Origin of the sequence: Chitinophaga eiseniae (genome assembly GCF_900167135.1) — a bacterium.
Lineage (GTDB): Bacteria > Bacteroidota > Bacteroidia > Chitinophagales > Chitinophagaceae > Chitinophaga > Chitinophaga eiseniae.
Genome location: NZ_FUWZ01000001.1, coordinates 1,918,392 through 2,149,077 on the forward strand (window position 1 = coordinate 1,918,392; position 230,686 = coordinate 2,149,077).

Below are 230,686 nucleotides of genomic sequence, written 5' to 3' on the forward strand. Positions count from 1 at the left end.
TATTTATAGATGAGAAAAGTATGCAGATGGAAGACCTGATGATGACCACAGACAGAAAGGCGCAAACCCCTTTCTGGGACATCAGCCTGCGGCAGCATTATTATGAAGGCATACATGTGGCGCAATGTACGATCAACGTACACCAGGATATTCATGTTGTCAGCGGAATGGACGCGCCAATTCCCGGAATGGTGTTCGTGCAGCAGGGAAAGATTACCGCCAAAGGCCATGATAGCTCACTTACACACCGCTTCGCAGAAGGACAGCATAACTTCTTTCGTAATCCCTATAACCCGCAGACAAGTGTTTTCTACCAGCAGCAGGACCTGCAGCTGCTGCTCGTGGGGTTCACGCCGGAACGCTTCCTGCAACTGGCGGAAGACGCCGGACCCTCTCTCTACCAGACTGCTAATAATATGGTGGCAGGAAAAGACTGGGAACAACTGGAAAACCTGCCCGTCACCCGGCAGATGCAGGCCGCCATCCATGATATCCATACCTGCCGCTTTCAGGGCAGGATGAAAGACCTGTATTTGCAAACCAAAGCGCTGGAATTATTATTGCTCCGTTTCGAACAACAGGAGCAACCGGAATGCCCTGCACCCAAAAAAATAAAACTATCTGATACGGATATACGAAAAATACATGCGGCAAGGGAATGCCTGCTGGCAGATATTCATCATCCGCCGTCACTGGGCCAGCTGGCACGGCTGACAGGCCTCAACGAGTTCAAACTGAAAGCGGGTTTCAGAAAGGTGTTTAATAACAGTGTGTTTGGTTATCTGAGAGAGCACCGTTTGGAGATGGCGCGGCAACTGCTGAAGAAAAAAGAGCTGTCTGTAACAGCGGTAGCTTATGAAACAGGTTATACAACAGTACAACATTTCAGCAAAGAATTCAGCAAACATTTCGGGGTAAGTCCCTCGCGGATGGACTAGTGTTTTAAGACAGCGCGGTATTTACCCTGCTGGAGTTCCCAGCGGAAATACCGGTCAAAAAAAGCTTTGCGCTCGCCGGCCGTCATACGGTCGTTGAGCTTTTCGCGCAACAACTGTTGCAGTGCAGCAGGAACTGCCTGGCTCGTAATACTGTTATCAGAAAGAGAAATGGTATTGATCAGGCAGGTGTCTTTGTCAAAGAAACCACTGACGGCCGCAATAGCGCGCTGGTCGGGCGCTACGTCATAAGCCACGGAAGATACCGGCATCCGGTAAGGATATTGTTTGTCTTCCGACAGATCGAAAATGGTGTTTTGAAAATATCCTTCCTCCGGAGAAAATGCTTTTTCATGTACCAGGTACCTGTCCTGTAATAATTGATAAGGCAGCTGGTTGCCGTTGTTGTAAAGAAACCAGTAGCGGGGTTTCCCCTGTTGTTCTTCTATCAGGTATACGGGGAAATTAAAAGTTTGTGCAATGTGCACCAGCAGCTTGCCGGGCAGGCTGTCTAACGGTTGCACGCTGATGTAGTAACCCGATTCGTTGGACCGGTTGGTGACATCGGCGGGGGAGATGTTGCGTCCCTTATAGCGGATACGGTAGTTGTAAAGTGTGTTTTTATTGCCCGTATCCCAGTTGTTGTACCGCTGCTTGCTGGTGATGACCGTAAAAGGCCCGTAGTCCCGCTGTTCACTGCAGGCGCCCAGCATCAGCAGACTTAAACTGATGGCGATAAGGTTAAAACTTTTTTTCATCAATGAAAGATAACTTTATTTATCTGTTTTTTTCCGGTTGTGATTTTTTTAACATTTCAGAAAGGTTACCTTTCCCCGGCTATGGGTATAAACGGAAAAATCACCCTTATGCGTATCCCAATCCGTTATTTAGTTATTCCCGCTTTTGCTCTTGCCGCCTGTGGCAACAACAAATCTGCCTACTATCATGAGAATGCCGCTCCGGCGGCCGAAAAAAATGCCGGCGATTATGTAGCTACCGCAGATTCCACGAATTTTTCCAATGAAATGTCCCGGTTAACTTCCGCATCCCGTAAACGTATACGCACGGCGGATGTACGATGCCGTGTAACAGACGTGTTCCGGGCTTCTACCCGCATGGAGCAGGTAGTGTCTTCGGTACAGGGCATTGTGGTGGAAAGTACGCTGAAGAACGAGTATGCAAAACAGTACGACCTTCCTTATACCAGCGACTCGCTGCGCCGCATGCAATTGTACACGCCCACGGCCAACCTCACACTGCGCGTGCCGGTGGCCAGCCTGGATTCCGTGGTGAACACCCTCACGGCTATGGCGGCGTTTATCGATCACCGCGCATTGACAGACCAGGATTATACGCTTGCGTACCTGGCCAATGCACTGAAGAATAAAAAGGCAGGTCACTCCGCGGGCACCATAACAACAAACAAAAATACGACTACACTGGACGTAGCGAAATACGAAGATCAACAGGAAGAAACAAAAATCGACAGAAGTATTTCCAACCTGAAACTTCTCGATGATGTGGCTTATGCTACCTTCACCGTGGAACTGTTCCAGTCGCAGGCTGCCAGCGTGGAAACAGTCATTAATCCGCATTACGTGTCCCGCGCCGGCTTTGGGGCGGAGCTGCGCACTGCTGTAGCAGGCGGCGCCAATATGCTGCGTGACCTGCTCCTGTTTTTTGTGAACATATGGCCGCTGATGATCATGGCGGTATTGGGCTGGTGGGGATACCGGCGTTATCGTAAAATGCTGATAAAATAGGAGTCCGTACTACCTGTTTTTCAGGCTGCTGATAAATTCGGTGAGCGCTGTATTGTTGGCCAGCCGTATGTTGATTCTCCGTATAGTCGTATCCGACATAAACCAGTTCATGGTATAGGAAGGTTCTCCTTTGGGGAACCTTTTTCTTAACGGGTCCTGCTGCCACTCCAGGCTGTCTTTGTACAAAGGTATCTGCACGTAGGAGGCTTTTTTGTAATAGTAGTCATTGATATCGCTGACATAGTGTGAAAGCCGTATATCGTTGACCGTAGTCTGCATGCCGTAGGCGCCGGCGATGGTCAGTATCGGTGCAAACAGATCATTTTTGATCGGCGCCACGGAGCGGAAATGTGCTTCGCCGGGAATAACAGGACTGTTGGTGATGTGCAGCACTTTGAAGTGCAGACGGCTGATCTGTTGATATAACAGGCTGCTGTCTCCATGCAAATGCCGGTCGTCTTCCCCTATGTTGATAATACCGCGGATGATTTCCTGGATAACGCCGGCGCCGGAATTATCGAAGTAACCGCCATCCACGAAGTATTGGTTCTGTATCCTGCCGGCAGGGCTTAGGTAGGGGAACCGTGCGCCCAATATGGCGCCGGAGGTAATTGTAATGTCGGAATCGTTCCGTAGTAAGCTGAGTACGTCCACGCGGTTGTTGAAGATGCCTGCATCCAGCTGGAGGTTGGTGACAACGCCGGGATTGCCGTCCTGCATACGGGTGGTGTTGATACACAGTACGGGTAGGAACACCGTGTCTGCCTGCATGGCCGGGAAGGACGACATGGCAGCGTCGAAGGGCACCCGGTACAGGGAATCCCCGGCGATGTCGGCACTGCGTTCGAACGACTCTTCCAGTGCAGCAGCGCGGTCAGCTGCCCGGGACGTGCGGATGATATACCGGAAAAAATCCGGTCCCAGCATCCGCGCAAAGGTGTAGCTGAAATAGTCCTGTTTCAGATAGGTCATGGCTGATTTAGCGTAGAGCGGCTGCTCATGGGTTCTGTCTCTCAGCATGGAAAAGAAGGTGGCTACACCTACGCCGCCGCCGGAAGTGCCTGACAGGCAGAAAACGTGGCGGGAAAAGCGGTCTTCCGGCAGCTGACGGATACTGGCGTCTTCTATCTCACCCAGTACCGCGGCGGTCCAATAGGCTGACCGGGAGGCGCCGCCGTTGGCCATCACAAAATACACGTCATAGGTGCTGTCGGCCATCACAGGACGGGTACGCAGCCATGCCCGCAGGTAGGTGTCCAACGATGGCCTGGCTTCATAGTGGTTACCGTTTTTGGCGGTGGTTAGTTTTACGTAATGCGTTTCCTTCAGCCCGAAAATCAGCGCGGTGACGATAAAAAGAACATGAAAGCTGATTCGGTAGCGGACAGACAAGGCGGTGACAATGTTGCCAAATAACAACAACATGCCGAATGCGAGCAACAGAAAGGGGAATGGTCCCAGCCGCCTCGCAAAACCGAGACTGTAAATAGCGGCCACATAGGTGACGAGCGCCGCGCAACCGATAAGGATAAACCAGCGGAAGAAACTCTTTTCTGTGCGCGGGATAAAAAAGTAGCTCATGATGCTGTCCAGCGGCGTATGCGTGAGCAGCAGGCTTTTCCGGGCGGAGATATCCAGTTCTACCCGCCGCAGATGGGTATACAGCAGGAACAGGGCGTGCAACAGCACCAGCAGCGCCAGTAACAAAAGAATACTGATGCGGGGTATAAAGCTGGTGGCGATCACGGTGGCCAGCCAGGAAATCAGCAGCACCATAAAGACCTTCCGGAAAGCCGGTTGCATCGACAGCCTGTTGAGCGGCCTGTTGAGAAAATACAGCAGCGTAAGCGCCGCAACAAAAATGATCCAGCTTACCGTGCTGCTCAGCGGATGGAACAATACCGGCGATTGCAACATGGCCAGTTCCAGTAACAGGAAACAACAATGCCCCAATACCCTCGGAAATTCATCGAGAAAAGGCTGGCTGACAGGAAAACGGTCATTATGGTCGTTGTAGGCCCTGGTGGCCGCGGCATCGGTGATCTGGGCTTCGTCCTTTACGTCGGCGATCAGCCGGGTGCGTTTGATGTAGGCGATGATCCTGGACGAATACCAGCTCACATACACCCAGAACCCAATGGCCAGGAAAAAAACGATCCGTTCACGATAGGTGTTTTCCGTATAGGCAACAATTACGTCTTTGCCCTGGTCCAGCGACCAGCAGATGAAAATGATCAGCAGGAGGAAGATAATCCCGGGAAAGAACAGCCAGATGGCTTTAAGCAGGTGCGCAGCCAGCCGGAGCAGGTTTTTCAGTAGTAGTAACATAACGGCTTCAATTTGGGATATGCTGCTACTAAGATAAAGAATCCCGCTGCTAAAGTATTGGCGTCAAAAGGATTAATATCGCAGAATGTGCCTATGCCTGTGCATCCCGCATCTTTTTTATCCTGTCATGTTCCGTTTTCAGGGTAGACCGCTGCCGGGTGAGCATTTCGCGCAGATAAGCCGGTAGGTAGTCTTCCTGTAAGGCCTGCGTATAGGCGCGCATAGCGGCATCTTCTTCCGTTTCACAGTCGGAAAGAATAGCATGACGGTCATGACCGGTGAATACGCTCTTCAGCTCCATCCAGGCGTGGTATAACTTCCCGCCGGTAGTCTTGCCTGTTTCCATCTCTCCGCCCAATCCCTGGACTTCTTTGCCCAATGCATTCCGCATGGTGCGGCTTTCATCGATCATATGCGTGAAAAGCTCCTGCAGATCGGCGTCTTTGCCTTTAATGTCCTTCAGCGCTTTTTCATATCCGGAAATACGGTCATTATTGATGCCGATGAGATCGTTGAGTGTTTCTACGGTGGCTGTGTTTGTATTCATAGCTGCAAGGTTTTATATCCAACCTTCCACTATAAACATGCCAGCGGATTTGTGTATCTTCGACGCTATTTTTAAGAAAAATGAGAAACTGTTTACATCTGTTGTTGTTATGCTGCGGCTGTCTGCTGTTAAGCGCCCCCACTTATGCCGGAGGTTTGTCTGCCTGGAATGAATCCACGCCCGGCGGCCATAAAATGGAATATGACGGGACCGCTCCCGCGATGGCTTTTTTCTACGGGGAAGGCTGTGATTCCACTAATAGCTCCCTGGCCCTGAAGACCTGGTATTTCTACAAAAATCAAATTATCGGAGAAGGAGAGGGCACGTTTTACGTGATCGATGAAGGACGTTGCGCGGTACAGCGTTTTACCAGCGAAACAGCTTTTAAGGAGTACCTGTCGGAGCGCCGGCTTACCCCCCGCCTCTGGAAGCGGACTTACCATCCCCTTAACATCTGGGACTACTGGGATGAATTGCTGTTCATGTCATTTTTTTTCAGCCCGGTATTGTTGCTGTTACTGATTGGCGATGTGGTGGTCCTGGTAGGGCTGGCACGCGGTAAAAAGCGGGCGGCCTGGAAATATGTTTACCTGGCGTCGTTGCCCCTGGTGTACATTATAGCGGGGCTGTTACAGCATTTTCCGCAAAGCTGGTAGCTTGTATCTGGAACACGGCTGTTTCCGCGTGGCGGGAAGCCACGATGATCTGTGTGCCGTTGGCGTGCTGGTCAAACAGCTGTTGCACCAGGTGAGGATTATTGTTGTCCTGCGACAGGTGGGAGAGCAGGAGGTGTGTCATGAACGAAGGGCGGTGCTGGGTGAATATCTCCAGCGCCTGCCGGTTGGACAGGTGCCCTTTTCCGCCACGGATACGGTTCTTCAGGTAGTAAGGGTACCGGCCCTGTTCCAGCATCTGCTCATCGTAGTTGGCTTCGAGGAAGGCGGCGTGGCATTGCCGGAAATGGCTTAGCACGTGCTCGCAGGGAGCGCCGATATCCGTAAAGATGCCGATGTTGATCTGATTACCGGAGACCATGAAACTATGCGGCTCCACGGCGTCGTGGTGTTTGGGAAAGGCGGTGACGGTAAGACCGCCTACCTGTACCGGTTGATACGCCAAAAACGGCATTACTCTTTGCAGGGCGAGGTTACCGCCGGCCAGTGTGCTCTGCGTGATATATACCGGTAACTGGTGTTTTTTCGCCAACACTGTTACTCCCCTGATGTGGTCCGAATGTTCGTGGGAGATGAAGATGGCTTTCACTTTCGTCATCGACAGCCCCAGGCGGGTCATCCGCTTTTCCGTTTCCCGGCAGGAGATACCTGCATCAATCAACACTGCTTCCTGCCCGTTACCGATATAATAACAGTTACCGTTGCTCCCCGAGTTCAATGACGTGATAAAAAGTGACATGCTGCCAAAGATAGAAATATTTGGCTATTTGGACATTTGGTTATTTCAATATTGTAGTATTCAGCGCATCAATAACCAAATGTCCAAATGCTCAGATGCCGGCTGCCTGCAGCATGAACCGGTGCAGGTCTGCATTTTTCACAAATGACGGCAGCATGGCGCTTCCAGGCCCGGTCATGGCCAGTTCCGCATAATCGGCCGTATGGTCCATGCCTCCCCAGCTGATGGCGGTGTGGGTGCTTTGAATGGCGGCCAGTTCTTTAAATGGCAGCTTACGGGGATTGTATAACCCTTCGCCGTCGGGACGGGTATAGTGCGTCAGCACGGCAGCCGCTTCCGCTGGCGTGATCACGATGCCCTGTGCATGTTCTATCCGTGCTATCAGCGCGGCGGGGGTAGTGTCACGCTGAATACCATTCAGTATCCAGTCATTGGTATGACGCATATGCTGCAGTTTATCGAAGCGGTCGTCGGTTTTGTCGCTGTAATACAGACCAGGATTGGCGTTGCCGTGGTCGGTAGTGATGATCACGAGCGTGTTTTTGTCTGCTTCCGCAAAGTCCAGCACTACTTTAATAGCGTCGTCGAAGGCCAGCTGATCGTACAGCAATGCGGCGGCATCGTTGGCATGGGCTGCCCAGTCGACTTTGCCGCCCTCCACCTGTAGCATAAACCCTTTCGGATGAAGTGACAGGCGACGGATAGCCTGGGTGGTCATTTCGGCGAGGGTTGGCAGCTGTTGCCGGAGCGTGGCGTCCTGTTCCCGGTCCAGCGCATAGGGAAGACCGTTTTCACAGAAGGCGCCGATGACCGGCACGGCAGGAGACAGGGGAAGCTGCAGCAGGGCGTCGCGGTTGTCTGCCACCGTGTAACCGTTGGTTTTATATTGTTGCAGCAGGTCCTGCTTATCTTTTCGGGTGCCGGGAAGGAAGTATTCCCGGCCGCCGCCCAGCATAACGTCAAACCGCAAAGGCAGATACTGTCGGGCAATTTCGGCCATATCGCCACGGTGACTGTTGTTGATACAGAACCCTGCCGGAGTGGCGTGCGTAATGGGCACGGAGGTGACGCAGCCGGTAGCTTTGCCGGCTTTTTTGAATTTTTGCAGGATAGGCGTGTAATGGGTGCCGTCTGCCCCTACATTCAGACTGCCATTAGGCACGCGTACACCGCCGCCCCAGGCGGAGCTGCCTGCCGCGGAGTCGGTGACGAGCGAACTGGCAGAGGCGGTGCTCATGAGCGCCCGGGCAGCTTTACCACTTTCATACAGCTGTAACCAGTGACTCTGTCGTCCTTCCTTGCGCTGCCGCAACAGGCTGGCCATGGTGAGCGTACCGTTGCTCATACCGTCGCTGACCATAAAGATAATGTTGCGCGCATGGCCCGTGCTGTCGCCATAGGCGTCAAGGTTATCATTGCGTTGTTGCGTCTGCCCTATGGCGCCTAACGGCCCTGCCAGCGCTGTTCCCAAGGCGCCAAGGGCGGTGTTCCTGAAAAAATCTCTCCTTTTCATATGTCGGTTTGTGGTGCACAAAAGTAATCGCTGCATAATAAATGCATCAATGTTGCAAATTAAGTTTGTGTAAACTTACTATATTTGCAACTATGTTGCAAAATGAAATGATGCTGTACCTGGTATGGGACCCATCGCCGGAGATATTCCACATCGGCGGTTTTGCCCTGCGCTACTATAGCATAGCCTTTATGGCCGCCTTTGTGCTGAGTTATGTGGTGATGCGGTATATGTTTGACCGGGAAGGAAAAAACAGGGAGTTGCCGGACCGCCTGCTGGTATACGTCGTTGTGGGCACCATTGTAGGCGCACGGCTGGGACACTGCCTGTTTTATGAATGGGATTATTTCCGGTATCATCCGGCAGAAATAGTGCTGCCGTTCCGGCGGGAGAACGGACACTTTAAGTGGACCGGCTACCAGGGCCTCGCCAGCCATGGTGGCGCCATCGGTATATTAACGGCGACAGCGCTGTTTGCCCGTCGCTATCATGTACCGCTGATATGGATGCTGGACAGGCTGTCCATCGTTATACCGCTGGCAGGCGCTTTTGTGCGGACAGGCAATTTCTTTAATGCGGAAATCATCGGTAAGCCCTCCCGGTTGCCGTGGGCGGTAGTCTTTGTGCGGGAAGACCTGTTGCCCCGCCACCCGGCGCAGCTCTATGAGGCGCTCTGCTACCTGCTGATCTTCGGCCTGCTCATCTTCCTGTATAAAAAAAACAAAGGAATACAAAAGCCGGGTTTTATCTTCGGCCTCCTGCTGATATTGGTGTTTGGCGCCCGTTTTTTGATCGAATTGCTGAAAGAAAACCAGGAGGCTTTTGAAAGTGCATACCTGCTCAATATGGGACAACTGCTGAGTTTACCGCTGATAGCGGCTGGCATTTATTTTATGAGATTTTACAACGATAGCCATGCAAAAAAAGAATCCGATTAACGTATATCTGCTCACCGGCTTCCTGGGTGCGGGCAAAACCACGCTGCTCAACGGGCTGCTGCAGCAGAGCCGCGACCGTCGCAATATCGTCATCGAAAACGAATTCGGTAAAGTGAACATCGATGCATCGCTGGTGGCGGCGCAGATAGAAAATATCTATGAGCTGACCAGCGGTTGCATCTGCTGCTCGCTCGATAACGAACTGCTGGAAGTGCTGGGAGGCATTCTAAGACTGGAAGAGCAGCCCGATCAGGTGTTTATAGAAACGACCGGCATCGCGGACGCCGGTAATATCATCGGTATGTTCAGCATTCCGGACGTGAAAGCCCGCTTCCGGCTGATGTCTACCGTCTGCGTGGCAGATGCGGAGAATGTGGAAACACGCCTTGAGCAAGTGACGGAAGTGGGTAAACAGCTCTCTTGCGCTGATGTGATCGTGCTGAACAAAACCAAAGATCTTCCGGTGCCGGAACAGCTACGGTTGCAGGCGTTGCTGGAAAATATCAATCCGCTGGCATACATCACCGCCACTGCCGACGGCCTGGTGGCCATGGCCGACCTGCAGCCGCAGGAACGCCGGATACCGGCGCCGGCAGCCCGTCTGTCAGCTGGAGATACCGCCTGCGCCATGCCGGTGGAGAAAACGCCCCACAAGATCAACACCGTACTGTTTGAATCACCTCAGCCGTTTGATCTGCAAATGCTGGCCTTTGTGCTTGAAATGAATTTTAACGTGTATACCGACCAGTTATACCGCATCAAAGGATATGTGGCCGTAAAAGATCAACCGGAGAAATATCTGGTACAGTCAACCGGCAACTACCTCAGCATTGTACCGGCCGGTACCTGGGGCGATACACCACCATCATCCACATTGGTGTTTATCGGCAAAGACCTGAAAAGCGCTACCATCGAACGTATTCTGCGTCCGGCACTGAAGTGAGCAGCGCTGCGGTATGCCGGCGCTTTTCCCTATCTTTACAGTCCACCATGACTGCATCTGAGACGATAAAATTGTCAGCGCTGACCGGCAGGATCCAACAGGTCCTCTCCAACGTATTTGGAGAAGAAACTTTTTGGGTGGTGGCCGACGTGACCAACCATGCATTTTATGCACAGAAAGGCTACCACTATTTCGACCTGGTGGAGAAAGACACGAACTCCAGCGCCATCGTGGCGAAAGTGGCTGCCGTGGCCTGGGGGAATGGCTCCATCCGTATCCGGGAATTTGAATACGTGACCGGTCAGCAGTTCAAAAACGATATACATGTGCTGGTGAAAGTGTCGGTCAACTATCACCAGGTGCATGGCCTGCAAATTACCTTGCTGGACATCGACACCAACTTCACCATCGGTATGCTGGAACAGCAGAAACAACAAACGCTGCTGCGCCTGCTGGCCGAATGTTCAGATTACATCTGTAAAGTGGGCGACCGCTATGTGACCCGCAACAATCAGCTGTCTTTCCGGGCCGTGATCCAGAAACTGGCGGTGATCACCTCTGGCAACTCTGCCGGCTTCCAGGACTTCCGGCATACGCTGGAACATAACCGTTTCGGATATGCTTTCCAGGTAGACACCTACTTCACCGTGGTGCAGGGAGAATCAAAAGCGGAACTGGTGCAACAACGCCTGATAGACGTCTATAACAGCGGCGTGCCTTACGATGCCGTGGTGATCATCCGTGGCGGCGGCGCACAAACAGACTTTCTTTTGTTTGATACCTTCCTGCTGGGAAGAGCCGTGGCTAAATTCCCTATCCCCATCATCACCGGTATCGGTCACCAGAAAAATGAAACCATCACAGACATGATGGCGCACAGTCCCGTGAAAACGCCTACCAAAGCGGCGGAACTGATCATTGCCCACAACAAGGCGTTTGAAGACGGCGTGTCGGATTTGCAGCATACCATCCTGATCAGGGCGCAACAGCTTTTTTCCAGCCACTACCAGGCGCTGTCTCAGCTGAATGCTACCGTCATCAATCAAACACGTACTGTCCTGCAGGGGCAGCGGGAAATGCTGCACGATTATCATAACGTAGTGTCGCACGGCTCCCGCTCCATGTTGCAGCATCACCAGCGTGAGTTGCTGACGCTGTCAGGCGCCATCCTGGCGAGGCCGCGGGTGGTGATCGCCGGCAAACAGAACGACTTGCAGAACATTACCGCCAACATCCGTTCGTTTAACCGCCTGTATATGCAGAACAGGCGCGGACAGCTGGCCCACTACGATACATTATTCAAACTTATGAGCCCTGTCAATATACTGAAGCGTGGTTTTGCCATAGTATATGCAGGCGATAAAATTATTAACAGCGCACTGCCTCTGGAGGCTGGCAGCCCTATCACCGTCCGGCTGCACGATGCTTCGCTGGAGGCAACCGTTACCGCTAAAACACCACATGATGAACCAGGAACTGACATATGAAGCAGCCTACACCGAACTACAGCAAATAGCGGAAGAAATAGAGAATGAAACCGTTTCGGTGGATATACTGGCTGAAAAAGTTAAACGGGCTTCCGTACTGATAGAGTTCTGCCAGCAGAAGCTGCGGGCCACGGAAGTGGAGGTCAATAATATCATCAAACAAATGGAAAACAAGCCGGGCGCCTGATGCGTTTATCACGGGTATCGAAATAAGCTGTGTTCCGGAAAAAAGATAGCAGCAGGAAAACGTATATACGTGACCGATAGGATCAGAAAACTTCGTTGACCCCGAAGTAGAAGCCTGACTGGTCTTGTCCGCGGCCGTAGTCCAGCCGGATATTGACGCGGTTTTTGAATTCCCAGCGATAGCCGATGCCATAACTGACAAGTGTTTGCTGGAAAGAGAGTTCGTTGAAGCGGGAAAATACGTTGCCACCGCCTATCCATACCACGGCGCCGCTGCGGCGGTAAACGCGTTGCCGCAGTTCCACCTGCCCGGCCATATAGTTACGGTCCCGGTACCGGCCTTCATAGTAGCCGCGTAACCGGTTGGAGCCGCCAGCCTGCGCCAGCATGTTCCAGGGCACATCGCCACTGTGTTCTTCTGCATAAAAATCCATCGCGAGGATGCTGCCTTTCCAGAGACGTTTGTACCAGTCAAATTGCAGTTCCAGTTTAGAAAAAACGGTTCGGTTACCCAGAAAAGAAGGGTAGAAGCGGTAGCCTATCCGGGCGTACATCCCGTGGGCGGGGTTGGGAATAAAGTCGCGGGTGTCGTAAACCACAAAGGGGCCAGCGCCCATGCCGAAAACCCGTTTGGGTTCCATCAACGGTTTACCGGCGCCGGTGTCAATATCTTTGGCCTGCGCATTCTGCACATGCGTGCTGATACCGGCATAAAAGCGGTTGCTCAGGTTGATGGCCAGGTCGGCTTGTAATTTCTCTGTGAGCAACAGGTAGTCGGTATACGCATCTTTGGAAGAACCAGCCCCATAGCCAATTCCCCAGTATTTGTCAGGACGTGAGCTGAAAGAAGCTTTTAACATCAGCCGGAAGCGGTCTTTCGGAAAAATGGTGGTGCTGTTAAGCCCCAGACCATAAAATCCTGTCAGCGCCACAGAACCGTATACGGCCACATTGGACAGCGGCAGCAGGGTGTCTGCCCGGTCGGTACGGTATTGCGCAGCCACCATCACGGCAATGCCTGCGCTGGTTTCAGGGGTATACACTGGTCCTCCGATGAAACTCAGATCTACTTTTTTATGTTTGCTTTCATCATTGGTATGCTGAAGATAATGAAGCACGCGCTGATACAACCCCCTCGGGGCCGTGGTGTCGGTACTGTTGCCGGAAGTAGGGGCCTGACGGGCGTTTACTGTTACACTACAACAGAGCAATATGGGGAGTAGTAGGTTCCTGGGCATGCGCATGATCGCCCGAAAATAACGATAATTTTCGGAATCATGGATGACACACAGGTTCGTGGGTTCCAGATTCCCGGCTCACGCCCGGAGCAATGATGTCGTCCAAATCCGAAAGGGTAGGGCCGGGCGGCCGTACAACGTAGCCCGGGGCGGGAGCTTGTCCCGGGTTCCCTTCTCTGTCCTTTCTCCGGTCCCGGAGGCCACACAAACCAGCCCAGGGCTAAAGCCCTGGGCTGTTGCGGGAATTAATCAACAAACAATCGTGTCACGGCGGCGGTATCCATGGCCCATTGGGCAGTGTATACCTCATCGGCGCCGGCGGTATCGGCCAGTTGCAGCTGTTGTGCGGCAGCTTTCATCTCCAGCAGTTGCCCGATGGTCAGTTTCTGTTCCAGCTTTTTCAGCAAACCGGCCACGTTGTTGCCGTTCAGCTGCTGTACTACCTGTCCTTCATAAGGCATTTCCAGCCAGATGATGTTACGGGCGGCTACGTCGAGCACACCGAAGACCAGGCCTTTGGCAAGTCCGCGGGTGATACGCACCTGGTGTTGCACACAGGAGGGATCGTAGGCGACGCCTGTTTTGTTGGAAATTTTCATGCTATGGCGGCTATCCATCCATCCCACCACCATCTCTGGTACCAGGCTTCCGGAGCTAAAGGCGTTACAGGTGAACGTCACGTAGCGGGCGCCGGCGGCAGCCAGTTGCTCTACGTCCAGGTTAATGTACTCGGCGGTCCCTATTTGGTTAGGAATAGCGCGGATATCGCCGCTATGTTTACAACCGGTAGTTACCAGCCGGCTGTAGGAACAGTAGTCCGTTGACGCTTCATAGCTGATCTGGCAGCTCAGGTCCATATCCAGGTGCTGGGCAGGCAATCCTTTACCCCATTGCATGAACAGGCGGATGGTATTTCCCTGCAGCGGGAAACGGGTCCCCATCAGGGCTGCCGGCAGGTCCTGTACCTGCTCGCTGCGGTCACCGATGGCCAGCGGTATTTTATACAATGCCGGATCGATGTACATGGTACGGCCGGCGGCAGGTATAGCAGCAAAACGTTTACGGGTGACTTCCAGGCACAGACCGGCAACTGCCAGCTGCATCTGTTCCAGTTCTTCCGCGGTGTACAGGGCCAGCAGCTTATTGGCTGACAGGCTTTTGGCGGTACCTCCGAGCGGTCTTACCACACGGATGGAAGCAGGGTCGAAGTAGTATTCGGCGTACATCTGCAGGGTGAACAGGAGCCGGGCAGGCACCTGGTCGGCGATGGCGGAAAATGCTTCTATCGTTACTTCCGGCCCGAACCACAGCATATTGGCAAACAGGGAGCGGGCAAATAATCCCGGCCGCTGCTGCAACAGGTAGAAGGTGCTGGCAGCGTCGTAACGCAGCCGGAACTGGTCCAGCCGTCCCTGCCACACGTCATAGTCTTCCCGGTAAAATTTATCCAGGATGGTACGCAGGTGCTCAAAGCCGGTACGCTTGCTGTATTCCGGCAGGCGCAGGGCGCGGATAAAACGTACCCACATCTGTCTTTTAGGATGCATATCGGCGCAGACCTTTGCGGCGTCCATAGACAGCCCGTTGATCCAGCGAGCAGCCATCAGCGCATCTTCACGGCGGTATTTCAGTTTCAGCGAAGCGGCAGCAGCGGTTTTGCCGGACAGGTCTTTATTACCGGCGCGGGGCCCGATCGCATTACGCTGCGTACGCGCGATAATGGTCTTCGGCGCTACCAGTTGCAGGAAACCGGTATGTTTAAACCACAGGTAACGGAGTATATCCGTGGGCGTGTTAAACAATGCCTGCGCTTTTTCTGCACGGCCTTGCTGTACCAGGATATCGATAACGGTGATCGCTGTTTCTCGCATAGCGATTTTTCCTTCCGGCACCGGCAGTTCCGTCAGCAAACGACGCAGGCTGCTCTGTTGGGTGGCGTCCAGCGCGGTACGGGAGGCCAGCAGATTTTCAAGGTATTGTTCCGCATCTTCCAGTGTCCACAGGTCTAATACCCGCAGTTTTTTATTCTGGCCGTAATGCTCAATGGCAGCGGCTTCCAGCGGTGTGCCGCAGAAAGGGCAACCATTATAACGTTCCAGCGGAAAAGTATGGGGCGGTATCAGGCAACCGCAGGCCAGCCTTGTCCCCCCGGTAAGACCCAGTAAGTTGGTGAAATAAGTGATGAGATGATCGGCATAGGATTCTCCCGTAGGTACGCTCCAGTTTTTTACCAGCGGCGCCCAGTTCAAATCTGTACCCAGCACTTTCCGGAGATGTTCCAGCAGCTGTGTATGCGTGGCGGCATCGGTTTTTTCCAGGGCGCGTAACAGCCGCTCGGACACGCCGAATCCCAGTTTGGCCATATTGGCCACCAGCAGGGTGGTATCGGGGTTCATTCCTGCAGCGCCATTCATGGCGTTTGCCGGAATATAAACGGCCTGTTGACGTAATGCTACTTTTAGGATCTTGTTCATCGTTACAATTTTTATAATCAGATAATTTTGTCGCTATTTTTTAACAGAAAAATGAAGTAAGCAACAATTGACCTTGATAGAAAAGCAGGCTGGATTCGAACCAACATCCCCGGTTCCCTCAGGAAGTAAGTCCCGGTTGACCTCTTCCGGTAATTCCGGAACTCCTATACCGGTGTCTTAACCATTAGACGACTGCTTTATGGGAAGCGATAATGGTGAAAGTAATCCCAAATGATGAAGTAACTTTTACTTGACCGCTTCGATGATACAAAGATGCAAGACCATGTGCGCAGTCTTTTTGCGCAGATGAAAAAAAATTTTTCTACCTTATCTTCGCACCCGGAAATCAGCCCCAAAAGGAAAGCTGACGGTAGTAAAATGTTATCTGTACAAGAAAAGAAGGCCGTGCACCGGGAACATCATCAGAAAGCGAAGTTCATCCGGCTGCGGCGCGGCATAAGAGTTGCCCGGTATGTGATGTACCGCGAGACATTAATCGACAAAAAAAGTATTTACTGGTCATTCACAGGTGCTTTTATAGGGATTGCCAGTATTGGCTTGTTGAGCCACTTTTATCTCCCCGTAAAGGACAACCTGTTCCTGATAGGCTCTTTTGGCGCATCGGCGGTGTTAATTTATGGTCATACGCAAAGTCCGCTGGCGCAGCCGCGCAACCTGGTGGGTGGGCATTTATTGAGTGCGGTGGTAGGGGTAACAGTAGGTTATCTGGTGCCCTGGCCGGAATGGGAGTGGCTGGCCTGTGCGTTGGCGGTGGCGGCATCACTGGTGGTGATGCAGGTCACCAAGACAGTGCATCCGCCGGGCGGCGCTACGGCCCTGCTGGCGATTGCGGGCTCACCGGCTATCCGGAAGCTGGGCTTCTGGTATGTGTTGTCGCCGGTGGCCTCCGGAGTGGCCATACTGTTACTCGTAGCAGTGGTGGTAAACAATATGACCGACGTCCGGCAATACCCCGATAAACGGAAATGGTTCTAGACCGTTTTCCTTTTGTAGATGATCGTATCTGACGCCAGTGGCTCCAGCCGGTAGCCGCCGGTATCGATGGTGAGTTTAGGCAGCTGCTGACGCAGTTGTTTTAACGTATGGGCGTCAGGGTTAGCCTGGTAGAGGTACAGCTGCTGCAACTTTTTATTTTTTGTCAGCGCCGTCAGGAAAGCCGGCGTACAGGCGGTACCGCTCAGGTTCAGATACAGCAACTCACTGCAACCTGTCAGCGGCGTTGCCGCGGAACCTTTGACAGCCGTCTGTTTCAGCTCCAGCCGGGTGAGGGCGGAGAGCTGACCAATGTCTGCCAGCGCAGCGTCGGTGATGCGCGTACCGGACAGGTCCAGCCATACCAGTTGCGACCGGAGGGGATGCAACAGCTTCATATCTGCATCGCTGAAGTCAGGCGCATTCACACAGCTGACAGCCACGAAAGGACTGTTGGCCGCCACAGGCAATACCTTCACGCCTTTGGCCTCCAGGGCTTCTATACTTTTTTTATCCGGCGCCGACGGCGTAGCCTCGGGCACAAACTCGTTGTGGTCCAGCGCTTTGCCCGGCGTCATTGCTTCCAATACCAGCTGTATACGCGGATTGGGCTTCAGTTCTTTCACCGTTTTACCGGTGGGCGCGCCCTGCGCGATCCACCAGTAAAGCAGCTCCACCTCGCGGGGTGACAGCTGCGGTTTGCCTTTGGGCGGCATACGGTGCTCGTCGTTATCAGGCAGCACCAGTCTCTTAAACAATTCACTTTCTTCCGGCATACTGTCTTTCAATACAGGTCCGTGTTCACCCCCTTCGCGGATCAGGGCGAGTGTTTCCAGCCGTAGTCCCCCCTTTAGTTTCCGGGCGTTGTGACAGCCATAGCAGCGGGTAGACAGCACCGGCGCTACCAGGTCTTCATATACCCGTGCATCGCCTACATTCGTATAGGCGGCTTCGTTATCGGCGACGGTCTTTTTACCGGCGAAAGACTGCAACGCCGGCGGCATGGCCTGCAGCAGGTAATCGTCGCCATGTGTGAGCGACCCGCCATAGTGCCCTGCGGCGGATACCAGCACCAGCAGCAGCGCAAACAGCGGCAGCTCAAGGCGCGCCAGCCGTTTGGCGGCGGGGGCCACGGTGAGCAGCCATAGCAGCGTGCTGCTAACGGCCACGCCTATACCCAGCCACAGGTGGGTATTGAGCAGTTGTTCGTCATAGCCACCGTCGAGCGATAACAGGTAACCTGCCACGCAGCTGGCGACGGCGGAAAGGGCCGCTGCCAGCAATAATAGCGGCAGGGCGGCGCGCAGGCCGGCCCGTTTGCTGCTGCGTGACAACAGCGCCAATACAAAGGCGATGATCAGGATACCTATCGGCAGATGTACGATCAGCGGGTGTATCCTCCCGATGAATAGATTCCAGTTTCCGGTTGCGGCTAATATCTTCATTACTTCCCGTAGCGCTGTTTGAGTTGATGCATCATATATACGTTAATATCCCATTGGTTGGCCAGCGGCTGCCGCGTATAAGGCAGGGTGGGCATGTAATCGGCCGGACCGAACTCCGTCAGTATCGTCAGCGGTTTGCCCGCCTCCTGGTGCCGGCGCACGATCTGGTCCCACCAGTTAAAATGCGCTTTTACGGCATTGGCCCATTCGGGCGCCCGGGGATCGTTGACCTGCGGCCCTTCGGGATGACCGATACGGGCATGGATATGACCGGCGCGCTCCAACGCTTTGCCAACGGTTTCGGCCTGGTCTTCCAGCAGCGACTCATGTACGTTGCACCAGTGGGAGATATCGAGCGTGAGGCGCAGGTCGGGCTTCTTTTCGATAAACTGGCGCGCCACATGGGCGGCAAACAACATGCGGGAACGGTGCGTTTCGTGGTACACGGGAACGCCGTTGCGCTGCGTGATGCGGGTGCTGATGTCGATCAGCGCGGCATTCTGGTCAAAGGTAAAATAGTCTTTGCCGGACTGGGTGTTGATGTATAGCGGCTTAGGGCCTGTGGTGGTAGCGGCGGTAAGCGCCGCTTCAAACTGCGCGGCATGTTTCGTATAGTCGCTGTCGTGACCGCCGGCCAGGTAGCCTACGTGAAGCTTGTGCTGGTCCAGCGCGGCAAACAGCGCCTGTTGCGCGGCTTTCTCTCCCGGCCACCAGAGTTCGATGCCGTCGTAGCCGGCTTGTTTGGCATCGCGGCAGAAATCACCGATGCTGCCGGCATAGCCCCAGTTGGTGGCCATCACGATCAGCCGGTAGCCGTTGGCCGGCCGGGCGGCAAAGGAGGGTAGGGTAGCAAGGGCCATCGCCCCGCTCATAACGGCGGACTGCCGGAGAAAATTTCTTCTGCTGGTGTGCATTGGTTGATTTTAAATATTAAGCCAGTATCGGCGTGATCACATGTCCGCCTACGTCTGTCAGCCGGAAAGGCCGGCCCTGGAACTGGTAGGTCAGCTTCTCATGGTCAAACCCCAGCTGTTGCAGGATGGTAGCGTGTATATCGTTGATGGCCACTTTGCCTTTAACGGCGGCGTAACCGATTTCGTCTGTTTCTCCCCAGGTGAAGCCTTTTTTGATACCGGCGCCGGCCATCCACATGGTAAAAGCTTCCACGTGGTGGTCACGGCCGAGGTAGGGGGTGTCTTTACCGTCACGGTTTTCCTGCATCGGCGTACGGCCGAATTCGCCACCCCATACTACGAGCGTCTCATCAAGCAGGCCGCGTTGTTTGAGATCTTTCAGCAGTGCTGTAATAGGGCGGTCGATCTCCCGGCATTTGTTGCGGAAACCATAATCGATGGCGAGGTTTTCGTCGGTGCCGTGGCTGTCCCAGCCCCAGTCATACAGCTGTACGAAACGTACGCCTTTCTCCACCAGCTTACGCGCCAGCAGGCAGTTGTTGGCGAAAGACTCTTTGCCGGGCTGCGTGCCGTACATCTCATGGATGTATGCCGGTTCTTTGTTGATGTCCATTACATCCGGAACGGAGATCTGCATTTTGTACGCCAGCTCATATTGTGAAATGCGGGCCATTGTTTCCGGGTCACCGAATGTTTCGTATTCCTGACGGTTGATATCGTTGATCGCGTCGATAGATTGTTTGCGGAGGTTACGGTCCATGCCTTCCGGGTCAGTGAGGAACAGCACAGGATCGCCTTTGGTGCGGCATTGTACGCCCTGGTAAACAGACGGCAGGAAACCGCTGCCCCACACGCTTTTGCCGGCATCGGGCGTTTTACCGCCGGAGGTGAGCACCACAAAGCCGGGAAGGTTACTGTTTTCCGTACCAAGACCGTAAGTCACCCAGGAACCGATGCTGGGCCTGCCGAGCCGCGCGCTGCCGGTTTGCATCAGCAGCTGCGCCGGGCCGTGGTTGAACTGGTCTGTCTGCACTGCTTTCAGGAAACTCACCTCGTCGGCCATGGTGGCGAAGTGGGGCATATGATCGGATACCCATGCCCGTGATTCGCCATGTTGCGCAAAGACCGCCTGCGGCCCCAGCATTTTGGGCACGCCGCGGATGAACGCAAACTTTTTACCTTCCAGCAGTGACTGCGGGCAGAGCTGATTATGCAGCTTTTGCAGGTCCGGCTTATAGTCGAAAAGTTCCAGTTGTGAAGGAGCGCCCGCCATATGCAGGTATATCACGCTTTTAGCCCTGCCGGGAAAATGTGGTGCGCGGGGCGCCATGGGATCGGCGCTGAAATCGGGCCCGGCAGCGGCACTGCTGCCGCAGCTGGTCAGAAAAGAGCCCAGCGCGGCGGCACCGAGGCCGGTCACGCAGTCCAGCAGGAAATGCCGGCGGGTGATGAAGCGCAATGTTTCTTCACTGGCTTCCCGGAGGAGTTTATCGTGCAAACGGGACATAGCGTTATTTATGATTTGATCAGAAATTCGTCGAGATTCATAATAGCGTTGGCGACCACGGTGAGGGCGGCCAGTTCCGCCAGTTGCTGCGGCGCTTCTTTGCATTGCAGCAGCGCTTTTGCATCGGCAGGTGATTTTTTATACTGTTGCAGCGCCTGTTTGTACAACCGTTGCAATACGGCCAGTTTGTTATCCGATAACTGCCGGCAGACGGCCGTCTGATAACCCCAACGGATACTCGCAGTCGCGTCGTTGTTGCCGTTGCGCTGCATGTGTTGCGCCAGCGCACGGGCGGTTTCTACATACACCGGGTCGTTGAGCGTTACCAGCGCCTGTAAGGGTGTATTGGTACGGATACGGCGTTGCAGGCATACCTCGCGGCTGGAGCCGTCGAACGTGATCATGGAAGGGTAGGGGCTGGTCCGTTTCTGGAACACGTACAGCGCACGCCGGTATTGGTTGCCGTCGTCTGCCGTCTTCCAGTACTCGCCGCTCCACACGCTTTGCCAGATGCCTTCCGGCTGGTAGGGCATGATGGATGGACCGTGCATATTACGGTTCAGCAGACCGCTTACGGCCAGCGCCTGGTCTCTCACCTCTTCGGCGGTGAGCCTGAAGTGCGGGCCCCTGGCAAGCAGGCGGTTGGCGGGGTCTTTCTCCTGCAGCGCCGGCGTGGTGGTGGCATCCTGCTGATAGGAGGAGGAAAGAACGATTTCGCGCAGCAGCTTTTTAGTACTCCAGCGATATTGATGGATATACTGATAAGAGAGCCAGTCCAGCAGCTCGGGATGGGAAGGCAGGAAACCCTGTGTGCCGAAGTCTTCCACCGTTTCTACGATACCGGTGCCAAACAGTTGCTCCCAGAGGCGGTTCACCATCACCCGCGCGGTCAGCGGGTTGCCCGGAGCGGTGATCCACTGCGCCAGTCCGAGGCGGTTGCGCGGCGCATTGGCCGGAAAAGGATTCAGGGAGTGCGGTACGTCGGGGGTAACGGTTTTGCCTAACACCAGCCAGTTGCCGCGTTCAAAAATATGGGTGGCCCGCTGCATTACCGGCGGATTTTCGATCATTACGGGAATATCCTGCGGCTGGGAATTGACCAGTGCCAGCAGCTCGTTGTTGACGGCGTCATATCCCGGCTGCCCTTTACCGGGCAGGTCGTCGCGGAAGGCGAACCATTCCACCATGCACACCGGGTCGTTGGGTTTCAGCGAAGCGTTGCGGAACTTCAGATAGAGGTCATGTTTGCCGCTGGTTGGTTTCAGCGGGATAGCAATCACTTTGCGGTCGTTGGTGGGGGCCAGCGTCTGCGTGAAATACACGGGGCCGTTGAGGCTATCCAGCCGGCACTCGAGAACACCACCGGTGTTGCCGGTCCAGTAGTTCATCAGCAGCTGTGTTTTGCCGCCGGTGGCCTGTGCGGGCAGGCGGCAGCTGCCGTTGTGGCGTACGCCGAGGTATTTGGTATCATACAGCGCGCCGTTGACGTAGTTGTCGCAGTCGTGCGCATGTACTTTAGGTTCCAGCACTTTCATGAACTGCTGTACATCGGCTACCTGTGCGGTGTTGCCATGTTGTTTCACCCATTCGCTGATACGGTTTACCTCTGCAAGGCCGATGCTGTCGTACAGGCGCAGCTTGGGGTGTTCCATATGGGTATCTTCATCGCGGGTGTTGTTCATGAAAGCCAGTAGCTTGTAATAATCTTCAAACCGGAAAGGGTCGTAAGGATGGCTGTGGCATTGCACGCAACCGATGGTGACGCCCTGCCATACTTCCATCGTAGTGCTCACGCGGTCCATTACGGCGGCGGTGCGGAACTCTTCGTCCTGGGTACCGCCTTCGTCGTTGGTCATGGTGTTGCGGTTAAATGCAGTGGCGATGAGCTGACCGTTGGTGGGATGCGGCAGCAGGTCGCCGGCCAGTTGCGCAATGGTAAAGCTGTCGTAAGGCATGTCCTGGTTGAACGCGTCGATGACCCAGTCGCGGTACCGCCATACGCTTCTGCTGGCGTCTCTTTCATATCCTTTGGTATCGGAATAACGCGCGAGGTCCAGCCACATGGAAGCCCAGCGTTCGCCGTAATGGGGCGACTGCAGCAGGGAATCGACCATACGCTGATAGGCAGCAGGACTATGGTCTGCGGTGAAAGACGCCACCATGCCCGGGGTAGGCGGAAGGCCGGTCAGGTCCAGGCTTACGCGGCGCAGCAGCGTCAGCGGATCTGCGGGCCTGGAAGGCTTCAGCCCTTCCGCATTCAGCTTTTCGATAATAAAACGATCGATGTCGTTGCCGTTGTCAACGCTGACATCGGGCACGGGGACCTGCTTCAGGGGCACATAAGCCCAGTGTTCGCCCCATTCGGCGCCTTCTTTTACCCAGCGGGTGAGGATGTCTACTTCGGCGGCGGTGAGCGGCTCCCCTTTCTGTGGCATCCGTTCTTTCGGATCTTTACAGGTGAGGCGGCGGATAAACTCGCTTTTCTCCGGATGGCCGGGGATAATGGCTGGCTTGCCTGATTTGGTGTTGCCCAGGGCTTCTTCCCGGAAAAGGACGCTGAAGCCGCCGCTTTGTTTTACGCCGCCATGGCAACTGATACAGTGTTTGTTGAGTATAGGCTTGACTTCCGCGCTGAAGTCAGTGCGCTTGCGTGAATGGCAGGCGGTCACCACCATACCGGCAACTACGGACAGCAACACGGCTGCCCGGAACGTGGATGTAGAGCGCATGTGTTTTTTCATTGAACCACTGTAAAAGTAATCGTCCGTTTGTACTAAGCGGATAGAGGATCTGCGGAATATGATGGATTATTTTATGGTTCTTGTTTTTTAGTGCGGTATTGCGCCGGTGAAAGGCCCATGACCTTGGTAAACAACCGGGAGAAATAATAAGGGTCTTCCATGCCCAGCAGCGACGCGATCTCTTTTACCCGTAAATGGGTGAAATGCAGGTACTGACAGGCTTTCTGTACTTTCAGGTGATTAAAATACTCGATGGGCGAATACCCGGTATTGCTTTTAAAAAGGGCAGAGAAATGGGAGATGGACAAATTGATGGACCTTGCCATCTGCTCCAGTGTCAGCATACGGTCCAGGTGCTGGTTCATATAGTCAATGGCATGATCGATCGTGTCCTGCTCCGGCCTTGTTTTCCCCGGATGATGGGAGCCGGGATAAATACAGGAGGCGAGGAAAGCCCAGAAACTCATGTTGGCATACAGGAGGTTTTCGGTGCGGTAACCTCTTTCCAGCTGCTGGTAAATATTATCGAATAAAGCCAGCCGCTCGTGGGCATGCGGCAGGTAAGTCTGGTGACTGTTGAGCTGCTGCAGTGACGTATGCACAATAGCGTCAGCGGTATGGCCTGCAAAATGCGCCCAGTAGATGGTCCATGGGTCGGTATCGTGCGCCTGGTAAGCATGCGGCCAGTCCCGCGGGATGATAAAACAATCCCCGGCCTTGATAGGATGGTCCTTTTTACTGAGACGGATATTGCCCCGGCCTTCGAGGCAGTAGATCAGGATATGCTCCGGCGCGCCGTTGAGGCGTCTGCGGTAGTGAAACTTCGCCTTGGGATAATAACCGATGTCGGTGATGTACATGGTCTGCATCACCGGATCGGCCGCGCATTTCTCCTGCAGGATATTACGGGGTATCACTATCGCACGTTGTCCTTTGAAGCCTTCTCCTTTTCTGATCATGGAACGGGAATTTCTTTCCGATAAAAGTAAGAAAATCCATCAGCCGGAGAAAGGTTATTCGCTGCGGAGGTTTTTAAGCGGGTTGGAAACGGCCGCTTTGACGGACTGAAAGCTTACCGTACCAAGAGCGATCAACAGCGTGGCAATACCGGCAGCCACAAATATCCACCAGTGGAGCTGAATACGGAAAGCAAAACTCTCCAGCCATTTGTGCATGGCCCACCCGGCAAAAGGTGCGGCTATCACGAACGCAACAGACACCAGCCGGATAAAATCCCGGTTCAGCATCTGCGTGATGCTGGTCACGCTGGCGCCCAGTACCTTGCGGATGCTGATTTCCCTGGCCCGTTGCGCGGCCATGAATGTGGCCAGGCCAAAGATACCCATACAGGCAATAGTTATAGACAGGATGGAAAACAACAGCGCTATCTGTTGCACGCGCCGGTCGGCCCGGTACATCTCATCAAACGACTGGTCGAGGAAACTATAGTTGAATGGCATGCCCGGCGCCATGGATTTCCACAGCTGCGTTGCGTTATCAATGACCTGCTCCCCGGAAGCCCCGGCCATTTTCAGCATGATCACATTAGGTCGCCAGTTGTTAAGCGTCATGCATACGGGACCAATGGCCTGGTGCATGGACTCATAATTGAAGTCCTTCACGACGCCTATAATCGTAAAGGGCCGCGGACTGCCGCCACTCTCCACGTTGTACACGTTTTTACCTACCGGATCTTTATACCCCAGCATTTTAGCGGTCGTTTGGTTGATGATGACCGCGGAGGAATCTGCTGCGGAACCGGTCCTGAAGTTCCTGCCCGCCACCAGTTGCATACCCAGTGTTGGGATATAATCATCGTCAACAGCCCACCGGCGGGTGTTAAAACTGTTGGAAGCCAATGGTCCGTTTTCGGGGTTGATGTTCCAGTCCTGTCGCGCAAAACCGGCTACCGGTAAAAAGGAGCTGACGGTGGCGCTGGTAACGCCTGCGGAATGCTGCATCTCTTTTTTGAAAGCATATACATGGTCTCCCAGCGCATCGGCATTGTGGATTGTCAGCACCTGGTCCCTGTCAAAGCCGGGGTTTCTGCTCTGGATAAAACGGAGCTGCTGATATACTACCAGCGTGCCGATGATCAGGAAAACAGCGGTGGCAAACTGAAACACGACCAGCACGCTTCGCAGTCCGCTGTTTTTGCTGCCCAAACGCAGCTTGCCTTTTAACACCTCCACTGGTTTAAAGCCTGACAGGAAAAAAGCAGGGTAGCTGCCTGCCAGTATCCCCACCACAAAAGGCAACGCTATCAGCCAAGGGAGGATATGGGCAGATAACAGCGCCGTCAGTCCGATCGACTTGTCGGTGATCTGATTGAATAACGGTAATGCCAGATAGGCCATGCCAATGGCAAGAAGAAGTGCGAAAATGGCCATCAGCGTGGACTCTGTAAGAAATTGACTGATGAGTTCTTTGCGTGCAGTACCCAATACCTTACGGATGCCCACCTCTTTGCTTCTTCCGGCGGAATAAGCCGTGGTCAGGTTCATGAAGTTGATACAGGCAATCAGGAGAATGAACAATGCTACGGCGGAAAAGATATAGATGTACTGCATACTGCCGGGCGGACTTAGCTCGTCCCGCAGGTTGCTGTGCAAGTGGATCTCTTTTAAAGGCATCAGCGGGAAGTCTACGGTATTGCCGGCTTTCTCAAACTCCTCCATACTGTTTATTTTGAAAGGCGCCAGCGCCGGGATCAGATAGTTGATCACAAACTGCCGGTGGTTCCGCTGAAAGGCTACCGGATCGGTGCCGGGGCGTAACAGCAGATAGGTATAAAAGTTATGCGCACCCACATTGCCCCAGTCATAATGCCGGTTCATCATAGGAAACAAAAGGTCAAAATGAAAGTGGGATTTGGCGGGCATGTCTTTGATCACAGCGGTTACCTTGTAGGGAACAATTTTGTCTCCTTCTTTGATTTGTAGTTCCTGTCCCAACACATCTGTCCGGTCAAAATATTTGCGGGCGGCGGATACCGTCAATACCACGGTGTTGGGCTGCGTTAGCGCAGTCCGGGTGTCTCCGGCGATAGCCGGAAAAGTAAAGACATCAAAAAAAGTGGAATCAACATAAGCGGTACCCGCTTCCATGATATAGGCGCCGTTTCTATTGATGAGCTTCCGGTTCTCCTGGGCATTGATACGGGTATAACTTTCCACGGCGGGGTAGTCTTTCTTCAACGCAGGCCCCATGACATCGGAGGTCACCGCCATGCGGATGTCCTGGCCGCCCCAGTGTAAATTACTCTGGATACGGTAGATGCGGTCCGCCTTCTCATGAAAACGATCGTAACTGCACTCATCTGCGATATACAGCGCTATCAGCAGAAAACAGGTCAGCCCGATGGCCAGCCCCATCAGGTTGATCAGCGAGAATGTTTTCTGACGAAGGAGATTCCTCCAGCCTATGGTGAGATACGTCTTTAGCATAATGTTGTTTTAGGTTGATGTCTGCCGTCTGCCCTTCCACTAATTAGATGCCTAAGATATTGTAATTTGATAATCAATAAGATATATACTTTCTACGGGGTGTATTTGTCCGCTTTCGGCAAGCCCGTTGTCCGATTCCGGACTGTATCCTGATGAAAACCTTTTAGCATCCGGCCCCGTTATCAGACGAATTAGTAAAAATAATGACCATCAGCGTTTCCGTTCATGTATTTGATTCGTTTTTTTGTTTTTATTACACGTACTTTATACGCTTAATATTATCGTAGTACTGAACAATGAAAAAAAGACTACTTACCCTGGCGCTGACCGCTGCCGCTACGGCAGGGTGGGCGCAGCAGCTTCCGTCTGAATTACAGACGCCGGAAGTGGTGTCCGTCAACCGCCTGCCCATGCGGGCTTCTGCTTTTGCTTTTGAAAATAAAGTGCTGGCCGGCCGGCAAGACAAAGCTAAATCCGGTAATTTCCTGTCGCTCAATGGTACCTGGAAGTTCAACTGGGTGCAGGACCCGCGTAAACGTCCGGCTGATTTTTACAAACCGGACTTCAACGACAGCGGATGGGACAACTTTAAAGTGCCCGCCAACTGGGAAGTAAATGGTTACGGCCTGCCGATCTACGTCAACCACCCGTATGAATTTACCGGCCGTACCAAAATGGGCGCAGCCCTGAAACCACCTTACGATATTCCTGAAGATAACAACCCGGTAGGATCTTACCGTAAAAAGTTCGGGCTGCCGGAAGACTGGGACGGCAAACAGGTATTTATTCACCTGGGCGCCGTAAAATCAGCCTTCTTTATCTGGATCAACGGAGAGAAAGTAGGCTACAGTGAAGACAGCAAACTGGCAGCTGAATTCGATATCACCCGCTTCGTGAAACCGGGACAAAACGTGGTGGCCTTACAGGTGTATCGCTGGAGCGACGGCTCCTACCTCGAATGCCAGGACATGTGGCGTATTTCCGGCATCGAAAGGGAAGTATACCTCTATGCCACACCCAAACTGGACATGCGCGATTTTAAAATCGCCGCCTCCCTGGATAAATCTTATACCAACGGCGTGTTGGACATCAACCTGGAAGTGAGCAACTACAGAATAGATAAAAGAACAAACCACAGTAAACCAGACACCTTTGCGGTGACCATGGAACTGGTGGACGCCGCCGGCAAAACGGTGCTCAAAGAAGAAAGCAGCGGACTGCGGCCGGTACTGGGCAACTATAAAACCAACATACAGTTTCACCGGGAGGTGCCCAACGTACAAAGCTGGTCGGCCGAAACGCCCTACCTCTACACGCTTTACCTGACGCTGAAAAATAAAGCCGGTGATGTGCTGGAAGTAGTGCCGCAGCGTATCGGCTTCCGCACCATCGAAATGAAAGACCGCAACTTCCTGGTCAACGGAAAACGCGTATTTCTTAAAGGGGTGAACCGCCACGAACACAACGCCACACAAGGGCACACCCTTACCCGCGAAGATATGCGCAAAGACATGGAGATGATGAAACAGCTCAACGTCAACGCGGTACGTCACTCACACTATCCTCCTGATCCTTACTGGATGGAGCTTTGCGACGAATACGGGCTGTATGTGATTGATGAAGCCAATATCGAATCCCATGGCCGTTACTACGATCTCGCCTATACGCTGGCAAATGATAAACAATGGCGTACGCCCCACCTCGAAAGAGTACTACGGATGTACGAACGCGATAAAAACCATCCCAGCGTGATCACCTGGTCACTGGGCAACGAAGCCGGCAACGGTACCAACTTCTACGAGGCGTACGACTGGCTGAAAGCCCACGATACCCGCCCCGTACAGTACGAACGCGCAGAGCATGACTATAACACAGACATCATCGTACCGCAATACCCCGACCCGGACTGGCTGGTGAAATATTCCAGCCGTAACCCGGACCGCCCCATGATCATGAGCGAATATGCGCATATCATGGGCAACAGCCTCGGCAACTTCCAGGAATATTGGAGCGCCATCGAAAACCATCCTTTCCTGCAAGGCGGTTTTATCTGGGAGTGGATAGACCAGGGCATCGATACGGTAAAAAATGGTAAACGTATCCTCGCTTACGGCGGTGACTTCCCGCTGAGCGGCCCGGTGAACGAACCTTTCAGTGATAATAACTTCTGCGTGAAAGGCGTGGTGACAGCACATCGCGGCCTTACACCGATGGCGATAGAAGTAAAGAAAGTATACCAGCATATTAAAAGCAGTTATAGTGGTAACAACGCCGTTACCATACAGAATGGTTACTTCTTCCGCGACCTGGTTAACTACCAGCTCAACTGGGAACTGCTGGAAGATGGTAACGTCACGGAAAAAGGAACAGTGAAAGACCTGTCTGTGGCCCCGCAACAAAAAACGACCATCAACCTGCCGGTGAAAAGCGTTGTACGCGCAGGGAAGGAATATTTTCTCAATGTACGTTATGTGTTGAAACACCCTGAGCCTTTCCTGCCTGCCGGTTTTGAAATCGCTTCCGAACAATTTGCATGGGGCAAAGGCCAGGCGGTAGCGCCGGCGGTTACCAAACAGGCACAGCTCACGCTGCAACAGGATGCCGGCCATGCCGTGATAAAAGGCCGCGGCTTCGCCGTGAGCTTCAACCTGAAAGAAGGCGTCCTCGAAAAATATGAACTGAAAGGCGAAGAACTGCTGAAAGGCAGCCTGCAGCCGGCATTCTGGCGTGCGCCTACCGATAACGATATCGGTGCTGGCTTCAACCATTCGCTGCGCAAATGGCGCAATGCCTATGCAGACGGTAAACTGCTGGAAGCTGCCGTCAACAAAACGGTCAACGGGTACGAAGTGGTGCTGAAAAAGGAAATCGTGGACGGCGACGCCATCGCCACACAAACCGTCGCTGTACATGGCGACGGCAGCCTGAAAGTAACCAACGGCTTTACGGCGGTGAAGGGCAAATACCCGCTGCTATTGCGCGTTGGTAACGATCTGCAGCTGCAACAGCAGTTTAACCAGATCGATTTCTACGGCCGCGGCCCATGGGAAAACTACCGGGACAGGAAAACGGCTTCTTTTGTCGGTGTCTATCATCAGACAGTGGACCAGCAATACTTCCCGTATGCAAGGCCCCAGGAAAGCGGCAACAAATCCGACGTGCGCTGGGTAACCATGACCAATAAAAAAGGCAAAGGGCTTCGTTTCGAATACGCCGACAGCCTGCTCAACTTCTCTGCATTGCCTTACAGCCTGAATGATCTCGATCCGGAAGCTGATAAAAAACAATATCATTCCGGTGAGCTGGTGGCAAGACCGGAAATCTATATGCATATTGACTTGCAGCAGTCCGGCCTGCAGGGCATCGACAGCTGGGGCGCCTGGCCGCTGGAGCAATACAGGATACCGTTCCGCAACCAGGAATACAGCTTCTGGATTAAACCGGTGATCAAATAAATCCAATTGGCGATCTGATCTGATAAACCTGATTATAGCCCCGGGCTTCAGCCCGGGGTTTTTTATGATCATTCCGGAGTGAGCGTCCGCAGTTTAGCGAGATCTTCATCGGTGCGGTTGCCAAATATCTGTACGGTGGCCAATGCTGTTTCAATGGTTTCAAACTCTTGTTGTGTCAGCGTTACAGCGGCTGCGCCAAAATTTTCGTGTATCCGGTCGCGGCGGCGGGAACCTGGAATAGGTACGATAAAATCTTTTTTATGCAGCATCCATGCCAGTGATATTTGTGCCGGCGTGGCGTTTTTTTCCTGTGCAAACAGTTGCAGCAGGTCCAGCAACGGCTGATTGGCTTTGATGTTTTCTTTATCAAAGCGGGTGATCACCCGCCGGGCATCGATCCCTTTAAAAGTGGTGTCTGCGTTGATTTTTCCGGAGAGAAAACCGTTGGCCAGCGGGGAGAAGGGAACAAAGCCGATGTTCAGGGCCTCACAGGTAGGAATCACTTCCGCTTCAAAGGTGCGTTCCATCATCGAATATTCACTTTGCACCGCTGTCAGCGGGGTGATAGCATGCGCCCGCCTGATTTCATCGGGGGTAGCCTGTGACTGGCCCCAGCCCAGGATTTTGCCTTCCTTTATCAGTGCGCCCATCACCCAGGCAACATCTTCCACCGGGATGTCTTTGTTGACACGATGCTGATAGTACAGCTCCACATGGTCGGTGCGCAGCCGGCGAAGCGATGCTTCCAGCCTGCTTTTGATATGGAGGAACAGGTTGTCCCGCGAATAGTCGCCTATATCGTTTTTATCGATGAGGAATTTGGTAGCGATCACCACGTTGCTGCGTAGGTCCTGCAGAGCTTCCCCTACGAGTGCTTCGTTGTCGCCCATGGCGTACCTTTCAGCAGTATCAAAAAACGTACAGCCCTGATCGTAGGCATAACGCAGTAACTGCAATGCCTCCGCCTTATCCGGTGCGGCGCCGTATCCCATGCTGAGGCCCATACTGCCGTAACCGATAGCCGATACTTCGAGGTCTCTTAATTTCCTTGTTTTCATGCTTTTCAATTTTTGTAGCGCAATGGCTGATTGATAAGCAAAGGTCATTTGCCGGCAGGACGGGAAAAAGCAAGATGCAAACAATCTGTATCGAAATTCAAACCATCCTGAATTTTTGGGGGGTGATGCCGGTTTGTTTTTTGAAGAAGGCGTTGAAGTGGGCGGGTTCCAGGAAGCCCAGTGTATAGGCTATCTCTGCGACGGTCCAGTTGCTTTGGACAAGTAACGATTGGGCTTCGCGCAGGCATCGCGCAGCGATCAGCCGGGAAGTGGTACTGCCTGTCGCTGCCTTCAGCGCACGGTTCAGATGGTTGACGTGGATGTTCATATGCCGGGCGAAGTCGGTTGCGGAGCGGAGGGACACCTGCTGGGTGGTATCGTCTATAGCGTAGTGTCGTTCCAGTAGTTCGGTAAAAAGAGCGGCAATCCGTTCAGCTGCGTTTTGCGGCTGTTTGATCTGCACCGCGGAACTGAGTTGTGTTTTCAGTGCAAAGTGGATCAGCTCCATGGCCAGGTTTCTTAACACATCGTATTTGTAGACGTAGTCGGAGGCTTTTTCTTCCAGCATACGCTGAAAAATTTCGGTGGCCTGGCGGACCTGTTCGTCGGTCAGCTCGAAGATATGTGTTCCGCCGGGTTGGTAAACAGGATAGTCGTACAGGTTACCATAGCGGTGAAAAAAGTGCTGGTTGAAGACCACGCAAAAACTGTTGTGTATCTGTGACAGGTCTGCACTGTAGGGTATCTGTGGATTGAGGAAGAGGAGCGCCTGTTTTTGAATCTGTACTGTTTTGTCGGCGAACTGTATTTCACTTTTGCCGCGGGTGAGGATGATCTTATAAAAGTCTCTCCGCCGGTAAGCTTCCGGTGCAGGCAGCGGCTGATCGGTGGTGTAATCGGTCTTAAACACATTGAAATGACCGGCGCCCTGACGGAGGTTTTCAGGCGTCCGTCCGATTTTATTGCGGTAAAAAATTTCCAGTGTTTCTATTTTGACCATGGGGTGAAATTACAACATTCAAAGCACACGGTCGCATTTGCCCCACTAGAAAGTCGCATCTGTACAGCACATGAAAACAGATAGTTGCAGATATTTGTATCATAAAAAAAGACATCGTATGAAATATCTGGTCACGTTTTTCTCATTAGCAGTATTGTTTATGGCAGCCTGCCAGCAGCAACCGTCGCATCCGCGGAATACGGCTGTTCCCACGAAAGACAGCAGTGCGACAAGCGATATAAAACCGGCAGAGAGTGGTTATGCCGATGTGAATGGATTAAAGATGTACTATGAAGTATACGGCAGTGGTAAACCGTTGGTATTGCTGCATGGATCTTTCATGAATATTCCCATGAACTGGGCGAAGGCTATCCCGGTGCTGGCTAAAGACCGTAAGGTGATTGTGGCGGAAATGCAGGGGCATGGCCGTACCAGGGATATCGACCGTAAAATGAGTTATGAAAGCATGGCGGATGACGTGTCCGCGTTGCTGAAACATTTGAAGGTAGACAGTGCGGATGTATTGGGGTACAGTATGGGCGGCGGTATTGCTTTCCAGTTTGCCGTGCGGCATCCGGAGCAGTTGCGCCGGCTGGTTATTTTATCAGGGACTTACGCGCATAACGGCTGGTGGCCGGATGTGGAGGCCAGCTTTGCCGGTATGAATGCGGAGATGTTCAAAGGTTCGCCGATTGAAAAGCAGTATGATAGTCTGGGTAATGACCCGGCCCGTTTTCCTGAGTACATTAAAAAAGTGCTGAGCATCGATGTGCAGGCATATGACTGGACCAAAGAGGTGAAAAATATCAAGGCGCCGATATTCATGGCCATCGGCGATGCGGATGGGGTGCGCTATGAACATGCGCTGGAGCTGTTCCGCGCCAAAGGCGGAGGGAAAATGGGCGATATCCATGGGCTGCCGCAGTCCCGGCTGGCCATCTTACCGGGTACCACCCATATTGGTATGATGGTGAATACAGACCTGTGGATTCCCATGGTGAAGAATTTCCTGGATGGGGATCTGAATGCGCCGCCTCCTATGTTTTAACAATACGGACAACACTGCTTATAAACAGGCTGCTGAAACGGTTCAGCAGCCTGTTTTGTTGTATCTTTACTGTGCCTGCAGCAGCACCAATGGAACAGACCGAAAACAACATAGCGCGTAAAATTATTCACATCGATATGGACGCTTTTTATGCGTCGGTAGAGCAGCGTGACCATCCGGAGTACCGTGGCAAAGCGATTGCCGTGGGCGGATCTCCGGAGGGGCGGGGGGTGGTGGCGACGGCCAGTTACGAAGCGCGGAAATACGGTATCCGCTCGGCCATGTCTTCCAGGAGAGCGTTGCAGTTGTATCCCCAGCTGATTTTTGTACGTCCCCGTTTTGATGCTTACAAGGAAGTGTCGCGCAGGATACGGGAGATTTTCGCGCGGTATACCGACCTGATAGAGCCGTTGTCGCTGGATGAAGCATACCTGGATGTGACGGAAGACAAGCTGAACATAGGCTCTGCCATTGAGATAGCGCGGCAGATCAAGATGGCTATCCGGGAGGAATTGCAGTTGACAGCGTCCGCGGGTATTTCGGTCAATAAATTTGTGGCCAAGATAGCCTCCGATCTGAACAAGCCGGATGGGTTTACGTTTATCGGTCCTTCGGCAATTGAAGCATTTATGGAGCAGTTGCCGGTAGAAAAGTTTCACGGGGTAGGGAAGGTGACAGCTGACAAGATGAAGCGCATGGGGCTTTTTACGGGCGGTGATTTAAAGAAACTTTCCGAGCAGGAGCTGAAGCAGTATTTCGGTAAGGTAGGCACTTTTTATTACCAGATTGTGCGGGGCATAGATCATCGTGCCGTGCAGCCGCACCGCGAAACCAAATCACTGGGCGCAGAAGATACCTTCCCCCACGACCTGACAGTGGTGGAAGACATGCATGCGGAGCTGGAAAAGATAGCCCGCACGGTATATGCCAGGTTAGAGCGCTACAGTCTGAAAGGGCGTACGATTACGCTGAAGATCAAGTACAGCGATTTTAAGCAGATCACCCGTAACCAGTCTTTCCCTTATCCGGTGGGAGACCTGGACACGATACTACATACCGCCAAACAGTTGTTGGCAGCTACCGGGCCTGAAGATAAGCAGATACGTTTGTTGGGTATAACGTTGTCTAATTTCGGAGAAGCGGGTCCTGTTTCGGATAAGCCTGTTAATCCACAGTTATCACTTTTCGATTTTGAGGGATGACATTGTCCTGCGGCGTGACCGGCTTATGATTGCCAATAGCCGGGCAGGTCAATCTCAGATGCTACTTCCACGGCACGGGAACGGATCATTTGTTTCATGTCCTGATGCAGTTCCTGATGCTCTTCCCAGAAGGGAGGGGGGACGTCCAGCACATTCTTTAACAGATCGCCCGGGTACAGGTCTGCCTCAACAAAAAGGTCATCCTTTAGTTTCTCGATCGCCAGGGGTACCAGATAGTTTGGGTTAAACGATTGGCCTATCAATACCCTTAGGTCGCTGGCTGTTAACTTGATGACGGGTACTTTGCTGAGGGCGATGCACCTTTTAGTGACTATGGAATCATGTTCTGTGGCGGGTTCCCAACGTTTGTTTTCTAATTGTTCCAGAGATTTGTATCTCCAGACATCTTTCCTGTTCATATTACCTCTCGTAACTTTTTGTCAATAATATACTAATTTCGTCAGATGATACCCAATCGAGTCATCTTTTTTCTTTTTGACGGGGTACACCTGCTGGATCTGGCAGGCGCGGTGACCGTATTTGTGGAGGCCATCTGTTGTGGCCAACCTTATGATCTGCGTTATGTTTCACCGTATCCCCAACCCGGCAGTTCTTCCGGTTTGGGCTTTGCTTCCGTAGACCCGCCCACTTCCGTGACGGTGACGAAGGAAGATATCCTGATCATTGCCGGAATGGACCTGAGGCGGTGGGACCGGGCGGACGACGCCTTGTGGATTCCCTGGTTGCAGGCTGCCGCTGCCAGCGGCGCCACTATTTGCTCAGTTTGTACCGCGGCCTTCGCATTAGCCGCTGCCGGTTTGCTCGACGGGCAGCCATGTACTACACACTGGGCTCAAACAACTTCCTTACAACAGCAATTTCCGCGCCTGAAGGTGGTGGAAAACAGATTATTTGTAAAAAGCGGCCGTATCTATACAAGCGCCGGTATCGCTACCGGTATTGATATGGCCCTGGCTCTCATTGAAGAACGTCATGGTATCGCATTTGCCAGCCTGTTGGCCAAGGTACTGGTAGTGCCCATGCGTCGTGATGGTTCCTCCCCGCAAGATAGCATCTTTCTGCAAAACAGACAGCATATAAATCATCAAATACATGCGGTACAGGATTATATCATTTCCCATCTCCACCAGAAAATGACGATCGAAGAGCTGGCGGAACAGGTCTTTATCAGCCCCCGTAACCTTACCCGCCTGTTTAAATCTGCCACCGGCATTACTATCGGCGAATATATCCAGAAACTGCGGAAAGAGAAAGCCCTGTTACTGTTAAAGTCTGGCCAAAAAATGACCTGGGTGGCCAAAGAATGCGGCTTTAAAAGTCCCAATCAGCTCCGCCGCCTGATACAATCCCCCAAAGCGATCGAACTGGCCTGATCTGTAGCCTCCTTGTCCTGATTTGATGCGTCCCCCTTCCTAGCTTTGTATCATAAATTTTATTTCATGAAACAGTTGCTGTTGCTAATGCTCCTGCTGGCGCCATGCCTGCTTTTTGCCCAGGGTAAACCGAACTATGTATGCCCGCCCTGCGGGCCCTGTGATACCCTTGTATTTCATCAACCCGGAAAATGTCCTCATTGCGGTATGGAACTGATAAAAAAAGATACCCTCGAAAAACGCATCGCTGTATGCTTCCTCCTGTACGACGATATTGAAATCCTTGATTTTGCCGGACCGCTGGAAGTCTTCGCAGATGCAGGATTCCAGGTCTTCACTGTCGCTAAGCACAAGAAACCGATCATCTCACAGGGCGTACTCAAAGTACTGCCGGACTACAGTATCGCCGACGCGCCGCCAGCCGATATACTTGCTGTCTTTGGCGGTAATGCCGGTCCTACTTCGGAAGACCCTGAAATAATGGCATGGATCAGGTCCCGCGACAAAAATACGGAACGCTATTTTTCCGTATGTACCGGCGCTTTCATCCTTGGTAATGCCGGCCTGCTGGAAAACCAGACTGCCACTACCTATCATGAAAAGATTGCGTCGCTGCGTAAAAGATTCCCCCGTACAAAAGTGCTGGAGAATGTCCGTTATGTAGACAACGGCCGCATCATCACCACGGCGGGTATCTCCGCAGGGATAGACGGAGCATTGCACCTGGTAGCTAAACTGAAGGGGGAGGCAGAAGCCCTCCGGGTAGCCCGCGTAATGGAATACGACAAGTATGTGCCTAACCAGGGACTGGTAATCAAACACTAAGACCACAGGGCAGCTGCTTCGCACGGAAATAGCTGCCCTGTTGCTTTCATGAGGTCAAACTCAGGCTGCCCGGTTGTATTTGGGCAATACCATCCTTTTCACAATCGTATGCGCGATCAGAGACAGCACCAATGACAGTATGATCAACAAAGATGACTTTGTCGGTGTGTCAAATACGTCGATCACTCCGGAAACAGATTTGCCTGCGAACAGCAGGGTAATGATACAAGCCAGCACGCCGGTGATCCACAGCGTGATATGAGACCACAGGTATTTTGTTTTCTGGAAACCCTTTTTGCCAAAGGAGGTAAAGAGAAGTCCAACGTGGGCCACGAAAAAGGCTGCGGCAAGGATAGTCAGCGTAGTAAGCATTTTGGTCTTTTTAGGATTTTGGGAAATGGTGTACCGACAATATACAATATTAATTGAATATACAAAACGCTCATCCCGCCTCCCCGTACTTCATCCGTATCTGTGAAATGTGCTCGGCAATCATGTGCAGCCGGTAGTAATATTTCTCGAAAATATCATCGTACATCCGGTGCCGGTTCACCAGGAAAGCATTGAGCGATTCATAAATGTACTCTTCGAACGTACTGTGTTCGCTGACTTTTATCACCACTTCCGCCACGGGCTCCAGGCTGGTGGCAAATTTCGTTTTTACCTGTATGTCCGCCATCCCGGTGATCATGATCTTATACAGGTTAGGCGCTTTCGCGAAAGGGGCGTAATGCACGGCCGTCAGCCCGTTTTCATCGTATACATACTTATGCACATTTTCTGCCAGCAGGAACGCTATTACTTCCCGGTTGGTATTATGTCGTGTGGCCAGCAACAGCGGTGTATCCAGACTGTCCAGCACAAAATCGAAATGGATGTTGTGCCGGATCAGGATCAGTAACATATCGGTGATAGCGGTCAGCCGGTGCTGCTGAAAAATATAGGCGATGGCATACAGGTAATCCGGGCTGTCGATGGTCAGCGTGGCGCCCTTTTTCAGTGCATACTCCACCGCCATGGGTTTGTTGGCCCCCACGGCGCAGAAGATGATCGGGATCATGCCTTCCTTTTTAAAGCGAATGTCTGCCCCGCCTTCTTCGATCAATAGTTCAGCCGCCTCAAAAAAAATCTCCTGGTACTCCAGCAATTCGCATAACAGCTCTGACAACTCCCGCCGGTTGAAGGACCGCAGATGCCGTCTCAACAAGGTAATCACTTCGTCCGGGTTCTCGCTTGTCCTCAGTTGACGCTTTAAGTCGTACAGCGAAATTTCCTGCATATGTTTTCATAGGGTGATAGATAGGCTGGGAGAGAACCTCCATAGGATGAAAAAACGGCTGCAATGATAATAAATATTAGTTAAAAAATTCATTTGTTTTCCTGGTGTTTCCATAACTCCTGGAAAACAGGGCTATGTTCGCGCAGTTCCCGGAAGTGACCGGCGGCTACCACCCTGCCCTGCTGCAGCACGTAGATATAATCGAACTGCGGCAACAGGTGCAGCCGGTGCATGGCTGATACGATCGCTTTATCGGAGAAAGTCTGGAACATCTTCTGATAGATCATCGCTTCTGTCTTGGGGTCTACGCTGCTGGTAGGCTCATCGAGCAGGATCACCTCACTGTCGCGCGCCGCGAGGATGCCACGGGCCAGTGCCAGCCGCTGTTTCTGGCCGCCGGAGAGGTTTACGCCTTTCTCCCGGATATCGGACGCCAGCCCGTCGGGCAACAGGGCTACGACCTCGGAAAAATGAGCTGCCTCGCACACTTCCATGATCTCTTCTTTGGTAAACGGAAGTCCCAGCGTGACGTTGTATTCGATGGTGTTTTCGAAGATCTCCGGCTCCTGCGGGAACAGGGTTACGCTTTCGTGGATAGTGGCCAGCGGGAAAGCTGCGCCGTCCACGATCACCCGGGTGCCTTCCTCCGGTTCGTACAGGCCTCTCAGTATGGCGAGCAATGTGCTTTTGCCGCTGCCACTTTCGCCGATCAGCGCTATCTTCCTGCCCCGGCCTATTTGTACGTGTAACTGGTGCAGGCTTTGCGGGGCATGGGCTTCATCGTAAGACGGCAGGTGAGAGAAATTCAGCTGGCTGATATCCACCGTCTTCCAGTTGCCCGGCAGTTCCGGCGCCGCATCGGCGCGGTGATGTTCCTTATAGGCATCGCTGATATTGGTGGCGGTTTCCACGGAAGTATTGTAGCGCACAATATCGGTGTACTGCCAGGCTACGTCCTGAAACACGCTGGTGAACTGGTTCACATACCCCAGCAGGGTCACCAGCCCGGCTACATAAAACAGTTCTCCCGGCACCCAGTGCTGGAACACATAACCGATGGTGATCACACAATAGATCAGGGTGATCATCATTTCTGCTACAAACCATTTCCATTCGTTGATAACCACATTTTTCCGGTAGGAAGGCCATATGCGGGCGATCTTGCCCAGGAGGCCGCTTTCCATGCTTTTCTCCAACCTGAGGGTGATCACCGTCATGATATTGGAAAGGCTGTCGAACAGCGTGGCGGACACCACGTGTTCCCCCTCATTGATTTCTTCCAGCGTACGGATATAAGGTTTGTCAAACAGGACCAGGAAATAAACGCAGCCAATACCCATTACCACGCCGATGGCGCCATACAACGGAGAGAAGTACAACATGGCCGCCAGGGAGAAAAACAGTTTGGACAGGGCATGCATGTACATAAATCCCCGGGAGAAAAATTCCCTCAGCGCATCATACCCTTTGCGGATACGGTTGATGACACTGCCACTGTGGTTGTCCTGGTGCCATTTCACCGGCAGGTGGAGCGCCTGATGGTAACGTTCCTGTAAAAAGTTCCGGCTCAGGCGGAATGACAGCCCCTGCTCCATCACCCGGGCCGGCCCGTGAAAGGCCCATTCCAGCAGCTTCAACCCCAGGTAACCACCTGCAAACAGCAGGGTGTATCGGGGCAGGTTGGCGGTATCCTGCTGCACCCGGCCAATAAACCACCCGAATAACAAAGGATTCAGTGAAAAACAGACATTGGCGAGTATGAACATCAGATATACAAGGACGTACTTCTTCCGTTCTTTTCGCGCATATTTCCAGGCGGTCTTTAACAACGAGATATATGGGTTGGGCATGGTTTTCAGGTTTAGCGTTTACGATCTGGTACGATATTCGTACCTTCTGGTATGTAAATCTTTATATTATGAAAAGTTCATTTGCAGTAAAAGCATTGTTCTTCCTCTCCCTCTCTTTCTTTCTTTTCACCGGTGGATATGCCCAAACAAAAGCACAGCAGAAAGCTGCGAAAAATGCCGCCAAAGAAGCGGCTGTAAAAGCGATGGTAGACAGCAAAACTTACGTGTTCATCCCGCAGAGCGTATCGCCCATGAGTGGCCGCGTACGCCAGATTACGCCGGATTTTAATATGGTCGTCACCCCGGACTCGATCGTCAGTTACCTGCCTTATTTCGGAAGGGCCTACTCCGCGCCGTACGGCTCTACCAAATCACCGCTGGACTTTAAGACGAAAGACTTTCAGTACGCTACCAATCCCCGCAAAAAGGATGGGTGGGATGTGAGCATCAAACCCGGTGATAAGGACATACAAAGTATCAATGTTACGATTACCAGCAGTGGTTATGCTACCGTACAGGTAACCAGCAACAACCGACAGCCTATCACTTTCAACGGGTATATTCAGGAAGTGAAGAACAAAAAATAACTTGTAGTCTATCAATTTGGTTATCTGAAAACGAAGGAAGTCTGGCTTTCCCTCTATTTTCAGGTAGCCAAATTTTTTGTCATTTCGTAATTGTTGAGCAGCACCCCGTCAACATCCACTGTCTGCGCCCGCACTACCCGGAATCCCATCCGCTCGAAAAAAGGTTTCGCTGTGATACTTACAAAAGCTGTCAGTGACGGCAGCTGCAAAGCTTCTGCTTTACGTATGATCGTTTCCGTCAGCAAGGTGGCCACGCCCTGACGTTGAAAGTCTTTGTGCACAAACATCATATCAAACTCCCCGTCATCTTCCAGGGAGGCAAAGCCGGTGATGACTTTGTCCGGCGTCTCTGCCACATAAAAATGCTGTGTATGGATGCGCTTTTCCAGCGAAGAGAGCCGATCGCCGCGGGCGGCCCATGCCGCTACCTGTTCAGGAGTGTAATCTTTGCTGTTGACCGTACGAATCGTACCCTGGTAGAGGTCCCGCAGGGCGGGCATATCGTTGATGTCCGCCTTCCGTATATTCATCATGTGGTGTGGGTTTAAACACGAGATAGCTTATATTAGCCATACAAATTTAACCGATTCAGATGGAGAACCCAACACCGATCACCACATTATTCCTCGACATTGGCGGCGTACTGCTGACCAACGGGTGGGACCGTAAAGCGCGCAAGCTGGCAGTGGAGACTTTTCAGCTGGATGCCGCAGAAACAGAAGAACGGCATCACCTGACATTTGATACTTATGAGGTAGGCAAACTAACGCTCGATGAATATCTCAGCCGTGTGGTGTTTTATGAAGAGCGTTCCTTTACCCGGGAAACGTTCCGCGATTTTATGTTGGCCCGGTCCGCCCCTCATCCGGAGATGATAGCGCTGGTGCGTCAGCTCAAAGAAAAGTATAAACTGAAAATAGCGATTGTGAATAATGAGGGGCGGGAGCTGAATACACACCGTATTCGTTACTTCGGCATTTCACAGTTTGTAGATTTCTTTATTTCTTCCTGCTTTGTGCATTACCGTAAACCTGATGCAGACATTTACCGTATTGCGCTTGATATTGCACAGGTATCCGCAGCAGAGGTGGTATATCTCGAAGACCGCTCCATGTTTGTGGATGTGGCCAACGGGCTGGGTATCAACGGTATCTGTCACCAGGCGTACGATACGACCGTTGCTGAGCTGGAAAAATATGGATTACGGTTGTAAAGAGGAGGAGAATATGGCTGAAACAAAGGGGCCGGAATTCATCATTCCGGCCCCTTTGCTGTTTATGCTTTTTTCTGCAACTTCTCATTCAGCAGCTGTATCATCTTTTCAAATTCCTCCGGCTGAAACCCTGAAGATTCCCAGATCACCTTGCCGTTTTCATCGAGGATCACATTCCGGGGGATGTATGCCGTTGCAAACTTCCCGAAAACATTTCTTTTCATATCCGGGAGCAAGGGGAAGTCTACCTTTATTTTGCCTTTAAATTCATTTACCTCCGTCCAGTTATGCTCTCTGCCAAACGCCAGGAATACAAAGCGGGGATCGTCTTTATGTGCCAGCCATACTCTTTCATTCAGTGAGGGCATTTCAGCGCGACAGGGGCCGCACCAGGTGGCGAAAAAGTTAATAAAAACTATTTTTCCCCTGTAATCCGCAAAGGTGGTCGTTTTGCCGGGAGCCGTCTCAAAAGTGACGGCGGGGGCCTGGTCTCCAGGGTGTATTAAGGTGGCGGTATCGGTGGGGGAGTGCTGGCCATATGTCCATGAGGCGGAAGCGATACCGGCCATGATGAATACTAATCTGAGAATGAAATTGCGGTTCATGTTGGGTCCGTGTTTAAAGTAGATTACGTTAAGTTGGTGATACAATATACTACAAATGGGGCAAGGGGCGATTTCCTGGTCTTTTATGTTGATGATACAATATGTTATAAATGGGGCCTTCTTTCCGCCAGCTATCTGTCTGCATTTACCGCTGGTGTAATTTTTTATGTGCTATATCGATTTTGCAAATAAAAATTTCCATTTTGTTGTATTTTGGGAGCAGGATATCAGAAGGATGCTATTAAAAGCCATTTCTGCGTAAGGCAGGGACCCGGCTTGCGCGCGTGTTGTATATATTTTCCACGTTAGGTATATACACTTTGGTCAGTTTGTAATAATACCCCTTCCTATCTTTTTAAAGTTCACGTTCCGGCTATTATTTTCATTGGATGCATATTGCTAAAAGCATTTAGCAAAACAAAAAACAAAACAGATCTATGCTCAAATGGTATGAGTTCCGTCCAAAGTTGAAACAACTGGGTATTAGTCCCGGTAAGGCTTTGGTCTTCATGATGGGCGTTGGCTGCAGTCAGCAGCTGATGGCCCAGCAGGCAATTCCCCTGACCGACCTGTCAGGATTTAAACAGCCGGCTGCCAACTGGCGTATCGCCGGCGACGTCAATGCCGACCTGCAAAAGGAAAACGCGCTGACAGCCACCAACGGCACCGGCATCCTGGTCAACCTGCCCGAGAAGGGTAAACACGGCCAGGACTTGTATACTAACTGGCAGCATGGTGACCTGGACCTGGAACTGGACTACCTGGTGTCTTCCAAATCCAATTCCGGCATCTACCTGCAAGGCCGCTACGAGATCCAGCTACTCGACAGCTGGGGCGCGGTGACCCCCCGGCCGTCTGACAACGGCGGCATCTACGAACGTTGGGACGACCGCCGTCCGGAAGGGCAGCAGGGCTACGACGGGCACGCGCCCCGTCAGAATGCCAGCCTGGCGCCCGGTCTGTGGCAACATATGAAAATAGCCTTTCAGGCGCCCCGCTTCGATGCTGCGGGCAACAAAATTGCCAATGCCGTTATCCTTAAAATAGAACTCAATGGCGTTACCATCCAGGAAAACGTGGTACTGTCCGGACCTACCCGCGGCGGAATGGAAAACAACGAAGTGGCGGAAGGACCGCTGCGCATCCAGGGAGATCATGGCACTGTGGCTTTCCGTAATATCAAAGCCCAGTCCTACAACGCACCCAAACCGGAACTGAAAGCTATACAATACGCTATTTATAAAGGCTCCTTCCGGCAACTACCGGATTTTAAAACGCTCAAACCGGTAACCACCGGGGAGGCAGCGCAGCTGACATCCAATCTCCCCGGTCTGCCGGACAATGAATTCCTGGTACGCTACACGGCTATGCTGGACGTGAAAGCCGCCGGCACGTACGATTTTAATCTGCATACCTCCGGTGGCGGGGGACAGCTCAAAGTCAACGGTCAGCCGCTCAGCGGCTCCCGCAACCGCGATGCGAGAGGCGGCATCACCCTGCAACCCGGCAGCTACCCGGTGGAAGTGCTGTATGCCAAAAATGTGGACTGGGCGAAACCTTCCCTGACCCTGAGCGTGCGTTCCGCCGCCGTGCGTGAGTTCGTGCTCAGCGATCTGAATGTACCCGCCGATGATCCCACAGACCCTATCCTGGTTGCGGCTACTGAAAACACCGTACTGCGGAGTTTCATGGACCTGCGAGGCGGTGCGCGCGTAGTACACGCCGTTTCTGTAGGCAGCCCGGTCAAAGTACACTACACCTACGATATGGACCATGCGGCGCCGGTGCAGGCCTGGCGTGGTGAGTTCCTGAACACCACCCCCATGTGGCATGATCGCGGCGATGGCTCCTCCCGCCCGATGGGCATGGTGCGGATACTGGACAATAAACCGGCGATGTCGCTGGCTCGTCTTGCCTCCGCTGAAGCAGCATGGCCTTCGGATACGGCCGGCACGGCTTACCGCCCTAAAGGATACGACCTCGATCCTGAAGGTCTGCCTTCTTTCCGGTTCGATATTTATGGCGCTGCGGTGACCGACACCTTCCGCGTATTGCCTGGTAATACAGGACTGCACCGCAACCTGCAGGTGGCGGATACCCAGGATGGTCTCTATGCCCGTATAGCCGTAGCCGATAGTATTTCCCAGCTGGCGGATGGTACTTATATGATAGGGGACAAAGCCTGGTATGTGAAAATGGACAATAACGGCGCGAAACCCGTTATCCGCCGTCAACAGGGAAAAATGGAACTGATCGTACCAGTAAAAACAGCCATCGGCTATGCCATTATCTTCTAAGCAGAAACACGCACGAGAAATTATGAAACTGACTTATAAAAGATTAACTGCCGGGATAGCAGCCGGTATGTTGATGATGACAACTGCTATTCAACCGGCGCTGGCGCAGGAATCGCCCAAAGAGGAGGACTTCTTCCGCATTGCGCGTATCAGCTCGCCGGAGGGCACCCTGCTGGAAGTAGGAGGCCTGTGTACGCTGCCCAACGGCGACCTGGGCATCGCCACCCGCCGCGGTGATATCTTCATCGTGGAAAATCCGACCAGCCGCCAGCCATACTTCCGCAAAGTGGCCTCCGGCCTCCATGAAGTACTGGGCCTCGTCTGGAAAGACGGCTCCCTCTACTGCGCACAACGCGGAGAACTGACCAAACTGACCGATACCAATATGGACGGTAAGATTGACCGCTTTGAAACCGTATATTCCTGGCCGTTATCCGGTCACTATCACGAATATAGCTTCGGGCCTGTAGTGGCGCCGGACGGCTCTTTCTTCGTTTCAGGCAACGTAGCCTTCGGCGACGAAGAATGGTGGCGTGGCGAAAGCCGCGTTCCCTGGCGCGGCTGGATGATGCATATCAGTGCCGATGGTAAAATGGAACCCTGGGCAACCGGCTTCCGCTCTCCCTGCGGCCTCGGCATCATCGACGGTGAACTGTTTTACACCGAAAACCAGGGCGACTGGATGGGTTCCGGCGCACTGGTGCATGTGAAAAAAGGCAGCTTCGTAGGACATCCTGCAGGTCTGCGCTGGAGCAACCTGCCTAACTCACCGGTGAAACTGACGACCGAACAACTGTACAGCAAAGTAGATCCCCGCTTCCGCAGAGATGCCAACAACCGCGCTATCAAACCGGAAAACGTGGAAAACGAAAAGTTCGTGACGCTGTTCGATATGAAACAATACTTCCCTGAAGTACAGCTGCCGGCAGTATGGTTGCCGCATGGCGTACTGGGGATCTCCAACGCACAGGTGCTGCCCATCCCGGAAGGCGTGTTCGGACCTTTCGCCAAACAGGTACTGGTGGGAGATCAGGGACAGAGCAAAATCATGCGTGTATATCTTGAAAAAGTAAACGGAGAATACCAGGGAGCAGCCTGGGATTTCCGAAGCGGTTTCCAGTCCGGCGTACTGCGTCTGGCATGGGCTAAAGACGGTTCGCTCTTTGTCGGTGAAACTAACCGTGGCTGGGGTTCTGCAGGTGATGCTAACCAGGGCCTGCAACGATTGGTGTGGAACAACCGGGTGCCTTTCGAAATGAGAACGGTGAGTGCAAGACCAGATGGCTTCGAGATTACCTTCACCCAACCGGTGGATAAAAAATATGCGGAAGACCTGGCATCTTACCAGGTGGAAAGCTTTATCTACAAGTATCACCCGGTGTATGGAAGTCCGACCGTGAATACGGAAAAACTGACCGTAAAAGGTGTGAAAGTAGCGGCCGACGGCATGAGTGCGCGCATTATTGTAAGTGGCTTACGTCGTTACTATATTCATAAGGTATCGCTCACGGGCATACGTTCCCGGGAAGGGTCTTATTCACTGGTGCATCCGGACGTGTATTACACGATGAACAATATTCCGGAAGGTACATCACTGGCCATGTCGGAAGTAAGTACTAAGAATTCCGCCAAAGCGCCGGTAGCTGAACCGAAAACGCCTGCTAAAACCGCGACTGCCAAAGCAGAGGTGACCAAAGTGCCTACGCTCGCACAGATACAGCCACTGCTAAATAAATATACCTGCTCTGCCTGCCATAATGCAGAAAAGAAACAGGTTGGACCAGGCTTTAAGGAAGTAGCTAAAAAGAATTATTCCGTTGCCAAAATTCTGGCGCTGATTAAAAATCCCAAACCGGAGAACTGGCCGGGCTATGCTACGCCGATGCCACCGTTCCCACAGGTACCACAGGCAGACGCAACTAAGATCGCGCTGTGGATCAACTCCCTGAAATAATTTGGGAATTTTCGGATTTTGGAATTTAGGTATTGATGACTTTTCGGAGTCATTATCTCACAAATACCCAAATACCCAAATTCCAAAATCCGAAAATTTATTAATGATTACCGGTTCATCAGGTCCTCAATTTCTTCCGCTTCTTTCGGGATCGTCTTCATCAGGTCTTCATACCCGTTTTCGGTAACCAGCAGGTCATTTTCAATTCTCACCCCGATACATTCTTCTTCATTGTAAATACCCGGTTCATTGGTGATGACGGCGCCTGCCGGCATCGGTTCGTCATGATATCCCGTGTCGTGAAGGTCCAGTCCGAGGAAATGCGATACGTTGTGATAACAGTGTTTGTTGAGATAATGCTGTGCGCCATGTTTGCTGATATCGGCGGTGGTGCAGAGGCCCAGTCCTACCAATTCTTCCAGCAGCAGGTTGTTGGAGATCTTCCAGAGATCTTTTATGAGGATGCCTGCTTTTACCGATTGTGCCACCTGTTTGTGTACCCGCAATACCGCATTATAGTAGGCTCTCTGCCGCGGCGTAAAACGGCCGTTCAACGGGAAGCTCCGGGTGAGGTCGGCGTTGTAGTACTGGTGCCGTGCAGCAGCGTCGATCAGTACCAGTTCACCGTCCTTGCCGACGCTTTCATTGGCGCGGAGGTGCAGGATACAGGCGTCTGCGCCGAATGCCACGATGGGTTCGTAAGCCCAGGTGGCATTATGTTGCATGTATTCGTGGATCATCTCCGCGGCGACCTGCATCCCGGTTTGTCCGGGGCGGATGGTTTGCAGTACGCGGCGGAAGCCTTTTTCAGTGATCTCGCAGGCTTTGCGCAGGAGCGCTATTTCATCCGGTGTTTTAGCGTTGCGTTGCCTGGCGAGGATAGGGTAGAGGCGTTCGTAACGATGCAGTGGATAAAGTTGTTTGCAGGCGAGCAGCAGCCGGTCTTCCCGCGTTTGTGTTTCATTTTCCGAGCGGGCGTGTTCGTTGGTGTGCAGGTAGATGGTGCTGCAGAGCGGCAGCACTCTTTTCATGACGGCCCAGTATTCATCGGTATAGAAAACAGTGCGGATACCGGAAATTTCCGAAGCGGTGTTTTTATCGGCTCTTCTGCCGAGCCATTTCACAAACAGCTGGTCTACCCGTTTGATGAACAGTATTTCCCTTAAGGCAGGATCGGGGTGGCCGGGGAAGAGCGCCAGCATGGCATCTTCTTCGGGCAGGCCCGTCAGGTAATAGACGTTCACGTTAGGGTAGTAGGGCATCGTTCCGTCGGCATTGGTGGGCATGATGTCGTTGGCGCTGAGGAGAGCGGCGGCACCGGCAGGCAGTTGCCGGACGAGCCGTTGACGGTGTTCTGAAAACATAAGCGTGACTTTAATTTGGTGAAGTCACAAACATAGCGGGAGGGTAGGGAATAAGTGGTGTAAAAAAGCGACAGTTTCAGGCGGACCATCTGGTCCAATCCTTCCGGAAATGGGAGAAGTCATGGTAGCCCAGTTCTTCCCAGTCGGCCTTATAACCATGCAGGATGTATTGGGCGGCGGCGTGCCGGAAGCGCAGGATGGCCAGGCATTTTTTAGGGCTGATGTTCAGCGAATCGGTAAAGTATCTTTCGAGAGTACGGGGCGACACATACAGCAGGCCTGCCAGTTTTTTCAGCTGGAAGCCTGACTGCTGCAGGGCAGGGCCGTTGAGGGATTGCAGCACATAATCAAACCGGCGGTGGTCCTGCATGGTGACGGTCTGGCGGCGCAGGAACTTTTCCAGCAGCGTTTTGATGGCCTGCATGTCGGGCGCTTCATACACGGCGGCTTCCAGCGCAGGCATCTGTGTCATCACATCGCAGGCCGACAGTGTTTGCCGTTGCATGTCAGCGCCTTTTACATGGAAGAGGTAGTTGAGACTGGCGGGTTTGAACTTGATGCCCACCAGGAAGTTGTTCGGGTAATGGCGGTAGGTGACAGGGGTGGTTTGGTATCCTATTAACTCGCTGTGATGGCTGGAATGCAGTAGTTGGCCTTTTGCATTGCAGATATCGAAAGGAACACCCATGTTCAGCACGAGCGAAGCGTTCATGTTGGCGAGCAGCAGTTCCCGGAATTCTTCATGCAGCGGCAGCGGCCTGCGGAGGTCCAGCAGCCAGTAATACACCACATACGGCTCCAGGTCCGGCGAGGGACTGATATAACGGTACTGGCCGTTGAAATATTCCTGGTTGATGAATTCGATTGCCTGCATAACAGGGCGCTAATTTACGGATATTGAAGGTGCGATTTGATCAACTCCTGAACATTTTAATCGCATGTTCTGTTAAATAGTTACCTGTGAAAATCCGGATCGGGGCGTACATGATCACCGCAGTAACGCCTTGCCTTTCCCCCGGCTTTCATAAAAAAAATTACCGGCATACATAGGATGCCGGGTGGGCTTGCTGTACTATAAACTATAAAATATCATTTAAAGATAACGGTTGATAAACAGGTACAACATCTTGCAATTTGTTGAGATGTGCTGGGGCGGGCTTATATCTTGACAACGCCCGCCCTTTTTTATGTTCAGGATGCGCTTTTATTATATTGATAGTATTTCCCGGCCATCAGTCCCATCGGTAAGCCAATAGCCACCATGAGGATACACATGCCCACCAGTACGTTGACCAGATGGAACGGTCCTTTGGGAATGTTGGTCAGCGGTAATATCAGCAGGTTCATCACCAGCCAGACGAAGATGCCGTATACCAGTCCGGATACCGATGGTATCTTCCGCATTTCCGGTATGCGGGGATACAGGAAGAAGAACAATAACGTGAATCCCAATGAGACCGTATAGTGGAACAGCACGCCCCACCAGACCATAGCAGGGTTGCCGCTGAACGCTTCCCTGCCGAATACGCCGCTCGCGACGAATAACAGCACGTTGACAAAACTTTTGCCCGTTACCAGTACAAACTGCAAACAGGCGGAGAACAGATCGAGGGTACCGGCTATTAGCCAGGTGAGGAAGATAATGCCGACAGGAAAAGCGCGAGTGTTAGCCATAGTGTTTTAAGAGATGTAGCGATGAAAGAAATGATATCTTTAAATTATAAAATTTCTTTATGAAAAACTAAAGGAAATTTTGCGGTTTTTCCACGCCTGCCCTCATCATCGTCCCACACAACGGTTTCCCGCCACCAGCCTCGCCAATCGTTACCACTACGCCCTGACAGGCCCCCGCCACCAGCCTCGCCAATCGTTACCACTACGCCCTGACAGGCCCCCGCCACCAGCCTCGCCAATCGTTACCACCACACCCTGACAGGCCCCGCCACCAGCCTTCGCCAATCGTTACCACCACGCCCTGACAGGCCCCCGCCACCAGCCTTCGCCAATCGTTACCACTACGCCCTGACAGGCCCCCGCCACCAGCCTTCGCCAATCGTTACCACCACGCCCTGACAGGCCCCCGCCCTCGCCACTCATTACCACCAAACCCTAACACCCCGGTCACCAGCCCTCGCAAAATTTGTGTCAGTAATACAATATTCCCTTATTTTGTCACCGTTTTCCTCCCTAACCTTAAAATCTCCTTAAAATTATTTTATAAATAAATAATTATCATCTATTTAAAAGTTAAGAAAATAAAAATTTAAATAAACGTTTAAATAAACGCTTGTTTAAATTAAACGTTTGTTTAACTTTGCTTCGTCAAAAATTCAATAAAAGGGAACATGGAAGACTATAACGATAAGCAACTTTCAATCATCACGGTGGCGGAGCGGTTGTTTGCAGAAAAAGGTTTTCATGGCACTTCCGTAAGGGATATTGCACAGGAAGCAGACGTGAACATAGCCATGATATCCTATTACTTCGGGTCCAAGGATAAACTGCTGGAAGCGGTTTTCAGACTGCGTATGAATGCATCCCGCGCTTTCATCAATGAATTGGTACAGAACGATACCATGGCCCCGCTCGAAAAAATATACTCCCTGATCGACAGGTTTATCAATAAAATGCTGAATGAACAGAACTTTCAGTGCATTATGAGCAGGGAACAGCTCAACAAAGAGCAAAGCCCTATCAGAGACCTGATCTGGCAACTGAAAGGTGAAATGCTCGGACTGATGCGTCCCATCGTGACCAACGCCCAGGATGCAGGCATCTTCGCCACAGACGTGGACGTGGAAATGCTGATGACGACATTGTTCGGGACCATTCACCAGACGATCCCGGCCCAACATCTGCTAAGGACAAACACCGCCTACGCACACATGAACGACCAGGAATTCAAGGAGTACCTCAGGCTCCGATTGAGCAACCATTTGAAAAAATTGTTTAAAGCAATATTAACACATGAATTCTAGAAGCATATACAAACGTTTATATGCGCTTGCATCCGGAATCGTGCTGACGCTGGTTTTTCAGGCAGCATCCGCACAACAAAGCGTAAAACCGCTTTCGTTAAATGAAGCCATATCGCTGAGTCTACAAAACAGCAAACAATTGAAGGCCAGCCAGGCCCGCATCGAAGAAGCCAACGCCAACGTGAAAACAGCCAACGAAAGACAGCTGCCCGACGTTAGCATCTCCGGCTCTTATCTGCGACTGACACAGCCTAACCTGGATCTGAAACTCGGAAAAGGTGACAGTAACCCCGGTAACGGCACCCCCTCCGAAGCCCCGAAAGTAAATCAGGCTGCCTACGGAATGGCCAACGTGTCCATCCCCGTTTTTGCCGGCATGATGATACAGAGTGGCAAAGAAGCAGCCCGCTACCTCGCACAGGCAGCCAGGCTGGACGCCGATAAAAACCGCGACGATGTGATACAGAACACGGTCGGCGCCTACAGTAACCTCTATAAAGCCACCCAGGCGGTGAAACTGATGGAGGAAAACCTGAAACAGTCCACCCAGCGCGTAAAAGACTTCTCCAACCTGGAAAAGAACGGCCTGCTGGCACGCAACGACCTCTTAAAGGCGGAACTGCAAAAATCCAACTATGAACTGTCACTGATGGACGCGCAGAACAGCCTGAAAGTAGCCACCCTTAACATGGACATCATGCTGGGCCTGCCAGACAACACACCGTTGCAACTGGACACTACCGTCTTCATGACCGATAAAACAGACGGCAGAGGCGTAGCGGAATTCGAACAGCTGGCCTACCAGAACCGTAAAGACGCCGCCTCCCTCGGCGCGAAGGAGAAAGCGGCTTTCGCCAATGTAAAAGGCGTGAAAGGAGAGTATTACCCCTCCCTCGCCCTCACCGGCGGTTATGTGGCTGCCTACATTCCCAACGTTGTCACCGTTACCAACGCGATAACAGCAGGCGTAGGCCTGAAATACAGCCTCTCCTCCCTCTGGAAAACAGGTAGCAAAGTAGCCAGCGCCAAAGCGCAACTCGCAGAACTGCAGGCCAACGAAGCCCAGCTGACAGACGCCATCCATCTCGATGTGGTGCAGTCTTACGAAAACTACCTCCTGAGCAGGAAAAAAATGGACACTTATATCAAAGCCATAGAACAGTCAGAAGAGAACTACCGCATCACGAAGAACAAGCACGATAACAATCTCGCTACCACCACCGACCTGCTGGATGCGGACGTGGCCAACCTCCAGTCCCATCTGAACTACACCTTCGCAAGGGCAGACGCACTGGTGGCCTACAACAAATTGTTACAGGCAGCGGGTATACTCGACAACAACAAATAACAACAAACCAATAAACTACAAAGCTGTGGAAACGCAAACAAAAGCTACTAATAATACATCTACCATGCAGGAAACATCCGCGCCTAAAAAGCGCAGCAAAGGGTTCGTGATCGTACTGGCCGCTCTGGTACTGGGTGGCGGCGCGTTCGGTATCTCTAAATACATCCATAGTCTGCACCATGAAGAAACAGACAACGCGCAGATCGACGCTAATGTAAGCCCTGTCATTCCGAGAGTATCAGGTTTCGTGAAAGAAGTAAGAGTAAAAGATAACCAACACGTGAAAAAAGGAGATACCCTCGTGGTCCTCGACGACCGTGACCTGGCTATCAGGGTACAACAGGCTGAAAACGCCCTCAGCACCGCCAAAGCTAACCTCGGCGCCGCCGAAGCTACCACCAGCGCTGCGGAAACAGGCATCAGCACCGCACAGGCAAACGTAAGCACCATCGACGCCCAGATAGAAGCCGCTAAGGTAAACATCTGGAGAGCTAACCAGGACTATGAACGTTATGCTAACCTGATCAAAGATCACTCCATCACCCAGCAACAATACGAACAGGCACTGGCTGCCAAACAAACAGCCGAACGCCAGCTCGACGTACTGGTAAGACAGAAAGCCGCGGCTACCCGCCAGACTTCTGTAGTGGCCTCCCAGAGCAGCGCTACCGCTAAACAGATCAACCTGGCCAACGCTGCCATCAAACAACGTGAAACCGATGTGGAAGATGCTAAACTGAACCAGTCCTATACCGTGATCACCGCTCCGGAAGATGGCGTGCTGTCAAAAATCTATGTGCAGCCCGGTCAATATATCACCGCCGGCCAGTCTCTCTTCAGCGTGGTAATGGACACAGCCCCTTGGGTGGTGGCTAACTTTAAGGAAACACAGCTGGAAAAAATGAAGCTCGGCCAGAAAGTGACCGTTCATATCGACGCTTTCCCCGGTACACCACTGGAAGCCAAACTGACTTCCTTCTCACCGGCCACCGGCGCTAAATTTGCCCTGCTGCCCCCGGACAACGCTTCCGGTAACTTCGTAAAAGTAGTACAACGTCTCCCTGTGAAGATCGAATTCGACGACCCGTCCAACGAACTGATCAAAAGGTTGCGCCCGGGCATGAACGTGCTGGTAGACGTGCATCTCAACTAATCATACATGAATGCATCCTGACCAGGGGTTAATAGTTAAACCGGTATACATTATTCATTAGGCGGAAACCATTAGCTTCATCACAAGACCTCAAGACAGGAAACCACCGGCTTGATTATTAATTCCTGGTCACCCTGCATTCATTCTAAATAAATCGCTGCATGCAACAAGAATCATTGGTAGAATACGGCTCACGCAGGGTGATCATCACGATCACCGCTATCTTCTGCGCACTGCTGGAAATCGTGGATACCACTATCGTGAATGTGACACTGAACGACATGCGCGGTAACATGGGGGCCACACTCAGTGAGATCGGTTGGGTCATCACCGCTTACGCTATCGGTAACGTAATCGTTGTACCGATGACCAGCTGGTTGTCCCAACAGTTCGGCCGCCGTAACTACTTCGCTGCCTCTATCATCATATTCACCATTTCCTCCTTCCTCTGCGGTAACGCAACGGCCATGTGGGAGCTGATACTCTTCCGCTTCATACAGGGTATCGGAGGCGGTGCACTGCTGGTAACGTCACAAACCATTATTACGGAAAGCTATCCTCCGGAAAAAAGAGGTGTTGCCCAGGCCATCTACGGCCTCGGCGTGATCATCGGCCCTACACTGGGCCCTCCGTTGGGTGGTTATATCACCGATAACTATTCCTGGCCTTACATCTTCTACATCAACATCCCTATCGGCGTCATCGCTACCCTGCTGACACTGCAGTTCGTACGCAGCCCGAAATATGCTGAGAAGAAGGCCATTAATGAAATCGACTTCCTGGGTATTATCCTGCTCGCCATCACCGTAGGCTGTCTTCAGTTCGTACTGGAACGCGGCCAGGAGGATGACTGGTTCAACGACCCCACCATCACACTGTTTACAGTGATGAGCGCACTGGGACTGTTCTTCTTCATCTGGCGCGAGCTGACGTACAAGAACCCTATTGTGGAACTACGGGTGTTGAAAAACGGCAACCTGCGGGTGGGAACGATACTCTCTTTTATACTGGGCTTCGGTCTCTATGGCTCTACGTTCATCATTCCGCTGTACACGCAAAGTACACTGGGATGGACCGCCACCCAGTCCGGTATGCTGATGATACCCGCCGCTCTCACTACCGCATTCATGATGCCGATCATCGGTAAACTGCTGGAAAAAGGCGTGCCGCAACAGTACCTGGTGGCATTGGGCATGTTATTGTTCTTTGTCTATAGCCTGTGGGGATATATGATCATCACACCTGCCGATACCGGCTCTGATGCGTTCTTCTGGATGCTGATCGTCCGCGGGGTAGGCATGGGGCTGCTCTTTATCCCGATCACCACGCTGGCGCTGTCATCACTCAAAGGACAGCAGATTGGCCAGGGTGCGGCCTTCACCGGTATGATGCGCCAGCTCGGCGGCTCTTTCGGTGTGGCGCTGATCACCACCTTTATGGCCCGTCAGAACATGGTACACCGTAACGACCTGGTGTCTAAACTGGATACCAACGATCCGGATGTTATCAACCGCGTCAACAGCCTCGCACACGGCTTCGCCGCCAAAGGCATGGACGCCGGCACCGCCGTCAGAAGCGGATACAAGGTACTGGACTACAGCATTACCAAACAGGCAGCTGTAATGTCTTATATGGACGTGTTCCTGTACCTCGGACTCATGTTCCTCATCTGTATCCCGTTTGTACTGATGGTAAAAGCTAAGAAAGCTGCAAAACTGGACCCGTCAGCGATGCACTAACGGTCTTGTTTTTCGACATAAAATTATTGTTGCAATAACAGTGTAACAGTTGTAGGTTTAGGTAAATAAGCCCCGATATTCATCGGGGCTTTATCTTTTTACAACGTTAACGGTTATATTAAAATACGATATTACCCTGATGGATCAGGGACTTAACAGGGGAGATGCGGGACACCGCTTCGGCTGAACAGCTGGCTTCCACCAGTACCATATCTGCTGGGTCATCGGGTTCAGGCCATTGCCGCCTGCCCTTGTCATCCAGCGGGAGAATATTGTGGGTGGCTATTTTCAGCGCCCTCGATAAATCAAACTCCGTGCGGTAACCATACAACTGCGCCATCAGGTTAGCCTTCTGCAGGATACTGCCGGAACCAAAAGTACTCCAGTGATCAATGATACAGTCATTGCCCGCCTGCACGTCCACGCCGTATTTGAACAGCGTCGGAATCGGCATAATGGTGCTGCCGAAAGGAATGGTGGTCATGATGCCGATACGTGCCTGCCCCAGTTTTTCCGCGATCTCCTGTAGTTTTCCGCTCTCCAGCTTAGCCAGCGCAAAACTGTGACTTACATACGTCCTGCCTTTCAATACCGGGTTCTCATTTACTTTGCTGATAAGATATTCGATGGTCTTTACGCCGGATTCACCCGCTTCATGCAGGTGGATATCGATGCCTTTGTGGTGATCCAGCGCCAGTTGCACCACGAAGTCCATCGGTTTTTCAATACTGCCGTCAATCGTATATGGGTCCAGGCCGCCGATGAAATCAATATCCATTTTGGCGGCTTCTTTCATCAGTTCAGCAGAAGGGGTGTAATACAGGCCATGCTGCGGAAATGCCACCAGCTCGGCTGAGAAACCGCTCTTTTTATTTTCCAGCGCTTTCTCCAGGTTTTTCAGCGAGTTTAAACCGGAGGTAGGCTCTATGTTGACATGACTCCTGGCAAAGCTGGTGCCTTTGGACTGCAGCAGCGCTATCAGCTGCTCCGTGCGGGCGGTGGATGTCTTCAGCAGTTCCGGTATCACCTGTTGCTCAAAAGCGATCATGTCTTTTACGGACCTGTTCTTTTTCAGGTGCGCTTTCCACGGAAGGCCATAAAATGTTTTATCGAGGTGGATATGCATGTCCCGGAAAGCGGGCAGCAGCAGCCATCCTTTGGCATCTACCGCGTTGGCGCCGGGTTGGTTGGGCAGTACGGATTTTATTTTACCATTGTTGATCTCCAGGGTAAAAAGATCTGTGGTAGTGCCGGTCACTTCTCCTGCTTCATACTGAAAGCCTGTTTCCAGCCGTACATTTTTTAAAGTGAAACTTTTGCCGGCAGGGGTAGCCACCCCGGCTTCAGCAGTGGAGGCGCCGGCGGCGCTACCGGTCAGGAGGCTGCCGCCGGCTGCCAGCAATACGGATGAACTTTTAAGGAAGTCTTTGCGGGAAATAGAAGAAGCCATATGATATGATTCGTTTTATACAAAAATAAAACGCCGGGGGACGGTAATGATGGATAAATTATGCCAGAACTTGTAAATTTTATAACTGTTCCCTGAATAGCCGGGGTGAAATGCCTGTCTGGCTTTTAAAGAAATTAGAGAAATAGGAGAGGTCATTAAACCCAAGGTCAAAAGCGATCTCCTTGATCGATTTACCGGATGCCTGTAACTGGCGTTTGGCCTCGAGGACTACCCGGTGCTGTATGAGAAACATGGCCGGAATGTGAAGATGCCGTTTACAGAGGATGTTGAGATAATTGGGGGAGATGTTGAGCTGACTGGCATAGAATGCCACCGACTTTTGATTTTTATAATGAAGATCGATCAGGGCATGATACTGCTGCAGTGCTGGCCTGGCCTTGTATACCAGCAGATCGTCGAAGCGGCTTTCGGCCTCCCGGATGATCAGCTGGGCAATGAGCCGGCTGCGCAGGTGAACGATTTCCCATGAAACGGGCGTCTGTGCCAGCTCCTGCTGAATTGACCGGAACTCGTAAAGTAACTTTCGGAAGCTTTCTTCCGCAAGATCGATCACCGGATGATGCTGATACAAGGCAAACGGAAACTGCAGCGCGTCGGAGAAGGTTTCAAAAAACGGACGGGTGATCATCAGCTGGTAGGCTACCATCTGCCGGTTAAATTCCCATTTATGCACCTGGCCGGGAAACAGGAGATGTATCTGGTACGGCGCTACCGGATAGTCAATGAAGTCAATAGCGTGGATGCCGTTTCCGCTTTCCACCAGCAGAAAAACAAAGAAGTCGTGTTTGTGCGGTTTCTCAATACGCCGCTCGCCACGAATCTCATGGTACAGGAAATTACTGGCATCCTGCTGGTCGCCCTGGAATGCGCTGATCCCCAATACCGGAAACTGCTCTTCGCCCTTCATGAATGAAAAATACAAAAAATCCCGTTGCGTTCATCCGGCATCCGTATTCCTGCGTTCCGTATCTCCGGGCCACGGCATTGCAGTAGTATAAAGGTATCCAGTTAAAGCATTAACAATAAAACAGCGCGATTACTCCATGTGCCCAGGGCTTTAGCCTGGGCACATGGAGTGTGGTCTCAAAATTTCATTGCAATTTTTGTAAAGAGACGCGTGCCGTTAAAGCCCATCTGCACGGCATCCCAGGGACCGCCTGTTTCGCCGTCGTAGGCCGATAGTTTGGCGCCGGGCACGTAGCCCAAGTCCGGATGTACATTAAAGATGTTATCTGCGCCCAGGAACCAGGTGAACCGGGGTGAAAAACGATAGCTGGCATAAACGTCGGTAACGGCTTTACCGTTGTAGTTGAATTGTTCGGGTACGAGCGTACCGTCCTTGTCCAGCGCTACGAGGGGACTGATACCGGTGCCCGCCAGGTTGGGATCGCCGGGAAGGCCGGTGCCTTCTTTGGCAGGATCACCGGCAAAGCCGTAGCCCAGTAGTGTGATTTTACCGAAGTAGGTAACGCGGGCGCCTACACTGATTTTTCTGATACCGTATTCTATATTGAAGTTGAGTTTTACCGGTGGGGCAGAGGCCAGTACAAAATGTTGTTCTCTTTCACTGAAAAACTCGCCCCGATGGAGATAGCTGTCATTCAGCTTATCGGGCACATTGATCTTGTCAATGTTCATGTGTTGAACATTGCCGGTGAACAATATCCTGAAATGCTGGTCCTTCTTCAGCCATTTTTTATTGTAGTCGATCACCAGGTCGAGGCCGTAGTTGGTGGTGTTGACAGCGTTGGCAAAGAATTGTGCATTATCAATATGCAGCGCTTTTAAGGCATCCTGGAATTCTTTGTCAAGGGTGGCATCGCTGGCATTGAACTGGCCGGAGAGCACGATACGGTCTTTTACTTTTACGAGATAGCCGTCGAGGGTGATGGTGAGCGTGGAAACAGGTTTCAGGGAGAAGCCGAGGCTGGCGTTAAGGGACTTTTCCTGCTTCAGGGCCGGGATACCGGCTGCCTGGGTGATGGGACTATTGTTGGGGGCTATTTTCACTTCCGTGATGCGGCCGCCCTGCACGTTGGTGAATTGTGAGCTGTAGTTGATCTGTTGCAGGGAGGGGGCGCGGTAACCGGTGCTGACAGAGCCCCGGATATTAAATTCGCGTGCTGCGTTGAAGCGTGCCGCCAGTTTGTAGTTGCTGGTAAATCCGAAGTCGTTGTAGTTTTCCAGTCTTACGGCGCCGCCCAGCAGGAACCGTGCTGTGATGTCCCATTCAGCGTCCACGAAAGCGGCAATATTGGAGCGGTCTGCTTTAACCACATCGGTAGGGCGATAGCCGGGAAAGCCCTGTGCGCCGGTGGCTTTGTTGAAAGTAGGGTCGTAATTGGTGTACGAAGCTTCTTCGCCGGCATATATGCGGTACTGTTCGTAGCGGTATTCTCCGCCGATGGCGAGGTTAAGATCGTGGTCCAGGTATTTGGAGAAGGTGAGGTTGGCCGTGTTCTGCAGGAACGAGAAACCGCCATCTTCAAAATGGGTGGGCGTGTTGCTGCCGAGGGAGGCATTGAATGTTTTATCACCGAAGAAACGGAAGGTATTTTTGCCGACAGTATTACTGAAGTCCCATTCCCAGTCGCTGTCGGTAGCGCCCTTTACACCGGTTGTAAGCGACAGGTCCTGTATGTGTGTTTGTATGTGTGGATTAAAAATAGTGTCGGCGGCGCCGCCTGGCGTGGGAATACTCTCCATGATGCCCGGATAGAATAGCAGGCTGCCGCCGGGGCCGGTAGGAAACCGGTCGGTATGGCCACTGGAAAGAGGATTGAAACCATGAAATGTTCTCGTATAGGCGTAAGCGTCAGATGCCTTATAATTATAGCCGCCAAAGGCATAAAAGGTGCTCTCGCCCTGGTCAAACGAAAGTTTAAGGTTGAACATGCCTCCGCCGGAGGTGACGGAGCCGTCGCCATGGGCGCGGCGGCCGGTATTGATAGGCAGGCTGTTGGCATTATTGAGATTGGTGTCCAATACCTGGCGGAAGGTTTTGCCCTGCTTCAGAAAGTTACCTGAGATGGTAAAAGACCCGCCGTATTCATCGATGGGTATACCGTAGGTAATGCCCAGGGTGGCGGTATTGCCATCCAGTGCGTGACTGGTAGGGTACTGACGCAGGTCACGTTTGAACCAGGTGTTGTATGCAGGATCGTAGTAAGCAGCGTAGCCGGCATCGACGGTCAGTTGTTTGACTGTCGATGTTTTCAGGATGATGTTGATAACACCGGCTATCGCGTCTGACCCGTATTGCGCGGAGGCGCCATCCCGCAATATTTCCACCCGGTCAATAGCGGATGCGGGAATGGCGTTGAGGTCGGTGCCGGAGTTACCGCGGCCGCGGGTACCGAATACGGACACAAAGGCTGTTTGGTGCCGTCGTCTCCCGTTGACGAGCACCAGCGTCTGGTCCGGTCCCAGTCCGCGCAGGGTGGCGAGGTCGATCTGGTCGGCGCCGTCGCTGCCACTTTGTTTGTTATAGTTGAAAGAGGGGGCGACGGCGTTGAGCAACGACGTTAGTTCCATTTTGGCGCTGGGCAGTCCGGCCTGATTTACACTGATCACATCTACAGGTACGGGCGTTTCCGTTTTGGCGCGGCCGCCGGTACGAGAACCAACTAACACTACCTGTGCCAGTTCGGTGGCGAAGGGTATCAGCTGGATGTTGATTTCCGTACGCCCGTTAACGTTAGTTCTAACTGTGTTAAAACCGATGGCGCTGAATTCAAGGCTTGCACCGGAGGGCGTATCCAGCCGGTAGATGCCGTCTTTGTTGGTAACGGTACCTTTGTTGGCAGACCTGATCGTTACGGTGACGCCCTCCAGCGGACGACCGGTAACAGCATTGGTTACTTTGCCGGTAACAGGCAGATTTTGGCCGGAAGCATAGGTGCACAGCAGGATGCCGGTTAGAAGAAACAGGTTTCTGAGGGTCATATGAGGGGCTTTTCTTTAATTTAAGAAAAAAATCCCATATGGCCATTTTTTATTATAGTTTGATGCCTGCCTTCCGGTAGATGAAGCTCATCAGCCATGCCGGACCGATCAGCAGAAACTGCAGGTCTTTAAAGAAGCTGGGCTTGGCGCCTTCGATCTTATGACCGATAAATTGCCCGATCCAGGCCAGCACGAAGATGATAAGGGATACCAGCCATACCGGGGAACCGGTGGTAGCGATCAGCCGCCAGAACCACAAACAAACGATGCCGATGACGGTCATACCCACTGCCAGCGAAGCGGACATCCGCGCATAATAAATAATGAGCAATACCAGCGCTATCTGCGCCGCAGTAATCACGATAGTGGTACCCGGCAGGGGGATACGGACCGTATATAAAAAGCCCACAATACTGAAGAATATAGCCGGAACACAAATCCAGTGAATGAGCTTGTTGGTCTCGTTGCGATGACTGGTGCCATAGTCATCCAGCCATTGTTGGATCGTTTTCATGGTGGAAGCAATTTACGCTGTTACTAATATAATTTATTTGCCGGTGATTATTAACTGCTTCATCCCTGTCCGCCCAAAAAATGTAGGGAAGTACATCAGCGAGGCTTTAGCCGGGTTGAGATGGTAAGTGCCACTGTAACGCGGCATCAGCGATACAGTAAACGTATGTTTCCCTTTGGGGAGATGACCGCAGAAGATGCTGACCTTCTGTTTGAAGTGCTCACGGTGTACCTCTCCATGGGCATAGGACTGCGCTTTGGTGGCGTAGGAACATCCTGCCGGAATGGGCACTTCTATCATCACATAATCCGCTTCGGCATCTACGGTAACGTCTGCACGTAATTCGGCAGGTGTGCCGGCAATGAGCCGTGACAGCGGTTGCCCGTTGGATACGAGACTGCTTTGTACGGTGAACTGCCGGGAAATAGCTTCCGGCGCCGGATTCCAGTGGTCTTGCGTGGCACTGAAGTAAACGGTGGCATTGCCTTGTTTACTCACCTGTAACGGCTGCATTCCGCGGAGGATGGTATCGTAGGGAAACCGGGTAACGCTACGGCCGTTGAGTGTAAGCGCCGCCATGAGCGGTTGTTTTTTTTGCAACAGTTCCGGTAAAATAGTTTCGAGAATGGTGGCCGACTCATAGGTGTTGCGCCAGCTACCGCCATAGCGGCGTTCAAGCAGCCAGTCACGGATGCCGGCCAGCGTGGTTTCCTGGCCGGACTGCTGCCGCAATAGTTTGTATACCAGCAGGGTATACTGCACATTGTTACGCTGCAGTTGCAGGCTTTCTTCGCCCCAGTACGGATTGCCCATCATGCTGTGTTGACGGTCCTGAAACAATGAAGCGGTGTTGACGGCTACACCTGCGCACTGCAGGATGTACAGCTTGCGGGCCTTGTCATACGCAGTCACCGCCGGCACTGTATCCAGGCATCGTTTATAATCCATTTTAGCACCCAGCTGCTGCATAGTTTCCACGATCGTGAGTTTATCACCTCCGGGCGATTGCAGCAGCAGCTGCTGGTAATTCAGAAAATCCTGCTTGTTGAACGGGGCAGTGTACCCGGCCCTTTCCGCCATCAGCAGGGCGGAAGTCACATGTTTGGTGATCCAGGGGGCGGGCTCGCTTTTGCCCCACCAGCCCCAGCCGCCAAGGTACTGGTTGTTACCGAGCGCGCGAAGCAGTTGTTTGAGCTGCTTTTCTTCGCCGAACTCCTGCTGCTCGTAAGTGCATAACTGTTTCTCCTGTAATAGGGCGATGAGTTTGCTGGCCATTTGTTCATTGCAGTTGTACTCATATCTTTTTAACCGGGTGATTTCTGTGTGCAGGACGGGCAACAGGCTGCTGGTAGCATATACTTTAACCGCGCCGGTATCTGTGACCGGCACACTGAAAGTGGTATCTGTACGCAGCGGGAGGAAGATGCCTGTCGTTTCGGTGACGCCCTGGGGGAACAGGGGAATGGCGCGGCGCTCACCATCCATAAAGCCGTCGCGATGGATCGTAAATTTCAGCGCAAGGCTGTCGCCCCGCAGCGGCGCCGCAATCGTTACAGTGTCGAGATGGCTGTTCCGTACGCCGGCAATACCTTGCAGCAATAACTTGTCATCCGCATAAAACTGTCTTTCCAGGGTAACGCTGTCCGGCGTATAGTTGAGTATTTTGCCCAGCGCCTGCAGGGTATCACCGGCCACGGCAAAAGCAGGCAGCGCGAGGTTGGTGGCCAGCGGCTGGAACGCTTTGATACTGGTGGTGGCGGTGCCGGACAGCCTGCGGTCGGCCATCGCGATAGCAAATGCTTTCCAGTTGGTGATGTCATCCGGGAAAGTGACGTCGAAAGACGCTTCCCCTTTTTCGTTCGTCCGTAACCGTGGCTGCCAGAAGGCATCGTCGCGAAAACGCTGTCGCAGGTTGTTGCCCGCAGGTGGCTGCGCACTGCCGTTGGCCGACACGATAATAATGGCGCCATTGGCAGCCCGGGCGCCGTAAAGACTGGTGGCTGCGTCGCCTTTCAGAACGTTAAGGGTACCAATGGTAGCAGGGTCGATAGACTCCAACAAACCATCATAGACCTTTCCATCTACGACGATCAGCGGGCTGGTATTGCCAATGGATACCATGCCCCTGACGTTTATACCTGTAGCCGCCCCGGCGAGATACGCCCGCTTCGTGGTGGCGTATCCGGTAACGACTACCTCCTGAAGAGAGGCTTTGCCGGCGACGAGTTTTACTTTGATGAAGTCCTGCTGGTGCAGGTTGACTTCCTCGGTAATAAATCCTACACTAGCTACTTTCAGCGTGCCGTATTCGGTAACGTTCATCCGGAAGCGGCCGTTGGCACCTGTAACGGTGCCAAAACGGGTGTTTTTGAGCTGGATGCTGACACCCGGAAGCGGCCTGTTTTCTTCATCCGTCACAATACCTTCGATGGTTTTCCCCAGAGCGGCTACATCGAGGTATTGGTCGTTAAAAGCATTGCTGAAGACGGTTTGATCAGTAATGTAGCGCCGCCGGTCCGTATCTGCAGCATACTCCCATATTTCTGCCGCGAGGCCCTGACTTACCTTGTCCGCAGGCAGCACAGGAAGACGGTCGTTGAGTTGATATACGGTAGTGCCATGGTCGCGGACATAGAGGCTGTCTATCAAATGGTAACGGTTTTTGCGCAGCAGAATCAGCAGCCGGTACCAGCCGCTGTCCAGCGCTCCAAACTCAAATGAACCGGAAGGTTGGATACGGTAAAAGGAAGGGTCCTGGTAACGGTACAGGAAAACCTCTTTGACGTTTTCCTGCCGGAAGCTGCTATCCGGAGAGAACTGCAGCCGGGCCTTTCCATGCTGGCGGTCATGCTGTGTATCGTTTAATGGACGATTAATCCGTGTATTTTCCCGGTGGTCCTGCCATAAACTATCAATGTCCTGCACGCTGAGTGCGTTCTCGAAAAGCGGGAATTCATAGAAATGGTAGTCTGCATGTATTTGATTGAACCTCTCAGGGGTGGTCGCTTTAAATTGGAAGGTATCTTTTGCCACTGAAAGTATGCCGCCGCTGGCCGGTGTAAAAGGCTGCGCAAACAAGCCCCTGGCATGCAACGTGGCGGGTCGCGGTTCCAGCGGCCAGGCAGAGAAACTAAAACCTTCCCTGCGAAGCATAGGCAGCAACCGGTCATCCTGCTGAATATAGGAGTAAACAGGCAGGGCAACAGGCTGGAAGAAACGAACGAAATAAGGCCGCAGTTCGTTCTTTTCCGTCTTGGAAAACACATGGGAGAGGCCGCGTACCTGCACATGAGGCTGCTTATTGGCAATGTTGATGTTCAGGAACGTTTTACGGCCCGCGGTGACATACACGCTGTCGGCAGTTACCAGACTAACGGAGGTGCGCAAACGCAGTTGGTGGTAACCTGGTGTTACAGGGAAGCTATACTTAGGCTTCAGGTCTGCATAATCCAGGTAAGCAGGTTTTCCGTCAATCCACAGGTAAATGATTTTTTGTGGCGCGCCGTCGATGGTGATAAATGGCGCCAGTTGCGTTACATTGCCGGCTACCGGTTCAGAGAGACTGCTGATGCCTTTCGGCCGCATGAACTGATAATATATACTGGTATCCAGCGACAGCCGCTGACCCCACCGTTCCTGGTTATACGTTTCCGAAGTGTTGTCGATATCCCGTTCGTCCTTCCGGTAGCGAACATTGGGAAGCCGCCGTGCTCTTGACTTTCCGTAGTAAGGCACAAAAGGAGGCCTTAAGTCACTAAATTTACTGGTGGCGGCATAAGAGGTGACGTCGGCATCCGGTACGGGTTTCCCTTCTGCATCTTTAACGGAAACGGATAAACGGGACGTCTGCCCCGGAAATACGGTTAACGGTGCATCGATGCGTACCTGCAATAACTTATCGGTATAGGGGGCGGTGAGCCTGTTGTACATCACCTGGTCGCTGCTGATATATTGCCAGGAAACCGTATAGTTGTTGAGGGTGTTCGCACGGATTTTCCGGTCAAGGTTGCCCTGATGATACCCGCGTTCCACTACTTTTTTACCGGCATAGATAGTATACCAGAAAGGCAGATGGCGGGTGCCGGACAGCTGTATGAAAACAGAGTCCCGTGTGCGATAGGCAACACCGGTGATCTTGTTGGCAGAATTGTTGGTATAACGATTACTTGTTTTGGCGGTCTTCACAACATAAGAGCCGGCAAAAGGATGAAGCGGTATTTTGGCAGGCAGGGTGATAGGTGTCTCCTGCATCCGCTTTCCATCGGCCGTCAGCAGTATCAGCTGTCCTTCGTCCGGCACGGATTTGCCCGAAACCAGGCTGTTGATCTCCAGGCTGTCTGCCTGTTCCTTAAAGCTGATTTCTTCTGTCGGATAATCATAGGACCGGAAAAGCTGTTCCCACCGGCTTTCATTGCTGGCGCTCAGGAACTGGCAACGGATCGCGTAGTCTATACTGGCAGCAGGAAAAATACTGTCGGGCAGTATCACCTTGGTTTCTCCGGTAGGCTCGAGCGGTATTTCATACTGCCAGAGGGTGTCCGGGATAAATACGGTTGACTGGAAAGTACGTTGCACGCGGCTTGATTCCACACTTATTTTTACGCGGCCGTCGAGGACTGGCAGATTGTTTTCATCGGTAGCCTTGAAATAGACTGCCATAGGAGTGCCCCGGGTATGCCGGGTGTGGTCTGTCCGCGCAGTAAAGGTAGCAGATACCAGTTCATATTCCTCATACCCGAATCTTTCCCGGAACACCACCTGTCGATCCCGCCGGCGCCGGCGTCTTTCATCATCATTGTTATCATCGTCTTCCGCATCTGCGCGGGGAGGTTTGTTCCTGCCACTTTCCAGGGTCAGTTGGTAATCGTCGTCCAGCTCCAGGTCCAGGCTGTCATGCAGCACAAAGGAATACTCGAAAGCGCCGGGCCGGTAAGGGCGCAGCTGTGCGAGCACCGTATCAAGGTCAGGCAGTTCATAGGTTTCACTGAGCCGCAGCCATACCGGTGTGTTGACAGGTTTGCCTTTACGGTCGCGGATAAACGCTTTCAGCCGCAGGGTATCTCCTGGTTTGAATTTCGGCTTGTTCAGTGCCATGTAACCGGAATAGTTTTGCCTGGATGGCCGGTGGTGATAACGAAAACGTGAGAACAGCCTGCGAAAGGAGAAAGGCTGGCGATAATTGGCTTCCTGCCCCAGCTGGAACAGGTTGTTCAGGTTATCATGCCGCACTTCGAGCAGGCCTGACCGTTTGGTATGCCGGAGCAGGTAGGTCTGGCTGGCGGTATCGAAAGGGAAGTACCGGCCGCGGAATTTCACGATGGCGCTGGTAACAATCCGGCCCTGCAGATCGTGCGCCACTACTGCGAGGTCGGTACCGTTATTAATGAATTTGCAGTGAACGTTTTCTATGGCATGATAGACGTATTTTACGCGCGACTGCTGTGCATATACCTCGAGGTAGTGGCCGGGAGGGAGGCTGTCAGGAAGGCCCTTCTTTGCCGGAAAAGTGGCCACAGGCGGACTTGCCAGCGCATCGCGGTAGTCTGTGCTGCGCAGCCGGCCTTTCCGGAAGATCTCGCGGGCCTCGTAATTCGTCACTTTGTACAGGTGGTGCAGGGGACTGTGTTGAGGGCTGCTGGTAAGTTGGCTGTACCCGTGGGTAATCATACTACAGCAGCATAGCAGTAACAACGATATCCGTTTCAAGGCAAAGGGTATTTTTATGGGTTATTAATTAAGTTAACAATTATCTCTAACTTCCCGGCAAAATCTTATTAAAGTATGGAAACCATTGGATTTATCGGAGCCGGTAACCTCGGTACGCCGATCGTGACCAACCTTTTGCAGGCTGGCTATAAAGTAAAGCTATATAACCGTACCCGTGAGAAAGCGCAGCCGTTGGAAGCGCTTGGGGCGGAACTGGTGAGCAGCCCTGCTGCTGCGGCGGTGCCGGGGGGCATTGTCATGAGCCTGGTGGCCGATGATAAAGCGGTAGAAAGTGTGGCTGGTGATGCGTTAATGCAGGCATTGGGTCATGGCGGTGTCCACGTGTCTATGAGTACGATCTCTCCGGATACGTCGCGTACGCTGGCGGCGCATCATCAGAAGCTGGGCGTTACCTACGTAGCGGCGCCGGTGTTTGCCCGTCCGGAAGCGGCGGCCGCAAAAATCGGCAATGCGGTCATCTCCGGTCCGGCTGATGCCAAAGAAAGGATAAAGCCATTGCTGCAGGCCGGTTTTGCCAAAAATATTTTTGATCTGGGGGAAGATGTGGGCAGTGCCAATGTGCTGAAGCTGATGGGTAACTTTATGATTGCCGGGGCTATCGAAATGATGGCCGAAGCTTTTGCGCTGGCCGAGAAAAACGGGGTAGATTCCAAAGTGGCCTATGAGATGCTGACCACCACGTTGTTTGCCGCGCCGATCTTCCGCGGATATGGCGCCATGGTGGTAGACCGCAAATATGTGGGCAATCCTGCATTCAGTGCCGCGCTGGGGTTGAAAGATATGAACCTGGTACTGCAAACGGCTACACGGTCGCATACGCCGATGCCGCTGGCCCAGCTGGTGCAGTCCCGCCTGATGACAGTAGTGGCGCGGGACGTGAAGGAGGCTGACTGGACAGCCCTGGCCATGGGTGCGCTGGAAGACGCCGGCCTGAAAGGTTAGTTTTTGCTGGCCGCAGCAAGCTCTTTCGCCTGGCGGGTTTCCGCCCGGTGCATTTCGCCCCAGCTGCACATGTGTTCCAATAAACTTTCGAGCGACCGCCCCAGTGGGGTCAGTTCATATTCCACGCGGGGCGGTACTTCCGGATAAATGATGCGTTTTATCAGCTGATCATTCTCCAGCTCCCTTAACTGTAACACGAGTACCCTTTCTGATATACCGGAGATAGATTTTTTCAATTCGTGATAGCGCATTTTACCGTCGAGCAGGCGCCAGAGGATGCTGGGCTTCCAGCGTCCGCCGATGACTGACAAGGTATGGGCTGTTTGACATAATCCGTTGATTATCCGTTCGTTAATCGCATTGGTGGAGTTTTCTTTCCGCATAGATACCATTTTGTTCCGGCTATAAATATACGACTTCGCGGAACGCTAACCCACAGGATAGTGCTTTCCTGCCGGTAACCCTTGAGCAAACATTCTTGAATAACTATACGTTTGTATATCATAAAACTGTTCACTATGAAAATTGTTCCTCTGTTGGGGCGTATCCTGTTTGCGCTCATCTTTGTCATGTCAGGTATCAATCATGTGGGAGGCGCCGGCGCCGATTATGCAGCGGCTTCCGGTGTGCCGGCGGCCAATATCATGGTCCGGTTGGCGGGCCTGCTCGCTTTGGTGGGAGGCCTGAGCATACTGCTCGGGTATAAAGCCAGAATCGGCGCGTGGCTGGTGGTTATTTTCCTTATTCCTGTCACGCTGGCCATGCACAAGTTCTGGGGTATCTCCGATCAGATGGCGGCGCAGATGCAGATGGCCATGTTCATGAAGAATGTGGCGCTGATAGGTGGTGCGCTGTTTATCGCTTATTTTGGTGCAGGGCCGCTCAGTATAGATAACAAGTCCTGATAAAGCGTTAAGGCTGTCTCTCGGGGGAGACAGCCTTTTTAAATCGGGGTAACATGAATGGTGAAAGTGGTATAGGGATGATAGTTTTATTTGCTCTCGGCATCGGCGGAAGGAGTAGCAGTTGATATGTTTTGTTTGTTGGTAATTTCTTCCAGTAATTTCAGTCCGAGCAGTCCGCTGATAGGGCCGTTGGCGCCTTCGCCGCCACCGATCAGCACATCCGGCATGATGCGGATATGTTGACTGCCGATGGCTTCCATGACTTTCAACCGGGTGAAGTTTTCGCCGCCCATCGCTTCTACGGCCAGTTTATAGGATTCAGCGCTGGACTGGCCGATGGCCAGGATTTTCTCCGCTTCCGCTTTACCGGTAAGGGATATTTTTTCCGCTTCTGCTTTCGCGGTCCATTCTGTGCGATCGGCGTCGGCTCTGGCGAGCAGTCTTACCTTTTCCGCTTCGCCGCTGGCCAGCAGTTTCATCCGGTCACTTTCCGCGTTGGCCTGCAGGCGCACGCTGTTGGCGTCGCCAGTAGCTTTCTTTACAGAGGCATCGGCGATTCTTTCCGCGATCAGCACACCCTGATCGGCTTTCACGATTTCTTTCTGCATTTCCGCCACCGCAGTTTCTTTTTCGAGTGACTGGCGTGTTTCTTGTGCCTGGCGCTGTGTTTCGTACGTTACCTTTTGTTCTTCCGCTATCTTACGGTCTGTCAGTGTTTTCATCAGGCTCTCCGGCGGCACAATGTCGCCGATCAGCGTATCCACACCAAAAACGTTGTATTGGTCCAGCACCAGGCCGATATGTTCTTTCGCCGCGTTTTGTCTTTCTTTACGGCTGGTGAGGAAGCTGATCACGTCGGAACCTTGCGCCGAGTTACGGAAGTAGTTGCCAATGGTAGGTTCCAGTACCTGTGTCACAAGGTTGCTCATGTTACCGAAACGGGCAATTACTTTTGGTGCTTCCGTAGTGGGGATATGGATGATCTGTGATACGTCGAGGTTGAAGGTGAAGCCGTCCTTGCTGCGCACGGTGATAGTGGACAGGTTTTTGTCGAGCTGGTGCGCTTCGCTTCTGGCGGAGGCCCAGTTGAGCACCAGGTTGGTGGTAGGCACCAGTTCTACTTTCATGATGTACGGGTTAATTGGATATTTACCCGGACCTAACGGTTCCGCCCATACGCCTTTCGATCCTTTGGTAACGATGTTGCCATGTTTAAACTCCACCCCGCTGATGTCCACCCCGTCGTTGCCGACGAATGAGATAACCACGCCTACATGGCCGATGGCTATTTCCGTCATGCGAACGATTTCCATTTTAGCAAACCAGGGGTTGATAAAATAAGAGCCTGCGAGGATCACCTGTTCCTGTAAACCTTTGTAGCCGCCTTTTTGTAGGAAGGCATCCACATCCTGGAAGTTGTTGTGTTCCGGGATGGTTTTACCGGCAATAGAGCCTGTTTCGATGGCCTGGCCTTCGAGGGTGGTGATGATACCGACCGCATTTTCCGGGATGGAGATCATATCGGTGATCTCCAGTTCGAACAGGAGGGTGTTGATACGATAGGAGCCTGGTGTGATGATCGCCGTCTGCCGGCCTTTACAGCCGCCGTTTTCGAGGAAGGCCACTGCGTCCTGGAAGGTATCGCAGTTCACTTTTCGGGCGAGGATGGCGCCGGTGGGAAGCTCTGCGCCGTCTTTCGCCAGCACCAGTCCTATTTTACCGGTGGGGATAATGGTAAAAGGCTGGAAGGTAACGGCGTACTGCCACATCCATTTCCAGAAGTATACGCCGGGGGCCAGTGTCTGGGCCTGGAAGCCGGCTTCGCCGCGTGTGGCGAGGATACGCCCTTCGGGCAGTTCCTGTTTGCCCAGCAGCACAAATTTTTTCGTCACCAGACCAATACGGTCTTCCGGTACAATTACAACGCCGAAGAATATACGAAGAATTACTTTGTACATGATCAGGCATAGAATAGGCAGGCCGATGAGCAATGCCCATTTCAAGAAAGGGGTGTTTTCCATTGTTGTTGATATTAGATGTTCAGGTATGAGCGCAGCATGTTTGCGGACAAGGCACGACAGTACAATAGCGGAACAGGTGATACTGTTGCATAGCAATCCTCAGATGGCGGTACAGAACGCCGGTTTACAGCCGATTATTTGCCCGTAAATAAATTAGCAGGTCGGGGGAGAAGTGTTGAAGTTGGTAGCGATATAGTCTGTCAGGTTAATGCCGAACAGAGAGTGACGACGTTTCATCGTGTTAGTTGATTGAGGATGTAAAAATGAATATAATTTTTCATCCGTCAAAATGCCCTGTTGGCCAGCGATTTAAAAGATTGATGAAATGATGGGTGCAGTGGCCTTGTTATTTGGGCGGGTTCAAAAAAGAAGGATTTTATTGAATAAATTTTCAAAAAAGAGGCGAGAAATATATTTTTCCCTTATTTACTGCGGGTTACAGCGGATGACCTTACCGCATATATAAGGAGTAGCGGTTGAAGAGGTGGTCTTTTTTTCGATGACCCATGAAGGCGCTTCGCGACAAATAAAAGCGCTGTTTAACGACAGGAGCATTATCCTGTAATGAACAGCAAGTGTATCGAAAGCGTACATTTATTATTTTTTATGTATATACAATGTATTGATTTTTAGACGAAGGGCTAAGTGGCATTTTTCTTGGCGCCGTTAGCGCACGCTCTTGCTCAACGTTTAATGTTACCGCAACTATGTTTAAAAATTACCTGAAAACCGCCTGGCAGAACTTACGTTGCCATAAATCCTACGTAACGATTAATACTATCGGGTTAGCAGTGGGGATTGCCGCCTGCCTGCTTATTTTTATATTGGTCCAATATCAAACCAGCTTTGATAATTTCCATAAAAACGGGGAACGTATCTACAGGGTGGCGGGCGTAATCCAAACGCCGGAAGGAGTCAATTATACGACCGGCAGCGCTTTCCCGCTGGCAGATGGCCTGCGGCTGGACTGTCCGCAACTGGAACAGGTAGGCCGTATATACGGCCGTAAGGACAAACTGATCACGTTGCCGGATGACAAGAGAACGGCAGCACAGAAGAAGTTTAAGGAAACCATCTTTTTTGCGGAACCGGAGCTGTTCAATATTTTCAATTTCCCTTTTCTGGCAGGCGATGCAAAGACTGCCCTGTCTGCCCCCAATACGGCGGTGCTCACGCAGGAGACAGCGGAAAAATTCTTTGGAAGCTGGCAGGCAGCCATTGGTAAGTTTATCAAGTATGATAACGACCAGGTTTTTAAAGTAACGGGCATCCTGAAGAATGTACCTGTCAACACAGATTTTCCCCTGCGGGTGGTGTTTTCATTTAAGAATGCCCGGAATGAAGATATTGCTGCGGATTGGATAAGCCAGGACGGCTCCTTAAATACTTTTATTCTGCTTCCGAAACAGCTGTCAGCCGCGCAATTTGATAAAGACCTAAAAAACCTTGTAAAGAAAAATACGCCAGCCGAGTACGCTAACCAGGGGTATACTTTGCAACCATTAAGTGATATTCACTATAACAGCAGGTTTGGCACTTACAGCGGTAATACCTTCAGCAAAGAACTGATTACTGCCTTAAGTTTAATAGGCTTGTTCCTGATGGTGATCGCCTGTATCAACTTTATTAATTTGTCAACCGCACAGGCGGTGAACCGCTCGAAGGAAGTAGGTGTCAGAAAGGTGCTGGGAGGAAGCAGGGGGCAACTGATCACCCAGTTTCTATGCGAAACTTTTATCATTACGCTTCTTTCCGTGGTGATCGCTATCCTGATCGCTTTCGTTGCGTTACCGTTGCTGAACAATCTCTTACAGACGTCATTGAGCATTCAGTTCAGTTTGCCTTTGATGGCATTTTTAGGAGGCATCCTCATTGCGGTAACTTTGCTGTCAGGTTTTTACCCGGCGATTATCTTGTCGGGGTTCAACCCTGTTACCGTGCTGAAGAGCAGGCTGACCAACAGGGTCGTGGGCGGACTTTCGATGAGGAGGGGGTTGGTGGTGTTCCAGTTTGCGATCGCACAGGCTTTGATCATAGGTACCTTTATCGTGGTGAATCAAATGGATTTTTTCCAGAACGCGGCGACGGGTTTTGATAAAGAAGCGATTGTGATGGTGCCAATTGGAAATGATACCGCGCGTAATGTTAAAATGCAGTCGCTAAAGACACAGTTGCGGCAGATGGCAGGTGTAAAAGATGTAAGCTTAAGTGCGTTCAGCCCGATGGATGGAGCGAGCTGGCAAAGTGATTTCAGGTTTGATAATGCGTTGAAGAAGTCAGGATTTCAGGCTGACCTTAAATGGGCTGATGCCGATTATTTTAAAACGTATAATATTCAGTTCGTGGCGGGGATGCCGTATCGGGAGGTGGATACCGTCAGTGGTTTTGTGGTGAATGAAATGATGGTGAAGAAGCTCGGCTTCAACAGTCCCGAAGAGATTCTCGGGAAGAAAATAGATTTTTGGGATGGAAGCATAACAGCGCCTGTAGTGGGTGTGGTGAAGGATTTTAACGGTCAGTCGCTGAAGGACAAAATGTTGCCTACGGTGCTGGCAGCAAACAAAATGATATACCGGTTAATCAACATTAAAATGCAGCCTCAGCATGTCAGGCAAACATTGGCGGCTGTGGAGCGGATATGGAACGAGGCTTATCCGGAGCTAATGTATGAATACGAGTTCCTGGACGAGAAGATGGCCAGCTTCTACAAGCAGGAAAGCCAGCTTTCACAACTGTATAAGATATTTGCTGCCATTGCAATATTTATCTCCTGTCTTGGTTTGTATGGTTTTGTTTCGTTTATGGCCGTGCAGCGTACCAAAGAAGTGGGCATCAGGAAAGTGCTGGGCGCTTCTGTTGCCAACATTGTTTATTTGTTCTCCAAAGAATTTACCCTGCTGATTGGTATTGCGTTTTTAATAGCCGCGCCGCTGGCATATTATTTCATGCAGCATTGGCTACAAAATTTCGCTTACAGGATCAATATCGGGATGGAAACGTTTTTGCTGACTATTCTGAGTGCGGAAGCGATTGCGTGGCTGACGGTGGGGTATCAGGCGATAAAAGCAGCGGTGGCCAATCCGGTGAAGAGTTTAAAGGCGGAGTGACCATGGGGGGATCCTGTTCCCTGGCTTAGGCTGCGCTTTTGCGCGGAAGGCAGGCTGTATATCTCGTGTTGTTGAGGGGGCAGGTCTTTATCTTATTATTGATGAGGGTAGATCTCATCTTTCGATTTTGGATGGCCGTTGCCTGGGACGAATATAATTCCAGCAATCGTTTGCATCCCTGCCGCTTCAGGTGCGGGAAAACCCGGTGCTGCAGGTTGAAATATGCCTGCAGGTATCCGGCTGTATTGATATTTTCTTTTTGCGTTATCAAAAAAGAAGCTATATTGAGTGTCGTATTTTCTCTTTGCTAAAACGATTTATTTATTTGACATTGTCAACCAAACAATCTTATATTTGTCGAAGCTAAAACGATTTAGCCTATTTGTATATTTAAAACTGTTTATGAAAAGTTCCATGGCATTAGGAATTGATATCGGCGGTTCCCATATCACAGCGGCATTGGTGAACCTGGAGGCAAGAACAATTGATACCCATTCCTGGCACCGTACGCGCGTGGATTCGCAAGGCAGCGCGGCGGAAATAATTGACGCATGGGCGGTAGTGATCAATGACGCTTTCAGGGGGATGCCTGCCGACAGCCGGTACATCGGTATCGGTATGCCCGGTCCGTTCGACTACGAACTGGGGATCAGCAGGATGAAAGACCAGCATAAATACGACGCGCTTTACGATCTGAACGTTAAAAATATGCTGGCTGCCAAACTGGAGCTGGACCCGTCCAGGATCCGCTTTATCAACGATGCCGGCTGTTTCCTGCAGGGAGAGGTATTTAGCGGCGCAGGCCGTAATTATCAGCATGTGATCGGTCTTACCCTCGGTACGGGCCTCGGCTCTGCCACCTTCCACGGAGGCCTGGCACAAGATGCCGACCGCTGGTGTACGCCCTTCCGCGACGGCATGGCAGAAGACTATCTGTCCACCCGCTGGTTCGTGAAACGATACCATGAACTGACCGGCAACACGGTAAAAGATGTGAAGGAACTGACCACGTTTATTGATACCGACCCTGTCGTGCAACAGGTGTTCGATGAATTCGCCCTCAACCTGGCGAACTTTCTGACCGGCTTCATCCGCGAGGAATCACCGGAAGCCATTGTCATTGGCGGTAACATCGCCCAGGCTTCGGAACTGTTTTTCCCGGCTGTTGTACGGGAACTGGCACTGCACAACTACCATATGCCGCTGCTGGTTGCCTCCCTCGGTGAACAAGCCGCCATTCTCGGCGCCGCCAGCATCTGGTACGAATAATCATCACATCACTCCGGAAAAGCAGGAGAGGAGGAGCATTTCGCCGTCCTGTAGCAACATCATCCGGATATCGTTATACCGGGTAGATGAAAATGCCTTTCCGGTAGTAATAAGCGTATCTGATACGCTTGGTGGCAGGGCGTCTGCGTAAGTTTCGCCCGAAGGGCTATAAAAAATAATGCAGGTTTATTCATCTCCCGGAATCAGATAAAAAAAACCGGTGCGGAGACAGTCATCTCCGCGCCGGGCTTCATTTTGCCCTATATCCTTCTCCGCCGGCCATCCCCGATGGCCAATAGTTCCCTTTTGCCGCTTATCACTATTTTCAGCCGCTCCGCTTGCAATTGCCCCCCTGACTTTCTATCTTACTCACATCAACCAGGAACTTGTTTTTACAGTGAATAATATACAGTGAACTAACGGAGATCAATACACGTATTCAATCAAACATATATATGGCAAAACAAAACAGCGATTCAAGGCGGGCGTTCCTTAAAAATTCCCTGGGAGCGCTTGCTGCATTCACGATTGTTCCAAGGCACGTGCTGGGACGCGGCTACCTGGCGCCCAGCGATCAGCTGACCAAAGCGGTGATCGGCACCGGCGGCATGGGCCGCGGCCACTTCGGCTATGCCGGCACCCGCGTAGTAGCGATCTGCGACGTGGACCGCAATCACCTCAAACTGGCCATGGACCAGCTCGGCGACAAAGGCGTTAAAACCTTCTCCGACTACCGCGAAGTCATCACCCTCCCCGAAGTAGACATCGTGCACGTCGCCACCCCGCCGCACTGGCACGGTATTATCGCTGCCGACGCCGCTCGCGCCGGCAAAGATATCTGGTGCGAAAAACCTATGACGGCCACCATCGGCGAAGGTAAACGCCTCGTGGAAGCAGTACAGCAACATGGCCGTATCTTCCGTCTCAACACCTGGTTCCGCTTTGAAGACCGCTTCTACGGCATGGGAACCACCGTCAAGCCCATCAAAAAACTGGTGGAAAGCGGCCTGCTCGGCTGGCCCCTGAAAGTCACCGTCAGCAAACATACCGGGTTCGACTGGAAATTCTTCTGGGTAGGTAAAACCAACCTCGAAACCATGACCGTTCCCAAAGAACTGGACTACGACATGTGGCTCGGTCCCGCTCCGTTCCGCCCCTATAACGCCCATCGGGTACACCAGACCTTCCGCGGTTATTGGGACTACGATGGCGGTGGCCTCGGTGATATGGGCCAGCACTACCTTGATCCCATACAATATTTCCTCGGTAAAGATGATACCAGCCCCGTAAGCGTGGAAATAGACGCCCCGCAGCAACACCCCGACGCGGTAGGTACCTGGAGAAGGATCACCTACACCTACGCCGACGGATGCCAGATCATCCTCGACGGCGAAGGCAAAGATGAAAAAGCAGCCTACATAGAAGGACCCAAAGGCAAACTGTATCCTGGCTTCAAGTCCGATATACCGGACCTGGAGAAAAAACTCGCTGCCTTCCCCGACCCGCTGCCGCAACAAACCGATTTCGTGGACGCCGTGAAAAACAGGAAAAAATTTGCGCTCAACGAAGAGAACGGCCACCGCTCCTGTACCCTCGTGAACATGGGCAAAATAGCGCTTCGCCTGAACCGCTCCCTGAAATTTGACCCGGTGAAACAGGAGTTTATCGACGACGCCGGCGCCAATGCCCAGATATTCCAGCCCATGCGCGGCCCCTGGACCATTTAATATTTTAGACATTTAGATATTCAGGTATTTAGGTATTTAGATATTGGGAGCTGTTAACTGGCTCCAATAAGAAAATGATTACATGAAAAAGATCGTATACATACTTACTGCACTGCTGGTTGGCTGGAACAGCCTGGCCATCGCTCAGGGCCCGTCAGACCAGCGCGCGTTCAATACCAAAATCGCCGATGTGCTGGCCCTTATGCCCGCTCCCAACAAAGGGCAGTTCAATACCAACATGGAAGCCATCAGCGCCCTCGGCGAAGAAGGCGTGGTAACCATCGCCGGTATGCTGGTACCTGAAGGGAAAGGCGATAACACCCAGCTGCAATATGCCCTCGCCGGCTACGCTTACTACGTAACCCAGCCCGGAAAGGAAGCCAAACGTAAAGAAGCGGCTGCCGCTTTCTGCAAAGCCATCGCGAAAGCTACCGATCCGGAAAATAAAGTCTTCCTGCTCACCCAGCTGCAGACAACCGGCGATAACGACGCTGTCAGCACCCTGCAACCGCTGCTGTCAGTCGACCGCTTCTGCGACCCCGCCGCCCGCGTGCTGATTAAAATCAACACCCCGGCTGCTCAAAAAACATTGCTCGACGCCCTCGCGGGCGCTAACGCCGCTAACCGCATCACCCTCACAGAAGCGTTGGGGGATGCCCGTTACGCCGCTGCCGTACCCGCCATCACCGCACAGCTGAATAACAGCGATAAAAAACTGGTGAAGGTGTCTCAGTACGCCCTCGCCCAGATCGCTGACCCGGCTTCTGCCAAAGCGCTCGGCAACGCTGCCGCCAAAGCAGGTTACACCTACGACGTGACAGACGCTGCTTCGTCTTATCTCTATTATGCCGGTCAACTGGCGGCCAACGGCAACAAAGCCGCTGCGCAAAAAATAGGAGCGTCCCTGGTGAAACAATGCACCGCCGACGCACAGGTACACACCCGCACCGCCGGGCTCAAACTGCTGGTGGACATCCTCGGTGAAAAAAGCCAACCCTGGATCAACCAGGCGGTCGCTGATAAAAACAACGAATACCGTGATGCAGCCCTGAAATTTGCAGCTCCCTTCGCCAACGCTGCCGCTGTCAACTGGCTGACGCAGCTGAAGAAAGGACCTGACGATACCAAAGCGGCTATCATTACCATGCTGGGAGAAAATAAAGTGAGCGCCGCACTGCCGGCTATCACCGCTTTCACTAAAAACAGTAACGATGTGGTACGCCTGGCGGCTATCGCTGCTGCTGCCCGCATCGGTGGCGCTTCCACGCTGCCTGCCCTGCTGGGCATCATGAAAACAGGTACCGCCGCCGATATCAACGCTGTAAAAAATGCCCTTCGGCTGATTCCCGGTGACGAAGTAGCACAACAGGCCGGCGCCGCACTGGCCGCCATGCCTGCACCTGCACAAACAGCCCTGCTCGAAGTGCTCGCGGCCCGCAAAGCCGACAGCCGCGTTAACGACGTACTGCCCCTGGCCGCGAGCAGCAATGCAGACGTGAAAGCCGCCGCTTTCGCTGCCCTGAAAGATGTAGCAGGTAAAAATAACCTGCCCGCCCTGTTCTCCCTGCTCGGCAGCGCCTCCGCGCCGCAGGAAATCGGCAACATCCAGACTGCCCTCATCAACGCCGGCGCCACCAGCGCTGATGTGATGGCCCAGATGAAACAGGCCTCCGCCGCCAACCAGTCCCGCTACCTCGGCGTACTGGCCGGTATCGGCCAACCCTCCGCACTGGAACCGGTCATGACGGCATTTGCTAACGGTAACGACGCCACGAAGAATGCCGCTGTAGCTGCACTGTCCGACTGGAAAGACGCCTCTGCCGCGCCAGCCCTGCTGAAAATCGCCCGCGACGCCGCTAACAGCGCCTATCGCGAAAAAGCACTGAACGGTTACATCAACCTGGTGAAAAAATCAGGTTATCGCCCCGATCAGAAAGTATTGCTGCTGCGCAACGCGCTCGAACTGAACCCTTCCGATGCAGTGCAGAAACAGGCACTGACAGTACTGGAACAATGCAAAACATTCCCCGCCTTACTACTGGCCGGTGAATACCTCGATAAAACGGCGGTGCAACAGGAAGCGGCCATGGCGGTGATGAACATCGTGCTGGCCAACAAAACCTATAACGGCAATATCGTACGGCAACTGCTGGACAAAGCCGGCGCTGCGCTGAAAGGCGGCGACGCTGACTACCAACGCCAGTCCATCCGCAAGTACCTCAGCGAAATGCCTGCCGGTGAAGGTTTCGTGCCTATGTTCAACGGCAAAGACCTCAGCGGCTGGAAAGGCCTGGTGGAAAACCCCATCGCCCGCGGTAAAATGGACGCCAAAACCCTCAGCAAAGCACAGGAAAAAGCTAATGAAGCTATGCGTAAAGGCTGGTCAGTGAAAGACGGACTGCTGGTGTTTAACGGTCAGGGCGATAATCTGTGCACTGATAAAAAATACGGTGACTTTGAAATGCTGGTTGACTGGAAAATTACCCCTAACGGCGACGCTGGCATCTATCTCCGCGGAACACCACAGGTGCAGATCTGGGATACCTCCCGCACCGACGTGGGCGCACAGGTAGGCTCCGGTGGACTCTACAACAACCAGCAAAACGAAGCCAAACCGCTGAAACTGGCGGACAACGCTATCGGCGAATGGAACCACTTCCGCATCATCATGAAAGGTGACCGCGTGACAGTTTACCTCAACGGCCAACTGGTGACAGACAATACCATCCTGGAAAACTACTGGGACCGCAACCTGCCCATCTTCCCCGAAGAGCAGATAGAACTGCAGGCACACGGTACCTACGTGGCTTACCGTAACCTGTACATCAAAGAACTGCCCCGCGTAAAACCTTTCACGCTGAGCGACGAAGAGAAAAAAGCAGGGTATAAAGTACTGTTCGACGGTACCAACATGCACGAATGGACCGGCAATACCAAAGACTATGTGATCGATGAAGGTAACCTGGTGATCTATCCGACCAACGGTGGTCACGGTAACCTCTACACGAAAAAGGAATACAAAAATTTCTCTTTCCGTTTTGAATTCCAGCTCACCCCCGGCGCTAACAACGGTCTGGGCGTACGTGCTCCGCTGAACGGCGACGCCGCCTACGGAGGCATGGAATTACAGATCCTGGACAACGAGGCGGACATCTACAAAGACCTGAACATTTACCAGTATCACGGCTCCGTGTATGGTGTGATTCCTGCCAAAAGAGGTTACCTTAAACCGGTGGGAGAATGGAACTACGAAGAAGCGATCGTAGATGGTACGCATATCAAAGTAATCCTCAACGGCACCGTTATCCTTGATGGTGATATCGCAGAAGCACGTGAAAAAGGTACGCTGGACCATAAAGAACATCCCGGCCTGAAAAATGAAACCGGTCATATCGGTTTCCTGGGTCACGGTTCTATTGTGCGTTTCCGGAATATCAGAGTGAAAGAACTGTAGTAGTAATTTTAATACTTGTAGTAGTTGTGCTACAAAATATAAAAGCGCCGGCCACGAGGCTGGCGCTTTTTTTGTTAATATGTGATCCTAACAAAAAAATAATTTTCACACCCCGCGCAGATAATCAGTCATATACGCGTTTCTGCCTGATGTAGCTCACGGAGAAATATTTGCTTTCTAAAAAATACTATCTATCTTGGAATTGTCAGTGAGTGAGCAATGCTATCGTCCGATTTTTTTTGAAAACCGTATCTATCATTTTATTAAAGCCCTCATACAACACCCTCATATAAGACCATAGAAAACCGCGATTATTTCCTGTATCATTTTAACCACTATGCTATGACGCTCAGTAACCTTTATGGAAACCCTCCATGCGTGGCTGATAATTATCAGCTGATTATTGACACCCTTACAGAATGGGGTATCACCTTATACACCGGCGTTACCGGCGGCGGTGTTATTCATCTGCTTAAACACCTGCCACCACTCGACGATCTGCCTGCAGATGATCCTGCATTTCTGACCCTGGGAGAATACAGTGCTGGTTTTGTACCGCTGGGACATTATCTGGCCAGTGGCAGGATAGCCGCTGCGGTGGCTACTACCGGCGCTGCTACAAAACTGATCTCCTGTGGACTGAGCGATGCCAAACTGCACGACATTCCGGCTGTTTTTATTGTACCTGTTTCCGGTAGCCATACCGAAGGCTTCTCCCCGTTGCAGGACACGTCCGTATATGGCAGCAATATCGTTGCACAACTACAGGCAGAATTGGGAGAGGCGGTTTTTGTATTAAATGATCCGTTTTTACTGACTGCACAGCTGGCCGCTGCCAAAGCAACGCTGGACCGCTCGAAGCCGGTAGTGTTGGTGCTGGACAATGATGCGGTAGGCAGCAAAGTGCCGGAGTATACGACTTCGTTGCCCGAAGAAGAGCCAGTGGAAGAATACGACCTGGATGCTTTTGTGGCCACCTTCCGCCATGTGACGAATGATAAACGTGTAGTGGTGCTGGTAGGCGAAGAAATGGCACGTTATCCCAATGCGAAGCTGCTGACCACAGATTTCTGCAAGCAACTGCAGGCCGCCGCCATCTGGAGTATCAACGGCGCCAATGCGGTGAGCCAGTACAACCCTTACGGCTACGGCTATATTTCCTTTGGTGGCAACGACCATGCGATGGCGTTGTTTAATTCGCTCGGCGAGCAGGATGTGCTGGTAGTGCTGGGCGCTTGCCCGGATGAATACACGATTAACTTCAGCGGGTTTAAAGCAGCGCATACTTTTTTCCTGGGAAATATTTTTCAGGCGTATGGACTCGTTGATAACAGTTTACGTCACGTGGCCAAAGGGGAATATCATCATGTCAACGGATCATTGGATGTGTTGGTAAATGCCCTGATCAGTGCCAGTCTGCGTTATCCTTTCACGAACATCCCCGCTGCGAAGGCGCCGGCAGATCTGAACGACCGGCCATTTGCTGCCCCGCGGGAAGGGTATGTAAATATGGCCACGTTATACCAGCGGCTTAATCAATGGTGGCCGGCGCATTCACTGGGCATAGATGATGTGTGCCTGGCGTATAAAGACCGCCAGTACGTAACCCAGCGGCCCAATGACCATATTGACTTTTATTCGCTCTATCGCGGATCTGCTATGGGAGGTGCTTTTGGCGCGGCTGTCGGGGCAAAGTTGTCGGTGCCGCACCGACCTGTTTTTTTGTTTACCGGTGATGGATGCTTTCGCCTGTTTGCCGGTTCCCTGGGAGAAGTAAGCCATCTGGGCATGGTGATTTTTCTGTTGAACAACGAATCTTTATCTATCGTAGAACAAGGGCTGGAGAAAGTGTTGCCGGAGGTGGCGTCACCGCACTATCATGCCCGTGTGGCGGCCATCGACTATTGCGCCATGGCAAGGGCGTGCGGCTGGGAAGCGGTGCGGTTGCAGCCGGACCTGGGCAACCTGAATGCATTGTTACACCGGATGGAAATGGAGGGGCAACGTTCCCTGCTCATTGAGGTACCGGTAGATCACCAGCAGGAGCTGGGACAGAACCCCCGTCTTAAAAACCTATAAACAATCGTTATGACATCCGCATTGCTTTCACTCATTACACAGATAGACGATAATTTCTTCCGCCGGAACGGCAAGGCGCTTCCAGCACCCCAGGATATTTCCGCAAGAGCGCAGTGGTTGCACGAGGAGGCGCCTTACAGTATCCTGGCGCATGGAACGGGCGACGATCCCCGGTTTATTTACGCGAATCAATTTGCTTTGTCCTGTTTTAAATATGACCAGGAAGCGTTGTTGCAACTCCCTTCCCGGCTGAGTGCTGCACCGCAGGATAGGAGCGAGCGGGAACGCCTGTTGCAGGAGGTAACGCTTCATGGCATCGCTTATGACTACAGCGGTCCGCGCGTAGATAAATTCAGCAACACTTTTATGATTTATGATGGTGTGGTATGGCGGTTAAGCCAGCCGGACGGAGTGCCTTTCGGGCAGGCGGCGCTTTTCTGGACCCATGCGCAGGAAAGGCCGGCATGGTTTACAGGCATCAGGTAAAAAACAGAAGAGGGCCAACCTGACAGACCCTCTTCTTTCTACTTTCCACAAAAAACAAACCCCTCTTTTATTTAAACGGGTCCGCATATTTCGGGTCGCTGATCAGTTGTTCGTCTGTCAGCGTTTTCAGGAATGCGATGATATCGCTTTTGTCTTTGGTGGTGAGGGGAACACCGGAACCGGCTACTGCGCCCAGTTGTATGCCCAGGTTGGGGTTGCCTTTAATACCATGATTGTAATGTTCCATCACGGCTTCCAGTGTGGCGAAGCGCCCGTCGTGCATGTAGGGTGCGGTGAGCGCCACATTGCGGAGACTGGGAATTTTAAACGTGCCCTGGTCAGCAGGTTTGTGGGTAATCTCGCCGATGCCTTTGTCAGTGTAATCGGCTTCCAGCCCGTTGTTGGAGCCGATTCCCGTATTCAGTCCGGTGTTGTCGGCAATCAGGAATGACGGTAGTTGACCATATTGCGAGGTGGCGAGGTCGCTGTGGCATTCGGTGCAGAAGTTGACCTGCAGCAGCCGTAAGCCGTTTTTCTCGTCAGCGCTGAGGTTGCCGAGATTGCTGGCAAGACCCTGATCGTATTTGGACTGAAAGGAGACGATGCTCCGGATGAACTGTGACAATGCCAGGGAGATACGGGGGGCGGTCACGATTTCATCGCCGAAAGCCGCTTTAAATAACGGTTTGTAATAGGCGATGCCGCTGAGTTTTGTCTCCAGGGCGGCGAGGGACGGCATGCCCATTTCGATGTGATCGAGTATCGGCATGGTCGTTTGTGTTTCCAGGTTGGCGGCCCGCATATCCCAGAACATGGTTTTGGCGCCGAAGAAGCGCTGGTTGACCACCATCATGGCATTGCGGCGCGTCAGCTGGTTGTCGAACCCGGGGGAATGGGCCAGGCCGTCTGTGAAGGCCTTGTCCTGATGATGGCAGGAGCCGCAGGAGCGGGTGTTGTTCACGGACATGTTTTTGTCGTAAAACAGCACCCGGCCGAGGGTGGCGCCGGCATTGGTGATGGGGTTGCCGGTGGGCGTGTTGTCAAGGTCGGTCCGCCCGGCAAGAAAGGCTTTCATGTAAGGCGGCATGTTATTGACGGTATTCACATAGTCGTACAGGGTAGCGGGCAGGTTGGGCGCGCCGGGTGTATTGACGGGCGGCTCCTGTCCCTGGCCGTTACCCTCGTGATCGGGTCCCTGGCGCGGATGGTCGTCTTTCTTACAGGAGAATAACAGGAACAACAAAATGAGTGATGATAATGATAAATAACGCATGGTGTGTCTGGGTTTCCCCTAATACACATTTCCCTGAAATTCCCCTTACCGGGAAGAAAATAAATTATTTTTGGGGCGGGATAAGGGTATTTTACAGCTAAGGTGTAGTTGTTGGGAGCTTTTGAAACAATAACCGGTGGATATACATTTTGGTAAGGCTAAAGACCAGGAGAAGCTGGTGGAAGAATGTTTTCATACCTACTTTGATGGGTTGCACCGTTATGCCTTCACGATCCTGAAAGACAACGATGAGGCAAAAGACGCTGTACAGGCGGTTTTCCTGAAACTGTGGGAAAAAAGGGCGGATATTGATGAACAACAATCCGTTAAATCATACCTGTACACGGCGGTATATCATTACTGTCTCAATGTCAAACGGCATGAGAAGGTGAAAGACAATTACCTGGCACAACGTCCGCCGGCCCTAGAGCACCGCAATGAGCTGGTAAGCAAAGAGACCCACCGGCGGATCATGGAGCATATCGACAGTCTTTCCCCGCAATGCAGGCTGATCTTCAGCAAAAGCCGCTTTGAAGGCCGGAAGTATGCTGAAATAGCGGCCGATCTGGGATTGTCCGTTAAAACGGTGGAAGTACAGATGGGAAAGGCCCTGAAGATATTAAGGGCGAAATTGTTCGACATCACGGTAATGATATTGTTTGCCTGTTTGTTTTTATGAGTTTCAATTAATAGATCATGAGCACTGCTGAAAACCTGCCATATGAATTATTAGGAAGATATTTTTCCGGGGAAGCCACCCCGGAAGAGGCAATGGCTGTGGATGACTGGATCAGGGAACACCGCGACCACCGGAAGCTGTACGACCAGGTGGCGGCGGTATGGGACGATGCGGCGCTGAAACAACGTTACCAGTTGCCCGATAAAGCTGTGGCCCTGCACGAACTGAAGGCAAGGATGACTACCCGGCCGGTTGTCCGGAAAATGCTGCCGCTAAGCCGTATTGCTGCAGGATTTGTATTGCTGGCGGGTGTGGCGGCTATCCTGTTTTTCATGCTCCGTCCCGGGAACGAAAGGAGAGCGCTGGCTGTCGTATCGAAAGAAACCGGCGAGGCCATCCGGCGGGATACGTTGCCCGACCAGTCCACCGTGGTGCTCAATAGTCATACTGCTTTGCAGTACGCGGCTGGTTTCGGGGATACGGCCCGTTGGGTTGAATTATCCGGGGAAGCGTGGTTTGATGTAACTTCGCAGCCACGTAAACCGTTTATTGTTGCAGTGGGTGATATCCGCATTGAGGTATTGGGGACTTCCTTTAATGTACGGCAATCAGATACGACGATTGCGGTGATGGTGAAAACCGGCGCCGTACGCATGTCGAGGGGGGATAGCAGCATAAAGGTAAAAGCCGGACAGGAAGGCGTATATCACATTGCCCGTAAAGAGCTGGGGCTCACTGCCGGCGCGTTTAACAGCAATCAGCTCGGGTATGCGACCCGGGTGTTTAATTTCGAGAACATCACCCTGAAACAGATTACCGCACAACTGGAAAAAGCCTATGGTGTCCGGGTGGTATTTGAAAATAAAGCGCTGGAAGACTGTACGATGAGCAGCTCATTTGAAAACAAACCGATAGAATACGTTTTCGAGGTTATATCCGTTACATTGAATGTCACATGCAGATTTGAAAAAGACGAGGTCTTCATCAGCGGCGCCGGCTGCGGCGGGTAAATGGCTGTTGGTCGTCTTATTGCTTTCGGGAGTCTTACACAGTTACAGCCAGTCAGGTGCTGTCAACCTTCAGAAAAATATTACCATCTCTGCAGGGGAGATGCCGCTCGACAAGCTACTGAAAGTGGTGGGGCAGCAAACCGGTACCCGTTTCTCCCTGAATACCCGTAAATTCTCTCCTTCCCGCCTGATACATATACATCAGAAAACACAACCGCTCGGCGCTTTACTGGAAAATATCCGAAAGCAGACCGGCATCAGTTACAAATTGCTGGGCGGCCACGTTATTTTCGTAGATGCGCCACCGATAAAACCAGTGGTCACCGCCACCTCACCCGGCGCCAGGGTGAAAACGCCTGTACGGAAACCGGCCGCCGCAAAAAAAACGGTGGCAAATGCATCGCCGGCAGCAACCAGGATGAGTACCGCAACGAAACCAACCGCGGATACTGTTGTTTCGCTTCATCGTCCGGTTACTGACACGCCTGTTATACGGGACAGCGCAGATACTGCCGTCGCCGGAATAAAGCGGGACACGCTGCTTTACAGGCAGGATTCCCTGCGTGCCGCCGTCGGATTAAAAAACGATACGTTGCCGTATAGAAGAGACACCGGCAGGTTAAATTTATCGCTGCGAAAATCATCGCCCGAAGGGCAAAAAGAAAACAAAGGCTGGGGGATAGGCAATATTGAATTCCCCGGTATCGGCACAAATACTCCGCCGGATACTACGGTGAAAAAAGAGGAGCCTGCGCCACCCCTCACGGCGGAGGCTATACGGAACCAACCGGCCGCCAACAATCCTCAGCAGAAAACAACCAACTTTCCGGAAACAGCTGCCACACGGCAGGCGGGAGGTACGGACAAGCCTGTGCGACAACTAAAAGGCGGTGGCAGTGCCGGGGAACGCTCTTTTTTCCTGTCCAACTGGTTTCGCCGCTCCTCTGGTGGCGGTATCCGCAACAGCAGTGACGGTCTGCGGCCCGGTCTTACCCCCTTTGTAGGAGCAGGTGTCTCCCTGGAAGAATCCTTTATCGTCAACGGGCAGCTGCAGGCAGGTATGCCTTTCCTGTATGCGCTGGCCTCGTGGGGTACCGGTCGAGGTGCATCGGGACTACGTTACGGCGTTGGTGTTTCCGCTCCGTTGGGAGAAGACTGGCGGCTGCACCTGCAGGCGACCACCGGGAAAATGCAATTTGATTATGACTCTGCCACCTTTTTAAAGAAGGAGGTCCGTATACGCTGGCAAAAACTGGCGCTCATGGGAGAACGGCGGCTGAATGATCACCTGGGGGTACAGGCAGGTATATCCCTCAATATCCTGCGTTCAGCATATTATATGATGGGTAGCCCTACACCGTTGGGCAGCGCGGAAGAAACGGCGCTGAAAGACGTGCGTTACTTCAAGCCGTTGTATACTATCAGCGATACTTTCAGTCCCGATGCGGCGGATAGCCGGAAAATGTGGCTGGGCGTACAGGTGAGTGTTATTTACCGGTTACATTTCCGGAAAGCGCGGTAAAAAATCAGGCAATACTCTTAGCCGGGTCTTGTTGAAAAATATGCGTCAGCATTTTATAGAGCTCGGGGTGTTTCTCCGACAACAGATCGGGCCTTTCAAAAAAATACTCAGAAATCACAGCAAAAAATTCTGCCTGGTTGGTGGCGCCGTACGGGTTGATATCCGTACGGCCTTCCGCCATTTCCTGGATGGTCTGATGCACCAGTTTAAGCCAGGGAATACTGTAGCTGTGCTCCAGTAATTTGGTAGGAAGCCCGTCTACAGAGCCGTCGGCCTTGTCCAGCAGGTGTACAAACTCGTGGATGGCGGTGTTGCTTTTGTCGGTGGTATTGGAAAAACCTTCGCGCAGCGCGGAGCGGGAGAGGATCATCTGTCCGTTGAGCGCGCCGCTGCCTACCATGCCCAGGATATTCCGGCGGTTGCCTTCATACTGGTACGATTCGTCAAAGGTATCCGGGTAGAGGATCACGTTGGTGAGATTAAAATACTCCCAGTTTTTAAAACCGAAGATGGGGATGATAGCGCTGGCAGCCACCAGTACGCGGTCGAGCGCTTCTATTTCCGTGCCTACGCCTTCGATATGCGTTCTTTTCAGGAAACGTTGTACCTGTTGCTCAAAGCGGTTTTTATCCGCTTCTGTGAGCTGCTGGTAATAACGTACGTGTGTTTGCAGCAGTTCCCGGTAGGTATCGGGAACTGCAGTTTTCTTAAGTTGATGGCGGTTGACCTGGTTCTTGAGGTACAAGAACAGGATGAGCCCTATCATTATTAATCCGAATAATACCATGATCATGTTACCGGGTGTTATTGTTTATTTCCGGTACGCCTTGAACTCTGAGCCTTTTTTCCATTGCGGGAAAGTGCTTTCGTTGCTGAGGGTATAGCCAACGTCGAACATGAGGCGTACATCTTCTACCATGCCGTCCATCACCCAGGTATCAGGGTTAAACTCGTCAGCGGGGGAGTGATAACGTAAACGGTTATACGCTGCTGTTTTTTCCTTGCCGGAGCCGGGAGCTTTGCCTAAGATATCGTTGCCTGGGCCCAGGTATAAACCGGGGATACCCTTTTTAGCAAAGTTAAAGTGATCTGAGCGGAAAAACCAGCCGCCTTCGGGATTGGCTTCGGGAACGGTCACGCGGCCCTGTTTGGCGGCCGCCCGGTGGGCATATTCGTCCAGTTCAGACTGTCCCATCCCGATCACGGTCACGTCTTTGGTGCGGCCGAAGGTATTGAGTACGTCCAGGTTGATGTCCGCCACTGTTTTTTCGGCTTTGAAGACGGGGTGGCTGGCATAATATTCTGAGCCCAGCAGGCCTTGTTCTTCACCGGTAACGGAAAGGAACAGCACGGAGCGGGCCGGTTTTTGTTGGAGGCGGGTGAAGGCGGTGGCCAGTTCGAGCAGGCCCGCGGTGCCGGTGGCGTTGTCTACGGCGCCGTTGTAGATAGAGTCGCCCTTCACCGGTTCACCGATACCGAAATGGTCCCAGTGAGCTGAAAATACGACGCATTCATCGGGTCTTTTGCTGCCTGGCAGTATGGCCAGTACGTTATGGGAGGATGATTTTTTGATGGTGTTGTTGATGACCAGCGATGTTTGCAGGTGTAGGTCTACCGGTTTAAAATCCTTCTGGTTTGCTTTTTCCATGATATCGGGGGAGATGCCGGCCAGCTGGAAGATTTTCCTGGCGGCGTCCTGGGTGATCCAGCCTTCCAGGGCGGTCCTGGACATATTGTTGTCTGCCGTCTGCAGATGCAGTTTGGAATTGGACCATCCGCTGCGCACTACCTTCCAGGGATAGCTGGCGGCAGCTGTTTCATGGATGATGATCACCCCTGCCGCGCCCTGCCGGGAGGCTTCTTCGAATTTATAGGTCCACCGGCCGTAGTAGGTCATGGTGCGCCCTTTAAAAAGCGTGTTGTCGGCAAAGCCGGGATCGTTGATCATCACGATGACGGTTTTCCCTTTTACATCCAGGCCGGCGTAGTCGTTATGGCCGTATTCCGGTGCCACGATACCATAACCGGCGAATACAAGTTCGGACTGGCGGATGCTGACCTGCTCCTGTACACGGCGCGTGCCTGCCACATAATCATCGAGGTATTGTAAGGACACCTCGCCTTTGTCACCTTTGACAATCAGGTTGCCGGCAGGTTTGGAGCCGATGGACACCATGGGCACTTCCTGGAAGTAACTGTTGCCATTACCGGGCTTCAGTCCCAGCGCTTTGAACTGCGCCGCCAGGTAGTGGATGGCGCTGTCTTCGCCGCGGGTGAAAGGCTTACGGCCTTCAAAGGCATCGGAGGCAAGTACCTGTATATGTCTGGCGAAGCTGTTGGCATTGATCGCCCGGACGGCGGACGAGTCCTGGGCCTGAACGCCCTGCCACAGCAGGGAGGCGGCCATGCTAAAGAGGATGGGTGCTTTCAAAATAAGATAATTGATAATAAACAAAAACCATTCATGATAAAAATAACGAAATTAAAAATACGAAAAGCAGGAGGCGGATTTACAAGTCATTCACAATAAAAGAATGGTCGTTTCAATCTAAACCCTTAATTTGCCGCCAGAAATCAGAACAAATAATTGCTCCCCACGGGCCAACCAAAATGCTCAGCTGTATGCTCAACGCACATCGCTCAACCGAATCCAGCGCAGGCCGGTACGGTGAAAAGGATTACGCCGGCTTCTGGTATGAAATGCAGCAGGACAATGAACAGGGACTGTATAAAATTTACCATGACCTCTACGATAATTTTTACCATTATGGTATATCAGTAGTGCTGGACAAAGGCATGGTAAAAGAAGCCATCAACGACATTTTTGTAGATATCTGGCGCAAGCGCCAACAGCTCGACATGCCTGAGAATATCCAGGCGTACTTGTTTATCTGCTTTAAAAGAAAACTATATAAACTGCTGACCAAAAGCCAGAAAGGTACTGTGCTGGCCGACAGCCAGCTATTCCCCGAGCCGGAGGAGCAGCCCTACGAAACCGTGCTGATACGCCAGGAAAACGACAGCCTGGTAAAACAGAAGCTGGAAAAAATGCTGGCGCTCCTCACCAGCCGTCAGAAAGAATTTATCAGGATGCGTTTCTACGAAGACCTGAGCATTGAAGAGATAGCCATAAAGACCGCCGCCACACCCAGGACCATCTATAATACCATCCACAACGCCCTCGTACGTATCCGGGAAGTATACAACGATGCCACTTTTATCGCGCTGCTGCTGCTTTTGATCGATCTGGAAAATTTTTCCTGATTTCTTTGGTAAAAAAAGAAAGATACCCCCCTCTTTATAGTTAAATGCCTGCTATGGACTTACAGCAGTATAAGGCGGAAGACTTTATATTAAATGACTCCTTTGTGCGTTACTGCCTCCGCAGCAACGATACAGACGTGCAGTTCTGGGAAGACTGGCTGGAACGGTACCCGCATAAACAGGAGGAAGCCGCTAAAGCCCGGGAATGGTTATTCCGGCTTGGGCTGCGTATTACGCCGGAAGAAAAGGAAACAGAATTCGGTAAGCTGAAAGCTGCGCTGGCAGCGGCTGATACGCCGGTTAAAAAGATCTCCTGGAAACGGATGGCCCGCATTGCCGCTGCCGCTATTTTACCACTGGCCGCTGCGGCCTGGTGGCTGAACAGTCATCGCTCCGTCGCTCCCGCCGTTGTCAATGAGTCTTACACACTCTTTAAAGCAGGTGACACTGCGCGCCGGCAGGTGATGCTGGCCGACGGCAGCCTGGTGATCCTGAATGCGCACAGTACGCTGAAAGTACCTGCCAGCTACAACGAAAAGCAGCGTAACCTCGTCCTGGAAGGAGAGGCCCTGTTTGAAGTGGCTAAAGCAGAAGGGAAACCTTTTGTGGTGAGCACCGGTAACCTCCATGTGCAGGCGCTGGGAACTGCCTTTAAATTACGTGCGTACCGGTACGATCAACACACGGCCGTTACCCTCGTAGAAGGAAAAGTACGCGTGGCGCAGGAAGCAGCGGTGGCCGAATTAATACCCGGTGAGCAACTGACGACCGGTAAAACACATGCCCGCTTTGTGAAAAATAATTTCGACGCTGAAAGGGAAAAAGCCTGGCGCAGCGGACGCCTCGTTTTTCATAATGCCTCTCCCGATGAGATCGCGTCCACACTGGGGTATTGGTATGGTATCAATGTAAAAGTAATCACACGTAAAAATAAACCTATCCGCTTTAACGGCGTATTCAACAACAAATCGCTGAATGAAGTGCTGGCAGCAGTTTGTTTTGTCAACGGACTGGAGTCCGTGACAAAAAACGACACTTTATTCGTGCAACCAATCAGTAAATAGTCCACACAGGTACATTTAAACAACCAAAATGCGTTATGAAGAAGACATCCCTTCTAAGGGCATGCTGTGCCATGCTCCTATCATCCCTTTTGCTAAGTTGGGCGCAAATAGCAGAAGGACTGAAAGACAAGATTGACGTGGGATTCAGGCAGACAAAGGTGCTCAATGTGATACAGTATCTCGAGAAAAACACCCGCCTGAAATTCTCGTATAATCTTGATGATCTGGAAAAATTAAAACCTGTAACCATCGATAAAAAAGAAAGGACAGTAGAAAGTTTACTCCAGGAAATCAGCCATGCTACGTCGCTTCAGTTCAGGATGACAGAAGACATCATCCTGGTGAAAGCGGCGCCGGCCACCTCCGCCCTGACTGCCGCTCAACCGGCACAGGAGAAAGTGGTGGCAGGTGTTGTGAAAGGCAATACGGGTGAAGCCCTGCCCGGCGTAAGTGTACGGGTAAAAGGCACACCGCGCGGTATGCTCACAGATGTGAATGGCGGCTTCCGGTTCACCGACCTGCCACCAGGGGCGGTGCTGGAAGTATCCTTTATCGGCTACGAAACACAAGAGGTAACAGTCAACGGAAATGGACCGCTGACCGTTACCCTTGCGGCTTCTACCAAAGTCCTGGACCAGGTGGTGGTGGTAGGCTACGGCACACAAAGCAAAAGAAATGTGAGCAGCGCCATCACCTCCGTAAAAGGAAATGAAATTTCCAATGTGGCCAGCAACAACCCCGTGAATGCATTGCAGGGTAGAGTGGCCGGCCTCACTGTTACCAACACAGGCGGCGCTCCCGGTGCCATGGCCGATATCCGCCTGCGCGGTATCAGCACCTTCGGCTCCCACCAGCCGCTGTTCATCGTGGACGGCAGCCCAGCAGATCCCTATTACCTCAACAACAACGATATTGCTTCCATTGAAGTACTGAAAGACGGTGCTGCTGCCTCTATCTACGGTTCAGTAGCCGCCAACGGCGTGATCCTCATCACCACCAAAAAAGGAAAAAAAGGGGCGCCGAAAATTGAATTCAACAGCTGGTACAGCATCGTGAACCCTACCGGCAAACAGCACCTGCTCGATGCAGAAGGTTACCTGAAAGTACATACCATGATGTACGAGCCTGCACCGGCCAGCACCAGAAGGCCCGCTTACCTGAAAACAGGTATCACCGCCAATACCAACTGGCAGGATGAAATACTGCAACAGGGCAACAGCGAAAACTATAGCCTCAACCTCACCGGCGGCAGCGAATACTTCACCTATGGTCTCAGCGGTAACATCACCAACGAAAAAGGTACCTTCCTGGGATCCAATTTTAAGAAGAAATCCATCCGCTCGCGCAACGAATACAAGAAAGGCCGCCTCACCGTAGAAGCCAACCTCGTATATGCGGAAACAGACCGCCGTGATGTACCCTACAGCGTAAAAGACGCCTACTTCCAGTCGCCACTGTTACCAGTATACGATGACAAAGAAAAGTATGGCTACGCGTTGCAGATCAACCAGCTGCCTAAGTTCGAAAACGCAGTAGGTGTGAACTTCTACAACGATAACAGCAATAAAATCCAGTACTTCAACGGGAACGCACGCCTGACACTCGAGCTGCTGAGAGGCATGAAGTTCGTGACCAACCTGAGCCTGGCGAACAGCAACTACTTCACCTACGCTTACCATCCGCCGTACCGTGCCAATGCCAACGACCCGCTGATCCCTTTTGCGCAGCTGCAGGACAACCGTGGCAACGAACGTCAACGCCTGATGGAAAACCTGTTGTACTACGACCGCTCCTTCGGTAAACACAGCCTGAACCTGCTGGCTGGCTACACTGCCCTGGAAAAAACATACAACAACGTATTGACTACTGCCGACGGTAAAACGACCGTGTACTCCGTGAAAGACGGCCAGATCAGTTCCGATGTAGTGCCGGGCGGCTTCCTCGATCCGCTGTTCAACACCATGGACGGCGCTAAAGGCGGTACTTTCAACGCCACCGGCACCCGCTGGCAGACAGACCGCCTCTCCTGGCTGGGTCGTGTCAACTATGCCTACGATGGTAAATACCTGCTGCAACTGGCTGTCCGCCGCGACGGATCTTCCAAATTCGGTGTGAACCGCCGCTATGGTACCTTCCCTTCAGTGTCTGTAGGCTGGAATATCCAGAGCGAACCCTTCATGCAGGGCATCACCTGGCTGAATATGCTGAAACTGCGCGCCAGCTACGGCCGCCTGGGCAACGAAGAAGTGCTGAATGCCTATGACCATCAGCAGCTGATCCTGATCAACAACCTGTGGGGTGGTGGCTCCGTACAAGGTGGCGGCGGTACCGCATGGCCCGGCGGCGCTGCCTGGGAACTGCGTAACAAAGATCTGCGCTGGGAAACCAATACCAGCCGAAACGCCGGTTTCGACTTCGCTATCTTCAATAAACTGAACGGTTCATTTAACTATTTCAACAACGTCACCTCTGATGTATTGATCAGAAGAGAACTGGCCCCCAGCAATGGCCTCAATAACCCGATCCTGAACGTCGGCCGCTTCAAAAACAGCGGCTGGGAACTGGAGATGACCTGGGCCGATAAACACGGTGACTGGAACTACAGTGTAACCGGTACCCTTAGCCAGGTGAAAAACAAAGTGCTGGCACTCGCCAACGACGGCCAGAAACTGTATGGCACCGGTCTGAAATATGGCACCGGCCCTGTTCCGAATACCACGCAGGTAGGCACCGAAGTAGGCGCCTTCTACCTGTACGAAGCGGATGGCCTTTTCCAGTCCGCCGCTGAAGTAGCTGCCTATAAAAACAGCAAAGGCGAACTGCTGCAGCCAGATGCCAAACCGGGAGACGTACGTTTTAAAGACAGTAACGGCGACGGTATCATCAATGACGCAGACAAAACATACAAAGGCAGCTCTTTCCCTAAAATAGAATATGGCCTGAACATGACCGCAGGCTGGAAAGGTTTCGATCTGCAACTGTTCTGGCAGGGCGTAGGCGGTAACAAAATCTACAACGGCAACAAGTACGAACTGCAGGGGATGGACGCCGGCCGTAACTTCGACGTGAGCACCCTCAACGCCTGGACGCCGGGTAATACCAATACCGATGTGCCCCGTGCCGTACTGGGAGATCCTAACGGCAACAACCGCGAATCTACCCGCTTCCTCGAAAGTGGCAGCTACCTGCGCCTGAAAAACGTAACCCTCGGTTATGCTTTCTCCCCGCAGCTCCTGCAACGGGCGAAAGTGACACGGTTACGCCTCTACGTAAGTGCACAAAACATCCTCACGTTCACCAAATACACCGGACCCGATCCTGAAATCGGCCGTACAGACATCCTCAACAGTGGTCTGGACCGCCTGATGTATCCGCAAAACAAAGTATTGATGGCTGGTGCACAGCTGGAATTCTAAAAAAATGGTTATGAAAAAATCTTTGTTATATATATCCTTATTATCCGCAGCCATGGTATTGAATACCAGCTGTAAAAAAGAGTTGCTGGAACAGGCTTCGCCCGACAAGCTGACATCGGATAACTTCTGGACATCCCGCGAACGCGCCCTCACGGGGCTGGCTGCGGCTTACTCCAGGATCGAGAGCTTCGCCGGCTGGGACAACTTCGTGGAAGCCCGTTCCTGCCGCGAATACTACCGGGAAGATTTCGTGGAGCCGGGCGCCGACGCCTACAACTACAGCTGGTGGACGGAGATCTATAACTATAGCTATAACTCCGGTAATTACGCCATCGACCTGCTCTGGAGAGATAACTACCGCGGCATCAACTTCACCAACCAGGTACTGGAGAACGTGAACATCATGACCGACAAACAGATCGATGCTGCCAGCAAAAAGATGATCCTCGCGGAAGCCCACTTCCTCCGTGCGTACTATTATTTTAAGCTGATCACTAATTTCGAGAAAGTGATCATCCGCGATAAGGTACCCAATGGCGAAGCAGATCTGCCGAAAGCACCATCTTCCCGTCCCGAAGTATGGGACATGATCATCTCCGACCTGAAAGCGGCGGAACCCGATCTGCCGCTGCGCAGCGAAAGACCGGGCACAGAACTGGGCCGCGCTACCAAAGGCGCCGCCCAGGCTTACCTCGGCAAAGCGCTCATGTACCGCGCCGGCGAAGACAAAGGCAAAGCCACCGCCTATTTCACCGAGGCTTCCTCCTGGCTGAAAAAGGTGATCGATTCCAAACAGTACAGTCTCGTGTCCAATTATATGTCCATGTTCAACGGTACCACCAGCAACACTACGGAATCCGTGTTTGAACTGCAACAAACCATGGATGAGTCTAACGGCGCCTACTTCAAATCTTATCTCAGCGACTGGATGGCCGCATCTGAACTGGGTGGATACGGCGAAATCTATGGTGTGCCACGACTGCTGACAGAAATGCTGAAAGAAGGGAAAGTGGCTACCGACGGCCTGTACGACCATCGTGTATATAACACCGTCTTCTTTAAGGATGATTATTTCAACGATGCCGCCAATCCCCGCGTATACGGCTATACGTACAACGAGGTGTTCGAAAACAACACCATAGCTTTCCGTAAATGGCTGCCGGCCAGCCTCGACAAGCTGGGAAACGCCAACGCCATCAATATGCCCATGATCCGCTATGCGGACGTGAAACTGCTGTACGCCGAAGCACAGAACGAACTGGGCATACCGGCTACGGCCATGACGGAGATCAACGAGGTACGTGCCCGCTCTGCTATGCCGCCACTGAACCTGACTAACAAGGCCGATATATTTAAACAACTGGTGCATGAAAGGGTGATGGAATTCACCCTGGAAAGCAGCCGTTTTTATGACCTTCGCCGCTGGGGCCTGCTGTCACAAGAGATGCAGGCAGCTGGCAGACCTTTCACCGCGGATAAAAGCTATTATCCGCTGCCATTGAAAGAGACGCTGAACAACCCACTGGCCCAATAATAATTTAGGATCCATAACGGTTAAACAATCCCACTGGCGGCCTTGCAGCCGCCGGTGGTTTTATATCACGGTACCATGATGAAAACTGCTTTACTCGCTTTGCTGTGTTTACCGGCTACCCTGGTGGCGCAGTCCAACGACTGGGAGAACCCGCAGAAGCCTTCTGAACACACGCTGTTCCCGCACGCGCATTTTATTCCCTTCCCGGACGCCGCTTCGGCCCTGAAAGCAGACAGCTCTCCCTTCAGACTGTCGCTGGACGGTATCTGGAAATTCCACCTCGCGGCCAATCCCGCTGTCCGCCCACAGGGATTTGAACAACCCGCCTATGATGTAACGAACTGGAAAACGATCCGTGTGCCGGCTAACTGGCAAACGGAAGGTTATGCCCCATATATTTTTACGGACGTGGAGTATCCTTTCACGCCCAATCCACCATTTGTACCCAAAGAACAGAACCCTGTCGGCTCTTACCGCCGCAATTTTCAGCTGCCCGCCACCTGGAAGGGCAAACAAACCGTCCTGCATATCGGCGCCGCCAACGCATTTGTATATGTATGGGTGAATGGTAAATACGCCGGCTTCAGCAAGGACAGCAAAACCCCTGCGGAATTTGACGTTACGGCTTTTGTGCAGCCGGGCAATAACTCCGTGTCCATGCAGGTGTTCCGCTTCAGCGACGGCTCCTATCTCGAAGGACAGGACATGTGGAAACTCAGCGGCATAGAACGCAGCGTTTACCTGGTGGCCCGCGCTCCCTTATCTATCTACGACTTTTTTGCCAAACCATTGCTGGTCAACAATTACAAAGACGGTTCCCTGCAACTGGACCTGGCGCTTAATAAAATACCCGCGGCTACGGACAAGGGTACACGTATCCGTGTGACGCTGCAGGACAACGGCGTTCCTGTTTTTACCAAAGTGCTGCCCGTCGGCCGCGACAGCCTGCTGCAGCTGCAACAGATAGTCCCCGGCGTTAAAACATGGGATGCAGAACGGCCGAACCTCTATCAGCTGATCGTTACGCTGGAAGACAAACAAGGCCGCCCGGTAGAAAGCTTTACCCACGCGATCGGTTTCCGCACCGTGGAAATCAAAAGAGGCCTGCTGATGGTCAACGGAGCTCCGATCGTCATTAAAGGAGTGAACCGCCACGAACATGACATGCGTTTCGCCAAAGTGGTGGACCGCGAAGGTATGCTGAAAGACATCTATGCCATGAAGCAGTACAACATCAACGCCGTGCGCGCCAGTCACTACCCCAACCGGGAAGAGTGGTATGCGCTCTGCGACCGGTACGGCCTCTATGTTGTGGATGAAGCCAATATCGAATGCGACGGCATGAGCATGCACCCGCTGAAAACCCTGTCCGATAAACCGGAATGGAAGGCTGCCTATCTGGACCGCACCCGCCGTATGGTGGAACGCGATAAAAACCATTGCAGCATCATTACCTGGTCATTAGGCAACGAAAGCGACTTCGGCGATAATTTCATCAACACCTATAAATGGACCAAACAACGCGACAATACCCGTCCGGTACAGTACGAACCCGCCCGTAATACACCATGGACGGACATTGTGGCGCCTATGTATAAATCCGTTGCCTGGATGCAGGAATATGTGAAAGAATACCGCGACAGGCCGCTGATCCAGTGCGAATATGCCCACATGATGGGCAACAGTGGCGGTAACCTCCGCGACGACTGGGAACTGATCAATAAATACGAACAGTTACAGGGTGGTTTCATCTGGGATTTCACCGATCAAACCTTCCTGCAACATGATTCGCTGGGCAGGGCTATCTGGGCATATGGCGCCGATATGGGCACCGTAGGCGCTACGAGCGATACCAGTTTTTGTGCTGATGGTATGCTGGCGGCCGACCGCTCGCCGCATCCGCAGGCATTTGAAGTGAAGAAAGTATATCAGCCGGTACAGTTCGCGGCCATCGGGTTGTCTGCCGATCTTTTGCAGATTACCAACCGGTATGACTTTCACCAGCTCGAAAATATCCACCTTACCTGGGAACTGAAGGGAGACGGGAAAGTGATCGCTTCGGCTTCCTTGCCGCACCGGTTGCTGCTGCCGCATCACCAGGATACCCTGCGTATAGGCCTCCCTGAGGTGAAGCCGCAGCCCGGTATGCATTATTTCCTGCACCTGAAAGCCACGCTGAAGAACGCGGACGGCATGTTACCTGCCGGCTTTACCCTGGCTACCGATCAGTTTGAGCTGCCCTGGTATACGCCCGTGAAAACGCAACCCGTTACCGGTAACCCCTTGCAGGTAAAACAAATCAACGGCGGATGGGAGATCGGAAATACTGCATTTACGGCAACCATTAAAAATGGCTGGCTGGAGCAGTTTACCACCAACGGCGCCGCCTATATGCAACAGGCGTTAAAACCCGATTTCTGGCGCGCCCCCACAGACAACGACATCGGTAACAGTCAGCAGATGCGCTGCGCCGTCTGGCAACACGCCGGTGACAGTACGCAGCTGCTCTCCGCCAACATCGTGCGGGAAGACAAACAGCAGGTGCAGGTACAGGCAAAACACGCACTGCCGCTGGTAAATGCGACTTACGAAACAGACTATACGATTTTTGCCAACGGAGATATTAAAGTGAACGTCCATTTCCAGCCCGGGGAGAAGATGATGCCGGAACTGCCCCGCATGGGCATGAAGATGGTGCTCCATCCCGCACTGGATAACGTGACCTGGCTGGGCCGCGGTCCGTTCGATAACTACCAGGACCGTAAGTACGCTGCAGACGTAGACGTATACACGCTGCCCGCCGACTCGCTGTTCCATCCTTATCCCCGCGCACAGGAAAGCGGCTACCGCTCCGATGTACACTGGATGACGCTGCGTTCCGCGTCGGGCAACGGATGGATGGTACGTACCGATTCCCTGTTGAATACCGGCGTGCTGCATTTCGACCGGGACCGGCTCAATTTCAACCGCAAGCACAACGTGCATGGCGGCTCCATGAACAACGATGCACTGATCTGGTGGAACATAGACTACCAGCAGGCCGGCCTCGGCGGCGATAACAGCTGGGGCGCCAAACCCCATGCACCTTATACGCTGGTGTATAAACCTTATCAATATCAATTTACATTAAGACCTTTGCGGTCCGGTGATGAACCTGCAGAAAAGGCGAAAGAGCGATATGAATAAAATGAAATGGCTGCTGGCCTTGTTGCTGATGCAACAGACAGTCAGCGCACAACGGAACCACTTCGCGGATGTACTGGACATCCGTTACACTGTAAAAGATACGAACCGCATTGCCACTTCCTTCTTTTCGGATAATGGCGCATGGCACGCCTATGCATTGCCGGTACCCGGTACAGCCACCGGTTTTACCGGTCCGCTGCTGATGGACATGAAAGGAGAGTGGCTGTCTAAAGCCATCGCGCAGCTGCACCTGTATGCCGATGGGCAGGAGCTGCCGTTGCAGCAGGATACCGCCGCTACCCGCTATTATCCCGGCCTGTTACAGCTGGGGCTCCGGTCTGGCGCCGTGCAGGTAAAGATGCAGCTGGTTTTTAGCAACAACCGGGAGTCGGTGATACAAACGGTTATCCGGAACAACAGCGCGCAACCGATGCAGCTGAAACTGCAATGGCAGGGCGCGGCGCTGCTGAAAAGAGCGCAGTTTGCCCGGGAAGATAAATCGGTACGGGTAACTGTTGCCGGTACAAAACATACTTTCCGCCTGCACTGGCAATCCGAAGGCGCCTGGAATATAGAGACTACCACAGACGGCTACACGGCAGCAAGGGACATTTCCATACCCGCAGGCGGTCAGGTGGAAGACCTGCAGTCACAGGGCTTCTGGCCTGGCGGAGAAGTGGCTGCCGCTTCCGGGCAGGCGTTTGCCACCATGCTGCAACAGAACGAACAACGCTGGAACGGTTACCTGCAACAGCTGTTCCGCCGTATGCCTTTTAATGAAAAAGACCGTTTCCGCAGCCGGCTGGCAGTGAAAAGTATGATCACGCTGCTTACCAACTGGCGCAGCGCTGCCGGCCACCTGCGTCATGATGGCGTATTCCCTTCCGCTTCTTACCAGGGCTTCTACGGCTTCTGGTCATGGGACAGCTGGAAACAGGCTGTGGGACTGGTATATTTTGCGCCATCGCTGGCGAAGGACAACATCCGTTCCATGTTTGACTACCAGACAGCTACCGGTATGGTGCCTGACTGTGTATATGCCGACAGCACTGAAAACAATTTCCGCGATACCAAGCCGCCGCTGGCTGCCTGGGCGGTATGGGAAATATTTGCCGCCACCCGTGATACCGCTTTCCTCCGGGAGATGTATCCCGCACTGGACCGTTATCATCAGTGGTGGTATGCTGAGCGGGACCACGATCGCAACGGCCTCTGTGAGTTCGGCTCTACGGATGGCACCCGTATCGCTGCGGCATGGGAAAGTGGCATGGACAACGCCGTACGTTTCGATAAGGCAAAGATGCTGCAAAACGGCCCCGGCGCCTGGTCGCTCGATCAGGAGTCTGTCGACCTGAACGTCTATCTGTCCAAAGAAAAAACAATACTCGCACAGATAGCGACCGTCATCGGTCAACCGGTGGGAGGCGCCCTGCGCAAGGAAGCGGCCATCCTGAACCGACAGATCAACCACCTGTTCTTCGATACTGCCAGCGGTTATTATTATGACCGGAAGCTGACCGGTGAACTGGTCCGCGTGAAAGGCGCAGAGGCCTGGGTGACGCTGTGGGCGGGCATAGCACCGGCATCCCGCGTAAAAAAGATGGCGCAGTACATGCTGGATACCACTGTTTTTAATACTTTAGTGCCCCTGCCGGTGCTGGATGCCAGCGAAAAGGCTTTTGACCCGCAACGGGGTTACTGGCGCGGACCGGTATGGATAGACCAGTTTTATTTCGGGGTGAAGGGTTTGCAGCAATACAAGCAGCAGGCCGCCGCGAGAGCGCTGGTGAATAAACTGTGGCAACATGCAGCGGGCATGAAAGATGATCAGCCGCTGCGCGAAAACTATCACCCGCTGACCGGCAAAGGCCTGAATGCGGTGAATTTCAGTTGGACAGCCGCACATGTGCTGCTCTTACTGTCAGATAAATTTTAATACAGACGCTATGTTTTATACTTTTTCTCCCAACGGGGTGGTGAAGCTGTTGCAGGAGCATTACGGTCTTACCGTTACTGCGAAAGAACTGGAAGGCTATGATGAGGCCAATTTTTATGTGAAAGATGAACAGGGCAACGCCTGGATCTGTAAGATCGCCGGTGAATCCCAGCGTCCCTCTTTCCTCGATGCACAGGTCCGCATACTGGAACACCTGGCCAAAGGCGACACCAAAGGCCGCTTTCAGCAGGTGGTGCGCAACCAGAAAGACGAACCGGTGACTCGTCTCGCTACACCGGAAGAGCTGTATTACCTCCGTTTGTACACCTGGCTGGAAGGACAGCCGGTAGTAACGGTAAAGGGCACACGCGATCTGTATACTTCCTGGGGAAGCTTCCTCGGAAAAATGGACAAGGCACTGGAAACCTTCTCTCATCCCGCCATGCACCGCGATATCCGCTGGGACCTCGCTCATGCGCTCGATGCCCGTGATCAGTTGCCTTGCATCAAAGACCCGGAGAAAAAACGCCTGGCAGCGTATTTCCTGCTGCAGTTTGAAACAGAAGTGCTGCCGCTGTGGCACCGTCTGCGCAAAGCTTACATTCACAACGACGCCAACGACTATAATATACTGGTGCAGCACGATCTTGTGAGCGGCCTGATTGATTTTGGTGATATGGTGTACACGCAGCTGGTCAATAATGTGGCTATTGCCTGTACCTACGCCATGCTGGAAGCCGGCGACCCGATGGAAGCCGCTGTGGCCGTGGTAAAAGGATACCATGAAGCTTACCCGCTGACGCCGGAAGAGACGGACCTGCTGTACTACCTGATCGCTGCCCGTTTATGCATCAGCGTGACTACCTCCGCAGAAAAGGCGGCTGCAGGCAGTGATAATGAATTCCATTTCATTACAGAAAATGGCGCGTGGAAGCTGCTTTTTCACCTGATTACGATCAATCCGTTGGCGATGCAACAGGCTTTCCGTACCGCCTGCGGCTTCCAGCCGGTGATCAATAACGAGGTTGACCATACGCCGCTGCTGGCTGAACGTAAGGCGCACATCGGCCGCAACCTCAGCATCAGCTATAAAGAGCCGCTGAAGATCATCCGTGGCGCGCTGCAATATCTCTACGATGATAAAGGCCGTACGTTTATCGACTGCGTAAACAATCCCTGTCACGTAGGGCACTGTCACCCGGTAGTGGTGAAAGCCCTGCAGCAGCAGGCCGCACGGCTCAATACCAATACCCGCTACCTGCACGACCACCTGGTGGATTACGCTAATCAGCTGATAGCAACGCTGCCGCCTTCCCTGGAGGTGTGTTACTTTACCAATTCCGGCTCGGAAGCCAATGATCTGGCTATCCGTATGAGCCGCCATTATACGCAGCAGAAAGATGTGATCGTGCTGGACCACGCTTATCATGGTACATCTACCGTGGCGATGGAGCTGAGCCCGTATAAGTTCGACGGTAAAGGAGGCTTCGGTAAACCGGAGCATACCCATAAAGCGCTGAACCCTGATATGTACCGCGGGCCTTACCGGGCAGACGATCCGCAGGCAGGAGAAAAGTATGCCGCCGACGTGTCCGGTATCATTGCCGGTCTGAAAGAACAGGGCCGGGGCGTGGCAGCTTATATCTGCGAAACGCTGCTGGGCGTAGGCGGACAGATACCGTTGCCGCCGGGTTACCTGAAAGCAGTGTATGCTGCGATGAAAGCTGCCGGCGGCGTATGTATCGCTGACGAGGTGCAGGTAGGCTTTGGCCGTGTAGGCGATGCTTTCTGGGGCTTTGAGCTGCAGGAAGTGACGCCGGATATCGTGGTGCTGGGGAAACCGATTGGTAACGGACATCCGCTGGCAGCGGTTGTGACGACCCGTGCTATTGCTGACGCGTTCAACAATGGCATGGAGTACTTCAATACCTTCGGCGGCAACCCGGTATCTATGGCTACAGGACTGGCCGTGCTGAACGTGATCCGCGAAGAAGGCCTGCAGGAGCATGCACGGGTCACCGGCAATTACTTCATGGAAGGCCTGCGCCGGCTGAAAGAAAAACATGCCATCATCGGAGATGTACGCGGGCATGGATTCTTCATCGGGGCGGAGCTGGTACGTGATCGTAACACACTGGAACCTGCTGTGCCGGAGATAGATGCGGTGGTAGAAGCCATGAAACAACGCGGTTTCCTGTTGAGCACAGACGGCCCGTTGCACAATGTGCTGAAGATTAAGCCGCCGATGGTGTTTAACAAAGCCAATACCGACGCTTTGCTGGCCCATCTGGACGAGGTGCTGTCTTCCCTCTGATTCCTTATATTTGTTGCATGCAACAACAGGACGTGGCCAAAAAGGCCGCCGGCGAGAAAGCCACCGAATACATCAAACCGAATATGACCATCGGGCTGGGTACCGGAAGTACCGCTTATTACGCCATTATGCGTATAGGCGAGATGGTGAGTGGGGGGATGCCGCTAAGGGCGGTGGCCACGTCCGAACAGTCCGAGCAGCTGGCCCGTAAACAAGGAATTCCCATTATTCCGTTCAGCGAAATTGATAGGATAGACCTGGACATTGACGGTGCTGATGAGGTGGACGAACATTTGCGGCTGATCAAAGGAGGCGGAGGAGCGTTGTTGCGCGAGAAGATCGTGGCCGCCGCTTCTGCCGAGATGATCGTGATCACGGACGAATCCAAGGTGGTCAAACATCTCGGGCGTTTTCCATTGCCGGTAGAGATTATACCGTTTGCCTGGGAGCTGACCTTCAGGAGGCTCATTGCCCTGGATGCCGCGCCGGTGTTGCGTACCAGCAATGGTCGTACGGTGGTGACCGACAACGGTAATTTCATCCTCGACTGTCACTACGAGCGGATCAAAGATCCGGTTGCTTTGCATCAGCAACTGAATGATATTCCCGGCGTAGTGGAGAACGGTTTGTTCCTCCACTACGCCAGCCGCGTTATCATCGGCTATGCCGATGGTTCCGTGAAATCCTTGTCCAGGTAAGAGGTGTGTTTGGTATCGCGTACCGCGATATATACCAGCAGGGAGATAAAGATACAGACGGTCACGTACCAGTAAAACCATGGTTCGTGGCCGATTTTTTTGAAATACAGGGCGATCGGTTCGGCTGTTCCGCCGAAGAGCGCCACCGTAATGGCATAAGGAAAGCCTACGCCCAGCGCCCGCACCTCTGCGGGGAACATCTCCGCTTTCACCACCGCATTAATAGACGTATAGCCGCTCACAATCACCAGTGCCGCCAGTATCAGCCAGAAAGCCGTCCATTCCGAACTGGTGTGACTGATAGCGGTAAGGATGGGGACGGTAAGTACCGTGCCCAGTACGCCAAACCCGATCAGTAGCGGTTTGCGGCCGCAGATATCTGACAGCCAGCCGAATAGAGGTTGCAAAAAGGCATATATCAGCATCACAAAAAAGGTGATGGTGGTCGCTCTTTCAATGGTCAGATGTACGGTGTTGACAAGGAACTTCTGCATGTAGGTGGTGTAGGTGTAAAAGGCCAGCGTACCACCCATGGTGAGGCCCACGACTGTGAAAGCCGCCCGCGGATACTGCCGGAACAGGGCTTTGACAGAACCTCTGTTTTTGGAAGATGTATGTTGCTCAAAAGAACCGGACTCTTGCATATGGGTACGGAGGTACAGGGCCACGAAAGCCAGCAGGGCGCCGATCACGAAAGGAATCCGCCATCCCCAGCTGTGCAGCTGTTCAGGGGTAAGGAACACCCGTTGCAGCAGCATCTGCACGCCGAGGGCGGTCAGTTGTCCCCCGATCAGCGTTACATATTGAAAGCTGGAAAAGAAGCCACGGCGGCCGGCGGTGGCCACCTCGCTAAGGTAGGTGGCGGAAGTGCCGTACTCGCCGCCTACGCTCAGGCCCTGCAGGAGCCGCGCTACCAGCAGCAGGGCGGGCGCGGCCACCCCTATGGTATTATAGGAAGGGGTAAAGGCAATGAGCACGGAGCCCAGGGACATTAGCAGCACAGACAGCGTCATGGCGGTTTTCCGCCCTCTCTGGTCGGCAATGCGGCCAAACATCCATCCCCCGATAGGACGCATCAGGAAGCCTACCGCAAAGATGGCGGCGGTGTTCAGCAACTGGGCCGTGTAGCTCCCTTTCGGGAAGAAGACCGGGGCAAAATAGAGTGAAAATGTAGTGTAAATGTACCAGTCGTACCATTCCACGAGATTGCCGGCAGAGCCGGTTAAAATGGCCTTAATACGCCATGCGTCCGTGTTTTTCATATAGGTATCAAAAATATATAAATAAACTTGCTTTCGGTGCAGTTACAAAAAAGTTTGGATGGTATACGCTAAACCGTTATCTTCGTTGCGCTTCTTAAGAATATTGTATTTCAATTCTGTTGGTGATCTCCGGGTACATTCAGCTTTTTTCTTACATTTTTTCTTCTAGTTGCCCCCAGGTAGCCGCCTGTTAAAAAAAATGGCGAGAACACGTTCACAATTAAATATTAATAAAAAATGCAAACAGGTGTAGTTAAATTTTTTAATGAAGCTAAAGGTTTTGGATTCATTAAAATCGAAGGAACAGGACAAGAAATTTTTGTTCACGTTTCTGGTATCAAAGAAAGCATCGGCGAAAATGACCGCGTAGTATTCGACGTGGAAGAAGGCAGAAAAGGCCCGAATGCTGTAAACGTAAGATTGGCATAACTTATTGAATAATAGTTTTGTTAAGGACTGCCCCGGCGTTTTGCCGGGGCAGTTTTTTTTATGCCCGGGTGAAAATATATGGTGTTGCGTGTCACAACAACCTGTTACCGGCGTCTCCGGTCCAAATAAAAATACGGCTCTTCAGATGCAAACACAACATAGCCCGGGGCTTTAGCCCCGGGGTCCCGGATGCGATAAAATAAATTATATTTGCGGTTTCAATTTTAAATATCATGCCCCAACCTGATAATACAAATATCATCTTCCACCTGGCGGCAGATTTCATTAACCAGACAAACCGCCACGTGTTCCTGACCGGTAAAGCCGGCACAGGGAAGACTACGTTCCTGAAATACATCAAAGAACATACGAAGAAAAATACCGTGGTGGTAGCGCCTACCGGCGTGGCAGCGATCAATGCCGGCGGGGTTACCATGCACTCCTTTTTTCAGTTGCCCTTCGGACCGTTTATCCCGGGCAGCAAACGTGGGTTTGGCATGGATGGAATCAGCAGCACGGATAAACACAGCCTGTTCCGCAACATCCGTTTTACGAACGACAAAAAGGTATTGCTGCAGGAGCTGGAACTGCTGATCATCGATGAGGTGAGTATGGTACGCTGCGATATGCTCGATGCGATCGACACCATTCTGCGGCACTTTCGTAACAAACCACTATTACCCTTCGGAGGCGTACAGGTGCTGTTCATCGGCGATCTGTACCAGTTGCCGCCGGTGGTGCCGGATTCTGAATGGCAGCTGCTCTCGGAATATTACAACAGCTCCTTTTTCTTCGACGCCCGTGTTATCGATCAGGCGCCCCCGTTATATATCGAGTTAAAAAAGATATACCGGCAGAACGAACAGCTGTTCATCGATGTGCTGAACCGCATCCGCAACAGTGAGGTGGAAGAAGAAGACCTGATGTTGCTCAACGACCGCTATGACCCTTATTTTAAAGGAGAAGACGGTGAATACATCGTATTGTCTACCCACAACCGAAAAGCAGACGATATCAACGCCCGCCGCCTGGCGGAAATGCCTGGAAAACTCTTCCGCTTTGAAGGCAGGATAGAAGGGGACTTCAGCGATAAAGCACTGCCCACGGAGCTGGTGCTGCAACTGAAAATCGGTGCGCAGGTGATGTTCCTGAAAAACGACCTGGCGCAACCCCGCCGTTATTATAATGGTAAACTGGCGACGGTCACAGATATCGATGACGAAGAAATTACCTTGCTGCTGGCCGGTTCCCACGAAGAACTGAAACTGGCGAAAGAAACGTGGCGCAATATCCGTTACTCTTTCAATCAGGAAGAAAACAGCATTGAAGAAGAAGAGATCGGCAGCTTTACACAGTTTCCCATCCGGCTGGCATGGGCCATTACCATCCATAAAAGCCAGGGACTTACTTTCGAAAGGGCGATCATTGATGCAGGGTATGCTTTTGCGCCCGGACAGGTGTATGTGGCGCTGAGCCGCTGTACCTCACTGGAAGGACTGGTGCTGCACTCGCGCATTACCTACGGTAGCATCAAAACAGACCGCCAGGTGATTGAATTTGCGGAGAAAGAAGTGGCGGCCAACGAACTGGTGGTGCTGCTGGAAATGGAACGCAAGAAGTTCCAGGCCACCTCATTGCTGCAGCTTTTTGACTGGTACCGTATGCAGGCCAATATCCGCAGTCATGCGGTATGGATACAGGACAAAAAAGTGCCGGATATCGATGCCGCGCTGCAGGTAAGCCGGCAGCTGACAGCGAAGACGGAACAACAGCAGGAAGTGGCCAACCGCTTTGTGGTGCAACTGCATCAGTTGCTCGACACAACCGTGCAAACAGGAGAAACCGACCAGCTGGAAGAGCGGGTGAACAAAGCTATCGGCTACTTTACCAAAAGCATATACGAAGAGCTGATACAGCCCCTGCAGGAGCATATAACAGCGGTTAAAAAACAGAAGTCAAAAAAGTACCTGCTGCAGTTGATGTCGCTGGAAGCGGATTGCTGGCATAAATTACAGCAGGTATGGGAAGTGTCTTACGCCGACCTGGATTTTACCAAAGGGCTGAAAGACTATACGAAACTCAGGAATGCAGAGGCTGAAGGAGCTGTCGCCGGTAAGAAAGGCGGTAAACCGGAAGCCAAAGGCAAAGTAGAGAAGGGGAGCAGCCGCCGGGGTACCCTGGAACTGTACCTGGGCGGTAAAAACATCCCCGATATTGCCGTAGCGCGGCAACTGGCGGTAAGTACGGTAGAAAGCCACCTGGCCCAATGTGTGGAGGCCGGAGAGCTGGACCTGTTCCGCTTTGTGCCGGAAGCCACGGTAAAACTGATCATGTCCCATATCCGCGAACTGGGCGCAACGGCAGCCGGACCTATCAAAGAACGTGTAGGCCCCGCCGTGACCTTCGCAGAAATTAGGGCAGTACAATGGTATCTTAAAAAACAACAGGAAGAAGAGATTATGAAAGATTAAACCGACAGACGATGAAACTTAGCGTATTGGACCAATCACCGATCAGAAACGGCAGCAATGCCACGGAAGCCCTGCAGGAAAGCGTTCAGCTGGCCCGGCTGGCGGACAAACTGGGTTATACCCGTTATTGGTTATCAGAACATCACAATACCAACAGCCTGGCAGGCGCCTCCCCGGAGATACTGATCGCCCGGCTGGCCGCCGAAACGGAACGCATCCGCATCGGTTCCGGCGGGGTGATGCTCCCTAATCACAGTACCCTTAAAGTAGCAGAAAATTTCCGGTTGCTCGAAGCGTTATATCCCGGCCGTATAGACCTGGGCATCGGCCGTGCACCGGGCGGCGACCGTATCACGGCGCATATCCTCAATCCCTCCAATACCTTTGATCCTAAAGAGTTTGTGCAGCAGCTGGTAGATCTGCAGGCATGGCTCACCGATAAAATCACTCCAGGCAGCTTACAGGAAAAGGTAAAAGCCATTCCGGTCATCCCTTCCTCGCCCGACCTGTGGATGCTTACTTCCAGCGGCGAAAGTGGCCTGCTGGCGGCGCATTTCGGAATGGCCCTCTCTTTTGCACATTTTATCTATCCGGTAGGTGGCCCGCAGGCAGTGGCCAGATACCGCGAGCAGTTCCGCCCTTCTCCACACCTCGCCGCCCCGCTGGCCAGCGTAGGCATTTTTGTGTTCTGCGCCGATACGGAGGAGAAAGCAGCTGAACTGGAAGCGGTGATGGACTATCGCCTGCTGAGCTTCGAAAAAGGGAAATATGACATATTTCCTACCTACGAAGAAATCAAAGATATGGAATACAGCGCTGAAGAACTGGCACGGATACGGGCCAACAGCGGCCGCCGTATCTCCGGCACGCCGCCGCAGGTAAAAGCCCGCCTTGAACAACTGGCGGCAGATTATGCGGTGGATGAACTGGTGATCGCCACCATTACCCAGGACCATGCCGACAGGCTCCGCTCTTACGAGCTGCTGGCAGATGTCTTTCAGTTAAAGCGATAAAATACCCGTATTTTATCATTAAAATATTTTTATATTTGTAACGGCTATGCATATAGCCGTTTTTTTTATATCCTGTTATATTATAGACCGAAAACCTGAGCTAAAAACCATCTCCCTATGAAAAAACTCATTTTAGGCGCGGTTATGCTTGCCGTTATGCTGACCGCCTGTTCCAAAAAAGACAAGACTGATAATAGTGACGATAATGTGCCAAAGCCGGAACAACCTGCGGTAACACCCAAAGACTCCCTGACGATATATAAAGACCTCGAGTTCGATGTAACGGGCACCAGTTCAACCGCCGGCATTGCCTTCTCCACGAAGGACGGTAAAATGTACTATCGCAGCAACCTCCCCAGGGACGGTAAAAACATAGACCTGGTATTTGCCGGGGTAGACCCTGGCAATCTGTTCTTCAGCAGCACCACGGCCACTGCTTCGCACGGATTCACATTCGACAACGCCACGATTACGGAGATCATGAACTCCCCGTCGGTACAGGCATTCGACCCTGCGAAGTTTGATACCCTGTCCCATGGTTCGGCGCTCAATAATCTGTCTGTTAAAGAGGACAACAGTTTTTTCTCTACTACCTACAGGGGCGTGGTGCTGTTCAAAAATGCCGCAGGAAAAACAGGTGTGATCAAGATCTCCGCTGCCGATGGGCAACGGGTGAAAGTCACCATTAAAGTACAGCCATAAAGCAAGCAGCTAATATACATGACAGGCCGGGTTGGTATTACCATCCGGTCTTTTTATTTTGTACCAGTGAAAAATAAGCCAGTAACCGGTAAAAAAGAGGTAGGATTACTACGGTGCCTGCCGCTAAATTTGCACGTAAGGAATGACCATCAAAATCGCTACCACCGTGAAAGTAGGATTATTTATACCGTGTTATATTGACCAGTTTTATCCGCAGGTGGGCATTGCCACGCTGCAGCTGTTGCAGAAGCTGGGATGTGAAGTGGAATACCCGCAGGGACAAACCTGTTGCGGTCAGCCTATGGCCAATTCAGGCTATGAGCATCTGACGCATCAGTGCAACAGCCTCTTTGTCCGCAATTTTGCGGCCTACGATTACATTGTGGGGCCTTCCGGCAGCTGCGTGCTGCATATTAAAGAGCATCTGCATGATCCTGCGCATGAACCGGCGGCTGCCGGCATACGGGAACGTATATATGAACTAACCGCTTTCCTGACAGATATATTAAAGGTAACGGCCTTGCCTGCACGATTTCCGCATAAGGTAGGGCTGCACCAGAGCTGCCATGGTCAGCGCGGCCTTGGCCTGGCGCAGATGAGCGAGCTGGTGGCGGCGCCCTTCTCCAAACCGGAACAGCTGCTTCGTATGGTGGCAGGCCTGGAACTGGTGGAGCTGGACCGCAAAGATGAATGCTGCGGTTTCGGCGGCACCTTCTGTGTTACAGAAGAGGCCGTTTCTGTGAAAATGGGAAAAGACCGTGTAACCGATCACGTTAAACACGGCGCTGAAGTCATCACCGGCACAGATGTTAGTTGCCTGATGCATATGGAAGGTATTCTCCGCCGGCAGCATCAGCCGGTAAAAGTGATGCATATTGCTGAAATCCTTAATCAACAGATCCCATGAACAGGCCAACCACTGATCACGCCGCACTGGCGGACAAGTTCAACGAAAACGAGCCAAGGGTAAACTGGCATGATGAAACGCTGTGGTGGGTGCGGGCCAAACGAGACCGCCAGGCCTGGAGTATCCCGGAATGGGAACAGCTGCGGGAAACGGCATCTCAAATAAAACTCAACGTGCTGGGCAACCTGCATGACTACCTGATACAGTTTGAGCAGCAGGCGCAACAGAACGGCGCCGTTGTTCACTGGGCTGCAGATGCAGCGGAGCATAACCGCATCGTGACGGAGATCCTGAAGAAGCATGATGTAAAACGCATGGTGAAAAGCAAGTCCATGCTCACGGAAGAGTGTCATCTGAATCCGCATTTGCAGGCCAACGGTATCGAGGTAATCGATACGGACCTCGGTGAACGAATTGTGCAGCTGGCGGAAGAACCGCCCAGCCATATTGTATTGCCCTGTATCCACAAAAAGAAAGAGGAGATAGGGGAGCTTTTTCATGAGCACCTGGGCACGCCGGCCGGTAATGCGGACCCTCAGTTCCTTACTGCGGCAGCACGCCAGCACCTGCGTAAAGAGTTCCTGCAATCCAAAGCCGCTATTACCGGTGTAAACTTCGCCGTGGCGGAAACAGGGGAGATGGTGGTCTGTACCAATGAAGGTAACGCTGATATGGGCGCCCACCTCGCGGATGTGCATATCGCCTGTATGGGCATTGAAAAGATCATCCCGCAACGGAAACACCTGGGCGTGTTCCTGCGGCTGCTGGCACGCAGCGCTACTGGGCAGCCCATCACCACGTATTCCAGTCACTTCAGGCAGCCGGCTCCCGGCCGGGAACTGCATATCGTGATCGTAGATAACGGCCGCTCCCGGCAACTGGGGCGCGAAGATTTCCGCAACTCCCTGAAATGTATCCGGTGCGGCGCCTGTATGAATACCTGCCCGGTATACCGCCGCAGCGGCGGGCACAGTTATCATACTGCCGTTGCCGGCCCTATTGGCAGCATCCTGGCGCCTAATCTTGATATGAGAGACTATGCCGATCTGCCTTTCGCCTCTACGCTGTGCGGTTCCTGTTCCAATGTTTGCCCGGTAAAGATTGACATCCACCAGCAGTTATATAAATGGAGACAGGTACTGGTACAGGAAGGACATACCAGCGGTATGAAGACCGCCGGCATGAAGATGATGAACGCCGTACTCTCCAAACCCGGTAATTATAAAAAAGCCGGTAAAATGGGACGCTGGGTATTACGTGCTTTCCCGGGTATGGTCAATAACCGCTTTAATCCCTGGTTCAAACAAAGGGAGATGCCGGCGCCACCTGCGCAGTCGTTCTCCGAATGGTATGCACAACAACAGTCAACAAAGAAATAAACAACCCTAAATAATATATTGATATGAGTAGCAGGGAACAGATACTGGCCGCCGTGAAAAAAAATCAACCTGATACAGCAGCATTGCCTTCCTTACAAGGACTGGCAGGCGATATGCCGTCTACCCCGGAAGCTTATCGCAAAGTGCTGGAAAGTCTCGGCGGCAGCCTGTTTGAGATTACCGATGCTGCACAGGTGCCGGCTTTGCTGGCACAACATTACCCGCATCTTGAAAGGGTAGTGTTCGCTGACGATAAACGGGAATGGGTAAACGAAGACCCGCATCGGCTGGAGAATGTGGACATGGCTGTTGTAACAGGGCAGTGGGGCGTCGCGGAAAACGGCGCCATCTGGCTCACTGAAAATGATATAGCCGTGAGAGTATTGCCCTTTATCTGCCAGCATCTCGCTATCATCTTGCCACGGGAACGCATATTGGCTACCATGCACAATGCCTATGAAAAAATCGGTGCACCCCAAACCGGTTTCGGTGTATTTATTGCAGGCCCATCCAAAACCGCAGACATTGAACAATCCCTTGTATTAGGCGCCCATGGTGCAAAAAGTCTGGTCGTGTTTGTTTTAGGTTAAATTCATCTTAACTGTACGTTTATTCAAAAAATCACTTACTTTTATAAATGAAAAGATGGTTTGTCGTCAGAAAATCATCGTTTTATGAAAGTTGGTATGGTGTTTGTTTTCACTGTGGCCGTCACAAGAACATCTTAGTACGTTCTATTTAAACCATATAGCCGAACATATCTTTAACCATATAGCGAACGAATATAGTTAACCGGAAAAATTGAAAGACCATGTATCAATTATTTAGTGTGCCAGCGCATGAAAGAGTAAGCATCGAGAATGAGTGTCTGCAGAACAATCAATCATGTGTAGCGGTGACCCGCCTGTCCTGTCCCGATATCAGCCTTTGTTGTTGAAGTGGTTTATTTTAAATAGCCTGTAAAGTTAGTCGTCCGTATAAACCTGTATGCGAACACAGGGGACGGGCCATCTTACAGTTTGGCGGCTTTTCATGCGGCCTTTATTACCTTGTCAGTTATTGGATTGGTTGGAGCTATTTTTACAAAAGCAACGTAAAAAAAATTTGATAGTTTACTTTTTCATAATAGTAGATGTCAAAATTTAGTGTTTACTTTGCATAACTTGAAAAACCGAAAAATGCGAACCAAACCTTAAGCTATCTGACCGGAGAGTAAAGCGCCTCTATGAAAACCACCCACGCGCTACTTTACCAGATTGGACGAGCATATATTTCTTAACCGTATCTATTATTGAAACCTATGGTGAACAGATCATCATGGATTACCCCGTCATGGCTTATACTGCTGCTTGACCTTGGGTGCTCCGTCATCGCCATCAATCTTGCCTTCCTGCTCAGGTTGAATTTTGATATGGAGGCCCTCACTCCGTATCCGCTCGAAGAAATCTCCTTTATCGTATTAGGTGTCACGCTTGGCCTGTCACTGTTGCTACGTACGTACCGCGGTATTGTCCGGCATACCAGCCTGGCCGACATTGCGAACATCGCCTGCATGAACTTTGTCAGCTGTTGTATTCTTCTTACCATCGGTTACAGCCATATTCTGGATGCGGAAGTGAACTTCTTCCCATTGTCAGTGGTCCTGATCGGTTTCTTTATCTCTTCCTTCTTATTACTGTCTTACCGCCTGTTGGTGAAATGGGTATTTAAGTACTATAAAAATTTTCGCGCTGTCAACAAAACAAGGGCTGCTATTTATCATACCGGCCATAGCAGCATCATGTTGCGCAAAGCGATCAACGACAATCCGGACGCAGATATCCGCATCGTGGCATTCCTGGCGGAAACCAACGGTCACGCCGGTAAATCCATCGAAGGATTACCCGTATATCCGGCCCGTACGGGCCACTTCTTCAAAATGGCGAAACAAGGCAGGATATCCCTGCTGCTGATACCGGATGATCATCTGGATGCTCAACTGCTGAATGAACTGGTGGATGAGTGCATTATGCTGAATATTAAAGTGCAGAAGATCATTTCTGTCAACCAATGGATTGATGGTACACAAAATAAAGGTATACAGTTGAAAGACATTAATATTGAAGATCTGCTGGAAAGATCTGTCATCGATATCAAAAATGAAAAACTGGAAGAGGAGATAAGAGACAAGAGCGTCCTGGTGACCGGTGCCGCCGGTTCTATCGGCAGTGAAATTGTGCGCCAGGTCATCCGTTACCAGCCGGCTGTCATCATCCTCTGCGATAAGGCGGAATCACCGCTGCATGAACTGGAGCTGGAGATGGCGGAACTGGGAACCAGCATTCCCATCATTCCGTTTATCGGTAACGTGTGCGACAAGTCACGCATGCAACAGCTTTTCGAAGTATATGCACCGGCCATCGTATACCATGCTGCCGCCTACAAACATGTGCCCATGATGGAAAAAAATCCTTCCATCGCGGTGATGAACAATGTGCTAGGCACCAAGATCATGGCGGAGCTGGCAGTGGATTTCGGCGTGGAGAAATTTGTGATGGTGTCTACTGATAAAGCAGTGAACCCCACAAATGTAATGGGGGCTTCCAAACGTATTGCAGAGATCTTTACACAATCATTTAATAACAGGATCAACGAACAGTTCAAGAAAACCGGTCCGGTATTTGGGCTACCGCCTACCCGTTTTATTACCACCCGTTTCGGAAATGTACTCGGGTCTAATGGTTCGGTGATACCGCGCTTTAAAAAACAACTGGAAAACGGCGGACCGCTCACGGTAACGCATCCGGAAATCACCCGCTATTTTATGACGATCCCCGAAGCCTGCCAGCTGGTGCTGGAAGCAGGCGCCATGGGACAGGGCGGAGAGATATTTGTTTTCGATATGGGCAAACCCATGAAAGTGGCCGACCTGGCAAAGAAAATGATACGAATGGCAGGCAAGGAACCAGGAAGGGACATTCAGATCGTCTACTCCGGACTAAGACCAGGAGAGAAGTTGTATGAAGAACTGCTGAACAATGCAGAAAACACACTGCCTACCTATCATGAAAAAATACTGATCGCCAAAGTGCGTAGCTACGCTTTCGAGGAGGTATATGCTAAAGTCTCTCAATTGATTGAATCAGCACAGCAGCATTACCTGACACCGACCGTAGCATTGATGAAAAAACTGGTGCCGGAATTTATCAGTAAGAATTCGGCCTACGAAGAACTGGATAAGGATAAAATAAAAATGTAATCATTCCGCAGTAAAGGTTACACCGCCAGCGCACACCATTGCCTGGACAGGGCCTTTATTGCCTTAAAAATCGAGAGTTAAAACATGAAGTTTTTCACCCGGGAACAAGGAGCACTGCTCTGTTTGATGAAGAAACGCGGATGGACCTGGCTGATGATAAGCATTGTCAGTATGTGCCTATTCTCCTGTGCAACGCCAAAAAACATTACTTACTTCAAGGATGTACCAGACTCCCTGCAGAACAAGGAAGTGGATAAGGCGCTGTACAAAACACCTGTCATCCAGGTGGATGATATCCTGCAGGTAAGTATCCAGACACTGGACCCTGCCGCCACAACGTTGCTGAACCAGCAGAACACCGCCAGCTGGCCGGTGACCGGTACCCCCGGCACGTCTACGGCACCCACCTCCAGCGGCGTTGCCGGCTATCTGGTGGATAAAGAAGGATATATCACCCTGCCACTGATCGGCAAACTGCTGGTAAAAGATAAATCTACCACGCAGGTCCGGGATGAAATCAAAACAAAAGCAGCGGAATACTATAAAGATCCGGTGGTAAACGTACGACTCGCCAACTTCAAAGTGACCGTACTGGGCGAGGTTGCCCGGCCCTCTACTTACGTAATGCCTAACGAGAAAGTTACCTTACTCGACGCACTGGGCATGGCGGGCGACCTTACCATTTACGGGAAAAGGGAAAATGTGTTGCTGATCAGGGAAAAAGATAATAAAAAGGAATTTGTAAGATTCAACCTGAATAATAGTAATCTGTTTGCTTCTCCCTACTACTATTTGCAACAGGGAGATGTGGTATATGTTGAACCGAACAAGTCAAAGATCGCTTCAACAGACGGTGCAAGACTACGTAACATCACCATCGTGTCTTCCGCCCTGTCTGTTCTGATTGTACTTCTGACGAGAGTTAAATTCTAATTTTTTAACACTTTTGCATGCAGCACGAAAACACTTATTCAAAAGGACAGGGCCATTTAAATGGTCACGCCGGGCCCCAGGAGCCGAATGACAGCGTATTGGACCTGCGCAGTATCCTCGATAAGGTATTGTCCAACTGGTATTGGTTTGTGCTATGCGGCATCATCACTGTGGCGCTGGCATGGGTGTATCTGCGTTATGCTACACCCAACTATCTGATCAATGCAAAAATACTGGTACAAGACCAGCAAAAAGGTGGCAATATCCCCGGGGAAGAACTGTTTCAGCAACTGGAACTGTTCTCCAACAAAAGCAACGTGGACAACGAGGTGGAAATCATCAAGTCGCGCTCCCTCATGGAAAATGTGGTGAGAAAACTGGACCTCAACGTACGTTACTTCACGGAAGGCCGTATTAAACAAACGGAACTGTTTGCCAAACGCCCTTTCTCCATGCACTGGCTGTCGCTCAACGATTCTATCACCGCCATCGGCTATACGCTCAGCCCGCAGGGTACCGACAGCTTCTCGCTCAACCGCGATGATCTCAGCATTACCCGCGCCTGGGGAGATACCCTTCGTTTGCCCGAAGGCGTTATGCTGGTAGAACGTCACCACCAGATAGATACCGTTGCTGCAGAATACCAGGTGAACGTCGTATCTATCGATGCGGCTACTGCGGACATGATGACACAACTGAACGTCAGCATTCCAAACAAACAGGTGAGCACCATCGATCTGGCGCTGACCACCACCATTCCGGAGAAAGGAGAGAAAATCCTCAATACCCTGGTAGATGCCTACCGCCAGGCCAGTGTGGAAGATAAAAACCGTATCGCGGACAGCACCATCGACTTTATCGATAAACGCCTGCAGATCGTGAGCTCCGAATTGCTGGGCGTGGAAAAAAATATTCAGCAGTTTAAACAGGACAACCAGCTGGCTGACCTGTCTGAACAATCCAAACTGCTGGTGTCCGGCTCCGGCGACAACATGAAACAGTTGACCGACGCACAGGTAAGACTAAACGTGATCAACTCCATGGAAGAATATATCCGGGACGAAAAGAACAACAAAAGGGTGGTACCGTCTTCCATGATCGTACAGGACCCGACGTTCGTAGGCCTGGTGGAAAAATACAATACGCTCCAGCTGGAAAGGGAAAGACAGCTGCTGGCCAGCACACCCACCAACCCGGTAGTGGTGAACATGGACCGCCAGCTGGCAGGCATCCGCGGAGACCTGCTCAGTAATATCCAGTCCTTCAAAAAAGGCGTGGAACTGAGCATTGAAGAGCTGCAACGCAATAGTAGCGCTATCTCCCAGCGTATCCGCAAAGTGCCGGCTGCTGAAAGGGTATTCCTCGACTTCTCCCGCCAGCAGGCCATCAAACAGGACCTGTATGTGTTCCTGCTGAAGAAAAGAGAAGAGTCAGCGATCTCCAAAACGTCCAACCTGGCCATTGCCCGGGTTATCGACCCCGCTAAAAGCGATGCACGGCCTTTCAAACCGAAAAGAATGCTGGTATACCTGCTGGCACTGATGGCTGGCATGGGCATCCCGGCCTTGTGGATATACCTGCGCGGTTTGCTCAATACCCGCATCCAGGGCAGGGAAGATATCAAAGGGCTTACACCGGTGCCGGTACTGGCAGAAATCGGGCATAGCGCTGACAGGGAAGGCATGGTGATCAACAGGGAAGGCGGTACTCATGTGGCCGAACAGTTCCGCGCCCTCCGTACCAACCTGCAGTTTATCCTGGCAGGTAAACAGGAGAAAACAGTGCTGCTGACATCCAGCATGAGTGGCGAAGGCAAGTCCTTCGTGGCGGTAAATCTCGCCGCCGTACTGGCTTACTCCGGCAAAAAAGTAGTGCTGCTGGAGCTGGACCTGCGTAAACCGAAAATATCTGAAGGCCTCGGCCTTAGCAACCATACCGGTTTTAGCAGCTATGCTATCGGAAGGGCGAGCATCAACGATATCGTGCAGCCCTCCGGTATACACGATAATCTAAGGGTGATCTCTTCCGGGCCTATTCCGCCTAATCCGGCTGAACTGATGCTGCTCGAATCCACCGAACACCTGTTTATAGAGCTGCGCCGCTACTTCGATTATATCATCATCGATACCGCGCCGGTAGGACTGGTGACAGATGCCCAGCTGCTGGGCCGCTTCGCCGATGCAACGCTCTATCTGGTAAGACAAGGCTACACTTTCCGTCAACAGCTGGAAATATCCAAAGACCTGTATCTGTATGACAAAATGCCGAAAGTGAACCTGGTGATCAACGATGTGAAAGCCTCCAGGTCCTCCGGCTATAGCGGCTACGGGTATGGTTACGGTTATGGCTACGGCCAGGAGAACGGGCAGAAAAAAGGCATCAAAAAATTAAAATCGCTCATAAACAATTAACCTTCATTTCAAGACAAAGTAAATTACTATGGCTGTGGATACCAGAATTGCAATTATCGGATTAGGATATGTAGGCCTGCCGCTGGCAGTGGAATTCGCCAAAAAATACAGGACTGTTGGCTTCGATATTAACCAGTCACGTATCAAAGCGCTCAGAGAAGGGCATGACCATACGCTGGAAGTAGCGGACGAAGACCTGAAAAAAGTACTCGTAAAAGATACACAGGCGCCCCAGGGATTGTATTGTTCCAGTAACCTGGATGATATCCGGGACTGCAACTTTTACGTGGTGACCGTGCCTACGCCGGTAGATAAACACAACAGGCCTGACCTCACACCACTTTACAAAGCCAGCGAAACAGTTGGTAAAGTGCTGAAAAAAGGAGATATCGTCGTGTATGAGTCTACCGTATATCCGGGTGTAACAGAAGATGAATGTGTACCAGTCCTGGAAAGAGTGTCCGGCCTGAAGTTCAATGCAGATTTTTTTGCTGGGTACTCTCCGGAAAGGATCAACCCGGGTGACAAAGAGCATACTGTAGCCAAAATATTAAAAGTGACTTCCGGCTCTACACCTGAAGTAGCAGAAAAAGTGGACCAGCTGTATAAATCTGTTATTATTGCTGGTACTCATAAGGCTGCCAGTATCAAGGTAGCTGAGGCTGCGAAAGTGATTGAGAATGCACAGCGTGATATCAACATCGCCTTCGTGAATGAACTGGCTAAAATTTTCAACCGCCTGGAAATCGATACAGACGAAGTACTGCAGGCTGCAGGCACTAAATGGAACTTCCTGAAATTCCGTCCGGGGCTCGTAGGTGGTCACTGTATCGGGGTTGATCCTTACTACCTGTCACAGAAAGCACAGGAAGCGGGTTATCATCCTGAAATCATCCTTGCCGGCCGCCGCCTCAATGACGGTATGGGTGAATTCGTGGCGCATGAAGTCGTGAAACTGATGGTGAAAAAAGATATTCCTGTAAAAAATGCGAATATCCTCGTACTGGGCATTACCTTCAAAGAAAACTGCCCGGATGTACGCAATACCAAAGTGGTGGACATCCTCAAAACACTGAAAGACTACCAGACCAATATCACCGTGTACGATCCATGGGCTAATCCTGAGGAAGTGCATCATGAATACGGCTGGCGCTCCGTGCAGGACCTGGGAGATGGTTGTGAATACGATGCGGTGGTACTGGCCGTAGCTCATCACCAGTTTAAGGACCTTACTTTCGATAAAATCTGTAAAAAAGCAAGGGTTATTTATGATGTGAAAGGTATGCTGCCCAAAACAGCGGTAGACGCCAGATTATAATAACGCCTTAAAATACTGTATGTACGAAATACCTTATCATAAGGACGAACTGTCGCAGTACAGTTTCCTGATCACCGGGGGAGCCGGTTTTATCGGCTCCAACCTGGTGGAGTACCTGTTGAAATATAATGCCGGTAAAGTAAGGGTGCTGGATAATTTTTCCACCGGCAGCCGGGAGAACCTGGAAACATTCCTCGGTCATCCCGCTTTTGAACTGGTGGAAGGAGATATCCGTAACATCGAAGATTGCCGCCGGGCTGTTACGGGGATGGACTACATCTCCCATCAGGCGGCGCTGGGTTCTGTGCCCCGCTCTATCAATGATCCTATCACAACCAACGAAGTGAACATCAGTGGTTTTCTGAACATGCTGGTGGCTGCCCGGGATGCGGGTGTAAAACGTTTCGTGTATGCAGCCAGCTCCAGCACTTATGGAGATCATCCCGGTCTCCCCAAGGTGGAAGAGCTGATCGGCAATCCGCTGTCGCCCTACGCTGTGACCAAATATGTGAACGAATTGTATGCAAACGTGTTCTCCCGCGTGTATGATTTTCATGCGGTGGGACTCCGGTATTTCAACGTGTTCGGTCCCCGCCAGAACCCACGAGGCCCCTACGCCGCCGTGATACCCCTGTTCATCGAAGCCGCTATCAGACAGCAGGCGCCGGTGATCAACGGGGACGGGGAAACCAGCCGGGACTTCACCTTCGTGGAAAATGCCATACAGGCGAATATTAAAGCATTGCTGGCAACGGACATCCATCGCAGCGAAATTGTCAATATCGCAGCGGGTGAACGGACCACGCTGAATGAGTTGTGGAAACATATCTCCCATATCAGCGGTATTCATATCGATCCGGTATACCAGGCAGAACGGAAAGGAGACGTGAAACACAGCCTCGCCAACATCGGCAGGGCAGAGGAGCTGCTGGGCTACCAGCCGGCTTTCACGGTACTCAATGGACTCAATATCGCGATGGATTGGTACCGCCAACACACCGTCTGAAAAACCTGAAGGCTATGAGAGTATTAACCATTGTAAGCAAACTGGATATCGGTGGTATCGAGAAAACGCTGCTTTCATGCCTGCCTTTTCTCAAAAAAGAAGCCATTCAGCTGACCATCTGCTGTTACGCGAAAGGCGGGCACCTGGAACAGCAGTATAAAGATGCCGGAACGGAGATCATCTATTTCAAAAGGAGCAAAGTCCCTTTTAATGACGCAACACAGCTGTATAACATACTGAAAAGCGGTAAATACGATGTGGTGCACAGCAGGTTCGGATTTACCTCGGGCGGTTTTGCGCTGGCCTGTAAAAAGCTGTCAATACCGTTTATCGTATCGGTACACAGCGAAAGGTATTTCGCCAAACCTAAAAGGGAAAACTCGCGGCTGCTGTCGGCCGTCACCCAGGCTTACCTGGGACTGCACAAACGACTGACACTGCGTTACGCGACCCGTATCATCGGCCATTCCAAAACCAATCTGCAGTACTATACTGCGGGCAACAGGAATGCCGCTTCTGACAAGTTTCAGTTGATCTACAACGGCATCGACTTTACCAAACTGGCCGGTAATTCCCCCGCACTGGGAGATGAAGCGGCACAGTTTGTGGCTGACAGCCATTGTACTTTTCTGCATATCGGCAGTTTCCGGGAACCGAAAAATCATCTCTATCTGATCGATTGTTTCAAAGCCCTGAACCCGCTGAAAGAAAAATATAAGTTGATACTGGTCGGAAACGGCTCGCTCTTTGAACAGGTAAAACGTAAAGTAATGCTCGAAGGACTGGAAAGCTGCGTATTTTTTGCCGGCGTAGACCAGAACATTACCAAATACCTGCTGATCGCCGACCTGTTCTTTTTCCCTTCTATCTATGAAGGGCTGGGCAACGTACTGATTGAAGCGCAATATATGAAAGTGCCGGTTTGTGCTTCCGGCCTGCAGCCACATCACGAGGCTACCCATGAATACTATCATCAGTATTTCTTTGATCCTTATGATGTGCAGGATGGCTGCACCAAACTGAAAAACATTATCCGCAATATCCGCGAGAAAAAAATAGGAGAGGAGGTGACCGGACGGGCGCAACAGTTCGTCATGGACAACTTCACCATAGAGCGGATGGCGGGAAACCTGGCGACGGTCTATAAAACGATCGGCAGCCGGTAACCATATCAGGAATTATTAATTCTTTATTGAAAAGTGCCTAAGAATTCTTTCATAAAAGACCTTGCCAGTGTGTTCACCAGCAGAGTGGCCTCCCTCGTTCTGGGCCTCGGTACCTCCATCGTTACAGCGAGGTACCTAGGCCCGGAAGGCAACGGGGTGAGTGCCGCATTGCTCGTATATCCCAGCCTGTTTATGGCTATCGGCGCACTCGGCGTACAGCAGTCTACCACCTACTTCGTAGGGCAGAAAAAATATGATCTCAAAGAAGTATATGGCGCTGTACTCGCCACCTGGATCTTCACCAGCCTCGTAGGTATCATCAGTAGTTTCCTGCTGATCAAGTATTTCACCAAAGGCGACTATCCGAATATCCTGATCTTCTGGGCCCTGGCGGCGATACCGTTTTCACTGTACACTACCTACAGCTCGGGGATTTTCCTCGGGCAACAGAATGTAAAGGAGTTCAACCGCATCAACTGGGTCCCGGCGATCATCAACCTGTCCTTTACTTTCCTGCTCACCGGCGTTTTTCACTTTGGGGTGGCAGGGTATATGGCGGCTACTTTCCTCGGCGTGTTCTTCCTGTCGTTCCTGGTGGTGTACAAGATCCGGCAGAGTATACCGGTAAGGCCGCGGTTCAACGGAAAAATCATCAAAGGGCTGCTGAGTCTCGGCGTGATTTATGCCGGTACCACCCTCATTGCCAGCCTCAACTACAAAGTGGACGTAGTGCTGCTGGAGAAATGGTCCAACGCCCATGAGCTGGGTATTTATTCCAAAGGCGCTATACTGGTAGAGATGTTGTGGCAGATACCGGCTATCCTGAGTACCATCATTTTCTCCCGGAGCGCCGGCGCCAAAGATCCTGCGGAATTTTCACTGAAGGTATGCCGCCTCCTGCGTTTCGCACTGATATTAATCCTGTTGATCGCAATCGCTTTTTATTGCCTTTCTGATTTTGTGATCGGACTGATGTATGGTCCCGCTTTTGCGGAGAGCTCCAAAGTATTGAAAATACTGATGCCGGGCGTATTGCTCATGATCATCTACAAAGTACTGTATATGGACATCGCCGGCAAGGGAAGGCCCTGGATGTCGATGGAAGCCATGATACCGGCGGTGATTGCCAACGTGCTGCTCAACTACTGGTGGATTCCCAAATACGGCGCCAGCGGCTCCGCCATGGCTTCCACAGTGAGCTACTCCATTGCAGCATTGGTGTTCCTGGTACTTTACTCCGTGCATACACGTATACCGATAAAGAAAATATTTACTTATACCCGCGAAGACAGAGAATTTGCGATGGGCATTGTGAATAAGCTCAGGGGGAAAATCGCTCCGCAGCCCAAGGCTACGGCGCCTGTTCCCAAAGAACCGTCGGAAGAGTCAGTAAATATCTAAATATCCAAATAACAAAATATCTCAATGAATTGGCTTGATATAGACAGAAAAACGTATAAACCTGTTGCCTGGTCCCTGGCAGTGGTATTGCTCATTTCGTGCTCACCCTTTTTCAGCATGGGTGGTAATGCAGCTTACCTGATACTGGGATCTACCGGCATCTATTTTCTGTTTTTCGCCAATTGCCTGGCGCGCCGCCAGGCCCGTTTGACCAACCGGAATCTGAATTACTTCCTCATATCTTTTATCCTCCTGCTGTATCTGTTTTTCCCGATACGGCAATATGACCGGCTGGTAGTTGCCGCGGTGTGGCTGCTGGTATTTCTGACGGTGGTGATGCTGGATACCGTGATACTGCTGATGGCCGCCCGTTACTTCGCGAATATCATTTTCGTGATAGCGCTGCTGGCGCTGCTGGTGTTTGCGGTGAAACTCATCGGGGTGGACCTGCCTTTCTATCCTTATGAAACAGGTGCCACCGGCTCTAAATCGTTGTTTTTCATTTACCCGGGAACGGCAGTGTTACAGGGTCAGGAATATGCGGTCTTTGGCCGTTCGTTGTTCCGCATCAGTGGTATTTTCTCCGAACCGGGCCACTTTGGAATGATCTCTGCGATCGTGTTGTTCATGAACCCGGAAATTCTCAGTAAGCGGAAGCGTACCGTTATTACCATAGCGGCCCTGCTTACCCTTTCCATGGGTTTTTATGTACTGTTTGCAGGCCTGTGCATGTACCGTTTCCGTTTTTCGCAGAAGCAGGTGGTGGGCATTGCCGTGCTGGCGGTATTGGGATTTATCGCTTTCTCCGCCATGCCGGCCGATTTCCTGGACAGGTTCTTCCTCAACAAGGTAAGCTCCAACCAGGATGTGCTGGATGCCCGTACCAGCGCCGAGTTCTCCCGGTTCTACGACCACTTTACCCGCTACGATATCAATCTTTTCGGTGGTGGAAGGACCATTACGGAGAACTTTGAGGTGACCTCTTCCGATTACCGCTCTTTCCTGCTGAAGTACGGATGGGTGGGAATCACATTATACCTGGTGTGGTTTTTTGTGATGACCTACGGTAGAAAAAAACAGGTGGTATTGCTGGCTTTTTTCTTTTTCGCGGTGGTGTTTGTGCACCGCTCGTGGCTGGTGGATTATCTTATTTTCCTGTTCGCCGTATACTTTATTCCGATATCCTATGAACTAGCCATAATGCCTAAACGCAGTAAACTACCGGAGCCGCAGGACAAGCGCCTGCATTGGTATCCGGGCTGATGCCGGGCATATGGAAAACAGATGATTGAAAAACCGATTGTTAACAGTGAAATGTTAAGTGTGATGACCATATCCAAAACCGGCGCCCTGTTCAGCAGCCTTTCTGTATTTGTCATGTCCTGCATGGCACAGGGCGGTGATCTCGATTATAACGGGAAAAAATTTGTTTTTACCAGCGTTCCTGCTCAATATAATGTTGCCGCTTCTTCTGCCGTTAAAGCGAAGGTAAATGCCGGCATTCAATCGGCCACTGACCTGACGACGTTGTTGCCTGCCGGTTATAAAAAGGATGGCTCGGTGGACTATACTGATTATCTGCAACGCGGCCTCGACAAAAACAGGAACGTCGTGTTTCCCGATTTTCCGGTGCTGATCAGCAGCAAAGGGCTGACAGTCAGCAGTAACTCGAACCTGTATTTTAAGCCCGATTCCAAACTGATCATGCAACCCAATAACCTCGACCGGTTTGAAATGTTACGGGTCCACGGCGTCAGCAATGTCAATATCTACAATGCGAACCTCGTGGGCGACCGCAAAGGCCACCTGGGCACCACCGGCGAGCATGGTGTCGGTATTGCGCTGCGTTCAGCCAAAGACGTTAATATCTACAGTCCCCGTATCTCCAGCTGCTGGGGAGATGGCATCTACATCGGCTGGCGTACCCGCGACGTGGTGGATGGCCATTACATTCCCAGCGATAACATCAATATCTACAACGGTGTCATTGATTTTAACCGCAGAAACGGCATCTCTATCGTATGCGGCCGCAATATCAATATCCGGAATACCACTATTGCCAATACTTACGGCACCTTGCCGATGAGTGGCATTGATATCGAGCCCAATGAACCAAAGGATATTATCAATAATATCACCATCGACAGTGTCACGACTTACAATAACGCCCGGGACGGTATCCTGATCGTACTAACAAGGTTACCGAAAAACAACGGCAACGCCACTACGAACATTGTGGTGAAAAATCATGTGGACGACGGCTCCTACAGCGCCTTCCGGCTAGGGTCCGGTTTCCGGAAAACCGACCGGGAAATGACGGGGCAGATTTCCGTGATAGATCCGGTATGGAAAAACAATGAAAAACCCTTCCGTTTCCGGAGCAATTACCAGATGCTGCCGGTCACGAAGTTTAAAAATATCAAAGTCATGGGCGGTCCTGCCGGCGCGGGCGGAAAGGCGGCGCGTAACGCTGTGCAAAGTTTCAGCGCGCCGGTGCAGAATGCCGGCCAGGATGCGGTAAAAAAAATCAGGGCTGGCTTAAGTAAAGAAAGTAAAATCAGGATAGAAGACAAATAAACCACGAATCAACATTATTATGGCAAAATTGCTTGTACATGCATGGGTGGTGCACAGGGAAGGGGGAAAGTATTATTTGCCCTATACGCACTGGGTGTATCTGAAAGAGATTGTAAAATACTATGAAGAGGTATGCCTGATGTCGCCGGTGCAGCAGCATACAGACAAAAGTCCTAAGAGCCTGATGGACATTGGCTGTTTTGATAACGTAAAAGTATATGCGTTACCGTATTCGCCCAACTATGTGAGGGCGGTACCGCATTTCCCGGCTTATCTCAAGGCCTATCGCAAACTCAAACACTATGATGAAGTATACGCCCGTTATCCGGTGCCCTTCGGATGGCTGGGTAAATTTTTCTTTAAAGGGAAAAAAAGGATCGTGCATTTCGTGGGCGACCCGGTAGACGCTGCCAGGACCAACCCCAACTTCAGCCGGTTGAAAAAGTTTACCATGATCACCCTTTTCATGCCAGAACATTCAGCCTATATGTGGGCTTGCAAAGGAGCATCGGTATTTACCAATGGTCATCATCTCAGGGATAAACTGACCGGCTGGGGCATTCAGGCGAAAGCTGTTATTTCTTCCACCCTCAACGATGCGGATTTCTATCCGAAGGAAATCAACGGCATCAGCGAAGAAGGACCTAAGCTGCTGTATGTGGGATACCTGCGTAAAGCGAAAGGTGTGGAGACAGTTATCCGTTCTTTTCAGATCGTGCAACGGAAATATCCCGGCTCCCGCCTGACGGTGGTCGGCTCCGGCGAGTTCGAACGCGAACTGAAAGACCTCGCCGCCGTATTGCACCTTGACGGGCATATTCACTTTGCCGGTCACGTCGATAACCGGGAAGAACTGAACAACTATCTGCGCTCTCATGACATTTTCTGCTTCGCCAGTTTGTCAGAAGGGTCGCCCCGCGTGATCCTCGAGGCCATGGCCAACAGCCTCACGGTGGTTAGCACCCCCGTAGGCTCCCTGCCCAATGTGTTTGAGGATAAACAGGACATCCTGTTTGCAGATTTTAACGATCACGAAGCTTTTTACCACCGCGTAGACACGCTGGTGAAAGATAACACATTAAGACGGCAACTGAGTGACAACGCCTACCGCAAAGTAAGAGGATTCACCATAGAAGGATTTATTAAAAGCATTTTCAATGAAGGTTAAAATTTCTATCCTATACTCCTGGCTGGTGAAGATGATTACCTTCCTGCTGCCTAACATACCTGTATGCATGCGTTTCAGGGGATTCCTGTATTCGCTGATGATGAAGGGGTGCGGCCGCAATTTCCAGGTAACGTCTACGGCTGTACTGAATTCCCTCGCCGGACTGGAAGTGGGCGATAACGTTTATATCGCGCATCATACCGTATTGATCGGTATCGATATTGCCATCGGCAATGAAGTGATCATTGGTCCCAATTGTATTATCTCTTCCGGCAACCATACCTTTTTAAATAACTCTTACCGTTATGGTAAATCCCTGCGGCGGCCGGTGAAAATCGGCGCCGGTTCCTGGATTGCGGGCAACTGCTCCGTGCTGGGCGGCAGCATACTGCCGGAGCGCTCTGTGTTGGGCGCCGGTGCAGTACTCAATAAAAAATACGATACGGCAGATGGTTTGTATGGCGGCATTCCTGCAGTATTCATAAAAAAAATGCGATGAGGATACTTTATATACATCAATATTTTGCCATGCCAACCTCCTCAGGAGGTACCCGTTCCTATGATCTGGCCACCCGGTTCGCCAAAGCCGGGCATAAAGTAGTGGTAGTCACCACCAGCTCCTTTCTGAAACAGTATACGTTCACTGATACATGGACGGTGATGGAGGTGGATGGGGTGGAGCTGCATGTGCTCAACCTGGAGTACAGCAACAAAATGAGTTTCGCCAAAAGAGCGCTGACCTTCGTGCAGTTTGTGGCAAAGTCCACCATGCGGGTATTAAAACTACAGGGGGATGTAGTGCTGGCTACCAGCACGCCCATTACCATTGCGGTACCTGCCATGATTAAACGCACCCTGCATAAGGTGCCCTATATTTTTGAAGTGCGTGATGTGTGGCCCGAGGTGCCCGTCGCTATGGGCATTATCAATAATAAATTACTGGTAAGCCTGTTGAACCGCTTCGAAAAACGCATCTATAGAAGAGCGGCGCATATCGTACCGCTGTCGGATGACATGAAGCGCTCCATCGAAGAGCGTACGGCCGTCCCCGTGAAGAAGCTGTCTGTCATCCCCAACATATCGGAAGTAGTGCGGTTCGGCAAGTACGATACCGGCAAAAGTATCCTGAGCGGGCTGCTCGGGTTTACGCCGGAGAAGACAGTGCTCTACGCAGGCACGCTGGGGATGGTGAACGGGCTGCGTTACCTGGCAGACCTGGCGGCACACATGCTGCGCCTGGATGACAGCGTAAAGTTTGTCGTTTTCGGCGATGGCATGGAGAAAGCAGCACTGTTAAAATACGCGGAAGAAAAGGGGGTACTGGGCAACAACCTGTTTTTCTTTGACCCCGTACCTAAATCACAGCTGTCACAATTGTATTACGAATGTACCATTGCCAGTTCGTTTGTAATACCGGTGCCGGAGCTGTGGGCCAATTCGGCCAACAAGTTTTTTGACTGTCTTGCTGCCGGCAGGCCTATCCTGATTAACCACCGGGGCTGGCAGGCCAATGTGATAGAGCAGGAGAACGTAGGATTTGTGATGCATTACGATACGGCCGATATGCCCGTAGAGGCAAGGCGGTTTGCTGAATATATCAATGATAAGCCGCTGTTGCAACAGCAGCAGGCAAAAGCGCTGTTGCTGGCGCAGCAACGTTATTCGCTGGACATTGCCGCAGGCGCTTACCTTAAAATTCTCGACCATGTTGTATCGTAGTTTTCTGAAACGCTGGCTGGACATGCTGGTAGCTTTTACCGCACTGTTGCTGTTGTCGCCGGTATTTATCGTGGTAACGGTCCTGTTGTTTATTGCCAACAGTGGAAAACCGTTCTTCCTGCAGCCGCGTCCTGGCCTTAAGGGCCGGGTGTTCCGGGTGATTAAGTATAAAACGATGAATGATAAAAAGGCGCCTGACGGCAATCTGTTGCCCGATGAAGCGCGATTGACCGCTGTGGGTAAGTTCGTCCGCAAAACATCGCTCGATGAAATTCCTCAGCTGATCAACGTGCTCAAGGGAGATATGAGCCTCATTGGTCCGCGTCCGCTGCTGGTAGATTACCTGGAACTGTATTCGCCGCAACAGGCCCGGCGTCATGAAGTAAGACCGGGTATTACAGGCTGGGCACAGGTGAACGGTCGTAATGCCATCAGCTGGACACAGAAGTTTGAACGGGATGTGTGGTATGTGGACCACCTGAGCTTTCAGCTCGATGTAAAAATCCTGTTCATGACCGTTATCAAAGTATTTAAATCAGAAGGTATTTCACAGGCAGGACATGTATCGTCGGAGCGGTTCACCGGAAAAGCGAATGCCTGAATTTTAACTATATTAAATATTGTCAACTATGAGCGAAAAGATTTGGCTCTCTTCCCCCCATATGGGCGGCACCGAACAAAGTTTTGTTACCACTGCTTTTGAAACCAACTGGATTGCCCCGCTGGGAACTAATGTGGACGGCTTTGAACAGGATCTGGAACAATTTCTGAAAGAGGGAGATGTGGCTGCGTTATCTTCCGGTACTGCCGCACTTCACCTCGCGCTGATACAGTCCGGTGTGAGCGCAGGCGATGAAGTGATTTGCCAAAGCATGACTTTCTCCGCTTCTGCCAATCCCATCGCTTATCAGGGCGCTATTCCGGTGTTTGTAGACAGTGAAAGGGATACCTGGAACATGGACCCGGTGTTGCTGGAGCAGGCCATCAAAGAGCGCATCGCCAAAGGCAAAAAGCCCAAAGCGATCATCCCGGTGCATCTGTACGGTATGCCAGCTAAAATGAATGAGATACTGGCAGTAGCCGCAGAATATGAGATCCCGGTGATAGAAGATGCTGCAGAAGCACTGGGCTCCTGGTATCATGACAAAGCCTGCGGTACGTTTGGTGATTTCGGAGTGCTGAGTTTCAACGGTAATAAGATTATTACCACCAGTGGTGGAGGTGCGCTCGTCGGGAAAGACAAGGCGGCTATCGCTAAGTCCCGCTTTCTCGCCAGCCAGGCCCGGGACCCGGCGCCACATTATGAACATACCCACATCGGTTACAATTACCGCATGAGTAATATATGTGCGGGCATTGGCCGGGGCCAGATGGAGGTGCTGGGCAAAAGAGTGGAGCAACGCAGAAGTAATTATCAGCATTACCTCCGTACATTAAGCGATCTGCCGGGGGTAAGCTTTGTAGCGGAACCTGCCGGTTCTTTCAGTAACCGCTGGCTGAGCACCGTCCTGATCGATCCGGCGCAAAGCAATGGCATTACCCGTGAAACCATACGCCTGGCGCTGGAGAAACATATCATCGAATCCAGACCGCTGTGGAAGCCGATGCACCTGCAACCTGTTTTTGCTTCTGCACCCGCTTACGTCAACGGGGTGTCTGAAGCACTCTTCGAAAACGGATTATGTCTGCCCAGCGGCTCTAACCTGACGCAGGCGCAACTGCAGCAGACCACGGACATTATCCGCTCCCTCTGGAAATAAATTCCGATGTTACCAAATATTTAAAAGTTATAACGGCCCCGCATATACGGGGCTTTTTTTCGTTTATTATACGTGCTTCTTTTTAATTAGTGATCCAAATCGTTCGTCATGTATAATAAATTATTTTTTAGTTTAAAATAAATATAATTTTTATTAATGAGTATATTTGTGCGATAATTTCAACTTAAAGGGTTCGTCAGTCGTTGTTCGATTATAACCATATCTTTTTTGCAGTACTGTTCTATGAAGATTGTCTTTAACATATGCAGGGGCATCTATGCTACAGCTGTTGCTGCGCTTGCTATCTGCATTTCCTTTTCCCTCTCCGCTCAGGACATCGAAATTAAAAACCCTTCGCTGGAAGGGCCGCCACGCGCCGCCGCCGCGCCGCCAGGCTGGGCTATTATCAACAATTCACCGGATCTTCTGCCGGGGTGTTGTGCCGTTAGCAAGCCGCCATCTGATGGCAACACCTACAGCGGTATGATCAGTAACGCTACCATGGAAGAAGGTATTTACCAGAAACTATCGGCCAGCATCAAAGGTGGAAAAGCGTATGCCTTCTCGGCTGACCTGGCGCATCCTTCCGTTTACTTCGGGCAAAAAACCTGCCTCGGCGGCTTCGTTGTATACGCCGCCAACGCTCCGGGTGCGAAAGAAGAGGTGCTGTGGAAATCGCCGGCATTTGATCATGCCGACTGGAAGCGGTACCGGATTGAGTTTACCCCCACAAAGGACTATGCCTACATTATGTTATGCAATTATTTTATTCCCTGCAGAGATGGAAAACTGGGAGCCGTGCTGGTAGATAATCTCTCCCCTTATCTGCAGGAAATTCCCCGTATTACGGTAACGGTTACACCCACCTGTAAAGGCACCAGCATGGGCATTGCCCGTGTAGACGTGCTCTCGGGACCGTCGCCGTTCACCTGTAAATGGTTGCCCGGTGGGCAAACAGACAATTTTGTTGACCATCTGGCTGCCGGCAGCTACGAGGTAACGGTCACCGGCGCCAATGGGACCTACGCTACCGCTATTGCCCGTATTGACGCGGTGGAGCTGCAGAATAAAATCACGGTAACGCCTTCTAAATGTTATGGTGACAACACCAATGTCCTATCGCTGGTCACCACAGGCGGCAAACCTCCTTACCGGTATTATTTGAATGGCTCCGATCATCCGCAGTACACGCCGGAATTCCGTGATCTGCGTCCCGGTAACTACCGGTTGCTGGCAAAAGATGAAATGGGATGTGTTTCGCCGGAAGAAAAAATTGCTGTAGCAGAGCCGGCTCCGCTACAGCTGATGTCTGCACAGGTAAAGGACATCAGTTGCAGTGAAACACACGACGGGCAGATAACGCTTACGCTCGCGGGCGGCACTGTACCATATCATTACCGTCTGGAAACAGGGGAGTGGCAGTCGGACAGCGCCTGGCGAAAACTGGATGAAGGACGTTATTATTTTATTGCGAAAGACAACAACGATTGTCAGGTGAGGGGGGCTGTGGAGATTATCCGCAATAACCGCCAATGCGCGGTGTACGTGCCTACAGCTTTCAGTCCCAATGGCGACGGCCGTAATGACCTGTTCCGCTGCCGGGTGAACGACGATATCAGTAAGTACCAATTACAGGTCTTCAATCGCTGGGGAACGCTCGTTTTTCAGAGCAACGACCCCGGTCAGGCCTGGGACGGTTACCGGCAGCCTGCCGGGAGTTATGTTTGGGTGCTGGTGTATACTGACAGCAAACTGCAGGGGCGCAGGCAGCAGGGGAGCCTGGTGCTGGTGCGTTAGCCGGTGGTCAGCTTGTTGTTTTTAAACGGGTACTGCTCCAGCCGTTTCAGTAACTTCTTGTTTTGTGCAATTTCCCGGATGGCCTGCATGTGTTTCGCATGATGCAGGTCGGTACCGATATAATCGATCATATTCGCGTCCAGCAGTTGTGTGGCGGCCTGTTGCACATGTTTGCCATAATAACCGGTAAGTGACAGCAGGTTCATTTGCAGCTGACATCCCCAGGACTTAAATTCTTTATACTGCTGGAAGTTTTTGTGGCAATAGTTGTAACGTTCGGGATGGGCCAGCAGCGGCATATATCCGCGCGCGCTGAGCTGGAACAGCCAATGGTGCATCTGTGGCGGCGCGGATACGAAAGAAATCTCTACCAGCACCAGCCTGCCGTTGAGTGTCAGCAGGGGCGACTTGAGCAGGTTTTCAAACTGCTCGTCCATATAATATTCCGCCGCATAATTAAAGGGAACGTTGATCTGCCGGGCAGCGAGTGCCGCTTCCACCTCGAGGTACGGTCCGTGGAGGGTGTCCTGTGAATTAGGATACCTGTCCATCATAATATGAGGCGTGGTAATAATTTTCCGGATACCCAGTTCATGAAGTTGGCTTATAAATGCTACGCTGGTGTCTACATCGGGAACGCCGTCATCGACCCCCGGAATCAGGTGCGAATGGATATCAGTTTCGACGCCTGACAGGAAGGGTGCCAACAATTTGCTATCATCCCGCTTTTTCCTGAAGAAGAACATGGTTAAATTTTTCCTTTGATTTTTTCAGGACAATGGCTCGCAAAATCTTTGCCATAGTATTTATAAGACGATCAGTTTCACAATTTCTTCCAGGTACTGCTGATCGGTGGTGTCAAAATGGTCGGGCAGCTCACTGTCCACATCAAGCACGCCTGCCACGACGCCGTCTTTCATCAGGGGCACCACGATTTCAGATTTGGAAAGGCTGCTGCAGGCAATATGTCCCGGGAAGGCTTCCACGTCGGGCACAACCAGTGTAGTGGCTTGCGCCCAGCTGGTGCCGCACACGCCCCGGCCCTTACGGATACGGGTACACGCTACAGGTCCCTGGAACGGTCCCAGTACCAACTCTTCCTGCTTTACCAGGTAAAAGCCTACCCAAAACCACCCGAACTGTTCTTTTAACGCCGCCGCCACATTGGCCAGGTTGGCCACCAGGTCCGGCTCCCCTTCCAGTAATCCTTTTATCTGCGGAATGAGGGACTGGTATTGTTCCGCTTTTTCTCCCTGAATGATCTGCAGGTCTTCTGCCATTTGTTTTTGGGTAAAGATACAGCACGCAAAGGTGCAAAGCAGCAAAGCAAGGGGAGATTTCGTTTTTTCGTTTTTTTTTACTTTTTTTTGACCATTCTACTTTCCCCTGGCAGGATTAAATAGCTGGGTAGGTATATGGTGATCATCCCAGCCTTTGCGTGCTTTGCTGCTCAGCGCCTTTGCGAGATTTTTTTACTTTTCCCGTTATTATCGTATATTTAAACTGAGGTAACCATTGAGGATAACAGGGCTCATTATCAGTAATTCGCGATCATTTCAGACAGCTAACAGCTTTATTAAATATCTTTGCTACACTATGAATCAACCTGAAGTAATACTAGTGACTGAATCCGACGAAGCTATTGGTACCATGGAAAAAATGGAGGCGCATCGCAGGGGCCTGTTGCACCGCGCATTTTCCGTATTTATTTTAAATGATGCCGGAGATATGCTGCTGCAGCAAAGGGCACTGGGAAAGTACCATTCTCCCGGCTTGTGGACCAACGCCTGCTGTAGCCATCCGCTTCCCGGTGAAACCATTCCGGAAGCCGCCCACCGCCGGCTGATGGAAGAAATGGGTTTCGACTGCCCACTGGAGGAGATTTTTTCTTTTACTTACAGAACAGCTTTCGACAACGGCCTTATCGAGCACGAATTTGATCATGTGCTGATAGGTACTCACAACGGTGCAATTCACCCCGACAGCACAGAAGTAAATGACTACAGGTATATGTCTGTTCATCAGATCCTGGAACTGATGGAGAAGGAACCGGCCCGCTTCACCAGTTGGTTCCATCTCGCATTACCGAGGGTGCTAAAACATCTGAATATGTCTGTCACCGCTGCAGGTATATAGTCACCCTGTACTTTTTTGTTACATCTCATTTGCTGTTAACCGAAGCAAGCCAACTTTTACTGTGCCAACAGGTATGGTGGGCTGTTAATATGCCTGCCCGCCGCCGTTTACCCTGGTTTTACCTATGCCATTTCATAACCCTTAATAGTTAACTGCTAAATCCTCAGACACATGACAACGATCCAGTTTCCCCGGATCCAGTATCCGTTTCCTTCCCGTTTGAATTCCCATGTGGCAGCAGCCCAGCAACATGTTGAAGACTGGGTGCATCATCATGGTTTACTGTCCACCGACAAGGCAAGGGCCCGCTTTGCCAAAGCCCGTTTCGCCTGGCTGGCCGCCCGCGCGTTCCCGGACGCAGGGCTGCACGAGCTCTGCATCATTGCCGATTTTAACACCTGGCTGTTTATCCTCGATGATCAGTGCGATGAGGCGGAAGCCGGTAAAAAATCCGGTTTCCTGCGTAGTGTCATGACAGGTTTTATGGACATCTTTCGCCTTCCCGATCCCCGTTCACCGGCCAACAACGCGCCGCTGCCGGCCGCGCTCATCAGCATCTGGGAAAGGATGAAAGCCATCAGCACGCCGGCATGGCAGGAACGTTTCATCCGCAGCATGGAAGACTATTTTAATTCCTGCCTCTGGGAAGCGCAGAACCGCGAAAATCGTATAGTCCCCACCGTGGCCGACTACGTACGTATGCGCCCCTATACCGGCGCCCTCCTCGCCGACGTGGAGGCGATAGACATCATCGAAAAAATCTATCTGCCGGCAGACACGCTGCAAAACGCACTGCTCAAACGCATGGTACAGGCCTGCAACAACATCGTATGCTGGGCCAACGACCTGTTTTCTTTTCCGAAAGAACACCAGGCCGGCGACGTCCATAACCTGGTACTGGTGCTGCAGCATGAACACCAGTGCTCTCTCCAGGAAGCGATCGATGAAGCCGCCCGGATGCACAACGAGGAAGTAGCCATTTTTGTAGTACTGGAAAAACTGCTGCCGCTCACAGGCAACGAAAAAGATTATGAACTGCTGCGCTATGTAGCTGTACTGCGTTCCTGGATCACCGGCAATTTCGACTGGAGCATGCACGATACCGGACGCTATAGCGCCATGATGAAAGAATATGTCAACAGCTGAGATAAAAATATTGGACCTTCAGGCAGCCCCGGGCTTTAGCCCGGGGTGCCTTTACGTTTGCTGATGTATTTCTCCAGCCGCTTGCCCAGCCACCAGAAAGAAACAGCGAGGATAGAAAAAAACAACCCCTTGTTGGTCCGGTCCCAGAGGTATTCGAAGTAACGGGTATACAGGTCCAGCAGCAGGAAAATAACGCCGAGGTCACGCAACAGGTCGTCTTTCGTACGGATGCCCAGCAGGAGGGTGAGGATACACTGTACGCTGAACACCACCACCCACCACAACAGGTGTACCTGGCGCAGGGCCTGCCATTCTTCCCAGGTGCCGCAATTCCCGAAAATAGAGATCAGCCAGCCGGACAGCAAAAACAACAGCCAGCCGCCACCCCAGGTGATTTCTTTGGCCGGCAGGAAGATGGCGGACCGCTTCATCAGCCAGCCGGCGCCTATTATCACGGCCGCCAGCAACGCCATGCGGCAGGGGAGGTTCATCCCCAGGAAATACGGACCGTCGCCGGTAAGATAATAGGTCAGCTTCACGTACGCGGGTATCAGGCAGATCAGGGTGGCCATCCACAACAGCCGGGAATGCAGCGTCAGCGCCACGGTAGCGTATACCGCCGTCGCCAGCAGCCAGAATACCCCATAGTTGCCGCCCAGGTAATCCATGCTCTTGCCAAGGTACACCACGGTAACGCCTGTACTCAATACCGGTAGCAGCCAGAATAGTTCACGGTTAAAAGAAAAGGCAGGCTGATGCCGGTTGCGGCGCCACCCCTGGTAACAAAGAAACGCTGTCAGCCCGGCAAACAGGAAGGCGATCACGCCATCCGTCAGCGAAAACTTTTTCCGCAGCACCTCGATCCACTTCTCGTCCAGCACCAACGACCCGAAAGCCATCAGGGCACAGGAAATAGCAGCGATAAAGATATACAGGGTGATCGTCTGCCAGTCGTTGCTGCGGACGGAATAGCTCTTCTGCAGCGCTTCCGCCTGCACGTCCGTGATCAGCTGGTCCTGCTGCCACTGCCGGATGGCCCGGTGCAAAAACTGTCCGTCTCTTTTGTCTACTTCCATCATAAGCTTAGCTGGATTTATCGCCTATATGTACCAGGCGAAGGGTATTCCGTTTTTTGATCTTCAACCGGAAATGATTGAAGAAAATCAACAAGGGGATCAGGCAAAAACTGATATTTTGGATAGTCTGGTTGTCAGGGTAGATAAAATAAGCGAGGGCAATCGCCGTAAAACCGAACGTCATCGTCAGAAAACTGTATTTCAACCGCTGGTACAGCAGCTCTTTTTCTGTATGCTGCCCCACGACCGCCAGCCCGGGTTTGCGCTGGAAAATATAGTAGCTGATCCAGAACAGCCCCGCCAGGCAACCGGCGAGATTAAACAAATAGATATACAGCGGCAGCATAAAATGACTGCTCATATGCATCATCGATGCCGTGGAAAAAGGAAAAGTAACAATAAAAAACAGGAAAAAAAGGTTGCGGTGGATCAACCCATCGTCATAATGCTGTAAAAAGCGACACAAATGCAGATGCCATTTCCAGAAGGTCCCGATAAACATAAAACTCATCGCAAAGGTGAAAAACTCCATCAGGAACGGATGCAACACCTGCCGGTAACCGCCTGCAGGCAAGTGTTCCGGCATATGCGGCAACTTGATTTCGATGATCAACAGGGTAATGGCAATGGCAAACACAGCATCGCTGAACAACACGGCCCTGTCCAGCTCAAATTCACGGTGAGGGGTTTTAGCTTCCTTGATAACTGACATAGACATATAAAAACGTATGGCTTTTCGGCAATATACGAAAAGCTAAAGAAAGCCGCTATCCACCGTTTTTTTAAATCCGGTAGTTTCGTATATTCGGGGAACAGCATCTCTTGTGCGACCGCCTCCGGTCAGAATTATCTATGCGTTGCGGCTTTGTCATCCGCCGGTAGCTGTTTTACAACCTTTTCTCTTTTCATTTGTTAGGTATTTATCAATCATCATATACTTTCAATGTTATAAGTATGCGTTGTACCCTTATATTGATTTCTACACTTTTTTTGTCAGGATTAAATACCACTTACGGGCAGATGGATACAACCAGGGGAAACTACGCCTTTAACCTGGCCGATTGTATACAATACGGGATCGCGCATCATCACGATATGGTCAATGCCAACCTGGATGTGGACTTTTCAAGGGAACAGGTAAAGGAAGCCACCGCCAAGCTGTTGCCCCACGCGGATATCAATGCCAACTTCACCGACAATATGAAACTGGCCACCTCCCTGATCCCCGACATCGCCAGCGGTAACTACGACCGTAAAATACCGGTGCAATTTGGTACCCGCTTTGCTTCCAACGCGACCGGGCAGATCAATCAGACCATCTTCCAGAGCGATTATTTCCTCGGACTGAAAGCTTCCCGCGTATACCGCGGACTGGCCACCAAAAACCTCACCCGCACGGAGATAGATACCAAAGTGGCCATCATCAAAGCCTACTACGCGGTGCTCACCAACCAGGAAAACATCCGCCTGTCCAAATCCAATCTCGATCAGCTGCGCAAAACCCTCTCCGACACCAAAGCCCGCTACGATGCCGGCGTGTCTGAAAGGGTAGACGTAGACCGGATACAGGTGTCCTATAATAATGGCGTGACCCGGATCGAAAACCAGATCCGCGAACTCGTATATACGATGCAGTTACTCAAGTTCCAGATGGGCATGCCGCAGGAAAGTGACCTCGAGCTCCGCGAAACCGTGCAGGACCTCAATGTGGAAGCGTTTTCCACCGATACGCTCAACTATAAAGTGGAAGACCGCGTGGAATACAGCATCCAGAACACCCAGATAGCCCTTAATGAACTGAACCTGAAAAGCAAGAAGATGGCCTATCTGCCCCAGCTGAACTTTTTCGTCAACTATGGGGTCAACTGGTTTTCCACCAAATTCGGCGACCTGTACAAACAAGGCTTCGGCGCCTCCGCACTGGGCCTCAACTTGTCATGGTCTATTTTTACCGGTACCGAAAGGCTCCACCAGATCAGGCAGCTGGGCATCACCCTGAAAAAATCACAAAATGATCTCGACTTCCTGTCACAGCAGATAAAACTGGAGGTGAAGAGCGCTAATACATCCTACGAAAGCAACAGGGCCACGTTCGTTACACAGAAGACGAATATGACACTAACGCAGGGCATATACGACAGGATCGTACTGAAGTTCGAGCAGGGCGTGGCTACCAGCCTGGACGTTATCTCAGCGGAAAGCCAGCTTACCCAGGCCCGCACAGACTACGTCAACGCCATGCTGGCCACCCTGATCAGTAAAACCGATCTGGACAAAGCCATGGGCAGAATCAAATAGTATCAAAGCAAATACAACAATTATTAATTTTTTCTCCATATGTACCTGAAATCAAATTGGATCATAATTCTGGTTGCGCTGCTGGGCACCGCCTGCGGTGGTGGAAAAAAACAACAGCAACAGGCAGCCATGATGGGCATGATGAAGGCAACTGTCGTAGCACAGGAAGTGGTGCCGGCTTCCTATACCGTGCACACCCAGTTCCCGGCTACGCTGACAGCACACGATGAAGTGGCCATTCGCTCCGATGTGACCGGCTATCTCTCCGCCATTAAAGTGAAAGACGGCAGTATGGTGAAAAAAGGGCAGCCGCTGTATGAGATCGACAAAAGCCGGTATGTGGCCGCCTATGGCCAGGTAGCCGCTACCCAGCAACAGGCGGAAGCGGACCTCGCCCAAAAAGAAAAAGATTACGAGCGATATAAAACCCTGCTGGAGCATGACGCCATCTCCAAACAGACGGTCGACCAGGCATATACCGCCGTGATGACGTCCAAAGCCAACCTGGCCGCTGCCAAGGCGGCCGTGGCCCGCGCCGGCACAGATGTCAATCACGCGATCATACGCGCTCCGGTCAGCGGCAGCATCGGCATCGTACAGATCAAAGTCGGTGATATCGTCAACGCCGGCCAGACGCTGATCAATACGCTGGTCAACGAACATCCTATCTTCGCCGACTTCGACGTGCCTCAGGCCAGCATCCCCCAGTTCTATCGCATCCAGAAAGGACAGGGCGATGAAAAATTCTTCCTGAAATTCACCAGCGGTGAAACCTATAGCGAACAGGGGAAAATACAGGCCATCAATAATATTGTAGACCCACAGACCGGTACCATCCGGGTGCGGCTGGTGTTCGGGAACAAAGACGGTCAGCTTAAATCAGGCATGAGTGGCGTAGTGGTCATGCAGTACGCCACACCGGCCACACAGGTGGCCATCCCGGCGAAAGCGATCGTACAGAACCTCTCCGAAACGTCCGTGATGACCCTCACGAAAGACAATGTGGTGAAACCCGTGCACATCACGCCCGGTCCCGTTACCGACACCATGCTGATCGTAGAAGACGGCCTTAAAGCCGGCGACCGCATCATCGTGGAAGGCCTGCAGAAAGTGAGGCCGGGAGATACCGTGAACGTGGCCGGTCCCGGTACGCCCGCAGCACCGCCGGCAGGTAAACATTAATTCCTAAAATCACCATCACAGTATGATTTCAAAAACTTTTATAGAGCGCAAGAATACTACGATAGTTATATCCATCATCCTGGTGATTGTAGGGTTGATCTGTATGTTTAACCTGCCTATTGCCCAGCTGCCAGATATTGCACCCCCCGTAACGGATGTAAGGGCCAACTATGTGGGCGCCAACTCCACCACCGTGGAAGAAACGGTGACGACACCCATCGAAAACCAGGTGAACGGTACGCCCGGCGCCATGTACATACAGTCGGTAAGCGCCAACGATGGTTCCATGAGTATCACCGTTACCTTCAACCTCGGCACCGATCCCGATATCGCCACGCTCGACGTGCAGAACAGGGTGAGCCTCGCCCTCCCCAGTACGCCGGACGAAGTAAGGCGTGTAGGGGTGACTGTTAAAAAACGTTCCAATGATATGTTGATGGTTATCGGGCTCAACTCGCCGAAAGGGCAACATACCCGCGAATTCCTCGACAACTACATCAATATTTACCTCAAACCGGAACTGGCCCGTATCGAAGGGGTGGGAGACGTGAACGCCTTCTCCCAGGACTACAGTATGCGTATATGGCTCAACCCTGATAAGATGGCGGCGCTCAACCTGACGGCGGCTGACATCGCACGGGCGGTGACCGAACAGAACCAGCAGGTGCCGGCAGGCAGTATCGGGGCGCCCCCCATGTCCCGCACCCAGGCTTTTGAATATACGGTGAGTGTAAGAGGCCGCCTGGCCACTTCCGAAGAATTCGGTAATGTGGTGGTCGCTAAAAATCCGAACGGTGGTCTCATTCGCCTCCGCGATGTGGCCCGTATCAACCTTGGCTCCTTCACCTACGCTATCGATGCCAAAGCAGATGGTAAAACCGGTAGCGGTCTGGCTATCTACCTGGCGCCCGGCGCCAATGCCCTCGATGTGAACGACCGCGTGATCGCCAAGATGGAAGAACTGGCCAAATCTTTCCCGGAAGATGTGAACTGGCTGATTCCTTTTGAAACGACCTCCTTCGTAAAAATATCTATCAACGAGGTGTTCCACACTTTCCTCGAAGCGCTTGCGCTGGTGGTGATCGTAGTGTTTATCTTCCTGCAGAACTGGCGGGCGACCATCATCCCGATACTGGTGATCCCCATCTCGCTGATCGGTACTTTTATATTCTTCCAGCTGCTGGGATTCTCTATCAATACCCTCACCCTCTTCGGTTTCGTACTGGCCATCGGTATTGTGGTGGACGATGCCATCGTGGTGGTGGAAGCGGTCCAGCATCATATCGACGCCGACCTGATGTCGCCGCGGGAAGCCACTTTCAAAGCCATGTCGGAAGTACAGGCGCCGGTGATCGCCATCGCGCTGATCCTCGCAGCAGTGTTTGTACCGGTAGCGTTTATTCCCGGCGTAAGCGGACGATTGTACCAGCAGTTTGCGCTCACCATCGCATTCTCGGTATTGCTATCCGCCTTCCTGGCGCTGACGCTCACACCGGCGCTGACAGCCATCCTGCTGCGGCCTGCGCATCTTACCAAAAAATCACACGGGCTGAATAAGTTCTTCTATAAATTCAATGAATGGTTTACCCGTGTTACCAACCGCTACGGCAACATGGTGATGCGTTCCATTCGCTTTACGCCGGTGGTGCTTATCCTGCTGGGGGTGCTGTTTGCCGTTGCTTTTTATCTTTTTAAGAAGACACCCACCACCTTTGTGCCCCAGGAAGACATGGGTGCCCTCTTTATAGCACTGGAACTACCGGAAGCAGCGTCTACCGAACGAACAAAACAAGTAGTGGATGAAATCGGTCATATCCTCAGCGCCGACAGCGCCGTAAACCACTTCTTCGGCATCACCGGGATGAACTTCGTGGCCAACGCGGTGAAGCCCAACTCGGGCACTTTCTTCGTGAGCCTCAAACCATGGGACGAGCGCTATGCGCATGGAGACGATATCGGTAAAGTGCTGGGCCGTATCCAGGGCGCAGCGTCGCGTATCGTCGGCGCCACCATCATTGCCATCCCGGCGCCGACCCTGCGTGGCATGGGTACGTCGGGCGGCTTCTCGTTTATCCTCGAACAAAAAAGTAATCCGGATATCAAACAATTTATGCAGGTGATGGGGCAGTTCCTGATGGAAGCCAACCAGCGGCCTGAAATAGCCCGCGCTTACGCCTTCTTCAGCGCCAATACGCCGCAGTTCAACGTAGAAGTGGACAGGGACAAATGTAAACAGCTGGGCGTGGCCGTCAGCGATGTGTTCAACGCCTTGCAGACTTTCCTCGGCGGCCTGTACGTCAATGACTTCACGCGTTTCAGCCGCAGCTTCCGCGTGGTGATGCAGGCAGACTCACTGTACCGTACCAGCATCGACAATCTCGCTACTTATTATGTACGCAATAACCTGGGGCAAATGGTGCCGCTCAGCGCGCTCATCACCACCAAAAAAGGCGCAGGCGCCCCGGTCATCAACCACTTTAACCTGTACCGCTCTGTGGAGATAGATGGCGACAGCCAGGTGGGCTACAGTAGCGGCGACGCCATCAAGGCATTACAGGAAGTGGCCGCCAAAGTGCTGCCGGAGAATTTCGGTTACGAGTGGGCCAACGTGTCCCTGCAGGAAATAAAAGCGGGCAACAGCAGCGTGCTGATCTTCATGTTGTCTATCCTGTTTGTATTCCTGCTGCTTACCGCGCTGTACGAAAGCTGGTCCGTACCATTCTCCGTACTGCTGGCGGTGCCTGTGGCGTTGTTTGGTTCCATCGTGGCGCTGGCGCTCACTAAACAGGCTAACAGCGTGTATTCCCAGATCGGTCTCATCACCCTGATCGGACTGGCCGCTAAAAACGCCATCCTGATCGTGGAGTTCTGTAAAGAGCGCGTGGACAGGGGTATGCCATTGATGGAAGCTACGCTGGAAGCGGTGAAGCTGCGTTTCAGGCCTATCCTGATGACGTCTTTTGCCTTCATCCTCGGCGTGGTGCCGTTGTGCCTGGCGCAGGGCGCCGGTGCGGCCTCCCGCGTTAATATAGGCTACACCGTTATTGGCGGTATGCTGGCAGCCACCGTGCTGGGGGTATTCACCGTTCCGGTATTATATGTGCTCATCACCAAACTGGCCTACGGTAAAAAGAAACTGGCCGAACTGGAAGCGCACGGCAACGAAGAGAAAAAACCGAAAGGGCTGGGTGAATAGTTTTATTTTGAGTCATGAAAAATACGGAACGATTCAGCAACAGGGTAACGGACTACGAGAAGTACCGGCCACATTATCCGGTGGCCATTATTCCGTACCTGTCTGCCACCACAGGACTTTCGCACAGCAGTGTTATTGCGGATATCGGTTCCGGTACCGGCCTTTCGGCCCAGCCGTTCCTCGATAATGGTAACACGGTGTACGCCGTGGAGCCCAACGAGGCGATGCGGGCTTCGGCAGAGCAGCACCTTGGCCGTTTCCCCGGCTTTAAAAGTGTTGCCGCCACGGCAGAACATACTTCCCTGCCCAATCACTCGGTAGATCTCATCGTGGCCGGACAGGCTTTCCACTGGTTCGACCAGGAGCTCACCCGTAAAGAGTTTCACCGCATCGCCAAACCCGACGCCTATGCCGCCCTGATGTGGAACCTGCGGTCTGTGAGTACGCCGTTTGAACAGGATTATGAACAGCTGTTGCAAGAGCATGGTGTGGACTATAAACATATGCAGCAACGCCATGTAGGCCCGATGCAGCTCGCCGCATTTTTTCTGCCTGGCACCTTTAAGGAGAAAACTTTTCAGAACGCCCAGCGTTTCGATTTCAAAGCATTGAAAGGCTTGCTGTCATCTTCTTCGTATATGCCGGCCCGTTCGCATGAAAACTATCCGGCCATGATCAAGGACCTTGAAGACATCTTCCATAAATACCAGGAGCAGGGGATGGTAACGTTTAAATACGAAACGAAACTGTACACAGGCAGATTGAGCGAATAAAAACATTTTTCAAAAAGATCATCATAAAAAATCCCGGAGCAATTCGCTCCGGGATTTTTTATGCGTCATTATTCTGTCATTGGATTCAGGCCAGCGCATCAAACAATATTTCCACCGGATGCTGTGCTTTTACGCCGGTGCCGTCTTTTACCTGGTGGCGGCAGCTGGTGCCGGGGGCGGCGATCAGCGTGCCGGTAGCGGCGTTGCGTACTGCCGGGAACAGCACCATTTCCCCGATCTGCATACTGAGGTCGTAGTGTTCTTTTTCGTAGCCGAAAGAGCCGGCCATGCCGCAGCAACCGGAGGGGATCACGTCTACGGTGTAGTGCTGCGGGATAGATAGCATCTTTTTACTGTGCAGCGCGGAAGACAGTGCTTTCTGCTGGCAGTGCCCGTGCAGCTTGATCTGCTGTGGCTGAGCGGTGAACTGTGCAGCGGTGATATGCCCTTTCTCTGCCTCGCTGGCAATAAACTCATCGATCAGGAAACAGTTTTTGGCCAGTGTCTGCGCCTGCGGACGAAGGTTTTCCCGTACCAGGTCGGGGTATTCGTCGCGGAAGCTGAGGATGGCAGAGGGTTCTACGCCCAACAGGGGCGTGTTGTCGTTGATAACGTTACTGAATATACGTACGTTTTCTTCTGCCAGTTCACGCGCCTGGCGCAGTAGTCCTTTGGACATGTAAGCGCGTGCACTTTCCGGATGGTCGATCATTTTCACTTCGTAACCGAGGCGGTGCAGCAGCTGTACTGCTTTGATGCCTACCGGGGTGTCGTTGTAGTTGGTGAACTCGTCGCAGAAGAGATATACCGTGCGGTTGCCGGCGCCCTGTTTTTCTTTGGGCCAGGTCTGGTTGAACCATTTCCGCAGCGTGGTGCTATGGAGGCCGGGCAGGGAGCGTTTGGCCGCGAAGCCGCTGAATTTACGGATAATACCGCCGGTAAAGCTGTTATTGATAAGTCCATTGTAGATGCCCGGAGCAATGGCCGCGAGGCCGGACAGCTTAGAAAAATTGCCGATCATCCGGGCGCGCATGGGTACGCCGTTGGCGTCATAGTAGTGTTGCAGGAACTCCATCTTCAGCTTGGCCATGTCTACATTGGACGGACATTCTGACTTACAGCCCTTGCAGGCGAGGCAGAGGTCGAGTACTTCATAGATCTCTTTATGATCGAAGCGGTTTTCTTTGGTGGAGTGGGTAAGGAACTCACGCAGGATGTTGGCCCTGGCGCGGGTGGTATCTTTTTCGTTGCGGGTGGCCATGTAGCTGGGACACATGGTACCGCCGCTCAACGGTGTTTTACGGCAGTCACCGGAGCCGTTGCACTGCTCGGCGTGTTGCAGCACGGTTTGTTCCGGGAAGTGGAAGATGGTATGGAAGTCCGGTGTTTTTTGTCCGGGTTCGTAACGCAGCATACTGTTCATGGACGGCGTGTCCACGATTTTATTGGGATTGAAGATATTTTCAGGGTCCCACGTGTATTTGATCTGGCGCAGCAGCTCATAGTTTTTTTCGCCTACCATCTGACGGATGAATTCACCGCGCAGGCGGCCGTCACCATGTTCGCCGCTGAGGGAGCCGTGGTATTTTTTAACAAGGGTGGCTATTTCTTCTGCGATGGTCCTGAAGAGTTGATTGCCTTCTTCCGTTTTCAGGTTGATGATCGGGCGGAGGTGGATCTCACCGCTGCCGGCGTGTGCATAGTGTACGGCGTGCAGGTCATACTTTTCCAGGATCACGTTGAAGTCACGGATAAAATCGGGGAGGTCTTCTACGGCTACGGCGGTATCTTCAATCACCGGCACGGCTTTTTCGTCGCCAGGCAGGTTACTGAGCAGTCCCAGTCCGGCTTTGCGGAGGGTCCAGATTTTTTTGGTGTCTTCCCCGAACAGGAGGGGGAAGTGGTAGCCCAGTCCGGCGGCGCGCAACTGTGTTTCCAGCCGGCCTGCTATTTCTTTCACTTCTTCACGGGTATTACGGCAGAATTCCACTACGAGGATGGCGCCGGGGTCGCCCTGTACAAAGAAGCGGTTTTTACGTTGTTCGATATTGTCTTTGGTGCACTCGAGGATGAAGTGGTCTATCAGTTCGCTGGCGCTGGGTTTGAAGTCCATCACCTGGATATTGGCCCGGAGGGATTCGTCCACGCTGTTGAAGTGGATGCAGAGCAAGCCTGTCTCTTTGGGAGGCAGGGGGTTGATATGCAGTTTTATTTCTGTGATCAGGGCGAGGGTCCCTTCGGAGCCTGCGATGAGTTTGCAGAAATTAAAATCTTCGGTGCCGGCGGTAAAAGGAGCGGTTTCCAGCAACATGTCTACGGCGTAGCCGGTATTGCGGCGGGGGATGCTCTTTTTAGGGAATTCGCGGCGTATCTCTTCCTGGTTGCGGTAGTCGCTCAGGGCGCTGCGTATCTGCTGATAGATGCGGGTTTCGAGGGTGTCCGGGCCTTCGCATTTAGCGTGGAAAGCGTCGGGGCTGAGGGTATTGAAGGTAACTTCTTCGCCGTTGCTTAGCAGGGCTTTCACTTCCAGCAGGTGTTCGCGGGTGCTGCCGTATACCACGCTGTTGGAGCCGCAGGAGTTGTTGCCTACCATCCCGCCGATCATGGCGCGGTTGGCGGTGGACGTTTCCGGGCCGAAGTAGAAGCCGTGCGGTTTCAGGTACATGTTCAGCTCGTCGCGGATCACGCCCGGCTGTACCCGTACCCAGTTTTCGGCGGTATTGAGTTCCAGTATTTTAGTGAAGCTGCGGGACACGTCGGTAATGATACCGTTGCCCACCACCTGGCCAGCCAGCGAGGTACCTGCAGTGCGGGGGATCAGCGATGTTTTGTTGGTACGCGCAAAAGAGATCAGTTTCTTCAGGTCGTCTGTCGATTCGGGGATGGCCACTGCCAGCGGCATTTCACGGTATGCCGACGCGTCGGTGGCATAGAGTGTCCGCATGGTATTGTCTGTATAAAGCGTTCCTTCCAGTTCCTGGGCCAATTGTTCCAGCTTTTCGCGCATCATGGTATGTACCGGGTTTTGAGAGGGCGAAATTAATATTTCAGTCCGGCTTTTTTATCTCTTGTAATGTATTCGTCAAAAAAAACACTATTCCTTTACAAATTGCGGCTTTTTTACCTGCAGGCCGCAAACGGCTTCTATCCTGTCTGCCAGGTAAGCTGCCAGATCGGGTGACAGGGCCTCGTCGTGCATGTGCATGAAAAAATAGATCTCCTGCAGACCGTTGTCCAGCCAGTATTTGATCCGGTTAGCCCAGTCGTCGATACGGGTATAGTCGGTCGGATGCAGGCTGTTGCCCACAAAGCGGATGAATATCTTCGGTACGGTGAGGTGCATATGGGCGCAGTCCCTTCTGCCGGCGGTATCGGTGATGATGGCGCCCACTTTCAGTTCCCGCAGTTTATCGAACAGTTCCAGCCGCACGGCCTCATCTTCATACCATTCTTTATGTCTTACTTCCAGGAAAAACTGCAGGTCGGTGGGCAGGGAGGCCAGGTAATCGTACAGCGCTTTTCGTTTGGCAGGGCCGTATTTGTCGCTCAGCTGCAGGAAGATAGGGCCGAGGTGTTTGCCGAAGGCCAGCACGCCTTCCAGGAAAGCGGTGGTTTTCGGGCCGGCGGTAGCGGGACCGAGATTGCTGAAGTGGCTGATGGCCTGTGGCACCTTGGGGCAGAATTTGAATTCCATGCCTTTGGCTGGTGCGTCCCATTTGGAGATGGTGTCCGGACCATAGATCTGGTAGTGCGTGGCGTTGAGCTCAATGCTGTTGAAATGACGCACGTATTCGGGCAGAAAAAGGGCTTCTTTGGTGCCTTTGGGATATATTTTCCCGATCCATTCCTTGCGGCCCCACTTGGCGCAGCCCAGCCAGGCTTGCGGTTTCTTAACGGGCTTGCCTTTCAGCACTTTTTTGTTGAAAAGCGGCTCAGCGGGCAGTTTGAAGTCCAGTTCTTCCAGCTCCGCAGGTGTAACACGGCCAAAATCCATAACAGCAGGTTTTAACGGGTGCACATGACGATCATGGTAAAAGGGATAAGGGCAGGTACTGCAAATATACTAAAAGCAGGGGGCTGCAGGGGCAAAACACACTGCTAAAATAAAATAGTGGAAACCTTTTGTTTTTTTGTTTTTACAAGTTAACTTAAGATAGATTATCAATTATTTAGCATGGAAATTTTACACGTTAGCGCGGAATGTTACCCGGTAGCCAAAGTAGGTGGGCTCGGTGACGTGGTAGGGGCATTGCCCAAATACCAATACGAGCTGGGGGCTATCGCCAAAGTGGTGGTACCGGCCTACAGGAATAAGTATTACGATACGCATGAATTTGATGTGGTGCATCAGGCCGGGATGTGGCTGGGGCACGACTGGTATCATTTCAATGTGTTAAAAGAGCGGAACAATGAGCTGGGTTTTGATCTGTACCTGGTGGACATCCCCGGTTTACTGGATACGCCCGGTGTTTACGGTTATCCCAATGACACGGAGCGGTTCCTGGCCTTCCAGATAGCCGTGCTGGACTGGGTCAATGAATGGAATCACCAGCCGGACGTTATCCATTGTCATGACCATCACACCGGCCTGGTTCCTTTTCTGATGGCTTATGGCTATAAATACGAGCGCATGCGGGAAGTTCCTTCTGTGCTCACCATCCACAATGCCCAATACCAGGGCCAGTTTGGGTGGGACAAGCTGTACCTTATCCCGTCTTTTGACCTGTGGAAAGCGGGTTTGCTGGACTGGGGCGGAGCTATCAACCCGCTGGCGGCGGCTGTTAAATGCGCCTGGAGGGTCACCACGGTATCGCCCGGATACCTGGAAGAGCTGTACCAGCAGGCCAACGGACTGGAATGGCTGATCAATCATGAACGCGCCAAAACCGTTGGCATCATCAATGGAATAGACACAGCGGTATGGGACCCGGAGACAGACCATATGGTACAGGCCAATTACGACCTGGAAACGGTGGCGCAGGGTAAAGGGGAAAACAAACAGGCCCTTTGTGAACGTTTTGGCCTCGATGCGTCGTTGCCGCTGGTATCGTTCATCGGCAGGCTGGTAGGGGATAAAGGCGCCGATCTGTTGCCGGAGATTATCAGCCGCACCCTGCATGAGCTGCCGGGCGAGGTAAACTTCCTCGTACTGGGTAGCGGTGATCCACATGTGGAATGGTCACTACAACAAACCCGACATGATGTTAGCTACGGTTTTAATCTGCATATCGGATATAATGAAGCACTGTCACACCTGATCTATGCCGGCAGCGATTTCCTGCTGATGCCGTCCAGAGTGGAACCCTGCGGGCTGAACCAGCTCTACGCCCTGCGTTACGGCACCGTGCCGATGGTCCGCAGTACCGGCGGATTAAAGGATACCGTGACCGATTTTGGAGATCCCAACGGATTTGGCATACGTTTTAATCAGGCTGGGGTATGGGATGCCTGTTACTCCGTAAAACGTGCCGTGGAACTGTTCAACGATACCACCCATCTCTCGGAAATCCGTTTGCGAGGCATGCGGCTCAATCATTCCTGGGGACGCTCGGCCCAGCAGTACCTCGATGTTTACAACAGTATGAAAGGCTAACTAATCACGATAACGCGCTGCGATTTCCTAATCTAAACCAACGTCCACACTATGACTAAAGATGTAATATCCATTATTCTCGGAGGCGGTGCAGGTACCCGCTTATATCCCCTTACCCGTCGCCGTTCCAAGCCGGCAGTGCCCCTTGCCGGTAAATACAGGCTGGTGGATATTCCTATCTCCAACTGCCTGAACGCGGAACTGAACCGTATTTTCGTTTTAACCCAGTTCAACTCCGCCTCGCTTAACAAGCACATCAAAAACTCGTACCATTTCAGTCATTTCGACAAAGGATTCGTTGACATCCTCGCTGCCGAACAAACACCCGACAATCCCACCTGGTACCAGGGGACCGCAGATGCCGTAAGGCAGTGCCTGCACCATGTGGAGAATTTCGACTTTAAATATGTGCTGATACTCTCCGGTGACCAGTTGTACCAGATGGATTTCCGGGATATGATCAACCATCACATCGAAACAGGAGCGGAAATATCCATTGCTACCATTCCGGTATCGGCTAAAGACGCATCAGATTTCGGTATCCTGAAAACCGATAATACCGGCGCTATTGTTTCCTTTACGGAAAAACCGTCACAGGAAGTGCTGCCGCCGTGGGCGTCTGAGGTGAGCGATGAGATGAAGGGCATCGGCCGGGTATACCTCGCCAGCATGGGCATCTATATCTTTAGCCGCGACGTACTCTTCGATATGCTGGGCAAACAACCGGAGGCGGCCGACTTTGGCAAGCAGCTGATCCCTGAAGCCATCGAGGCCAAAGCCCGGGTGTTCAGCTACCAGTATGAAGGTTACTGGACCGACATCGGTAACATTTCCTCGTTCTGGGAAGCCAATATCGGGCTCACAGACGATATACCGCAGTTTAACCTTTTCAACGAATCACAGACCATCTACTCCCGCGCGCGGATGCTGCCCCCCGCCAAAATATCCGGTACCATGGAGAAAACAATCATCGCCGATGGTTGTATTATTATGGCAAGCCGGTTGGAACGCTGTGTGGTGGGTATCCGTACCCGCATCGGCAAAGGCTCGGTCGTCTCCAATACGTATATCATGGGGAGTGACTATTACCAGACACTCGACGAACTGGACAGGGCCAGCGCAGAAGGCCGTCCGCCCATGGGCATCGGCGAAGACTGTGTGATCGATAAGGCAATTATTGACAAGAACTGCAGTATCGGAAATAACGTACATATTCAGGGCGGAGACCATCTTCCGGATGGCGACTTTGAAAAATATACGGTGAAAGACGGCATTGTTGTTGTTAAAAAAGGAGTAGTCCTGCCGGACGGATTCAACATCTAACAAATCAATACACATGCGAGTGTCAATTGAGCGGAAACCTACGAAGATCTATCCTGATCTGAAAAGAGTGGTAGCCAGGTTTTTTTTCAATGGCGAAGCCAGGGCCAAATCCATTATACAACATGTTGCCACCATGAGCGATGAACAGGTGGATGTAACGATAACGCCTATACTGAGAGAGTTCTCCCGGCGCCACCGTAACATTACCCGTATTTTCGAGAAACATGCAGACAGGATCCGGCACCTTTTCGCTGCTGTTCAGGTTAACTACGACGAATTGTCCCTGAAAAGAAAACTGTTGACAGGTTCGTATTTTACTAATGAATATTCGATTGAATCTGCCGCCTTTTTTAACCCGTCGATGATCGAAGATGTGGACCAGAGCGGACTGGAAGAAGGGGAGAAAAGAGTGATCCTCAGTTTCCGGGCCGTAGGTGAAGGACATATCTCCTCCATCGCTTTCCGCAGCGGTATCATCGACCGCAATAACCAGATCACTTTACAAACGGCCGGCAATTATGTGGATGAAGCGGAAGTAATCCGCAATGCCATGTATAAGAAGGAGACTTTCTTTCAGAATGCAGTCTCCATCAAACTGCCGGACCCTGTGATGCAGGAGGTGATGAACAGCCTGTCAGACGAGTTTGAGTACATGTCGCTGAAAAAAGTGATCCGTGAAATGCAGCAACGCTACCAGGTAGACCACCTGGTGAAAAAAGCGCTGGAAAGATTGCTCTGGCTGGCAGACTCCTACTACGAACTGAATTTCTCGCTGGACACGGACATTTCCGACCGGGTGATTTTTCCGTACTCCGATGCGGAAAGCCGGGGTATTGAAGACGCCCGCTTTGTGAAGTACAAAGGGGAAGATGGCAAAATTACCTACTACGCTACCTATACGGCGTTTGACGGGATCACCATCCAGCCTAAACTGCTGTCTACCGAAGACTTTTATAATTTTAAAATCATGCCCTTGTATGGAGAGGGGGCCCAGAATAAAAACCTGGCCCTCTTTCCCCGCAAGATCAAAGGGAAATATGTCATGATATCCCGTATTGATGGTATCAACGGGTATATTATGTATTCCGATAAAATCAACATTTGGGAAAACCCGCAGATCCTTCAGACCCCTAAATATCCCTGGGAATTTGTACAGGTGGGCAACTGCGGCTCACCGATCGAAACGCCGGAAGGCTGGCTGGTGATTACGCATGGCGTAGGTCCTATGCGAACCTATTGCATCGGCGCCAGTTTGCTGGACCTCGAAGATCCGGGAACGGAGATCGGCCGCCTGCGGGAGCCGCTGCTGATGCCCAACAAAGACGAAAGGGAAGGTTACGTGCCCAACGTACTTTATTCCTGTGGCTCTATCGTACACAACGATGAACTGCTCATACCCTACGGACTCTCCGATTATGCTTCCGGGTTCGCCGCCGTTAATCTCGAAAAACTGCTGGCGCAAATCAAAGCTGACGGCATATGATCCTAACGCAGTGACTGATATATTTTCAGGTAATCGGCTGTCATCCGGTCGGTTGTGAAATGCTCGTGCGCATGCAGGTGACAGGCGTAACGGTCCAGTTGGTCCAGCGCTTCCACCGCCGCCACGGCTTCGGCCACCGTGTTGACTAAATAACCGGTGCGTCCGTCCTGTATCAGTTCCGGCATGGAGCCTCTGTTGAAAGCGATCACCGGGGTGCCGCACAGCATTGCTTCGGCCACGCTCAGCCCAAAGGGTTCGTTAAAATGAATGGGGTGCAACAGGGCGCTGGCTTTACCCAGCAGGTCACTGCGGGCCGGTCCTCCTACGGACCCGAGGTACCGGATCTGTTCATCATCTATGAAAGGTTTTACCATTTCTTCAAAGTAATCCTGTTGCTGGATGATACCGGCTATCAGCAGGCGGCGGCGGGCCTGCAGCGCAATCTGTATGGCGTCGTGCGTGCCCTTGTCGGGATGAATGCGGCCGTAATACAGCAGATAGTCGTCCGGAGCCGGGTTAAAGGCAAAGTCAGCTGGCCTCACACCATTGTAAACCGTGGCTTTATAATGCAGCCGGGGATGGCGGTCAGCATTACTGATCGCCACATAATGCCCTGTGTGGTTATAGCGCTGGTATACCGGAACAATCTTCTCCGAAGAAAAGCCGTGAATGGTTGTTACCATAGGCGTATGTATCAGCCGGGAATAGGTGAGCGGCAGGAAATCGAAATGATTGTGGATGATGTCAAAATGGTGTGCCTGCTCCATCAGGTAGCTGATATGCATACATTCGTTGACTTTGGCGTCTGCGTTCCGGTCTTCCTCGTACCCCTGCGGGCAGATCCATGCCAGCTTACCCTGGGTCAGAGAGTCTCCGGTAGCAAAGAGGGTGACGTCTGCGCCACGGGCCACCAGGCCTTCGGCGAGGTTGGAGGCCATTTGTTCCCAGGGGCCGTAATGCCGGGGTGGGGTGCGCCAGGCTACGGGCGAAAGGATTGCGATCTTCATAGTGTTCCGGTTTTCCGATCAGCTTTTACGGCAAATTCCAATCCACATTCACCCGCCCATCAAATTTTGGTAGTAAAAAACCTGAAATCACAATTTCTTCTCTAACTTCGTACATTCAAAAGTTTCGATGTATTCAGATATATCCGTTACTTTTATTGATCATTTGTAATTCGACACGTAATATGCTCGAGTATATTCCTTACGGGAAGACAGGCTTTTTTAATCAGCTGGTAACAGATTTTTTAGCAGATGCGCCACAGATCAGACCTTTCTACACCTATTCCTCCACTCGTCCGGATTTTACTGCTGCGATAGCCGCCCGGAAGCAGTTTAACACCCCAAGAGCTGCGCTGGTAGCAGCATTACAACAGCAATATGAGAACCTGGAGCCCATGCAGGCCGTTCAGGACAATATTGCGCGCCTTGCCGATGTGCAGACGTTCACAGTAACGACCGCCCACCAGCCCAATGTATTTACCGGTTACCTGTATTTTGTTTATAAGATACTGCAAGCCATCAAACTGTGTCAGGAACTGCAGCAGCAGTATCCGCAGCATCAGTTTGTACCGGTGTACTATATGGGCAGTGAAGACGCTGACCTGGATGAACTGGGCAGTATCTACCTGGAAGGAAAGACACTGACCTGGGCTGCAGGACAGCAGGGGGCTGTAGGCCGTATGCGTCCGGAAGGGCTGGAGCAACAGATCGGACAAATAAAGGATATGCTGGGGTATGCACCGCATGCGGACGAGCTGATAGCACTGCTGCACAAAGCTTACCTGGAGCACGATACTATCCAGGAGGCTACGTTGTACCTGGTACATGCGCTGTTTGGCCGTTACGGGCTGGTGGTACTGGTGCCGGACAGTCCTGCCCTGAAACGCCTTTACATCCCGGTGATGAAGGATGAGTTGTTTCATCAGGCTTCTCATAGTATTGTGGGTAATACCCTCGAACAGCTGGGCGCCCATTATAAGGTACAGGCTAATCCGCGGGAGATCAACCTGTTTTACCTGAAAGACGATATACGCGAGCGTATTGTGCAGGAAGGCGATCAGTGGAAAGTATTACACACCCCGTTGAAATTTGACGCTGCTGCGTTGGAAAAAGAGCTGGAGGACCATCCGGAACGGTTTAGTCCTAATGTGATCCTGCGGGGCATGTTCCAGGAAACGGTCCTGCCCAATATCGCTTTTATCGGCGGCGGCGGGGAAATCGCCTACTGGCTGGAGCTGAAAGATCTTTTTGCCCACTACGGCGTACCTTTCCCGATATTGTTGTTGCGCAATTCCCTGTTGCTGGCAGATGAGCAGTCCGCCCGGCGGCTGGATAAACTGGGCATCACCACCGCGGAATTGTTCGCCACCACAGATGATATCGTGAACGCCTATGTGAAAAAACATACCAATGCTGCGCTGGTACTGAAGGAAGAATATGCGGCCATTGAAAAGTTATATGACAGCCTGGAAGAGAAGGCACGCAGCATCGATATTACGCTGGTGGCCAGCACTGGTGCGGAAAGAAGCCGTGCTTTAAAATCTATCGGTAAACTGGAACATAAGTTCCTCCGGGCGGAGAAGAAAAAATTCGCATGGCAGACAGACCAGATCAAACAGGTGAAGAATAAGTTGTTTCCCGGTGGTTCGTTACAGGAGCGTAAAGAGAACTTTATGCCCTGGTATGCGGCGGAAGGCCCGGCTTTCCTGGACCGCGTGCTGGCGGCGCTGACACCGGTTACGGACCAGTTTACGATTGTACGTTAAACGATTGGTGATTTTGGGATTTTTTGATGTACGATTTCGGGGATGATCGAAACATACAGGCGGAACAAATAAAAAGATCGAAGCACATTGCTTCGATCTTTTTATTTGTTCCGGTAGCTCCAATCACCCCGAAATCAAAAAATCGTACATCAAAAAATCCAAAATCAACTCAGTGCTTTGCCCATATCTTTCATCAGGGAGAGGATAGCCTGTAGTTGATCGTGCACCTGTTTGGTCTCCAGCATTTCGTCACGGATAGGCGTGGCGCCTTTGCCCTCATTGATTTCCAGCTGGCGCAGGTGTACCAGGTTCTGCAGATGCTCGTCCAGCGTATCAAATGCATGGATGGCGGGTTCGGGTTGTGCCTGGCTGTGCGTGGCGGGATCGATCATGAGGTACAACTGATCGATGTATTGCAGCAGGTAGGTGGTGATTTCCTTATACTCCGGTCTGGGAAACCGTACGCCATGATGCATGCTATACGCGGCTAGGGCGGCGATGTGGGAGGTAAGGGTATGATTGAGCACCACAAAGTGATATACTTTGGAAGCGTTTTTTTGTTTGCTCTTCGGTTCAGACAGCATCCGCTGGAAGGCGGCCATCATATTGGCGGTATCCACATAAGTAGCTTTACGGGCGAGTTTAAAATCGGTCACTGTATTGGTTTCCCCGGCATATACCCGCAATACCAGTTCAAAGTATTTGCGGTTGGAGAGCATCATTTTCTGCATGTATCCCGGCAGGGTGTTGTGTTCCCACGAAGGCCACAGCAGCATATTGGCAAAGAAGGCGATGCCTCCGCCGATGAAGGTGTCGAGCACCCGCTGGGTGACGTTCTGCAGGTCTGCAGGATGCAGGAAGTGCAGCAGGAAGATGATGAACGGGGTGACAAAGAAGACGCTGAGGGTGTACTGGAAGCTCATGAAGCTGTAGGCGCCCAGGATGCAAAGGAGCATGCTGATAAAGATCACCGTATCGTTATGGGTGATGTACAGCAGTCCGGCGGCAAAGAGCGCACCCAGTACCGTGCCGATCAGGCGTTGTATGCTGCGGGAGCGGGTGAGGCCGAAGCCAGGCTTCAGGATCACGACTATTGTCAGCAGTATCCAGTATACCCTGTCAAGGTGAAGGGCCTGTCCCAGCAGGTAACCGGTAATAGTGGCGAGGCTTACACGCACGGCATGCCGGAAAATGTGGGATTTGAAGGTAAGGTTGTCGCGGAACGTCTCCAGGTCATATTTCTGGCTGGTAGTAAATTTCGAGAGTTCCAGCCTGGGATCGATAGTCTCGTCTTTTAATCGTTCCAGCCGGGTGAGCCGGTGCAGGTTATAGATCCTTTGCGCCATGTCCTGCAGGTTTTGCAGGATGTTGGTCAGCGGGATGGTCCGTGTCCTTTCCGCCAGGGTGGGCAGTTTCAGGGTGATGTCGGCTATGGCTTTTTTCACTTTTTCCATCTCATATTTGAGATTGGTTTTGGGCAGGGAACGTTGTCCTGCGGCAACGGCGAGACCGATATTCTCCAGTTCTTCCACGAACCCGGTGATCAGCGCATGGAATTTTTGCAGGATGTCATCCTGTTTAAAATCGCGTTGAAGGGCGTTGTAGTCTGTCTGGGAAGCCATGATCTGCTCCTGCAGGTCTACCATATCGAGGAAGATAAGCACCATGCTTTTGTTGATGCTGGTGGTGCCCTGCTGGGCGGAGCGTCTTTTCAGCAGTAGTTCCCTTACGTTTTCCTGTTTTTCGTTGACGATGACCTGTTGTGCCAGTACGGCTTTGTAGTTGGCGACCACATCTACGCCGGGTGTATAAAAGTTGGAGCGCAGTTCGAGGTAGCGGGCGGTTTGTTGTATGCAGTCGCCCAGTGCCTGTTGCACGTTGAGGTAGGGACGTATCTGCCATAGTATCAATGCCAGCAGGGCATACCAGATGCTGCCCAGCAGTACCATGGCCGCATATATCAACGCCATACCGGGCGTGAGCTGGGTTTCGCCCAGGATGGAGACCAGGACGAGCAGGCAGCCGGTGCCAATATTACCGCCGCGGTTGCCGTAGACCAGCATCATGGCGAAGACGAAGCAGCAGGCCACTATCCAGAAAGCCATGAGGGTGGGGTAAGGCAGCAGCAGCCCGGTGCCGATGGCGGTCAGGAAAATCAGCCCGGTGCTGATGATAAGCCCGTTGCGCTTGTGGATGATGGTGCCGGGCACATCGCTCAGGGCGGTACACAACGCGCCCATGGACATGGCGATCCCGAGGTCCAGCTGGCCGATAGCGGCAAAAATCAGGGAGGGGACCACCACGCTGATAGTGGTGCGCAAACCGTTGCTGAAATGATAACTGTAAAGGAAACTCTTAATATCGTTGATTCGCTGTTCTATACGCAAACGTAAATCGGTTTTTGGAATACAAAGATACAAGGCAATTACGAATTACGGATTACGAATTATGAATTGAGGCTTTCATGCAGCGCAGTCACTAAGCGACGCTCCGCTGAAAATGGTCTTCAATTCGTCATCCGTCATCCGTATTTCGTAGTTTTTTTCTCACATACCAGTATCAACCACACTCTTGTTTCGTGTAGCGCTGGTCGTTAGTTTGCCGAAGCGCCAGCTGACGGAAATGGTATAGGTATTGGCGGGAAAATAAGTGGTGAAGGTCCGGCGGAAAGACGGGTCGATCGTCTCTGTGATGGCTGGCCGTTGTTTCCGGAACGGTTGATCTGCGCTGAGGCTGGTGGATAGTTTGCCGTCGAGAAAGTCTTTGCGCACGGTGAATCCGTATCCGATATTGGCGCCGCTGCTGCCTTGTACGCTGGGACTGCCGGAATACCAGTATCCGTAGGCATCTGCCCGGAAGCCATGCCCGATATTATAGTCGGTGTTGAGATAGATGCTGCCGGAGAAGCCGCTGGTGCTAAGGGTATTACCATCGCTGAATTTGCTGTAGGCGCCACGTCCGTTGATGCTGACATTCCATTTTGGGGTAAGGGCAAAGCGCATGCTGGTGCTGACACCCACGGCGCTGGATTTGCCGATATTGGCGTAGGTAGTGGAGGATATGCCTTTTTCTTTTTCCACTTCCACAATATTTTGGATGGAGTTATTGGTAAAGGTGTAGTCCAGGCCACCGTTAAAAGTGATTTTTTCCATGATCTTATTGAAGTAGGCGCCGAAGCTGTTGGCGTAGGACGGTTTCAGGTTGGGATTGCCATAGTAGAGGTTGTAAGGGTCATTATCATTTACATACGGATTCATGGAGTATACAGAGGGGCGCTCCAGGCGGCGGCTGTAGGAAAATGATAAGCTGGTCATGGGTTTCAGCTGCCAGGTAATGTTAACGGTGGGAACAGCGCTGAGGTAGTCTGTGTTGATTTTGGTTTGGGTAGATACAAAGTCCCCTGTCTGATAGGTTTGCTCGAGCCTGAAACCTGGTTTAACGCTTAGTTTGGTGCCGATTTTAAACCGGTAGGTAAGGTAAAATGCCAGCACATCCTGCCGGCTGTTGAAGATATTGTCACGGAGGGGGTTAGGTATCATGTCCCCGTCTTTATTGCGGATTTCCTGTGTGGCGGAGTTTTTATTGTATTGAAAGGTGCCTTTAAAACCTGTTTCCAGCAGCTGTTCATGCGGCAGGGGCAGGGTATAATCGGCTTGTGCAGTGATGGTGCGGTTGGTCATGAGGTTATCGTTACGGTAAAAGCTGTCAGTTCCCGGCACATAGTGCTGACTGTTATTCGTATAACCGTCTCCGTAACTGGTGACCAGGTTGGCGGCGATGGTTAACTCATGTCCCTGCTGCCGGAATTTATGCAGGTAGTCGATCCCTGCGCCTATGCCATGGCCGCTGTTGTAGGCGTCGCTGTTATTGGTGCCGGATTGTGTTTGTTTGCCGGAACTGTCAGACCATTCGCTGTTTTGGCGTGTCCGGTAAATCATATCGTTGATGCTGCCGTTACCGAAAATGGTGATGCTGTTGGCGGTGTCGATGTCATACGTCAGTTCCAGGCTGCCGTAGTACATGTTGTAGTTACGCTTGAAATCGGCGTTCTGCAATAGCACTCCTTTGTCGCCAGGGATAAAACTTTCGCGGCGGATGCTGTTACTATTGCGGCTTTGGTCGCTGTGGGCGCCGGCATAGGCGGTAATGCCTACTTTCTTTTTGCGGGCGCTGATGGAGCCGCCGCCGCTTAACCTGCCGAGGGTGTTGTAGTTGGCATAGAGGCTGCCGTTGTAGCCGATTACCTGGCGTTGGGTGATGATATTGATGATACCGCCGATGCCTTCCGCGTCGTATTTGGCGGAGGGTTCGGTAATGATTTCTATTTTTTTGATGATGCTGGCCGGATAGGCTTTCAGGGCTTCTTTCGGGTCCCGGGTGATGATGGAGGTGGCGCGGCCGTTCAGCAGCACTTTGTAGTTGGTCTGGCCTTTCAGTTTGATGGTGCCGTCCGCGTCTACGGTAAGCATGGGGATTTTGCGCATGATGTCTGAAGCGGAGCTGTTGTCTTTGTCGATATCATTTTCCACGTTGTAGATCAGTTTCTCGTCCTGCAGTTCTACCAGGGGCTTTTTGCCGGTGACGGTCACGGCACTCAGCTGTTGCGTGGTGGTGGAAAGGCGACGGGGGCTAAGGCGGTGGAAGGCGTTGGCGGCGTCCAGCCGGAGGCTGTCCAGCAGCAGTGGTGTGTAGCCCAGCATGGTGATGCCGATCCGGTAGGTGCCGTAGGCCACACCGGTAAACCGGAAGTCACCCTTGTTGTCTGTGAGGGTATGGGCCACCGTTTTCCGGTCAGCAGCCTGCATAAGTACCACGGTGGCGTATTCCACGGGTTTGCCGGAAATACTGTCGACCACCTGGCCGGTGATAATGCCGTTTTGCTGGCGGGCCTGCAGGGTAACGGAAATGCATAACAGGAACAACAGCCATATGCCTTTTTGCGTCATGGATCAGGGTAGATTATTTTGAGGTATGGTCCCGGGCGCGCCTACGCGGTAAATGGCATAAGTTACAGTGGCATAGCTACATAGGTCGTTCCGGGTTGCTTACACAAGCTATAAAAAGTTACTGCTAACGCAGAGCGGTAGGGATAAACGGTCAATAATTTCTCACAGGGAATTAAATTATAATTGCGCTTTTTACTATATTTATAATCAGTCCTTTAGTGGATAACGGATGGTCGTGTGACGGCTATTTTCGCCCGGAGTGTGTATAAATAATTAAGAGAGATACCGGCTTCTCACTTAAATTACTTTTTCATTCGGGTAAAATTATATCTTTGACGCCTTAAAAAAACCTCGGAGTAAGTCGTGCGCTTAAAAACACTAGAAATTAAAGGCTTTAAAAGTTTTGCCGATAAAACCGTGCTGAACTTCGATGAAGGGATCACCGGCGTCATTGGACCCAACGGTTGCGGCAAAAGCAATATCATCGACTCCATCCGCTGGGTGATCGGGGAACACAAAATCAGCAACCTGCGTTCTGAGAACCAGTCTGGCCTGGTGTTCAACGGTTCCAAAACACGCTCCGCCAGCGGTATGGCGGAGGTGAGCCTTACCTTCGAAAACACCAAAAACGTACTCCCCACCGAATTCACGACGGTTACCATCACCCGCAAGTTCTACAAGAACGGCGACAGCGAGTACCGTCTCAACGATGTGGCCTGCCGCCTCAAGGACATCCATAACCTCTTCATGGACACCGGCGTCAGCACCGACTCCTACGCCATCATCGAGTTGGGTATGGTGGACGATATCATCAGAGACAAGGAAAACAGCCGTCGCCGCATGCTGGAACAGGCGGCAGGCATCTCCATCTACAAAACCCGTAAAAAGGAGGCCAAATCCAAACTGGAGGCCACAGAAGGAGACCTGAACCGTATCGAAGACCTGTTGTTTGAAATCAACAATAACCTGAAAACGCTGGAAGGCCAGGCCCGTAAAGCAGAACGCTTCTACGAGGTGAAAAAGGAATACCGCGAAATCAGCATAGAGCTGGCGAAAGCCGCCCTGGAAGGTTTTAACGTTACCTTCAGGGAGCTGTCTGACAAACAGCAGGAGGAAAGCGACCGCAAACTGCAGCTGGAAACGGAAATTACGACTGCGGAGGCCGCTGTGGAGGAAGATAAACTGCACTTCGTCGCCAAAGAAAGGGAACTGCAAACCCTCCAGAAATCGTTCAACGAACTGGTAGCGACCATCCGTACCAAAGAAAATGACAAGAATCTCGCCGCCCAGCAGCTGACTTATCTGCGGGAGAGAGAAAAAAATATCAACGACTTCCTGAACAATGCGGAAGGACAACTGCAAGGACTGACCGCCTCCATCGAATTTACAGAGAAACAGGTGGTGGAAGAAGCAGAAGTCTTTGAGTCCATGGAAGATGAGCTGGAAACGCTCCGCGAAATGGTGGAGGAGAAAAAAGAACGCTTCCAGCAAAAGAAACTGGCCCTCGAAACCCTGCGTAACGACCAGCAACGCTGGCAACGGCAGCAGTTTGAAGCCGAAAAGAAAGTGGCGGTAGCGGATACCTCCGTGCAGAACCTGCAACGGGGCATCCAGCAGCTGCAGGAGGAGAAGAACAGCCGTCTCCAGCAGATCACCCAACTGGAAGCAGAGAAAGAAACGCTGCAACAGACCATCACCACCAGCAAAACAGCGCTGGACGAGATGGTCCGTTTCCAGGAAGAGACGAAAGGCAAGATCCTGGCTACCCAGTCGGACATCGAAGGCCTGAGAGACCAGCTGGTGGACGAGAACCGTAAGCTGGACTCCAAAAAGAACGAATTTGACCTGCTGAAATCGTTGGTAGACAGCCTGGAAGGCTACCCGGAAAGTATCAAGTTCCTGAAAAAGAACCCTGAATGGAACAACGAAGCCCCCATTCTGAGCGATATCTTTTTCTGTAAGGAAGAATACCGCACCTGCGTGGAAAACCTGCTCGAGCCTTACCTGAACTATTACGTTGTCAATAACGTGGCGGAAGCCGTACAGGCCATCCAGCTGCTCGACACCCATAAAAAGGGCAAAGCCAATTTCTTTATCCTCGATCAGTTCCGCATACCGGCCAACGGTCTGCTGGCGCCGGCGGGCACCATTCCGGCCCTCGATGTGGTGGAAATTGACGAGAAATACAAAGGGCTCGGTTATCAGTTGCTGGGCAAAGTATTCATCGGGGAAGACATTACCCGTCTTGAATTCAGCCAGGTATCCGACGATGAGATCTGCCTGGTGGAGAAATCCGGCCGCATGCACCGGGGTAAGTTCAATATTACCGGCGGTTCCGTAGGACTGTTTGAAGGCAAAAAGCTGGGCCGGGCCAAAAACCTGGAAAAGCTGGAGGCCGAGATCAAAGAACTGGAAGCTGCCGTAGGCGCGCTGCGTACCCAGATCCAGGATAAACACAACCAGGTGCTGGGCTATAACAGCCAGCTCAATGAAAATAATATCAATACCGCCCGGGAAAAGATCAACCAGCTGAATAACCAGTTGTTCGGTCTTCAGAACAGGATCGAGAACTTCCATCACCTGATAGAAGGCGGCGACAAACGGCTGGAAGAAATGGAGCAGTCGCTGATGACCAACCAGGAAAGTATTTCCGGCGTCCGTGAGGAACTGGAAAACCTCAACGACCGGGTAGGGGAGCTACAGGACTCCATCACCGAGGCTGACAGAACGGCCCAGGAAGTGGAGCAGCAGTTCAATATGGCCAATGTGCAGTTCAATAACCAGAACCTGCAGCATACCCGCCAGCACAGTAAAGTGCAGGCGCTCAAACAGGAGCTGGAGTTTAAACGCAAACAGCTGACAGACCTGCATACGCAGATCACCAGCAATAAAACCCAGCTGGAAGACGCTGCGGCCAACATTGCAACGGCAGAAGAAAAACGCGGCGCCGCCGAAGACGGACTGGTAGAGCTGTTCCGCCAGCGTGAAGAAGAAGAAAAAGCGCTCAACGAAAAAGACCAGGAATACTATAATTTCCGTAACCATCTCCAGGAGCTGGAAACCACGTTGCGTACGAAGCAGCGTGCCCGTGAGCAGCTGGAACAGCAGCTGAATGTGATCAAGGACAAGGTGAATGAACTGAAGCTGCAACTGGCTTCCATGAAAGAGCGGCTCAGCGTGGAGTTTAAGGTCAACCTGGACGAGATCATCGACGAGCAGCGCACTTCTGAGCTGCCGGTGGATGAGTTGCAGGGAAGCGCTGAACGCCTCAAAAAACGCCTTGAAAACATGGGGGAGATCAACCCTACAGCGATCGAGGCGTACCAGGAAATGAAAAAACGCTACGAGTTTATCCTGGAACAGAAAACAGACCTGGTGAACGCAAAGGACTCCCTGCTGGCTACTATCCAGGAGGTGGAAACGACCGCCAACCAGAAGTTCCTCGATACTTTCAATACTGTTAAAGAAAACTTTATCCGTGTATTTAAAGCCCTCTTTACGGAGGAAGACCAGTGTGACATGATACTGAGCGATCCGGAGAACCTGGCCGATACCGGCATAGAAATCATTGCAAAACCCAAAGGCAAACGTCCGGCAGCCATTACCCAGCTTTCCGGTGGAGAAAAAACCCTTACGGCCACCGCCCTGCTGTTTGCCATCTACCTTATCAAACCCGCGCCATTCTGTATCCTGGATGAGGTAGACGCGCCGCTCGATGATGCCAATGTGGGCAAATTCACGAACATGATCAGAAAATTTTCTGATAATTCACAGTTTATTATTGTAACACATAATAAACAGACCATGGCCGCTGTAGACGTGATTTACGGGGTTACCATGCAGGAACCCGGCGTGAGTAAATTGGTCCCGGTGGACTTCAGGAGTTTAAACTGATGAAAGGTTTTTGTTGTTGTAAAAGGAGACTATTACTTTTATTCTCTATTTCTTTATTTTAAAAAAATAAAAAACATTACACACTATGGGCGCATGGGGCACCAGGAATTTTGAAAATGATGGATCACAAGACTGGATTTTTGACGTGATCGACAGCAAAGATGGTGGCTTGGTGACTGATACACTGGCACGTATCATCAACAACACCGAAACACTGGAAACAGCAGATTGCGAAGAAGGATTAGCCGCCGCTGAACTGGTGGCAGCACTGATGGGGAAACCCAGCGAAGACTTTCCGGAAGACCCGCTGGAAAAACTGGATATCCTGAACCTGATCGCAACTAAAGGATTAAGGACCCAGGCTATCAATGCTGTAAACAAAATTACGGGCACGTCAGAAATGAAAAATTACTGGAATGAAGCCGGTCAACTCGAAGCCTGGGCAGCCGTACAGGCTTCTCTGATAAAGAGACTGGAAGTATAACCGGTAATAACCGGGACCATCCCGGAAAATTAAGACTGATCTGATCGCAGGAAAAGGATGCTTAAGACAATTGGTTTTTTTAAGCAGGGATCGTGCTGCGTCTTATTCAGCCCAACAGTGCAGTCTGTTTGATCAAACATTATAAAAAGATATAAAAACAAAGGCCCGTATGACGATTCATACGGGCCTTCGCTTTACAGCAATATTTTTTTACAGCAGGATACCTGCAATCGTTGCGGAGAGGTAGCTGGCCAATGTGCCGCAGAGCAGGGCTTTCAGGCCCAGCTTGGCCAGGTCGGTCCGACGGCCGGGCGCCAGTTCTCCGATACCGCCTATCTGCATACCTACGCTGCTGAAGTTGGCAAAGCCCGCGATGGCGATGGTAACGATAGTGATGGCTTTGGCGGATTCTATCTTTACGCTGTGGCTGGTCATGCTTTTAAAAGCTACGAACTCATTGATGGTAAGTTTCTGTCCCAGCAGGGTAGCCACATTATTGACATCCTGATTGGGAACGCCCATGGCCCATGCCATCGGGGTGAACAGTTTACCGAAGATCCAGTCCAGGCTCAGGTCGAAGCTCAGGCCTGCGAGATGGCCGAGGTGGATCAGGCACCAGTCGATCAGCGCTATCAGGGCGATAAAGCCGATCAGCATGGCGATAACGTTCATGGCTATTTTAAAACCGTCGCCGGCGCCATGGGAGATGGCGTCGATCACGTTGGTATAGTTGCTTTTCACCTCCATTTTCACGCGGCCCATGGTCACACTTTCTTCCGTTTCCGGAAATACGATCTTGGAAATCACCAGTGCGCCGGGAGCGGCCATCAGGCTGGCCGTGATCAGGAAGGGCGCTATGTCCATTCCGGCCTGGAAACCCATATTGGCATATACGACCAGGATACCCCCGGCGATACAGGCAAGACTGCCGCTCATAGAGGCAAGGATCTCGCTTTTGGTCATGGAGTTGAGGTAGGGACGGATCATCACCTGTGCTTCCACCTGGCCGACGAAGGCGCTGGCCACATTGCTGAGCGCTTCCGCGCCGCTCACCCGCATCACTACGTTCATCGCACGGGCAATCACCGCTACCACCCGCTGCATTATACCGAAATGGTACAACACCGCTACCAGTACACATACCAGGATAATGGTGGCCGTTACATTAAAAGCAAAGACAAATCCGCCACTGGCATAGTCGGCAAGGGTGCCGGTAGGAGGCTGGGCTACGCCGATACCGCCATATACAAAAGCGGCGCCCTGGCGCGCGAATCCTTCCAGTTTACCCATAGCGTGGCCTACTTGCTGGAAAAACCAGGTGATAGGAGGAACTTTAAATACCAGCAGCGCAATTACCACCTGTAATGTAATACCACTTACCACCAGCCGATAGTTGATCTTACTCCTGTTGTTGGAAAACAAAAAGGCAATGCCCAGAATTAGGACGATGCCTATTAAGCCCTGAAAGCGTTCCATAAATGCAAATAAATCGTAAAATGTATGCAATAAGGCGACGAAGATAAGTTATTTTGCGATTTCTGGTCACTTAGCGACGTATTTCAGCAGTGCTTTTAAACCTGTCGGGAGGGAATCTCCGCAGGTAGGCCACCAGTAAGCGCTGGCGCCTTCTTAATGCTGCCCTTCAGCCACCGGCGCAGTGGTTGGTCATACCAGCGCATGGCCAGGTAACCGATACCCAACAGCACCAGCGGATGTAGCCGCAGCAACCGCCCCCGGAAAAATCCATGGTAGCCAATGCGGGATAACTGTCTGTCATAGGCATAGCCAATCACAAAGCCCGATAGGCAGAAGAAAAAATCCACCGCCAGGAAACCATGGCCCAGCGGATTCTTGCTGTAATCGAACCATACCAGCTCCAAAAAGTGAAAAACGACAATCGTGATAGCTGCCGTGCCGCGCAGGCCATCGAGTACCTCGTAATGAGGTTTGGCTGATGACGTGGAAAGAGAGGATACATGCATAAGCAGAAAAATAATAAACCGCCGCGGTTTTTCTAAACAATGTGAAAATACCTCAGCCTCCAACCCTTCACCTTCAGTCACGGGTATCAAATCCTCCCATGATTTTACCCCTGATCAAAAAATAGTTGCAAAAATCAACAGGAACTGTATTTTTATCGTTTGCAATCGAATTAAATACATGGGCCGTCTTCAATACCTGATCATTTCCACGATTTCCCTGGCATGGTTTGCCTGCGGACAGACACAACAACAGGACCACCTCAGCAAACACGAAAAAGACTCGCTGGCGATGCGAAAGCAGTATGCCCAGTCGCCCGTCATGGACGGTAAAGCCGCTATCGGCGCCATGACGGTGGATAAAGGACTGGAAGTTCAGCTGGTAGCGGCGGAACCGATGGTGTTTGCACCGGTAAGCACTGTGTTTGACGACCGTGGCCGCATGTGGGTAGTGGAGATGATGGGTTTTATGCCGGATACCAGTGGTACCGGAGAAGACCTGCCGGATGGTAAAATAGTGATACTGGAAGATACGACCGGCGACGGTGTGATGGATAAACGGACGGTTTTCCTCGATTCACTGGTGTTGCCCAGGGCGGTGTGCCTCGTGGAAAACGGTGTGCTGGTAGCTACGCCGCCGCAGTTGTGGTTCATCGAAAACAATAATGACAAGCCGGGCAAAAAGGTGCTGGTAGATAGTATGTATGCGGCAGGGGGTAATGTGGAACATCAGCCCAATGGCCTTTTACGGGGACTGGACAACTGGATATATAACGCCAAATCTGACCGCCGGTACCGCAAAGTGGGCGACAAATGGCTGAAAGAAGCCACTACCTTCCGCGGACAATGGGGCATTGCCCAGGATGATAAAGGAAGGCTGTATTATAACAACAACTCCGAAAACCTGTTGGGAGACTATTTCCCTGCGGGGCTGGGAGGCAAGAACCCGCATCTGCAGAACGCCGCAGGTTATGATCAGAAGATCGTGAGAGATAACCATGTGTACCCGGCGCATCCTACCCCAGGCGTCAACAGGGGCTACGTGAAAGGCATACTGGACGACAGTCTGCGACTGGTGGAATTTACCGCTGCCTGCGGACCGGTGATCTACCGGGGCAACCTGTTGCCCGCGGAATATGCAGGTAACGCTTTTGTGGCGGAACCGTCGGCCAACCTGATCAAGCGGAATATTCTGCGTGACAGCGGTTTTATTGTCACCGGGGAACAAGCTTACAAAGGGAAGGAGTTCCTGGCCAGTACAGATGAACGTTTCCGGCCTACCGGGTTGTATAACGGTCCGGATGGCGCGCTGTACTTTACGGATATGTACCGCGGCATCCTGCAACACAAAACGTATCTCACCGCTTACCTGAAGAATGAAATCAAAATGCGGGAACTGACGCAACCACTCAGCTGCGGCCGCATTTACCGTATCGTTCCGGCAGGGCAATTGCCCAGGAAAACGCAGGTACAGGAAGATGAACTTTTACAATTGCTAAACCATCCCAATGGTGCGCTGCGCGATAAGGCGCAACAATATATTATCGATCATCGTTTAACCGCGCTGGTACCTGAATTGCGGCAGGCACTGGCGGGCAATGCCACGCCGCTGTTACAGGTGCATGCGCTCTGGACGCTGGAAGGGCTGCATCAGTTGACCTACGCCGATCTGGCTACAATACTGGAGCAGGGCAACGATGCCTATAAAGTACAGGCGCTGGCGGCGCTTCCTTCTGTGCTGGATACCAAATCCGCTAAAGCCGTAGCCGCAAGGCTGGACACACTGGCGGATAACCCGTTTTTTGCTCCCTATGTCGCTTATTTATTACCGGCGCTGGGCAAAGCAGATAAAGCTGCTGCCGGCCGCCTGGAGGATAAGCTGATGAAAACGTATGCGCGTGACCGTTATACGTCCGCCGCATTGATCAATTATGCGGTCAACCGGGAAGCTGTGCTGCTGAAGCAACTGGAGGCTTTTAACCCGGACACTACGCTGGCGCTGAATAAACAACTGCACGCCGTACTGAAGAATATGGATAACAACGCCAATGCCAAAAAGATGGATGCACTGGCGGCTAAATATCCCAGAGGGTATAAAATATTTAACACCGTTTGCCAGACCTGTCATGGTAAAAACGGGAACGGTATTGCTTCCATGGCGCCGCCGCTGAATGAGAGCAACTGGGTGACGGGCGACAGAAATAAGTTCGCTGCTATCGTGTTGTATGGTCTTACCGGCCCGGTGGAAGTACACGGTAAAATGTACAAGGCGCCGGAAATTAATGGCGACATGCCGGGTATCGGCGTCAGTGATGAATTCAGTGACGGGGATATTGCGGAATTGCTCACCTTTTTACGGAGTGCGTGGAATAACAAAGCCGGAAAAGTGACGGCAGACGATATTAAAAATGTCCGCAAGCAATACAACGGCCGGCAAAAGCCGTTTACCGCCGCAGAATTAACCAAATAATGCGCGGATATCAATAAAAGGCCTATCTTTGTTGCTCATACCATTACTCGTGAGTAAGGCAACGAACATACAAACCTGCTGTAGCCAGCACCGTATCTGTACGGGCGGGTTCCTGTTGCCTTTTTTATCCTGTCCAAAAGACTTCAACAATTAAGCCCGGGCAACTTATAGCATCGTAACAGTTGTACCCGGGGGGATGATACCTGTACGCTTGTATTGGTAGTATAATCCATTTAGCAATTTCCAAAACAATCTTATAAAATAAGTTTTATGAATCATCGGATAGCACGATGGGCAGTTTATCTTTTATGCCTGTTGCTGGATGTGAGCGTGGCTGCAAGCCTTTATCGCGGTTATTTAACAGGATGGATTTTATTACCGGTGGCCGTAGGTGTCACATTGCTGACATTGATCGACCGTTTTCAGGGCAAACACGCCCTGTTGCGCAACTATCCCCTGTTGGGGAGGCTGCGTTACCTGCTGGAGCACATCAGGCCGGAAATGCGTCAGTATTTCTTCGAGTCTGACACAGACGGGCGGCCATTCAGCCGTCGCCAGCGTGCAGTAGTGTACCAGCGTGCGAAAGACGTGAAACAGACCGTTGCTTTCGGCGCCCTGGCGGACATGTATGAGCCGGGCTACGAATGGGCGTCTCACACTGCCTTTCCTACAAAAGTGAAAGCGGAAGCCCTGAGGGTAACGATCGGCAACAAGCAATGCAGCCAGCCATATAATGCAAGTTTGCTCAACATCAGCGCGATGAGTTACGGTGCGCTGAGTAAAACAGCCATCCTTTCCCTCAATGGTGGCGCACAGGTGGGTGGGTTCGCCCACAACACCGGGGAAGGCGGCGTGAGTCCATATCACCTGCAACACGGCGGTGACCTGATCTGGCAAATCGGTACCGGTTATTTCGGCTGCCGCGATGAGAATGGTCATTTCTCACCGGAGGTATACGCCGGAACCGTGGCAGAACCTTCTGTAAAGATGGTGGAACTGAAATTGAGCCAGGGCGCCAAACCCGGTAAGGGCGGGGTGCTGCCGGCAGCAAAGAATACGCCGGAAATCGCCGCTATCCGTAAGGTAAAGCCAGGTGTGAGCGTATTATCGCCGGCGGCGCATACAGCTTTCGGCAACGAATATGAGATGCTGGCTTTCCTGCAGCAGCTGCGTACCCTCTCCGGCGGCAAGCCGGTAGGTTTCAAATTGTGCGTAGGCCGCAAGGATGAGTTTGAGCGTATCTGCGTAGCCATGACCAACACTGGTATCTACCCCGACTTTATTACGGTAGATGGCGCAGAAGGCGGTACCGGTGCAGCTCCGCTGGAATTCACGGACAGTATCGGGATGCCTTTGTACGACGCACTGGCTTTTGTGGTGAATATGCTGAAGAAGTACGACCTGAAACAGCATATCAGAATTATGGCCAGCGGTAAGATCATCACCGGTTTCGACATCATGAAAGTGTTGGCATTGGGCGCAGACGCCTGCTACAGCGCCAGAGGCATGATGCTGGCACTGGGTTGCATACAGGCGCTCCAGTGCGATAGCGGCAGCTGCCCGGTAGGCGTAGCTACGCAGGACCCGACCCTGTACCAGGGCGTGAATGTGACCGACAAAAAAGAAAGGGTGGCCAATTTCCACCGTAACACCATATATGCACTGGCAGAACTGATGGGCGCCTGCGGTTTCGCTACGCCTGAACAGGTAAACCCGGCCGCACTTTACAGAAGAGTAACGAGAACGGATATACGATCATATGAAGAAATTTACGCGCCGGACAACGGTCGTTCCGCAGGAGCGGCGCTGTTTCCGGGGCAGTCAGTTAATAATTGATTAAAACCTGTTTTCATGAAAAAGAAACAGATTATCGTGTCCCAACATGATTACGACATCCTGAAAACGCTTTGTTACCATGCTCCCGGCACAGCCAGGCTGAAAGAGGAGCTGGACAGGGCGGTGGTCCGTAAGACAAAAGTACCCGACGATGTGGTACAGGTCAATTCCACGCTGCAGTTCAGGGATGAACGCAGCGGCGCCGTACGCGAAGTGCAACTGGTATTGCCTGCGGCCAGCAACATTCAACTGGGGAAACTCTCTATCCTTTCGCCGATAGGTACGGCCCTGCTGGGCTACAGTACCGGCGACACCATTGACTGGGAAGTGCCTGCGGGCAAAACCCAGCTGCATATCCTGCGGGTGGTCAATGAAGGATAGGCTTTAAAAGCTATAATGTTAGCGATCAAATATGTATCAAAGCAAAAAAAGCCCCGGCGTCTGCCGGGGCTTCTCTTTTCAGTATATCGTTATTTGTGATAAACAATATGGTCGCCGTAGTTAATGTGGTATTTGTCGCAGAACCCGCCGTTTACTTCCAGCACATACTGTGCTTTTTTGAAAGAGGGGAGGCTCTGTTCTGACAGCGGCGTTGCATATTTCTGGATGGACACGATTTCCAGTTTATCATCCAGATAGATGATATCCAGGGAGATGTAGGTGTTTTTCATCCAGAAAGAACGTTCTTCCATGTCCGGGAAGATAAACAGCATGCCCTGGTCATCGGTCATGGATTTACGGTACATCAGCCCGTCTTCCCGTTGCTGATCGGTTTGTGCCAGCTGGATATCTATTTTGCGGATGGTGTCCGCCTTGCTTTTAGACAGGAACGCGAGCGATGCTTCCTTTCTGAATTCGCTGCCGTTGGAAGTGGCCGGAGCCGGAGATTCCGTGCCGGTGGTGGTACCGGTACCGGTTTCTGTGGTGGCGGCGCTGTTGTTTTTGCCGGTATTGTTGTTACAGCCGGACACATACAGGGCGGCTATCAACAGGTATTTGAACGGTAGCTGCATAAGGATGTTATTTAGTCACGAGCAGTTCCTCATCAGAGAAAACCACATCAGTATAATCTTTTATTTCGTTGTACACGGTATCGCGTTCAACGGGCCTTCTGCCTGCCTGTTTGATCAGGTGGGCCAGCTGGGCGGTGTTCATGGAAGGATTTTGTTCTTCCGCGCCGGCCATGCTGTAGATCTTGGTCGTATCGTCGATGGTGCCGTCCAGGTCATTTACCCCGAAGGAAAGCGTCAGTTGCGCGGTATTTCTTCCCAGCATCGGCCAGTAGGCTTTGATGTGGGGGAAATTGTCCATATACAAACGGGCCACCGCGTACAGTTTCAGGTCTTCCACGATGGAGGATTCCGGAATATTGGACATATCGTTGCCCTGGTTCCTGAATTTCAGCGGGATGAACGTGTTGAAACCGTGTGTTTCGTCCTGCAGCTGTCGTAAGTGTTCCATATGGTCAATACGGTGCTCATAGGTTTCGATATGGCCGTACAGCATCGTGGCGTTGGTGACCATGCCACGGTTGTGCGCCGCACGGTGGATAGCCAGCCAGCCGTCCGCATCTACCTTATCATGGCATATTTTAGCGCGTACATCCGGATGGAAGATCTCTGCACCGCCGCCGGGCATGGACTGCAGGCCGGCTTCGTTGAGGATGCGCATCCCTTCGTCTACGCTTACTTTGGCTTTGCGGAACATATAGTCCAGCTCTACGGCTGTAAATCCTTTGATATGCAGATCAGGGCGGTGCGCCTTGATTTTTTGGATCAGTTCCACGAAGAAGTCCAGCTGCATTTTGGGATGCACGCCGCCTACAATGTGGACTTCCGTAACAGGCTGCCCGTCGTAGCTTTTCACGATGTCCAGCATCTGGTCGATGCTCAGTTCCCAGCCCTCTTCGCGGTTTTTATACAGCCGGGAGTAGGAGCAGAAATGACAGGTGAAAACACATACGTTGGTAGGCTCAATATGAAAATTACGGTTGAAGTAAGTTTTATCGCCGTGCATACGTTCCCGCACGTGGTTAGCCAGTGCGCCTAAGAAACCAACGTCGCCCTTCTCAAATAAGGTCAGCCCTTCCGCGGGCGTAATTCTTTCCTGGCGAAGGATTTTTTCTGCAATGTTCTTCAGGTCAGTATCCAGTGAAGGTTGCTGAAGAAGTGTCTGAACTGCCGGATAATCTTGTCTCATCGTCATCTTACTTTCATTAATTTAATGGTGTTGGCCCTGTTCCTGTAAATTAATTTTACAAAATAAACACCATTTGGCTCATTTACCAAATTAAAGGTCATCCGGTTGTTGGCGCCGATGGCATTGCCTGGCCTGGAGCTAATGAGCTGCCCGGCGGCGTTGTACAGGTTCACCTGCTGCAGGTCGGCCGGCCGCTCGTAAAAGCTGATCCATACCAGCCCGTCTGTCGGGTTGGGATGTACCAGTACGCCGGCCTGGCGAAGTTCCGGGTTGATATCTTTGGTGACGATCCGGATATTGTCTATATATATGTTATTCTCCGCATTTGAAATGTTTCGGAAAGCTACCTGGAATTTATCCCGGCCTACCAGGGCTGTCAGGTCCACCGAATCCCGGCGCCATTCGTTATTGGTGGGGATGAACTCATCCAGTACAGCGATGGGGCGGGTGATGAGGTTTTTGCCCCATTTTTTATAGGCCACGGCCCCTGTCTGGTGGCAGTCTTTGGTGACCAGCACCTGTAGGGTGTCCCACACGTTGCCGGTCATATCGGGATTGGAGTATACGGCTGCGGCCACATCGAAGAAGAGGAAAACGGAGTCGTGTCCCTGCGGGTCTATCACTGGTGTGAGCAGGTCGTCTGTCTGGTCGTTGACGTTATATCCTTTGTTGCGCACCAGTGCCGATGCCTGGCTGTTATGCCCTACGTTGCGGTCCCGTTCCCAGGTGAAGCTGCGATCAGGATTGTACAGGTCCCATCCCGGGGGTGGGAAGCTGTCCTGTTCAAAACCTTCTTCAAAGGGCAGCTGTACCTCCGCGTCGAAGTGAAAGCGGCTGGTGGTGGTGTCGTTGGCCACATTGGCGTCCGGTTGCCCGTTGGGCGACTGCGTATAGGCCTGGAGGTTATAGGCGCCTACCGCTACCTGTGAGGCCGGGAGGGGGACGTTTATGCTTTGCAGGCTGGGCAGGTTGCCCTGCCAGTTGTAGTTCACGAGTGCGCTGTTGTTGAGCCGGTAGAGGATACGCACCGAAGTAAGCGGGCGGGTACCTTTGTTACGCAGGGTCACTGCCGGCAAAATACGGTTATCACAGCGTTTGCCGGTTGCGCCGGTGACGGCGGTGAGTGCGGCATCGTTTTCCGGCAGCACGACGGGCGTGCAGCCCTCGGACGACATCAGGCTGCTGACGGTATTTTCCAGCACATCGCGTATCCGGCCTGCCTGTCCGGCGGTGAAGAGGTGCATACAGGCGTCGTCCGTGTAGTCCATATAGTTCATGAACATGATGCCCGGGAAATTGGGGCTGCAGTTGTCTGTCTGGGGAAAAGAGGGGCATCCGTAGGTGTTATCGCCTTGTACCGGCGTATCGGAGATGCCGTCATCTGCGGCGCAGCCGCCGCTGTCGTCGGCCCATATATGTCTCAATCCGAAGTAGTGGCCTATTTCGTGGGTGGTGGTGCGTCCCAGGTTATAGATGCGGCCTACGCTGCCGGTGGTGCCGAAGGCGGTGTAGAGCACTACCACGCCTTCCTGTTCTACGGGATAGCCTACGCCGGCAGGGGCGGCTACGCCGAGGTAATTGCCGGAAAGGCGGGTAACCCAGATGTTGAGATATTTCCGGGTGTCCCAGGCGTCGGAGCCGCCATATTGCGTGTATTTCGCGTCGGGGGCGCCGCCGCTGATATCGAAGCTGCGGCCTGCGGTTGTTTTAACGCGAACGATGCCCGTGGTGGGCTCGTCGCCGGGGGTACGCTGCGCCAGGCAGAAACTGATGCGGGTGTTACCGGTGACGGGCTGCCATACCGATGGCACCTGGCTGATGTCCGGGTTGGCGGCGTTATAGTCCTGGTTCAGCACGGTTATCTGTGAGAGGACCTGAGCGTCGGTGACGAGGTCCGGATTGTCCAGTACGATATGTACCACCACCGGAATAGTGACGTTTTGCGGCACGGCTTCGGTTTGCACCCGCATCATGCGGCGCTGCTGCCATAGCTGCATTTTCTTTTCGTTGTTGTCGATCACTTGTTGCAGGGAAGGATGTTGAAGCACCCGTTGCCGCAGGGCAATGGCGGTGCCGCATTTGCGCTGGCCGGTGGCAGCCACGCTGTAAAGTAAGGTAAACAGGATAATAAGATAGTGGCGCAAAGATGGTTGTTATTAGAGATGAATCAGATGGTTTTTCTGGTTTTGATGATGGTGTAATATACGGAGCGGAACCGGAATTTTTTTACAGTGGGGGCGGCGGGGCATAAAAAAGCCCTTCCGTCTAACGGAAGGGCCTCTTCATCACTCAGTTTCGTTTATATCATTACAGGTTGGCCTGTATTTTTTTCTCCAGAACAGATTTAGGTACTGCACCTACCTGTTTGTCAACTACCTGGCCATCTTTGATGAAAAGGATAGCAGGAATGCTGGTGATACCGTAGTCGATAGAGATCTGTGGGTTCACGTCTACGTTCACTTTACCGATGTTTACTTTACCGGCATAGTCTTTAGACAGTTCCTCGATAACCGGACCGATAGCGCGGCAGGGACCGCACCATTCTGCCCAAAAATCAACTACAGTCAGTTTATCGGAATTCAGCACTTCCGTCTGAAAGTTCGCGTCTGTGAATTCTAAAGCCATAAGATATTATAATTTAAAGGTGTTTATTAATGATTGTTTTTGATTGTTTACTGGTGTATTAGATCAAATCTTGAACCGAGTGCAAATTACTGCTTTTTTGACATCTTACTTATTGATAATCTCGATATACACATCGAGGTCCGGTTGTTTTCGCAGGAAATGCGCCAACTCGTCATTCATCTCGATGTTCTTGTTGAAAGTATGCAGTTTCACCTGCATATTATCGTCTATATCCACGAGTTGCATGTGCAGGGTACTGCTGCCGGGGAAGCGGTTCACGTTTTCCACGAGGAAGTCGACCGTTTCCCGGTTCAGGTGTTTGGGGGAAGTAGCGAGAAACACTTGTTTGGTATGTGTTTTCTTCACTTCCTGTAGCAGCTGGATGCTGTTTACCTTGAACTCGTATTCGTTGTCATTAAAGCGTTTGGATTTAAACCCGCCGTTGATGAACAGGCAGAGGCCGGGCTTGAGGTAGGGGGCGAACCGGATGAAGTCTTCGCTCCACAGGGCAAATTCGAACTTACCGGAGTAGTCTTCGATGGTCATGATACCGAATTGCCGGTTGTTGCGGGAAATCCTTTCCTGGGCGTTGGTCACGTACACCGCCAGGCGGAAGTTACGCTCGCGGGAGCGGCCGCCGCTGCTGCCGGGCGTGCTTATTTCTCCCTGATACTCAATGAGTTCCTGCACAGTGTTCATGTGATAGTGCTTCAACTCAAAACGATAGTCGTCCAGCGGGTGGCCGGAGATATAGATACCGGTGATGTCGCGTTCGTTGTTGAGTTTCATGATCAGCGGCCACGGGTCGCAGTTGGGTATTTTGGGCGGTTCCACGTCCGGCATTTCGGCGTCGCCGAAGAGGCTGCCGATGTTGGAAGAGCCTGCGGACACCTGCTGACCGAATTTCACGATTCTGTCGAGGCCGCTCATGGGTTCGTTTTCCGGCTTATGGAAATACTGTGCCCGGTGGAATTCCGGGAAGCAGTCGAAGGCGCCGGACATGATCAGGGCCTCCAGTGATTTTTTATTAACGGCGCGTTGGTTCACGCGTTTGATAAAGTCAAATACATTTTTGAAGGGGCCGTCTTTTTTCCTTTCTTCCAGGAGGTTTTCCACGGCTGCTTCGCCTACGCCTTTCAGGCCGCCGAGGCCGAAACGGATATGGCCTTTTTTGTTCACGGCAAAACCTTTCAGGGATTCGTTCACATCCGGCGGTAATACGTCGATGCCCATGCGTTTACATTCTTCCATGAAGAAGGTGATCTTCTCTATGTTGCTGGCGCAGTTCAGTACGGACGCCATGTATTCGGAAGGGTAGTGGGCTTTCAGGTAGGCGGTCTGGTAGGCCACGAAAGCGTAGCAGGTAGCGTGCGATTTGTTGAACGCATAGGAGGCGAAGGCTTCCCAGTCGGTCCATACTTTTTCGCATACTTTCAGGTCATACCCGTGTGTGGAGCAGCCTTCCATGAACTGGGCCTTCATCTTGTTCAGTACCGCGATTTGTTTTTTACCCATCGCTTTACGGAGGATGTCGGCATCACCACGGGAGAAGTTGGCCAGTTTCTGGCTGAGCAACATTACCTGTTCCTGGTATACGCAGATACCGTAGGTTTCCGCCAGGTGTTCCTCCATGTCCGGAAGGTCGAAGGTTACCGGCTCCAGGCCGTGTTTACGGCGGATGAAGGACGGGATGTACTCGAGCGGGCCCGGGCGGTACAGGGCGTTCATTGCGATGAGGTCATCGAAACGGTCCGGTTTCAGTTCACGGAGATATTTCTGCATACCGGGCGACTCGAACTGGAACGTGGCGTTGGTTTCGCCTTTCTGGTACAGTTCGTAGGTGAGGGCGTCGTCCAGCGGGATGTTGTCGATTTCAATTTCCACGCCGTGGTTCATGCGGATCAGTTCCAGTGCACCTTTGATGATGGTCAGGGTTTTCAGCCCCAAAAAGTCCATCTTGATAACACCGGCGGATTCGATGATGCTGCCTTCAAACTGGGTGACCAGGAGGTCGGAGTCTTTGGCGGTGGACACGGGAATGAGGTCGTAGAGGTCCTGCGGTGCGATAATGATACCGGCCGCGTGGATACCGGTGTTACGTACAGACCCTTCCAGTACGCAGGCTTCGCGGAGCACTTCGCCCTGGAGGTCTTCGCCTTTGATCAGTTCGCGCAGGCGTTTTACGTTTTCGATGTCTTCCCCGGCGAGGCCTTCTTTGTCGGCGAGGCTTTTTTCGCCATCCAGCGGCGCGTTGAAGATACGGTCCAGCTGGATGCCGGGTTTCTCCGGTACCAGTTTGGCCAGCGAGTTGGATTCCACCAGCGGCAGGTCCATTACGCGGGCTACGTCCTTGATACTCATTTTGGCGGCCATGGTACCGTAGGTGATGATTTGCGCTACCTGGTTACGGCCATATTTCTGTACAACGTAGTCGATTACTTTCTGACGGCCTTCATCGTCGAAGTCCGTATCAATATCGGGCATGCTCTTACGGTCCGGGTTGAGGAAACGTTCGAACAGCAGGTTGTATTTGATCGGGTCTATATTGGTGATGCCGATGCAGTAGGCCACGGCGGAGCCGGCGGCGGAACCACGGCCGGGGCCGATGAAAACGCCCAGGTCGCGTCCGGCTTTGATGAAGTCGGATACGATGAGGAAGTAACCGGCAAAACCCATGTTTTCGATTACCTGCAACTCAAAGTTGATACGTTCTTCAATGTCGGCGGTCATTTCCCGGTACCGGGTGCGGGCTCCTTCGTAGGTGAGGTGCCGCAGGTACTGGTCCTGCGTCAGGAATTCTTTCGGGATGGGGAAGTTGGGCAGCAGGATATCGCGCTTCAGGTCCAGCAGCTGTATTTTGTCCACGATCTCGTTGGTATTGTCTATCGCCTGGGGGAGGTCGTGGAACAGCGCGGTCATTTCCTCCGTGGTCTTAAAATAGAACTGATCGTTATAGAAAGCGAAGCGGGTGTTTTTAGGCGCCGCTTCATCATCGGAAAATTCTTTATTGGTAGGGGTGCTTTTTTTCTCGCCGGTGTTGATACAGAGCAGGATATCGTGTGCGTTGGCATCTGCCTGGTCCACATAGTGGGAGTCGTTGGAGGCGATGATTTTCACGTTGTATTTGGCGGCGTATTTCAACAGCACATGGTTTACCTGGTCCTGCTCAGGGATGCCATGGCGTTGCATTTCCACGTAGAAGTCGTCCCCGAAAATGTCGAGCCACCATTTGAATTCCTTTTCGCCTTCCTCTTCTCCTTTGCGCAGGATGGTTTTGGGCACAGAGGCGCCAAGGCAGCAGGTAGTGGCGATCAGGCCTTTGTGGTATTGTAATATCAGCTCTTTGTCGATACGCGGATATTTACCGTAGAGCCCTTCCATATAGCCGAGGGAGCAGAGTTTGATCAGGTTGCGGTAACCTTCGTCATCTTTGGCCAGCAGCACCTGGTGATAACGGATATCTTTTTCTTCGCGTGTAAAAGCGCGTTTGTGGCGGTTTTCCACGAGGTAGAACTCACAGCCAACGATGGGTTTTACCTTGAGTCTTTTATCCTTGGGATCACCCGGGTTCAGTTTATTGTTATACGCTTCTGCCACAAACTGGAAGGCACCAAACATATTTCCATGATCGGTGATGGCCAGTGCCGGCTGATTGGAGGCCATGGCTTTTTTGTACAGCGATTTGATATCAGCTGCACCATCCAGTAATGAAAATTGCGTGTGTACGTGTAAGTGGGAAAAGATCATCGCTAAGCTGTTTCGTCAGGCGTCAAAAGTACGACAGAAATTACGAATTACGAATTACGAATTACGAATTGAGGGTTGTTTTTTGGAGCAGTTAATAACGAACCGCTTTTATAAAACAGCTACCAATTCGTAATTCGTAATTCGTAATTCGTAATTTCTGTAGTATTTTAGCGCAAAATTTTTTTAACCAGACACTATGATGCGTATCAAGGGACATTTATGGATGAAATTATCGGTTTGTGCAATGGTATTGGGTTCCTGTTCTACCATCAAAAGTACTGCCAGGCGTGATCATACGCCGACGGTGTCTGAGCCCCGCCGCATTACTTTCATCGATCATATCAATACCCCGTCCCGCGGGCGTGGTGGCTCCGGCGGGACCAAAAGTGTGGGCATTGGTAAAAATATTACTTATGCCAGCGCCAACCTGGAGAACGCACAGAGCTGGCAGTTCAAGTATGCGCAGCTGCTGGACGTGCCGGTAGAGAATGTGCTGAATTTCAGCTTGTATAATTTTATAGAAGAATGGTGGGGCACGCCTTACCGGCTGGGTGGCAAAAGCCGCGACGGCATTGACTGTTCCGGTTTTGTGAATACACTGGTAAGCTCGGTGTTCCAGTTTGCGCTGACCGGCAATTCAGCGGAATTATACAGCAAGGTAAGGCAGCATCTGAAAGGTCGTGACCTGAGAGAGGGCGATTTGGTGTTCTTCAAAATTCATCACAAGCGTATCTCCCATGTGGGCGTCTATCTCGATAATGACAAATTTGTGCATGCTTCCACCAGCAGCGGCGTTATGATCAGCGATCTGAATGAGCCGTACTGGAAGCGGTATTTCGTTGGTGGCGGGCGTCTCTAATAGCGCAGCCCTATCTTCCCTTTCACAATTTCCCAGGCATTGTTGACATCTTCCGACAACCGCGTGCCGATCACGGCGGCGCCGAACAGTCCCATGAAAAGGAAGGAGCGCACGATGGTGTCTACATACATGTTCAACATAAACGGCAGCAGTTGCACCAGCAATACGCCGCCTACACCCAGCAGCAGCGCGTACAGCGTTTTGAGGCTCAGGGGCTGCATGCCGAAACGGACCCAGATGAAGAGATAACGCGCGAGATTGAAGATAGCGACGGTGATGAGGTCTGCATAAGCTGCACCAATGGTGCCGATGCGCTTTTGCAGATATAAGTTGAAGAAAAAGGAGATAAATACGACTACGATAGAGCTGACGAAATCAAAGCGCCAGTAGTTGGACGTTTGTATGATCTGGTTGTTGATACCGGTGATAAGATCTATCATTTTCGCCAGTCCAAGGATAAAGATGATGTGCACGATCATGTCCCAGCCGGGGCCCAGGTACAGTACCAGGTTGTGGACTGACAGCCAGATGGCGCCGAAAATGCCGACGCCGGCGATGGACAGGGTGATGGAGCTTTTGGTATACAGTTCCTGTATTTTGGCCATGTCCCTGTTTTTCCAGGCAGAGGCCAGGATGGGCGTGGTGATGGCGTACATGCTGCGTTGCGGCACTTCCATGAAACTGATCACAAAGGTGGCGTAGGAAAACAGGCCGGCGTGTTCCAGGCCGCTGATGCTGCTGATGATGAGGATGTCATTGGTTTTCCGGAGCAGGGTGAACACATTGGAAGAGAACACATAGCTGCTGAAGATGAACATGCGTTTTCCCAGCCGGCGGGTAACGTTGCTGATGCCGCCGCTGCTGAGCTTCAGCTGGCCCGTGCGCCAGAGGATCACCAGCAGGGCAATGGAAGCTACCGCGTAGGGCAGGCTGAACACACTAATATATTGGGTGAAGCTGATATGGGCGAAAGCGAATACCAGCAGCATCAGGGTAGAGATAATGCGGATGCCGCCTTCTTTGAGGAAATTGGACGTAACGGTTTTATGGAGGCCCCAGGCGAAACCTTCCAGCATGTTAAAAGCCAGGATGAAGAAGGTGAGTGGGTAAATGGCGGAAAAATAGGTAATAAAGAGCGGCGAGTTGCCGCTGAACTTGCGGATGATGAGCCCTTTGAAGACAATGGAGAAGAGGATAAACAGCGCAAATCCTATCAACGACACGATCAGGGTAAGTTTGGGCAGGTCGTTTTTCTCCGGTTTGAGGTAGTCGTGGTAGAAGGGGAAGAACTTATTAATCACCGGCACGGCACCCAGGGAGGCCACCGTGGCAAGGAGGGTGCTCACATCGATCAGTACGCGGGTAAGGCCGATTTCCTCTTTGGAGAAGATTTTCGGCATCAGCATGATCAGGTTGACTGCGCCGAAGGCAAACCCTATGTAGATGAATATGGATGAATAAAAGCTCTGTTTTCGGATGATGCCCATTGCCTGTTTTATGAAGCGCAAATATAGAAAGAATCTTCCAGCGGGGCGGTTTGTGTTAGGAATTGTGTATGAAAGCACAACAAGTAAGTAATTTTTTTTATGGTTTTTGCAGATCTCCCAATAATGAATTTATTTTGTAAGGTACTAATAGTGCCGGCGCTGTCGGCAGTATTATAATCATTAGCGTATGTCTACATTAGCACCGATTATTTTTTTCGCCTATAAGCGGCCGGAGATTACCAGGAAAGCCCTGGAGAGCCTGGCGCTCAATCCGGAAGCAGGGGAGAGTGAGTTGTATGTATTTGCGGACGGGCCAAAAGAAGGTGCAACCGAAGAGACATTGCAGCAGATTGCCGCTACCCGGCAGGTGATCCGCAGCCGCAACTGGTGCGGCACCGTACACATTGCGGAGCGGGTACAAAACTATGGCCTGGCCCAATCAGTGATCACCGGTGTGACGGAAGTCATTGAGAAACATGGCAAAGCGATTGTGGTAGAAGACGACCTGGTATTGTCGCCCTACTTTCTCAAATATATGAACGAGGGGCTGGACCTGTATGAAGATGAGCCACAGGTGGCTTCTATTCACGGGTATGTGTACCCGTTGGGGGAGAAAATGCCGGAGACCTTTTTTATACGGGGGGCCGACTGCTGGGGATGGGCTACCTGGGCCCGTGCCTGGAAACAGTTTGAGCCGAACGGGCAGAAACTGTATGATGCCATCCGCCTGAAAGGTGAAGGAAGGGCGTTCGACTTTAATGATACCTATAGTTACATGAAAATGTTGCGTAAGCAGATCGGCGGCCAGAACGACTCCTGGGCTATCCGCTGGTATGCGTCCGCTTTTTTGAAGAATATGCTGACTTTGTACCCGTCCCGCTCACTGGTACAGAACATTGGCGGTGATGAATCGGCCACACACATGGATGAGGCTGATACGGGGAATTTTGAAGTGGAGCTGTCCCCCTCGCCGGTAATATTACAGAAATTACCTATGGAGGCCAGTGTACAAGGCACAGCCGCCTTTGAGACCTATTTCAGATCCATCAAACCGGGCTTCGTTCAACGGCTGAAGCGGTTTATCAAAAAGCGGTAGCCGCAGCCCGGGGCCTCAGCCCCGGGCGTGCAAAATGGTCCGACGCTCAAAACACCATATACATGCGCAATGACAACCGGAATTATGACTATTCGGGGATTCCAGCCAACAGAAGACCGGAATACAGTAAAATCATCAGTTTACTGGAGACAGGAAGCAAAGTACTGGACCTGGGCTGTGGCAACGGCTTGCTGATAGAGGCCATGCAACAGGAAAAACAATGTCAGTGCAAAGGCATGGAGCTTTCCGGGTCCGGCGTGGAGATCTGCCGGCAGAAAGGCCTGGACGTGATCACAGGGCGTATTGACGAGACATTGCCTTACGGCGACAATGAATTTGACGTGGCGGTGTGCAATGTGACTATCCAGATGGTGATGTACCCGGAGAAATTGTTGGCCGAAATGAAACGGGTTTCCCGTTATCAGATCGTCTCATTTCCTAACTTTGCGTATTTTATGAACCGCATTGACATGCTTCTGCATGGGAGAATGCCCCGGCGGATGCTGTTTGGCTACCGGTGGTATAATACCGGCCATATCCACCAGTTGTCTGTCAGGGACTATCATGAGCTGTTGCAGGCGGTAGGCGGATTACAAATGAAACGGAAGCTGTACGTGTCGGCCGGCTTTAAGCCGATCGACCTCCTGGGCGGCCTGTTTCCCGGATGGTTCCGCAAAACCGTCATCCTGGAAACGGTGAAGGCATAAAACCTGATTATGAACGAAAGAGATACTACATTATATTATTGTACGCTGTTTGACAGTAATTATTTGTCCCGTGGGCTGGCCATGTACACTTCGCTGGCGGCCGTGTGCTCAGATTTTCACCTGTATGTTTTTGCTTTCGACGACAAATGCCTGTCCGTATTACGGAAGATGGCGCTGCCACACCTGACCGTGATCTCACTGGCGGAATTTGAAGACCCGGAGCTGCTGAAGGTGAAACCAACCCGTAACCGGGCGGAATACTGCTGGACCTGTAGCTCTTCCACCATTCTTTACTGCATTCAGCAGTTTCAGCTGCCACATTGTACCTATATCGATGCGGACCTGTATTTTTACAACGATCCCCGCGTGCTGATGGAGGAAATGGGCAACCACTCCGTGCTGATCACCGAGCACCGGTATACGCCGCAATACGACAAAAGCAGGTTAAGCGGCAAATACTGCGTGCAGTACATCACTTTCCGCAACAACCGCTGGGGCATGGAAGCTTTACAGTGGTGGCGCAATGCGTGCCTCGACTGGTGCTACGACCGCCACGAAGATGGTAAGTTCGGCGACCAGAAATACCTGGACGACTGGACTACCCGCTTTATGAACGTATGGGTGATGGAGAACCCGGGCGGCGGCCTGGCGCTGTGGAATATCCAGCAATACGACGTGTTTAAAAACGGCGAAAAGTTACGTTGCCGCGAAATCAGTACCGGTAAAGAGTTTGACCCGATATTTTATCATTTCCATTACCTGAAGTATTTTACCGATAATACCATAGAACTGGGCAGACGTATCATCACGCCGGCCGTTAAAAAACTGTTCTATGAACCGTATATCGTGGAACTGGAAAAAAGCAAACGGCAGATACAGGCGACAGACCCGTCTTTCGATCCACATGGCGCAAGACCCAGGCCGGCCGGACTGAAAGCCACGCTGGTGACCATCTGGCGCAAACTGAGAAATGTTTATCATATATATCCCCTGAAGGAATCCGGGATTTAAATACAACGTATGGCATATACTATTGATCTGACGACACACAGTGATAAACGGGGGAACCTTACTGTCATCGAAAAACAGATCCCTTTTTCTATCAAGAGGATCTTTTATATCTATGGCGTGGATGATTCCGTAAGAGGGGGCCACCGCCATCATCATACCATACAGGCCGCTATCTGCGTGCATGGCAGCTGTATTGTATCCAACAATAACGGTAAAGGAGAAAAGACCGACTTTGTGCTGGACCATCCCAACAAATGCCTGATCCTGGAGCCGGAAGACTGGCATACCATGCACCACTTTACCCCCGATGCGGTATTGCTGGTGATGGCATCCACGCCTTTCGACCCGGCTGATTATATTTACGAACCTTATGACAACGCTGACAGGTTATGATCGATTATGAAAACCTCGGCTTGCTGAACAAGCCTTTCTTCGATGAATTCAAAGCTGCTTTCAGCGACACGCTGGAAAGCGGTTGGTATATACTGGGCAATAAAGTAAAGGAATTTGAGACTGCCTATGCGCAGTATCATAACGTGAAACACTGCCTCGGACTGGCCAACGGCCTCGATGCGCTGATCCTGGCCCTGCGTGCGTTTAACTTCGCACCGGGCGATGAGGTGATCGTGCCTTCCAATACCTACATCGCCACCATCCTGTCTATCGCACAGTGCGGCCTTAAACCCGTGCTGGTGGAGCCGGATATCCATACGTACAACATCGATCCGGAGAAAATTCCGGCGGCCATTACGCCCCGTACCCGCGCCATCATGGTAGTACACCTGTACGGCAAAAGCTGCGAGATGGACAAAATAATGGCCATCAAGGAAAAACATAACCTCGTACTGATCGAAGACTGTGCACAGTCACACGCAGCCTCTTTCAAAGGGCAGCTGACCGGCACCTTTGGCGAGTTCGGGGCATTCAGCTTTTATCCTACCAAAAACCTCGGCGCCCTCGGCGACGCAGGCGCCATCCTCTGTAACGACGATGAACTGGCCACCGCCATCCGCCGGCTGCGTAACTACGGCTCCGATGTAAAATATTACAACGAAGTGGTAGGCTACAACTCCCGGCTGGATGAAGTGCAGGCTGCTTTCCTCAGCGTGAAGTTCAAATATCTCGCACAGATCACCGAACATAAACGCAAGCTGGCAGACATCTACCACCAGGGATTAAAAAGCGATTTTATTAAACCCGTGGTACATCCGGATTATTTTGATGTTTACCATATCTATAATATCCGTCATGAGCGCAGGGATGAACTGAAGCAGTTCCTGCTGGACAATGGCGTGAAAACAGATATTCACTATCCGCTGCCGCCGCATCATCAGAAAGCCATGAAAGGCATTATTGAAGGTACTTCCTATCCGATATCGGAAGAGATACACCGTACCACGCTGAGCCTGCCGTGTTCCTACTGCCACACCACAGCGGACATCGAGAAAGTGGTGGAAGTGATCAACAAATTTTAAAGGAATAACAGTGACGGATAAACGATCATCACCGGTTGTCAGCATTATCACCGTATGTTACAATGCAGGCAGGTTTATAGAAAGCACCATCCGGAGCGTGCTGGCACAAACCTACCCGCATATCGAGTACATCATCGTGGATGGCGCCTCGAAAGACAATACCATGGAGGTGATAGCATCTTACCGCTCCCGCATCGCGAAAGTAGTGTCGGAAAAAGACAACGGCCTGTATGACGCCATGAACAAAGGGATGCAGCTGGCTACCGGCGAATACCTGCTGTTCCTTAATGCCGATGACACGCTGGCAGAGGACACCGTCATCGAAAAGATGCTGGCTAAATGTCCGGATGCAGATGTGTATTACGGAGAAGCCCTGTTCATGGATGAACAGGGGAAGGAGCTGGGACTGCGGTCTGAACAAACGCCGCATAAAGTGCCGGCGCAGCTCAACTGGAAAAGCCTGAAACATGGTATGGTAGTGTCTCACCAGGCCTATATCATCCGCAGGCGGTTGAGCCCTCTGTATGACCTGCAATACAAAGTATGTGCGGACATCGACTGGATGATCCGTACACTGAAAGCCTCCCGGAATATTTGCAATACGCATATCACTGTATCGAGATTCAGGGTGGGCGGCACTTCCAAGCAACGTCAACAACTGGCGTGGAAGGAGCGGTATAAAATTCTTAGTCGTTACTACGGCCATATCCCCAATTTTACGCATCACCTGTTCATTGGCCTGCGGTATATCTTCTCTAAAAAATATTAACAGATTTTACGCTCTTCCGGTGGTCATCTCTTTTATTTTGAGATGCCCGCCGGCATTTCCATATATACCGGGAAATGCTGAATTTATTTTTATTTTTGACGGTAACAACCAAAATGTCAACCAGCAATTTTTAATGGGTCACACAAGATTTCTAAGAGAAGAAGAGGATGCCCGGCTATCGGAGCAGGTCTTGCTGGAGCGGTCCGCCAATGGCGACAGGCGGGCTTATGAGGTGCTGTATACCCGTTATCTCCCCAAATTACACCACTATATCTACCGTTTTACCAGCCTGCCGGAAGAAGATATCATGGACATCTGCCAGGACCTGTTCCTGAAGATCTGGGATAAGAAAGAACTCCTGATCACGGTGAAATCGCTGGATGGATATCTGAAACGCGCCGGTAAAAATGCGTTACTCGACCGGTTGAAGCATGGTCATTTCAAGACGGACCTGCACCAGCAATATAGCCGCGGCAAAGAGCTGTACAGGGCCGTTACGGAAGAGAAGTTGCAGTTCTCGGAATATAGTCGCCTGGCGCAGCAGGCCATCAGCCGGTTACCCGTCCGGAAACAGGAAATATTCCGGCTGCGCATGGAACAGGATTATTCGTTGGATGAAATTGCCTCGTTGCTGGGCATGTCCAAGTCGAGGGTAAAACAGTCGTTGTATGAGGCCAAAGAGGATATCAGGGCATTTCTAAAGAAAAATGGCGCCCTGATGTTATTGCTGCTGATCGCCCACAAATAATTTTTTCCCTTCCACCAGATCTTTTGCCTTTGAGGATCGTCTTTCTATAAAACGACCTTCCGGGCATGACTACCGCTGACATCAAAAAACTAATACCGACGCTTGTAAACGGCCATTGCAGCGCTGAAGAGCTGGCCGCGTTTGAACAGTGGCGGCATACCGCTTCTCCGGAGGAATTAAGCGAAGTGATGGACCTGTACTACGACGCGCTGGACAGCGAAGACAGTGCTGTGCTGCTGTCCGACGGGTTTACTGCCGGTCTGCAGCAGCGGATGCGGGTGGCGATGGCTGGGGGCAGGCGTCCGGCAGGCATCAGCCGGTATGTCCGTATAGCTGCGGCAGTAGCCTTGCTGTTGGCCGCCGGCTTTGCAGGCCTCTTGTTCCGGTCGCCGGTAAAAGTGCCGGCGGCGGTTATTACGCCGGGAACGGACAAGGCCATTCTGACACTGGCCGACGGCACACAGATTGAATTGGGCAGTAAGCGGCAGGACAGTGTTTTACAGAAAGGGACGCAGGTCATCCGGCTGGACAGCGCCATCATTCGCTATAACGGCACAGCCACAGAAAAAAACGCCTTTAATACCCTCACCACCCCCAGGGGCGCACAGTTCCAGATCATTTTACCGGATGGCAGCCATGTGTGGCTGAATGCTGTTTCCTCCCTGCGTTATCCTGTTGCTTTTAACAATACAGAAAGAACGGTGGAGCTGACCGGGCAGGCCTATTTTGAAGTAGCGCCGTCTGCCTGGCCATTTACCGTGAAAACCAATAACACTGCCATACAGGTGCTGGGTACCAGCTTCGACGTGATGGCCTACGCCGAAGAAGGAGCGGTTAAAACAACGCTGGTGAACGGAAATGTGATGGTAAAAAACGGAGATGCCCGCCGGCAGCTGCAGCCGGGAGAACAGGCCGCCTACGACGCACATTCCGGCGACTTCACCGTTTCACATCCTGTTATTGAAGAAGTGATCGCCTGGAAAGAAGGAGAATTTAGATTCAATGGCGTCAGTATCGTGGCGATCATGCGGCAGCTCTCCAGGTGGTATGACGTAGATATCCGCTATGACGGTCCTCCACCTACAACCGCTTTCAGCGGCACTTTACCGAAAAAGGAGCAGGTAAGCCAGATACTGCATGCATTGGAAGTCACTGAAGCCGCTCATTTTACGATTGAGGGCAGGACCATTATTGTAAGGAAATAAAAATGATATCGCCCATCTGTTGAAACAAATAGCCGGAAGTGCTTCGACCTACTTCCGGCAGCGGTTTCAGGAGTTGCCGATTATAAAGGTTGCTTAGACATTTTATCGTAAATCCAAAAACCAGTTAAAAGTATGAATCTACTTTTAAACGGCAAAACCGTGCCGTTACCTGTACCACTTAAGCTGCTTATCATTATGAAATGGACTGCTGTCTTTGTCTGTATTGCGGCTCTACATGTCAGTGCAAAAGGCTTTTCCCAGAAAGTGACGATTACGTCGTCCTCCATGAAGTTGCAGGATGTTTTCCGGCATATCCGGCAACAGACAGGATTAGCTTTTGTATATGACAAAGCGCTGCTCGACAAAACCCATCCGGTGGCTATTCATGCCAACAAAGAGGAATTTGCGGATTTGCTGGCCACCTGTCTCAATGCGCAGGGCCTTACTTTCGAAGTGAGCAACAATATCATTATTGTCAAAAAAATGCCGCCGGCGGGCAATGTTCTGCTGAATAATATCACTTCTTCCGTATTGGGGCAGGCAGATATACGGGGGCGTGTTACCGGTCCCGACAACGAAGCGATCGTGGGGGCTACCGTACGCTTAAAAGGGACGCAGAAAGCCGCTATCACCGATGTAGACGGCCAGTTTACGCTCAACGGCGTGAAAGACGGACCCTATATATTGGAAGTGACTTCCATCGGCTATGAGCACTACAGTAAAACAATCACCGTTAAAAATGAAGCCCTCCGGCTTGATATTGCGCTGGTGAAGAGTATTTCCGGTCTGAACGATGTGGTGGTGGTCGCTTATGGCAGCCAGCGTAAATCGACCTTCACCGGCTCTCTCAGCACATTGAGCGCCAAACAGCTGGAAGGCTCTCCCAGGGCTACCGTGCAGGACAACCTGCAGGGCAATGTCAGCGGGGTGGTGGTGTCTATGGGCTCCGGGCAACCTGGTGCCGCGCCCAATGTACGTATCCGTGGCGTAGGCTCTATCAACGCAGGCAGCGCGCCGCTGTATGTGGTAGATGGCATCCCGCTGAGCAGCGTGGACCTTAACAGCTTTAATGCCAACGACATTGCCAGCATGACGGTATTAAAGGATGCTTCCGCGGCCTCTCTGTATGGCTCCAGGGCGGCCAACGGCGTGGTGATCATTACCACCAAAAAAGGACTGGCAGGCAAAACCTCCTTCAATGTGTCTGCCCAAACCGGTTTTACCAATGTGTCCAATGCATTGGCCGACCGGCCGTTGAGCACCACGGAACAACTGGAACTGTACCGGGAAAGCTGGACCAACGCAGGTAAAGATCCTGCGCTGTTTGTGGCGGAACTCACCAGGCAGGGGATCGATACGACCGTTAATACCAACTGGTTCAAAGCCCTGACCCGGACAGGTAACTATCAGCAATTTAACCTCTCCGCCAGCGGCGGCACGGAAAAAACAACCTACTTTCTGTCCGGCGGTTATTATAATGTAAAATCTCCTTTGTTGGGCAGCGCATTCAAACGGTATAACTTTAGCGCAAAAGTAAATGCCAACGCTTCGGAAAGGCTTTCTCTCCAGGCGGGAGTACTCACCAGTGTGACGAAATCCAATACCGTCAGTGATGATGGCAGCAATGCCAACCCGGTGAGGGCTTACAAGCGTTATGAGCCGTGGCTGCGGGTATATCTCCCGGATGGTTCTTATGACCTGAGTTACTCCAATAACTACAATCCGGTGGCCTTCACGCTGGAAAACGAACACCCGAATGACCGTTATAACCTGATTGGTAATATCGGTTTAAAATACAAAATCCTGCGGGGCCTCACTTTCGAGAACCAGAACAGCGTGGACTTTGAGTATGGTGAGACCCTCGATTACAATAAAGCAGGTATTGGCACAGCACGTTCCAATGGCGGCAGTGCGACCTATTCCACACAACGGGCCATCAGCCTCGTGACCACCAATATCCTGCGTTACACGCAAGATTGGGGATATCATCACATAGAGGCATTCGCAGGATATGAAGGGCAGTCGGTACAGTCGTCTGATATCAGTCTCTCTAAATCCAATTTTATTCCCAATGCCTTTACGCTGAGCAACGCCGCCGTATTGAGCGACGGCAGCAATACCGCCACTAATAGCCGCCTTACCGGCCTTTTCTCCAATGTAAATTACAGCTACCGGTCAAAATATTACCTTTCCGCTTCCCTCCGCAGAGATGGTTCCTCCCGCTTTGGGGCCGACAAAAGATATGGTAATTTCTGGTCTGTCGGCGCTTCCTGGAACATTACCGCCGAACCTTTTATGAAGGAGGCCACCGTATTTTCCCAGTTGAGGCTGCGTGCCAGCTACGGCGCCAATGGTAATCAGAGCATCGCCGATTTTGCTTCCCGCGGGCTTTATTCGAATACCGCCAGCTATTATAACAATCCCGGCTATTATCTCGTGCAATATGCCAACAGCAATCTTACCTGGGAAAAGAACAAACCGCTGAACATAGGGCTGGACTTTGGTCTGTTGAATGACCGCATCCAGGGTACGGTGGAATATTACAACAGGGTAACCTCTTCGTTGTTGCTGAACATGCCGGTTTCCGCCACCAACGGTGTTACCAGCATCACTAAAAACATCGGCTCTGTGCGCAACAGCGGTATCGAGATAGAGCTGAATACCCTCAATGTTGTTTCAAAAGCCAAAAATGGTTTCAGCTGGAACACACGGGCTACCTTCTCTACTTTGGAGAACAGGATCACCCGGCTGGTAAATACAATCGTGAGCAATCCGTATATCCGCGAACGGGGGGGAGACTACTACCAGTTCTATGTGCCCGGTTTTGCAGGCGCCGATCCGGAAACAGGGGAAGCATTGTTTTATACAGACGGCACAAAATCGGCTACCACCAATGACTATACGAAAGCGGCCCGTTATAAGCAGGGATCGGCGCTGGCGGACTTTGTGGCGGGCCTGACCAATACTTTTGAATACAAAGGTTTCTCTTTCAGCTTCCAGCTGTATGGCAGCTTTGGCGGTAAGATATATGACAACTGGGGGCCCAGCGCTTATACAGACGGCAACTCTACTTTTGGCCCCACCGCAGCGCTGCCGCGTTATTACTATGATAACCGCTGGACAGCCAAAGGCCAGACGGGCAAACTGCCGAAGGTAGTCTACAAAGGCACCGCACCCAGCACCTCCGACAGGTTCCTGTATGACGGCACCTATGTGCGTTTAAGAGATATTACATTGTCTTACAATCTGCCGGCCAGCGTGATGCAGCAGCTGCGGATGTCTTCCATGAGAGTATATGCACGGGCGACCAACCCTTACACCTATGTGAAAGATAAGCGCCTCACCTTCGATCCGGAAGTAGGTATAGAAGGACTGGCGGACCAGAACGCGCCCATCTTCCGCACCATTGTATTCGGACTTGATTTCAGATTCTAAAAAAAACACCATGAAGAAACAACTATTTACTTCTTTCTATATAGCCGTATTGGGCATGGCTGTTGTATGCGGCAGCTGCAGCAAAGACTTTCTGGACACGCAGCCGCAGCAGTCCACCGACCTGAACGTGGCCTTTGTGGACATCAGCTCCGGCCGTGCCAGCCTGAATGGCTTGTACTCCCAGGTGAAAGGTGTCAGCTACCTCGGACGTTCGTTGTATGTTACCGCAGACCTGCTCTCAGATAACGGTTATCTCAGCTCCAGCAACTCCAAACGTTACCTTCAGTTTGACAGTTATACGACTAATTCGGGCAACGGTGATGCACGGGATATGTGGAATACCTTGTACAGCGTGGTGGTGAATGCCAACCTGCTGATTCAGAATGGCAACAAGGCACAGTTGCCGTCTTCCGACAGCGATGAAAAAGCGCAGATCATCGGAGAGGCCTATGCCATCCGCGCTTTGGCTTATTTTGATCTGATGCGCCTTTTTGCCCAGCCATATAATTACACAGCCGGTGCCAGCCACCTTGGGGTGCCGCTGGTGATTGAAACCGTCGCCGACGCCAATGCGGTCATCTCGCCCGCCAGGGAAACAGCTGCCAAGGTGTACGCGCAGATAGAATCCGACCTCAGACAGGCCATCAGCATGATCCCTGCCACTCCTGTGGGCTACGCTGTCAGCAGCAACAAAGGCCGTATCTCCCTCAATGGCGCTAAAGCCATCCTTTCCAGGTTGTATCTCTATATGGAGAAATGGGAAGCTGCGGAGACGATGGCCACGGAGGTCATCTCTTCCAACAAATACACACTGCTGGCAAAAGATAAACTCGCGGGTGATTTCCAGCTGCAAAATAACGGAGAAACGGTTTTTGAAATATTATACCTGACCACCGACAACCTCGGTACAGACGCGATGGTGAATTTCTGCCTGCAGGGCGGCAGTTATGGAGATCTGCTGGCAACAGAAGACCTCTATAACCAGTATGATGCCGCTGATGCCAGAAGAGCTTTTCTGGTAAAAGGGAAACGCAGCGGCGCCGAGAACCCCGCGGTACTGATCAATAAATATGTCAATAAAACCACGTACCTCGAAGGAATGAAAGTAGTGAGACTGGCGGAAGTGTATCTCAACAGGGCCGAGGCCCGTGCCATGCAGGGAAAAGACGCCCCCGCCGCCGCAGATGTGGATGTGATACGCAGCAGGGCGCTGGGTACTGTAGCGCCTACCACAGCCACAGGGCCGGCATTGCTGGACATCATCAAAAATGAACGCCGTAAAGAGTTATGCTTTGAAGGACAGCGGCTGTTTGACTTAACGCGCTGGAAACAGTCATTCACCAAGTTTAAAACAGGAGGCGCCACCAGGAGCATCGCTTATCCTAATAATAAGACGATTATGCCGATCCCGCTCTCTGAAATTAATGCTAATCCTAACATTGCTGCTCAACAAAACCCAGACTACTGATGAAAAAAAGCATAATGCTGATAACAGGGCTGCTGTCTACCGCTATGGCTCATGCGCAGGCGCGTGTGCTGCCATCCGGAAACGTCAGGAATCTCCATCAGGTGAGCGATAGTATATTTCGTTCTGCGCAGCCGGACCACGAAGATTTTTCCACGCTGCGTAAATATGGCGTGGCCAGTGTGCTGAATCTGCGGTCGCGTCATAGCGACAGTGCTGCCGCCACTAACACGGGATTGCATCTTTTCCATGTGGAGATGGAAGCAAAACAGTTTACCGATAAGGAGGTTATTGCCGCATTGAGGGTATTGCGGGATGCACCGAAACCGGTGTTGGTCCACTGCCGGCATGGAAGCGATCGTACCGGCGTGGTGATTGCCATGTACCGTGTTGTGATGCAGCACTGGAGCCGGGAAGAGGCTATCGGAGAAATGGAGCGGGGAGGTTTCGGGTTTCATCAGCAATACACGAACATCCCTGAATATATCCGGCAGGCGGATATTGGTAATATTAAAAACGCATTGAAACAACGGTAGTGATTTTAACCTGACAGTAATAAAGTAAGGCCGGCGATAAGGATACTGTAGGCGCTGCTGATAGGTACATTATCACCTGGTTGCTACTGAAAGAGAATCTCAGGCGCAAATCACCTTAAACAACAAAGGGCGGACCCGTTCGGGTCTGCCCTTTGTGTTATGTGGCGCAATGCTTTACGCTGCGGCTTTTTCTTCTTTTTTACCTGCGCCGATGATCTCCCATACAAAGGTGCCGATTACCACCAGCACCAGTACGATAGAGGTGATGGAGGATATTTTCTGTGCTTTGTAGAAGGTCGTCGGTTCAAATTTCAGGTCGATCTTATGCTGGCCGGCTGGTATTTTCAGGGCGCGCAATGCGTAGTCTACTCTGACGATGTCGGTTTTTTTACCGTCGATGTAGGCGTTCCATCCTGCGGGGTAGTAGATCTCGGAGAATACGCCGAGGCCTTCCTGGCTGTTGCTGGACGTATATTCGAGGCTGTTAAGGCCATATTTCGTCAGTTTGATCACAGCATTGCTGTCGGTAGCGGTGGGTTGGTAGTTGGCGCCCAGTTCTTTCGCAAACCGTTTGTCTACCACTGCAGAGTCTTTCGTGTGCAGGTAGTCCAGCGTTTTCATTTCGGTATTGGCATCCGGTGCCCATACGATCCCTTTTACGAACCAGGCGTTACCGTTATTATCGGGGTTGCGTTGTGCCACCGGTTGACCGGTTTTCTGATCTGGTACGATGAAATATTTGGCGTTGAGCATATTGAGTACGCCCATATTGTTTTTAGAGATCTGGTGGGTGATGAGGTCCTGGTAGATCCACAGTTTAGCGGGGCTGTAGCCGCCGATGTTTTTGTGGAAGTAAGACGGGATGGCGTCATCAAACGGGGAGGTGGTGAGGTTGAACACGCGGTAGTAAGGGTCCGGGTCCTGTTTGATTTGCAGGTCTGCGTTGGAAGGCTGCAGTTGCGCCATCAGGGTAGATTCATCTACGAAGCTGTCTTTACCGAGGTAGTTACGGTCCACCTGTACCAGGTCTATGGCCACGGCGGCCACCAGTATGAGGGCGGCGGGCTGCCATGCCAGTTTATCTTTCAGGTAGGCCCAGATGGCGCCGGCGGCGATCAGGATAAATACCAGGGAGCGGATGCTGTCTTTCAGCAGCAGGGAGCTGCGATCTTTTTCCAGTGCGCGGATCATGAGTTTGGCGTTTTCTTCGCCGCCCATCATCTGTGCAAAGTACTGCGTCATGGTCGCATCGCTGTGGCTGCTGAAGTTCAGGAACATGCTGCCAAGGATGCCGATCACTGCTACGATACCGCCGGAGATATAAAGGGCCTGTTTCAGTTTCCGCAGCAGCACTTCCTTGCTGTGTTTACCGTTGGCCACTTCCTGCAGCGCCCAGCAGGCCAGTATCACGAAGGTGAGGGACGGCAGTACGAGGGCTTGTGCGGGTGCTCTGAACTTGTTGTACAGCGGCAGGTGGTAGAAGAGGAAATCGTTGATAAAGCCGAAATTTTTACCCCATGCGAGGATAAAGCCTGCGATGGTAACGGTCAGCAGCCACCATTTATGCCAGCTGTTCACGACCAGCAGGGAGAGTACGAACAGGAAACAGATGATAGCGCCGACATAGACGGGGCCGGAGGTCCCTCTTTCCTGGGCGCCATAGTACAGCGGAAATTTCATTTGTTCCATGAACTGTTCCACCTGTTGGGGCGGAGCGCCGAGGCTCACCATTTGTTCATATACATGGGAGCCGGTGCCCAGTTTCTGGCCGGAGGAGTTACCGGCGAAACCGGGGATCATGAAGGTGAAGGATTCCGAAACGCCATAGCTCCATTCGAAGGCATAGTCTTTATCGAGCCCGGTGGATTTATTTTCTTTCGCGTCTTCTTTGCCCAGCGTGAGTTCGGATTTGCTGCCGCGCATGGTATAATCGGTATATTCTTTTACGGGCAGCAGGTTGTCTGCGGCGGGCAGTATGCCCAGTATGCCGGCGACGGCCAGCAGTACGGAGGCTTTGAAGAACAGCGGGAGGGTCTGTGTTTTAAAGGCGTGAATAAACGCGCCCACCACCAGTATGAGGATCATGATCAGGGTGTAGTAGATCATCTGCAGGTGGTTGTTGTATATCAGCAGGGCGGTGGCGATGGCGGTGAGGCCAAAGCCGCCGATCAGGCGTCCGCGGTAGGTGAGGATGATACCGGCCAGTACAGCGGGCATCAGGGCGATGTCGTACATCTTGGTGATGTGTCCTACGTCGATGAGGATCACGTTGTAGGAGCAGAAAGCAAAAGCGATGGCGCCCAGTATCCTTATCCAGTATTTGAAGTCCAGGATGCAGGCGAGGAGATACATGCTGATCATAGCGAGGAACAGCATGTTAACAGGGGAAGGCAGGCCGAGGGTGACCATTTTGTTCACGAAGGTGATGGCATTTTTACCGGGGCCTGTGTAGATCACATAGGAAGGCATCCCGGAGAACATGCTGTTAGTCCACAAAGGGGTTTCACCCGTCGTTTCATAAAAGTCCCTCGCTTCTTTGGCCATTCCGTTTACGTTCATCATGTCGCTCTGGTTTACTATCTTGCCTTCCAATACAGGAGAGCAGTAAACCGTAGCCAGCAATATGAAGATGCCAATTGCTGCCAGATGCGGAAGAATGGCTTTTAGCCAGTTTTGCTTCATCGGATATCTTGTATTTAGTTTTAAAGGAACAAAAATAACTGTAATTTATCCGAAATTTCAATATGCGTTGGATTCGATTTGTGTTAAAATTTGCATTTATCTGCAACCTGTGCTTTATTTTGGGGCAGCTGCTCCGGATCACCGCATATGATCACCGGCTGGACGTGATGGTGGAGCATGTGCTGATATTGGGCGTAGGCGTGGCGTTTCCCCTGAATCTGGCCATATGCCTGATCACCGGCGTGTTGCTGCTGTTGAAAAAAATACAGTGGAAGCCGTTACCGCCGTGGTTATTCCTGTGTAATGTAGGTATTTTAATATTTCAACTTATAGTCACTTATTAAATGGTCAAGCAGTTATTAAATGATAAGCCTACACGGCTTTTTGTCATATTTGCCAGCTTTTTTGTAGCCAATGCGCTGATTGCGGAGTGTATCGGTGGTAAATTGTTTTCGCTGGAAAGGCTACTCGGATTGCCGGTGCATACGTTCACCCTGTTTGGAGAGAGCGGGTTATCGTACACGCTCACGGCCGGTGTATTACTGTGGCCGCTGGAGTTTGTGATGACGGATATTGTGAATGAGTTCTACGGGCCGGTGGCGGTACGCCGTATTTCCTATACAGCAGTGGCGTTGATCTCCTATGCGTTCCTGATGTTTCTGGTGGCCATCAACGTACCGGCCGACAGCTGGTGGACAGGCAGCGGCAGTACTGAAGGCGTGCCGGACATGCAGAAAGCTTTTGTCGGTATTTTCGGGCAGGGGATGTGGATCATCCTGGGCAGCCTTTCCGCGTTCCTTGTCAGCCAGATCGTGGATGTGACGGTGTTTCACCGCATTAAGAAACGTACCGGGGAGAAACACGTATGGCTGCGGGCTACGGGGTCTACCGTGGTATCCCAGTTTGTAGACAGTTTTATTGTATTGTTTATCGCCTTTAAAGTGGGTAAAGACTGGAGCTGGCAGCGGGTATTGGCGATCTGTATGGTGAACTACAGCTATAAATTCGTAGTGGCGGTAGCGTTAACCCCGCTGATCTACCTGCTGGAAAACCGTATTATACGTTACCTCGGCCCTGAGACGGCTGCCCGAATGAAAGCATCCGCCATGGGTAAGGAAGAAATGCCGGTAACGGACGTGGTGCCGCACAACTAGTAGCGGGCCTTCACCATATCTGCCACTACTTTATCGATCGGGAGGGTAACGGCTTCGGCCGAAAAATCCTCCCAGTCTATCCATCGCGCATATTCCACTTCGGGCACCCCTTCCGGCACTTTGAAATCAAAGGGTTTGCTGAGCGTTTGCGCAGTGAAGGGAGAGATAGCTTCCACCAGGTAATAGATAGAGATGATCTGTGTTTCGTTGTCGAACGCGGAGATCTGAAAAAAGTCGGTGGTGTAGATATGTTCCACCACGCGGACATCCTGCGCCAGTTCTTCGCGCCATTCGCGTACCATACATTCCAGCGTGCCTTCCCCGAATTCGAGTCCGCCGCCGGGAAATTTCGTATAGTAGCCGCCGCGGATATATTCGTCTGTTACCAGTACCTGTTTAAGGTCATTGATCATAATGCCGTAAACACGCACGTTGAATCCTGTCTGCATATGTTTATTTAACAGCGTCGATGATGATGGAGGTATACACTGGTTTACCGCCGACGTTCCGTTCATCATAACGGATGGAGCGGTGTATCATGCCGTCGGATTTGTTCCATTCGTTAAAATGGAATTCCCCGTTTTCGTCGTAATACTCCAGCAGCTTCACTTTAAAGCCAGCTTCTTCCAGCAGTTGGCTCATGAGTTTATAGGTGTACAGTACTTTATGATCGTCTGCTCCCCAGCCGGCGCCACCGGGCTTTACATTGTTGATATATTCAGGGTCCGGATGGAAACCATCGGGAATGGCTATACGCAGATAGCCACCGGGTTTAAGATAGCGGAAGCAGGTGCGTGCGCCGGTAAGGCCCTGTTCGTAAGTCAGGTGTTCCCACACGTGCTCTGCCAGAAAAACGGACACAGAAGCATCGGGGATGTATTTGTTCCAGGAATCCGGTGCCAGCAGGTTGAACTGCTCCACTTCGGTGGGTATCCATCCTTTTTCGAACACGGAGCTGGCGCCGATGACCAGTTTCCAGTCGGCCGTATCCTGCAGTGATTTTATCAGTTTTTTTTCAACGGCGGCGGCTCTCATTGCATTGTAGCCACTCAGCGCTTTGGCTTTTCGTATGATATCTTTTAACAGAGATGCCATGGGCAAAGATCAGGTTATAAATTAAATCCGGCTGTAAATATAACAGAATAAAGTAAGAATACGCTACAATAACAGCGTTACAGTACCCTTCAGCAGCTTTTCCTGTCCCAGCATATTACGGTAGCGGACCTTGTACACATACGTGCCCAGCGGTTGCAACTGCCCGCGGAACATACCGTTCCAGCCCTGTCTGGCATCTGTGGTGAGGAAAATACATTCGCCCCAGCGGTAGCTGTCAAAGCCCTCTCCGGGCGACAGTATCAGCGGTCTGTTATCAAAAAAGGCAGGTATCCGGTCCCAGTTCGATCAGCGGAGGGTATGTCACCGTCAATTTCGTTTGGAAGGTGCTGTCGCATCCGCGCCACGTGGTGTAGCGTACCGTGTAATCGCCGGCCCGTGTGACCGTGGTGCCGTCCTGTCTGCAAGCTGGAGGTATAGACGCCGCTACGGTGATACGGCGGCCGTCCGGCAGCAGATAGTTGTCGCCGAAATACCAGATGTTGCCTTCTTTCTGAGCGGTGCTGACGAAGGGCTGGCAGACAGCTAATATCATCAGGGTTATGCAATAGATGATGCGCACAGGCATATAGTGTATAGGGAATAAAATCTGCCGCAAGGCACGATTCTAGAACCACTTCTTCTTCATGAAATACATGCTGATGATGACGGAGATCACGACAGAGAGGATAATGGGTATGTAGAAAGCGTGTATGCTATGCTGATAGGGGAGTTCTACGTTCATGCCGTAGATACTGGCCACCAGCATGGGAAAAGTAAGGATGATCGTGATGGAGGTCAGCCTTTTCATCACCACGTTCAGGTTATTGGAGATGATACTGGCGAAGGCGTCCATGGTGCTGCTGAGGATGTTGGTGTAGATATTGGCCATTTCAAGCGCCTGGGAGGTGTCTACGACCAGGTCATGGAGGAATTCCTTTTCGTCCTCGTTGAGGCCCAGGAAGTTGGTCCTTTCCAGTTTCATCAGCAACAGTTCATTGCTGCGGAGGGCGGTGACGAAGTACACGAGGCTTTTCTGGATGCGCATGATGGCGAGCAGTTCTTCGTTCCGGTTGGAATCGTAGAGTTTTGCTTCCAGCATGTTCCTGCGTTGGTTGATTTCCTTGAGGTAATCGAGGAAATTGACCACCACTTTCTCGAAGATTTTGAGCACCATCATGTTCTTCTTTTCAGGAGAACGGTTGTGGAAGGTATCGAGGAACCTTTTGATGGCGGCGTTATCGAAGGAGTTGACCGTCAGGATCTGGTTGTGCGTGAGGATGATCACGATGGGGATGGTGATGTAGTAGGCATCGCTTTCGTTGATGGAGTTGTTCTCCGTGGGTGTTTTGATAACGATGAGTTTTACATTGTCTTCCAGCTCGTAGCGTGATTTTTCGTCGATATCGAGGGAGTCGGTCAGGAAGTCCAGCGGTATGTCCAGTGCTTCGGAGAGCTGTTCGAATTCAGCCTGTTTCAGCGGAGGCGTGATGTTTACCCAGGCGTCGTTTTCCGGCGCCTGGATAGCCACTGTCTTGGAATCTATGTTTTTGAAGTATTGGATCATGCTGCAGGGGTAAAAAAGCGTTTATCAGCCAATGGTTATTTGTCCTTCGAACACGAGGGTGGCGGGGCCACAGAGCCAGATGTTGGAGAAGGAGCGTTCGCCGGTGCGGGTAAAGCGCACTTCCAGTTGTCCGCCGAGGGTTTGAACGGGCACCACATATTCTTTCTCTTCTTTACCGGCAAAGGTGATCGCGGCGGCGGTGACGCCGGTGCCGCAGGAGTAGGTTTCATCTTCCACGCCTCTTTCGTAGGTGCGGACGAAGATACCGTTTTCAAAAGGCTGCACGAAGTTGACGTTGGTTCCTTCTGCGGCAAAGCGTTCGTTGTAGCGTATCTGGCGGCCTTCGTCGAATACGTTCACGGCCTGTACGTCTTCCACATATTTTACAAAATGGGGGGAGCCGGTGTTGAGGTAATAATGCAGGGGGCCTTGTTCCACAAAGTCTACATCCTGCATTTTCAGGTTGACCCAGTTGGCGCCGTCCATGGTGGCTTCATGTTCACCATCTACTGCGATGAAGTAGAGGTTGCCGTCGCCTACGCCCATTTTATGGGCAAAAGCGGCGAGGCATCGGCCACCGTTGCCGCACATAGAGCTTTCGCGGCCGTCGGAGTTGTAATATTTCATGGCGAAGTCGTAGTCTTCGCTTTTATTCAGGAGCATCAGGCCGTCGGCGCCGATACCAAAACGGCGGTCACACAGTTCATTCACCTGTTCATTGGTGAGCCAGTCGTATTGTCCTTCCCGGTTGTCCATGATCACAAAATCATTGCCGGTACCCTGGTATTTATAGAAATGGATCTGTTGCATAAGGCAAAGATATAACTTTGATCGCCATGATTAATGCTGATTTCACTGATTAGCAGAGACGGGAGCGGAAACGGGGTGGGGGAATGGTGCGGAGATAAGTGCGGATACAGGATTGCCTGGATAAATATAACAGGAAATTAAAGTGCCGGCGGGTGGTATAGCAGGGAGTTGGGGCGCCGGTGGCTGATTGGGATGGAAACCCGGGCTACCGTTTGGTTTCCTGTAGCCCGGATGTAGCAGTATGTTGCGCGGGTATTATAATCCTGCGATGATGCCGAGGCCTTTCTGTATCAGCGCTTCCACAACGGCGGCGCCGTCTTTGGTGAATTCCTGCCGGATACGGTTGGCCACGATGGCGCTGATAGACAGGCATTGGTGGCCCAGTACGCGTCCCATGCCATAGATGGCGGAAGTTTCCATTTCGAAGTTGGTGATGCGATGCCCTTCGTAGGAGAAGCCGGTGAGGTTGTCTATCAGGTTAGGATTAGACAGCTGGCCTCTCAGCATACGGCCCTGCGGTGCGTAGAAGCCGGGGCAGGTAACGGTGATGCCTGTATGAAAACCGTCAGTAAAATGTTTGCGCAGGTCTTCGCCGGCGGAGAAGAGGCATGGATTGGCGCCTCCGGGCTGCAGCATCACCTGTCCGCGGAAGGCTTCCAGCAGTTGTTTTTCTTCCGTGGTGTTCTCGAAGGCGTAGTAGGCCATGAGATTGTCGAGGCCGAGGCCATGGGAAGAAACGACGAAGCTGTCTACCGGGATGCTGTCCTGCAGGGCGCCGGAAGTACCGAGGCGGACCACCTGCAGGGAGGTCAGCTGCTCTTTTACGAGACGCGTCTGAAAGTCGATGTTGACGAGGGCGTCCAGCTCATTGAGCACGATGTCGATGTTGTCGGTACCGATGCCGGTGGATACGACAGATAGTCTTTTATTTCCGATATAACCGGTATGGGTAACAAATTCGCGGTGTTGCGATTTGTGTTCTACTTTGTCGAAGTGTTTGCTCACGGCCGGCACGCGGTCCGGATCACCCACGGTAATGATGGTATGGGCCAGCTCTTCCGGTCTGACGTCCAGGTGATATACCGCTCCACGGCTGTTGATAATAAGCTCAGATTCTGCAATACGTTTATTCTCCATGATATTATTTTTTAATTCAACAATCGGTGTTGGGACTTCAATATTCCCACGTTATCAATAATTATCAAAATATTTTTTCAGATATTTTTTAAATAATATTTGGTGATTATCAGAAAATTGCTACTTTTGCAATCCCACAAAACGACGGGGACGCCCGCTGGAGGCAAGCAACAGCAAGTGTTTGAGTCGGATTGTACGGTTCCGTGGCCGAGTGGCTAGGCAGAGGTCTGCAAAACCTCGTACAGCGGTTCGAATCCGCTCGGAACCTCAGATGGGAAAGTAAGAAGCCGCTCCTGTAGCGGCTTTTTTGTTGCCCACGGCTCCTCTCAGGCGATGCTGCGAAGGTATACATAACAGGAAAGAAGGATGTTTGTATACTGTTGGATTTTACCCTTGTTTTAGTACTTATCCAGCCATTTTTTTCTCCGAAAATTAATTTTTTGTTTGATCATTTACGTGTGTTTTTGTCGTAAATTGCTTATCCCGCAAAAGTTTGGGGTGTTCCTGGAAACCAGTCAGAGAGATTTGGAACGCCCTGGTCCGGAAGGCTTTTGCGCTTTACCGATAATTCTAAAAGTGAGGCGATGACAGAGATCATTAAAGTAACCGCAGCAGATACCGGAGCCCTGGAACAGGTAAAGCTACTTTTCAGAGAATATGCCAACTGGTTAAATGTTGACCTTAGCTTTCAACGGTTTGAAGACGAGATGGCCGAATTGCCCGGTGCTTATGCAGCGCCCGGCGGCGCCCTTTTACTGGCCAGAGTAGACGGCCAGGTAGCGGGATGCGTGGCGGTCCGGCCTTTTGACAATACCACCGCTGAAATGAAACGTCTTTTTGTGAAAGATGCGTTCAAAGGTCACGGCGTAGGCAAAGCCCTGGCAGCCGAAGCCATTGAAGAGAGCCGCAACCTGGGTTATAAACGTATACTGCTGGATACGCTGGCGCACATGCGGCCCGCGATTGAACTGTATACGTCGCTGGGATTCCAGCCTATTGCAGCGTATTACGACAACCCTATCAGCAGCGCAGTATACCTGTCCCTGAGTCTGGAGAAAGCCTCCTGACCAGGGAAGGGAAGACGCAGGCAACAAACACCCAAATTTCTTTGCGTCTTTGCAGCTCCGCGTCTTTGCGTGACTTAGCCGGTAACCGGCAGTTTGTACCCATTATGATATCCGGCAGCCAGCAATTGATTGGCGTCGCTGTCGGTAAACTGCCCTGCGTGTTTGTCCCAATACAGTTTTTTCCCGGTCCTGAAGGCGATGTTCCCCATTTGTGCCAGGGTAGCGATATGCGCGCCTGCCTGCACCGGTGTGCGCAGATCGTCGAGGCGGCGTGACTGTATCACATCGATGAAATTCTGCGTATGCAGGGTAAGGCCATTGTCCACCGCTTTCTGCCGGGGCACGGCTTCCATATTCTTTTTTTCGGGGATCACTTCCCAGCCGCCGCGGTCCAGTACCAGCGTGCCGTTGTTGCCGATAAAGGCAATGCCATGGTCGCGCCCGTAGGGACCGCCATCGATGCCCTGCGCCTGTTCCCACTGGATGTTAAAGCCGTCAAATTCGTAGACGGTGGTGAGTGTGTCCGGTGTTTCTGCGGCATCGTCGGGGTAGGCGAACTTACCACCGGCGGCCATCACCGACTTTGGCGTTTCCGCTTTCATGCCGAGGAGGGCGTAATCGAGCAGGTGCACGCCCCAGTCGGTCATCAGGCCGCCGGCATAGTCCCAATACCAGCGGAAATTAAAATGGAAACGGTTGGGATTAAAAGGGCGCTCTTTGGCGGGGCCCAGCCATGCTTTGTAGTCCACGCCTGCTGGCGGTGTGCCGTCGGGCTTCACGGGGATGGATTTCATCCAGCCCATGTAGGCCCATGCTTTCACGAGGCGTACCTGTCCCAGTTTGCCGGAATGCACAAAAGCCACGGCATCTTTAAAATGTTGCTGGCTGCGTTGCCACTGGCCTACCTGTACGGCGCGCTGGTGGCGCTGCTGCGCTGCTACCATGGCGCGGCATTCGGCGATGGAATTACCTAACGGTTTCTCTACGTAGACATCCTTGCCGGCGGCGCAGGCGTCTGTCATCTGCAGGCAGTGCCAGTGGTCCGGGGTGCCGATGATCACGGCGTCGATGGATTTGTCTTCGAGCAACTTACGGTAATCACTATACGCTTTTGCCTTGATGCCCTGGCGGGAGAGCTCGCCCACGCGCTTGTCCAGCACGTTGCGGTCTACATCGCAGAGAGCCACGCATTGTGCGGCGGGGTGTTTCAGCATGGCGGTGAGGTCGGACCAGCCCATGCCGTTGATACCAATAGCGGCGATGCGGATGCGGTCGGATGGCGCTACGGCCCTTACACCGGACGGCAGCACGGAAACCAGGCCGGCGCCGGCCGCCAAGGCGGAGGCTGAACGGAGGAAGTCCCTTCTGGAATGTTTCATAAGTGGAATTTTATGTCAACAAAATAATAAAAAAAAGAAAAGGCTGGTGTAAAACCAGCCTTTTCAGTCAGACATTCTTATAAAGATTAAAAATCTTCCTCTGTATTATCGTCGTCATCGCCGCTCATGTTAAAGTTCATCATGGTACCGAGCAGATCGCTGAAGCGGGTATCGTTTTCTCCTACTTTTTTGCTGATGAGCGAATAGGAGGCGAGGCCATGCAGCACAAACTCCATCAGCAGCAACGTTTCGCGGTTGTTGGCCTGCGGGAAGCGGGCTTTCACCATCTCTTTCAGTCCTTCTACTTTGCTGAGCGTGGTTTCGTATTGTTTGTCGCTGATATCCTGCATGAGCTGCAGGTAGTTGCCTTTGTCGAACCACTGGATAACGCTGCGGTACGGGTTTTCCACGGGCACTGCCTGCTTCCGTTTCTTGAACGAATCAGGGTTGGGGAAGTAGCTGGCAAACAGTGTGCGGATGGACTTGTCGAGCAGGTTGTGCGCCACCTGCAGGGGGCCTTCCTGTTCGCCTTCGTACACCAGTTCTATCTTACCGGTGATGGCGGGTATGATGGACATCAGGTCGGCGATGCGTACCTGTGTTTCTTTTTCCTTGTTGATGATAGCGCGCCGTTCGCCGGAGCTGACCGCGTTTTCGAAGGCCGCGATGGTAAGACGGGCGGACACGCCACTTTTTTTATCCACGTATTCGCTGTTGCGTGCTTCGAAAGCTACCTGTTCGATGATACGTTTTACCATATCGGAGATGGTCACACGGGCTTCCTGGTCGGTATGGATGGCTGCTTCCTGTTCGGTGATGAGCAGGGAGTTTTCCACGCTTTTCGGGTAGTGGGTGATGATCTGGCTTTCGATCCTGTCTTTCAGCGGGGTAACGATAGAGCCGCGGTTCGTATAGTCTTCCGGGTTAGCGGTGAAGACAAACAGGATATCCAGCGGCATGCGCACTTTGAAGCCACGGATCTGGATATCGCCTTCCTGGAGGATATTGAACAGGGCCACTTGTATGCGGGCCTGCAGGTCGGGCAGTTCGTTGATGACGAAGATGCCGCGGTTGGAGCGGGGAATGATGCCAAAGTGAATGGCGCGTTCGTCCGCATAGCTGAGTTTCTGGTTGGCCGCTTTGATGGGGTCGATGTCGCCGATGAGATCGGCCACGGACACGTCGGGCGTGGCGAGTTTTTCCGCGTAGCGGTCGGCGCGCGACAGCCAGGCGATGGGTGTTTTATCGCCTTTTTCCGCGATGAGGTCACGCGCGTAGCGGGACAGCGGATTAAACGGATCATCGTTGACTTCGGAGCCTTCCACGACGGGGATGTATTCGTCGAGCAGGTCTATCATCTGGCGTGCCATGCGGGTTTTGGCCTGCCCGCGGAGACCGAGGAACAGGATATTATGCCGGGAGAGCAGGGCTCTTTCGGTGTCTGGTATGACAGTGTCTTCGTAGCCTATAATGCCGGGGAAGGAAGTTTCTTTTTTCTGTAGTTTTTTGATCAGGTTCCGTCTGATTTCCTCTTTGACTGAAACGGGTTGATAGCCACTCTTTTTCAGTTCACCTAACGTCTTGATGCTGGTATCCATGTTTAAAAGTTACGCAATTCCTTGCCGGTTTGTTAGAATAATTTTCGTTTCCCGTTTTCGAAGTCATAGAACAGGAACTGGCCCAGGTTGTCGGTGCCGGAGAAGAAAGCCTTGCCGCTGTTGGTTTCGGTAAACTCCTGCACGAATTTCTGCAGCCAGGGATCTGTGGCCACCATGAAGGTGGTGATGGGTATTTTCAGCTTTTTGCATTGTGCGGCCAGGTTAAGCGTCCGGTTAAGGATCTTACGGTCGAGGCCGAAGCTGTTTTTGTAGTATTCTTTCCCGATTTTAAGGCAGGTGGGTTTCCCGTCGGTGATCATGAAGATCTGTTTGTTGGGATTGCGGCGACGGCGCAGTATGTCCATGGCCAGCTCCAGCCCTGCCACGGTGTTGGTGTGGAAGGGTCCTACCTGCAGATAGGGAAGGTCTTTGATTTCCACCTGCCAGGCGTCGTTGCCGAATACGATGATGTCCAGCGTATCTTTCGGATAGCGGGTGGTGATGAGTTCACTGAGGGCCATGGCCACTTTTTTGGCGGGCGTGATCCTGTCTTCCCCGTACAGTATCATGGAGTGGGAGATATCGATCATCAGGGCGGTGGACGTCTGGGTTTTGTAATCTGTTTCCTTGATTTCCAAGTCGTCCTGATGAATGGAGAAGCTATCGATGCCGTGATTGATCTGGGCATTGCGGATAGAGGCGGTCACGTCGAGCTGGTCGATGCTATCGCCAAATTCGAAGGGCCTGGTTTCCGCGTTGAGCTCGTCGCCCATGCCTGATTTCCGGATGTTATGATTGCCGACGGTGGACTTTTTCAGTTTCCCGAAGATCTCTTCCAGTGCGTTTTTACGGATGGTTTGTTCCGTTTTGGACGTGATTTCTATCTCGCCTGTTTCCGCGTTTTCTCTCAGGTATCCTTTTTCTTTCAGTTCCTGAATAAAGTCGCCTACGCCATACTCATCGTTGGTCAGTCCGAATTCCTTGTCCAGTTCTGTCAGCCACTGCATCGCTTCTGTAACGTCTCCGCTGGTGTAGGTGAGTAGTTGAGTGAAGAGGTCCAGCAGTTTCTGGAAGGGAGACCGGGTATCGTCGTTCGGTTGGTACCGTGAAAAAATTATTCCTCTCATAGCACAAAAGTCAAAACAAAGTTCGTTATTAAAATTAGCGAAAATATTTCTCGCAAAGAGCGCAAAGATTTTTCACGCAAAGGCGCCAAGCAGCAAAGAAAAATAAGAAATTTGTTTTATATATATTATTGTATGATATGTTGGTGTTCAAAATATAATAAAATAAAGGTGGGTTAATAAATTCTTTGCTTCTTTGCTGCTTGGCGCCTTTGCGTGAAAAATCTTTGCGCTCTTTGCGAGAAAATCCTCGCGTGCTTGTATTTTCCGTTGAAAGCTATTACTTTCAATCATCAAAAAAATATCAATATGAAAAAACTGAGAAATGCATGGCTGCTGGCGGGAGGTTTAGCGGTGGCAATGTTTGCACAGTCTGCTAAGGGCCAGGCCAGGGCGGATGCATTAGGCTGGAAACTGGGTGCCCAGGCATGGACATTCAACCATTTTACGCTGGCGGAAGCGCTGGATAAGATGGACAGCTGCGGTATCCAGTATGTGGAAGCTTATCCGGGCCAGACCATCGGTGGCGGCATTGAGGGTAAACTGGACTACCATATGTCTCCTGAAAAACAGGAACAGGTAAAGGGCCTCTTTAAAAAGAAACACAAGGTGCTGATGGCTTTCGGGGTGGTAGTACCTAATTCCGAAGCGGAATGGCGCATGTTGTTCGACTTCGCCAACAGAATGGGCATTCAGAGCATCACCAGCGAGCCGCAACCGGAGTACCTGGACCTGATCTCTTCCCTCTGCGACCGCTATAACATTAAACTGGCGATCCACGATCACCCGAAACCGAGCCACTACTGGCATCCTGACAGCGTGCTGAAAGCGATCCAGGGCAGAAGCAAATTAATGGGCGCCTGCGCGGATATCGGTCACTGGGTACGTTCCGGCCTCGATCCGATCGAATGCCTGAAGAAACTGAACGGCCACATTGTGAGCCTGCACTTCAAAGACCTGAACGAGAAATCCGAAAAAGGTCATGACGTGATCTGGGGTAATGGTGTTTGCCAGATCCCTAAAGTGCTGGAAACGCTGAAAGCGCAGAAGTTCAAGGGGCTTTTCTCGGCAGAATATGAGCATAACTGGGATACCAACGTACCGGAAGTGAAAGAAAGCGCTGCTTTCTGGAGACAGATGGTAAGCAATCTCTAGTCGTTAAGTTATCTCCATAAACGAAGCGCCCCTCTGGACCAGAGGGGCGCTTCGTTTTTATCGGCACTATTGTTCTTCCGTTATTTGGCGGAGTCCGGAGCTGTTTGAGGTGCTGCGGAGTCGCCGGCGGTGTTGATGTTTTGCTGGCCTTCGCGGGCGTGTTGTCCGCCGGGGCCGAAGTCCACTTTCATACGTTCCAGCCACTGGATGAACTGTTCAGCGGTCTGGCCGTCGCGTTGGAGGTCGGAGGTCAGTCTGCTGGCGGGCAGGGACTGGTAGTAGCGGAGCTGCTGCTGGCAGTCTTTGATGATCTGGTTGCTCAGTTCATCGCCACGTTTGTAGTCGCCTGCGATGTAGTGGGCGTATACGGTCTGGAGGGACGTATAGTTGTGCATGTTGCCCGGGGTGGTCATGGCGTAAGGGAAGTTCACTTCCTTCACGTTTTTGTCCATATAGGCCAGTACTGCGATGGCGCTGTCTTTAGCGGCGCCGCCCTGTGTCATGGCCACGCTGAGGCGGGTGAAGGACTGGCGCAGGTACATCAGCATTTTGCGGTTAGGCTCATCGAAGTAGGTGCCTACGGTCTGGGCGCCGCCGAATGCGAATTTGTGCATCAGGTTCTCGTACATTACGCCTATGTTGGCGTTGATGTCCATGCCTAACGGATCGGTAGCTGTTGGTTTAGGCAGCGGTACCAGGTGGTAGGCCAGGCCGTCGGTTTGGAGGTAGTCGTTCAGACCGAGGTCGGTGGGGCTGGTAAAGTAGATCGGGCGTTTCCAGTTGTTGGTAGCGATGATATCGTACACGGCCAGGTCATTCTTCAGCAGGTAGCTTTTGGTGACTTTGATCGGTACTTTCGGCAGGATTTTGTCTGCGTCTTTTGCGTTTACCACGCCGTATTTCAGCACTTCGTCCTTGTTAACCGGGATGAACAGGTTACGGGTAGGCAGGAAGTTTTCAGCGCCGCCGTCCTGAGTGTTGATTTTGCTGTGTTCATCGTCGCTTCCCATGAAGTCCATGATGTCTTTGAGGGGGAAGTCCCTGTCGGCCGGAATATTTCCCGGATCGAAGAAGCGGATGTAGTTGCGGGTTTCACCCTGATATTTATCCGGTGTCCAGCTCATGGGCACGGCAGCGCTCTGGTTCACCATTCTGCGTTGCTGATCGATGTACCAGTCCACGCCGAGGAGGCTGAGGTTGATCACCCTGATATCGGGGCGGATGCCTTCTACTTCCTGTGCGTACCACAGCGGGTAGGTATCGTTATCCCCCACGGTGAACAGGATGGCGTTAGGTTGGCAGGATTCCAGGTAATCTTTCGCGATATCGCGGGCGATGTATTTGGTAGAGCGGTCGTGGTCGTCCCATTCCTGGGCGGCCATGAGCACGGGTACGGCGAGGAGGCATAAGCCTGTGGCCAGTACCGGTGTCATTGCATTTTTGATTTTTTTGTTCAGGAAGTTGTACACGGAAAGTACGCCGAGGCCGATCCAGATGGCGAAAGCGTAGAAGGAGCCTACGTAGGCGTAGTCACGTTCACGTGGCTGGTTGCCGGCCTGGTTGAGGTACAGTACGATGGCGATGCCTGTAAAGAAGAACAGGAGGGTGACGATGAGGGTATCTTTCCGGTGGTTGTTGTACTGGAAGAAGAAACCGATGATACCGAGGATGAAGGGCAGGAAGAACAGGGTGTTGTGCGCCTTGTTGTTTTTCAGGCTGTCCGGCATCATGCTCTGGTCGCCGTATATGGCGTTGTCGATGAAGGGGATGCCGGAGATCCAGTTGCCATCGCGTACGTTGCCGTAGCCCTGGGTATCGTTTTGTTTACCGACGAAGTTCCACATGAAGTAGCGGAAGTACATGAAGTTCATCTGGTATTGGATGAAGAACTTGATGTTATCGCCGAAGGAAGGTTTTTCGTTGGCTTCCAGTCCGAGCCAGGAGCGGTAGAAGTCTGCGTGGCCCTGATCGTTGCTGGCGTCCCATACGCGGGGGAACAGCATCATATCTTCGGAAGCGTATTTAGGCTCCATTTTTTTACCGGCGACCATGTATTTTTTGGGGCCGCGGGCGTAGATGTTGCCGCCTTCGTCATACTTTTCGGGGCGGGCGGTGAACACCTGACCGTAGATCAGGGGGAAGTCGCCGTATTGTTCGCGCCCGAGGTAACCTACGAGGGAGATCGGGTTGTCCACGTTATACATATCTACCGAAGGGTTAGACGTAGAACGCACCATGGTAGTGATGTAGGTAGAATATCCGAGGAGTGTGAAGAGGATGAACATGATGGTGAGCCGGCTGAAGTGCAGTGTTTTTCCCGGGTCCAGTTTGATGCCGAACGTTTTCAGCAGGGTAGGGATGAGCAGGAAGAACGCAGCCAGCAACACTTTAAAGAATACGATGCCGCCGCTGTTGTCGTTGTAGGCAGGTATCAGGATGACAGAGGCGATGATGATCAGCGGCGCGTAGAGGCCGAGTTTCGGTTTTCTGTAGCCCAGTACCAGTACTGCGATGATGGCGACGAAGTAGAAGATGAACCCGGAGAAGTAGCCCATACCGAGGTTATTGACGAAGATAACGTCCATATAACCGGAGGCTTTTACGGTATCCTGGATCAGGTATTTCTGGATCATACCGGTGATGGCGCAGCCTATGAGGAAGGCCCAGAAGGTGCCCCAAGCGGTAGGTTTGAATCTTCTGAAGTAGTAGACCATTACGATAGCCGGGATGGTGAGGAGGTTGAGCAGGTGTACCCCGATGGACAGGCCGAGGAGGTAGGCGATCAACACGATCCATCTGTCGGCGTATGGTTCGTCTGCTTCGTGTTCCCATTTGAGGATGGCCCAGAACACGACGGCGGTGAAGAAGGAGGACATACCATACACTTCACCTTCCACGGCGGAGAACCAGAATGAATCAGAAAAGGTATAAGCGAGGGACCCTACGATACCGGCGCCCATAATGGCGATCATTTTCTCACGGGAGATCTCTTCACCGGCTTTGACCATCAGACGACGGGCGAAGTGCGTGATGGTCCAGAAGAGGAACAGGATGGTGAAACCACTGGCGAGGGCAGTCATGGTGTTTACGCCCAGTGCCGCCTGAGAGGGTTTCAGGAACATGCTGAAGAGTCTTCCGAGCATCACGAACAGGGGTGCTCCGGGAGGGTGGGGGACTTGTACTTTGTACGCACTGGAAATAAATTCGCCGCAGTCCCACAAGCTGCCCGTGGCCTCCATAGTCATAATGTAAACAGAGCAGGCAATGATGCAAATCGCCCAGCCAACTATGTTGTTGGTCCTTTTAAAATTCATAAGGTTGTTTTAAGGTCCGACAAAAATATAAAAAGTAGCAAATTATGCTAATCTGCCGAACAGTTTTAACTTTTTGTAAATATCTTTTTAATTGTCAGCTATCCCCTTGAATAGTAGTGGTTTTCCGGGGGATTAAAATGTGATTAGAACCCCGGGGCCGTCCGGCGGGCGTTCAGGCTTTGAAAGCCTCTGTAACGGTCCATGCTGCCGGTTTTGCGTTGAAAAGCACTTTGGTGGCGGCCCATGTTTCCCGGAAGAGATCGGAGTGCCGGTAGGCTTCCAGGGCGGCTTCGGACTCCCATTTGCTGAAGGTGAAGAAGGTGTTGCCGGAGGCCGGATGTTCCCACAGTTCGAGGTGGAGGCAGCCGGGGAAGTTCCGGATGAGATTTTGTTGACGGGAAAACAGTTCCCGGAAGGAGCTTACCTTGTCGGGGGCAAACTCCATCTTAACGAGTCTGTTGATCATTGAAAGATTATTCTGACAGTTTGGTAAAAAGACAGCTGCTGGAAGCCGGTAGGCTGGGTGAGCTGGTCCCTGCGGAATCCCTGCAGGCCGAAGAGGCCGGCGGCGTTTCCTTTGTTGATGGCTATTTCGAGGTAGCCGGCAGCGTTAAAGATGGCCAGTTTCTGGCCTTCGGCCACATCAGCGTAGGTTTCACTGATCTGGTTGATGACTTCATTGCGGCGGAAGAATATCTGGAAGCGGCGGTTCCTGCGCTGTGCGTTGAACTGGTCGCGGGTGATATTGACCACTACGTTTTCGAAGCTGTCGATATGGATGATCTGGCCTTCGATGAAGTCATCGCCTACCAGGGGTTGCAGGTTATGTTTGATCTGGATGCTCTGCGTGAGCGGACCTATCTCGCCGAGGGCTTTACCTCTGCTTAGTTCCCGGGCCGCCATGGCCAGCAGCTGGATCATGGTGAAAGTAGTCTTGGGCGCATCCGGCGGCAAGGGGATCTTGATCACCCGCTCCGGCATGCCGCCGGCGATCATGGTGAGCAGACCATTGTCCGCACAGCCGATGTACTGGCCGTTATGTTCCGCCACCAGGACATGGTCCGGGCGCCGGTCGAACAAGTTGATCAGTACAAAGTGGAAAGTGCCCAGCGGGAACCAGGCGAAAGCGCTTTTACAGATATACGTCGCCTGCGGGAGATTGAACGGGCTGATATGATGGGTGATGTCCGTAACATGACATTCCGGGCAGTAGTGCCAGAGCTGCCCCTTGATGGCACCTACCAGGTAATCCTGCATCCCTATGTCTGATGTTAATGTTATAATGGACATGCCAGAAATTCTAAATCCGCTCTAAATTCACATTTCAACGCCCTTCCTTGCTAACAGTTACCGGTTTCACATCTGAATGGCATTTTTTTCAATGTCCGCTCTCCTTCCAAAAAAGATGCCATGGGGTCCTGAATGCAATCTCTTTGCAAATAAAGGTAAAAATACCGATGGCGCCTAAAATTCGGTTTTATTGTAAAGGGGAATTGGGTTCCTTCTTAAAGTGGTTGTAGACGAGTTTGTCCAGGATGCCCGGTATCACTTTGCTAAGGAACACCGTCAGCTTGCCCTGGCCCGTGAGTACCAGCGTACGTTTGCGCTTCGCAATCGCCTTCGCAATCGCCTCCGCCACCGCCTCGGCACTCATCAGCTTGTCCTCGTTGAGCGGCGTTTCACTCTGCGCCTGCCCCTGCGGATTCAATGCCGTATTCCGTATATTCGACGACGTGAACCCCGGACATACCCACATGACGTTGACGCCTGTATGCAGATTCTCGGTCCGCAATGCTTCGAGGAAGCCCTGCATGGCGAACTTGGACGCCGAGTAGCCGGTCCGCCCCGGAAGGCCCCTGTATCCAGCAATAGACGAAACGCCAACAATCGTACCCTTCGCCGCTAAAATAGCCGGGAACGCATACTTCGTGCAATACACCGTCCCCCAGAAATTGATATCCATCAGCGACTTCAGCACACTCAAATCCAGGTCCCTAAACAACGCCCGCATCGATATACCCGCGTTATTAATCAGCACGTCGATCCGGCCGAACTGCTTGTTTACCGCTTCAATAAACGCTTTACAATCCGCTTCGATGCTCACGTCCGCAGTATGAATGAACAGCCCCTTCGGATTATTCAGCTCATTACGCAACGCTTCCAGCGCCGGCAGCTTCCTGCCACACACCGCCACATTAGCGCCATACCGCAGCATCTCCGCCACCAATGCCTTACCAATGCCCGACGAACCGCCGGTAATAACGACTGTCTTGTTCTGAAAGAAAGTTTTCATGGGTATATTTTTGCACTGCAAAAATAGGCGAGAAGTTCATAGTAACAGCATTTTATTATATCTCTGGTACAGAATTGTGCTGCTGTGTTTTGACTGTAATGCCTGCCAGTACTGGTTGTGCTGATTTTTTTTGACAAAAACTTGTTTAAAAATAAAATATTCCTATTTTTGCACCCGCTTTTACAGCGAAAGATTCCGTAGCTCAGTTGGTAGAGCAATACACTTTTAATGTATGGGCCCTGGGTTCGAGTCCCAGCGGGATCACCACTAAATCATCAAAGGAAATTAAAGCCGCTTAAATCGTAGGATTTAAGCGGCTTTTCTGTTTTTACCATAGAAAGGTAAACCATATCAAACGAATCTGAGAGGATACAAAAAAGGATACACAAAAAAAATCTAAGTTAGTGTATCCTTTTTTCTGGTAGATGCTTATCAGTAAAGGGTTTTAGGACTTGCAAACCGAAACAAAACACACCAAACAAAACCAAAAATCGGTAACCTAAAACTTGTTTGACTATGAAAGTAAGTCAAGATTTATCAATCCTCTTTCATCTCCGGTACGATAACAACAATTCCAACGGAAAGGCTACTATCTGCGTCCGTATCACTGTTACGGGCTTTCCGCGGGATGGTTTTTCACTGGGCTACAAAGTTGATCCCACGAAATTCAACAAAGAAGCTGGCATCTTTATGGGAAAGTCGGCGGAGGCCATTGAGATAAATAACCAGCTGCAACACGTCAGAGGTGAGCTGCTCCGGCACTACAACCTGTTGAAGAAGCAGGGATCAACCGTTACCCCCACTATGATTAAAAACGCTTACCTGGGCGTTCATCAGGAAAAACAAACACTGTTGCAGGTCGTAGACTTTCATAACGGGAAGTTCAAAGAAAAGGTAGACAAGGGAAAGCGGGAAAACAGCACCTACAAAAAGTGGCTCACCACAAAGGATAAGATCACAGCCTTTCTTTCCGGTGTTCTCAAAATGAAAGATATCCCCCTCGAAAGAATTGAGTTTTCCTTCGCGGAAGATTTCTTCGACTATCTCACACTTACGGAAGGTATCCAGGATAACACCGCTATGAAATACCTGAAGAATACCAAGCAGCTGTTAAAACTGGCGGTCCAGCGGAAATGGCTGCAGTGTAACCCCTTGCAGGATTATGTATGTTCCTATATCAACCCGGAGCGGGATATACTCACCGTGGCAGAACTCAGTACACTGTATCATAAACAATTTTCTATTCCCCGCCTACAGGAAGCCAAAGACGCCTACGTATTTATGACGCTCACCGGCTACGCTTATAAAGATGCGCAGTTGCTGACACCTGACAGTATCACTAAATACTTCGATGGCGAAGATTGGATTGTAAAAAATAGGGAAAAGACCTGGTGCCGTGAAAACGTTCCTCTGTTACCGTTGGCTAAAGAGATCCTGCGGAAGTATCGCGAACATCCGCATTGTGTTGCTAACAATGTGTTACTGCCCATCAAAAGCAATCAGCGCTTTAACGGGTACCTTAAAGAAATTGCGGACCTCTGCGGCATAGAAAAGAACCTTACCACCCATACTGCGCGGCATACCTTTGCCACCACGGTAACACTGGCTAACGGTGTACCTCTGGAAACCGTGAGTGCCATGTTAGGGCATAAATCCATACGCACCACGCAGATATATGCGAAGATTGTAGCCAGTAAGGTAAGCGATGACATGAGGGCGTTAAAGAACAGATTTAACCTTTCATTGCCTGATTCTATGCTGAGTGTAGCAGTGGCTTAATTCCCTGATGATTTACTGATTAATATTTGTTAACCCTACATTATCGTTTATTATGGAAACCGAAATACAACAAAATATCTTGTTTTGCATTCATACAGAGCTGGGCAGTTTTCTGCAAAAGTTTAGGATACGGGTTTGTAAAGAATGTAACTGGAGCGAAGCCACATACTATAGAAAAATGCGTTCACCTGGCTTTGCCGGCTATCGAAGAAGAAATTCTTTGTTAAGCAATGCTGAAAAGGAAAAAATCATCAGTATAAGAAAAGAAATAGTCAAAGAGATAATTGAAGAACTGGATAAAGAACCAATTTCCTGCCACTGGATTAGTTTTTAAAGCAGGTAGATTTAACTTATCAAGGCTGGTCGGTTGGAAAGCCCGCCAGCTTTGATAAGTATCTGATTAACAACTCATTAACATCTTCTTTTCGCCTGATACACTTTATTGCAACCCCTGTTGATACTAAGCGTATCACAACCCCGGCCCCGATCATGTGATTTATGAAAGACCATTACACAACCAAAACCATACTGCGCACATTTTAAAACCACCAATATGCAACAGTATTACCCATTATCCTTTTTTGAAAAATTTATTCACGTTGACCTCCAACAAGCATCGCACAAACGCAAACACCCTGACGAACAATTTTTCACACAAGCCGTTGACGACATTGTTAACGAAAAAAACAACATTCTCGAACGTACCGGAAGGTATCTCTACGATCTGCGTAAAAAGAAGCAGGTGGGGTGGTTTATTCAGCATTGCCAGCAGCACCTGGTTATTTTGATGGAGCTGGTTGCGGCCAATATGACGGAGGAAAACCTACTGGATACCTCCATTTCTACAGCTAAAAAGACCTGGACAGATCTGTACAAAATCATCTATCTCAACCTTGCCGAACTGCTGGCATATTTCGAACGGAAATTCGGGAAGTACCTGGACATTGACTGTAAAGTACCGCCGTCTTACCTATTGACAGCACAGGCGAAGTTTCAGAAAGACGTGGCGATACTGAAAGACGGTTTTATTTCCTCCGGTGTTGATGAACAGTTACAGCATGTGGTATTCATGCCATTTCTGGAACTCACCAAAAATAACCACACCGCGTCGCCGATCACTTATCAGCAGTTACATTACCTAACGGAGATGAATAAACGATTATTCCAATTACTGGACGCCAATGGTGACAAGGCTGATTTCCCGGAGAAGCTGCACGAACTGTTATTGTTTATCAACTTCAACAACATTCACTACTTTGAATATTGGGTAAGCATGATAACGGCGCAACTCAAAGACTATCCCACCATCCGGGAGAAACTGGAACAGCTGATGTACCTCCAGAAGAAAACCAGCCAGGCCACCCTGAAACCCGCTTATGTGTTCAACTCCATGCGTCCACCACTTCAAAACAAAATGCAATCATGGCTGGCGGAGGAAATTGTTTACTACAAGGAAATCAGCGCAACATCGGGCGGCGCCCATCTTCCGGACGAACTAAGCCGCTGGAAAGATTTTAAGATTCAGACTATTTTTTCAGTGCCGCAAATTGGCCATATTCTCAAACTACTGTTAGATAACGGCATTTATGTAAATAAAAACAGGGCGGAAGTCCTGGATTTCTTTTCTTACTTCTTCACCTCTGTAAAGCAGGATAGTATTTCCCCCAACAGCCTGCGAAATAGTTTCTATAACGATAATGCGGCTGTTTCCCGATCCGTCCGCGAGATCCTGATGCAGTTAGTCAACCGGTCACATAAAGGGCTAAACGTAGCGTTTTACCTGATGGTAGACTGTTTCCTGCAACAATTCTGATTCCACCATTACACGCTGATTCAAATATTATCAAAATAATTATACTAAAATCTTTCCTTTAGTAATCAATAAGTTACAGGGGGTTGTAAAACCCCTGTAACTATTCTTGCGTCCCTATTAGCTATTCTTTTGCTGCCATAACAAACAAACCCAAACCTTATGGCAGCAGAAATCCTCACCCGTGAAGATCTGGCGATCTTCAAAACAGAACTGTTCCGGGAACTGCGGGAACTTGTAAACGCTCCCGCCATCCAGCCCCGGAAATGGCTTAAATCCTACGAAGTCCGCGACCTATTGGGAATCTCCCCCGGCACTCTTCAAAACATGCGTATCAACGGTACGCTCTCCTTTACCAAAATCGGCGGCTTAATCTTCTACGAGTACGACGACATCCTGAAACTGATGGAAGGCACCAAGAAACCTGTTAAGCGTTCCTGATGCCGGCACCAGCAGCTCATACCAACTACATCAGACACTTAAATGCTTTCTTCGCACAGGTGCGGAAGGAAACCCGCTTGCAGGCCAATCATGTAAGCCTTTACCTGGCATTGTTTCAGGTCTGGAACTATCATCGTTTCCAGAATCCTTTTCCCATCCTGCGCGAAGAAGTCATGAGCCTTTCTTGCATCGGCTCCCGGAGTACCTATGTACGTTGTTTAAAGCATCTGGACCACTGTCACTACATCATCTATGTACAGGCACGACAAGCCTACGCCACCAGCTACGTTTCCATCATCCCATTAGCCGATTTTATTGCCGACCAGCACCCCGAACAGCTGTTTCTGTTCCAGGATGAAAGGACCGGTACTACGTGGCCCAAAAGTGAGCCACATGACCTGCTCAAAACTGGGCCACACATGAGGCCCAATAATGGGCCTGACACGTGGCCTAAAACTGGGCCACATACAGGCCCAAAAGTGGGCCACTTTAATAAACATATAAACAATAATAAACGGGAGGGAGAAAACAGGCTCACGCCCCCATCAAAAAAAAATAAAAATGAAACTGAAAACCTCCCACACGATCCGGATGCACCCGGCGCGGAAAAAAATGCACCCGGCGCCGCGCGGATTCTTCCCACACAGTCACAGGTGCAAGAGTTCTTTGCCGCCGAAAAGTACCCGGAGGTGGAAGCCGGCAAATTCTTTCATCACTACCAGGCCAACGGCTGGCGGCAAGGTGGCAAAACGCTGATCACAGACTGGCAGGCCGCCGCTCACAAATGGATGCTCAACATTCACCCATCAAAACCGGAACATCATGACAAACATACCAAACCAGCAACCGGAGCAGGACGGCTCCACACCAATGAAGACAAAAGCTATTCAGAGCCCCTATGACTACTACCAGCTCTTTCAGCAATTGGAGGAACATGGAAAGAATACCTACGGTCCCCGGTTCTGGGTTGATGATGTGGACCGGCCAGTGGTCGTCAAACTACTGGCTTACTTCCTGCAGGATGAAGCAATAGCCACTGCGGAAGGGATTGACCTGCATAAAGGCATACTCCTTACCGGTAAGATCGGATGCGGTAAGACCTCCCTGATGACGCTCATGAGAGCCCTGGCGTCGGAGTCGTACCGGCCGCATATGGTGTCCTGCCGGCAAATCAGCTTTGAGTTTAGCAAAATCGGGTACGATGTTATCAGCCGGTATAGTACCAACGCGTTTTTCCCGTATACCAATGTGCCGCGGGTGCATTGCTTTGATGACCTGGGCGTGGAGCAGACGGTAAACTATTGGGGAAATAACTGTAATGTGATGGGGGAGATACTGCTGTCACGGTATGATCTGTTTATTTCAAATAAGATGATTACCCACGTGACAACGAACCTGAACAGCCAGGAGTTGGAGGAGGTATATGGGAATAGGCTAAGGAGTAGGATGAGGGCAATGTTTAATTTATTTTCATTTAGTGCGGATTCTTGCGATAAAAGAGTGTAAGGATTTCCTCATACTTTTTTATATTGCACCTTTTTAAAGATATTGATATATATAGTATATATATACTTTGTAACTGACTGTAAGTTATGTTAAAATCATTTTCAAATGACCCTAAACACGCACTAAATGCAATATGTCCGTATTATACCATGTTTCCTCTTGAGTATCCAATGGCCATAATGCGAAAATATAAGAATTCCTCCCCCAAACTATTGGATCCATTTTGTGGCCGTGGGACATCATTATATGCCGCGCGTGCTAGTGGTTTTGATGCCTGGGGAATAGATTCATCGCCAATTGCAGTATCCATAGCCCAAGCAAAACTTGCTACTACTACATTGGAAGCTGTAATGGACCTTGCGAAACAATTAGTTTTGAAGGATCCTTTGGATATTCCGAGTACCCCCTTTTTTAAGCATGCATATTCCAAGAGCACGTTAAAGCAAATCTCTGCGCTTCGTGAGGGGTTAATGGAGTTAGAAGTTGAAACTGACGCTTCAGTTGTATTAAGGGCTGCATCTCTGGGATGTCTGCATGGTCCATTAAATAAGACAATAGGCACTGCCGGATACTTTTCTAATCAAATGCCTAGAACATTCGCATCAAAGCCAGATTATTCTGTAAAGTATTGGAAGGATAGGAAATTAGTTCCACCGAAGGTTGATATATTAAAGGTCATTGAAAGGAAACTAAATCGGATCTTAGATAATGATTATCCACCTTGTGGTAATATAAAACAAGTGGTAGCCGGAAATTCTTGTAATACTGAAACTTTTTCAGCATTGCCAAAGGATTTTGATCTTATTGTAACATCTCCACCTTACTATGGAATGAAAACATATATACAAGATCAATGGCTAAGAATGTGGTTTTTGGGCGGAGATCCGGAAATAGATTATAAGAATGAAAAAGATCAAATAAAACATAGCGGGAAAGATATCTTTATTCAAGAGTTGGCATCTGTATGGCAAAATGTGAAAAAAGTTAGTCTCGAAGATTTACATATCTATGTGAGATTCGGCAGCGTGCCATCGGTCAAAAGCGACCCAAAGCAAATTTTCCGATCGTCAATTGAAGCTGCTGGCGGATTAAAAATTGTATCAACCAGAAATGCCCTTGATGCGCATGCTGGTAAAAGACAGGCAAATCAGATGGGAGCAAGTTCTAAAGCGGCAGTGGAATACGATTTTCATGTAGTTCGTTGTTGAAATTTGTTTGGGGGTAAGTAAATGATTATTCTCGTCTACTATTTTTTTAGAATTTGATAAGAAATATGACCTCTGAATTTCGACAATGCATTTATTGTAAAGAAAGGCCCACAGGAGACTCTGAACATATTTTCCCAAAAGGGTTGGGCGGCGAAGATCTTTATATGTATGACGTCTGCGATGATTGTAACAACTACTTTTCGAAGTTAGAAGGGGAGTTGTTTAGAAATTCGCCAATAGCTTTAATGCGTAGCGCTGAAAGAGTATTGGGTTACGGAGGGAAGAAATTACGAGAAACAGGGTTGACGTTTCCTGAAATCTTCCAGTTTGTTGAAAAAGATCAGGTACCATACGAAATTGGAGTATTTGACGGGGCAAGGGGTTACATGCGCCCTCAGCTAATACAAATAAATGAAGAAATTTATATTGAAGGGGCGAACGAAGAAGAAGTTAAAAGATTTTGTGCATCTTTTGAGAAGTGGCGAATCAATAGCGGGATACTGGTTGTAAATGTGCCTAAAGACAAATCCCAGCCATTGGGAATCGTGAAATTTGTTCAAGGCGATGAGCAGTTTAGTATAGAGAGATTGGAATTAACTAAGGCAAAAAATTCTATGTCATTAGTTTTGTTGGCGGAAACCCATCCGTATAAGGCATTTCTTGAACCAAGATTGTTTTACAACGAAGATCAACGATTAGTGTTGCGTTGTCGATCTGAGAAGGAAGGAATCGATTTTTTGTGTAGGCTTTTGGATAAATTTACGAAGGAAGGTGCAAGCTTTACATCATTTTCAAACAGTTCAACAAAGGATAAAATCAATGTTTCGTTCAAAGTCGATCCTGTAAAAATTCAGCAAGCATTAGTGAAGATCGGGCTAAATTCACTGGTGTATTATAAAGAGGGAGTAAGAAATTCGCCATTTATTGATCCAGCAATCAATTTTGTAATGGCTGGAGAGATCATTGGAGGCTTTGTTTGTCAGATGGAAGATAAGATTGATTCGATTGACTTAATCAGCGACTGTCACCGCATTTTGTTGATTCAAGTTCAAGGAGGGGTAAAAGTAAGGATAAACCTATTTTCTGGCTTTTTTATCTTCTCATTTTATTTGAATGATCTTGTTTTATCCAACGAATTAAAAATTGTGGGAGTGTTAAATGTTAACTATAAATGTCAGGAACAAAGATTTTATGACGAAAATAATTGTGCGAGCTTAGGCTTATAGCAAACATGCTCAGTTTTAATTTATATCTCTTTTTATGAAAGATTAATTCAAAACCGAGCATGCATTACAATTCAGGAGTTTAATAATGCAGTATCTAATGCCATCTTACCTCACCAATCTTGTGGTTACCACCGTATTCAATGTCCACTTCTAAACGATTACTACAAAATTCTTCGGTGTAAGATTTTATTGCCTGAGCAGTCAAGGCTGCCTTAGTATCAGTTGGTAGGTGATAAGCCAGCGCCTTTGTCATAAGCACAATGCATTTGGCCTTGGCTCTGGATATTGAAACATTAGTTCTTTCCAGCTGCAGCAGAAATTCTTCTTCACCTTGAATTATGTCAGTGTCTCCTACTCCGAATGATACTATAATAGTGTCTCTTTCGCCACCTTGGAATCGCTCAACGGTATCTACTGCATTATAAATTAAAGTCGGATCAGCATTAGGGAATAATTCTAGGAGCTCTTTGACAACTAGTGATTTTTGCGCCTTATGCGGAGTGACTACACCTATTCCAGATTCGAAGAATTCATCGTCAGAGAAAGGGGCATGTTGCTCATCAGTGTTACCACTGGATAAATTTTTAGACATTGAATGCCTCAAGCAAAAAGCCAACCCTGCTACCATCCGGGCCTCTATTTCATTAGCTTGAGATGATATCTGGTCATCGTGAATTAATGTAGTTACTGATCTATCCGGGAGAAGTAGCTCTTTATAAGCAGTTGTCGTAGGGTAGCCTTTGGGAAGTGAACTGATAGTGGTGTCTAGATCTCCTATTAGCTTTAATTTTCTTTGAGTATGAAATGCTGTTAACCCCTGGGGATAATCCAGTGATTTCGCAAAATCAACAATGTCCTGGTTGGATCTATAGTTAATTAATAGATTTTTTGATGAGATACCGAATCTTTCTAATAAATAGGTTTGGATACTTCCAATAAGATATTCGGCATTCTTAGGTGGATCCAGGCTAAGGATGGGGGGCATTTGCAAATGGTCTCCCGCAACAACGAGTTGTCCGGATGCTTTTAAGACAGTCAGAGGTCTTAATGATAAAGTTAGTGGGACTTGTGAACTTTCATCAATAATAACAAAGTCGTATAATTCTTTAAGCCAGTTTGAATCCCTGCCATATATCTCTTTTGTCAATCGATGGACCATGTGTGCAGTGGTGGCTACAACAGTAACTTTGTTAGGATTTTCAATGCTTTCACGTAACGATAAAATATTTGTACCGTAGTCATCTGAGCCACGTTGCACTATTTTTATCTTTAAGTGATGGTTAGTTGCAGAAATCTCTTTTGGAATTCTGTTATTTGAATATATCATAAATAACTCGGCAATGCATGATGGATCCTCATTTATGTTTTTAACCAAACGTTCTGTAAGCTCCTCAACAGCTCTATAGTTCGGCCCTGTAATTAATATTTTTCTAGACTTATTGTTGGTTTGAGCCTCGTGTATTATGGACTGTAGAAGAAATGATAAAGTATCAGTTTTTCCAGTTCCGGGAGGCCCCCATATCACAGATAGCTGTTTTCGAGCACAGTTATAAACCGCATCTTTTTGACTAGCATTTAAATCCCTACTTCTGTTAGGAGCTCTGTAGTTTGATATTGCTTGAGATTCAGCATCAGTTCTGATATCGATGGATGAGAGTGCATCGGACTCCCACAAAACCCTTGCAATAGGTGTCGAAGGATCAGTTCCTCTTACAATTTTTTTTGCTGCTTTATCTCCCATGGCCTCTTTTGCCTCGTTGGATATTTTTGCATAAGGAGGGTTTCCTACTTCCTTCAGTATTTCTTTAGTGGATTCTGAATCATCGTATGGCACTCCCTCCTGAAGATAAATCGGTTCTCTATCTAGAGGTAGCAATCCACTGCTCAAAATTAGGTTGAATAATTCTTCCACAAATGGAGAGCGAGGTCTTAATGAAATGATTGCAATCCGATTTATTCTATCAAAATTTTCCAAGGTTACCGCGACTATTTTGTGAAGTGGGATCCTTAACTTAGCAAAATCTATATTGGGAGGGTCTTCACTGAGACCAAGACTAGATCCGGTTTGTAGTGGGTATCCTGGATGATTAACCAAGCCGGCAACATAGAATGATTTCCCTTCCTCAAGTTTGGCTTCAGTTGAGTCCTCACTAACTTCAAATTTATATCTATAGTTACCTAAATCCTGCACCATTTTAGGAAGAACAATGATTTTATAGGAGGCTTCTAAGCTTTCAGCGTCCGTAATTAACTCCAGTTCACTTTGGGTTTTGGCTGTTGAGGCCTCAACTTTATCCCATTGTATCCATAGTTTAGAATCATAAGCAACAGAATTAGCTCCTGTGGAAATTGCCAAACTAAGGATGGGCGCCTTTGATGTGAGCCTATCCCTTAGGTCTATGCGCAATTTTGCGGTAACACTAGCTAATGCCCATGCATGCGTTTTTAGGGCATTTTCATAGTTTTTTATGGCATGACTGAGGCTAATATTTTTTCCATACATTGGTATTACACCAAGATTTGCTTTCCAGATTTCAAAAATTCTTTCACGCGGGATTGAATCGCCAAGAATTTCCCTGTAGTAGTTGTCTAATTTCCTCGGCGGCATACCGGGAAGATGATATTTTTCGGCTACACCCAAAAGTGTATGCGCGAATTTTACGGGTAATCTAGTGCCTTGAGATATAAAATTTCTAATAAAGACTATTCCTGGAGTTAATTCTGAATCTTTTTCCATTAGTTCATCTGCGGGAAATAGCCAAGCGAGAGCACGTTGTGATCTCTCAGGTAATGAAAGAACTTTTAAGAGATGCCTACCAAAGGCGTTGCATAGTTCTTCATACTGTCTCGGTTCCCAAAAGCAAATTTGTGTACGAACGCTGCCGAAGCCACTAGCATTAAATAATTGGTGCGAAGTACTTATACTTTGTGCTAATTTATTGATGAATGACTCTAATGCGACCCATTCGGCTTCCAGGAAATCTTTTTCGACAACAAATGCCTCCTCTCCGTAGCTGTGATAGGACGCAGTACTGCCATCTGGTTTTTTCAGCATTTGTTGGAATGGAGCGAATAGCATTCCTCTTAAAGCGATACCTGTTAATAGCCCACTACCAGAGTCAAAATTTACAATAATGTCATATTCTGCATCCACGAAAGCAGCTAACCCAGCAAACTTAGCATTTTGATTTATGGAGATGCTTCCTGTATTAATAGCTCTGGCTCGCTCGCTGATTTGAGATCTGTCGCTTTTTAGTAAGGAGTGTTTTTTTAATGTAAGGGTATCAGGAGAAAGCCCTACTAAATTGGATAGGGTTGAATGGCCATTTTGCACTAAGACACTGGAGGCTCCTTTACTTAAATTTGGTAGTTGGCATAAATGGTCGTCAGCTTCTGCTGCGGGAAGGCAATAGTGGTTGGGGTTGGCTTCAAACGTTCGTAAATCCTCGCCAAATAACCAACCTTCATTACCTAGCCAGTCGCAGGCATTGCATTTGCTGCTAATATGATAAGCAACAGATGCCCAGCCTTCTGTATCTCCTTTAGTTACCACTCTTGGAATATCCTCTTTGAAAAATTTGTACACGCTGGAAAAGTAGATCATATAATTGACCAAGCCATCCTGCAAGTCCAATTCTAGTGCTTCTATTCTGTGATTGGCCGTTGAATTTGAGAGGCTAATTGTTTTGCTGAAATTGGGCATATTTGTATGTTTCCATAGATAGGTTTTATGGGAAACATAATATTTATCCTTATGGTTGGCTCCTACGGAGTTAAGCCAGTTTGTAAGGAAAAAAGTATAAAGGCATACTTCAGCAGCATAGCTTGCATTAGCTTCTGTTACATTTTTTAAATCAATTACACTGATGGCTATCCTTGAATCAGCTGGCGTTACAAGCTTTCTTTTACCGTTTGGTAGAACTTCGTAGTCATTGGTGTTTGGTTTATGAACGTATAATATATCAGGTCGCAATCCTGACAAAGGAGGGATAGTTTGTTTTTCACTAGTGGTTAAACCTAAATTATCTAATGCATAGTCCCTAAAGTGTTGTGGTTCAATTCCTGGCTGTAGAATGAATTGCGGTAAGGCTTTAGGATCAATAGAAGAAAGGGTAGCATCTAAATCTACTTCGGCATAGCCGGGTCTAAAAATTACATTTTGAGGAAGAACTTTAGTTAATTCGTCAAATTGTTCTCGCTCAAAATCCTGCCCTGATTTTGTGATTAACTGTACGGCAGGCCTGGTCTTTAATGGAACTGGAAGATTTGCTGCTTTTAAATTTGCTACATTGTTGTTGAACAATGATAAATACAAATGTCTATCACATTTAGTTCTCAAGAAGGTGGAGAGCTTGCTTTTTGAAAGCTGCCTACTAGGTAGTTGAGCCATGGTTGAAGGGGTGGTATACTGAATAAATAGTAAAATCCTCTTATTTGTAAGAGGTGACATCGCCATATGTCATTTTACTAATGTATGAATTATTTTGCACTCTGCTGTTGAGATTCAGTGACGCATTATTTATCTTATCAAGAGGGGATATAAGGTCTCACTCCGGCGTCAGTCGGCAAAAAAGGGCGCCAGGCCGTCGCTTGCCCCTTCCGCTTCGCTACAGGGGCTGCGCTCCGTCCTGTCACCCTTTTCGCGCTCCTTCCGCCTACGTTCGGGCAGCTCCCGGTCTGGCTAAGGGCTGTTTTTACAATTGGTGGCCTTTATGCCCGCCATCCCTTCGCTGCCCATTTTGTCCGCCCCCCGCCCGCCACCCCCGGCCTTTCATTTTTGATTTTGCCGTCCGCTGGCGCTCCCGGCCAGACATAGGTCGAAGGCGCGGCCTGCTGCGGCTCGCCCTCGCTTGGCCCCTCCGCTGCGCTTCGGGGCCTGCGCTCTGGCTGCCGCCGCAGCGGCCGGGGGTGGAAGGGCGGCGGGGGCGGGGCGACAGTAATTCTATTTAACGGGAGATTATAGCTGCCAGAGGATAGTACCCTGATTGGGCGACCAACGGGAGAACCAGGCGCGCGAACACCAGCATTTGTACCCTGGTCAACAATGTACTATCGCGCGGCGTCCGTGCTGGTAGATGATGGGAGCAACAGTTGAACAAAGGCTCAACAGCATCACTTTGACCGACGAAAGAACATAGGCGCGGCTTCTGTAACCCATCATCTGCCATCCCGGACGTTTGCCGCTTGTTCCATTATTTTTTTTCAACTGTACCTTTTCTGTAGCGGGCTACTGACTGCCTTTCCGAAAAGGGAACCCATTCACGGTCCGATAGCCTCTTGACTGCAGCGGTCCCCCGGCTGATAGGCGCCGGCTGGCACCTGGTGCTGTTATATGGCGCGTTACCCAAATAACGGTCCGTCAGCGCGGCAAATATTAGCTATTAGCCACGCTGGCAAACCTTATATGTAATGAAGTAAATGTAAAATGGAGATTGCGGGAGTTAACGTTTTCTTAGCGCTTTTTCTTCCAAATGGAATTCCTTCCATGCGGTTTTCAGGTCTTTCAACAATAAATCATGGTTACCGAAGTATTTAACGCTCATTTCCTCCCTGATCTTTCTCACCTCTGCCACAGCATCATATTTTTTTCTTTTTTTCATGATCATATGGTTTTAAGATTTCGCGCGGGGTCCTGATCTCAATTTGCCGGTACCCCATTTGCAAATTTATGGAATTATACAGTTTTATACGGTCAAGGTTTACGATGTGTTTAAAGTTCCAACTGGCGAGAACATCGGCCCCGTGCAATGTCGCAAGCGCAATATGTAACGCGTCATTATAGGAATTGTCACTTAGCGCACCCGCCGCAATATACGTATCTGCCAGCTTCATAGCTTTCACATGCCCCTTTACTTTGACTTTAAACCGTTTCGGAATTTCCGTCAGCTTCGCTTTTACTTCAGCTCCTGCTGGTTTCAGTTCCATCATAACTAGGTCGGAAAGCATTAGCTTCTTTATGCCGGTCCTAAACTCGTCAAAAAGCGCATTGCTGTGTACTTGAAATTCTTGGTCAAAACATCCCCCAATTACAGAGGTATCTGTATAAACATTCAACATGGTTGATAATTGAGCTAAGTGAAGAAGAGGGTTAAATCAAACTGCCTGATATAGGCACATAGTTGCGCTACGAACATGCGATGTTCGCTGGTGAGCGTATTTTCATCTTTAAACATGGTTTAATGACAACCGATCTGTAGAAGATTCGCCGGTTGCTTTGGGTTAACAGAAGTAGAGGGTTATTCTTCTTCGTTTAGGTTTATGGAGGCCAGCAGACGGCTGATTTGCCGCATTTTCCTTTTGCTGGCAGTTGGTTCCGGTTGGAGGGGTACAACTGGCAATTTTTCATTGGTAATTACTAAACGGTTGCGTCGCACCTGGACATTAACCCGGTCACCAATAGCAAAGCCGGCATCATGAAGCCAGACGCCCGCAAGTTGAATACAGGAGACGGATATCCACTGATCTGCTCGTTCCTGATGAAGTTGTTTAACAGTTATACTTCTTGTTTTTGGTTTGTTTTTCATAATTGTACTTATTTATCATAAATATACAAATAAGTACAGTTTTAAACAAATAAATAAGTGCTTTTTTATGCTTAAAAGGATAATTATTTTCTATCTTTTGGTCTATAATTACACCAATTGGATAAATATTGCATTGTTGATATTTTATATATGATTGTGGTATTAACGCTTCTTCTTAGATTGAGATTGAATTGAACTTTTACTTGAATTAACCCAATCAACAAATCGATTTATGACATTCGGACAAAGGGTAACTATTGCAAGAAAGCAGAAGAACCTTACCCAAACGGAATTGGCAGCACAGATAGGCACCAGCGGGAATATTGTAAGTAAATATGAAAGAGATTTCATAACCCCATCTATCGAGGTTGCCGCAAAGATTGCCGAAGTGTTAGGAACATCAATAGACTACCTGGTTACAGGAGCATTACCTGAAGGCGGGACAGTGTCGAATGAGGAGAAAATCCAACTACAGCAGTTTGACCAGCTCTCACCCGAAGATAAGCTACAT

The 230,686-nt window shown here is 51.3% G+C and carries 173 protein-coding genes and 3 tRNA genes (2 of these 176 only partly in view); 105 read left to right on the forward strand and 71 right to left on the reverse strand.

Features of this window, described 5'->3' with window-relative positions:
• A protein-coding gene (locus tag B5D63_RS08010) for a helix-turn-helix transcriptional regulator (RefSeq protein ID WP_078668188.1) crosses the window boundary here: on the forward strand, positions 1–938 show its 3' portion. The gene continues 37 nt to the left of window position 1, outside the view; 938 of the gene's 975 nt are visible here — the last part of the coding sequence; the start codon falls outside the window, past its left edge; its stop codon occupies positions 936–938.
• On the opposite strand, the gene B5D63_RS08015 is transcribed toward B5D63_RS08010, so the two are convergent.
• Positions 935–1,693, reverse strand: a complete 759-nt coding sequence (locus tag B5D63_RS08015; RefSeq protein WP_078668189.1) for a hypothetical protein — start codon at positions 1,691–1,693, stop codon at positions 935–937. The genes B5D63_RS08010 and B5D63_RS08015 overlap by 4 nt on opposite strands.
• 108 nt (positions 1,694–1,801) lie before the next feature.
• Here B5D63_RS08015 and B5D63_RS08020 point away from each other — a divergent pair, with 108 nt between their 5' ends.
• A complete protein-coding gene (locus tag B5D63_RS08020) occupies positions 1,802–2,698 on the forward strand; it encodes a DUF4349 domain-containing protein (RefSeq protein ID WP_159455934.1) in 897 nt (298 codons plus the stop codon).
• A gap of 9 nt (positions 2,699–2,707) precedes the next feature.
• Here B5D63_RS08020 and B5D63_RS08025 read toward each other — a convergent pair whose 3' ends face one another.
• Complete coding sequence (locus tag B5D63_RS08025; RefSeq protein ID WP_078668191.1) at positions 2,708–5,026, reverse strand: patatin-like phospholipase family protein; 2,319 nt, start codon at positions 5,024–5,026, stop codon at positions 2,708–2,710.
• A gap of 91 nt (positions 5,027–5,117) precedes the next feature.
• Positions 5,118–5,573: a PA2169 family four-helix-bundle protein gene (locus B5D63_RS08030; RefSeq protein ID WP_078668192.1), complete on the reverse strand. Its 456-nt coding sequence runs from the start codon at positions 5,571–5,573 to the stop codon at positions 5,118–5,120.
• 80 nt (positions 5,574–5,653) lie between these two features.
• On the opposite strand from B5D63_RS08030, the gene B5D63_RS08035 reads away from it, so the two are divergent.
• On the forward strand, positions 5,654–6,229 hold the full coding sequence (locus tag B5D63_RS08035; RefSeq protein WP_143312810.1) for a hypothetical protein: 576 nt from the start codon (positions 5,654–5,656) through the stop codon (positions 6,227–6,229).
• On the opposite strand, the gene B5D63_RS08040 is transcribed toward B5D63_RS08035, so the two are convergent.
• Complete coding sequence (locus tag B5D63_RS08040) at positions 6,189–6,986, reverse strand: MBL fold metallo-hydrolase (protein ID WP_078668194.1); 798 nt, start codon at positions 6,984–6,986, stop codon at positions 6,189–6,191. The genes B5D63_RS08035 and B5D63_RS08040 overlap by 41 nt on opposite strands.
• Before the next feature lie 91 nt (positions 6,987–7,077).
• On the reverse strand, positions 7,078–8,499 hold the full coding sequence (locus tag B5D63_RS08045; RefSeq protein WP_078668195.1) for an alkaline phosphatase: 1,422 nt from the start codon (positions 8,497–8,499) through the stop codon (positions 7,078–7,080).
• A gap of 92 nt (positions 8,500–8,591) precedes the next feature.
• On the opposite strand from B5D63_RS08045, the gene lgt reads away from it, so the two are divergent.
• The 4 genes from lgt to xseB are packed head-to-tail and all read left to right on the forward strand — an operon-like array spanning position 8,592 to position 12,054.
• On the forward strand, positions 8,592–9,437 hold the full coding sequence (lgt, locus tag B5D63_RS08050) for a prolipoprotein diacylglyceryl transferase (RefSeq protein ID WP_200816931.1): 846 nt from the start codon (positions 8,592–8,594) through the stop codon (positions 9,435–9,437).
• Entirely contained in the window at positions 9,415–10,380 is a 966-nt protein-coding gene (locus B5D63_RS08055) for a CobW family GTP-binding protein (protein ID WP_078668196.1), read from the forward strand. The genes lgt and B5D63_RS08055 overlap by 23 nt, the downstream gene beginning before the upstream one ends.
• A 47-nt stretch (positions 10,381–10,427) precedes the next feature.
• Positions 10,428–11,867, forward strand: a complete 1,440-nt coding sequence (gene xseA, locus B5D63_RS08060) for an exodeoxyribonuclease VII large subunit (RefSeq protein ID WP_078668197.1) — start codon at positions 10,428–10,430, stop codon at positions 11,865–11,867.
• A complete protein-coding gene (xseB, locus tag B5D63_RS08065) occupies positions 11,842–12,054 on the forward strand; it encodes an exodeoxyribonuclease VII small subunit (protein WP_078668198.1) in 213 nt (70 codons plus the stop codon). Before xseA ends, xseB begins: the two co-directional genes overlap by 26 nt.
• Positions 12,055–12,136: 82 nt before the next feature.
• Here xseB and B5D63_RS08070 read toward each other — a convergent pair whose 3' ends face one another.
• The 3 genes from B5D63_RS08070 to B5D63_RS34965 form a co-directional block, all read right to left on the reverse strand.
• Positions 12,137–13,297, reverse strand: coding sequence for a BamA/TamA family outer membrane protein (locus B5D63_RS08070; protein WP_078668199.1), 1,161 nt, complete (start codon positions 13,295–13,297; stop codon positions 12,137–12,139).
• A 239-nt stretch (positions 13,298–13,536) separates the two neighbouring features.
• On the reverse strand, positions 13,537–15,765 hold the full coding sequence (locus tag B5D63_RS08075; RefSeq protein WP_078668200.1) for a hypothetical protein: 2,229 nt from the start codon (positions 15,763–15,765) through the stop codon (positions 13,537–13,539).
• A gap of 80 nt (positions 15,766–15,845) precedes the next feature.
• Positions 15,846–15,964 (reverse strand) — tRNA-OTHER (locus tag B5D63_RS34965).
• 179 nt (positions 15,965–16,143) lie between these two features.
• On the opposite strand from B5D63_RS34965, the gene B5D63_RS08080 reads away from it, so the two are divergent.
• The gene (locus B5D63_RS08080) at positions 16,144–16,761 is read left to right on the forward strand and encodes an HPP family protein (RefSeq protein ID WP_078668582.1); all 618 of its coding nucleotides are present in this window, start codon (positions 16,144–16,146) and stop codon (positions 16,759–16,761) included.
• Here B5D63_RS08080 and B5D63_RS08085 read toward each other — a convergent pair.
• From B5D63_RS08085 to B5D63_RS08110, 6 genes are all read right to left on the reverse strand, one after another.
• Positions 16,758–18,203: a c-type cytochrome domain-containing protein gene (locus tag B5D63_RS08085; protein ID WP_078668201.1), complete on the reverse strand. Its 1,446-nt coding sequence runs from the start codon at positions 18,201–18,203 to the stop codon at positions 16,758–16,760. The two genes, B5D63_RS08080 and B5D63_RS08085, sit on opposite strands and share 4 nt — an antisense overlap.
• Positions 18,203–19,117 (reverse strand): TIM barrel protein, encoded by a 915-nt coding sequence (locus B5D63_RS08090; RefSeq protein ID WP_078668202.1) that lies wholly within the window; start codon positions 19,115–19,117, stop codon positions 18,203–18,205. The genes B5D63_RS08085 and B5D63_RS08090 overlap by 1 nt, the downstream gene beginning before the upstream one ends.
• 16 nt (positions 19,118–19,133) lie before the next feature.
• Positions 19,134–20,624 carry a DUF1501 domain-containing protein gene (locus tag B5D63_RS08095; protein ID WP_078668203.1) on the reverse strand — a complete coding sequence of 497 codons (1,491 nt, stop codon included), beginning with the start codon at positions 20,622–20,624 and terminating at the stop codon, positions 19,134–19,136.
• An 8-nt stretch (positions 20,625–20,632) separates the two neighbouring features.
• Positions 20,633–23,353, reverse strand: a complete 2,721-nt coding sequence (locus B5D63_RS08100) for a DUF1553 domain-containing protein (protein WP_078668204.1) — start codon at positions 23,351–23,353, stop codon at positions 20,633–20,635.
• An 83-nt stretch (positions 23,354–23,436) separates the two neighbouring features.
• Positions 23,437–24,324: an AraC family transcriptional regulator gene (locus tag B5D63_RS08105; protein WP_078668205.1), complete on the reverse strand. Its 888-nt coding sequence runs from the start codon at positions 24,322–24,324 to the stop codon at positions 23,437–23,439.
• A 54-nt stretch (positions 24,325–24,378) separates the two neighbouring features.
• Positions 24,379–26,811 carry an ABC transporter permease gene (locus B5D63_RS08110; RefSeq protein ID WP_078668206.1) on the reverse strand — a complete coding sequence of 811 codons (2,433 nt, stop codon included), beginning with the start codon at positions 26,809–26,811 and terminating at the stop codon, positions 24,379–24,381.
• 296 nt (positions 26,812–27,107) lie between these two features.
• On the opposite strand from B5D63_RS08110, the gene B5D63_RS08115 reads away from it, so the two are divergent.
• Entirely contained in the window at positions 27,108–30,266 is a 3,159-nt protein-coding gene (locus B5D63_RS08115) for a beta-galactosidase, LacZ type (RefSeq protein ID WP_078668207.1), read from the forward strand.
• Between the two features lie 68 nt (positions 30,267–30,334).
• Here B5D63_RS08115 and B5D63_RS08120 read toward each other — a convergent pair whose 3' ends face one another.
• Together B5D63_RS08120 and B5D63_RS08125 are read right to left on the reverse strand one after the other, a co-directional pair.
• Complete coding sequence (locus tag B5D63_RS08120) at positions 30,335–31,324, reverse strand: aldo/keto reductase (RefSeq protein ID WP_078668208.1); 990 nt, start codon at positions 31,322–31,324, stop codon at positions 30,335–30,337.
• Positions 31,325–31,421: 97 nt separating this feature from the next.
• Positions 31,422–32,324 carry a helix-turn-helix domain-containing protein gene (locus tag B5D63_RS08125; protein WP_078668209.1) on the reverse strand — a complete coding sequence of 301 codons (903 nt, stop codon included), beginning with the start codon at positions 32,322–32,324 and terminating at the stop codon, positions 31,422–31,424.
• 118 nt (positions 32,325–32,442) lie between these two features.
• Here B5D63_RS08125 and B5D63_RS08130 point away from each other — a divergent pair, with 118 nt between their 5' ends.
• Both B5D63_RS08130 and dinB read left to right on the forward strand, forming a co-directional pair.
• Positions 32,443–33,372, forward strand: a complete 930-nt coding sequence (locus B5D63_RS08130; RefSeq protein WP_078668210.1) for an alpha/beta fold hydrolase — start codon at positions 32,443–32,445, stop codon at positions 33,370–33,372.
• Between the two features lie 89 nt (positions 33,373–33,461).
• Positions 33,462–34,574 carry a DNA polymerase IV gene (dinB, locus tag B5D63_RS08135; protein ID WP_078668211.1) on the forward strand — a complete coding sequence of 371 codons (1,113 nt, stop codon included), beginning with the start codon at positions 33,462–33,464 and terminating at the stop codon, positions 34,572–34,574.
• A 23-nt stretch (positions 34,575–34,597) separates the two neighbouring features.
• Here dinB and B5D63_RS08140 read toward each other — a convergent pair whose 3' ends face one another.
• Positions 34,598–34,993: a contact-dependent growth inhibition system immunity protein gene (locus B5D63_RS08140; protein ID WP_078668212.1), complete on the reverse strand. Its 396-nt coding sequence runs from the start codon at positions 34,991–34,993 to the stop codon at positions 34,598–34,600.
• A 45-nt stretch (positions 34,994–35,038) separates the two neighbouring features.
• Between B5D63_RS08140 and B5D63_RS08145 the strand changes: the two genes are divergently transcribed.
• Entirely contained in the window at positions 35,039–35,968 is a 930-nt protein-coding gene (locus B5D63_RS08145; RefSeq protein WP_078668213.1) for a GlxA family transcriptional regulator, read from the forward strand.
• Between the two features lie 87 nt (positions 35,969–36,055).
• Positions 36,056–36,793, forward strand: coding sequence for a DJ-1/PfpI family protein (locus tag B5D63_RS08150; protein WP_262488138.1), 738 nt, complete (start codon positions 36,056–36,058; stop codon positions 36,791–36,793).
• Positions 36,794–36,853: 60 nt separating this feature from the next.
• Here B5D63_RS08150 and B5D63_RS08155 read toward each other — a convergent pair whose 3' ends face one another.
• The 3 genes from B5D63_RS08155 to B5D63_RS08165 all read right to left on the reverse strand — a co-directional run bounded on the left by B5D63_RS08155 (position 36,854) and on the right by B5D63_RS08165 (position 39,922).
• Positions 36,854–37,165 (reverse strand): hypothetical protein, encoded by a 312-nt coding sequence (locus B5D63_RS08155; protein WP_078668215.1) that lies wholly within the window; start codon positions 37,163–37,165, stop codon positions 36,854–36,856.
• 70 nt (positions 37,166–37,235) lie between these two features.
• The gene (locus tag B5D63_RS08160) at positions 37,236–38,072 is read right to left on the reverse strand and encodes an ankyrin repeat domain-containing protein (RefSeq protein WP_078668216.1); all 837 of its coding nucleotides are present in this window, start codon (positions 38,070–38,072) and stop codon (positions 37,236–37,238) included.
• 89 nt (positions 38,073–38,161) lie between these two features.
• Positions 38,162–39,922 (reverse strand): ABC transporter ATP-binding protein, encoded by a 1,761-nt coding sequence (locus B5D63_RS08165; protein ID WP_078668217.1) that lies wholly within the window; start codon positions 39,920–39,922, stop codon positions 38,162–38,164.
• A gap of 68 nt (positions 39,923–39,990) precedes the next feature.
• Here B5D63_RS08165 and B5D63_RS08170 point away from each other — a divergent pair, with 68 nt between their 5' ends.
• Positions 39,991–40,509 (forward strand): DUF4251 domain-containing protein, encoded by a 519-nt coding sequence (locus tag B5D63_RS08170; protein ID WP_159455936.1) that lies wholly within the window; start codon positions 39,991–39,993, stop codon positions 40,507–40,509.
• Positions 40,510–40,568: 59 nt separating this feature from the next.
• Here the strand turns inward: B5D63_RS08170 and B5D63_RS08175 are convergent, their stop codons facing one another.
• Positions 40,569–41,042: a GNAT family N-acetyltransferase gene (locus B5D63_RS08175; RefSeq protein WP_078668219.1), complete on the reverse strand. Its 474-nt coding sequence runs from the start codon at positions 41,040–41,042 to the stop codon at positions 40,569–40,571.
• 59 nt (positions 41,043–41,101) lie between these two features.
• Here B5D63_RS08175 and B5D63_RS08180 point away from each other — a divergent pair, with 59 nt between their 5' ends.
• Positions 41,102–41,722, forward strand: a complete 621-nt coding sequence (locus B5D63_RS08180; RefSeq protein WP_078668220.1) for an HAD family hydrolase — start codon at positions 41,102–41,104, stop codon at positions 41,720–41,722.
• A 62-nt stretch (positions 41,723–41,784) separates the two neighbouring features.
• Here B5D63_RS08180 and B5D63_RS08185 read toward each other — a convergent pair whose 3' ends face one another.
• On the reverse strand, positions 41,785–42,327 hold the full coding sequence (locus B5D63_RS08185) for a TlpA family protein disulfide reductase (RefSeq protein ID WP_078668221.1): 543 nt from the start codon (positions 42,325–42,327) through the stop codon (positions 41,785–41,787).
• A 437-nt stretch (positions 42,328–42,764) separates the two neighbouring features.
• Here B5D63_RS08185 and B5D63_RS08190 point away from each other — a divergent pair, with 437 nt between their 5' ends.
• A complete protein-coding gene (locus tag B5D63_RS08190) occupies positions 42,765–44,624 on the forward strand; it encodes a 3-keto-alpha-glucoside-1,2-lyase-like domain-containing protein (RefSeq protein WP_078668222.1) in 1,860 nt (619 codons plus the stop codon).
• Between the two features lie 22 nt (positions 44,625–44,646).
• Complete coding sequence (locus B5D63_RS08195; RefSeq protein ID WP_078668223.1) at positions 44,647–46,578, forward strand: hypothetical protein; 1,932 nt, start codon at positions 44,647–44,649, stop codon at positions 46,576–46,578.
• 107 nt (positions 46,579–46,685) lie between these two features.
• Here B5D63_RS08195 and B5D63_RS08200 read toward each other — a convergent pair whose 3' ends face one another.
• From B5D63_RS08200 to B5D63_RS08210, 3 genes are all read right to left on the reverse strand, one after another.
• Positions 46,686–47,942 carry an aminopeptidase P family protein gene (locus tag B5D63_RS08200; RefSeq protein ID WP_078668224.1) on the reverse strand — a complete coding sequence of 419 codons (1,257 nt, stop codon included), beginning with the start codon at positions 47,940–47,942 and terminating at the stop codon, positions 46,686–46,688.
• Positions 47,943–48,018: 76 nt separating this feature from the next.
• Complete coding sequence (locus tag B5D63_RS08205; protein WP_078668225.1) at positions 48,019–48,816, reverse strand: helix-turn-helix domain-containing protein; 798 nt, start codon at positions 48,814–48,816, stop codon at positions 48,019–48,021.
• Positions 48,817–49,133: 317 nt separating this feature from the next.
• A complete protein-coding gene (locus B5D63_RS08210) occupies positions 49,134–49,616 on the reverse strand; it encodes a hypothetical protein (RefSeq protein ID WP_078668226.1) in 483 nt (160 codons plus the stop codon).
• A gap of 79 nt (positions 49,617–49,695) precedes the next feature.
• Between B5D63_RS08210 and B5D63_RS34605 the strand changes: the two genes are divergently transcribed.
• The 5 genes from B5D63_RS34605 to B5D63_RS08230 all read left to right on the forward strand — a co-directional run bounded on the left by B5D63_RS34605 (position 49,696) and on the right by B5D63_RS08230 (position 55,160).
• Positions 49,696–49,875: a hypothetical protein gene (locus B5D63_RS34605; protein ID WP_143312811.1), complete on the forward strand. Its 180-nt coding sequence runs from the start codon at positions 49,696–49,698 to the stop codon at positions 49,873–49,875.
• 412 nt (positions 49,876–50,287) lie between these two features.
• Positions 50,288–50,920 (forward strand): TetR/AcrR family transcriptional regulator, encoded by a 633-nt coding sequence (locus B5D63_RS35570; RefSeq protein WP_078668227.1) that lies wholly within the window; start codon positions 50,288–50,290, stop codon positions 50,918–50,920.
• Positions 50,910–52,268 (forward strand): TolC family protein, encoded by a 1,359-nt coding sequence (locus B5D63_RS08220; RefSeq protein WP_078668228.1) that lies wholly within the window; start codon positions 50,910–50,912, stop codon positions 52,266–52,268. Before B5D63_RS35570 ends, B5D63_RS08220 begins: the two co-directional genes overlap by 11 nt.
• 25 nt (positions 52,269–52,293) lie before the next feature.
• Positions 52,294–53,421, forward strand: coding sequence for an HlyD family secretion protein (locus B5D63_RS08225; RefSeq protein WP_317044761.1), 1,128 nt, complete (start codon positions 52,294–52,296; stop codon positions 53,419–53,421).
• Positions 53,422–53,582: 161 nt separating this feature from the next.
• The gene (locus tag B5D63_RS08230) at positions 53,583–55,160 is read left to right on the forward strand and encodes a DHA2 family efflux MFS transporter permease subunit (protein ID WP_078668230.1); all 1,578 of its coding nucleotides are present in this window, start codon (positions 53,583–53,585) and stop codon (positions 55,158–55,160) included.
• A gap of 118 nt (positions 55,161–55,278) precedes the next feature.
• Here the strand turns inward: B5D63_RS08230 and B5D63_RS08235 are convergent, their stop codons facing one another.
• The 5 genes from B5D63_RS08235 to B5D63_RS08255 form a co-directional block, all read right to left on the reverse strand.
• Positions 55,279–56,610 (reverse strand): amidohydrolase, encoded by a 1,332-nt coding sequence (locus B5D63_RS08235; protein ID WP_078668231.1) that lies wholly within the window; start codon positions 56,608–56,610, stop codon positions 55,279–55,281.
• A gap of 79 nt (positions 56,611–56,689) precedes the next feature.
• Positions 56,690–57,538, reverse strand: a complete 849-nt coding sequence (locus tag B5D63_RS08240; RefSeq protein ID WP_078668232.1) for an AraC family transcriptional regulator — start codon at positions 57,536–57,538, stop codon at positions 56,690–56,692.
• 176 nt (positions 57,539–57,714) lie between these two features.
• Entirely contained in the window at positions 57,715–60,576 is a 2,862-nt protein-coding gene (locus B5D63_RS08245; protein ID WP_078668233.1) for a TonB-dependent receptor, read from the reverse strand.
• A gap of 52 nt (positions 60,577–60,628) precedes the next feature.
• Positions 60,629–61,090 (reverse strand): Mpo1 family 2-hydroxy fatty acid dioxygenase, encoded by a 462-nt coding sequence (locus B5D63_RS08250; protein WP_078668234.1) that lies wholly within the window; start codon positions 61,088–61,090, stop codon positions 60,629–60,631.
• 33 nt (positions 61,091–61,123) lie between these two features.
• Positions 61,124–66,796: an alpha-2-macroglobulin family protein gene (locus tag B5D63_RS08255; protein ID WP_143312812.1), complete on the reverse strand. Its 5,673-nt coding sequence runs from the start codon at positions 66,794–66,796 to the stop codon at positions 61,124–61,126.
• Positions 66,797–66,871: 75 nt separating this feature from the next.
• Here B5D63_RS08255 and B5D63_RS08260 point away from each other — a divergent pair, with 75 nt between their 5' ends.
• Positions 66,872–67,759 carry an NAD(P)-dependent oxidoreductase gene (locus B5D63_RS08260; RefSeq protein ID WP_078668236.1) on the forward strand — a complete coding sequence of 296 codons (888 nt, stop codon included), beginning with the start codon at positions 66,872–66,874 and terminating at the stop codon, positions 67,757–67,759.
• Here the strand turns inward: B5D63_RS08260 and B5D63_RS08265 are convergent.
• Positions 67,756–68,142, reverse strand: coding sequence for a winged helix-turn-helix transcriptional regulator (locus B5D63_RS08265; RefSeq protein ID WP_078668237.1), 387 nt, complete (start codon positions 68,140–68,142; stop codon positions 67,756–67,758). The genes B5D63_RS08260 and B5D63_RS08265 overlap by 4 nt on opposite strands.
• Positions 68,143–68,277: 135 nt before the next feature.
• Between B5D63_RS08265 and B5D63_RS08270 the strand changes: the two genes are divergently transcribed.
• Entirely contained in the window at positions 68,278–68,664 is a 387-nt protein-coding gene (locus tag B5D63_RS08270) for a DoxX family protein (RefSeq protein WP_078668583.1), read from the forward strand.
• A gap of 86 nt (positions 68,665–68,750) precedes the next feature.
• Here B5D63_RS08270 and B5D63_RS08275 read toward each other — a convergent pair whose 3' ends face one another.
• Positions 68,751–70,685 carry an SPFH domain-containing protein gene (locus B5D63_RS08275; protein ID WP_078668238.1) on the reverse strand — a complete coding sequence of 645 codons (1,935 nt, stop codon included), beginning with the start codon at positions 70,683–70,685 and terminating at the stop codon, positions 68,751–68,753.
• Between the two features lie 707 nt (positions 70,686–71,392).
• On the opposite strand from B5D63_RS08275, the gene B5D63_RS08280 reads away from it, so the two are divergent.
• The 6 genes from B5D63_RS08280 (at position 71,393) to B5D63_RS08310 (ending at position 82,807) form a co-directional block, all read left to right on the forward strand.
• The gene (locus B5D63_RS08280) at positions 71,393–73,792 is read left to right on the forward strand and encodes an ABC transporter permease (protein WP_078668239.1); all 2,400 of its coding nucleotides are present in this window, start codon (positions 71,393–71,395) and stop codon (positions 73,790–73,792) included.
• A gap of 402 nt (positions 73,793–74,194) precedes the next feature.
• A complete protein-coding gene (locus B5D63_RS08290; RefSeq protein WP_078668241.1) occupies positions 74,195–75,061 on the forward strand; it encodes an ROK family protein in 867 nt (288 codons plus the stop codon).
• Positions 75,062–75,516: 455 nt separating this feature from the next.
• A complete protein-coding gene (locus B5D63_RS08295; RefSeq protein WP_078668242.1) occupies positions 75,517–76,788 on the forward strand; it encodes a Gfo/Idh/MocA family oxidoreductase in 1,272 nt (423 codons plus the stop codon).
• A gap of 82 nt (positions 76,789–76,870) precedes the next feature.
• On the forward strand, positions 76,871–80,242 hold the full coding sequence (locus B5D63_RS08300; protein WP_078668243.1) for a DUF1080 domain-containing protein: 3,372 nt from the start codon (positions 76,871–76,873) through the stop codon (positions 80,240–80,242).
• Positions 80,243–80,584: 342 nt separating this feature from the next.
• Positions 80,585–82,321, forward strand: a complete 1,737-nt coding sequence (locus B5D63_RS08305) for a thiamine pyrophosphate-dependent enzyme (protein WP_078668244.1) — start codon at positions 80,585–80,587, stop codon at positions 82,319–82,321.
• Between the two features lie 9 nt (positions 82,322–82,330).
• The gene (locus tag B5D63_RS08310) at positions 82,331–82,807 is read left to right on the forward strand and encodes an MEKHLA domain-containing protein (protein ID WP_078668245.1); all 477 of its coding nucleotides are present in this window, start codon (positions 82,331–82,333) and stop codon (positions 82,805–82,807) included.
• Positions 82,808–82,874: 67 nt separating this feature from the next.
• Here the strand turns inward: B5D63_RS08310 and B5D63_RS08315 are convergent, their stop codons facing one another.
• The gene (locus tag B5D63_RS08315; protein ID WP_078668246.1) at positions 82,875–84,080 is read right to left on the reverse strand and encodes a cytochrome-c peroxidase; all 1,206 of its coding nucleotides are present in this window, start codon (positions 84,078–84,080) and stop codon (positions 82,875–82,877) included.
• Between the two features lie 136 nt (positions 84,081–84,216).
• Here B5D63_RS08315 and B5D63_RS08320 point away from each other — a divergent pair, with 136 nt between their 5' ends.
• Genes B5D63_RS08320 through B5D63_RS08330 form a run of 3 tightly spaced genes read left to right on the forward strand, consistent with a single transcriptional unit; the run spans position 84,217 to position 87,291 of the window.
• Positions 84,217–84,759: an RNA polymerase sigma-70 factor gene (locus B5D63_RS08320; RefSeq protein WP_078668247.1), complete on the forward strand. Its 543-nt coding sequence runs from the start codon at positions 84,217–84,219 to the stop codon at positions 84,757–84,759.
• 17 nt (positions 84,760–84,776) lie between these two features.
• On the forward strand, positions 84,777–85,769 hold the full coding sequence (locus B5D63_RS08325; protein ID WP_078668248.1) for a FecR domain-containing protein: 993 nt from the start codon (positions 84,777–84,779) through the stop codon (positions 85,767–85,769).
• Entirely contained in the window at positions 85,708–87,291 is a 1,584-nt protein-coding gene (locus B5D63_RS08330) for a hypothetical protein (RefSeq protein ID WP_143312813.1), read from the forward strand. The genes B5D63_RS08325 and B5D63_RS08330 overlap by 62 nt, the downstream gene beginning before the upstream one ends.
• A gap of 4 nt (positions 87,292–87,295) precedes the next feature.
• Here B5D63_RS08330 and B5D63_RS08335 read toward each other — a convergent pair whose 3' ends face one another.
• Entirely contained in the window at positions 87,296–88,084 is a 789-nt protein-coding gene (locus tag B5D63_RS08335) for a M90 family metallopeptidase (protein ID WP_078668250.1), read from the reverse strand.
• Between the two features lie 18 nt (positions 88,085–88,102).
• Complete coding sequence (locus B5D63_RS08340) at positions 88,103–89,722, reverse strand: M28 family metallopeptidase (protein ID WP_235021481.1); 1,620 nt, start codon at positions 89,720–89,722, stop codon at positions 88,103–88,105.
• Between the two features lie 191 nt (positions 89,723–89,913).
• On the opposite strand from B5D63_RS08340, the gene B5D63_RS08345 reads away from it, so the two are divergent.
• The 8 genes from B5D63_RS08345 (at position 89,914) to rpiA (ending at position 104,703) form a co-directional block, all read left to right on the forward strand.
• Positions 89,914–90,555, forward strand: coding sequence for an RNA polymerase sigma factor (locus tag B5D63_RS08345; RefSeq protein ID WP_159455938.1), 642 nt, complete (start codon positions 89,914–89,916; stop codon positions 90,553–90,555).
• A 53-nt stretch (positions 90,556–90,608) separates the two neighbouring features.
• Positions 90,609–91,619: a FecR family protein gene (locus B5D63_RS08350; RefSeq protein ID WP_159455939.1), complete on the forward strand. Its 1,011-nt coding sequence runs from the start codon at positions 90,609–90,611 to the stop codon at positions 91,617–91,619.
• Positions 91,620–91,654: 35 nt separating this feature from the next.
• The gene (locus B5D63_RS08355; protein ID WP_078668254.1) at positions 91,655–95,035 is read left to right on the forward strand and encodes a TonB-dependent receptor; all 3,381 of its coding nucleotides are present in this window, start codon (positions 91,655–91,657) and stop codon (positions 95,033–95,035) included.
• Between the two features lie 10 nt (positions 95,036–95,045).
• Complete coding sequence (locus B5D63_RS08360; protein WP_159455940.1) at positions 95,046–96,569, forward strand: RagB/SusD family nutrient uptake outer membrane protein; 1,524 nt, start codon at positions 95,046–95,048, stop codon at positions 96,567–96,569.
• A 75-nt stretch (positions 96,570–96,644) separates the two neighbouring features.
• Complete coding sequence (locus B5D63_RS08365) at positions 96,645–99,755, forward strand: glycoside hydrolase family 2 TIM barrel-domain containing protein (RefSeq protein ID WP_078668584.1); 3,111 nt, start codon at positions 96,645–96,647, stop codon at positions 99,753–99,755.
• Positions 99,748–101,691, forward strand: a complete 1,944-nt coding sequence (locus B5D63_RS08370) for an MGH1-like glycoside hydrolase domain-containing protein (RefSeq protein ID WP_078668256.1) — start codon at positions 99,748–99,750, stop codon at positions 101,689–101,691. Before B5D63_RS08365 ends, B5D63_RS08370 begins: the two co-directional genes overlap by 8 nt.
• A 10-nt stretch (positions 101,692–101,701) precedes the next feature.
• A complete protein-coding gene (locus tag B5D63_RS08375) occupies positions 101,702–104,005 on the forward strand; it encodes an aminotransferase class III-fold pyridoxal phosphate-dependent enzyme (RefSeq protein WP_078668257.1) in 2,304 nt (767 codons plus the stop codon).
• A gap of 17 nt (positions 104,006–104,022) precedes the next feature.
• A complete protein-coding gene (rpiA, locus tag B5D63_RS08380) occupies positions 104,023–104,703 on the forward strand; it encodes a ribose-5-phosphate isomerase RpiA (protein WP_078668258.1) in 681 nt (226 codons plus the stop codon).
• Here the strand turns inward: rpiA and B5D63_RS08385 are convergent.
• Positions 104,667–105,965 carry an MFS transporter gene (locus B5D63_RS08385; RefSeq protein WP_078668259.1) on the reverse strand — a complete coding sequence of 433 codons (1,299 nt, stop codon included), beginning with the start codon at positions 105,963–105,965 and terminating at the stop codon, positions 104,667–104,669. The two genes, rpiA and B5D63_RS08385, sit on opposite strands and share 37 nt — an antisense overlap.
• Positions 105,966–106,202: 237 nt before the next feature.
• Here B5D63_RS08385 and B5D63_RS08390 point away from each other — a divergent pair, with 237 nt between their 5' ends.
• The 22 genes from B5D63_RS08390 to B5D63_RS08495 all read left to right on the forward strand — a co-directional run bounded on the left by B5D63_RS08390 (position 106,203) and on the right by B5D63_RS08495 (position 133,360).
• Positions 106,203–106,394: a cold-shock protein gene (locus B5D63_RS08390; RefSeq protein ID WP_078668260.1), complete on the forward strand. Its 192-nt coding sequence runs from the start codon at positions 106,203–106,205 to the stop codon at positions 106,392–106,394.
• A 233-nt stretch (positions 106,395–106,627) separates the two neighbouring features.
• Complete coding sequence (locus B5D63_RS08395; protein ID WP_078668261.1) at positions 106,628–108,865, forward strand: helix-turn-helix domain-containing protein; 2,238 nt, start codon at positions 106,628–106,630, stop codon at positions 108,863–108,865.
• A gap of 11 nt (positions 108,866–108,876) precedes the next feature.
• Positions 108,877–109,878: an LLM class flavin-dependent oxidoreductase gene (locus B5D63_RS08400; protein ID WP_078668262.1), complete on the forward strand. Its 1,002-nt coding sequence runs from the start codon at positions 108,877–108,879 to the stop codon at positions 109,876–109,878.
• A gap of 117 nt (positions 109,879–109,995) precedes the next feature.
• On the forward strand, positions 109,996–110,580 hold the full coding sequence (locus tag B5D63_RS08405) for a hypothetical protein (RefSeq protein ID WP_078668263.1): 585 nt from the start codon (positions 109,996–109,998) through the stop codon (positions 110,578–110,580).
• Between the two features lie 142 nt (positions 110,581–110,722).
• The gene (locus B5D63_RS08410; RefSeq protein ID WP_235021482.1) at positions 110,723–111,487 is read left to right on the forward strand and encodes a (Fe-S)-binding protein; all 765 of its coding nucleotides are present in this window, start codon (positions 110,723–110,725) and stop codon (positions 111,485–111,487) included.
• Positions 111,484–112,866, forward strand: coding sequence for a lactate utilization protein B (locus tag B5D63_RS08415; RefSeq protein ID WP_078668264.1), 1,383 nt, complete (start codon positions 111,484–111,486; stop codon positions 112,864–112,866). The genes B5D63_RS08410 and B5D63_RS08415 overlap by 4 nt, the downstream gene beginning before the upstream one ends.
• Positions 112,867–112,889: 23 nt before the next feature.
• Complete coding sequence (locus B5D63_RS08420) at positions 112,890–113,456, forward strand: LutC/YkgG family protein (RefSeq protein WP_078668265.1); 567 nt, start codon at positions 112,890–112,892, stop codon at positions 113,454–113,456.
• A gap of 710 nt (positions 113,457–114,166) precedes the next feature.
• Entirely contained in the window at positions 114,167–116,104 is a 1,938-nt protein-coding gene (locus B5D63_RS08425) for a polysaccharide biosynthesis protein (protein WP_235021483.1), read from the forward strand.
• An 84-nt stretch (positions 116,105–116,188) separates the two neighbouring features.
• On the forward strand, positions 116,189–117,037 hold the full coding sequence (locus B5D63_RS08430; protein ID WP_235021484.1) for a polysaccharide biosynthesis/export family protein: 849 nt from the start codon (positions 116,189–116,191) through the stop codon (positions 117,035–117,037).
• Between the two features lie 17 nt (positions 117,038–117,054).
• Positions 117,055–119,448 (forward strand): GumC family protein, encoded by a 2,394-nt coding sequence (locus tag B5D63_RS08435; protein ID WP_078668266.1) that lies wholly within the window; start codon positions 117,055–117,057, stop codon positions 119,446–119,448.
• Positions 119,449–119,476: 28 nt separating this feature from the next.
• Entirely contained in the window at positions 119,477–120,766 is a 1,290-nt protein-coding gene (locus B5D63_RS08440; protein ID WP_078668267.1) for a nucleotide sugar dehydrogenase, read from the forward strand.
• Between the two features lie 19 nt (positions 120,767–120,785).
• A complete protein-coding gene (locus tag B5D63_RS08445; protein WP_078668268.1) occupies positions 120,786–121,772 on the forward strand; it encodes an SDR family oxidoreductase in 987 nt (328 codons plus the stop codon).
• A gap of 14 nt (positions 121,773–121,786) precedes the next feature.
• Positions 121,787–122,938: a glycosyltransferase gene (locus B5D63_RS08450; protein WP_078668269.1), complete on the forward strand. Its 1,152-nt coding sequence runs from the start codon at positions 121,787–121,789 to the stop codon at positions 122,936–122,938.
• Positions 122,939–122,971: 33 nt separating this feature from the next.
• Complete coding sequence (locus B5D63_RS08455; protein ID WP_078668270.1) at positions 122,972–124,339, forward strand: flippase; 1,368 nt, start codon at positions 122,972–122,974, stop codon at positions 124,337–124,339.
• Positions 124,340–124,363: 24 nt separating this feature from the next.
• Positions 124,364–125,602, forward strand: coding sequence for a hypothetical protein (locus tag B5D63_RS08460; protein ID WP_078668271.1), 1,239 nt, complete (start codon positions 124,364–124,366; stop codon positions 125,600–125,602).
• 63 nt (positions 125,603–125,665) lie between these two features.
• Positions 125,666–126,916 (forward strand): right-handed parallel beta-helix repeat-containing protein, encoded by a 1,251-nt coding sequence (locus B5D63_RS08465; protein ID WP_078668272.1) that lies wholly within the window; start codon positions 125,666–125,668, stop codon positions 126,914–126,916.
• Positions 126,917–126,935: 19 nt separating this feature from the next.
• The gene (locus B5D63_RS08470; protein ID WP_078668273.1) at positions 126,936–128,084 is read left to right on the forward strand and encodes a glycosyltransferase family 4 protein; all 1,149 of its coding nucleotides are present in this window, start codon (positions 126,936–126,938) and stop codon (positions 128,082–128,084) included.
• Positions 128,074–128,583: an acyltransferase gene (locus B5D63_RS08475; protein ID WP_078668274.1), complete on the forward strand. Its 510-nt coding sequence runs from the start codon at positions 128,074–128,076 to the stop codon at positions 128,581–128,583. The genes B5D63_RS08470 and B5D63_RS08475 overlap by 11 nt, the downstream gene beginning before the upstream one ends.
• Before the next feature lie 29 nt (positions 128,584–128,612).
• Positions 128,613–129,803 carry a glycosyltransferase family 4 protein gene (locus B5D63_RS08480; RefSeq protein ID WP_159455941.1) on the forward strand — a complete coding sequence of 397 codons (1,191 nt, stop codon included), beginning with the start codon at positions 128,613–128,615 and terminating at the stop codon, positions 129,801–129,803.
• Positions 129,790–130,404, forward strand: coding sequence for a sugar transferase (locus B5D63_RS08485; protein ID WP_317044762.1), 615 nt, complete (start codon positions 129,790–129,792; stop codon positions 130,402–130,404). Before B5D63_RS08480 ends, B5D63_RS08485 begins: the two co-directional genes overlap by 14 nt.
• A gap of 28 nt (positions 130,405–130,432) precedes the next feature.
• Positions 130,433–131,563, forward strand: coding sequence for an aminotransferase class I/II-fold pyridoxal phosphate-dependent enzyme (locus tag B5D63_RS08490; RefSeq protein WP_078668276.1), 1,131 nt, complete (start codon positions 130,433–130,435; stop codon positions 131,561–131,563).
• A gap of 228 nt (positions 131,564–131,791) precedes the next feature.
• Positions 131,792–133,360, forward strand: a complete 1,569-nt coding sequence (locus B5D63_RS08495; protein WP_143312815.1) for a T9SS type B sorting domain-containing protein — start codon at positions 131,792–131,794, stop codon at positions 133,358–133,360.
• Here the strand turns inward: B5D63_RS08495 and B5D63_RS08500 are convergent.
• Positions 133,357–134,106 carry a tyrosine-protein phosphatase gene (locus B5D63_RS08500; protein WP_078668278.1) on the reverse strand — a complete coding sequence of 250 codons (750 nt, stop codon included), beginning with the start codon at positions 134,104–134,106 and terminating at the stop codon, positions 133,357–133,359. The genes B5D63_RS08495 and B5D63_RS08500 overlap by 4 nt on opposite strands.
• 60 nt (positions 134,107–134,166) lie before the next feature.
• Positions 134,167–134,640: a GAF domain-containing protein gene (locus tag B5D63_RS08505; protein WP_078668279.1), complete on the reverse strand. Its 474-nt coding sequence runs from the start codon at positions 134,638–134,640 to the stop codon at positions 134,167–134,169.
• Between the two features lie 316 nt (positions 134,641–134,956).
• On the opposite strand from B5D63_RS08505, the gene idi reads away from it, so the two are divergent.
• On the forward strand, positions 134,957–135,496 hold the full coding sequence (gene idi / locus B5D63_RS08510) for an isopentenyl-diphosphate Delta-isomerase (protein ID WP_078668280.1): 540 nt from the start codon (positions 134,957–134,959) through the stop codon (positions 135,494–135,496).
• 171 nt (positions 135,497–135,667) lie between these two features.
• The gene (locus B5D63_RS08515; RefSeq protein ID WP_078668281.1) at positions 135,668–136,642 is read left to right on the forward strand and encodes a terpene synthase family protein; all 975 of its coding nucleotides are present in this window, start codon (positions 135,668–135,670) and stop codon (positions 136,640–136,642) included.
• Positions 136,643–136,677: 35 nt separating this feature from the next.
• On the opposite strand, the gene B5D63_RS08520 is transcribed toward B5D63_RS08515, so the two are convergent.
• Entirely contained in the window at positions 136,678–137,721 is a 1,044-nt protein-coding gene (locus B5D63_RS08520; protein WP_078668282.1) for a hypothetical protein, read from the reverse strand.
• Between the two features lie 4 nt (positions 137,722–137,725).
• Positions 137,726–138,436, reverse strand: coding sequence for a TMEM175 family protein (locus B5D63_RS08525; RefSeq protein WP_078668283.1), 711 nt, complete (start codon positions 138,434–138,436; stop codon positions 137,726–137,728).
• Between the two features lie 302 nt (positions 138,437–138,738).
• Between B5D63_RS08525 and B5D63_RS08530 the strand changes: the two genes are divergently transcribed.
• The 4 genes from B5D63_RS08530 to B5D63_RS08545 are packed head-to-tail and all read left to right on the forward strand — an operon-like array spanning position 138,739 to position 145,167.
• Positions 138,739–140,016, forward strand: a complete 1,278-nt coding sequence (locus B5D63_RS08530; RefSeq protein WP_159455942.1) for a TolC family protein — start codon at positions 138,739–138,741, stop codon at positions 140,014–140,016.
• Positions 140,017–140,055: 39 nt separating this feature from the next.
• On the forward strand, positions 140,056–141,198 hold the full coding sequence (locus B5D63_RS08535) for an efflux RND transporter periplasmic adaptor subunit (protein WP_078668285.1): 1,143 nt from the start codon (positions 140,056–140,058) through the stop codon (positions 141,196–141,198).
• Positions 141,199–141,220: 22 nt separating this feature from the next.
• Positions 141,221–144,394, forward strand: a complete 3,174-nt coding sequence (locus tag B5D63_RS08540; protein ID WP_078668286.1) for an efflux RND transporter permease subunit — start codon at positions 141,221–141,223, stop codon at positions 144,392–144,394.
• Positions 144,395–144,408: 14 nt separating this feature from the next.
• The gene (locus B5D63_RS08545) at positions 144,409–145,167 is read left to right on the forward strand and encodes a class I SAM-dependent methyltransferase (protein WP_078668287.1); all 759 of its coding nucleotides are present in this window, start codon (positions 144,409–144,411) and stop codon (positions 145,165–145,167) included.
• A gap of 85 nt (positions 145,168–145,252) precedes the next feature.
• Here B5D63_RS08545 and B5D63_RS08550 read toward each other — a convergent pair whose 3' ends face one another.
• Together B5D63_RS08550 and B5D63_RS08555 are read right to left on the reverse strand one after the other, a co-directional pair.
• The gene (locus B5D63_RS08550) at positions 145,253–148,177 is read right to left on the reverse strand and encodes an FAD-binding and (Fe-S)-binding domain-containing protein (RefSeq protein WP_235021485.1); all 2,925 of its coding nucleotides are present in this window, start codon (positions 148,175–148,177) and stop codon (positions 145,253–145,255) included.
• Between the two features lie 84 nt (positions 148,178–148,261).
• Positions 148,262–149,161 carry a DUF72 domain-containing protein gene (locus tag B5D63_RS08555; RefSeq protein ID WP_078668288.1) on the reverse strand — a complete coding sequence of 300 codons (900 nt, stop codon included), beginning with the start codon at positions 149,159–149,161 and terminating at the stop codon, positions 148,262–148,264.
• 180 nt (positions 149,162–149,341) lie between these two features.
• On the opposite strand from B5D63_RS08555, the gene B5D63_RS08560 reads away from it, so the two are divergent.
• From B5D63_RS08560 to B5D63_RS08570, 3 genes are read left to right on the forward strand one after another with little or no spacing between them, the layout of a single operon-like run.
• Positions 149,342–150,760 (forward strand): glycogen synthase, encoded by a 1,419-nt coding sequence (locus B5D63_RS08560; protein ID WP_078668289.1) that lies wholly within the window; start codon positions 149,342–149,344, stop codon positions 150,758–150,760.
• Positions 150,761–150,811: 51 nt separating this feature from the next.
• Complete coding sequence (locus B5D63_RS08565) at positions 150,812–152,083, forward strand: glucose-1-phosphate adenylyltransferase (protein WP_078668290.1); 1,272 nt, start codon at positions 150,812–150,814, stop codon at positions 152,081–152,083.
• 13 nt (positions 152,084–152,096) lie between these two features.
• Positions 152,097–153,566 (forward strand): glycoside hydrolase family 130 protein, encoded by a 1,470-nt coding sequence (locus B5D63_RS08570; protein ID WP_078668291.1) that lies wholly within the window; start codon positions 152,097–152,099, stop codon positions 153,564–153,566.
• A gap of 2 nt (positions 153,567–153,568) precedes the next feature.
• Here B5D63_RS08570 and B5D63_RS08575 read toward each other — a convergent pair whose 3' ends face one another.
• Positions 153,569–154,573 carry a glycosyltransferase family 4 protein gene (locus B5D63_RS08575; protein WP_078668292.1) on the reverse strand — a complete coding sequence of 335 codons (1,005 nt, stop codon included), beginning with the start codon at positions 154,571–154,573 and terminating at the stop codon, positions 153,569–153,571.
• 182 nt (positions 154,574–154,755) lie between these two features.
• Between B5D63_RS08575 and bshC the strand changes: the two genes are divergently transcribed.
• Positions 154,756–156,336 (forward strand): bacillithiol biosynthesis cysteine-adding enzyme BshC, encoded by a 1,581-nt coding sequence (gene bshC, locus B5D63_RS08580; RefSeq protein ID WP_078668293.1) that lies wholly within the window; start codon positions 154,756–154,758, stop codon positions 156,334–156,336.
• Between the two features lie 164 nt (positions 156,337–156,500).
• On the opposite strand, the gene B5D63_RS08585 is transcribed toward bshC, so the two are convergent.
• Both B5D63_RS08585 and B5D63_RS08590 read right to left on the reverse strand, forming a co-directional pair.
• A complete protein-coding gene (locus B5D63_RS08585) occupies positions 156,501–158,723 on the reverse strand; it encodes an FUSC family protein (RefSeq protein WP_078668294.1) in 2,223 nt (740 codons plus the stop codon).
• A 159-nt stretch (positions 158,724–158,882) separates the two neighbouring features.
• Positions 158,883–161,282 (reverse strand): outer membrane beta-barrel family protein, encoded by a 2,400-nt coding sequence (locus tag B5D63_RS08590; protein WP_078668295.1) that lies wholly within the window; start codon positions 161,280–161,282, stop codon positions 158,883–158,885.
• A 363-nt stretch (positions 161,283–161,645) separates the two neighbouring features.
• Here B5D63_RS08590 and smc point away from each other — a divergent pair, with 363 nt between their 5' ends.
• Both smc and B5D63_RS08600 read left to right on the forward strand, forming a co-directional pair.
• Complete coding sequence (gene smc, locus B5D63_RS08595) at positions 161,646–165,176, forward strand: chromosome segregation protein SMC (RefSeq protein WP_078668296.1); 3,531 nt, start codon at positions 161,646–161,648, stop codon at positions 165,174–165,176.
• Positions 165,177–165,261: 85 nt separating this feature from the next.
• The gene (locus B5D63_RS08600) at positions 165,262–165,660 is read left to right on the forward strand and encodes a DUF4259 domain-containing protein (RefSeq protein WP_078668297.1); all 399 of its coding nucleotides are present in this window, start codon (positions 165,262–165,264) and stop codon (positions 165,658–165,660) included.
• A gap of 210 nt (positions 165,661–165,870) precedes the next feature.
• Here the strand turns inward: B5D63_RS08600 and B5D63_RS08605 are convergent, their stop codons facing one another.
• Both B5D63_RS08605 and B5D63_RS08610 read right to left on the reverse strand, forming a co-directional pair.
• Positions 165,871–167,136 carry a NupC/NupG family nucleoside CNT transporter gene (locus B5D63_RS08605; RefSeq protein WP_078668590.1) on the reverse strand — a complete coding sequence of 422 codons (1,266 nt, stop codon included), beginning with the start codon at positions 167,134–167,136 and terminating at the stop codon, positions 165,871–165,873.
• Positions 167,137–167,231: 95 nt separating this feature from the next.
• A complete protein-coding gene (locus B5D63_RS08610) occupies positions 167,232–167,723 on the reverse strand; it encodes an acyltransferase family protein (protein ID WP_235021498.1) in 492 nt (163 codons plus the stop codon).
• A gap of 97 nt (positions 167,724–167,820) precedes the next feature.
• On the opposite strand from B5D63_RS08610, the gene B5D63_RS08615 reads away from it, so the two are divergent.
• From B5D63_RS08615 to B5D63_RS08625, 3 genes are all read left to right on the forward strand, one after another.
• Positions 167,821–170,109 (forward strand): DUF7133 domain-containing protein, encoded by a 2,289-nt coding sequence (locus tag B5D63_RS08615; RefSeq protein ID WP_078668299.1) that lies wholly within the window; start codon positions 167,821–167,823, stop codon positions 170,107–170,109.
• A gap of 270 nt (positions 170,110–170,379) precedes the next feature.
• Positions 170,380–171,945 (forward strand): FMN-binding glutamate synthase family protein, encoded by a 1,566-nt coding sequence (locus tag B5D63_RS08620; protein WP_078668300.1) that lies wholly within the window; start codon positions 170,380–170,382, stop codon positions 171,943–171,945.
• Between the two features lie 15 nt (positions 171,946–171,960).
• Complete coding sequence (locus B5D63_RS08625; RefSeq protein WP_078668301.1) at positions 171,961–172,326, forward strand: GreA/GreB family elongation factor; 366 nt, start codon at positions 171,961–171,963, stop codon at positions 172,324–172,326.
• Positions 172,327–172,415: 89 nt separating this feature from the next.
• On the opposite strand, the gene B5D63_RS08630 is transcribed toward B5D63_RS08625, so the two are convergent.
• From B5D63_RS08630 to dnaE, 5 genes are all read right to left on the reverse strand, one after another.
• The gene (locus B5D63_RS08630) at positions 172,416–172,958 is read right to left on the reverse strand and encodes a DUF192 domain-containing protein (protein ID WP_078668302.1); all 543 of its coding nucleotides are present in this window, start codon (positions 172,956–172,958) and stop codon (positions 172,416–172,418) included.
• A 7-nt stretch (positions 172,959–172,965) separates the two neighbouring features.
• Positions 172,966–174,144 carry an aminofutalosine synthase MqnE gene (gene mqnE / locus B5D63_RS08635; RefSeq protein ID WP_235021486.1) on the reverse strand — a complete coding sequence of 393 codons (1,179 nt, stop codon included), beginning with the start codon at positions 174,142–174,144 and terminating at the stop codon, positions 172,966–172,968.
• Positions 174,145–174,146: 2 nt separating this feature from the next.
• Complete coding sequence (locus B5D63_RS08640; RefSeq protein WP_078668304.1) at positions 174,147–176,288, reverse strand: M43 family zinc metalloprotease; 2,142 nt, start codon at positions 176,286–176,288, stop codon at positions 174,147–174,149.
• Between the two features lie 163 nt (positions 176,289–176,451).
• Positions 176,452–176,769: a thioredoxin gene (gene trxA, locus B5D63_RS08645; RefSeq protein WP_078668305.1), complete on the reverse strand. Its 318-nt coding sequence runs from the start codon at positions 176,767–176,769 to the stop codon at positions 176,452–176,454.
• A 105-nt stretch (positions 176,770–176,874) separates the two neighbouring features.
• The gene (gene dnaE / locus B5D63_RS08650; RefSeq protein WP_078668306.1) at positions 176,875–180,516 is read right to left on the reverse strand and encodes a DNA polymerase III subunit alpha; all 3,642 of its coding nucleotides are present in this window, start codon (positions 180,514–180,516) and stop codon (positions 176,875–176,877) included.
• Positions 180,517–180,712: 196 nt separating this feature from the next.
• Here dnaE and B5D63_RS08655 point away from each other — a divergent pair, with 196 nt between their 5' ends.
• Positions 180,713–181,375, forward strand: a complete 663-nt coding sequence (locus B5D63_RS08655; protein WP_078668307.1) for a C40 family peptidase — start codon at positions 180,713–180,715, stop codon at positions 181,373–181,375.
• On the opposite strand, the gene B5D63_RS08660 is transcribed toward B5D63_RS08655, so the two are convergent.
• A complete protein-coding gene (locus B5D63_RS08660) occupies positions 181,372–182,862 on the reverse strand; it encodes a lipopolysaccharide biosynthesis protein (protein WP_078668308.1) in 1,491 nt (496 codons plus the stop codon). The two genes, B5D63_RS08655 and B5D63_RS08660, sit on opposite strands and share 4 nt — an antisense overlap.
• Positions 182,863–183,049: 187 nt before the next feature.
• Here B5D63_RS08660 and B5D63_RS08665 point away from each other — a divergent pair, with 187 nt between their 5' ends.
• From B5D63_RS08665 to B5D63_RS08715, 11 genes are all read left to right on the forward strand, one after another.
• Positions 183,050–183,958 (forward strand): glycosyltransferase family protein, encoded by a 909-nt coding sequence (locus B5D63_RS08665; RefSeq protein WP_078668309.1) that lies wholly within the window; start codon positions 183,050–183,052, stop codon positions 183,956–183,958.
• A 62-nt stretch (positions 183,959–184,020) separates the two neighbouring features.
• A complete protein-coding gene (locus B5D63_RS08670; protein WP_078668310.1) occupies positions 184,021–184,665 on the forward strand; it encodes a methionine biosynthesis protein MetW in 645 nt (214 codons plus the stop codon).
• Between the two features lie 9 nt (positions 184,666–184,674).
• A complete protein-coding gene (locus B5D63_RS08675) occupies positions 184,675–185,676 on the forward strand; it encodes a glycosyl transferase (RefSeq protein ID WP_078668311.1) in 1,002 nt (333 codons plus the stop codon).
• Positions 185,677–185,685: 9 nt separating this feature from the next.
• A complete protein-coding gene (locus B5D63_RS08680; RefSeq protein WP_078668312.1) occupies positions 185,686–186,069 on the forward strand; it encodes a sugar 3,4-ketoisomerase in 384 nt (127 codons plus the stop codon).
• Positions 186,066–187,151 (forward strand): DegT/DnrJ/EryC1/StrS family aminotransferase, encoded by a 1,086-nt coding sequence (locus tag B5D63_RS08685; protein WP_078668313.1) that lies wholly within the window; start codon positions 186,066–186,068, stop codon positions 187,149–187,151. Before B5D63_RS08680 ends, B5D63_RS08685 begins: the two co-directional genes overlap by 4 nt.
• Before the next feature lie 10 nt (positions 187,152–187,161).
• Positions 187,162–187,920 (forward strand): glycosyltransferase family 2 protein, encoded by a 759-nt coding sequence (locus tag B5D63_RS08690; protein ID WP_159455943.1) that lies wholly within the window; start codon positions 187,162–187,164, stop codon positions 187,918–187,920.
• Positions 187,921–188,053: 133 nt separating this feature from the next.
• Complete coding sequence (locus tag B5D63_RS08695; RefSeq protein WP_143312816.1) at positions 188,054–188,668, forward strand: RNA polymerase sigma factor; 615 nt, start codon at positions 188,054–188,056, stop codon at positions 188,666–188,668.
• Positions 188,669–188,733: 65 nt separating this feature from the next.
• Positions 188,734–189,873, forward strand: coding sequence for a FecR family protein (locus B5D63_RS08700; protein ID WP_078668316.1), 1,140 nt, complete (start codon positions 188,734–188,736; stop codon positions 189,871–189,873).
• A 132-nt stretch (positions 189,874–190,005) separates the two neighbouring features.
• The gene (locus B5D63_RS08705; protein ID WP_078668317.1) at positions 190,006–193,308 is read left to right on the forward strand and encodes a TonB-dependent receptor; all 3,303 of its coding nucleotides are present in this window, start codon (positions 190,006–190,008) and stop codon (positions 193,306–193,308) included.
• A gap of 10 nt (positions 193,309–193,318) precedes the next feature.
• Positions 193,319–194,776: a RagB/SusD family nutrient uptake outer membrane protein gene (locus B5D63_RS08710; RefSeq protein ID WP_078668318.1), complete on the forward strand. Its 1,458-nt coding sequence runs from the start codon at positions 193,319–193,321 to the stop codon at positions 194,774–194,776.
• Positions 194,776–195,309 carry a tyrosine-protein phosphatase gene (locus tag B5D63_RS08715; protein ID WP_078668319.1) on the forward strand — a complete coding sequence of 178 codons (534 nt, stop codon included), beginning with the start codon at positions 194,776–194,778 and terminating at the stop codon, positions 195,307–195,309. The genes B5D63_RS08710 and B5D63_RS08715 overlap by 1 nt, the downstream gene beginning before the upstream one ends.
• A gap of 174 nt (positions 195,310–195,483) precedes the next feature.
• Here the strand turns inward: B5D63_RS08715 and B5D63_RS08720 are convergent, their stop codons facing one another.
• Positions 195,484–197,991 (reverse strand): YfhO family protein, encoded by a 2,508-nt coding sequence (locus tag B5D63_RS08720; protein ID WP_078668320.1) that lies wholly within the window; start codon positions 197,989–197,991, stop codon positions 195,484–195,486.
• A gap of 119 nt (positions 197,992–198,110) precedes the next feature.
• Between B5D63_RS08720 and B5D63_RS08725 the strand changes: the two genes are divergently transcribed.
• Both B5D63_RS08725 and B5D63_RS08730 read left to right on the forward strand, forming a co-directional pair.
• Positions 198,111–198,335, forward strand: coding sequence for a hypothetical protein (locus tag B5D63_RS08725; protein ID WP_078668321.1), 225 nt, complete (start codon positions 198,111–198,113; stop codon positions 198,333–198,335).
• Positions 198,336–199,145 carry a queuosine precursor transporter gene (locus B5D63_RS08730; RefSeq protein WP_078668322.1) on the forward strand — a complete coding sequence of 270 codons (810 nt, stop codon included), beginning with the start codon at positions 198,336–198,338 and terminating at the stop codon, positions 199,143–199,145.
• Here the strand turns inward: B5D63_RS08730 and B5D63_RS08735 are convergent.
• The 6 genes from B5D63_RS08735 to B5D63_RS08765 all read right to left on the reverse strand — a co-directional run bounded on the left by B5D63_RS08735 (position 199,142) and on the right by B5D63_RS08765 (position 203,751).
• Positions 199,142–199,594, reverse strand: coding sequence for an NUDIX domain-containing protein (locus tag B5D63_RS08735; RefSeq protein ID WP_078668323.1), 453 nt, complete (start codon positions 199,592–199,594; stop codon positions 199,142–199,144). The genes B5D63_RS08730 and B5D63_RS08735 overlap by 4 nt on opposite strands.
• A gap of 4 nt (positions 199,595–199,598) precedes the next feature.
• The gene (locus B5D63_RS08740) at positions 199,599–200,240 is read right to left on the reverse strand and encodes a class I SAM-dependent methyltransferase (protein ID WP_200816932.1); all 642 of its coding nucleotides are present in this window, start codon (positions 200,238–200,240) and stop codon (positions 199,599–199,601) included.
• A 274-nt stretch (positions 200,241–200,514) separates the two neighbouring features.
• Positions 200,515–200,793, reverse strand: coding sequence for a hypothetical protein (locus B5D63_RS08750; protein WP_143312818.1), 279 nt, complete (start codon positions 200,791–200,793; stop codon positions 200,515–200,517).
• Between the two features lie 72 nt (positions 200,794–200,865).
• Positions 200,866–201,804 (reverse strand): magnesium transporter CorA family protein, encoded by a 939-nt coding sequence (locus B5D63_RS08755; protein ID WP_078668326.1) that lies wholly within the window; start codon positions 201,802–201,804, stop codon positions 200,866–200,868.
• 24 nt (positions 201,805–201,828) lie between these two features.
• Positions 201,829–202,614 (reverse strand): diaminopimelate epimerase, encoded by a 786-nt coding sequence (gene dapF / locus B5D63_RS08760; protein ID WP_078668327.1) that lies wholly within the window; start codon positions 202,612–202,614, stop codon positions 201,829–201,831.
• 255 nt (positions 202,615–202,869) lie between these two features.
• Positions 202,870–203,751, reverse strand: coding sequence for a nucleoside phosphorylase (locus B5D63_RS08765; protein WP_078668328.1), 882 nt, complete (start codon positions 203,749–203,751; stop codon positions 202,870–202,872).
• 197 nt (positions 203,752–203,948) lie between these two features.
• Between B5D63_RS08765 and B5D63_RS08770 the strand changes: the two genes are divergently transcribed.
• A tRNA-Cys gene (locus B5D63_RS08770) sits at positions 203,949–204,019 on the forward strand.
• A 316-nt stretch (positions 204,020–204,335) separates the two neighbouring features.
• Positions 204,336–204,818 carry a GNAT family N-acetyltransferase gene (locus B5D63_RS08775; RefSeq protein WP_078668329.1) on the forward strand — a complete coding sequence of 161 codons (483 nt, stop codon included), beginning with the start codon at positions 204,336–204,338 and terminating at the stop codon, positions 204,816–204,818.
• Between the two features lie 74 nt (positions 204,819–204,892).
• On the opposite strand, the gene B5D63_RS08780 is transcribed toward B5D63_RS08775, so the two are convergent.
• The 3 genes from B5D63_RS08780 to B5D63_RS08790 all read right to left on the reverse strand — a co-directional run bounded on the left by B5D63_RS08780 (position 204,893) and on the right by B5D63_RS08790 (position 208,922).
• Positions 204,893–206,197, reverse strand: coding sequence for a Gfo/Idh/MocA family protein (locus B5D63_RS08780; RefSeq protein ID WP_078668330.1), 1,305 nt, complete (start codon positions 206,195–206,197; stop codon positions 204,893–204,895).
• Between the two features lie 86 nt (positions 206,198–206,283).
• Positions 206,284–207,795, reverse strand: coding sequence for a sigma 54-interacting transcriptional regulator (locus tag B5D63_RS08785; protein ID WP_078668331.1), 1,512 nt, complete (start codon positions 207,793–207,795; stop codon positions 206,284–206,286).
• A 32-nt stretch (positions 207,796–207,827) separates the two neighbouring features.
• Positions 207,828–208,922, reverse strand: a complete 1,095-nt coding sequence (locus B5D63_RS08790) for a vWA domain-containing protein (protein WP_078668332.1) — start codon at positions 208,920–208,922, stop codon at positions 207,828–207,830.
• Positions 208,923–209,228: 306 nt separating this feature from the next.
• Here B5D63_RS08790 and B5D63_RS08795 point away from each other — a divergent pair, with 306 nt between their 5' ends.
• A complete protein-coding gene (locus B5D63_RS08795; RefSeq protein ID WP_078668592.1) occupies positions 209,229–210,074 on the forward strand; it encodes a sugar phosphate isomerase/epimerase family protein in 846 nt (281 codons plus the stop codon).
• 80 nt (positions 210,075–210,154) lie between these two features.
• Here B5D63_RS08795 and B5D63_RS08800 read toward each other — a convergent pair whose 3' ends face one another.
• The 4 genes from B5D63_RS08800 to B5D63_RS08815 all read right to left on the reverse strand — a co-directional run bounded on the left by B5D63_RS08800 (position 210,155) and on the right by B5D63_RS08815 (position 215,681).
• Entirely contained in the window at positions 210,155–213,388 is a 3,234-nt protein-coding gene (locus tag B5D63_RS08800) for a glycosyltransferase family 117 protein (protein WP_078668333.1), read from the reverse strand.
• Between the two features lie 172 nt (positions 213,389–213,560).
• A complete protein-coding gene (locus B5D63_RS08805) occupies positions 213,561–213,854 on the reverse strand; it encodes a putative quinol monooxygenase (protein WP_078668334.1) in 294 nt (97 codons plus the stop codon).
• Complete coding sequence (locus B5D63_RS08810; RefSeq protein WP_078668335.1) at positions 213,851–214,678, reverse strand: SAM hydrolase/SAM-dependent halogenase family protein; 828 nt, start codon at positions 214,676–214,678, stop codon at positions 213,851–213,853. The genes B5D63_RS08805 and B5D63_RS08810 overlap by 4 nt, the downstream gene beginning before the upstream one ends.
• A 187-nt stretch (positions 214,679–214,865) precedes the next feature.
• Positions 214,866–215,681, reverse strand: coding sequence for an SDR family oxidoreductase (locus B5D63_RS08815; protein WP_078668336.1), 816 nt, complete (start codon positions 215,679–215,681; stop codon positions 214,866–214,868).
• A gap of 191 nt (positions 215,682–215,872) precedes the next feature.
• Between B5D63_RS08815 and B5D63_RS08820 the strand changes: the two genes are divergently transcribed.
• From B5D63_RS08820 to B5D63_RS08860, 9 genes are all read left to right on the forward strand, one after another.
• Positions 215,873–215,948, forward strand: a tRNA-Lys gene (locus B5D63_RS08820).
• A 249-nt stretch (positions 215,949–216,197) separates the two neighbouring features.
• Positions 216,198–217,460: a site-specific integrase gene (locus tag B5D63_RS08825; protein WP_078668337.1), complete on the forward strand. Its 1,263-nt coding sequence runs from the start codon at positions 216,198–216,200 to the stop codon at positions 217,458–217,460.
• 52 nt (positions 217,461–217,512) lie between these two features.
• On the forward strand, positions 217,513–217,794 hold the full coding sequence (locus B5D63_RS08830; protein ID WP_078668338.1) for a hypothetical protein: 282 nt from the start codon (positions 217,513–217,515) through the stop codon (positions 217,792–217,794).
• Between the two features lie 219 nt (positions 217,795–218,013).
• Positions 218,014–219,273: a hypothetical protein gene (locus tag B5D63_RS08835; protein WP_078668339.1), complete on the forward strand. Its 1,260-nt coding sequence runs from the start codon at positions 218,014–218,016 to the stop codon at positions 219,271–219,273.
• 159 nt (positions 219,274–219,432) lie between these two features.
• Entirely contained in the window at positions 219,433–219,711 is a 279-nt protein-coding gene (locus tag B5D63_RS08840; protein WP_078668340.1) for a helix-turn-helix domain-containing protein, read from the forward strand.
• Positions 219,711–220,613, forward strand: coding sequence for a hypothetical protein (locus tag B5D63_RS08845; RefSeq protein ID WP_078668341.1), 903 nt, complete (start codon positions 219,711–219,713; stop codon positions 220,611–220,613). The genes B5D63_RS08840 and B5D63_RS08845 overlap by 1 nt, the downstream gene beginning before the upstream one ends.
• The gene (locus B5D63_RS08850) at positions 220,534–221,217 is read left to right on the forward strand and encodes a P-loop NTPase family protein (RefSeq protein WP_200816933.1); all 684 of its coding nucleotides are present in this window, start codon (positions 220,534–220,536) and stop codon (positions 221,215–221,217) included. The genes B5D63_RS08845 and B5D63_RS08850 overlap by 80 nt, the downstream gene beginning before the upstream one ends.
• A gap of 86 nt (positions 221,218–221,303) precedes the next feature.
• On the forward strand, positions 221,304–222,425 hold the full coding sequence (locus B5D63_RS08855; protein ID WP_200816934.1) for a site-specific DNA-methyltransferase: 1,122 nt from the start codon (positions 221,304–221,306) through the stop codon (positions 222,423–222,425).
• 65 nt (positions 222,426–222,490) lie between these two features.
• Positions 222,491–223,651 carry an HNH endonuclease gene (locus B5D63_RS08860; protein WP_078668344.1) on the forward strand — a complete coding sequence of 387 codons (1,161 nt, stop codon included), beginning with the start codon at positions 222,491–222,493 and terminating at the stop codon, positions 223,649–223,651.
• Positions 223,652–223,745: 94 nt separating this feature from the next.
• Here the strand turns inward: B5D63_RS08860 and B5D63_RS08865 are convergent, their stop codons facing one another.
• From B5D63_RS08865 to B5D63_RS08875, 4 genes are all read right to left on the reverse strand, one after another.
• Complete coding sequence (locus tag B5D63_RS08865; RefSeq protein ID WP_159455944.1) at positions 223,746–228,041, reverse strand: DEAD/DEAH box helicase; 4,296 nt, start codon at positions 228,039–228,041, stop codon at positions 223,746–223,748.
• Positions 228,042–229,092: 1,051 nt separating this feature from the next.
• Entirely contained in the window at positions 229,093–229,251 is a 159-nt protein-coding gene (locus B5D63_RS34970; protein ID WP_159455945.1) for a hypothetical protein, read from the reverse strand.
• Positions 229,229–229,708 (reverse strand): PIN domain-containing protein, encoded by a 480-nt coding sequence (locus tag B5D63_RS08870; protein WP_078668346.1) that lies wholly within the window; start codon positions 229,706–229,708, stop codon positions 229,229–229,231. Before B5D63_RS08870 ends, B5D63_RS34970 begins: the two co-directional genes overlap by 23 nt.
• 179 nt (positions 229,709–229,887) lie before the next feature.
• Positions 229,888–230,175: a SymE family type I addiction module toxin gene (locus tag B5D63_RS08875; RefSeq protein WP_078668347.1), complete on the reverse strand. Its 288-nt coding sequence runs from the start codon at positions 230,173–230,175 to the stop codon at positions 229,888–229,890.
• A 232-nt stretch (positions 230,176–230,407) separates the two neighbouring features.
• On the opposite strand from B5D63_RS08875, the gene B5D63_RS08880 reads away from it, so the two are divergent.
• Positions 230,408–230,686, forward strand: the 5' portion of a protein-coding gene (locus tag B5D63_RS08880; protein ID WP_078668348.1) for a helix-turn-helix domain-containing protein. It continues 81 nt past the right edge of the window; only the first 279 of its 360 coding nucleotides appear in the window; the start codon lies at positions 230,408–230,410; its stop codon lies beyond the right edge, outside the window.

Coding starts and splice junctions, on each gene's coding strand:
- B5D63_RS08015 (WP_078668189.1), bottom strand. CDS start 1,693: ATGAAAAAAAGTTTTAACCTTATCGCCATCAGTTTAAGTCTGCTGATG.
- B5D63_RS08020 (WP_159455934.1), top strand. CDS start 1,802: ATGCGTATCCCAATCCGTTATTTAGTTATTCCCGCTTTTGCTCTTGCC.
- B5D63_RS08025 (WP_078668191.1), bottom strand. CDS start 5,026: ATGTTACTACTACTGAAAAACCTGCTCCGGCTGGCTGCGCACCTGCTT.
- B5D63_RS08030 (WP_078668192.1), bottom strand. CDS start 5,573: ATGAATACAAACACAGCCACCGTAGAAACACTCAACGATCTCATCGGC.
- B5D63_RS08035 (WP_143312810.1), top strand. CDS start 5,654: ATGAGAAACTGTTTACATCTGTTGTTGTTATGCTGCGGCTGTCTGCTG.
- B5D63_RS08040 (WP_078668194.1), bottom strand. CDS start 6,986: ATGTCACTTTTTATCACGTCATTGAACTCGGGGAGCAACGGTAACTGT.
- B5D63_RS08045 (WP_078668195.1), bottom strand. CDS start 8,499: ATGAAAAGGAGAGATTTTTTCAGGAACACCGCCCTTGGCGCCTTGGGA.
- lgt (WP_200816931.1), top strand. CDS start 8,592: ATGTTGCAAAATGAAATGATGCTGTACCTGGTATGGGACCCATCGCCG.
- B5D63_RS08055 (WP_078668196.1), top strand. CDS start 9,415: ATGCAAAAAAAGAATCCGATTAACGTATATCTGCTCACCGGCTTCCTG.
- xseA (WP_078668197.1), top strand. CDS start 10,428: ATGACTGCATCTGAGACGATAAAATTGTCAGCGCTGACCGGCAGGATC.
- xseB (WP_078668198.1), top strand. CDS start 11,842: ATGATGAACCAGGAACTGACATATGAAGCAGCCTACACCGAACTACAG.
- B5D63_RS08070 (WP_078668199.1), bottom strand. CDS start 13,297: ATGCGCATGCCCAGGAACCTACTACTCCCCATATTGCTCTGTTGTAGT.
- B5D63_RS08075 (WP_078668200.1), bottom strand. CDS start 15,765: ATGAACAAGATCCTAAAAGTAGCATTACGTCAACAGGCCGTTTATATT.
- B5D63_RS08080 (WP_078668582.1), top strand. CDS start 16,144: ATGTTATCTGTACAAGAAAAGAAGGCCGTGCACCGGGAACATCATCAG.
- B5D63_RS08085 (WP_078668201.1), bottom strand. CDS start 18,203: ATGAAGATATTAGCCGCAACCGGAAACTGGAATCTATTCATCGGGAGG.
- B5D63_RS08090 (WP_078668202.1), bottom strand. CDS start 19,117: ATGCACACCAGCAGAAGAAATTTTCTCCGGCAGTCCGCCGTTATGAGC.
- B5D63_RS08095 (WP_078668203.1), bottom strand. CDS start 20,624: ATGTCCCGTTTGCACGATAAACTCCTCCGGGAAGCCAGTGAAGAAACA.
- B5D63_RS08100 (WP_078668204.1), bottom strand. CDS start 23,353: ATGCGCTCTACATCCACGTTCCGGGCAGCCGTGTTGCTGTCCGTAGTT.
- B5D63_RS08105 (WP_078668205.1), bottom strand. CDS start 24,324: ATGATCAGAAAAGGAGAAGGCTTCAAAGGACAACGTGCGATAGTGATA.
- B5D63_RS08110 (WP_078668206.1), bottom strand. CDS start 26,811: ATGCTAAAGACGTATCTCACCATAGGCTGGAGGAATCTCCTTCGTCAG.
- B5D63_RS08115 (WP_078668207.1), top strand. CDS start 27,108: ATGAAAAAAAGACTACTTACCCTGGCGCTGACCGCTGCCGCTACGGCA.
- B5D63_RS08120 (WP_078668208.1), bottom strand. CDS start 31,324: ATGAAAACAAGGAAATTAAGAGACCTCGAAGTATCGGCTATCGGTTAC.
- B5D63_RS08125 (WP_078668209.1), bottom strand. CDS start 32,324: ATGGTCAAAATAGAAACACTGGAAATTTTTTACCGCAATAAAATCGGA.
- B5D63_RS08130 (WP_078668210.1), top strand. CDS start 32,443: ATGAAATATCTGGTCACGTTTTTCTCATTAGCAGTATTGTTTATGGCA.
- dinB (WP_078668211.1), top strand. CDS start 33,462: ATGGAACAGACCGAAAACAACATAGCGCGTAAAATTATTCACATCGAT.
- B5D63_RS08140 (WP_078668212.1), bottom strand. CDS start 34,993: ATGAACAGGAAAGATGTCTGGAGATACAAATCTCTGGAACAATTAGAA.
- B5D63_RS08145 (WP_078668213.1), top strand. CDS start 35,039: ATGATACCCAATCGAGTCATCTTTTTTCTTTTTGACGGGGTACACCTG.
- B5D63_RS08150 (WP_262488138.1), top strand. CDS start 36,056: ATGCTCCTGCTGGCGCCATGCCTGCTTTTTGCCCAGGGTAAACCGAAC.
- B5D63_RS08155 (WP_078668215.1), bottom strand. CDS start 37,165: ATGCTTACTACGCTGACTATCCTTGCCGCAGCCTTTTTCGTGGCCCAC.
- B5D63_RS08160 (WP_078668216.1), bottom strand. CDS start 38,072: ATGCAGGAAATTTCGCTGTACGACTTAAAGCGTCAACTGAGGACAAGC.
- B5D63_RS08165 (WP_078668217.1), bottom strand. CDS start 39,922: ATGCCCAACCCATATATCTCGTTGTTAAAGACCGCCTGGAAATATGCG.
- B5D63_RS08170 (WP_159455936.1), top strand. CDS start 39,991: ATGAAAAGTTCATTTGCAGTAAAAGCATTGTTCTTCCTCTCCCTCTCT.
- B5D63_RS08175 (WP_078668219.1), bottom strand. CDS start 41,042: ATGATGAATATACGGAAGGCGGACATCAACGATATGCCCGCCCTGCGG.
- B5D63_RS08180 (WP_078668220.1), top strand. CDS start 41,102: ATGGAGAACCCAACACCGATCACCACATTATTCCTCGACATTGGCGGC.
- B5D63_RS08185 (WP_078668221.1), bottom strand. CDS start 42,327: ATGAACCGCAATTTCATTCTCAGATTAGTATTCATCATGGCCGGTATC.
- B5D63_RS08190 (WP_078668222.1), top strand. CDS start 42,765: ATGCTCAAATGGTATGAGTTCCGTCCAAAGTTGAAACAACTGGGTATT.
- B5D63_RS08195 (WP_078668223.1), top strand. CDS start 44,647: ATGAAACTGACTTATAAAAGATTAACTGCCGGGATAGCAGCCGGTATG.
- B5D63_RS08200 (WP_078668224.1), bottom strand. CDS start 47,942: ATGTTTTCAGAACACCGTCAACGGCTCGTCCGGCAACTGCCTGCCGGT.
- B5D63_RS08205 (WP_078668225.1), bottom strand. CDS start 48,816: ATGCAGGCAATCGAATTCATCAACCAGGAATATTTCAACGGCCAGTAC.
- B5D63_RS08210 (WP_078668226.1), bottom strand. CDS start 49,616: ATGGCTAACACTCGCGCTTTTCCTGTCGGCATTATCTTCCTCACCTGG.
- B5D63_RS35570 (WP_078668227.1), top strand. CDS start 50,288: ATGGAAGACTATAACGATAAGCAACTTTCAATCATCACGGTGGCGGAG.
- B5D63_RS08220 (WP_078668228.1), top strand. CDS start 50,910: ATGAATTCTAGAAGCATATACAAACGTTTATATGCGCTTGCATCCGGA.
- B5D63_RS08230 (WP_078668230.1), top strand. CDS start 53,583: ATGCAACAAGAATCATTGGTAGAATACGGCTCACGCAGGGTGATCATC.
- B5D63_RS08235 (WP_078668231.1), bottom strand. CDS start 56,610: ATGGCTTCTTCTATTTCCCGCAAAGACTTCCTTAAAAGTTCATCCGTA.
- B5D63_RS08240 (WP_078668232.1), bottom strand. CDS start 57,538: ATGAAGGGCGAAGAGCAGTTTCCGGTATTGGGGATCAGCGCATTCCAG.
- B5D63_RS08245 (WP_078668233.1), bottom strand. CDS start 60,576: ATGACCCTCAGAAACCTGTTTCTTCTAACCGGCATCCTGCTGTGCACC.
- B5D63_RS08250 (WP_078668234.1), bottom strand. CDS start 61,090: ATGAAAACGATCCAACAATGGCTGGATGACTATGGCACCAGTCATCGC.
- B5D63_RS08260 (WP_078668236.1), top strand. CDS start 66,872: ATGGAAACCATTGGATTTATCGGAGCCGGTAACCTCGGTACGCCGATC.
- B5D63_RS08265 (WP_078668237.1), bottom strand. CDS start 68,142: ATGCGGAAAGAAAACTCCACCAATGCGATTAACGAACGGATAATCAAC.
- B5D63_RS08270 (WP_078668583.1), top strand. CDS start 68,278: ATGAAAATTGTTCCTCTGTTGGGGCGTATCCTGTTTGCGCTCATCTTT.
- B5D63_RS08275 (WP_078668238.1), bottom strand. CDS start 70,685: ATGGAAAACACCCCTTTCTTGAAATGGGCATTGCTCATCGGCCTGCCT.
- B5D63_RS08280 (WP_078668239.1), top strand. CDS start 71,393: ATGTTTAAAAATTACCTGAAAACCGCCTGGCAGAACTTACGTTGCCAT.
- B5D63_RS08290 (WP_078668241.1), top strand. CDS start 74,195: ATGAAAAGTTCCATGGCATTAGGAATTGATATCGGCGGTTCCCATATC.
- B5D63_RS08295 (WP_078668242.1), top strand. CDS start 75,517: ATGGCAAAACAAAACAGCGATTCAAGGCGGGCGTTCCTTAAAAATTCC.
- B5D63_RS08300 (WP_078668243.1), top strand. CDS start 76,871: ATGAAAAAGATCGTATACATACTTACTGCACTGCTGGTTGGCTGGAAC.
- B5D63_RS08305 (WP_078668244.1), top strand. CDS start 80,585: ATGACGCTCAGTAACCTTTATGGAAACCCTCCATGCGTGGCTGATAAT.
- B5D63_RS08310 (WP_078668245.1), top strand. CDS start 82,331: ATGACATCCGCATTGCTTTCACTCATTACACAGATAGACGATAATTTC.
- B5D63_RS08315 (WP_078668246.1), bottom strand. CDS start 84,080: ATGCGTTATTTATCATTATCATCACTCATTTTGTTGTTCCTGTTATTC.
- B5D63_RS08325 (WP_078668248.1), top strand. CDS start 84,777: ATGAGCACTGCTGAAAACCTGCCATATGAATTATTAGGAAGATATTTT.
- B5D63_RS08330 (WP_143312813.1), top strand. CDS start 85,708: ATGTCACATGCAGATTTGAAAAAGACGAGGTCTTCATCAGCGGCGCCG.
- B5D63_RS08335 (WP_078668250.1), bottom strand. CDS start 88,084: ATGATCATGGTATTATTCGGATTAATAATGATAGGGCTCATCCTGTTC.
- B5D63_RS08345 (WP_159455938.1), top strand. CDS start 89,914: ATGCTCAACGCACATCGCTCAACCGAATCCAGCGCAGGCCGGTACGGT.
- B5D63_RS08350 (WP_159455939.1), top strand. CDS start 90,609: ATGGACTTACAGCAGTATAAGGCGGAAGACTTTATATTAAATGACTCC.
- B5D63_RS08355 (WP_078668254.1), top strand. CDS start 91,655: ATGAAGAAGACATCCCTTCTAAGGGCATGCTGTGCCATGCTCCTATCA.
- B5D63_RS08360 (WP_159455940.1), top strand. CDS start 95,046: ATGAAAAAATCTTTGTTATATATATCCTTATTATCCGCAGCCATGGTA.
- B5D63_RS08365 (WP_078668584.1), top strand. CDS start 96,645: ATGATGAAAACTGCTTTACTCGCTTTGCTGTGTTTACCGGCTACCCTG.
- B5D63_RS08370 (WP_078668256.1), top strand. CDS start 99,748: ATGAATAAAATGAAATGGCTGCTGGCCTTGTTGCTGATGCAACAGACA.
- B5D63_RS08375 (WP_078668257.1), top strand. CDS start 101,702: ATGTTTTATACTTTTTCTCCCAACGGGGTGGTGAAGCTGTTGCAGGAG.
- rpiA (WP_078668258.1), top strand. CDS start 104,023: ATGCAACAACAGGACGTGGCCAAAAAGGCCGCCGGCGAGAAAGCCACC.
- B5D63_RS08385 (WP_078668259.1), bottom strand. CDS start 105,965: ATGAAAAACACGGACGCATGGCGTATTAAGGCCATTTTAACCGGCTCT.
- B5D63_RS08390 (WP_078668260.1), top strand. CDS start 106,203: ATGCAAACAGGTGTAGTTAAATTTTTTAATGAAGCTAAAGGTTTTGGA.
- B5D63_RS08395 (WP_078668261.1), top strand. CDS start 106,628: ATGCCCCAACCTGATAATACAAATATCATCTTCCACCTGGCGGCAGAT.
- B5D63_RS08400 (WP_078668262.1), top strand. CDS start 108,877: ATGAAACTTAGCGTATTGGACCAATCACCGATCAGAAACGGCAGCAAT.
- B5D63_RS08405 (WP_078668263.1), top strand. CDS start 109,996: ATGAAAAAACTCATTTTAGGCGCGGTTATGCTTGCCGTTATGCTGACC.
- B5D63_RS08410 (WP_235021482.1), top strand. CDS start 110,723: ATGACCATCAAAATCGCTACCACCGTGAAAGTAGGATTATTTATACCG.
- B5D63_RS08415 (WP_078668264.1), top strand. CDS start 111,484: ATGAACAGGCCAACCACTGATCACGCCGCACTGGCGGACAAGTTCAAC.
- B5D63_RS08420 (WP_078668265.1), top strand. CDS start 112,890: ATGAGTAGCAGGGAACAGATACTGGCCGCCGTGAAAAAAAATCAACCT.
- B5D63_RS08425 (WP_235021483.1), top strand. CDS start 114,167: ATGGTGAACAGATCATCATGGATTACCCCGTCATGGCTTATACTGCTG.
- B5D63_RS08430 (WP_235021484.1), top strand. CDS start 116,189: ATGAAGTTTTTCACCCGGGAACAAGGAGCACTGCTCTGTTTGATGAAG.
- B5D63_RS08435 (WP_078668266.1), top strand. CDS start 117,055: ATGCAGCACGAAAACACTTATTCAAAAGGACAGGGCCATTTAAATGGT.
- B5D63_RS08440 (WP_078668267.1), top strand. CDS start 119,477: ATGGCTGTGGATACCAGAATTGCAATTATCGGATTAGGATATGTAGGC.
- B5D63_RS08445 (WP_078668268.1), top strand. CDS start 120,786: ATGTACGAAATACCTTATCATAAGGACGAACTGTCGCAGTACAGTTTC.
- B5D63_RS08450 (WP_078668269.1), top strand. CDS start 121,787: ATGAGAGTATTAACCATTGTAAGCAAACTGGATATCGGTGGTATCGAG.
- B5D63_RS08460 (WP_078668271.1), top strand. CDS start 124,364: ATGAATTGGCTTGATATAGACAGAAAAACGTATAAACCTGTTGCCTGG.
- B5D63_RS08465 (WP_078668272.1), top strand. CDS start 125,666: ATGACCATATCCAAAACCGGCGCCCTGTTCAGCAGCCTTTCTGTATTT.
- B5D63_RS08470 (WP_078668273.1), top strand. CDS start 126,936: ATGGCAAAATTGCTTGTACATGCATGGGTGGTGCACAGGGAAGGGGGA.
- B5D63_RS08475 (WP_078668274.1), top strand. CDS start 128,074: ATGAAGGTTAAAATTTCTATCCTATACTCCTGGCTGGTGAAGATGATT.
- B5D63_RS08480 (WP_159455941.1), top strand. CDS start 128,613: ATGCCAACCTCCTCAGGAGGTACCCGTTCCTATGATCTGGCCACCCGG.
- B5D63_RS08485 (WP_317044762.1), top strand. CDS start 129,790: ATGTTGTATCGTAGTTTTCTGAAACGCTGGCTGGACATGCTGGTAGCT.
- B5D63_RS08490 (WP_078668276.1), top strand. CDS start 130,433: ATGAGCGAAAAGATTTGGCTCTCTTCCCCCCATATGGGCGGCACCGAA.
- B5D63_RS08500 (WP_078668278.1), bottom strand. CDS start 134,106: ATGTTCTTCTTCAGGAAAAAGCGGGATGATAGCAAATTGTTGGCACCC.
- B5D63_RS08505 (WP_078668279.1), bottom strand. CDS start 134,640: ATGGCAGAAGACCTGCAGATCATTCAGGGAGAAAAAGCGGAACAATAC.
- idi (WP_078668280.1), top strand. CDS start 134,957: ATGAATCAACCTGAAGTAATACTAGTGACTGAATCCGACGAAGCTATT.
- B5D63_RS08515 (WP_078668281.1), top strand. CDS start 135,668: ATGACAACGATCCAGTTTCCCCGGATCCAGTATCCGTTTCCTTCCCGT.
- B5D63_RS08520 (WP_078668282.1), bottom strand. CDS start 137,721: ATGATGGAAGTAGACAAAAGAGACGGACAGTTTTTGCACCGGGCCATC.
- B5D63_RS08525 (WP_078668283.1), bottom strand. CDS start 138,436: ATGTCTATGTCAGTTATCAAGGAAGCTAAAACCCCTCACCGTGAATTT.
- B5D63_RS08530 (WP_159455942.1), top strand. CDS start 138,739: ATGGATACAACCAGGGGAAACTACGCCTTTAACCTGGCCGATTGTATA.
- B5D63_RS08535 (WP_078668285.1), top strand. CDS start 140,056: ATGTACCTGAAATCAAATTGGATCATAATTCTGGTTGCGCTGCTGGGC.
- B5D63_RS08540 (WP_078668286.1), top strand. CDS start 141,221: ATGATTTCAAAAACTTTTATAGAGCGCAAGAATACTACGATAGTTATA.
- B5D63_RS08545 (WP_078668287.1), top strand. CDS start 144,409: ATGAAAAATACGGAACGATTCAGCAACAGGGTAACGGACTACGAGAAG.
- B5D63_RS08550 (WP_235021485.1), bottom strand. CDS start 148,177: ATGATGCGCGAAAAGCTGGAACAATTGGCCCAGGAACTGGAAGGAACG.
- B5D63_RS08555 (WP_078668288.1), bottom strand. CDS start 149,161: ATGGATTTTGGCCGTGTTACACCTGCGGAGCTGGAAGAACTGGACTTC.
- B5D63_RS08560 (WP_078668289.1), top strand. CDS start 149,342: ATGGAAATTTTACACGTTAGCGCGGAATGTTACCCGGTAGCCAAAGTA.
- B5D63_RS08565 (WP_078668290.1), top strand. CDS start 150,812: ATGACTAAAGATGTAATATCCATTATTCTCGGAGGCGGTGCAGGTACC.
- B5D63_RS08570 (WP_078668291.1), top strand. CDS start 152,097: ATGCGAGTGTCAATTGAGCGGAAACCTACGAAGATCTATCCTGATCTG.
- B5D63_RS08575 (WP_078668292.1), bottom strand. CDS start 154,573: ATGAAGATCGCAATCCTTTCGCCCGTAGCCTGGCGCACCCCACCCCGG.
- bshC (WP_078668293.1), top strand. CDS start 154,756: ATGCTCGAGTATATTCCTTACGGGAAGACAGGCTTTTTTAATCAGCTG.
- B5D63_RS08590 (WP_078668295.1), bottom strand. CDS start 161,282: ATGACGCAAAAAGGCATATGGCTGTTGTTCCTGTTATGCATTTCCGTT.
- B5D63_RS08600 (WP_078668297.1), top strand. CDS start 165,262: ATGGGCGCATGGGGCACCAGGAATTTTGAAAATGATGGATCACAAGAC.
- B5D63_RS08605 (WP_078668590.1), bottom strand. CDS start 167,136: ATGGAACGCTTTCAGGGCTTAATAGGCATCGTCCTAATTCTGGGCATT.
- B5D63_RS08615 (WP_078668299.1), top strand. CDS start 167,821: ATGGGCCGTCTTCAATACCTGATCATTTCCACGATTTCCCTGGCATGG.
- B5D63_RS08620 (WP_078668300.1), top strand. CDS start 170,380: ATGAATCATCGGATAGCACGATGGGCAGTTTATCTTTTATGCCTGTTG.
- B5D63_RS08625 (WP_078668301.1), top strand. CDS start 171,961: ATGAAAAAGAAACAGATTATCGTGTCCCAACATGATTACGACATCCTG.
- B5D63_RS08630 (WP_078668302.1), bottom strand. CDS start 172,958: ATGCAGCTACCGTTCAAATACCTGTTGATAGCCGCCCTGTATGTGTCC.
- mqnE (WP_235021486.1), bottom strand. CDS start 174,144: ATGAGACAAGATTATCCGGCAGTTCAGACACTTCTTCAGCAACCTTCA.
- trxA (WP_078668305.1), bottom strand. CDS start 176,769: ATGGCTTTAGAATTCACAGACGCGAACTTTCAGACGGAAGTGCTGAAT.
- dnaE (WP_078668306.1), bottom strand. CDS start 180,516: ATGATCTTTTCCCACTTACACGTACACACGCAATTTTCATTACTGGAT.
- B5D63_RS08655 (WP_078668307.1), top strand. CDS start 180,713: ATGATGCGTATCAAGGGACATTTATGGATGAAATTATCGGTTTGTGCA.
- B5D63_RS08660 (WP_078668308.1), bottom strand. CDS start 182,862: ATGGGCATCATCCGAAAACAGAGCTTTTATTCATCCATATTCATCTAC.
- B5D63_RS08665 (WP_078668309.1), top strand. CDS start 183,050: ATGTCTACATTAGCACCGATTATTTTTTTCGCCTATAAGCGGCCGGAG.
- B5D63_RS08670 (WP_078668310.1), top strand. CDS start 184,021: ATGCGCAATGACAACCGGAATTATGACTATTCGGGGATTCCAGCCAAC.
- B5D63_RS08675 (WP_078668311.1), top strand. CDS start 184,675: ATGAACGAAAGAGATACTACATTATATTATTGTACGCTGTTTGACAGT.
- B5D63_RS08680 (WP_078668312.1), top strand. CDS start 185,686: ATGGCATATACTATTGATCTGACGACACACAGTGATAAACGGGGGAAC.
- B5D63_RS08685 (WP_078668313.1), top strand. CDS start 186,066: ATGATCGATTATGAAAACCTCGGCTTGCTGAACAAGCCTTTCTTCGAT.
- B5D63_RS08695 (WP_143312816.1), top strand. CDS start 188,054: ATGGGTCACACAAGATTTCTAAGAGAAGAAGAGGATGCCCGGCTATCG.
- B5D63_RS08700 (WP_078668316.1), top strand. CDS start 188,734: ATGACTACCGCTGACATCAAAAAACTAATACCGACGCTTGTAAACGGC.
- B5D63_RS08705 (WP_078668317.1), top strand. CDS start 190,006: ATGAATCTACTTTTAAACGGCAAAACCGTGCCGTTACCTGTACCACTT.
- B5D63_RS08710 (WP_078668318.1), top strand. CDS start 193,319: ATGAAGAAACAACTATTTACTTCTTTCTATATAGCCGTATTGGGCATG.
- B5D63_RS08715 (WP_078668319.1), top strand. CDS start 194,776: ATGAAAAAAAGCATAATGCTGATAACAGGGCTGCTGTCTACCGCTATG.
- B5D63_RS08720 (WP_078668320.1), bottom strand. CDS start 197,991: ATGAAGCAAAACTGGCTAAAAGCCATTCTTCCGCATCTGGCAGCAATT.
- B5D63_RS08730 (WP_078668322.1), top strand. CDS start 198,336: ATGGTCAAGCAGTTATTAAATGATAAGCCTACACGGCTTTTTGTCATA.
- B5D63_RS08735 (WP_078668323.1), bottom strand. CDS start 199,594: ATGCAGACAGGATTCAACGTGCGTGTTTACGGCATTATGATCAATGAC.
- B5D63_RS08740 (WP_200816932.1), bottom strand. CDS start 200,240: ATGGCATCTCTGTTAAAAGATATCATACGAAAAGCCAAAGCGCTGAGT.
- B5D63_RS08750 (WP_143312818.1), bottom strand. CDS start 200,793: ATGATATTAGCTGTCTGCCAGCCCTTCGTCAGCACCGCTCAGAAAGAA.
- B5D63_RS08755 (WP_078668326.1), bottom strand. CDS start 201,804: ATGATCCAATACTTCAAAAACATAGATTCCAAGACAGTGGCTATCCAG.
- dapF (WP_078668327.1), bottom strand. CDS start 202,614: ATGCAACAGATCCATTTCTATAAATACCAGGGTACCGGCAATGATTTT.
- B5D63_RS08765 (WP_078668328.1), bottom strand. CDS start 203,751: ATGGAGAATAAACGTATTGCAGAATCTGAGCTTATTATCAACAGCCGT.
- B5D63_RS08775 (WP_078668329.1), top strand. CDS start 204,336: ATGACAGAGATCATTAAAGTAACCGCAGCAGATACCGGAGCCCTGGAA.
- B5D63_RS08780 (WP_078668330.1), bottom strand. CDS start 206,197: ATGAAACATTCCAGAAGGGACTTCCTCCGTTCAGCCTCCGCCTTGGCG.
- B5D63_RS08785 (WP_078668331.1), bottom strand. CDS start 207,795: ATGGATACCAGCATCAAGACGTTAGGTGAACTGAAAAAGAGTGGCTAT.
- B5D63_RS08790 (WP_078668332.1), bottom strand. CDS start 208,922: ATGAGAGGAATAATTTTTTCACGGTACCAACCGAACGACGATACCCGG.
- B5D63_RS08795 (WP_078668592.1), top strand. CDS start 209,229: ATGAAAAAACTGAGAAATGCATGGCTGCTGGCGGGAGGTTTAGCGGTG.
- B5D63_RS08800 (WP_078668333.1), bottom strand. CDS start 213,388: ATGAATTTTAAAAGGACCAACAACATAGTTGGCTGGGCGATTTGCATC.
- B5D63_RS08805 (WP_078668334.1), bottom strand. CDS start 213,854: ATGATCAACAGACTCGTTAAGATGGAGTTTGCCCCCGACAAGGTAAGC.
- B5D63_RS08810 (WP_078668335.1), bottom strand. CDS start 214,678: ATGTCCATTATAACATTAACATCAGACATAGGGATGCAGGATTACCTG.
- B5D63_RS08815 (WP_078668336.1), bottom strand. CDS start 215,681: ATGAAAACTTTCTTTCAGAACAAGACAGTCGTTATTACCGGCGGTTCG.
- B5D63_RS08825 (WP_078668337.1), top strand. CDS start 216,198: ATGAAAGTAAGTCAAGATTTATCAATCCTCTTTCATCTCCGGTACGAT.
- B5D63_RS08830 (WP_078668338.1), top strand. CDS start 217,513: ATGGAAACCGAAATACAACAAAATATCTTGTTTTGCATTCATACAGAG.
- B5D63_RS08835 (WP_078668339.1), top strand. CDS start 218,014: ATGCAACAGTATTACCCATTATCCTTTTTTGAAAAATTTATTCACGTT.
- B5D63_RS08840 (WP_078668340.1), top strand. CDS start 219,433: ATGGCAGCAGAAATCCTCACCCGTGAAGATCTGGCGATCTTCAAAACA.
- B5D63_RS08845 (WP_078668341.1), top strand. CDS start 219,711: ATGCCGGCACCAGCAGCTCATACCAACTACATCAGACACTTAAATGCT.
- B5D63_RS08850 (WP_200816933.1), top strand. CDS start 220,534: ATGACAAACATACCAAACCAGCAACCGGAGCAGGACGGCTCCACACCA.
- B5D63_RS08855 (WP_200816934.1), top strand. CDS start 221,304: ATGTTAAAATCATTTTCAAATGACCCTAAACACGCACTAAATGCAATA.
- B5D63_RS08860 (WP_078668344.1), top strand. CDS start 222,491: ATGACCTCTGAATTTCGACAATGCATTTATTGTAAAGAAAGGCCCACA.
- B5D63_RS08865 (WP_159455944.1), bottom strand. CDS start 228,041: ATGGCTCAACTACCTAGTAGGCAGCTTTCAAAAAGCAAGCTCTCCACC.
- B5D63_RS34970 (WP_159455945.1), bottom strand. CDS start 229,251: ATGAAAAAAAGAAAAAAATATGATGCTGTGGCAGAGGTGAGAAAGATC.
- B5D63_RS08870 (WP_078668346.1), bottom strand. CDS start 229,708: ATGTTGAATGTTTATACAGATACCTCTGTAATTGGGGGATGTTTTGAC.
- B5D63_RS08875 (WP_078668347.1), bottom strand. CDS start 230,175: ATGAAAAACAAACCAAAAACAAGAAGTATAACTGTTAAACAACTTCAT.